This is a genomic window from Pandoraea aquatica (genome assembly GCF_902459565.1).
Taxonomy (GTDB): domain Bacteria; phylum Pseudomonadota; class Gammaproteobacteria; order Burkholderiales; family Burkholderiaceae; genus Pandoraea; species Pandoraea aquatica.
The window spans coordinates 573,123-792,622 of record NZ_CABPSN010000003.1 but is presented as its reverse complement, the minus strand read 5'-3'; the positions used below and the strand labels follow the sequence as shown (position 1 = coordinate 792,622).

Genomic DNA, 219,500 nt, shown 5'->3' with positions numbered 1-219,500 from the left:
TCGCTGTCGTTGCGAGAGACGGAATATTAATGACGTTCGACAACGAGCGCAAGCCCTTTGTGAAACTATTTTTAAGAAGGCGCATTTTCCTCGGTTCGTGGCACACCGCATCCAACATCGCTCTATATATAGGGAACGCTCGACACCCTCTGACACCCGCCGCCGCCTTTGGGCACAATAGCGCGCATGAACACCGATCTCCCCCAAGGCGCCGACGCGCCCCAGCACCCATTCGCCGCCCTGCTCCCCGACACGGTCATCACCGCCGTGGAACAACTTGGGAGTTATAGCGACGGACGTCTGCTCGCCCTCAACAGCTACGAGAACCGCGTCTATCAGGTGGGAATGGAAGACGGTCCGCCGCTGATCGCGAAGTTCTACCGCCCGCAACGCTGGACCGACGACGCCATCCGCGAAGAACACGCCTTCACCCAGACGCTCGCGCAGCAAGAAATCCCGGTCGTCGCCCCGCTTGAGATTCACGGCGAGACCCTGCATCACTTCGAGGGCTTCCGCTTTGCGCTCTTCCCGCGACGCGGTGGTCGCGCCCCCGAGCTTCAGGACCCGGACACGCTCAACTGGCTCGGCCGCTTTCTCGGACGCATCCACGCCCACGGCGCAACGCAACCGTACCAACACCGACTCACGCTGGACATCGACACCTACGGCCGTACCCCCGTCGACTATCTGTGGACGAACGACTTCATCCCGTCCGACTTGCGCGATGCCTGGCGCACCATCGTCGACCTTGCGCTCGACGGCATCGCTCGCGCTTATGAGCGAGCGGGCGACGTCAAGCTGCTACGAGCGCACGGTGATTGTCACGGCGGCAATGTGCTGTGGACGGACGCCGGCCCGCACTTCGTCGATTTCGACGACACCTGCATGGCCCCGGCAATGCAAGACCTGTGGATGCTGCTCTCCGGTACGCGCGCAGAAATGACCGGTCAATTGGACGAAGTCCTCTCCGGTTACGAAGACTTCGCCGACTTCAATCCCCGCGAATTGCATCTGACGGAAGCGTTGCGAACGTTGCGTCTGCTGCATTACAGCGCCTGGCTCGCCCGACGTTGGGACGACCCCGCGTTTCCCGCCGCATTCCCGTGGTTCAACACGCAACGTTACTGGCAGGACCGAATCCTTGAGCTTCGCGAACAGGTCGCATTGATGGATGAGCCACCGCTGACCTGGCGCTAACCGTCAACCGACGGTATCTCACCCCGTCAAACCGCTCAGCCTTAGCAATCCGGCGACGATGCTCGACGAACGACACCGTCGAACGCGCTCCGCCGGATGCCCTCTACCACCAACGCCACATTGCGAACGCCAGCGCCGCCGCGACGCACCACTCTGCGCTCGACCCGGTCGTCACATACAGCGGCGATCGGAAGCGCGTTCGAAGCGGCCAGCACAGCGGTATGCCGGAGGGCGTCAACCAGTCGGCCAGCAGATGCGAGAGATATCCCGCACATAACGCGAGCATCCACGGCGGCACATATCCCCAACCATAAATGCATGCGGCGATGGCGAGCGCGGGCAGCAGCAAAGAGTGCGTCATGCCGCGATGCCCGAACAGTCCGGAGATCACCATCGACAACGGGGCAATGCGCCGCCCCAACATACTCTTCGGATGATCGATATCGGGCAACAAAGCGCCGACGAGCGTCAGCGGCCACGCATGAACACTGGCGGCCCAGCCGGTGCGATGCATCAGCCACGTAGCGCCGACACCGAAAATGAGATGACTTCTAGCTTGCATGAAGGACAAGTGAACGGGGGACGGCCCGCGAAAATCGCATGCGATTCCGCGCTAAAAAGGGGCCGAAGTCTACCACCGCGCACGTGCTGCGGCTTGCACGATTACGCCGTTCGTCACCACACCGAAAACCAACACGCAAGACCTTTGCCCTTTCACATGGGATACATCGGCAAATACGACACGTTCGCCGGTTTTTCAGTGCAATCCGATTGACGGTGTCATATGCGGCCCGTACGATCCCGCCGACCGATTGCGCAAACCATCGCGCGCCCGGCAAATCGACAGACGGATGCACAGCCCACAGCCAATCCGCAGCAGACTCACAGCAAGACGACGCCGCACTCAGAGAACAGGTCCCCGCCGGAGTTTTCGATGAAGAAGTTTCTGATCCTCGCCGCGATACTCGCTCCGCTGGCCGCACACGCGACAAACCCGCTCGTCTCGGACGACACCGGCACTCAAGACACGGGCAACTGGCAGCTCGAACTCAACAGCGAATGGCTGACGCAACCGACATCGCGTCAACAGCAGTGGACCAACACACTGACCTACGGTGTGCTCCCGAATCTCGACGTCGCCATTCAAGCGCCCTATCAGCGCACGCACCCCGACGGCGACGGCTGGACCAGCGGCTTCACCGATCTTCAGTTGCAAGCCAAATGGCGCTTCCTCGAAGGGGAGCAATGGAGTCTCGGCTTCAAGCCCTTCGTCACTCTCCCGACGGCCAGTCAGGACCGTGGCCTCGGCAACGGCCGCGCCACGACCGGGGCGAATCTGTTAATGCAGTACAACCTCGATCGCTGGACGTTTCTCGCCAACGTCGGCTACACGTGGAACAACAACGGTCTGGGCAATCGCACGAGCCTGTGGAATGCATCGACGGCTGTCCTCTTCAGCGTGACGGAAGAAGTGCGCCTCGTCGGCGACATCGGCCTGGCCACCAATCCCGACAGCACGACGTCGACCAAGCCCGCCTATGCGCTGGTCGGCGTCATCTACAGTCCGACGAAGGATCTCGATCTGGACGTTGGCTACAAACGTGGCCTGAATCCCGCCTCCCTCGGCCATTCCGTGCAGGCGGGCGTCACGATCCGGTGGTGAGCGGAGGATGCGCAGGATGCCTAAAAAACGCACACCTCACGCATGAATTTCGGGAGTGCCTTAAATTTAATGTCATAAATGCTTGACACAATGCGCAGAATACCCGTATTATTCTTCTTCTCAGACGCGGGGTGGAGCAGTCTGGCAGCTCGTCGGGCTCATAACCCGAAGGTCACAGGTTCAAATCCTGTCCCCGCAACCAAATACGAAAAGCTCGTTGATCGCAAGGTCAACGAGCTTTTGTCATTTCGACGCCGATTTTCGGGCCTCTACCCCCTCACAGTGGCAGAACATACCGTTCGCGCTTCGTCCGCCTAAAATGAAAACGGCACAACCGCCAACGTTTTCATGCGGAGCGCATCATGCCCGACCATGACAAGCGATTCTCCGGCACCATCGCACAGTGCTACGACACGCTGATGGTTCCGCTGATCTTCCACGCCTACGCGACAGATACGGCAACGCTTGTCGCAGCGTTACATCCCACGACTGTCCTTGAGACGGCAGCTGGCAGCGGTGCGGTGACACGCGCCCTCGCGCCAAAGCTCGACGCCCATGCGCACTACATCGTCACCGATTTGAACCGCTCGATGCTCGACTACGCCGCAAATCGGCAACCTGTCGATGACCGACTCGAATGGCGTCAGGCCGACGCCCTCGCCCTGCCATTCGATCCCGCCTCGTTCGATGTCGTCGTGTGCCAGTTCGGCGCGATGTTTTTCCCCGACCGCACGCAGGGATATGCGCAAGCCCGACGGGTCCTAAAACCAGGTGGGCGCTTCGTCTTCAGCGTCTGGGATCGCATCGAAGAAAATGATTTCGCCAACGAAGTCACCGACGCACTCGCCACACTTTTTCCCGACGACCCACCGCGTTTTCTAGTGCGTACGCCGCACGGTTATTACGACGTCAACCGTATCCGTGACGATCTCACACGCGCCGGATTCGCTGACATCTCGATCGAGACGCACGCCAAGACGAGCCATGCCGCTTCCGCGCGCGACGCCGCCACCGCCTACTGCCACGGCACGCCACTCCGTAACGAAATAGAAGCCCGAAATGCCTCGGCGCTTCCGATGGCGACCGACCTCGCAACGAAGGTCATTGCCGCGCGCCATGGCGCCGGACGCGTCAGTGGGAAGATTCAGGCGCACGTCATCGTGGCGACGGGATAGCGAGACTGGCGCCTATGCTCGCATCAGGTCTCGCTCATGCGCTCATCGATCATCAAGCGCGAAACCGGACAAACCGCTGCTCGACGACGCGGCTTCCCCATTGCTCGCCGTCCGCTTCCTCAGCGAGACAAAAGCCGAACGATTCGTAAAGATGACGCGCCGCATCGAGTCCTTTGAACGTCCACAGGTAGGTTTCATCGAATCGCGCGTCGACATACGCCATGGCCGCCGACATGAGACGGCGTCCAACACCCGAGCCACGCAGCACGTCGTCCACGATGAACCAACGCAAGTGAGCAACGCCTGTCTCGAGATTCCCATCGATGGCGAGCGACGCGAGCGTGCGTCCGTTCTCGACGTATAACCATAGCGCCTTGCCTTCCGTCGGCAACGACCCGGCAAATTCCGCCAACCCCATCGCCACTTTCTTCTCGAAGTAAGCGCCGAAGCCCCAGTGCTCTGCGTAGTAGCGCGCGTGCAGACTCGCAATATCACCGATGCATCCGGGCTGATACCCCTGCGCAATCTGCACATCGATCCCGGCCTCGTCCACCCGCTTTGCCGAATTGTCACTATTGTCCTTAGCCAGCGCATCGGCATACAACGCGAGCGAGCGGACCAGCGCCTCCTGATCTGCCGGCACGATACGTCGCAATGCACTCGACACCTGTTCCGTCGCGAAGCGATCGATCTTGCGCCGCAGCTTCTGCCCGGCCTCGGTCAGCGAGAGTTCGGAGGTTCGAGCGTCGTCGTTGGCCGTCGCGCGACGCACGAGACCGCTGGCCTCCAGCTTCGCCACTTGCCGACTGGTATTCGATTTGTCGAGCCGCAGAATATTGCCGAGGTCCTTGGCACTGATGCCAGGCGTCGCGCCGATTTCGATGATGGCGTGGACGGCTGACGGTGCGAGGTCGCTGTCGGCGAGCGTGGTTCGCATGAACCCCAGCTCGCGCACCAGTTTTCGGGAGAAATCGCGGAGTTCGAGAATCTCCGCTTCGCGGGGCTTACCGGGCAGATCGACGAGGTCCATAAGGCATCTCACACAAGTCGCGAATGGCGTCAGACATGACGGCGACGCAAAAAAGTTGCGCCGCGCAACCAATATAGTTGCGAATCGCAACTTAAGCAAGATCGCGAATTCCCACTATGCCGGAGAACCGCCTCCCGCCCGCATCACAGCGGCATCCGCTCGATGACCTCACGCACCTCGGTGAGCACCGGCGCGACCTGCCCCTCAGTCATCGAACTCAATCCCAGCCGAAGCGCATGAGGCGCATGCCGCGTCGTAGCGTAAGCCTGCGCCTTCGATACGGCGATCCCGCGCGCAGCCAGCGCGGACGCCACCCGATCCATGCGCAATCCCTCGGGCAACGGCAGCCAGAGAAACAGCGACGACGGATGCGCAACCACCTCCATACCGCGCAACGCCTCACGGGCGACCGTCTGACGCCACTTCGCTTGCGCACGCTGACGTTCCTCCTGACGCTCGACGTCACCGCTCGCCAGCCAGCGCGTCGCGATGGCCGTGACCACGCTCGACAGACTCCAGTACGACGCCCGCGCCACGCGTTTGAGCTGCGCCGCATGCGTCGCAGGTGCAACGACATATCCGAAGCGCAATCCCGTCGCCACACTCTTCGAGAGACTCGACACGTAAAACGTGCGCTCCGGGGCGAGCGTGACGATGGGCGGCCCCGCGTGATCAACGAGATGCGCATAAGTCGCATCTTCGACGATCAGGCAATCGAAACGCCGGGCGATCTCCACCAAGCGCCGACGCTGTGCCATGCTCATCACCCAACCCAGCGGGTTATGCAACGTCGGCATCGTGTAGATAGCGCGCACCGCATGGCGACGGCATACCGCTTCGAGCGCATCGAGATCCGGACCCGCATGCCCACTTCGCGTGCTATGCCCCACCGCGACGGGCTTCAACGCCAGTCCCGCCAGCGACGCCGTCATCTTGAATCCTGGGTACGTCAACGCGTCGACGGCCACGGCATCGCCCGGGTGCAACGCCGTTCGCACCACGACATCCAGACCTTGTTGTGCGCCACCGACGAGAAAGACATGCTCCCCCGACACGTCGATCCCCCGCGCACGACGCAGATACGCCGCCACCGTCTCGCGTTCATGCTGACGACCACCGGGTGGCTGCTGATGCATCAACGCACTGAGATCCCCGGCCGTCGCCAACTCGCGCAACGTCGCGCGCAGCAACTCGCTCTGATCCGGCCACGACGGATGGTTGAACGACAGATCCACGGCACTGGAACTCAGCCGCGCCTCGTCGTCGACATCCCACTCGCGCTGCATCGGACGATCCCGCACGAATGTCCCCCGCCCGACCTCGCCGACGACCAGCCCCAGATCGCGCAGCTTCGCGTAGACCTTGGTCGCGGATGCAATCGCAATACCGTACTGCGCGGCGAGCTTTCGATGTGTCGGCAGTGCCGAGCCCGGCGACAACACACCGCTGCGGATATCGCCCGACAGGCGTTCGACGAGCGCGGAAACAGGGGAATCAGTCATGACTGTACGTAGGACAATTTCTTGATTGTCCGATTCTAGGTGGTGACACTACAGATCGCAAACGTCATAAGAGACCACCATGCCCCAGACGACTGACCTCCCCCAAGACGCGCAATACCCCGTGCTGACCTACTTGCAGCGACTGCTCGACGGCACCCTCAGCGGCAACGAATCCATCCACATGCGCTACCCGACGGCGATCTCGCAATTCCTCGGCTTTCGGATCGTGGAAATTGGCGAAGCGCTCGCCGTCATCGAACTCCATACCCATGCGGAGATTCACGGCAACCAGCAGGGCACCGTACACGGCGGCCTGCTGTGCGAGCTGGCGGATGCGGCCATCGGCACCGCGCACTCGACGCTCATGGGCGAAGGCGAGACGTTCACGAGCATCGACCTGAAAGCGACGTTCCTGCGTCCGGTGTGGGATGCACGCCTGCTGGCGCGCGCATGGGCGACGCATCGCGGGCGCACCGTCTCGCACTATCAGTGCGACATCCAACGCGAGGACGGCAAGGTCGTCGCGCGCGTGGACAGTGCCGTCATGACCTTGCGTGGTGAGCATGCGAAGGGGCGGTGACAGAAAACAAAAAGCCCGCCGATCACGAGACCGGCGGGCCTGTTCAACCACTGACGATAACGCTCAGATAACGCTCAGAACGGTGCCGTGAACGTCAACCGGAAGCCTTGCTGCAATCCGCCCATCCCTGTCGTCACGCTGTAATCCAGCCCGAAGATGAGCGTACCGGTACGCAGCTTTGTCCCCGCGCCGACTTGCACACGGTCGCTACCGTACTGACTGCCCGGCACGAAGTACACCGGCCCGCTCGACGCGATATCCGCATACGCCAGCCCCGCCAGACTCTGCCCGTTGAAGTCGTGCTGCAACTCCACGCGAATGTAGGGCGAGAACGTACCGATGCGTGTGGCCTTCGCGAAACCTGCGCGCACGCCCAGCGTGCCTGAGAGCGTATTCACGTTCTGCTTGAAGTACGTGAGCGCATTCAGCCCTGCCCCGGTTTCGCTGTACTGATCGAGCGTGGAGCGCGAAGCCGTCAGACGTCCGTACGGAGAGAACAGCCAGTCGTCGGTGCGGTATTCGTAGCCCGCCGACAACGAACCGAAGAATTGCTGCCCGTTGCGCTTGCCGCGCGCGAAGTCGTTCGCATCGATGACCCAGCGCCGCGAATCGAAACTCAGCGTGCCGAAGCCTGCGACAGCGTCGACGAAGAGCACCGGAATCGGGCGATAGCTCGCGTACAGCGCGCCGCTGTAGCTGTCGCCGGTGCTGCGCGTACCGGAACTGCCGATGTCGGTCGAGTCGTGTCCGTAACCGACGCCCGCACCCAGCGAGAACTGGTCGGAGAAGCGATAGTCGGCCCCCATCGTCACACCGCCGGTCGTGAACTTGAAGCCCGAGCGCTGGGCGGCCGTGTTCGCGAAACCGAAGTCCACGGTACCCGCCGTCCAGTAGGCGAAGCGCTGGTCGCCGTTCTCGCCTTCGCCGGGCAGGTTGGGACCATCGCCGGTGGCAACGCCGCTTGCACCGCCCACGCCCGCGTTCTTGTCCGACTTATCGCGCACGTCGAGGCTCTTCGCCTTGTTCATCTGACTGAGCGCGGTCGGGCTGACGTCGCCCCGCAGACAGGCGTCGCGATCGGTGATGCCCGCGATGTCCTGACAACGCGAGAGGTCACGACTCGCGCCACGATCCGACGACGGCAGCACCACGTTCAACCCGTTGCTCGACGGCGCACGTCCCTTGCCGTGCAGCATTTCGAGACGCTGGTTGTAGTTGCCGATCTGGGTCGTCGCGAAGCGGCGGGCGGCTTCGACCTGTGCACCGATAAGGCCGGTCACGTCAGGGTCGGTCGTCGGATCTTTACGCGGCGCGACCGTCACCTTCGCGGTGCCCGGCGCCGATGTCGCGTTGGCGTTCGACACCGTGTACGTAATCACGGCGACACCGGCGAACGCCGCCGCCGGGACGAAGCGCAGCGTGTACGTATTCCCTGTGGCGACTGCGGCGCGCGCGACACCCGCAGCGGCGGGCGCCGCCGACGTGCTGATGATCGTTGCCGTCCCGGCATTCGCCGGCGAGATCGACACGACGTTCGCGCCCGTGAACGGTCCGCCCGTCGCACCCGTGGTGATATCGAAGTCCGCCGTGCCGTTGGCGGCGACGGACGTCTCTTGCGGTGCGGCCGTCACCGGCACGGCACGCACGGTCACCGTCACCGGAATCGGCGCGGACGTACCGATCGCGTTGGTCAGCGTGTAGGCAAACGTCACATCGCCGTTGGTGCTCGGCGTCGGCGTATAGACGATGTCCTCGCCATTGACCACCGCCGTGCCGCTCGCAGGCGGCGTGGCAATCGCAATGCGCGTGAACGGCCCGCCCACGGCATTGGCCGTCGCGCGAAACGTGACGGGGGCACTGGAGAGCGTCTGCGTCTGCACAGCCGGGGCCGAAGCGACCTGCCCCGTGATGTTGAAGTTGTAGCTTTGCAGCACGCTCAGCGGCGTGCCCGGCCCGGTGCTCGAATCCTTCACCGTGACGGTGAACGTGCTGGTGCCGGTCGACGTCGGCGTGCCGGACAACACGCCGCTGGTGGGGTTCAGCGTCAACCCGGCCGGCAACGCGCCGGACGTGATGGTGTAGTTATAAGGCGCGACACCGCCCGACACCGTGAACGTCTGACTGTACGCCTGCCCGGCGACCGGCGTGGTGAGCGTGGTCGGTGAAAGTGTCATCGATCCCGTGTTGACGTTCAGGGGCAGCGTGACAACTCTGGAGAACGGTGCGCCGGTGCCTGTCGTCGAGTCATTGAGGCGGATCGTGACGGAGAATGCTCCCGCTGCGGTTGGCGTCCCAGTGATGGCGTAATTGACGCCGGATTGCGTGACTTGCAAGCCGTTCGGGAGGCCCGTCGCCGTCACCGTGAAGCCCGCGTTCGCGCCCGAAACTGGGATGCTTTGCGTATAAGGCACGCCCAGCGTTCCGGTGGCGAGAGAACTGGTCCCAATGTCCAGATTCGGGGCCAACACGCGCACGTTGTACCCGATCGTCGCCGAGAAATGGTTGGCGTCCGTTGCCGAGATCGTCACGGCAGTGCCCGCCGATGTCTGCGTCGGTGTTCCGCTGATCGTGCCCGTCGTCGGGTTAAAGCTCAGGCCCGTAGGCAATGTCCCGGTCATCACGTAGGCATAGGGCCCCACGCCGCCGGTTGCCTGAACCGTCTGCGTGTAAGCGGCGGCAGCGGTCGCGTCCGGCAGGACCGCCGGCGTGAACGTAATCGTCGGCGCGCCGATCGTCATGGTCAGCGAGCTGCTGGTGACCGGCGGATTGGTCGTCGTGACGGTGTCGGTGGCCCTGATCGAGAAGCTGAAGGTGCCGATCGCCGTCGGAGTGCCGGAAAGCGTCCCCGTTAAACTCAGCGTCAGACCTGTTGGCAAGGTGCCTGAAACGACCTCGTAGCGATACGTCCCCGACCCGCCCGAGGCCGACGCCAGCGACGTCGTGCTGTAAGCCACGCCGACCGTGCCCGCAGTGGGTGCCGACGGTGTATAGGCGAACGTCGACGGCAGCACCATGACCGTGACGGCACCCGGCGTCGATGTCCCGGCGAGGTTCGTCAGGGTGTAAGTGAACGTATCCGTTCCGGAGAAACCGGGGGTCGGTGTGTAGGTCAGGGTCGTGCCCGTCGCCGACGCTGTCCCGTGGGCAGCAGCCGTCCCGACCGTTACACCGGTGATGTGATTCGACAGATCGATCGGAATGGGCACGGCTGCGCTGTTGAACGGCACGTTGTTGAGGGTTATCGACGCTGCGCTCGGCGGCGCGATGTACGTGAAGCGGTCGGCCGATACGGTAGCGCTCGTCCCCCCGGGGCCGGTCACGGTGACGTCCACTACCCCGGCCGATCCGGCGGGTGAAGTGGTCGTGATCGACGTGTCGTTGGTGACGGAGAAAGCGACACTCGTCGCACCGAACTTGACCGAAGTCGCGCCGGTGAATCCCGTGCCGCTAATCGTCACGGGCGTGTTGCCCGCAGTCGACCCCATGTTCGTCGACAGACCGGTGACCGTCGGCGCAGCAATATACGTGAACTTGTCGCCGGCGCTAGTCGCACTCGTACCACCCGACGTCGAAACGGTCACGTCGACCGTGTTCGTACCGGCGGGTGCATTGGCGGTCAGCGTCGTACTGCTGTTGTAAGAGACGTTCGTGGCATTGTTGCCGCCGAACTTCACCGTCGACGACGGGGTGAAGCCGGTGCCTGTGATCGTCACGCTCGTACCACCGATGCTGCTGCCCGACGTCGGCGAAATCGACGTGACCGTCGGCACTGCGGTGTAGGTGTACTGATCGCCGGCGCCGGTAGCGCTGGTGCCGCCGGGCGTTGTCACGCGGATGTCGAAGGTGCCCACGGAATTCGGTGGCGCGGTCGCCGTGATCTGTGATGCGCTGACGACGACAAAACTTGCCGACGTCCCACCGAACGTCACTTGCGTCGCACCGGTGAAGTTCGTCCCGGAGATCGTCACCGCCGTGTTACCGGCAACCGGCCCTTCCGTGGGAGAGACCGACGACACTGCGGGGGCCGGAATGAACTTGAACCCGCCGACCTGCGTCACTGACCCTCCTACCGTCGTCACCACGATGTCCGCGTCTCCTGCTGCATGCGCGGGCGTAGTCACAGTCAGTGAAGTCGCGCTATTGAACGTGACCGAACTGGCCGCCGTCCCGCCGATCGTCACCGTCGATCCTGAAGTGAAATTGTTGCCCGTGAGAGTGACGGACGTACCCCCCGCCGTCGGACCGGACGAAGGCGAAGTGTTCAAGAGCGAGGGCGGGGCGACATAGGTGAACTGGTCGCTCAAGCTCGTAGCGCTGGTCCCGGCAGCGGTCGTCACAGTGATGTCGACCGTGCCCGCAGTACCGGCTGGGGCGACGGCCGTCAACGACGAAGCGCTGGAGACGCTCACGCCCGTCGCTGTCGTTGTGCCGAATTTCACCGTTGTGCTCCCGACCACAAAGTTAGCGCCGGAAATCGTCACCGTCGTTCCGCCACCTGTTGGCCCCGAACTCGGAGAGACATTGGAGACCGTCGGCACATTGACGTAAGTGAACTGGTCGGCGCCACTGGTCGCACTCGTGCCGCCCGTCGAAGTGACCGTGATATCGACGGTGCCTGCGCTCCCGGCAGGCGATGTCGCGATGATCTGCGTGGCTGTCTGCGATGTGATGGTGCCCGGTGTTCCGCCAAAGCTGACGCTTGTGACATCGGCGAGGTTCGTACCGGTAATCGTCACACTTGTTTGGGCGCCAGCAGGCCCCTGGGAGGGTGAGACGCCCGTGACCGTCGGCGGTGGGACATACGTATACAAACTGCTCCCTGCCGCCGACCCACCGCTGCTCACCACCCCCACGCTGACCATGCCCGCGACGTGCCCCGGTGCAACGGCTCTGATTTGCGTCGGACTGTCCACAATCACCCCGGTGGCCTCAATCGCGTCGAAGTAAACGCGGGTTCCCTGGACGAAGTTAGTCCCGTTGATCACGACCGCATTGTTCCCCAATGTCGGCCCACTGGCGGGGGTAACGCTGCTGGGCATCGGGACGCCAAGTTGGCGGGTGACGTTGATCGTGACCGGGTCGCCAAACTGCTCGTACAGCGTGAACGTCCAGCTCGTGTTCGTTGTCGACGGGCTCGGCGTGAATTTCAACGGGTAATCCCCCGTCCCCGAAAGGTCGGCCAGAAGCGTTGACCCGTCAGCGGCTGCGACCGCATTAGTGGCCCCCCCGGGTGTGCTGTAAAGCCCGGCAAGCGTTGGATCGCATGCCTTTAAATTCGGATCAGCCGTCGTAACCGTATATTGGGTTTGCCCCGCCGGGGTCGCGTTCCAGTTGAACGTACACGCCGCAGCAAACGCAGACGACGCCCCAAAGCTCGCGACGAGCGCCAGCAAAACCTTCAGCCAGAAAAGCCAAAGCGTGGACAACCCGAGACGAGCGCCGGGCTCACCGCGGCGCAAGCGAATACTGGACGACATGTTTTCCCCGAATCCCCGACCGGCACAGGCTCGGAGATCACATTGTTATTTTTACCCATCGCAGCAATATCGCCGAATAAAACGCGAAAGCGCCTTATCACACATTTCGGTACTTTTTATTAATCGTTACCGACACCTCACGACACCGTGCGAACGCGTGGGAAGGGTAAAAAACATGAAAATGCGTGTCAAGGAGTACTTACAAAATTCAAACACCCCACTATTGAATCGAGGGTTTTCACTGACGTTTTTCGCCTGTAATTTTCAGCTCACGGGAAAAATTAAAACGATCGTTTCAAATAACACGACTAAAAAATAACGCCTCCTAACTAATTTAAATCACTGGTTCTCGATGGCACAATTCGCGCCAACAACGCATCAAAAAATCGTGGCACTGCCACATAACGAGGAAGAACCAGTGGAAGCTTATCTCGGGGAAATAAGGTTGTTTGCATTCGGTATGTCGCCGCGCGATTGGGCGCCATGCGCAGGACAACTGATGAACGTCAATATCAATCAGGCGCTGTTTTCGGTCCTGGGGATCCAATACGGGGGAGATGGCAGAAACAATTTCAAGCTGCCGGATTTGCGCGGGCGCGTAGCAATGCACCGCCTGCCGGGGACTTACGAACAAGGCGTTCCCGGTGGCGAAGAGACCGTGACGCTGACCCAGGCGCAAACGCCCGTTCACACCCATTCGTTTCAGGCCGCGACGGACAGCGGAACGCAGCCTATCGCCAGCACCGACAAGAACCGGTTGTTCGCGAAAAGTGCGGTGGTCGCCGATGGAAAAACGGTTGATGGCGCTGCGCTGTATGGCGCGCCGACAGAACAAACGCTTGTGAAGGAGTCCCCTGAAGCGTGCAGCACGACGTCCGACGCAGTCGGCCACAACAACATGCAGCCGTCGCTGGTCATGACCTACATGATCTGCATCAACGGCATTTACCCGTCGCGCGGCTAGGAGTTCGACATGACACCTTACTACGGAGAAATTCGCTTGTTCGCTGGCAGCTACGCCCCGGTCGGCTGGATGTTCTGCGATGGGTCGCTCGTCAACATTTCGGATTTTGAAGTCTTGTTCTCGTTGATCGGAACGACCTACGGCGGCGACGGCGTTAGCCGATTCGCGTTGCCGGATCTGCGCAATCAAGTGCCGATCGGCATGGGACAGGGCTTGGGGTTGAGCAATCGCGTGTTGGGGCAAAAGCTCGGGACCGCCACGGTCACACTCAAGTCGACCGAGGTGCCGGGTCACGTGCACGACGTCTATGCGACGACCAGCGATGCCACCACGCCAACGCCGGGCGACGGCGTCATGCTGGCCAAAACCGCCGCCAACTTCTACGACACCGGTGCGCGCAATCCGGGCGGCAAGGCCGAGTTGTCGCCGAAGGCCATCAAGCCGTCAGGCAATGTACAGCCGACACCGCACAACAACCTCATGCCCACGGCGACGCTGAACTACATCATTGCCGTGGATGGCATCTATCCGTCGCAGGGCTGATAAGAGCAAAAAATGGACGAATACTATATTGGTGAAATTCGCATCTTCGGGTGCAACTATCCGCCTGCCCACTGGGCATTTTGCGACGGTTCGCTGCTCCAGATACGTTCCTATCCGGTGTTGTTCGCGGTGATCGGCAACCGCTTCGGTGGTGACGGCAAGCTCACGTTCGCCGTTCCCGATCTCCGGGGATGTGTGGCACAGGGAATGAATACTGTGGGTGACCTGGGCAAGATTCAGGGCGCGAGGACCGTGACGCTGGCTGACGAGAACATGCCTTCCCACACGCACACTGCCTACACGAATAACACGCGCCCGGGCAATCTGACGGGCGACGACAAGCTTCCGGCGCGCTTCATCTCGGCGGGCGCCAATGCCTTCGTGGAGGATTCGGCATCATCGCTCGTGTCGCTGTCGCATCAGACGATGAGCGCCGTTGGCGGCGGCGCAGCACACAACAACATGCAACCGTTCCTGCCGATGAACTTTTGCATCGCGTTGGAGTTTGGAGAATACCCGCCGCGTCCGTGAGGTCGGTGACGACAGTCGTCAAACAACCAGCGCCCCACAGATAAGAGATATAGAAGCGTCATGAAGAGCCCGTCGGCAGTTTGCGGCGGGCTTTTTTATCGATGCCGTATCAAATACCGCCAAGCAAATCGTGCGAATCGAGAATGGCGAAGGCGATTTCGGGGTGGGCGTCGAGACAGCGTCGAATGGCGGAGGGAATGTTGGATCGGGTTTTCCGGCACAAGCCGGGGAGCGCGTCCAATTGAATGATGATGCCGCGCAGGGTCTTGACTTCGTTCGGGCTCGGCGTGATGCGCAATCGGATGCCAAGTTGAGCGTGCATCAAACCGATCATGCGGTTCAGATCGTTATAGCTGGAAATCGCCTCGATTCGCGCAATCAGCCGCTTTTCCTCGGCTTGCGTCAGCATCAGAATGCGCCGGTCGCCTTGGACATCCTGCAAGAGCGTTTCCCGCTCGCAGGTGCAGGCACCGGGCGGGCACTCCGTACGAATGGGAATCTGAATCTCGGCGGCCATGACGGGGACAGCGCAATTAAGGGGGTATACGACAGGAAGTAGCGGGCGTGGCGCTCATTATCGGCCAAACCAGTATCGCCGGTGTGACGCCCGAGAGCCATTAGGGATTTCAACGCCCGTGCACGGTGTGCCGGCCAAACCGACAACGGCTACGAGACTGCACGGTAGCCCTGCTCTGCCAGATGTTGTTGCAGCCACGCCCCGCCGGAACGAGCGACAACGACGTTCTTCGCGATAAACACGGCACTCCCGGCCACCATCGTCGCCGGATATCCGACGGACCACAGGATTCCGGCCAGGCAGTCAACGGCCACCAATCGCCCGCCACGGAGCACGAGCCCTTCAGAAAAGGCCCATAACGATCCAAAAAGCAGTGCGGCCCAGTTGAACCCGGGCTTCACCCGACGCTCAGGCTTGGTGGAATGGATCATCAAGGTCGAAGGCATGACGTCGGGTCGGAAAGAGTGAACATAAGCAATTTATCGTCTTGCCATCGACATTCTTTAGTTGATGGGACTTGTACGCGGGTTTCAGGATCACAGCCGCCCTTGAGCCAACGCAAGGGACACCCCGGCCGACACCGTTATACTCTCGCGCTCTTAACGTCTTATTGCCATCGCATCACTTCAGGGAAACACCAAATGAGCGCTCTGCCCCCGTGCCCGAAATGCAACTCCGAATTCACGTATGAAGACGGCGGGATGTGCATCTGCCCGGAATGCGGTAATGAATGGTCGGCGCAGGCCGAAGCTGCCGCAGAGCCGACCGAGCGCGTCTATCGCGACGCCACCGGTGCGATCCTGCAAAACGGCGATACCGTCACGGTCATTAAAGACCTGAAGCTCAAAGGCGGTGGCGGCACGATCAAGATCGGCACCAAAGTGAAGAACATCCGCCTGGTCGACGGCGACCACGACATCGATTGCAAGATCGACGGCTTCGGCGCAATGAGCCTGAAGACGGAGTTCGTGAAGAAGGTGTAAGGCTATTCGCGCGGCAACCTATCCTCGATCTCATACCACGACGCTTTCGACGCCACGTGGAGATGTCGTTGCCCGGGGGCCGTGAACGGGGTATCGATCGTTCCTAACGCCACCGAGATCCAGTCGGCCAACTCGGGACTACTGCTCGACCAGAAGAGGGACGTCCCGCAGTCTGCGCAGAACTCCCGGCGGACCGACTCGGACGACACATACGCCTTGATGTGCTCTTTACCCGACATAACGTAAAGGTCTTTACGCCTCGTCCGTCCGTAGCTGGCGAATGCCGCGCCGTGTCCCTTTCGACACTGACTGCAATGACAGTGACTGAATTTGACCATCGGTGCGCGAATTTCGAATCGGATCGCACCGCACAAACAGCGTCCCTCAAGTACATCCGGCATCAGCGAGCCTCCTTGACGTGATTCTCTTCAGTTTTGGCAAGAGAGGCTTTCATTTTCATACATTTATCGAAGTACGACCGATCTCTACACTGTCTCACATGCAGTGAGACGGGAGGAGACGCCCGCCAAAATGGAAAAACCGGCGCACATCGGTGCGCCGGTTTCCGTTAAGAACCCAACCGTCTCCAGCAGGTGCGTCCTCACAACGCCCTCACCACACACGACGGCCATGAAAAAGAAGATTGCTTTAGCGGCGTTTCTCGCAGTGCCCGGATCCTTCGCGATCCTCGCCCTCGCCTGTCTGCACCCCGTCCTGCGCCGTGAACTGGCCCGGGCCGCCGGCCTCGGACCGGTGTTCGCCAACGTGTCGCGACAAGTCGTTCTGCTCGCGCTCGTCTATCACCTGAACATGCATCACCGTCACCGCGAGCGCGCCGTGCGCGCCTGCCTCGCACGTGGTGGCGTCGATTGCGACGTCTTTGCACAGTAAGACGCCAACCGCTCAGCGCGCCCGAATAGCGAATCCGTCGATGTAAGCCGTCAGATCGGCGGCACTCGCCGCATCCCACCGGCGACCATCGCACAGCACTTCGCCGGTCGCCTCCGAAACCACCGGCACCGACTCGGCGCGCGCCGCCGCAGCGAACAAGGCCGTCTGATTCACTTCCGCCGCCGTTTGCGCGGCGTGAGCAACCGCATCGTCTCCCACCATTCCCCAACGGCGGTACTGCGAGACGAACCAAATCCCGTCCGACGGATGCGGGTAATTCACCACGCCGCCCTCGAAGAAGCTCACCGGCAGCAACGCATGCCGCCCGGACAGGCGTCCAAAATCCCCAAGCAAGCGCGCCGCAATCAGATCGCGAGGTGCCCCGACCCACGCCGGTTCGGCCAGCCAGCCCGCCGCTTCCGCCCGGTGCCCCGGCATGTCCAGCCACCGGCAAGCACTCAGCAGCGTGCGCACCAGCGCTTGTGCCGTCTTCGGATAGCGGGTGATGAAGTCCCGCCGGCTCGCGAGCACCTTTTCCGGATGATTCGGCCAGATATCGCTCGACACCGCGACCGTGCGCCCCAACCCACGCGCCTGAGCGACCGCGTGCCACGGCTCGCCGCAACAAAAGCCGTCCAGCCCGCCCTCTTCCATCGCCGCCACCATGTGCGCGGGCGGAATCACCATGCTGGTAATGTCGCGCAACGGATCGATGCCCTGCGCCGCGAACCAGTAATTCATGAACATCGCGTGCGTACCCGTCGGGAACGTCTGCGCGAATACCGGCTTGCGGCCGAGCGACGCCAATGCCTCACGCAGATCGCCCGTCTCGGCCAGCGCATCGGCCAGCGACGGCGTCACCGTCACCGCCTGCCCGTTGCGGTTGAGCACCATCAGCACGGCCATGTCCTCGCGCGGTCCACCAATGCCCAGTTGCACGCCGTAGACCAGTCCGTAGAGCGAATGCGCTGCGTCCAGCTCACCGGTGAGCAGCTTGTCGCGGATCGCCGCCCACGACGCTTCGCGGCTCAGCTCCAGCGTGAGCCCATGCTCATGCCCCAACTCCAGACGCTTTGCCACCACCAGCGGCGCTGCATCCGACAGCGCGACGAACCCCACGCGCAAATGACGCTTCTCCGGCACATCGTCCGAAATTCGGTCTTGCCGGTCCGGCGATGGCCCATCGGGAGCCAACCATGATGACGTCGACATGTGCAGTGTCTATCCCAGTAATTCGGCAATCGAGACGAGCTGGCGCGCCACTTCGACGAGCTTCTCGCCCTGATCCATCGCCCGTTTGCGCAGGATGGCGTAGGCCTCCTGCTCGGAAATCCGTCGCCGGTCCATGAGCAGCCGCTTGGCGCGGTCGATCAGCTTGCGGTCGGCCAGTTCGCTTTCCGCCTTGGCCAGCCGCGCGCGCAACTTCTCCTCATGGGCGAAGCGCGCGAGCGCGACTTCGAGAATCGGCGCGAGACGGTCTGCTGCCAGCCCTTCGACGGAATATGCCGTCACCCCGGCATCGACAGCGGCTCGAATGAGCGACTGATTGCCGTCGGCGGAAAACATCAGCACCGGACGCGGCGCGGCCGCATTCATGACCGCCAGTTGCTCCAACGTGTCGCGCGACGGCGACTCGGTATCGATGATGACCACGTCCGGCCGCTCGCTTTCCACCACGCGCGGCAACGCCTGCGGCTTGGCGACTTCGGCCAGCATCTCGCATCCCAGACGGGCGAGCGCCGCCCGCAACTCGCCAATCGGCTTGTCGGTATCGGTCACGAGCAGCACGCGCAACATGCCGTGCTCGCTCGTGGATGTTGGGACGTCAGGCGGCACGAGCGACGACTTCCTCAGCGCACTCACTCATCACGCCCATCCCCGCCGCAGCCTCACCCACGGCCCCGCCGACGAGCAGAATGGCCGGACTGGCGAAGCCTTGCGCGCGTACGTCGGCCGCCAGTCGCCCCAGCGTCGTCACCATGCGACGCTCCTGCTGCGTGCCCGCCCACTGCACCGCGCCCGCCGGGGTGTCCGCATCGAGATGCGCGAGCAACGTCGCGCTCAGCGCTTCCACCCGATGCAGTCCCATGTAGATCGCCAGCGTGGTGCCCGTCGCGGCCAGCGCCGCCCAGTTGGGGGCACTGCCGTCCTGCCGGTGCGCGGTGACGAAAGTCACGCCCGCGCAGTGATCGCGGTGCGTGAGCGACATGCCGAGACCGGCCGCCGCCGCGAATGCCGACGAGATGCCGTTGACGATCTCGACCGGCACGCCCGCACGCCGCAACGCCGTCATCTCCTCGCCCGCGCGACCGAACATCAACGCGTCGCCGCCCTTGACCCGCACCACATGCGCGCCGCGCTTGGCGAAACGGCACATCATCCGTTCGATGAACGCCTGCGGTGTCGAGCGGCAACCGCCGCGTTTGCCCACGGCAATCACGCGCGCCTGCGGTGCGAGCGTGGCGATCTCCGGGTTGGCCAGATCGTCCACGAGCAACACGTCCGCCTCGCCGAGCACGCGCGCGGCGCGCAACGTCAGCAGGTCGAGCGCGCCAGGCCCGGCGCTGAGCAGAGTGACTTTGCCGTTCTTCATGATCGTTCTCCCTTGAATCCTTCACATCCTCGATGTCATGCATGGGTGCGCGTCACTCACAACACTTAAGCTGCATTCGTCGTGACCGCCGACGAGATCCCTGCCGACGCCGCACACATACGCTGCAATTCCGGAACGCATGAACCGCAAACCGTGCCGCAACCGAGCTTCGCCTTGAGTTGCGCGACGTCAGCCCCGGAAGCAATCGCCGCGTCGATACTCGACGCCGTCACCGACTTGCACTGACAGACGGTGCGGTCTCGCGGCACCGCCGGCCCGCTGTCGGCGACGAACACCGCGTGACGGGCGCGCATCCACGGCGACGCGCCTTTCACGCGCGCCAGCAACGTCGTCGACCCCGCGACATCCGCCTCGCTGCCCGCGACCAGCACGCCGTCGATGAGGGTGTCGCGCCACGCCACACGCTTGGTCATGGCCCGACGCGCGTCGCGATACTCCAGCAGCGATTCGTCACGCGGCAGCGCCAGCGCCGTATGCAGACGCTCCAGCCAATCGGCATCCGGCTCGGCATCGGCGGCCGTCACCACCAGCCGGTCGTCGCCCTCCAGACGCACCGTCGCGAACCGTCGCTGTGCGAGCAACGGCTGCACGGCCGCGTGCAATTGCAGCGCATCGCCGCGACACACCGCCGCCACGCGCCACGGCAGCGTCACGGGGTCGACGCGCACCGCTGCATGCTTCAATTCCGGTTGCTTCGAATATTTGTCGACGGCACCGATCGTCGTGTCGTTCACGCCACCGCCACCGAGAAACTGACCGCTCCAATGCATCGGGACAAACACCGTGCCCGACGCCACATCGTCGCTCACCGTCAGCATCAGCACCCGCTCGCCGCGACGGCTCGACAGACGCACGAAGTCGCCCGCGCGCAGGCTGCGACGCGCGGCATCCGCCGGATGCATCGTCAGCGCCGGTTCAGGTGCGTGCTCGAACAACTGCCCGACGCGTCCCGTGCGGCTCATGCCGTGCCACTGATCGCGCAACCGTCCCGTAATCAGCCGCAGTGGATGTCGCGCGTTGATCGGCTCGGCCACCGGCCGATACTCGAAGGCATGAAAGCGCGCACGGCCATCGCCGGTCGCGAACACGCCGTCTTCATAGCGACGTGCTGCACCGTGCGCAGCACCCGCCGGATACGGCCACTGCTGCGGGCCGTCGCGCTCCAGCAAGGCGTAATCGATGCCGCCGATATCGAGATCGCGGCCGAGCGTGAGCGCGCGATGCTCGTTGAAGATCGTCTCGATGGACGAAAACGCGAACGGCTCGGACGGCGCGTCGAGCTTGGGCGCGAGACGCCGCGCCACCTCGCTCGCAATCCACCAGTCGGCCCGCGCATCGCCGGGTGCCGGGATCGCCGCACGCACACGCGAAATCCGGCGCTCGGAATTCGTGACGGTACCGGCCTTCTCGCCCCAACTCGCGGCGGGCAGCAGCACGTCCGCATAGGGCACCGTATCCGTCTGATGAAAAGCTTCCTGCACGACGACGAACTCCGCCGTCGCCAGCGCTTCGCGTACGCGTGCGCTGTCCGGCATCGAATGCACCGGGTTCGTACAGGCAATCCAGATCGCCTTGATACGCCCGTCACGCACGGCGTCGAACATCTCCACAGCGGGCAGGCCCGGTGTGGCGGAGAGTCCCTGCACGCCCCAAAGCGTCTCGACTTCGGCACGATGCGCCGCGTTGCCGATATCGCGATGCGCGGCGAGCATGGTGGCCAGTCCGCCGACTTCGCGCCCGCCCATGGCGTTGGGCTGACCGGTCAGCGAGAACGGGCCAGCACCGGCGCGTCCGATCTGCCCGGTCGCCAGATGTAGATGAATGAGTGCGAGATTCTTCTCGGTGCCGTGGCTCGACTGATTCAGCCCCATGCAATACAGCGAGAGCGCCGCCGGGCTTTCCCCGAACCAGTCCGCCGCCTGACGCAACGCCGATTCTTCGATGCCGCAGATATCCGCGACCAGCTGCGGCGGGTAGGCACGCAACACTTGCTTGAGGGCGTCGAAGCCGTCCGTATGCGCATCGATATAGCGACGGTCGATGCGTCCTTCCCAGATCAGGTGGTGCAACATGCCGTGAAACAGGGCAACGTCCGTGCCCGGCACGATCGGCAGATGCAAGTCCGCCATCGCCGCCGTATCGGTGCGGCGCGGATCGACCACGATCCAGCGAATCGACGGATCGGCGGCCTTCGCCGCTTCCAGACGCCGGAACAACACCGGATGCGCATACGCCATGTTGCTGCCCGCGAAGATCACGGTGCGAGCGGCTTCGAGGTCGTCGTAGCAGGTGGGCGGGCCGTCGGCACCGAGCGCCATCTTGTACGCGCTCACGGCGCTCGACATGCACAGCCGCGAGTTCGTGTCGATGTTGTTGGTGCGCACCAGCCCTTTCGCGAGCTTGTTGAAGACGTAGTAATCCTCGGTCAGCAGTTGCCCCGAGACGTAGAACGCGACCGAGTCCGGACCATGGCGACGGATGACGTCGGCAAAGCGCGACGCCACCGTTTCCAGCGCGGCGTCCCACGTGACGGGGACACGCTCGGCATCGCGCGCGGCGCGCATCTCGGGCATCAAAACGCGTCCGGCGATCGATTGCGCCGTGAGCGGCAGCGTCATGCCCTTGCTGCACAACCGCCCGTAGTTCGCCGGATGGTTCGGATCGCCCTGCACGCCGACGATGCGCTCACCATCGCTCTCGACGAGCATGCCGCAACCGACGCCGCAGTAGCAGCAGGTGGTTTGCGTGAGGGTTGTCATGAGAACTCCGGCGCTTGTGGTTAGGTGTCGTGGGGATTACGCGAGACGGCGAACGTCAGGCCGCGACCGTCTCGGTCGCGGTGGTGCTCACCGTCTCGTCAATCGACAGATACACCTCGCCCGCGTCGATCCGCACCGGGAAACGCTGTGCGCAACCGACGTCCGGTGCGCAGGCTTCGCCCGTCGTCAGATCGATGTTCCAGGCGTGCAGCGGACACGTCACTTTCTCGCCGTGCACGATGCCCTGCGACAACGCGCCGCCCTTGTGCGGACACTTGTCGCGCAGCGCGAAGACGTTATCGCTCTCGGTGCGAAACAGCGCGATGTTGCCGCTCGCATGCGTCAGCACGCGTGTGCCCAGGCGCGGGATCGCATTCACGTCGCAGACGTGCAGCCAGATCGGTTGGGATGGCGTCGTCATGGGATCTCCTCAGGCAGTCGTGGTTTCAGTCGTGACATCGGCGGGCGTCGCGCTCAGCGTCGTCGCTTTGAGCGGCTGGTACTCGTTGGCTTGCGCCCCGTTGATACGCGCCTGCCACGGGTCCGGCAGTCCGTCGAGCGAGAACAGCAGACGCTCGTACAGTGCCCGGCGATTGGCCGCGTCCGCCACCACGCGTTGCTTCACATAATCGAGGCCCACGCGGTCGAGGTAATGCACCGTACGGTCGAGGTAGTAGGCTTCCTCACGATACAACTGGAGGAACGCGCCGGTGTACTCCTTGACCTCCTCGGCCGTCTTCACCTTCACGAGAAACTGCGCCACTTCGGTCTTGATGCCACCGTTGCCGCCCACGTACAGCTCCCAGCCCGAATCGACGGCGATCACACCCACGTCCTTGATCCCCGCTTCGGCGCAATTACGCGGGCAGCCTGACACGGCCAGCTTCACCTTGTGCGGCGACCACATGTTCGCGAGCATCGTCTCCAGATCGATGCCCATCTGCGTGCTGTTCTGCGTGCCGAAGCGGCAGAACTCACTCCCCACACACGTCTTCACCGTGCGGATCGACTTGCCGTACGCATGCCCCGACGGCATGCCCAGATCGCGCCAGACATTCACCAGATCGTCCTTCTTCACGCCGAGCAAGTCGATACGCTGCCCGCCCGTGACCTTGACCATCGGAATCTGATACTTGTCCGCCACGTCGGCAATGCGGCGCAGCTCGCTCGCATTCGTCACGCCGCCCTTCATCTGCGGGATAACGGAGAACGTGTTGTCCTTCTGGATGTTGGCGTGCACGCGCTCGTTGACGAAGCGGCTTTGCGGATCGTCCACCGCTTCCTTCGGCCACGTGCTGAGCATGTAGTAGTTCAGCGCCGGACGGCACGTCGCGCAGCCGTTGGGCGTGCGCCATTCGAGGAAGTCGAAGGCGGCGCGGTGAGTGGTCAGGCGATGCTCGCGCACCGCACGACGCACATCCGCATGCGACAGATCGGTGCAGCCGCACACGGCCTTCTCCTTCGGCGCGGCGTCGTAGGTCGAGCCGAGCGTGCTCATCAGAATCTGTTCGCACAGCCCCGCGCACGAACCGCAGGAACTGGCCGCCTTGGTGTGCTTCTTCACTTCGTCGAGCGTGAACAGGCCCTTCTCGGTGATGGCCTTGACGATGGTGCCTTTGCACACACCGTTACAGCCGCACACCTCATCGGTGTCAGCCATCGCGGAGGCACGGTTCTGCCCTTGCGTGCCGACGTCGCCCACGCTCGACTCGCCGAACATGATGCGCTCGCGCAATTCGCCCAGCGTGCGCCCTTCGCGCAGCAGCTTGAAGTACCACGCGCCGTCGGCGGTATCGCCGTACAGGCATGCGCCGACGAGCTTGTCGTCACGAATCACCAGCTTCTTGTAAACGCCGCTCGCCGGGTCCGACAGCACGATTTCCTCCGTGCCTTCGCCGCCCAGAAAGTCGCCCGCAGAGAACAGATCGATGCCGGTGACCTTCAGCTTGGTGGAAAGCACCGAGCCGCGATAGCTGCCGATACCCATCAATGCGAGGTGATTCGCACAGACCTTGGCCTGTTCGAACAGCGGCGCGACGAGACCGTACGCCACACCACGATGGCTCACGCACTCGCCCACGGCGTAGATGCGCGGATCGTAGGTTTGCAGCGTGTCCGACACCACGATGCCACGTGCGCAGTGCAAACCAGCCGCTTCGGCCAGCGTGGTATTCGGGCGGATGCCGGCGGCCATCACCACGAGATCCGCCGCGATTTCGTCGCCGTTGCTGAACTTCACGGCGCGCACGCTGTGCTTGTCGTCGCCGAGAATTTCCGACGTCTGATGCGACAGACGGAACGCAAGGCCGCGCGCTTCGAGCGACTGTTGCAGCAGCTTGCCTGCCGTGCTGTCGAGCTGACGCTCCAGCAGCGTGTCGGCCAGATGCACGACGGTGACGTCCATGCCGCGCAGTTTCAGGCCGTTGGCCGCTTCGAGTCCGAGCAGTCCCCCGCCGATCACCACCGCGTGGCGCTTCACCTTGGCCGTCTCGATCATGATTTCGGTATCGCGGATGTCGCGATAGCTGATCACGCCGTCGAGATCCTTGCCCGGCACCGGCAGAATGAACGGGCTGGAGCCAGTCGCGATCAGCAGACGGTCATACGGCGCTTCGGTGCCGTCGGCGCAGCGCACCACGCGACTCCGACGGTCGATCTGCGTCACTTCCTTGCCGAGGTGCAGCGTGATGCCCTTCTCCGCATACCAGTCGAGCGGATTGAGCACGATGTCCTTGAACGCCTGCTCGCCGGCGAGCACCGGCGAGAGCAGGATGCGGTTGTAGTTCGGATGCGGCTCTGCGCCGAACACGGTGATGTCGTATTGGTTCGGTGCAATCTCAAGCAGCTCTTCGAGCGTGCGGATGCCGGCCATGCCGTTGCCGATGACGACCAGACGAGGTTTGCGCATGCTGTCTTCTCCTGTTGCGCCTGCAGCGCCCGAAAAACAAAACGGCGTCCATCCGTGCCGAAGCACAGAGGGACGCCGTTGTCCTGTGGGTACGTCGCAGGCTGTCCCGCCCGACGTCGCACCTGAATCCTTTGCCGGCGACGCCTTTGCCGCTGGCATTAACGCTAACGCAACAAGCGTGCCAGCACGTGAGACATCGCCCGCGGGGCGTTGTCGGGTAAGGAGAAGATCAGAAGTTGTCTATGGGAAACGCCCGAAAGTGGTATCGATTCTGCTGCACCGCACCAGTGCATGACGTGGGGCCGCCGCCCCGCGCGCACCAACTTGATGCCTGCATGCGGTGCGTCAGCTTGCTTCGCTGGTTTTGGCACCTGACGATTTGTGTCCGCTGACTTGCGCGCCAGCGTCGTGCGGCAAACGCATGCCGTCGATCAGTGCGAGCAAGGCGATTCCCCCCATGACGACGAACGTCCAGCGGAAACTCGCGGTGCTGAACGGCGCAACACCCGCCACTTCAGTGAACTTGAGGATGAGCGCGCCGAGCGCGATTCCCATGCCCGTCATCATCTGCTGGAGTGCGGACGACAGCGTCGCTGCGCCGCTCATGTCGGCGGGCGGCACGTCGGCGAACGCCATCGTGGCAAGCGTGGTGAACTGCATCGACCGGCAGATGCCGCCGAACAGCAGCACGAGCGCGACAATCCAGAACGGCGTCGACGACGACAGCGCGGCGCACATCAGGAAGCCGATCACGACGAGCACGCCGTTACCCAGCAGCACACGACGGAAACCGAAGCGCCGGAGGATCGGCGTCGTCGCCGGTTTAATGCCCAGATTGCCCGCGAAGAGCGCGAGCATCAGCAGGCCGGACGTCACCGCGCTCAGGCCGAACGCGAGTTGGAACATCAGCGGCAGCAGAAACGGCGCGCTGCCGATCGTCATGCGAAAAAGCGAACCGCCCCACACCGTCACGGCAAATGTCTGCACGCGCATAGCGGCCAGATTGATGAGCGGGTGCGGCGTGTGCAGGAAGTGCCGGATCGACCAGCCCATCGAGAGCAATCCGATGGCGAGGCAACCGATCACCATCGGCCAGTCGGCGGGCGTTCGGCTCGCCAGCTCGACGCCGAACATCAGCAGGCTCGCGCCGACGCCGCTCATCACGAAGCCCGGCAGATCGAACGGCTTGCGCTCGCCCGGCGACGGCCCCACCAGCCACAACGCCCCTGCGAACGCCGCAAGGCCCAGCGGCACGTTGATCAGGAAGATCCAGTGCCAGCTCCACGTCGACGAGATGAAGCCGCCAAGTGCTGGGCCGAGTACGGGTGCGGCAAGGCCCGGCCACGTGATCGTTGCGATGGCACGCACCAGTTCCGGCTTGGGCGTATTGCGTAACACGACGAGTCGCCCGACCGGCACCATCATCGCCCCGGCCAGCCCCTGAAGCACCCGGCAAGCGGTGAACATGCCAAGGCTCGTGCTCATCGCGCACAGCACTGATGCCAGCGTAAAGAGCGCGATAGCGGCGGGAAACACCCGACGCGGCCCGAGCCGGTCCGCCAGCCAGCCGCTCGCCGGGATGAACGCCGCGAGTGCGACCAGATAAGCCGACAGGCCGATGGACAGTTGCGACGGCGCGACGCCGAAGTCCGTCGCCATGGCGGGCAGCGACGTGGTGATGATGGTGGCGTCGAGGTTCTCCATGAAGAACGTCGACGCCACCAGAAAGGGCAGCGCGCGTCGGCTCACTCAATCCTCCTGCATCAACGCGCGGCCGATGATGAGTTGCTGAATCTGTGTGGTGCCTTCGTACAGGCGCAGCAGACGCACGTCGCGATAGAAGCGCTCGACCTTGTACTCATTGATGTAGCCTGCCCCGCCGTGCACCTGCACGCCGCGATCTGCCACACGTCCGACCATTTCCGTACAGAACAGCTTGGCGCACGACGCCCGCGTGCTGACGTCGGCGTCGCGCTTGCCCACGGGCTTGGCGTCGTATCGCGCGGCGCAGTCCTGCACCATCGACCACCCGGCGTAGAGTTCGGCCTGACTGTCGGCGAGCATCGCCTGTACTAACTGGAAGTCGCCGATGCGCTCGCCGAACTGCTTGCGTTCGCGCGCATAGGCGACGGACTCGTCGAGAATGCGCTGCGCCATGCCGCACGCGAGCGCCGCCACATGCAGGCGCCCCCGGTCGAGCACCTTCATGGCCGTCTTGAAACCCTTACCGGCAACGCCTCCGATGATGTTCGCCGCCGGCACGCGCGCACCTTGCAGCACGACGTCGCAGGTCTTTGTACCGCGCTGGCCCATCTTCTTGTCCGGCTTGCCCAGCGAGAGGCCCGGCGTGTCGGCCGGGACGATGAACGCCGAAATGCCGCCCGCCCCCTCGCCGCCGGTGCGCGCCATCAGCGTGAAGGCACCTGCGCGCGGCGCGTTGGTGATGAAGCGCTTCACGCCGTCGAGCACGTAGACGTCGCCGTCGCGCACCGCGCGGGTCTTGAGCGAGGCCGCGTCCGATCCCACATCCGGCTCCGTCAGCGCGAACGACATGATCAGATCGCCGCTCGCCACGCGCGGCAGCAGATCGCGCTTCTGCGCATCGGTGCCGTCCATCAGAATGCCCTGCGAGCCGATGCCGACGTTCGTGCCGAATACCGACCGGAACGCGAGCGACGTCTGACCGAATTCGTAGGCCACGCGCACTTCCTGCACCATCGACAAGCCGATGCCACCGAATTCCTCGGGAATCGACAAGCCGAACAGTCCCATCTCCTTCATCTCGTCGACGATGGTGGCGGGCACTTCGTCGTGCTCCTCGACGTCGTTCTCGGCGGGCACGAGCCGCTCGCGGATGAAGCGTTGGACCGCCGCGAGCAGCAGCTCGAACGATTCGCTATCCAGTCCCTTGGATGTCATTGGGCGTCCCTTGAAATATGTCGTAACACTTGGCGACGGGCATGAAGCCTGCTCGCCGGATGCCGCTATCTTACCCGCCGGAATCGCCGAAAGGCACGCCACATCTGCCTTAGCGATGAGGGACGACATTCACGGAACAAGGCTTCCCACGATTCCCACGGATTTCGCAACAGCCTATTAGCTAGCATCCTAATTATTAGTTAACATATAATCTTTCGCCATGACCTCCCTAGAATCGCTCCGTTTTGTCTTCACCAGCCATCTGCTGCTGGCAGGCAAACAATGGCGCCAGTTATCGCAGGGCGCGATCGTCGAATACGGTATTTCCGCGGCAAGCGCCGGCCCCTTGTTGTTCATCCGCCGTCTTGGCCAGGGTGTGCGTCAGGTCGAGTTGGCCGAATACGTCGGGCTCGAAGGCGCGTCGCTGGTGCGTCTGCTCGATCAGTTGTGCGCGGCCGGTCTGGTCGTGCGCGAAGTCGATGCGAGCGACCGTCGCGCCAATGCGCTGCGACTCACCGAAGCGGGTGAAACGCTCGCCGAGAAGCTCGAAGTCGAACTCAGCCAGTTGCGCGCGAAGGTGTTTGCGAACATCCCCCGGGAAGATTTCGAAGCCGTGCTGCGCGTGTTCGAAACGCTCAACCGCACGGCGGATCCGGACGGTTCCATCCTCGCGATGGAACTCCCCAAGAAGTAGTCAAAGAAGTCGACCGTGCTTACCTGGCCTTCCTCCCGCGACTGGATTTTCTCGATCAAGGCGTTTGTCGCCTCGATGCTGGCGCTCTACATCGCGCTCGCGCTCGGCCTGCCGCGTCCCTACTGGGCGATGGCTACCGTCTACATCGTCTCGCATCCGCTCACGGGCGCGACGCGCTCCAAGGCGCTGTACCGCGTGCTCGGCACGCTGCTGGGTGCGGCCGCGTCCATTGCGTTCGTCCCCGCGCTCGTCAACACGCCCGAATTACTGATGGCCGCCGTCGGTCTGTGGACCGGCACGCTGCTCTATATCTCGCTGCTGCATCGCTCGCCTCGCAGCTACGTGTTCCTGCTGGCGTCGTACACGCTGCCGCTCATCGCCCTGCCCGCCGTGAATACGCCGACTGGCATTTTCGACATTGCCATCGCCCGTTCGGAAGAGATCATTCTCGGCATCGTCTGCGCCAGCGTCGTGGGCGCGGTAATTCTGCCCACGAGCGTGGCGAAAGTGCTGCACGACCGCTCGACCCGCTGGCTCACCGACGCCGCGCGCTGGACCACCGACATGCTCTCGGCCGACCCGGAGGGCAAGGCCACGCGTCACATGAGCCGTCACCGCATGGCGGCGGACATTCTCGCCCTCGATCAGTTGATCAGCCAGCTGTCGTATGACGCCGATACGTCCGAGCGCGTGCGTGACGCGCAGGAACTGCGCGGGCGCATGACGATGATGATGCCGGTGCTCTCGACCGTCGCGTCGCTGGTGCAAACGTTGCGCCTGCATCCGAACGGTGCACCCGAAGCGCTTGAAGCCAAGATGGCGGAAATCGTCGCGTGGCTGCGCCGGGGCGCGCCGTCGCCTGCACCCGCGCATCTGCTCAAGCCGCCACAATCGGCCGGTGAGGCGTCGGACTGGTACGGCGCGCTCGTGGCCGCGACGGAAGACCGTCTGCGCTCGCTCGTGCAGCTGTGGCAGGACTGCGCTTCGCTGCAACGCCGCTTCGGCCAGCATGAAGACGCCCCCGAATGGACGCCCGCCTTCCCGCACTGGGAACTGGGCGGCGCGCGTCACTACGATCACGGCCTGCTGCTGTTCTCGACGATTTCGGCAGCCCTGTGTACATTCCTGATGGGCATGGCGTGGATCTACACCGGCTGGAACGATGGTGCTGCGGCTGTCTCGCTCGGCGCGGTGGCTTGCTGCTTCTTCGCGGCGATGGACGAGCCCGCACCGTTCATTCGCTCGTTCTTCTGGGCGACGGCCGTGTGCGTGATTTTCGCCGCCGTGTATGTGTTCTTCATCCTGACGAACGCGCACGACTTCGGTCTGCTAGTGGCGCTCTTTGCCGTGCCGTTCGTATTGCTCGGAACACTGATCCCGCAGCCGCGCTTCACGATGGTGGCCATGCTCGTGGCGGTGAACACGGCGACTTTCGTGGGGATTCAGGGCGGATACAACGCCGACTTCCAGAGCTTCTTCAACAACAACATCGCCGGTGTGGCCGGAGTGTTATTCGCGCTGCTGTGGACGTTGCAGACACGCCCGTTCGGCACGCGCGTCGCCATGCGTCGCCTGATTCATTCGAGCTGGCGCGACATCGCAAAAAATGCGATGGGCCGCTCGGTAAGCGAGCACAACCGGCTGCGTGCGCGGTTGCTCGACCGGCTCGGCCAGTTGGTGCCGCGTCTGGCCGCGAGCGAAAGCGAAACGTCCAGCGACGGCTTCACCGAAGTGCGCGTCGAGCTCTCCGCGCTCGCCCTGCAACGCGAATTGCCGAATCTGAATCCGTCGCAGCGCAACGCGGTCGAGGCCGTGCTCTGCGACGTGGCGCGCTTCTACCAGTCGCGACTCGACGCACAGGTGAGCCAGCCCGACGCCACGCTGAAAGACAAACTGCTGGGGGCCGTGCGCTCGCTGGTGGCCCATAGCGATCAGGCCTCGCGCAGTGCGCGCGCCTCGCTCATGGACATCCACGTCGCACTCTTCCCGCCCGCAGCCCCTATCCACGCTTCGACCCGGAGTGCCCAATGAGCGGCGAGATCGACATCTACGGTGTATTCGTGCCGACGCTGCTGGCCCTGATGGTCGTGGCGTTCGTGCTGACGGGCGCGCTGCGCTTCGTGCTGGCGCGCATCGGCTTTTACAAGCTCGTCTGGCACCGCTCCTTATTCAACCTTGCTGTGTACATCATCGCGCTGGGCGGCATCGTCGCCGTGGCGCACGCCTACCAACCATGAAACTGAAACTTCGCTCTCTCGGTCCCGTCGTTCTGACGCTCGCGGTCTCCTGCGTGGCGGTCTACGTGTTGCTGCACCTGTGGGACTACTACACCGTCGCCCCGTGGACGCGCGATGGCCGTATTCGCGCCGACATCGTGCAGGTCGCCCCCGATGTCTCCGGCCTGATTACCGACGTCGAGGTCAAGGACAACCAGCCGGTGCACCGTGGCGATCTGCTGTTCGTGATCGACCGTGATCGCTACACGCTCGCGTTGCAGCAAGCCGAGGCGACCGCCGCCGCACAGCGCGCCACGCTCGCGCAGGCGCGTCGCGAGAACGCACGCAATCATCAGTTGACGGAAGTGGTGGCCAAGGAAGTCGTGGAGGCCGGTCAGGCCAAGGTCGAATCCGGCGAAGCGGCTGTGGCACAGGCCGACGCTGCGGTGCGTCTTGCGAAACTCAATCTCGAACGCACGCGCGTACTCGCCCCCGCCGACGGCTACCTGAACGACCGGCTGCCGCGCGTGGGCGACTACGTGACGACGGGGCGTCCGGTGCTCTCGATGGTCGACGCCGGTTCGCTGCACGTCGAAGGCTATTTCGAAGAAACCAAGATGCGCGGCATCCATATCGGCGACAAGGTGGAGATTCGCCTGATGGGCGAGCGTCACGTATTGCATGGACATGTGCAAAGCATCGTCGCCGGTATCGAGGATCGCGACCGCACCAGCGGTGCGTCGATGCTGCCGAACATCAACCCCACGTTCAACTGGGTCCGTCTCGCGCAACGCATTCCGGTACGCATTGCGCTCGACGACGTGCCCGCCGACATGCGTCTCGTCGCTGGTCGCACCGCCACGGTGACGGTCGTCGAAGGTCAGGACAAAGCCGCCCAGCCGAAGCACGCGGCGCAGCCTGACGACGAAGCACCCACCGCGATGGCCGCCGTCTCGCGAAGCGACGCACCGGCAGGAGTGCGCAAGTGAGCGCGACTAAGACAACGAGCGCGGCCTTGAAAACCACTCGGCCCCGCCTCCTTCTGCTCAGTGCGGTCGCTGTCGCGGCCGCGCTCGTCGCGGGATGCACGACCGTCGGACCGGACTACCACCTGCCCGAACACTCGGTCATGCGCTCGCCCGAAGCCAACGGCGCGCTCGCGAATGTCTCCCAACCGGGCACCGTCTCTATCGAAGCGGTGCCCGACGACTGGTGGCAGCTGTACGACGATCCGAAGCTCGACGCGCTCGTGAAGGAAGCCCTCGCGGCCAATACGAACGTGCGCGTAGCGCTGGCCAACGTTCAGCGTGCGGTCGCGTTGTATCACGAAGTGGAGTCGGAGAATCTGCCGCAAGGCGGCGTGCAGGCCGAAGCGGCCCGCGCGCAGATTTCGGGTGAAAGTCTGCTCAAGGAAGAGAAGCTGCCGGTGGTGAACATTGCCGTCGCCACGCTCGGCATCTCCTATCAGATCGACTTCTTCGGCAAGCTTGCCCGTGCGGACGAAGCCGCGCTCGCCGCCGCCGAAGCGAGTCAGGCAGCGCTCGATGTTGCGCGTGTGAGCGTAGCGGCCGAGACCGTTCGCGCTTATGTACAGAGCTGTGCGGCCAATCACGAGTACGACATTGCCAACGAGCAACTGAAGTTGCAGGAACGCAGCGTCGCGATCACGCGCAAGCTGGTAGACGCCGGACGCGATCAGCCGACCGATCTGCTGCGCGCACAGGCGCAGGCCGACACGTTGCGTGCCGGGCTGCCGCATTACCTGGCGCAGAACGAAGCCGCCAACTACCGGCTCGCCGTGATGCTCGGCAAGGTGCCGGGTACGCTCGACGCAAGCCTCACACAATGCCGTCGTATTCCGCAACTCACGCAGGCGCTGCCCGTCGGCGACGGCACGGCGCTACTCAAGCGCCGCCCGGACGTGCGTCAGGCAGAGCGCGAACTGGCATCGGCCACGGCGAAGATCGGCGTGGCGACGGCAGACCTGTATCCGACGATTCGCTTCGGTGCATCGATCGGCGCGAACGGCGTGCTGGAGCACTTCGGTCAGGGACGCACCGAGCAATGGACCGTCGGTCCGATGATCTCGTGGTCGCTGCCGACCAACGGCGTGCGCTCGCACATCAAGGGCATGGAAGCCGGTGCGAATGCCGCGCTCGCGCATTTCGACGGTGTGGTGCTTAAGGCGATTCAGGAAACACGAACGTCGCTCTCGGCGTACACCCGCGAGTTGCAACGCGACGATGCGCTACGCGACGCGCGCGACAAATCCCGTGCCGCCGCGCAACAGAATCACAAGCTCTATCAGGCTGGCCGTGCGCCGTACCTCACGAGCCTCGACGCCGAGCGCACGCACGCGAGTGCCGAAGCAGCCCTCGCCGCCTCCGAAACGCAGGTCGCCATGGATCAGGTCAATCTGTTCCTGGCGCTGGGCGGCGGATGGCAGTCGAGCGTCGCAAAGGACAAGGCCGCCATGGCCGAATCTCATTCGTCCGACGCATCCACACATTGAAACAAGGTCGCTGGCACGTATCACACGATATGACATCGGATACGCTGCCGGACCTCCGGAAACACACAAGCCCCGTCGGGACCGAGGTCCTCTGGCGGGGCTGTGGCAAGTGACACGCTAGGGCGTCGTGAAGAAGATTCGCGCGGCGCGGGCGGGACTCGTAATGGTCGATGCGATCAAACGAATCAGGCGGGCCGTCGGCGAATCGGGTACCACTTCAACACTTCAATGCATCTCGGGACTGACTGTCCCCCTTCCACACATCAAGACTTCAGTTGACTGCCGGGGCTTGCGGTGCAGCGCTGTGTTGTGCAGCTTCGATTTCGGCGGTGCGCTTTTGCAGCTGGACCGATTGCTCGAAGGTGTACGGGAAGTTGAATTCCGTCACCGGCGACAGGCCGAGTTCACGTGCAGCTTGCAGTTCGGCGCGGACATGCTCACGGGTCACACCGGTCGATTGATCGGCAGCGAAGGCCGAGCCGGCGGCCACGGTCAGGCTGACCAGCGCAATGGCGCTCAGCAGGTTCTTTTTCATGGAAAACTCCTTTTATCGTTCGTATGTCGTTCAAAGTGACGAAAACCGCTAACTAACCAGTTTTCGCCATGAGTAAATTATAGTTTTCCCTAGGAAATGAACTAGCCTCAAAGCGACAACACACCGTTTCGGAAAAGGGGTGAAATCGGATGAATTCAGGGGTGGAATGTCTCGAAAATGGCGGGAATATGTCGCGCATTGGGCAAAGGCGACAAATGTGAAATCACGCAGATCTCTCGAAAATCGCGTGATTCCCAACGAATGAATGTCGGGACGCAGAAGGACTGAAAAATCCGGTGGTTTACGAAGGGAACTCGCAACGCAAAGCGGTTTCGAGAGCACCCGGAAAAGGCGCTCACGAATCTCGTTTGAAAATGGATAACTTCAGGGGGAAATCAGACCGGTGCTGATTGCGGCGGCAATCGCCTGATGCCGGTTGACCGCGCCAAGTTTACGCTTGGCGTTATTGATGTGAAATGTGACGGTGTGCTCGGAAATCTTCAGGATCAATCCGATTTCCCAAGCCGTCTTCCCGCGCGCCGCCCACAGCAGGCTTTCGATCTCACGCGGGCTGAGCTTGCCGGTGCAGCGGCTGGCGACCCACTGCATGTCGAGTTGCTGAATCGCCTGATGGAAATAGAGCGCCGTCAGATAGATTTCACCGACCATGCGCGCTTCGAGTTCGGCCGATTCTTCCGGCGATTTTGCGGTCGCCGCGCTGAAGATCGCACGCTCGCCCGCCGCACCATAGATAGGGATCGAAACGCCGCTGCCCAGACCGTGCGCTCTCGCGTCGGCAAAGATCGGATGCGGCCGCTTTTGCATGAGAAACGTGCGCCAGAGAATCGGCAGCGGCGACAGATTCGCCGCCATCAGCACTGGATCGACTTCGGCATATCCCGCGCTCTGATAGCGCTCGATCCAGGCCGGTGGAAACGTCGTGAAGATGTGACGACTCGGCATGCCTTGCGCGGAAATGATCTGATCTTCCATCTGGAATGCGGCGGCTTCTCGTTCGCGACGCGGCAACAACGGGGCATAAAACAGCGCGTCGTACTCCAGCGTTTGCGTCAGCTTCTGAAACTCGGCGTCCAGCGCCTCGACCGAGCGGGCTCCCAGCAGCCCCTCATATCGATAAAGGTTGTGATGCATTGCGAGTTACACGTTCTCAATAATTGCCGGTTTGGATGCCGTTATTCGCGCATTGTAGTCCGAGCCTTGTGTTTTGCGGGGAGTAATTTTGCCCAATAAAACAACGACTCTTTTTCACGTGGAGTGCGAATCATTTTCTCATTGAATTTCACAACACGCTGCCCAGCCCTTCCAATGCCGACAAGACTTTTCGCAATCCCGGCGTGAGCGGTTTATCCTGCCTGACAACAATCGCCAACGTTCTCGTTAATTCCGGTGTGAGTGTCGATATACGCAATCCGCGTCGATGATGAACGGCATTCACCGACATTTTCGGCACGATGCTGTATCCGAGTCCGGCCGCCACCATCTCCTTGATCGCTTCGATGCTGCCCAGCGCCATCACCGGACGCATGCGCAAACCCGCTTGCAGAAACCAGTCGTCGATCAGCAGGCGGGTGCTGCTGCCGGACTCGAACGCGACCATCGGGGCGGCGGCCAGCGTGTGCGGCGTGACTTCGTCGCCCCATGTGTTGTCGTTCGCCGGTGCGATCGCGACGAATTCGTCGCGCAAGACCGGCGTGACGTGCAGGCTGCGCCCCGCAGCGGGCAACGTCACGAGGCCGATGTCGAGCCGGTTTTCCGTGACGGCTGCGACAACGTCGTCGGTGTTACCCGTGCTCACCCGAATGTCCAGTTGCGGATGCCGTTTGCGCATCGCGCGCAGCATGGGCGGCAATAAATGGATGCAGGCCGTCGCCCCCGTGCCGATGGCGACTTCGCCGGCCACACCCCGCGCGTGGCTCGAGAGCGCCTGCATCGCTTCTTCGACTGCGGCATCGATGCGGCGCGCGTGTTCGAGCAGCGTCAAACCGGCGGACGTCGGCTTAAGCCGCTTACCCACCCGCTCGATGAGCCGCACGTTCAGGCGTTGCTCCAGTTGGCGCACCTGAAGGCTGACGGCCGGTTGCGACAGGTCGAGGCGCACCGCTGCCGCCGAGAAACTCCCCGCGTCGACGACTTCGGCGAAGGTCTGCAACTGATCCAGATTCAGGCGCTTCATCTCAAAGTTTTCCTTATGAACCGGATAAGATGCCAAGACTTTACCAAGAGATGGCGTGAGCGCACCATGCACGGCATGGCTTAGATTCCGATAGCACCCGGACGACAACGCGCTACGAACACGCCTTCCCCCGGTCCATCGCTCCCCCTTTTCGTCATGCCCCTTGTACTCCGGCTCGGCCTCGCACAACTCATCAACTGGGGCGTGAGCTTCTATCTGCCCGGCGCATTCGCGTGGCGTATCGCACGCGACACCGGCTGGGCGCAGACGTGGGTCTTCGCCGGTCCGTCGCTCGCCATGCTGGTGATGGCCGCCGTGTCGCCGCTCTCGGGCCGCTGGCTGGAGCGCATGGGCGGACGCCGCGTGATGTGCCTGGGCACCCTGATTTGCGCCGCCGGATGCGCCACGCTGGCCACGAGCACCACGCTCGTCCAGTTCTACGCCGCCTGGTGTTTGCTCGGCGTGGGGATGCGTCTGTCGCTGTACGACGCCGCCTTCGCCACACTCGCCGCCCTCTACGGCGCCACCGCCCGCAGGCCGATGACGCAGATCACGCTGATCGGCGGCCTCGCCACCACCGTCTTCTGGCCGGTCGGCAACTGGCTCGGCGACACGTGGGGATGGCGACCGGGGGTGCTGGTGTATGGCGCGTTCGGCCTGCTGGCGTGGGCGTTGCTGCGCAGCCTGCCCCCAACGCCCCCTCGAGCACCGGCCACCGACGCCAGCCGCAACACACGCGCCCCACTGCCGTGGCAGTCCGCGCTGCTCTATGGCGCCATCATGGCGCTGGTGTCGATCCTGTCGTCGGGACTGGCGGCGCATCTGACGTCGCTGTTGAGCGTACAAGGGCTGCCGGTCGGACTCGCCGCACTATGGGGTCTGGGTCAGGTGTGCGCGCGAACGCTGGAGTGGCTTCAGCCGCGTCAGTCGAGCGCAGTGAATCTCAACGTGGTGGTCGGCTGCGGACTGCCGCTGTGCTTCGCGCTGGGATTGGCGGGGATGTCGTCCGTCATCGTCGCCGGGGTCTTCATCTTCTTCTACGGCGCACTGAACGGACTGGCGACGCTGCTACGCGCCAGCCTTCCGTTGGAACTGTTCTCGCACGAGGCCTACGCGCGGGCGCTCGGCACCTTGCTCACCCCCGCCTTCGCGGTCTCGGCCGTCGCCCCCTGGGGCTACTCGGTGGCCCGCGCCCACTGGGGCGACGCGGCCATTCTCTGGGTGTCGCTGGTCATCGGCCTGCTGATCGCAGTGGCTGCGCTATCGCTGCGGCGTCTGGGGCAGACAGCGCCTGTTCCACAAAAGCCCGAAGAAACTCGATCCATGTCTTGACCTTCGCGTCGAGGTAAAGCCGCGACGCGTAGACCGCGTAGACATTCGTCCCCTGCAATTCGTACTCGGGCAACACGCGCACCAGCGAACCGCTGCGCAGCGCCGAGAGGGCCGAGAGCAGCGGCACCGGCCCCACGCCGCAGCCGCTGATGAGCGCCGCCGCCAGCGAGTCGGCCGTGTTCACGCGTAGCCGCCCCGAGGGCACAGGCAACTTCACGCCGCCGTCCGGGCCTTCGAAAAGCCAGTGATCGACGGAGTAGTGCGGTGCATTGAGGCGCACCTGCGTGTGCTGCGCCAGTTCGTCCAGCGAGCGCGGCGCGCCATGCTCGGCAAGATACTGGGGGGCTGCGCACAGCACCGACGCCATCCGGCAAATCCGTGCCGACACCAACCCCGAGTCGGGCAACTGCGCCGTGGCGAGCCGCAGCGACACGTCGATGTTCTCCTCCAGCAGATCGGGCACACGCGACGACAGCAGCAAGTCGGCCTCGACGTCCGGGTACTGCTCAAGGAAGCGCGCCAGTGCGGGCACCACGAACACCTGCCCGAAGCTGGCCGGCGCATGCAGACGCAGCGTGCCGCTCGGCGCGGCGCTCGCGGCCCCGGCTTCGGCCTCCGAGACATCGACCAGCGCGATGATGTCCCGGCAGCGCTCCAGGTAGCGCTTGCCCGCGTCCGTCAGGGCAAGCTTGCGTGTCGTGCGATGCAGCAGCCGCGTGCGCAGGTGCGCTTCGAGTTCGGAAATGGCCTTGGACACTTGAGGCGTGGTCATGTCGAGCGCGCGCGCCGCGCCGGCAAAGCTCGCGACGTCGGCCACACGCACGAAGATCCGCATGTTCTTTAAGGTGTTCATGGAGGGCGATGATATCGCGTGATGGCGCTCGTGCAGACGATGAAGTCACTGCGACGACAAAGGCGTGGCGGCAGAGATAACCGCAGGTCATATGCACGTGAGGCGATATTCGTTGGGATCAAGCGTCGCGCGGGGTATCCTAGCGGCCCGATCAGACTCTCCTGACCGCATTGATTGCATTTTCGCCGACGAGACTATTCGCATGACCGATATCACCACCCGCCAAGCCGATCATCCTATCGACCCGCAATTCGTGGCCCGCTGGTCGCCGCGCGCGTTCAAGGACGAAACGATCCCCGAAGCCACCCTGCTGTCGTTCTTCGAAGCGGCTCGCTGGGCACCGTCGGCCTACAACGCACAACCGTGGCGCTTTGTCTTCGCCCGTCGTGGCACGCCGCATTGGGACCAGTTCGTCGGTTTCCTCAACGAGTTCAACCAGACGTGGGCCAAGAACGCCGCCGCCATCGTCCTCGTGATCTCGAAGTCGACGCTCACGCCCCCGGGCAGCGACAAGGAAGTGCCCGCGCCGACCCACAGCTTCGACGCCGGTGCGGCGTGGGGCTACCTCGCCCTGCAAGCCTCGCTCTCGGGCTGGGCGACGCACGGTCTGGCCGGCATCGAACACGACAAGATCCGTAACGAACTGGATCTGTCGTCGAAGTACAAGATCGAAGCGGCCATCGCCATCGGCCGTCCGGGCGGCGACGTGAACGCACTGCCCGAAGGCCTGCGCGCGCGCGAAGTGCCGAGCCCGCGCGAGCCGATCGCCAAGATCGCGTCGGAAGGCCGCTTCGCGTTCTAATGCCTTAGCAGCTGTCGTCGCCAGGTGGCCGACGACGATGCACGAAAAAACCCCGCCGGATCGCAAGACCCGGCGGGGTTTTCGTTTGACGTCGACCGATGCGGTCACGCTACGTCCGCATCACGACGCGTCACTCTCAGGCTTCCATCCGCCACCCAGCGCACGATACAACGCCACGTGATTGACGAGCACCCGCTGCTTCACGTCGATCAGCTGCTGCGCCGCGTGGAACTCGCTACGCTGCGCGTCGAGCAATTCGAGATAGCTCGCCACGCCGTTCACGTAACGGCGCTTGGCCAGCCGCAGCCGCTCGCGTTCGCCATCGGAAACACGCTTTTGCGCCTGATACTGACGCGAGAGCAGTTGCTGCGCCGCGAGGGCGTCGTCGACTTCCGCGAATGCCGTCTGGATCGCGCGTTCGTAGGAGACGACCGCCATCTCCTTGCGGACGTTCGCCAGATTCAGGCCCTGGATGTTGCGCCCGCCGCTGAAGATCGGCACGGTGATCTGCGGCATGAAGGACCACACGCCGGTGCCCGCGCCGAACAGATCGGAGAAGCTGGCGCTGGCGGTGCCGATGTCGGTCGTCAGTCTGACCGACGGGAAGAACGCCGCGCGCGCTGCGCCGATATTCGCATTAGCCCCGCGCAGCTTCGCTTCGGCCTGACGAATGTCCGGACGTCGCATCAGCAACGACGACGGCAAACCCGCTGCGACCGGCACCACGAACGCGCCGTCGAGCGACGTCGCCGCCGCAGGCTTCGCACCGACGTCGCCGGTGAGCACCTGCAATGCGTGCAGGATCTCGCTGCGCTGGCGCTCACGTTCGGCCAGCGCGGCCCGCGCCACTTCGACCTGCGTCGTCTCCGTGTTCAGGTCGAGGTCGTCGACCAGCCCACGCTCCGCGCGCAGACGAATGACGCGAATGCCGTCCTCACGCGCCGCCAGCACATCGCGGGCGTAGGCGATCTGCTCGTTGGCGGCGACCAACCCGATATAGGACGTAGCCACTTCCGCCACCAAACTCACCTGCGCCGCGCGTTGGGCTTCCTCGCTCGACAGATACTCCTCAAGCGCGGCGTCGCGCAGACTGCGCACGCGGCCGAAGAAGTCCAGCTCGAACGCGCTCACACCCACCGTCGCACGCACATCGTTGGCCACATAACCACCCGGCATATTGCTCGCGCCATCGGGCTGTCCGGCCGAGCCGGAGTAGCGTTGACGGGAGAACGCGCCGCCTGCCTGCACACTCGGCAGCAGATTGGCCGACTCGATGCCGTACAACGCGCGCGCTTCCTGCACGCGCAGCGACGCCAGCCGCAAGTCGCGATTCTGTGCGAGCGCGCGGCGAATCAGTGTCTGCAAGTCCGCATCCGTGAAGACCTCGGCCCAATCGGCGTCGGCCGACAGCGGATCGGCGAGCGCCAGTTGCACACCGCTGCCCGCCGGGGCTTCGTAGGTGGTCGGCATCGGCGCAGCCGGACGCTCATACGTCGGTGCCATGGTGCATCCGGCCAGCAGCGCGAACAGGCACACGCCCGCCACGGTTATCCCGCGCATGCGGGGTCGAAACATCGTCATACCTTCCCCTCGACGGCCGGTGCGCCTTCATGTGCATCGTGCGGCGCATCCTTACCCGGATGCGAGCGGCGCACGAAGCGGCCCACCAGCAGGAAAAACAGTGGCACCAGGAAGATCGCCAGCACCGTGGCCGTCACGATCCCGCCCAGCACGGCCACACCGATCGCGCGCTGCGCACCCGACGCCGGGCCGGTCGCAATCGCCAGCGGCACCACGCCGAAGCCGAACGCCAGCGACGTCATCACGATCGGACGCAAACGCAGTCGCGCAGCTTCCACCGCCGCATCGAACCACGTCATGCCCTGCTTCGCGAGATCGTTGGCCACCTCCACAATCAGAATGGCGTTCTTCGCCGACAGACCAATGGTCGCAATCAGGCCCACCTTGAAGTAGATGTCGTTGGGCATGCCCATCAGGCTCACGGCACCGAGTGCGCCGATCACGCCCAGCGGCACCACCATGATGACCGCCGCCGGAATCGCCCAGCTCTCGTAGAGTGCCGCGAGCGCGAGGAACACCACCAGCACCGACAGCGCAAACAGGATCGGTGCCTGCGCGCCGGACGCCCGCTCTTCGAGCGACTGACCGCTCCACTCGTAACCGATGCCTGCCGGCATCTCGGACATGAATTGCTCCATGCGCGCCATGGCTTCGCCGCTGCTCTTGCCCGGGGCCGATTCGCCCTGAAGCGTGAACGACGGATAGCCGTTGTAGCGCTTCAGCTGCGGCGAGCCGAGCTTCCACTTGAGCGTGACGAACGACGACAGCGGCACCATCTCACCACTGGCGTTGCGCACGCGCAGATTGCCGATGTCCTCGGGTGAGACACGCTGACGACCATCCGACTGCACGACCACGCGGCGATTCTCCGAGCCGAGCATGAAGTCGCCCACATACTCCGAGCCGAACATGGTGGCGAGCGTGGTGTTCACGTCGTCCATGCTGACCTTGAGCGCTTCCATCTTGCGACGGTCGATGTTGATGTCGATCTGCGGCACCTCACCTTGCCCGGCAAAGATCACGTTCTTGAGCACCGGATCTTTGGCCGCCTTTTGCAGCAACTCGTCGCGTGCGGCGGTGAACACTTCCGCGCCCACACCAGCACGATCCTGCAAGCGCAGGTTGAAGCCGTTCGACGAACCGAGTTCCGGCAACGCCGGGCTGTTCATCGCGATCATCATGCGATCCGGCTGGCCGGTGAACTTCGCGTTCACGCGCTCGACGATGGCATTCACGCCGTCATGCTTCGACGTGCGTTCGTGCCAGTCCTTGAGCGTGACGTACAGCATGCCGCCTCCCGGGCCCGCGCCGAACTCGTTCCAGCCACCCAGCACGAACACGTGCTTGACCGGCTCGTTCTCCATCAGATAGCTCTCGATGCGCTTAAGCGCAGTCATGGCTTCGGGCAACGTTGCGCCCTGCGGCTCGGAGGCCATCACCATGAAGCTGCCGGTGTCTTCCTCCGGCACGAAGGCCGACGGCAGACGCATGAACGCCAGCGGCACCGCGATCAGGATCGCGCCGTACACCAACATCGAGCGCCACGGATGGCGCAGCGTCTTGTCGACCCGGCGCGTGTAGCGCTCGGTGCCCATCGCGAAGGTGCGGTTGAACCAGCCGAAGAATCCGCGCTTCTCGTGGTGATCGTGCGCCACCGGACGCAGCAACGTCGCGCACAGCGCCGGTGTCAGCGAGAGCGCAAGGAATGCCGAGAAGCTGATCGACACCGCCAGCGTGACCGCGAACTGCCGGTAGATGTTGCCCACCGCGCCCGAGAAGAACGCCATCGGGATGAACACCATCACCAGCACCACCGTAATACCGATGATCGCGCCGCTGATCTGCTTCATCGCCTTGACCGTCGCCGCGTAGGGAGATAACCCCTCCTCGACCATGATCCGCTCGGTGTTCTCCACCACGACGATGGCATCGTCCACCAGAATGCCGATGGCCAGCACCATGCCGAACATCGTCAATGTGTTGACGGAGTACCCGAGGCCCAGCAACACGCCGAACGTACCCAGCAAGGCCACCGGCACGACGAGCGTCGGGATCAGCGTCGCCCGCAGGTTCTGCATGAACAGGTACATCACGATGAACACGAGCACGATGGCTTCGAGCAGCGTCTTCACCACCTTCTGGATCGACACCTTCACGAACGACGCCGTCTCGTAGGGCATCTGGTATTCGACGCCCGCCGGGAACAGCTTCGCCTGCTCGTCCATCACTGCACGTACAGCCTTCATCACTTCGACGGCGTTCGAGCCTGCCGCGAGCTTGATGCCCATGGCAGTGGCGGGCAGCCCGTCGACACGCGACGAATAGTTGTAGTCCGACGCGCCCAGTTCCACGCGCGCAACATCGCCCAGCCGGATGGCCGAGCCGTCGGCACGCACGCGCAACGGAATGCTGGCGAACTGCTCCGGCGTGGAGTAGGTCGTGTCCGAAACGACGTTCGCATTGATCGGTGCGGACGTCGGCGTCGAACCCGCGCCGAGATCGCCGACCGTCACGCGCGCGTTGTAGGCGCGCACCTTGGACACGATGTCCGAGGCCGTGAGATCGAGCGCGACGAGTCTGGCCGGATCGGGCCAGATGCGAATGGCCTTCTCCGTCCCCCAGAACTGCACCTGACCGACGCCGGGCACACGCTTGAGCTGGTTGACGACCTGCGCCGCCGCAAGCTCACCCAGATCGAACTCGCCGATAGCCGGGTTGCGCGACGACAGCGTCACCACCATATGGATGTTGTCGGCCGCACGCTCCACCTTCACGCCATAGCGACGCACGACTTCCGGCAAGCGCGACTCGACCGTCTTCAGCCGGTTCTGCACTTCCACGGCGGCCAGATCAAGGCTGGTGCCCTGACGGAACGTGAGGTTGACCGACGACTCGCCGTTACCGCTGGTGGCCGACGTGTACATCAGCCCCGGCGCACCGTTCATCTGACGTTCGATGATGGCCGTGACCGAGTCTTCGACGACCTTCGCCGAAGCACCCGGGTAGCTGCTGTACACGCTGACCATCGGCGGGGCGATGTCAGGGTACTGCGCGACGGGTAGCGCCCGAATGGCCAGCAGGCCGACGAGCGTAATCATCAGAGAGATCACCCAGGCAAAGACCGGGCGATCGATAAAGAAACGAGCCATTTGGATTACGTCTCCGCTTTGGAGGCCGGACTGCCGTTGCCTTGCGGCGTGGCGTCGGTGGACTTGGCGGTGCCTTCGCCGGCGTTCTTCATGTCTTTGGCATCTTTGGCTTCATTGCCTGCGACCTTGGTCTTGACCTTCATGCCGTCGGAGAACTGCGTCAGGTTCTGAACGATGACCTGCTCGCCGCCCTTGAGACCCTCCGTCACCAGCCAGTCATGACCTTCGATGGCATCGGCGTGGACTTTACGGTCGTGCACTTTTCCGCTGGCGTCGACGACACGGACGATGGCACCTGCCGTGGTGCGCGTGAGCGCTTCGCGCGGTACACGCACGACATTCGGATTCACCGCGCCTTGCATGCGCACTTGCACGAATGCGCCGGGCAGCAGCACGCCGTCCGGGTTCGGCAGCAATGCGCGCATGGCGATGGTGTCCGTGCCCGGGTCGACGGCCAGATCCGTGAAAAGCAGCTTGCCGGGCAAGGTGTACTCGCGCCCGTCCGGCAGCGTGACGTGCACCTGTGGCGCGGCCGCCTCGTTGCCATGCTCGAGCTTGCCTGCGCGCAGGTCGCGCGTCATGGCGTAGACCTGTGCGGCGGGCTGCGAGAAGTTCACGTAGATCGGATCGATCTGTTCCACTCGCGTGAGCAATGTGGGCGAGTCGAGGCCGACCAGCGCGCCTTCGGTGACTTCGGCACGACGCACGCGTCCCGCGATAGGAGAGACGACGCTCGTGTAGCCGAGGTTGAGTTCCGCTTTACGCACTTCAGCACGAGCAGCCAGCACTTCGGCACGCGTACGCGCTTCGGCGGCACGGGACTCGGCGTCTTCACGGGCGCTGATGGCGCGCTCCTCAAGCAGGCCACGATAGCGCTCGATCTTGTCTTTCGCGGAATCGTGTTCGGCTTGCGCCTTGGCGAGTGCACCGCGCGCGGCGTCGAGCGCAGCGGACAGCGGCTGCGGATCGATGCGGAACAGCACATCGCCCTTGGCGACCTTCTGGCCTTCCTGGTATTTACGCTCCATGACGACGCCGCCCGCACGGGCGCGCACGTCGGCACTGCGGTAGGCCTCGAGACGGCCGGGCTGCTCGGTCGTGAGCGGCTCGGCACGACGCTCGACCGTGCGCACGACGGCCTCCGGTGTGGCGTCGGCTTCTTCCTTTTTGTCACGGCCAGAGCACGCGGCGAGAAGCAACACGCTGGCGATCAGGGTGGCGGAGACACCCGTCAGGACTCCGAAACGGGTACGGAGAGTTCGGTTATCGATTTTCGATGACATGTAAGCACGTTGGATTTACGACATCCGGTCAAGGGTGTCGCAACCGCGTTCGGTGCGCGGCGTCGAGCGACGGGCTGGCTGCAAATGAGCCAGCGATGGGGGAGGACCGGGGGCCCCGCATCGCTCCGGAGACACCATGGACGGCAGGTACGCGTTGCGCGAAGGAGGTCTATGCCCAAGACCACCGGACCGGGGGATCCGGTCGTCTGCCGCCAAGCCTATGTTGGCATTTCAATCTGGCGTTTCATATTGGAGCTGCGCGATTCTGCCGCTAAATTGTTGTTAGAAAAAGTTGGAACCTATCTATAAAATGAATGGATGAACTGGACAATTGAACAATTGCGCTACTTTGTGGCGGCAGCGGAGGACGGCTCGATATCCGCTGCCGCCCGTCGTATGGGGAAAGCCCAGTCGGCGGTGAGCACGGCAATTTCGCTGCTCGAAGCGGATTTGGGATTTGAGCTATTCGACCGCAGCCGTCGGAATGCACGCCTCACCGATCAGGGCGAGGTGATGCTGCTCGAAGCCAAGGAACTGCTGCGCCAGGCCGAGGGGCTGAACCATCGGGCAAACGCGCTGGCGTTCGGTGAGCAGCCCCAGCTGTCGCTGGCGCTGGACGAGGCGTTGCCGTATCAGGCCGTCAGCGAACTGGTGCGCGACCTCGCTTATCAGTTCGCCTATCTCGAACTGACGCTGCTCAACGGCACCTCGACGGAAGTCGCCGAATACGTGGAGAAGCAGCGCGCGGATATCGGCTTTCACGTCGACCGTGGGGCGATTTCGTCGGCGCTCGGCCACAAGTACGTCGGCTCGGCCGTGCAGGGCGTGTTCGTCGCCGGCGACCATCCGCTGGCGTATCGCGATCAGGTCACGCGCGGCGATCTCGCGAAATATCGTCAGCTTCTGTTGCAAATGGACGACATCACGCCGTTGCAACTGAGCCCATCGATCTGGCGCGCGGACAGCTCGTACGTCATTGCCAGCATGGTCGTGGACAAGCTGGGCTGGGCGGTGCTGCCCATCGATATCGCGGCGTACGAAGATCTTCATGAACTTCGCTGCGACGACCTCGGTCTTCCGCAGTTGCCGGTGCGCATGCTGTGGCGGTTCGGTCGTGAACCCAACGATGTCATGCGCTGGTGCGAAGCTCGCTTCGGGGAGTTGTTGCGGGTGAGTTCACAAGGGACCTGAAAACCATGCACGACGCGTCGCGGCAATTCTTCGCCCGGTTCGACAGCCGGACACACCCGGAGGCACCGGAGATCTGGCGCACGTTGGTGCGACCTTATGTCGACGTTGGCATCGAAACGAGCCCTCAGGGGTTTCAGGGGGAAATGAGCGGCACGCATCTGGGCGATTGTCTGATCAGCCGGAGCACCTGCTCGGCCACCATGACGCATCGCCGCAGCGCGGCAGACGTGCGGCGCAGTCACGTCGATCACCTGATGATCCAGTTGGTGACCTCCGGCGGCATCGAGGGCGAGTACGGCAAGCGCACGGTCAACGCCAGTGCCGGGGCCATCAGCGTGTTTGATCTCGGGCAGACCGTGAACAGCCGCACGCCCTCGTTTTCGACGATCACGCTCACCGTGCCGCGCGACCGCCTGCCGACGTCGCTGCGCAACCGCAAGCTGCATGGTGCCGTACTGGATCCAGCGCTGGGTACCTCCCGACTACTCGCCTCGCACCTGAGCGAACTCACGCGAAGCGCGCACATGCTCACGAACGAAGAGATGGCGGCGTCCGTGAATGCAAGTCTGATTCTGCTGGGCGGCGCACAGTCGAAGCTCCTGGACAACGACGCGCCGACGCAGCAAGTGCTTCGCGACGGCGTCAAGCGCCTGGTGCAGGCGCATATCGAGCGTCATTTGCACGCCGAACAGTTGTCGCCGGAACAGATCGCATTGGCGATGGGGATCTCGCGATCCAATCTGTACCGATGGTTTCAGGCGGACGGCGGGGTGCAAGCCTATATTCAGGCCCGCAGGCTCGATCGGTGCTTCGACGAACTCCTGCTCTCGACCGGCCAGCGAATCGCCATCATCGAGATCGCCTACCGTTACGGTTTTTCGAGCGAAAGCGTGTTCAGCCGCGCGTTTCGTCGGCGGTTCGGTGTCAGTCCGGGAGAAGTGCGCGCGAGTGCGCACAAGACCATGGTTCGCCACCCGCATCCGTCCGGCGTACCGGGTCCGGACGGCGCACCGCCGTCACGAGACGAGACCACCATCCGGGCATGGCTCGAAGGCCTTCAGCGCACGCGTCCCGGCCCAACCGACGCTGCATCCGACGTGCCTTCCTGAGCATAGCGAGCGCGCGTCCTGCCGTTGGGACGCGCAGTCAATCTTTCCGGGACGCCATGCGGGGCGGGCCAATATTGGTTCGTCGAAGATCGGGATTTTTCGCGATCCTTCACGATGGCCTTCGTCCTTCCTACGCGCCCGCACACGCGCCCTCGCCGCTCTTTGGTTGCCCTGGCGGCTAGCGCACTCCTTAGCCCGAGCACCTACGCCGCAGATTCGGTGAGCGCGGAAACGCCCATCTTCTTCTCGTTGCCACAAGCGAACGCCACGAATTCCGTGAGTATGAGCGCGGACGGCTCGACCGTGATCGGCACTTTGACCACGCCAGCAGGCCTTCGCGCCTTTCGCTGGACCAACCCCACGGGGGTCCAAATCATCAGTGACGTGGGTGGCGAAGCCGCCGCAGTGAACGCCGACGGCAGCGTCGTGGTCGGCTACGTCCGCACTGGTTACAACACGAGCTACGCCTTTCGCTGGACGGCAGACGGCGGCACGCAGAATCTCGGCTCCCTTGGTAGTGGCGTCTCGTCGAACGCCTTTGGCGTAAGCGCAGACGGCACCACCGTCGTGGGCGGCTCGCTGGCGAAGGGAATGTCCGAACAGCGCGCGTTTCGCTGGACGGCGGCCAGCGGCATGACCAATCTTGGCACGCTCGGCGGCGACGCCTCCTATGCGATCTCCGCGAACGCCAACGGCAGCGTTGTAGTCGGCTGGTCCGGCGCGTCGGCCACCGACGCCTCGGTGATACACGCATTCCGCTGGACCGCGCCCACGGGCATGCAGGACTTGGGGACGCTCGGTGGCACCCTTTCCAACGCGAAAGCCGTGAGTGCGGACGGCAACGTCGTGGCTGGCATGGCCAACACCGCAAGCAACGCTCAACGGGCATTTCGCTGGACAAGCGCAACCGGCCTGGTCGATCTTGGAACGTTGGGCGGCCCGCTATCCGTCGCAACCCTCGTCAGCGCCAACGGCGCCGTCGTCGTGGGGGGATCCTACACAGCGCAAGGTGAAATGCGCATGTTCCGGTGGACAAACGCCACCGGCATGCAGGATCTGCTCACGCTGCTCTCCAATGCCGGGGTCTCCACGAGCGGCATATCGCTGAGCACTGTCTCGGGTCTTTCGGCCAACGGGCAGTACATCGCGGGAGACGGTTTCCGCTCCGGGCCGAATAGCACTCCTCAGGTGTACGTCATTCGCTATCTCGATGCGACGGTGTTGCCGAAACCCGATCCGGACCCTGCAACCCCGGAGACGCCCTCCACCAAGCCCGATGGCGGTACCTCCCCCGGCACGTCGCCCGGCACCACCACTCCGCCGCCGGTGATCGCCGGTATCACCACCCCCGCATCGGTGCAGGCGTCGGCCGATCAGATGGGCCGGGCGCGTCAGGGCGTCATGGGGCAGATGCATGGTTTCGCCGATCAGATGTTGGGCGAAGGCCAGATGTCCTCGGCCTCCGGCACGTCCGGCGCTTCGGGACCGACGGGCGGTGTCGCCGCGTTTGGCGCTGTCGGCTCGCTCGCCGCAGGGATCACCGGGCATCTGAATCTCGCGCCGTTCGAGATCGTCGCCGGCGTGGGTTACGCGTCGGAAACCTACGGCGACACGCAGATGAAGGGAGCTTTCACGGCAGCGCTCAAGCTACGTTACGAGCACCGGCTTGGTGAGCGCTTCGGCTGGTTCGGCGAGATCGGCGGCTTCTACTCGCCGGACAGCAATTACCGCTTCTCGCGCAACTACGCGAACGGAGCGGGCACCGCGACAGGCAGCGCCAATGCGTCCGGACGGCAGGCCTATGGCTTTGCCCGTCTCGGCATGCGCATCGATGCGACCGACAGCGATCAGTTCAGCCAGTCGATCGAACTCGGACGTCAGGTCATGCGCACGTCGACGTATAGCGAGGTGCTTTCGCCGGGCAACCCGTTCGAAGCCAGCATGGGCGCATCGTCGTCGACCATGAATGTCCTGAAGATCCGCGAGAAGTGGGTACATGCCTTCACGTCGAGCATCGATGCGGCGCTCTGGGGCGCGTGGGCGCACGGCTTCAATTATCGAGACGGCTCGCAGTTGAATGTCGGCGGCATCGGCAGCCTCACGCCGCAGGTCTCAAGCCGTCTGAACTGGCTGGAATATGGGGCGCGAGTGGGCTACCTGATGACGAAAAAGGCCAAGGTTTCGGCATTCGTCAACGGCGTAGCAGGTGGCGACGTCGGTTCGCGAACGCACGTCGGGGTCAACCTGGAAATGTTCTTCTGATTGTGCAGGCATACTGCGAGGCAAGCGCGGCTCGCAGTATTGCCGATTGCCACACTACGCACATACAGCAGCGATACCCTGGGTCACGGTCATAGACCCGGGCGTCGCAGGACGCCCTCAAGGAGAGCCCCCGATGGCGAAACCCTCGAAAACAGCGCTATTCAATGCAGCACGGAAGTGGGATTGCGGCACGGTAGCGGGCTTGCTGTCCGAGGCCCCGGACCTCATTTCCGCCTCGGACCCGAAGCATCGGACTGCGCTGCATCTGGCCTGTTCGATCCGCCCCTCGGAGACGGCAGGACTGCTGGAGCCGAACGGTCTGAAGACGGCCGAGACGTTGCTGGAAGCGGGGGCGGTGCTGGAGCAGGTCGTCCCGATGGATGAGGACGAGGGCGATTTTCAGGCCACGGCGCTCTGGTACGCCGTGGCGCGCGGCGAAAACCGTCCGCTCGTGGAGTTCCTGCTGCGTCGTGGCGCGAACCCGAGCTATTCGCTGTGGGCGGCCGTGTGGCGCGACGACGATGCCATGTGCCGCGCTCTCCTCGCCCACCGGCCGGTGCTCAATCTGCGCGCCCACGGCGAAACGCCGATGTTCTACGCGGCACGACTGCAACGGCTCGCCACGCTGCGTCTGCTGATCGACGCAGGCGCAGACCCAACGATCGCCGACGTCCGTGGCCGAGATTGCGTGGACATCGCGCGCGAACGCAAGCTGCCGAGCGATATCGTGGAGATGCTGGTGGCGCTGAAGGCGCGCGGGCCTCGCGCAGAAGCCTGACGCGACTTAACGAGGTGCTTTGCGCTGACGGGCCAGAAAGCGGTCCAGTTCACCGGCAAACACCTTGCTGTCGCGCGGACTAAACGGGGCAGGGCCACCGGTCTCGATCCCGGCGGCGCGCAACTGGTCCATCATGTCGCGCACGGACAGGCGCTCTTTGATGTTTTCCGACGTGAACCAGCTCCCGCGTGGATCAAGCGCTTTCCCTCCCTTCTCGATGACCGCCGCCGCGAGCGGGATATCTGCGGTAATCACCAGATCCCCGTCTTCGACCATCTCGACGATACGCGCGTCCGCCACGTCGAACCCCGGCGGCACCTGAATCGATTTGACGAACGGCGACGGTGGCGTGCGCAGAAACTGATTCGCCACCAGCGTCACCATCATTTCTTCGCGCTTGGCCGCGCGGAACAGAATATCCTTAATGACTGCGGGGCAGGCGTCGGCATCGACGAGGACTTGCATTTCAGGACTTTTTCGAGAGAGAGGCCGTCATGATACGGCAAGGTGAGAGCGCCCCCCCGCGATGACCAATGCTAGACTCTCGCGCGACGCCGATCGACGGCACGCTTAGCGAGAGACTCATGTCACTGAACGTCAAGTGTTTATGCGGAACGATGTCCCTGGATTTGCATGGCAGTCCCGCCGCGCGGGCGAACTGTCACTGTTCGTCATGCCGGGACTTTTACGGCACGTCGGTCTTTTCCGCGACAGCGTGGGCGTCTGAGGCGGTCACCGTTGGCGAGCGCGCTGGAAGCACGTTCAAACATCCTGAAAAGCAGATGACGAAGACGTTCTGCGACGTCTGTGGCGAAGTCGTCTTCGGCACCAATCGCCTGGGCATGCGCGTGGTGCCGAACGCGATCACCGCCCGCGCGACCGGCGGCAAACTCGACGCCGCACTCGCGCCGACAATGCACCTGTTCTACCGTGAGCGCGTGGTGGATGTCGTCGACGACTTGCCGAAGTATCTCGATGGCTGGGACGGCCCGACTTACGTCGCGGCGTAGCTCCCCGCCAACGTCACCACGCATCGCACTCGGTGTGGTGACAGGCAAAAATTCCCCCGCTCAGGCCTGGGCAAACGAGACCACCGTGGCGTCCAGTCCCGCCTGTGCGCCTGCGGCGTCGATAGCCGCTTCGATGTGATCGAACGGGAAGGTTTTAACGCCGATCGTCTCAAGCGAGAGCTGGTTCGCACGCACCATGGACACCAGCGCGCGATAGTCGGACGGCGCGTACATGAAGTGCCCCATCACCTCCCAGCTGTTGCGCAACATCTCACCATAGGGCAGCGGCAAGGGCACGTTCATGCTGCCCATCAGCACCATGCGGCCACGACGTTTGAGGCTTCGCAGCGCGGACAGCGTGCTGGACGGGTCCGTCGCCTGCCCCACCATATCGAACGCCAGATCGACACCCGAAGGCCCGACCGATCGGATCGCCGCAGCATCGCGCACTGCGTCGCCGGACAACACCACCGGACGCACCCGCTCCCCGCCGAGTCGGGCGAGCGACTCAAGCGGCTCGATGCGGCGTCCCAGCGCGATGACGCTCGACGCGCCCATGGCAAGCGCAGCCAGTACGGCGGCCGAACCGAAGGCCCCCGTCGCGCCGTTCACGACCACCGTCTCACCCGCCACCAGACGCCCACGACGCAGACCGCCCATCGGTACGGCGAATTTGGAAAGCGTGGCCAGCCGTTCCGACGGGACGTGTTCCAGCCCTGCCAGACTCACCAGTGCGGATGCAGGAAACTCGGCAATCTCACGCAACGTGCCGTGCGGAAAGTCTTGCAGCAGCGGCGCGCTGTCGTCGCTGATGCCCGTCAGCCCGATCAGGACTTCCGCGGGCGAGTCGACGTTTTCGGTGCTCGTCAGATACGGATTGACCGCGACACGCTGACCGGCACAAAAGTGATGCACCCCGGCGCCCGTCGCCACGATGGTGCCGACGCCGTTCGTCCCCGGTGTGAACGGCCCTTCCGGGTATTGATACGGCAATTCACCGTTCAGATAGGCACGCGTGTAGCTCAGCAGCGGGACCGCTTCCATGCGCACGAGCACGGCACCGGGGCGCACGTCGGGGGTATCGACGTCGCGCAGCACGAGGGGTTGTCCGACACGTTCGAGAATCCAGGCTTTCATGATCGACACTCCGGGTTGAGATGACATGCCTTGCACTCTAGGCGCTCCGGACGTATGTTTGAAATAGATGGCAAACATACGAGGCATAACCGTGGTCGATTTCAAGGGGGTGGACCTGAATCTGCTGGTGACGCTCGACGCGCTGCTCGCGGACCGGAACGTCACGCACGCGGCCGAGCGGCTCGGGCTGTCGCAGCCCGCCGTGTCGGCCCAGTTGGCGCGACTGCGACGCCTGTTCGGCGATCCGCTGCTGATCCCGGCCGACACCGGGCGCGGCATGATTGCCACAGCCCGTGCCCTGGCATTGCTCACACCGCTGCGCGCGGCGTTAAGCGATCTGGCTACCGTCGTGCGTCAGTCGCCAGCGTTCGATCCGATGACCGACGAGCGCCGCTTCGTCATTGCAGCGAGCGATAACGCGACCTCGACGATCGGCATGGCGTTGCTGGAGGCGCTGCCCTCCGTGACGGGAAAAGGGGTGCAGATTGCCTTCGTTCACGCGCGCGCGATGGAGATCGCGGCGCAACTCGAATCCGGCGAAGTCGACTTGCTGATCGGCTCCGAGCGCATGGTCCCGCCGACCATGCGCGCACGAAAGCTCGTGGACGAGACGTTCGTGATGGCACAGCGCAAGTCGCATCCTCGCGGCACCCGCAAGCTCACGCTGAGTGCTTACTGCGCGTTACGACACGTGCTCGTGTCGACGAGCGGCGGGAGCTTCATGGGGTTCGTGGACGAGCACCTTCAGTCGCTCGGCCGCTCACGCGACGTCGCCGTCTCGGTTCAGGCGTTCACCGTGGTGCCGGAGCTGCTGAGCCACAGCGACTACGTCTGCACAATGCCCGCACAACTGGTGTCGCGATATGCCGACCGTCTGGACGCCTTCGCGCTCCCGTTCCCTCTCCCCGGCTTCACGCTGAGCGCGGCATGGCATCCGCGCAATCACAACGATCCGGGCATGGTCTGGTTGCGCGAGAGGCTGAGTGAAGCCGCTACGGCGGCAGCGGCAACGTCAAGCGCAGTGACTCCGCGTGGCAAGGGCATCAAGACTTAAGGCAGTCCTCCGCACGCCAGCCGTGCAGCCAATCCAGCGCGTCGTAAAATCCTTCGTCGGTGCGTCCCTTCCACAGCGAATTGCGTACCAGCCGCTCAACGCCTTTGGCGTGATAGATCCGTCCCATCTCGCGTGCCGAGTAGAGCACGCGTGCCGTGCGGGGAATTCGGGCGGCCTCATAACACTGGAAGGCGCGCTCGAAATCGCCGTCGGTCGCGGCAACGGCTGCGCCTAACGTCACAGCATCTTCCAGCGCCTGACACGCCCCCTGCGCGACGTATTGCGTCATCGGATGCGCGGCGTCGCCCAACAATGTCGCACGCCCGTAGCTCCAGCGCTCGACCGGGTCGCGATCGGCCGTCGCCCATCGCTTCCATGAGGTCGGACGATCCAGCATCTGTCGCGGCAGCGCATGAATGCCCTCGAAGTACGACAGCACCTCCGCTTTGCTGCCCTCACGCACGCCCCATTCCTCCTGCTCGCGACTATGGAACGTCACGACGAGGTTGTACTGCTGTCCGCCACGCAGCGGATAGTGAACGAGGTGACAATGCGGCCCCGCCCAGACGACGGGCGCATTGATCTGCAAGTCTTCTGGCATGTTTTCGACATCGACGACGGCGCGATAGACGACATGCCCCGTCACACGCACGTCATCGCCGATGAGCACCTGACGTACGGTCGACTTCACGCCATCGCAGCCGATCACAGCATCGGCGCGATATCGCTCGCCATGCTGATCGGTCACCGTCCCCCCGCTCGCGTCTTGCGCCAACTCACATACATGCGTGTTGGTGTGGAACTGGATCAGCGGATCGTCCTGCACGGCTTCGAGAATCGACAGATGAATGTCCGCGCGATGGATCACCGCGTAAGGATTGCCAAAGCGCGCGCGATACGGTGCGCCGACGTTGATGCGCACGACCTCTTTCGCGTCGATGGCGTCGAACATCGTCATGTGATCCGTGAACACGGCGCGTCGGCGCGCCGCTTCGCCGACGCCAAGCGCATCCAGTGCGTTGAATGCGTTCGCCGCGAGCTGAATCCCAGCACCGATTTCCTTGATTTCTGCCGCTTGCTCCAGCAACTGCACCCGAATCCCCTGACGCGCGAGCGCCAGCGCGGCCGCAAGCCCGCCGATGCCGCCGCCCACGATCAGCACACGCCGCCCTTTGTCCTTTTCAGTCATCGTTGCCTCCTGCTTAGAAACTTGTCTTCATGCCTGCCATCACGCCGAGCTGGGTCGCGCCCTGTGGCGGGGTCGTTCCGCCGCCGCCCACGCTCACCGTGTAGCTGGCGTGAGCGCTGTTAATCAGATAGCCGCTTTGCAAATAGACGGCCGTGCGCTTCGAGAGCGAATAAGTCCCACGCAACACCGCCAGCGTCGCGCGCGTGTTCTGATGGGTATTGACGATCCGGACGAGCTGCCCGTCGACCTGAAATGCGGGCGTGAAGGTGTAGCTCGCGTTCGCGAAGAACATGTCGTAACGGCCTTCCGGCGCACCGCCCTCGGTCGTCACGTAGCGCCCGATCCATCCGCCGCCGATCTTCAGCGCGCCCCACGTGGCGTAGCCGTTCACGGTGGTGTGCACGTCCTTGTCCATCTCGCCGGTCAGGGGCGTCGAAGGTGTCCCGTCGAAGTAGCTGACGGCAGCACCCGGACCGCCATGCTGGACGTCGTAGGCGAACGCCAAACCGAAGTGCGCTGCGTCGTACTTGAGCATCGCCGTCCACTGACTGCACGTCGACGTATGGCCGGGGATACTGCCGAAGCAAGTGCCTTGCCCCGGCGTGTTGCCGGTGCCCCCGGCGTCGCGCCCGAAGGAATACGTCGCACCGACGGTCAGCCCGCGAAACGTCCCCTTGTAAGCGACCGTGTTGTCGCTGCGCGCCACAGCAAGGTAGGGATCGAGCGAGCTGATGCTGTAGATGTTGGGGCCGAGCACGTTCGCGTCCGCCAGCGCCCAGGTGGTCATGTTGTACTGGCGGCCGAACGACACCAGACCGTAGTCCGACTGCAAGCCGACGAACGCCTGACGTCCGAACAACCGGCCGCCCTGTCCCAACGTGCCGTTATTCGGGTTGAAGCCACTCTCGAGCGTGAAGACCGCGCTGAGATTGCCGCCGAGATCCTCCACGCCGCGCATTCCCCATCGCGAGGGTACCTCCCCCGTCAGGCTGGGCACGCGGAACAGTCCACCGCTCGTGGAGGCGTGTGACACGTACTCGATGCCCGTGTCGAAAACGCCGTAGAGATTCATGTAGCTGGTGGCGTGAGCACCGCAACTCCAGAGTAGTGCGCCGCCGAGCGCACCCCGCAACATCTGCTGATGAGTCTTCGAAATCATGGTTGTCTCCAAACCGGATTTATCTTTGTTATGTGCGTTGTGATGTGTGTCGCTCGGCAGATCGAAAGACGAGCGCCGGCCTCCGGGCAGGCGTGTCGATACCTCCGCACCTTTGCCGGAATTTCCTTGTCGACGCCCTATGTGACGCCGACGGTCTCTGCTCTAGGAAGCGCGCTGCCGGATGTCCGTGTCGCCGTTCAGACGACTGGATCCAATAGCAGCGCGCGACTCACGGGGAAACGAAGACGCAGCGCGTCGTCGTCACCCTTCCGCGCTGTCCCCGGCCGACGTCTGTTTGCCGATGGGTGGCGGGGCCTGAACGGATGGCTCGGCCGCCTTGAAAAGGTCGGCTCGAACGCCCGTCCGGGGCGGATAGATCCGCTCGCAATTGATGACTTTTTTGACTTTTTTCGCGAGCTGTCCCTGCGCCGCGAGCTTACGGTCCCAGCCTTCGGTGTAGACCGCCCCCCACGGGCCGAGATCGACAATCGTCGTGTACCAGTCGATGTCGAGCGGCAGCATCGGCAGGCCGAGCAAGTCGGCGGCCACGTTGTGCCCGGCGTAGCGCCCCATCGGCCGCCCGTGCTGGCACGACATGACGGATGCGTGCTTGCCGTCTTCGAATAGCGCACGCGCGATGTCGCCCGCCGCGAAGACGTTCGCGACACCGGCCACCTGCATGTGCTTGTCGACCGGCAAACGCCCCAACGCGTCGCGCTCGACCGGGAAACATTCCGCCAGCGGGCTTGCCCGCATGCCGCCGCACCAGACCACCGTTGCAGCCTCGATATGTGTGCCGTCGGCCAGCGTGATGCCGGTGCTGTCGACGCGTTTGATATCGACGCCGGGCATCATCTCCACGCCCATTTCGGTCATCGCCTGCTCGATGACAGGCTGCGCACCGCCCATGGCCGACGCGATCAGCGAGGTCCGGTCGACAAGCACCACGCGCGGTGCCGGCTGGTCGACGCCGCCACCCTGTGCTGCAACGAGCGCGCGCAAGCGGCTCGGCAGTTCTGCGGCGAGTTCGACGCCGGTCAGGCCCGCGCCGATCACGATCACAGTGCGCTTGCCCCCGCCGTCTTCCTGCACGACGGTCTCCAGATGTTGCTCCAGCCGTCGCGCCCCCTCGTACGTATCCACATCGAAAGCGTGCGCCGCCAGACCTTCGACGGGCGCATAGGCCAGGTGGCTGCCCGACGCGAGCACGAGCTTGTCGTACGCAACGGAAGTCGCTTTGCCGTCGGTATCGACCGTCACCGTCTTGGCGGCGGCATCGATGTGCGTTGCGGTGCCACGAATCCAGCGCACGCCGGCCGGCTCCAGCACTTCGACCAGCGGGACGAGCGTTACGTCGAGGTCGTCCTCGTAATTGCGCACACGGATGCTGTGATGCGCCGTGGGATTCACCAGCACCACTTCGACGTCCGACGTCGCCTGCGCTTCATCGAGCTTGCGTGCCGCGCCCAACGCGCTCCAAAGCCCGGCAAATCCCCCACCGACAATCAAAATACGCTTCATGATCATTCCTGAATAAAAGAGCTCAATGCGTTCGTACGTTCGTCAATTGGACCGATCGCATCAGTCGATCTTGTTGTGGCGCGTCTCGGTCATAAAGCATGCGCCGACGACGAACGAGAGCGCCGCGACACCCACCGGATACCACAGCCCGCCGTAGACATTCCCCAACGAGAGATTCATCGCCGAGACCACGAACGGGAGCATGCCGCCGAACCAGCCGGACCCGATGTGATACGGCAACGAGAGCGACGTGTAGCGAACGTTCGCGGGGAACAGCTCGACCATGAACGCGACAATCGGGCCGTACACCATCGCCAGCAGCACGATGAGGTACCAGAGAATCAGGAACACCATCGGCTTGTTGATTTGCCGCTCGTCTGCGTGCGCCTGCCAACCGGCGCTTTCCAGTGCAGATTTAAGCGCCGGCACGTCGAAATTGTCGATACGTTGCGACCCGATGCGGGTGACGACGCTGTCGCTCGTGGCCGGTGTCATCGTGTACGACACCCCGGAGGCGCTCAGAAAGTCGCGCACCTTGTCGCAGTCGGACGCAGGCGCGGAGAACAGATGGAACTTGCAGTTATTGGCGGAGACTTCGACTTTCGTGTTGGCGAGGAACGTTTCCAGCCCGGGATTAGCGAAATGGGTTAGCGCTTTGAATGCCGGCTGAATGGTCAGCGCCGCCGCGAGGCACGCCAGCACCATGACCCATTTGCGTCCGAACCGGTCCGACATCCAGCCGGAAACGAAGTAGAAAGGCGCGGCCGCCAGCAGCGACATCACCATCAGCAGATTCGTCGTCTCCGGATCGACCTTGAGGACGGTGCCGACGAAGTAGAACGAGTAGAAGTGCGCCGTGCCATACAACACGCCAACACCCGAGGCCGCGCTGAACAGCAGCACAAACACGTTCTTCAGATTCTTGCGGTCGAGAAAGCTTGCCGCGATGGGATTGCGCGCGAGCTTGCCTTCGGCTTTGTACTGTTCGAAGACGGGCGATTCGCCGAGGCCTGCGCGCAGCTTGATCGCGATGAACAGCAGGATCAGCGAGACGAGGAAAGGCACGCGCCAGCCCCACGTTTCGAACGCAGCGGTACTCATGCAGGCCCGCGTCACGGTCACTACGGCAATCGACAGCACCAGACCGCCGGTCGCGGTCACTTGCAGGAAGCTGCTCATGAAGCCGCGACGCCGCTGATCCGCATGTTCCGTCAGATAGGTCGCCGCGCCTCCGACCTCACCGCCGAGCGCGAGGCCCTGAAGCAGTCGCAGCACGACGAGGAGCGTCGGCGCGAGAATGCCGATGTGGGCATACGTCGGCAACAAGCCGATCCCCAGCGTTGCACCGCCGATCAGCACGATGGTCATGCCGAAGGTGCGTTTGCGTCCGACCCGATCGCCGATGTATCCGAAGACAATTGCGCCGATGGGCCGCAGCACAAAAGCGGCCCCGAACACCGCCAGACTCGACAAGGCCGCCGCCGTCGGATTGCCCGGCGGGAAAAACAGATGGGCGAAGGTGCTGGCGAGTGCGGCGTAGATATACAGGTCGTACCATTCGAGCAACGCGCCGAAGGACGACGCCAGCACCACGCGCGCGCCCTTCGCCGAATGCGCTCTCGGGAGTGGGCAGTGCCCCTCCTGCTTCCGGGTTAGCGAAGTTTCCAATTGCATGTCTCCTGATTATTCAGTATTTGAATTATTTAATGACGGCTATCGGTGCCGCTTTGGGGACGATTGACCTCATGGGAGACCTTCGACCGCGTGGATATGCGTTTATGGGACTACGGTAGACGCTGACCGACGCAAGGTCCATAAATCGGATTCAATACGTTCTATTACGAAACCTAATAGAGGCCGCCCGGCTTGGCCCCACGTGGATTCGCCGCGATTCGACGGAGTTCGGCCGATGCATGAAAACGGCGAAAAAACGGGCGATATGACATCCTCGCTTTCCTGAGAAAACGGAATCGAGCGCCGGGGGACGTCAATGCCGGAAGCCAAACGATGGGGTGTGGCATGAATGAATTCGATCTGAAATTGCTCCAGATCTTTGCCGAGATCTACGCCACGGGAAGCGTGTCGCGTGCGGCGGAAAAACTCGAATTGAGTCAGCCAACGCTGAGCGTGGGGCTGGCCAAATTGCGAACGCGATTCAACGATCCGCTGTTCGTGCGGATCGGTGGCGGGATGCGGCCGACACCACATGCGGAAGCGCTCATCACGCCGATACGCGAGTTGTTACGGCTGTTGCAGCACACGTTGTCGCTTCAGGCCGTGTTCGATCCGCTGTCGTCGCAACGCGTATTCAACATCGCGATGACGGACATCAGTCAGGTCGTGCTGCTGCCGCAAATTCTCGCGAAAGTGCGCGCCGAGGCCCCGAACGTGCGCATCGAGACGACGCATATTTCCACGGAAACTGCGGCGCAACTGGAAAGCGGCGAAGTCGATCTGATCATCGGTTACATGCCGCAAATCGAAGCGGGTTTCTATCAACAGAAGCTGTTCGACGATCATGTGGTTTGCCTGCTACGCGACAACCATCCGAGGATCGATTCGCGCCTGACGCTCAAGCGCTATCTGAGCGAAGCCCATCTGGAAGTGAAGGTTGCAGGCAGCGGCTTCGCCGCAGTCATTCGAATGCTCGAGACCGAAGCGCCGCTGCGACGGGTCCATTTGCGCATTCCGAGCTATCTCGGGATCGGTGAGATTCTGACGAGCAGCGACTTGCTGGCCACCGTTCCGCGATTGCTTGCCGACGTGCTGCAACGGCGCAATGCGCTTCGCGTGCTGCCCATGCCGGTAAGCCTGCCCTCCTTCACGATCATGCAGTACTGGCACGCCCGCTTTCATCAGAACCCTGCCTGCCGGTGGATACGGCAGAGCGTCGCGGAGTTGTTTGGGCAGCAACCCGTTGCTTAGCCACGCACTCAGGTCCTCGGCTCCTGTTGTCTGACTTCCGGCGAATACGGGGCCCGTGTGACGCCGTGGTCATTGATGTCAAAGGTCATCAAGTCTTCGCCAATGACGAAATTGCCGGGATAAGCCGCCTGAACGCGCTCACGCAACTCATCCACGGTGGCTCGCGGTATGTCTGAACGGCTGTAAAGCGAGATGTGGGCAAACACCGCCAGCTTAGGTTTGGCTTCCGAAAGAATGCGACCCGCACTCTCCGGGCTGGCGAGATATCCGTAAAAGTGATTGACGTAGTCCGGTGCGGCTCGCTCGAGTGCGCGACTGCCGATCGCGACGCTCTGAACCATGAGATCGGCATGCTTCGAATGTGCGACGAGGTTTTCGGAGTAAGTCGTGTCGTCGGTAATGACAATGGCGTGTCCACCGTATTCGATGCGGTAACCGAAATCCGGTTTGACATGACCGTGCTCGATTAGGAAGGCCGAAACCCTCACACCCTCCTTCTCATAGACGATCCCGGGCTCGACTCGCTTTGCGTGGATATGCGTCGCCGGCTCGACCACTTCGCCTTCCAGCATTCGCATCCGGTTCTGGTCCTTGAACATCAGCTCGATGCCGCGAGCCACATTGTCGATGCCATCCGGGCCGAACAGGGTCATCGGCGTTTTGAGGCGTCCGTCATCGGTCGGAAGCGGCGCGGTCGCATAAAGGTCCGGCAGCCCGGTGATATGGTCTGAATTCAACAAACTAATAAAGACGGCGGAGATGTCACGCAATGGAACCTGCCGCTGATGCAGGCGCATCGCGACGCCCCGGCCAGCATCGAACAACAGCTTTTGTGTGCCCGCCTCTACAAGCACGCTGATGCCGAAGCGGTTGATGTTCAGTATCGGTGTGCCGGTGCCGAGAAGCGTGACGCGCATCGTCTCCGCACTCGCGGGGGCACTCCCTACGGCGCTCAGAAGCGCCAAAATCACACCACACTTTCGTAGCATCTTCTGCATATGGGGTCTCCGGTTGTTTTGATTTATCGAACCACTTGCGCATGTAGAATTGCACGACCCTCCCGCACGTCAGTAATGCTTTCTTTTTGGGGACTGATAACTTCGCGATATCAGGGTATTCCATGCCACGAGTCATAGAACGACACCTCCTCGCCCGCCTGAGGGCACGGCATCTGGCATTGCTTGTCGCGCTGGCGGATACGCTCAGCATTCACCGCGCGGCTGCGCGTCTTCACATGACACAGCCGGCCGCGAGCAAATCGCTTCGCGAGTTGGAGACGCTGTTCGGCACGCGATTGTTCGATCGTCATCCACGAGGACTCAGGCCCACCGCTGCGACCCAGATCGTTATCGATCGTGCGCGGATCATGTTGACCGAGATGCAAAAGCTCGGCAGCGATCTTGAGCTGATCGCCAACGGTGCTCTCGGAAAGGTTCGCGTCGGCATCATGCCGGTCGCGATTCCCGATTTTCTGAGCAACGTGCTGACGCACTTATCGAAGGATGCACCCGGCGTCGTGGCGGAGTTTCATGAAGGGTCGATCGACTGGATGCTCGGCGGACTGGCGCAGGGCAAGCTCGACTGCGTCGTCTGTCGACTGGGCGACGCGACTGCGGCGGCTCATTTTTCCCGGGAGGCGCTGTTCGAGGAGAGCGTTTGTATCGTCGCTCGCCATCATCATCCTCTGGCTCGACGAAAGAAGATCACACCGGCGATGCTCGCCTCTGCCGACTGGATATTCCCGGGTGGCGACGCACCGTTACGGACGTCGATTCGGCAATTTTTCGCCGACCATCTGACGACTGTCCCCATACCCAAGGTGGAATGTGTCTCGGTGCTTGCGAATCTGCAAATGCTGCAAGACACCGATTGGCTCGCCTTTCTTCCTCGGCCGATTGCCGTCCAATATCAGCGGCTTGGCGTCATCGCTATCCTGAACGCACCGGGAGAATGGCCCATGCCGGCTGTGGGTCTTGTGACGCGCGCGGAGACAAATCAGACGCCGGCGCTGGACGCGTTTGTAAGCGCAGTGCGGTACGTGGGGGCAGGCATTGCCGAAATACGTGCGAGGGCCGACTCGTCAGACCATGGCAGCACTGGGAATAAGCGACAGGCCGGACTTCGGCCAGATTGAAACACGCCAAGCTTGCTGGCCTGCCCAGAGGGATTCGAACCCCCGACCGTCGGCTTAGAAGGCCGATGCTCTATCCAACTGAGCTATGGGCAGTGCGTGATGGCGGCGATCGGATATCGCTGCCGGAGAGACTCGGAGGGCTGGGTGCACGTGAATGAAACGTGCGCCACATCCGAGTAATCGGCGATTATAGCGCACGTACAAGCCAGTATCATGCGCGGCGCTTCGGGACTTGTCCCCTTTGCGTGCCATCGCGTTCGCATCTAGACTTCAGGTGTGGAGGAACGCGCTCATGAACGAGATCGAACGCGAACAACGCTTTGGTGCGCACAACTACTCACCCCTGCCCGTCGTGCTCTCGCATGCGAAGGGCGTCTGGGTCTGGGACGTCGAGGGCAACCGCTATCTCGACATGATGAGCGCCTATTCCGCCGTCAGTCACGGGCACGCGCATCCGCGTCTCGTCGCCGCGCTCACCGCGCAGGCCCAACGCCTCGCCGTCGTCTCCCGCGCCTTCTACACCGACCGTCTCGGCGCTTTTCTCGAACGTCTCTGCGATCTCACCACGCTCGGTGGCGCCCTGCCGATGAACACCGGCGCGGAAGCCGTCGAAACCGCCATCAAGGCGGCGCGACGCTGGGGTTACAGCGTCAAGCGGATTCCTGCCGAGCGCGCCGAAATCATCGTCGCCGACGGCAATTTCCACGGACGCACCACCACCATCGTCGGCTTTTCTTCCGAGCTCGCCTATCGCGCCGACTTCGGGCCGTTCGCGCCCGGCTTCATCCGCGTGCCCTTTGGCGACATCGACGCCGTACGCGCCGCCATCACCCCCAACACCTGCGCCGTCCTGTTCGAAACGATTCAGGGCGAAGGCGGCATCGTCATCCCGCCAGACGGGTTTCTTCGCGGACTACGGCAACTGTGCACTGAACAGAACATCCTTATGCTGCTCGACGAAATTCAATCGGGTCTGGGACGTACCGGCCGCTGGTTTGCCTATCAGCACGAAGGCATCGTGCCGGACGGCATCATGCTCGGCAAAGCCTTAGGTGGCGGTCTGCTGCCCGTGTCCGCCTTCGTCGCGCGGCACGACGTCATCGACCTGTTCGAGCCAGGCAGTCACGGATCGACCTTCGGCGGCAACCCGCTGGCAGCCACCGTCGCGCTCGAAGCGCTCGACGTCATGGCCGACGAAGACCTGCCGGGCAGAAGTGCGGAGATGGGCGAATACCTGCTGTCGCGCTTGCACGCGATTCATTCGCCGTTGATTCGGGAAGTGCGCGGACGCGGTCTGTGGGCCGGCATCGAAATCGATCCGGCTCGGGCCGACGCCCACGATCTGTCGATGCGGATGCTGCGACGCCGTGTGCTCGCCAAAGAAACGCGCTCGACGGTGCTGCGCCTCGCGCCGCCGCTCGTCATCGAACGCGCGGAAATCGACAGCTGTATCGGCGCGCTCAAGGCCGTGCTTGCCGAAGCCGAAGGTCATCGCTGATCCCGCAGCGCAGCGTATCAACCGTCTCAATGCGCCGACGACTTCGACCAGAGATTCATCACCAGCACCCCGGCGATGATCAACGCCATGCCGAGCAATGCCGGTGCATCGAGCTTTTGCCCGAAGAGCACGCGCGACGCAATCGAGATGAGCACGATGCCCAGCCCCGACCACATCGCGTACGCAATGCCCACGGGGATCGTGCGCAGCGTGAGCGACAGCATGTAAAACGCGATGCCGTACCCAACGACGACCAAGGCTACCGGACCGACACGCGAGAATCCATCTGAGGCCTTCAATGCCGACGTCGCAATCACTTCCGCCACGATCGCCACCAACAGGTACACATACGCCATCGACACTCCTTTCGCTTTCGCGCTGCCCGGTTCAAGGCCGCCCATCTTAACCGACGCCCTTGCGCTGCGCCGCCCATGACCACCACACCTCGCGAACGATGGTATGCCCCCATCGAAAAAATCGCTTTCAAGAATTTCTTGCCAAAGCGCACGACGCCGCGCTACAGTCGCCGTCACGGTGTGGCCAGCACACCGGCGTCGCTCGGACGGTTCCGGGCGCTTACGTTCCAGGGTTCAACATGTCCAGCTCTCAGGGCTCGCGCAGCTTTGCGCGCATCAATCGTCTTCCCCCGTACGTTTTCAACATCACCGCCGAACTGAAGATGGCCGCACGCCGTCGTGGCGAGGACATCATCGATCTGTCGATGGGCAATCCCGATGGGGCCACGCCGCCGCATATCGTCAGCAAGCTCGTCGAAGTCGCACAGCGTCCCGATACCCACGGCTATTCGACCTCGCGCGGCATTCCGCGTCTGCGTCGCGCCATCACGCACTGGTACAAAGATCGCTACGACGTCGAACTCGACCCGGAGCGCGAAGCCATCGTCACCATCGGTTCGAAGGAAGGCCTCGCCCACCTGATGCTCGCCACGCTGGATCAGGGCGACACGGTGCTCGTGCCGAATCCGTCCTACCCGATTCACATCTACGGCGCGGTCATCGCCGGTGCGAACATCCGCTCCGTGCCGATGACGCCCGGCATCGACTTCTTCACCGAACTCGAACGCGGCATTCGCGAAAGCCATCCGAAGCCGAAGATGGTGATCCTCGGCTTCCCGTCGAACCCCACGGCGCAATGCGTCGAGCTGGAATTCTTCGAACGCGTCGTCGACCTCGCCCGCAAGCACGACATTCTCGTGGTGCACGATCTGGCCTATGCCGACATCGTGTACGACGGCTACAAAGCACCGTCGATCATGCAGGTGCCCGGCGCGCAGGACGTCGCCGTCGAATTCTTCACACTGTCCAAGAGCTACAACATGGCGGGCTGGCGTATCGGCTTCATGGTCGGTAACGCTGAGCTTGTCGCAGCGCTCGCGCGCATCAAGAGCTATCACGACTACGGCACATTCACGCCGGTTCAGGTCGCCGCCATTGCCGCACTCGAAGGCGATCAGACGTGCGTCGAGGAAATTCGCGAACAGTATCAGCGCCGCCGCGACGTGCTCTACAAGGGACTGACGGAAGCGGGCTGGGCGGTCGATCTGCCGAAGGCGTCGATGTACATCTGGGCGCGCATTCCCGAACAATATCGCGCGCTCGGCTCGCTGGAATTCGCCAAAAAGCTACTCGCGCAGGCGAAGGTGTCGGTCTCGCCGGGCATCGGCTTCGGTGAGTATGGCGACGAATACGTGCGCTTCGCGCTGATCGAAAACGAGTCGCGCATTCGTCAGGCGGTACGGGGTATCAAACACATGTTCCGTGAAGACGGACTGGTGCAGCCGACCACTGCATAACGGCAGCGGCATCGGTCGATCACGACAAGAAAAGGGGGACGCATCAAATGCGTCCCCCTTTCGCTTTCTGTCGCCGTCGCTTAGTCGATTACGCCGGCAACCACTCCTGCAACGTCACCTCGATAGTGATGAACGAGAGATTGCCGCCGCGCACGAAGCGTCCCGCGAACATGCGACCGTTCGTGTCCGCCACCATGCCGTGCAGCATCGGCATGGCGTTGGCGGCACCGGCCCTTGCATCGACCTCACCGAACACGTTAAGGATCTCTACCCCGGGACCGTTCACCACTTGCTCGCGCCAGCCGTCGCCGGCGCGAAACGCCAGCCTCGCATCGATCAGACTCCCGACCGCGCCACGCACGATCGCGCGCGCAATCGCATGCTCGGCGCACAGCGCCTCGATGCTTTCCGTCAGATCCTGATTCGGCTTCAGACGCGCCACCACCAACCTGCCCAACGTGCCATTCTCGATGGCGACCGGAACATCCAGCGCGACGCTCATGACAGTTCTCCCGCCACCGGACGCAACAGATGAAACCGCGTCTCCTCGTCGTCCCCTGTCACGTAGCCGCCATGCGCAAAGAGACACAGACGAATCACCACCGGCTCGTCTCCGGCCCACGTGTGATCGAGAATCAGATGCCCACCATGCAGCTCGCCCGACGGATCGGAGAAGCCCGCATGGCAATGCATCAGCGTCGCGCCGTCGGCCGTTCGGCCCACGGTAATCGCGCCGCCGATCAAATCGACCTCGCGCATCTCGTCGACCGGCTCACCATAGCCGAAGGGACGATCCGCATCCGTCGTGTTCTCGATCATGTGGTACCGCAAACCTCTCGCGGTCCCCGCACAGAAACGCCCGACGCCGCCGCCGTACGCATAGCGGGATAACGCCGCGCGCAAAGCCTCGCCGAGATTGGCACCAGTCCGGATCGTCACGCGCAGTTCGTGCTGCCCGCTCAACACGCAGTCTTCCACACGGGGTAACGTGGGGGCGCCTGCATGTTGAAAGACCCGTGAAAGCGCAGGTTTCATAGTCGATAGTCTCCTTGCTCTTCGAGCATCGTCTTGATTTGCTTCTTCACGATCTTGCCGTAGCCCGATTTGGGCATGGCACTCCAGAACACGAAGCGACGCGGCCACTTGTAGCGGGCAATACGCGCTTCGAGATGTCCGAGCAGTTCATCGGCCTGTGCGGCCATGCCCTCCCGGGCGACCACCACCGCGAGCCCGCTCTCGCCCCATTTGGGGTCGGGCACGCCGAGCACCGCGCACTCCGACACGCACGGATGCGTGAGCAGCGCTTCCTCGATCTCGCGCGGATAGACGTTCGAGCCGCCCGAGATGTACATGTCCGACGCCCGGCCTGTGATGTACAGGAACCCCTGCGCATCGACATGACCGAGATCGCCGGTGTGGAACCAGTCGTCCTTGAACGCCTTGGCGTTGGCGTCCGGATTGTTGTGATAGCCCATGAAGACGGCCGGGCCGCGCACGCAGATCTCGCCCGACCCGAACGCCGGTTGACGCTGCCCTTGCTCATCCAGAATCGCCACCTCCATACCGGTGCGCGGCACGCCGCACGTGCCCACGCGCGCATCCGGCGCATCGTCGTCATCGCTGTGCAACCACGGCGGCAACACCGTGATGTTGCCCGTCACCTCGCCCAGCCCGTAGTACTGCACCAGCACGCGGCCCAGCTTCTGCAACGCGTACTTCTGATCGGCGCGGTACATCGGCGCACCCGCATAGATCACGAAACGCAGCGAGCTATGGTCGTAGCGATCCACGGCCGGATCTTCCACGAGCATCTTGACGATAGTCGGCACCGTGAACATGTTGTCGACCCGGTGACGCTCGACCGCCTGCCAGACCTGCTCCGCGTCCATCTTTTCGCCCGGCAGCAACACGCTGGCCGCCCCGCGCGCCGTGTTGACGATGGCGTGAATACCCGCGCCATGCGACAGGGGGGCGACGACCATCGAGCGGCTGCGATACGTGATGCCAGGCATCAGATCGGCCAGATGGTTGGTAACGACGAACGCCATCTGCCCGTGCGAGAGCACGCCCGCCTTCGGATGGCCGGTCGTGCCCGAGGTGTAGAAGAACCACAGCGGATCTTCATACTCCACCTCTTCCTCGTATCCCTGCGCACCCATGTGTTCTGCAACGAGCGTCTCGTAGTGCAACTCTCCCGCACGCGGTGCTCCGAGAGCGATGACGTGCCGCAACGCCGGCGACGCGGCACGTACCGCATCGACGTGGCCTTCGAAACCCGCGTCGTAAATCATCACGCAAGCGCCGCTCGACTGCCCCAGATACGCCGCTTCGGGCGCGGTGATGCGGAAGTTCGTCGGCACCCACACGGCCCCGAGGCGAAACGCGATCCACGCACTCTCGAATATCGGCAGGTTGTTACGCGAATGCACGAGCAACTTGTCGCCCTTCTTCACGCCGAGCCTGCGCAGCGCGTCGACGGCAGCGTTCACGCGGGCATCGATCTCGCCCCACGTCGTGACGTTGTCGCCGACGATCAGACCGGGTTCGTCCGGGTGCCGCCGCGCGACGTCGGCCAACATCCGGCCGAGGTTCATGACCTTCTTGAGCATTTCTCGTCTCCTTGATGGCCCGGCACGCTCAGCGCGCTTCGAGAATGCTCACGTAGTTCGCCACGGCCGCGCCGCCCATGTTGAAGACGCCCGCCAGCTTCGCATCGGGAATCTGCATGTCGCCCGCCGTTCCCGTCAGTTGCATGGCCGCCATCACGTGCATCGACACACCGGTCGCACCCACCGGGTGCCCCTTCGCCTTCAGACCGCCCGACGGATTCACCGGCAGCAGGCCGTTCTTTTCCGTCAACCCTTCGGCGAGGACACTCGCGCCCTGCCCCGGCTTGGCCAGCCCCATCGCTTCGTATTCGATGAGTTCGGCGATGGTGAAACAGTCGTGCGTCTCGACCAGCGACAGATCCTTGAGCGAGACCCCGGCCACGCCCAACGCCTGACGCCATGCATGCTGGCCACCTTCGAACGCCAGCGGGTCGCGGCGCGAGAGCGGCAGGTAATCGTTGACCTGCACAGCGGCGCGGAAGCCGACCGCCTTGGGCATGCCGCGTGCGACGTCGGCCTTCGAGATGACCAGCGCAGCCGCACCGTCGGACACCATCGAGCAGTCGGTGCGCTTGAGCGGACCGGCCACGAACGGGTTCTTCTCAGAAACGTTGCGGCAGAAGTCGTAACCGAAGTCGCGACGCATATGCGCATACGGATTCACCGAGCCGTTGCGATGGTTCTTCGCGGCAATGCGTGCGAGTGCGTCGGACTGATCGCCGTAGCGGTCGAAGTACGCCTGCGCGATGGTGCCGAACACGCCCGCGAAGCCACCGGGAATGCCAGCCTCCTCACGTGCATACGAACACTTGAGCAGCACTTCGCCGACCTGCGGCGTAGCGAGTTCGGTCATCTTTTCGAAGCCGATCACGAGGACGTGCGTGGCTTTACCCGCCTCGATCGATTGCAGTCCGCCGTGCACGGCAGCCGAACCGGTCGCGCAAGCATTCTCGTAACGCGTGGCGGGTTTGAAGCGCAGGCCGGGAATGCGGTTGAAGATGAGCGACGACGGGAAGTCCTGATACAGGAAACCGCCGTTGAAGGTGCCGACGTGAATGGAATCGATCTGCTCGGGCGTAAGGCCCGCATCGTCGAGGGCGGCCTGGGCGACGTCGGCCAGCAGGACCTCGGCGTCGACGTTATCGAGTTTGCCGAACTGGGAGTGGGCCCAGCCGGTAAGGCATGCAGCAACCATGAAGTGTCTCCGGAAAATTGGGGTCATCCAGACTCCGGTGAGCAATTTCGATGCCAGATCACTGCAAGGCGTTTGTCCATGCGCGGCACGACGCCTGATCTGCCACATCGACGGCTCGGTCAGTCGTCGTTGCGAGGTCGTTCACTTGCTGCGCTTGTGGCGCATACGCAATTGACGCAAGCGTAAAGCGGGATTCGGTGGCCGATCAAGTGAATTCTGAAGCGCGCCGGATGAAGAAAATTTGCTGTGCCGCAGCAATGCCCAGCCCTCCCAAATCGGTGCGACACCTGTCGCATCGGACGCAGCGGCATTTGCGACAGGTGTCGCAAGGCGTCGGTGAAATGCGACAGGTGTCACACCCGCATGGTTGCTGGGTTCGGACAAGCCTCGCACACGCAGCAAAACGCGCCACGCCCCCGGCATCGCCGCGAAGGCCTGTTGCGCCTGATGAAAGGGCTACAGAGGCCGCACGACCGGCGCGTGGCACCGCCCCCGGGAATTCACTAATGCTTAACAACGTAAGGGTTTTCCCGTTCGGATGCCGAACTGGCATTCGATTTGCGTAAGATTAGCCAGCCACTTTTCCGAGTTGGCCGGGACGTTGCACGGCAACACGTGTGCACGGCTCGCGCTTCAGACGCAGTCACCAAACCAAAAAACAGGAGACATGCAGTATGAGCACCATGGATCGCCGCCACTTCATCAAGGTTGTGGCCGCCACATCGGCCGCCGCCGCTACGGGGTTGTATCAAACGCAGGCACACGCCGCCGAATTCACGCTGAAGTTCGCCAATAACCTGCCGGTCAGCCATCCGATGAACATCCGCGCCAAGGAGATGGCGCAGAAGATTGCGGAGCAATCGAAAGGCCGCATCGACTTCCAGATCTACCCGAACAATCAGCTCGGCTCCGACAGCGACATGCTGAGCCAGATTCGCTCGGGCGCCATCGATTACTTCACGCTCTCGCCGCTGATTCTCGGCACGCTCGTGCCGTCGGCACAGATATCGGGCGTGGGCTTCGCGTTCAAGGACTACAGCCAGGTGTGGGCGGCCATGGACGGCGATCTCGGTGCGCACGTGCGCGGCCAGATCGCGAAGACGACCGTGTTCGCGTTCGACAAGATCTGGGAGAACGGTTATCGCCAGATCACCACGAGCAGCCGTCCGATCAACTCGCCGACCGACCTCAAGGGTCTGAAGATCCGCGTGCCGACGAGCCCGCTGTGGACGTCGATGTTCAAGGCGTTCGATTCGTCGCCCACATCGATCAACTTCGCCGAAGTGTATTCGGCCCTGCAAACGCACATCGTCGAAGCGCAGGAAAACCCGCTGGCGCTGCTGACCACGGCCAAGCTCTACGAAGTGCAGAAGTACGTGTCGATGACGAACCACATGTGGGACGGCTTCTGGTTCCTCGCCAACAAGCAGAAGTGGGACAAGCTGCCGAAGGACCTTCAGGAGATTGTCACCGCCAACGTGAACGCCGCCGCCATGGCGCAGCGCGACGACGTGCGCAAGCTCAACGATGGCGTGATGGCGGAGCTCAAGCAGAAGGGGCTGGTGTTCAACGCTCCGAACAACGAGCAGTTCCGCGACAAACTTCGCGCCGCCGGCTTCTACGCCGAATGGCATAAGAAGTTTGGCGACGAAGCATGGGCCATGTTGGAAAAGTACACAGGGAAGCTCGCGTAAATGGAAACGTTGACGATGACGGCCGAGCCGACGCACGCGCTCGCCCGCCTCTTCTGCCATGTCAACCGCGCGGTGATGAAAGTCACCGAGGCGGTTGCCGTGCTGCTGGTGGTGGCGGAAACTCTCATCCTGCTCGCGGGGGTGATCTCGCGTTACGGGTTCGACAATCCGCTCACGTGGTCGGATGAGCTCGCGCAGATTCTCTTCATCTGGCTCTCGATGCTCGGTGCCGTGCTCGCACTCGACCGGGGCGAGCACATGCGCTTGTCCGCCATCGTCAACAAACTTCCCGCTGCCTGGCGCGACTGGTTTCAGACTATGGCCGCGCTGACGGTGTGCGTGTTCGTCGCGCTCATCATCATGCCCGCGTACACGCATGCCATCGAACAGATGGACATCACCACGCCCGCGCTGGAAATCCCCGACGGGCTGCGCGCGGCCGCCCTGCCGGTGGGCGCAGCACTCATGCTCATTGCCGCGATCTCACGCATGGCGCGCTGCTCCAGCGCCCGTCAGTTCGGCCTCGGCGTGCTGTTCGTCGCCGCCCTCGGTGCGGCGCTCTGGCTCGGCCGCCCCGCACTGATCGCGATGGGCAACTACAACCTGCTGATCTTCTTCGTGCTGATCGTCGGCGCGTGTGTGGCTGGCGGTATTCCGATTGCGTTCGCCTTCGGGACCGCCACGCTCGCCTATCTGGCGCTCGTGACGGACGCACCGCTGCAAATCGTCGTCAGCCGCATGGACGAAGGCATGTCCGGCCTTGTGCTGCTGTCGGTGCCGCTGTTCGTGCTGCTGGGCGCACTCATCGAGATGAGCGGTCTGGCGCGCAGTCTGATCGAATTCATGGCGTCGCTGCTCGGCCACGTGCGCGGCGGCCTGCAATACGTGCTGCTCGGCGCGATGTTCCTCGTCTCGGGCATCTCCGGCTCGAAGGCAGCCGACATGGCGGCCGTCGCCCCGGCGCTCTTCCCGGAAATGCAACGTCGCGGCTCCAAGCAGGAAGACCTCGTCGCGCTGCTGTCCGCCACCGGCGCGATGACCGAGACGATCCCGCCGAGCCTCGTGCTCATCACCATCGGTGCGGTGTGCGGTGTGTCGATCACGGCACTCTTCGTGGGCGGCCTGCTGCCCGCCGTGATCGCTACGCTCGCGATCGTCGTGGTGTGCTTCGCCCGCTCGCGCAAGGAAGCGCCGAGCGCAGCACGTCGCGCACCGTGGGGCGTGATCGGCAAGACGTTTATCGTGGCGCTGCCCGCCCTCGCGCTGCCGATCCTGATCCGCACGGCCGTGATCGAAGGCGCGGCCACGGCGACGGAAGTCTCGACCATCGGTATCGCGTACACGATCGTGATCGGACTGATCGTCCACGCCTTCAGGAAGCACCTGAACTTCAAGCGTCTTTATCCGCTGCTCACGGAAACGGCCGCCCTCTCCGGCGCGATTCTGCTGATCATCGGCATGGCGACGGCCATGGCCTGGGCGCTCACGCAATCGGGTTTCTCCGCGAAGCTCGTCGGCCTGATGCACGGTGTGCCGGGCGGACAAGTCGGCTTCCTGCTCATCTCGATGGTCGTGTTCATCGTGCTCGGCAGCGTGCTCGAAGGCATTCCGGCCATCGTGCTGTTCGGACCGCTGCTGTTCCCGGTCGCGCGCTCCCTCGGCATTCACGACGTGCACTACGCGATGGTCGTCATCCTCTCAATGGGCATGGGCCTGTTCGCACCGCCGCTCGGCGTGGGCTTCTACGCCGCGTGCGCCATCGGCAAGACCTCGCCCGACAAAGTGTTCAACCGGATGTGGACCTATATGGGCGCGCTGCTCGTCGCCCTGCTCATCGTAGTCTTCATCCCCTGGATCTCGATCGGTTTCCTGAAGTAACGCTAACCCCTTAACGGTTTCGCGATATCACCGACGGGCTCCGCCGCACAGCTGGCGGCGGGGCCCGTGCTGTAGCCATCAGTACATTTAGGAGTCCATAGCATGACGGAGAAGGTAGCAGTAGTCACGGGCGGTGGAATGGGTATTGGCGCCGCCATTTGCGAACGTCTGATCAAGGATGGCATGACGGTTGTCGTGGCCGATCTGAACGAAGGCGCGGCGACCGAGACGGCCGCAGCGCTGAGTGCGTCGGGCGGCCGCGCGTGGGCGCTGGGCATGAATGTGGGCGAGGAGGCGTCGATTGCCGACGGCTTCGCGCAGATCGCAAAGCGCCACGGGCGCTGCGACGTGCTGGTGAACAATGCGGGCGTCGCCAAGACGTTCCCGTTTCTCGACTACCCGCTCGATCACTGGCATCAGGTCATGGCCGTCAATCTGACGGGCACCCTGCTGTGCGGGCAGCACGCCGCGCGGCTCATGCGTGAGCAGCGCTGGGGACGCATCGTCAATCTGGCGTCGGTCGCGGGCATTCTCGCCAGTGCTGGACGCACGGCTTACGGCACGTCGAAGGCCGCGGTGATCGGGCTGACGCGGCAGATGGCCATCGAACTCGCACCTTTCGGCATCACCGCCAATGGGATCGCCCCCGGGCCCATCGACACGCCGCTGACCAAAGTGCTGCACTCGGACGTTTCGCGCCGTCATTACACGGAGACGACGCCGCTCGGGCGCTACGGACAGCCGCACGAGATCGCCGGTGCGGTGAGTTTTCTCGCGTCGGACGACGCGTCGTACGTCACCGGCCACATCCTGCCGGTCGACGGCGGCTTCGTCGCGGCCGGGATTCTGGAAATCTGACGAGGGAAAGCGCGACGAAATCGTTTCGCGCGCTTCCTCTTAGCGTCAAAGCACGCTGGTGTCCGGCAGATCGGGCACCAGCCGCGCCCCAGGCGCGCGCTGCATCTCGCGCCATACACTGCGCGCATTCTCCACGAACGTCGCCACACACGGGTTGTGATTGTCCCGGCTCCATAGCAACGCCACTTCGGCCACCGGCGCGTTGCGCAGCGGCTTGAACAGCGCATTGCCGGACGCGCTCGCCCCGCTCATCGACATCGGCACCATCGCCACGCCCAGCCCTTCCCCCACGAGGTTGATGATCGTCTGCTGAAGGTTCGTTTCAAGCCGGATGTGCGGCGAGAACCCGGAGCGGCGGCAGTGGGTCACGACCAGATCGTAGACGAGCGGCGCGATCTCGCGCGGGATGCTCACGAACGACTCCTCGGCGAGCTGCGCGGCGTCGAGCACCCGTACCTTCGCCAGCGGATGCGTGCGAGGAATCACGGCCACCATCTCCTCGCGAAACACCGTTGCCGTGTCGAGGCCGGTCAGATCTTCCGGGCGGTACATGATGCCGACGTCGGTCTGACCGGCACGCACGGCCTCCGCCAGCAGGTTCGGCAGCGTCTCCGCAAGCTTCATGTCGACGCGCGAGAACGCCGCCGCGTAGGTCCGCGTGAGCGCCGGCAGGATGTTGTACGCCGAGGACATCATGAAGCCGACCGTAATCGCGCCATCTTCCCCACGGCTGGCCGCCACCACGTTGCGACGCGCGCGATCGACCGAGTTGAGAATTTCCACAGCGTCCTGATAGAAGCGATTGCCCGCCCGCGTGAGCCGCACACTGCGATTCGTGCGCTCGAACAACTGCACGCCCAGCTCCGCTTCCATCAAGGCGATCTGACGCGAGAGCGGCGGCTGAGAGATATGCAATTGCTGGGCCGCGCGGCCGAAGTGCAGGGTCTGCGCGAGCACCACGAAGTACTGGAAATGGCGCAACTCGATCATTTGATACCCCTGAGGTATTAATAGCGCATCAATATTGTATTGGATGTTATGACTGAGCGGTCGTATCCTGCTTTGGCGGTAGGTCACCCGAGCCGGCCGCGACATAAAGAGACGTCAGGAATCGCCAGGCCACAAGCCACCGACGGCGCCCTTTCGTACCAATACGAGAAGGAGACAAGTCATGCCCGCTCACCTCGCTGTAGCGTCCGCCCCCGCTCGACCTGTCGGCCACGCCGCCCCCCTCGGCGCAGCCAGTGCCCATAGTGCCAATACCGCTTTCAACAACATCGCCGCGCTGGCCGAGCTTGCCGAACGTGTCGTACGCGTGCCGGCCGCCACCGCGCCGGCCCCAGCTTCCCGTCAGCTTCGCCCCGACTACCTCGCCATCGACGATCTGTGCGGCACCGACACCCGCATGCGCGATCTGCTCGCGCGCGGCAAGCGCTTCGTCGACCGTGGTCTGCCCGTGCTGATTCTCGGCGAGACGGGGACCGGTAAAGAGTTTCTTGCTCGTGCATTACATGAGTACAGCGAGCGACGCGCACAGGCGTTCGTCGCGATCAATACGGCGTCGTTGCCGGAGCACCTCATCGAGAGCGAGCTGTTCGGCTATCAGCGCGGTGCTTTCTCCGGTGCGTTGCCCGGGGGGATGAAAGGAAAGATGCAGCAAGCCGATGGCGGCACGCTCTTCCTCGACGAAATCGGCGACATGCCGTACGCCATGCAAACGCGTTTGCTGCGCGTGCTATCGGAGCGCGAAGTCACGCCACTAGGGGCGAGTCAGCCAGTGCCGGTCGACGTCCAGCTGATCTGCGCCACGCACCAGGATCTGGCGAGCGCCGTCGCACAAGGCACGTTCCGTGAAGACCTCTACTACCGGATCGCCGTCGGCGTACTGACGCTGCCCACCTTGCGTGAGCGCGATGACAAGCGCGAGCTGATCGCGCGCATGTTGTGCGACGAATGGCCGGACCTACGTGTCGATCAGGCGCTCGCGCGTGTGACGTCCGACGCGCTCACGTGTCTTCTCATGCATGCGTGGCCGGGGAATTTGCGTCAGATGCGCGCGGCATTGCGATATGCGTGCGCCGTGATGAGTGGGGAACGTTTGTGTGTGGACGATCTGCCACCGGAACTCGCGTCATCGCGTGCCTTGCATTCGGCACAACCGGTGATACACGATGAGGAAGCGCGCGACGTTCGTGTGGAGGCAACGGCCTATACCGCCAGCCTTGTTTCGCACACGCAATATCGTGTACACGAAGAAGCACACGCGCCGCACGATCAGGAACGCGAGCGCATTCTGCAAGCGCTCGCGCAGCATCGCTGGAACATTTCTGCGGCCGCGCGCACGCTGGGATTCTGTCGTGCATCGCTGTATCGAAAGCTCAAGCAGTTGAGCATTCCGCATGTTCGCGATTGCGGCGAAGCACTCAGCACGCGGCACTACGCCTAGTTTTCCCAACGCAAAAATCGCGGGCAAAAAAAAGCGCGGCCGATGAGGCCGCGCCAAGGTTTGGAGACTTTTCACTCAACGCAAAAGTCTACTTCTCGCGGAACGTAGTATAGGTGTGCATCCGAAAATCATTGTCATCATTCGACGCAATGAATTATTCGGTGACTCGCAATAGTCCGTAAAACCCCATAAATAAAGGCCTTTTTGGCACGCGCCGATTTCATGCGCTTGCCAACATCTCAGAAATGGCTCAATGCGCGCGAGTACGTGAGCCCCATGACAGTGAGATGGCAGCCCCCTGACACGGCGATGAATCGCTATCTATATAGCGACGTCGCACATCGCAACAACGCACTCACGTCCTCACGGAAATTCACATCGCACGTTTTGCGCGATGCATCGGGTGCGCGATCCCTCACTGTCGTGTGCATTCACTGCGATGGAACTAAACGCGAACATGCGTGTCGCGCGCAAAACCACTGCTGGCAACGCTTCTCGCGCGCTATCACTTGCACACCACACTGTGTCCCGAGCGCAACACACGTCGCTTGCATCGCGATTTCTCGCCTAGGCTTAATCAAGCCAATCCCTTGTCCGACAACGCTTTAGGACGTGCCTCACAGATTCTTTTCATATCTGAAATAGATTCTTGCGGATTCTGAAATAGGCGGGAGTAGCGGTGACTCATACACTGCCCCCTGTCAACAGAGCAGTGCCGATAGCTGTTCGGGTCCGCGAGTGATGAAGCGTGATGAATCGTCACCTCGACATGTTCTGTTTCGCCGCGTTCTGTTTACACGCGAATTCTGCGATTCGTGTCACGTTACTGGAGCTTAAACCATGAAAAAAACTCTTCTTGCCGCTGCCGTCGTCGGCGCGTTCTCGATGACCGCGCACGCTCAAAGCAGCGTCACCCTGTACGGCTTGATCGACGCTGGCGTCGCTTACACGAGCAACTCGACGACGTCGTCGGCTTCGGGTTCGAAGAACTTCCGCGCAACGAGCGGCCTGGTCAACGGCAGCCGTTGGGGCCTGAAGGGCTCGGAAGACCTGGGTGGCGGTAACAAGGCCATCTTCGTGCTGGAAAACGGTTTCTCGATCAACAACGGCACGTCGGGCCAAAACGGCCGCATGTTCGGTCGTCAAGCCTTCGTTGGTCTGCAAAACGACCGCTTCGGCGCTGTGACGATCGGCCGTCAGTACGACTCGCTGGTTGATTACCTGGCACCGCTGACCCTGAACGGTTCGTCGTTCGGCGGCACGATCGCTTCGCACCCGTATGACAACGACAACACGAACAACTCGTTCCGTGTGAACAACTCGGTCAAGTACTCGAGCGCCAACTACAACGGCCTGACGTTCGGCGGCCTGTATGGCTTCTCGAACAAGGCTGGTGACTTCGCCAACAACCGTGCATTCAGCGCCGGCGTGAACTACGCAAACGGCCCGCTGACGGTGGCTGCTGCTTACTTGGAGCGTCAAGGCAATCCGGGTAACAACAACGGCACGGGCGCTGTCGACACGTCGGCAGGCGGTGATTCGGTGTTCCAGTCGTCGAAGCAACGCGTCTGGGGTATCGGTGGTAACTACGCCTTCGGCCCGGCAACGGTCGGCCTGGTGTACACCCACACCCAACTGCAAGGTCTGACGGGTCTGAACTACAACAGCACCGCAGTTGCTTTCGGCAACGACGGCCTGAAGTTCGACAACTTCGAAGTCAACGGTCGCTACATGCTGACCCCGGCAGTCTCGCTGTCGGCCGCGTACACGTACACGATGGCCAAGCAAGATTCGACGGACAAGAAGCCGAAGTTCCACACCGTTACGCTGCAAGCTGACTACCGTCTGTCGAAGCGCACCGATGTGTACCTGACGGGTTCGTACCAGCACATCTCCGACAACGAAGGCACGGGCCTCCAAGCCGGTGTCGGCGCTGCCGGCGGTATGTCGTCGACCAGCTCGCAAACCGTTGTGGGCACGGGCATCCGTCACCGCTTCTAAGCATCGAAGTGGCGCGAGCACCGACAGTCGTATCGCGGTGCTCCTGACATGAAAATGGCAGCCTTCGGGCTGCCATTTTTCATTGCACAAACGGATTGCCTCAACGCTAGGACGCTACAACGGCTACGACGCTGCGTCGAACAGCGCCGCCCGTCGGCGCGTCACATCAGAAGCGCGTCTCGCGTGCTGCACGCAGGAAGTTATCCAGCACCGGCGTGCAATCCAGAAACTCCGGTCCGCCTGCGCGGTGGAATTCCGGGTGCCACTGCAAGCCCATCACGAACGGCGCCTTGCGGTAGCGAATCGCCTCCACCACACCGTCTTCCGCACACACCGCCTCCACGCTCAGATCGCGCCCCAGTGTCTTGACCGACTGGTGGTGAATCGAGTTGACGATCGGCACATCGACCGGCGCCAGCATCTGCGCGAGCGACGAACCTTCCGGGAACGTCAACGTGTGACGATTGTGTTCGTACGTTTCCGTGACGTGCGGGATCGCTTCGGGCAAATCCGTCGCAATGTCCTGATGCAACGTGCCGCCGAACGCCACGTTGATCAGTTGGCAGCCACGGCACACACCGAGAATCGGCTTGCCCTGCTCGACGAACTCATGGAGCAATTCGAGTTCGTACATATCGCGCATGCGGTCGCCTTGCCATTCGTGACGCGTCGCCACTTCCGAATAGGTCAGCGGCGAGACGTCCGCCCCTCCCTGCAAGACGAGCCCATCGAGGTGCTTCGCGTAATCGTGCAAACGGATGTGGCTCGGGTGAAGCAAGCCTTGCGTGTCCACCGTCGGGATCATGAAGACGAGTACGTCGCGCGACATCACCCAGTGGGCAATCGACTCTTCGAGGTATTGCAGCGTTTTGCTGCGCAATCCCTTCGAACCGGGCTCCGGATGGAAGATACGGGCCGAGATGCCGATCTTCAGCGTGCGTTGCGTGATGCGTTGACCCGCGCGGTCGTACCAGGCACGGAAGCGCGCGGACATGATCCGGCGCAGCACCGACCACGGCGAATCGCCCGCCTGCAAGTACGACGGCTGACCGCCCATCGACGCCGGACTGCCCGGACGTGGCCCGGTTGCGCCGAACGACGGCTGATGCGGCGGCTCGCCACCGCCTGCGCCACCACCTGCGCCACCACCTGCACCTCCCGCACCACCTGCGGCACCTGCCCCCGTCTCGCCGATGTTGCCTCCGGCACTCCCCACACCGGCTGCCTTCACGTCGTCGCCCGATTTGGGAACGGGTGAGCCGATCGGATTGCGGTCGGAAGCCACTTCGGCCGCCGAGGCGGGCGCGGCGGGCTTGGCGGCTGACGCACCGGACGTCGGCACCTCAGCCTTCGAATCGTCGGATCCATCCGATCGCGCCGCGCTGGCCACTTCGGAAGGCGGTGCGGGACGCGTCAACGTGTCGGGATTGGGCGGCATATCGCCGGAACCTTCGGCCGTACCGGCGACGGGCTTTGCCGTGGGGCGCGGCGTCGCAGGCGACGCGGGCTCCACATACTCGGACGAACCTGTCGTCGGCGAGGTTGCGCTCTTACTCGTATCGGATTCGGGCTTGGACGGATGCTGCGGCGATTTCGGATCTTGAGCGTCGGTCATGATGGCGTTTGGATGCGTCCGAAAAAAGTGGACGAAGGGGGAAAGTAGGATTGACCACGTCGGCCCGGGAATTATCCCGCCGCCACAATCCCGCCGCAACCGCTATCCCAGACAGCCCATTTCTGCGCGGCCCGCGACGCCAGCGCCGCAATCGCCCGCTCCCACCCACCTCCCCTCCCTTTCCGCGCCTCGATGAAACCGTCCCGGCCGCACGATGTCTTAGTTCATTGTTACGCATGAGATGCATGCCAGCGGCGGTTGAACGAGGCTCGGCACGCAACACCCCGATTGCGTATAATCGAGACAAATTGCGCGATATTCACTCAACATTGAACGACGTTCGTGTCGATTGGGTGAAATCGCCTTTTGGCGCCCTGGGCTTCCCGGCGGGCGCATTGGTACCAGGAGTTAGCAAGTGAAGCGTTTTCTTCGTCTGTGGCAAATCGCCCGCCATGACTTCCGCGTGCTCTGGCATGCGGCCCGCGACCCGCGCCGTCCGCGCTGGCTGTTGCCTGCTGTGGTGCTGCTCGCGGTCTATCTGCTCAGTCCCATCGATCTGATTCCCGATTTCGTGCCGGTGTTCGGTTTGCTCGACGACGTGGTCGTGATCGGCATGGTGGTCCACTGGATCATCAAGCGCCTGCCGGTCGATGTGCGCGAGGACGCACGCGCGCATGTTTTCACCCAGCGAGCCTGATACCCGCTGCCCTGCTAACGGGCACGCATCGCAGAAAACGAAAAAGGACGCCGAAGCGTCCTTTTTCATTGGCATCGCGCAATACGTGCGATAGGTCCGATAAGTGCGCGGCTCAGGGCATCAGCAACGTCGACCCGGTGGTCTTGCGCGCTTCGAGATCGCGGTGCGCCTGCGCGACGTCGGTCAGCGCATAACGCTGATTGACCTCGATCTTGACCGTGCCCTTGCCGACGACGTCGAACAACTCGCCCGCCGTAGCGTCCAGATCGGCGCGCTTGGCGGTGTAGTTGAACAGCGTGGGGCGCGTGAAGAACAGCGACCCGCGCGACACCAGATCCGACGTGTTGATTTGCGTGACAGGGCCGGACGCGTTACCGAAGTTCACCATCGTGCCCAGCGGACGCAGGCAGTCGAGCGAACCGATGAAGGTGTCTTTGCCGATGGAGTCGTACACGACCGGCACGCCTTCGCCGCCCGTAATCTCCTTCACACGCTCGACGAAGTTCTCGCGGGTATAGACGATCGCGTGATCGCAGCCGTGCTGACGTACCAGCGCGGCCTTCTCGTCCGAGCCGACCGTGCCGATCACCGTCGCGCCCAGCGCCTTCGCCCACTGACACACGATCAGCCCCACGCCACCGGCGGCGGCGTGAATCAGAATGGTGTCCCCGGCCTTGACCGGATACGTGCGACGCAGCAGGTACTGCGCTGTCATGCCTTGCAGCATCATGGCGGCGGCCTGATCGTCGCTGATGTTATCGGGCACACGCACCAGCGGTGCGGCGGGCATCACGCGCGCTTGCGAGTATGCGCCGCACGGACGGCTCGCGTAAGCCACGCGGTCGCCGGGCTTCACGTGCGTCACGCCCTCGCCCACGGCTTCGACCACACCAGCGGCTTCCATGCCGAGACCGGCGGGCAGCGGCTGCGGATACAACCCCGTGCGGAAGTAGACGTCGATGTAGTTCAGCCCGACGGCGTTATGGCGCACACGCGCCTCCCCCGGACCGGGCTCCCCGACTTCGACATCGACCCACTTCATCACTTCGGGGCCGCCGTTCTGTTCGATGCGAATGGCTTTGGTCATGGTTGTCTTCCTCGCTCCTTTCTATCTGGGTAGTGTCTTGCCGCGGCGGGACTCTCAGTGCCTGTCGATCACGCCGAGGGCTGTGCGGCCAGTCGCACGATCAACTGTTCGAGCAGCAGACGCGCCGTCGAGCTGTTGGTCGCGCACGGTACGTTGTGCACGTCGCAAGCGCGCACCAATGCGTTGATATCGGGTTCGTGAGGCTGCGGCGTCATGGGGTCACGCAGGAACAGCACCATGTCCACACGTCCCTCGGCCAGTTGCGCGCCGATCTGCAAGTCGCCGCCGTGCGGGCCGGAGAGCATGCGCTCGACGTCGAGACCGAGTTCCGTGGCGATGCGCCCGCCTGTCGTGCCCGTCGCGACGAGCTGGCACTGACGCAATACCTCGACGTAGTCGCGAGCGACCGCGAGGATCTCGTCCTTCTTCTTGTCGTGCGCGATCAGCGCAATTCTTACCTTGGGTACCGTCGAAACCGTCATGAATGCGAGTCCTGGGTGCTGATGAGTTCAGTGAGTGCGGTCAATGCGATGGCGGGATGCACCGCGGCGTGGCTCAGAACGTGCCGGGGTAAGCGCCGCCGTCGATCAGCACGTTCTGTCCGGCAATGTAGCCCGCGTGCGCGCTGCACAGGAAAGCGCAGGTCGCGCCGAACTCCTCGGGCTGGCCGAAGCGGCGCGCCGGCACTGCGGCAGCGCGCTTGCTGCGCGTGTCCTCGACGCTCTGACCGCTCTTGGCCGCCGACGCCTTCAGGGTTGCCGTCAGACGATCCGTGTCGAACGCGCCCGGCAGCAGATTGTTGATGGTGACGTTATGCGACACGGTGGTGCGCGCCAACCCGGCGACAAAGCCCGTCAGCCCGGAACGCGCGCCGTTGGACAGTCCGAGAATGTCGATGGGGGCCTTCACGGCGGACGACGTGATGTTCACGATGCGCCCGAAGCCGCGCGCAATCATGCCGTCGACCGTGGCCTTGATCAGTTCGATGGGGGTGAGCATGTTGGCGTCGAGCGCGCGAATCCAGTCGTCGCGCTGCCAGTCACGGAAGTCGCCCGGGGGCGGACCGCCCGCGTTCGTCACGAGGATGTCGGGCTGCGGGCACGCCGCGAGCGCCTGTGCGCGGCCTTCCGGCGTGGTGATGTCGCAGGCCACGGCGGTCACGTTCACGCCGGTGGCCGCACGGATGTCGGCTGCGGCGGCGTTCAGTGCGTCGGCTGTGCGCGCCACGATCACGACGTTGACGCCAGCTTCGGCCAGCGCTTGCGCACACGCGCGTCCCAGCCCCTTGCTCGCACCGCACACCAGCGCGGTGCGGCCCTTGATTCCCAGATCCATGTTCTGCCTTCAAGACAAGTGATGCGTTGGTCGTTGGCCGCTTTTCATCGTCGTGCAGCCGTCTTGCAGCCGTCTTGCAGCGATTCTAAGGGAATCGTGGGAACGCTGCTGTGACGTTACTTCGCGCACGCTAAACCGGGCGAATCGCCATCGGGATTTCCGCCCTGATTTGGGGTGACCGAGATCGAAACTCGGACCGCCATCGCCCGCATCGGCTAAAATCGCGGCCATGCGACGCCGACCCGGTCATACCGACCGGGCGGCCCCAGCCCCAAATTGCCTGCCATGAAACAAGACACCCGATTCCCGAACCTCTTCATCTGCGATCACCCGCTGATTCAGCACAAGCTTTCGCACATGCGCGACAAGGAAACGTCGACGCGCACGTTCCGCGGCCTGCTGCGCGAGATCACGCTGCTCATGGGTTATGAGATCACGCGCGACCTGCCGCTCACGACCGAGCGCATCGACACGCCGATGGTCGAGATGGACGCCCCCGTCATCGCGGGCAAGAAGCTCGCCATCGTGCCCGTGCTGCGCGCCGGCGTCGGCATGAGCGACGGACTGCTCGATCTGGTGCCGTCCGCACGCGTCGGCCATATCGGCGTGTATCGCGACGAGCAGCATCGTCCGGTCGAATACCTCGTGCGCCTGCCCGACGTAGCCGACCGCCGCTTCATCCTGTGCGATCCGATGGTCGCGACCGGCTACTCGGCCGTGCACGCTGTCGACGTGCTGATCAAGCGCGGCGTCACGCCCGAGAACATCGCGTTCCTCGCCCTCGTGGCCGCGCCGGAAGGCGTGAAGGTGCTGCTCGACGCGCATCCGGGCGTGAAGCTCTACGTCGCTTCGCTCGATGAACGTCTGGACGACCACGCATACATCATTCCGGGTCTCGGCGACGCAGGCGACCGCCTGTTCGGCACCAAGAACTGATGAAGCGATACGTTGATTAAAAAAGCCCCGGTCCTGCCGGGGCTTTTGCTTTGTGGGCGCATCTTACTTATGCCGCCTTGCGTCGCGTCGCCATCGCCACGCCGACGGCTGCCAGCACCATCCCCGCCCACGCCAGCGGCGGCATGTGTTCCCCGACCATGAGCCACGCCGCGAGCGCCGCCGAGGGCGGCACGAGGAAGAACAGCGCCGATACGCGCGACGCCTCACCGCGCCGGATCATCGCCAGCAGCAACGAGATCGCGATGATCGAATTGCCGATTACCAGATAGACGAGCGTCAGACCGAGTTGCCACGTCCACGCGACGTGCATCGGTTCGAGCCACCATGCGAGCGGCAGCGTCGCCGCGAAACCGACGAAGTACTGCACCAGATTCGACGTCACCGGGTGCTGGCCCACACCGAAGCGCTTTTCGTACAGCGTGCCGCATGTGATCGCGCCCAGTGCGACGAACGTCAATAACAGCCCGACGGCGGACGTCGCCTCCACCGCCGAGCGCGCCACGATCACCAGCGCCGCCCCCGCCAGTCCCAGACCGAGCCCGATCCAGTTCAGGCCACTCACGCGCTCGCCTACGAGATGCGGCACCGCCAGCGCCACGAGAATCGGTTGCAGCGACGTGATCAGCGCCACGCTCCCCGCCGACACGCCGAGTCGCAGCGCCAGATATGTCATGCTGAAATACAGCGCCTGAATCAGCAGACCGATGACGATGAGATGCCCCCACGCGGCGGCCGTCTTCGGCAACGGCGGACGCATCACGACCGCGAGCGGCGCGAGCACCACGAGCACCAGCCCGTAGCGCAACGCCAGGAACGTCAGCGGATCGGCGTACTCCAGACCGATCTTGGCAACGGTGAAACCGACGGACCACAGGAACAGAAAGATGAGCGGCGCAGCGCGCAGCCACAGCGGATCGTGTGCGACACCGGTTCGCACCGGCTCCAGCGAAGATTTGAGGGACATCGGCGAGTGAGCGACCTTTTATTGTTTGACGGGAACCGGATCTGCAGCACGGGCAAAGAAGACGCGAGAAGCAAGAAACAAACGCAAGAAAACGCGGGCGCGCAACACAGTGCACGCCCACATCAGCATCAGTATCCGCCTTACCGGCGCTTGTTGCCGCCCAGGATGCTGCCCAGCACGCCGCGCACGATTTCGCGTCCGAGCTGACTGCCGACGGTACGCATCGTGCTCTTGACCATCGCCTCGACGGGCGAGTCCTTGCTCCGTGACCCGCTACCGCCCAGCAGGCCGCCGAGGGAGTCTAGCCAGCCGCCGCCTCCGCCAGCCCCACCGGCGGGTGCGCCGCCCGTTGGCGCAGGCGTGCCGTCCGGCTGACGTTCCTGCGTGCGGCCCACGAGCTTCTCGTACGCCGATTCGCGGTCGACCGCGTTTTCGTACACGCCCGCGACGAGCGAGCTGGCCATCAGCGCAGCGCGCTCCTGCGGTGTGATCGGCCCGATACGCGACGCGGGCGGCGAGATGTAGGCACGCTCGGTCACCGCCGGACGCCCCTTCTCATCGAGCAGCGACACGAGCGCCTCACCGACGCCCAGTTCGCCGATCACCGTCTCGATATCGAGCGACGGATTGGCGCGCATCGTCTGCGCGGCGACCTTCACCGCTTTCTGATCCCGCGGCGAATAAGCGCGCAGCGCATGCTGCACGCGGTTGCCCAACTGGCCGAGCACCGTATCGGGCACATCGACCGGGTTCTGCGTCACGAAGTACACGCCCACACCCTTCGAACGAATCAACCGGACCATCTGTTCGATACGTTCGAGCAAAGGCTTCGGCGCTTCGTTGAACAACAGATGCGCCTCGTCGAAGAAGAAGACGAGCTTCGGCTTGTCGGGGTCGCCAACTTCCGGCAGTCGCTCGAACAGCTCCGCGAGCAGCCACAGCAGGAACGTGGCGTAGATACGCGGGGCGGCCAGCAGCTTGTCCGCCGCAAGAATGTTGACGATGCCGCGTCCCTGCGCGTCCGTCTGCATGAAGTCTTCGATGTTGAGCATCGGCTCGCCGAAGAACTTGTCCGCCCCTTGTTGCTCCAGCGTAAGCAACCCGCGCTGGATCGCCCCGACCGACGCGGCCGAGATATTGCCGTACTGCGTGGTGAAGTTCGACGCGTTGTCGCCCACATGCTGGAGCATGGCGCGCAGATCCTTGCTGTCGAGCAGCAGCAGACCGTTGTCGTCGGCGATCTTGAAGACGAGGTTGAGCACACCGGTCTGCGTCTCGTTCAGGCCCAGCAGGCGGGAGAGCAGCAGCGGCCCCAGATCCGAGATGGTGGCGCGCACCGGGTGGCCTTGTTCGCCGAAGACGTCCCACAGCGTGGCAGGACTGCCGTGCCAGTCGGGCGTGTCGAAGCCGAGGCTGGCGATGCGTTCCTTGAGCTTGGGCGTCTCGACGCCGGGCTGCGTGATGCCCGTCAGGTCGCCTTTGACGTCCGCCAGGAAGACGGGCACGCCAATGTCTGAAAACGCTTGGGCGATGACTTGCAGTGTGACGGTCTTGCCGGTGCCGGTCGCGCCGGTGATGAGCCCGTGGCGGTTGCCCATTGCGGGCAGCAGACCGAGCAGGTGCTGCGCGTTGCGCGCGATCACCAGCCCTTCACTGGACTCGTGAGCGGAACTCGTTGAAGCAGCGGATGTTGCGGGGGTGGCGACGGCAGGAACGGGATCGGCTGGGGTCGCGGTGGACGACGCTTGCGACGGCACGGGCTTCTTGGGCATGAGCGACCTCTGCGGTAGACGCGGCGCGGCTCGTGACACGGCGCAGCAAACACCCGTGGCACGGTGCGGCGGCATGATAAAATTGCCTCCGATTATAGCGGCACAGGTTGCCGCTCGGACTGCACCGCCCCGAAATGCCCCACGTGACCGACAGGATCCGTGCGAGACGACGGGGCGGCGAGGCAATCGGCGCCCGCGACCCAATGGTGGCGGGCGCTCCCGTTTCAACGGTTGGCCGCGCCGGACTGCGCAGGCCGGCAGAGCATACTTCGCCGCTCAGTGCGGCACGACGGAGAAATTCATGGCGGGTCATAGCAAATGGGCCAACATCAAGCACAAGAAGGCTGCGGCAGATGCCAAGCGCGGTAAAGTCTGGACACGTCTGATCAAGGAAATCACGGTCGCAGCCCGTCTGGGCGGCGGTGACGCCGACAGCAACCCGCGCCTGCGTCTGGCCGTCGAAAAGGCTGCCGACGCGAACATGCCCAAGGACAACGTCAAGCGCGCGATCGATCGCGGCGTAGGCGGTCTGGACGGCGCGAACTACGAAGAAATCCGCTACGAAGGCTATGGCATCAACGGCGCAGCCGTGATCGTCGACACCATGACGGACAACCGTGTGCGTACGGTGGCCGAAGTGCGTCACGCCTTCTCGAAGTTCGGCGGCAATATGGGCACCGACGGCTCGGTCGCGTTCCTCTTCACGCATTGCGGTCAGTTCCTTTTCTCGCCGGAAACCCCGGAAGACAAGCTGATGGAAGTGGCGCTCGACGCCGGTGCAGACGACGTCATCACCAATGAAGACGGCAGCTTCGAAGTGATCTGCCCGCCCAACGACTTCCAGTCCGTCAAGGACAAGCTCGAAGCCGCAGGCCTGAAGGCAGAAGTCGCCGAAGTGACGATGAAGCCGCAAACCGAAGTGGAATTCACCGGCGACGACGCCGTGAAGATGCAAAAGCTGCTCGACGCGCTCGAAAACCTCGACGACGTGCAGGAAGTGTTCACCAACGCCGTCATCGGGGAATAAGCATGAAGATCATGGTTGTCGGCTCGGGCGGCCGCGAACACGCGCTCGCGTGGAAGCTTGCCCAATCGCCGCGTATTCAACTGGTCTATGTCGCACCGGGTAACGGCGGCACGGCGCTCGACGAGCGCCTGCGCAACGTGCCGATCAGCGATCCGAACGTGCTCGCCGAATTCGCCGCACGCGAAGGCATCGCGCTGACGGTCGTCGGCCCTGAAACGCCGCTTGCCGCCGGTATCGTCAACATCTTCCGCGCCCGTGGCCTGAAGATCTTCGGACCGACCAAGGAAGCCGCGCAGCTCGAATCGTCGAAGGACTTCGCCAAGGCGTTCATGAAGCGTCACGGCATTCCGACCGCCGATTACGAAACGTTTGCTGACGCAGCCGCCGCGCACGCTTACATCGACGCCAAGGGCGCACCGATCGTCATCAAGGCCGACGGTCTGGCCGCCGGCAAGGGCGTGGTCGTGGCGATGTCGCTGGAAGAAGCGCACAACGCCGTCGACATGATGCTCGCGGACAACAAGCTCGGCGACGCCGGTGCCCGCGTGGTGATCGAGGAATTCCTGCAAGGCGAGGAAGCCAGCTTCATCGTGATGGTCGACGGCAAGAACGTGCTGCCGTTGGCCACGTCGCAGGATCACAAGCGTTTGCTGGACAACGATCAGGGCCCGAACACGGGCGGCATGGGCGCTTACTCGCCCGCGCCGATCGTCACGCCGCAGATTCACGCGAAGGTGATGCGCGAGATCATCATGCCGACGGTGCGCGGCATGGAGACCGACGGCATCCGCTTTACGGGCTTCCTCTACGCCGGTCTGATGATCGACGCCGACGGCAACGTCAAGACGCTCGAATTCAACTGCCGCATGGGCGACCCGGAAACGCAGCCGATCATGGCGCGTCTGAAGGGCGACTTCTCGGTGGTGGTCGAGCACGCGATTGCGGGCACGCTCGACAAGATCGAACTCGACTGGGATCGCCGTTACGCGCTGGGTGTGGTGCTCGCCGCTCACGGCTACCCGGACACGCCGCGCAAGGGCGACCGCATCTCGGAAGTCCCGGCAGAGACCAACGAATGCGTGACGTTCCATGCAGGCACGCAGCTCGAAGACAACGTGCTCAAGGTCACGGGCGGACGTGTGCTGTGCGTGGTCGGCCTGTCGGACACCGTGCGCGGCGCGCAAAGCGTGGCGTACCAGACCGTCAATCAGATCAACTTCGACGGCATGCAGTATCGCCACGACATCGGCAACCGCGCACTGGCGCGCAAGCCGGAATAAGACGTCAGCGTCCGGTACTTTCGCCATTTAAGCCGGATCGCTTCACCACGGCCCGGGGAACCTCGCGTTCCCCGGGCCGTAGTCTTTTGAGCCAGCCGCTTGCGTCATCAGCGCTGCGTCAGGCGCTGGGCTGCCTCACATCTTCACTCCTCCACGATTGACAAGCGCGGGCCAACTTGGCACGCTGGCGTCGCGTGACATCGAAGGTTTACCCTGAGAGCGCGCGGCCGGCCAGCCCCGGCGGCATTCATGCAGTTTTCCCGACAGACCCTCGCTCGACGGAGACTTACATGTTCGACCTCGATAAGCTGGTCAACGATTATCTGGTGCCGTTCGGCCTGAAGATCGTGATGGCCGTCGTCATCTGGATCATCGGTGGCATCGTCATCAATCTGCTGGCACGACTCGTTCGCAGCGCGATGAATCGCCGCCACATCGATCCCACCCTCGTTCGCTATACCGAATCGACGATGCGCATTGCCTTGCGTATCGCCCTGATCCTTTCCATTCTCAGTGTCTGCGGCATCGAAACGACGTCGTTCGCGGCGCTGCTTGCTGCCGCAGGTATCGCCATCGGCGCCGCCTGGTCCGGGCTGCTGTCGAATTTCGCGTCAGGCATCTTCCTCATCGTGCTGCGTCCGTTCAAGTCCGGCGACATGATCAGCGCGGGTGGCGTGACGGGCGTGGTCGACGAGATCGGCCTGTTCGTCACCACGCTCACGACGCCGGACAACCTGCGCGTGTACGTCGGCAACACGAAGGTGTTCGGCGACAACATCACCGTGTACGACGCCAACGCCTTCCGGCGCGTGGACCTCACGGCACAGCTCGCGCACACGGTCGACCTGAACGACGCCGTAGCCCGCCTGAAGGCCCGCGTCGCGCAGATTCCCAACGTGGTCGAGAAGCCGGGCGTGGACGTCGAGATTCTCGAGTTCAATCCGTCCGGGCCGGTGCTCGCGGTGCGCCCTTACTGCCACAACCGCGACTACTGGCAGGTCTACTTCGACACCAACAAGGCGATTGCCGAAGTCGGCGGCACGGCCCACTGGCCGGTGCCCGCCACACGGCAGATCCTCATGCCCCCGCCGGGCGTGGCCGGGCCGGCGGCCGGCGGCACCAGCGCCGTGCCCCCCATCGTGCCGGGCGCGGGTGGCACCGCACCTGCCGGGACACTGCCGAACGCACCGGCCCCCTGACCCCGCCGGGCGCGACATCCTTTGATTCAGCTTTGATTCAGCTTTGATTCAGGTCATTCGGGCGGCACCGGAACGCGGCGCCGCCCGCCCGCGGCTGCCCTCGTGCCGGTACAATCGCGGATAAAACCGCAATTTGCATACACAGACCACGCAAGGGACGTCACAGAATGACAGCGCAAGACACCGCACCGGCGCCGGACACGGGCGCGGTACGCACGTATCTTCTCGGGCTTCAGGACCGCATTGTCGAGACGCTGGAGCGCCTGGACGGCAAACGCTTCGTCGTCGACGACTGGCAGCGTCCGGCGGACGGCGCGCTGCGTGGCGACGGCCGCACCCGCGTGCTCGACGACGGCGACTTCTTCGAGCGCGGCGGCGTCAACTTCTCCCATGTGATCGGCGACAAGCTGCCCGCGTCGGCCAGCGCCTCACGGCCTGAACTGGCCGGACGCGGCTTCGAAGCGCTCGGCGTCTCGCTGGTCCTGCATCCGCGCAATCCGTACTGCCCCACGGTGCACTTCAACGTGCGCATTCTGATCGCTACCGCGCCGGGCGAGCTGCCCGCGTTCTGGTTCGGCGGCGGCATGGATCTCACGCCGTACTACGCACACGAAGAAGACTGCCAACACTTCCATCAGACGTGCAAGAACGCGCTCGATCCGTTCGATACCACGTGGTATCCGCGCTTCAAGACGTGGTGCGACGAGTACTTCTATCTGAAGCATCGTCAGGAACCGCGCGGCATCGGCGGCATCTTCTTCGACGACTTCTCCGGCGGCGGCTTCGACACGGGCTTCGCCGTCATGCAAAGCGTGGGGGACGCGTTCCTCGACGCGTACGTGCCCATCGTCGAGCGCCGTCGTGGCATGCCGTATGGCGAGCGCGAACGCGATTTTCAGGCGCATCGCCGCGGCCGCTACGTCGAATTCAATCTGGTCTGGGACCGTGGCACGCACTTCGGCCTGCAATCGGGCGGACGCACCGAGTCGATTCTGATGTCGATGCCCCCGATCGTGAAATGGCACTACGACTGGAAGCCTGAGCCGGGCACGCCCGAAGCAAAGCTCTACACCGACTTCCTCGTGCGCCGCGAGTGGGTGTAAAGGCTCTGCGCGCATGACCGTCACTTCACCTGCACAGCAAGCTAACCCGGCCACCCCAGCGCCCAAGCGTATTGGCGTGCTCGGCGGCACGTTCGATCCGATCCACACGGGCCATCTCGCGCTCGGCGCGCTGTTCGCACGCACGCTGGCACTGGACGAACTGGTGCTGATGCCCGCCGGGCAGCAGCCGCAGAAGCAAGGCAGCACGGCGGCCGAGCATCGGCTGGCGATGACCCGGCTCGCCGCACAGGGGCTGGCGGCCGAGCTGGCCGTCACGCATCCGTCGACGCAAGTGATCGTCAGCACGCGTGAGATCGAGCGTGCCGGGCCGAGCTACACCGTCGATACCTTGCGGGAAATGCGGCAGGACGCCGGACCCGACGCGTCGCTCTCGCTGCTCATCGGCTCGGACCAGTTGGTGCGGCTCGACACCTGGCACGCGTGGCGCGAACTGTTCGATTACGCCCATGTTTGTGCGGCGGCGCGGCCCGGTTTCAGTCGCGAGACCGCGTCCCCGGAACTGCGTCAGGTCTTCGGGGAACGGGAAAAGTCCGCGCTCGGGGTACAATCCACGCCATGCGGCGGCATCCTGATCGACGACTCACTGGCCGTCGACATCTCCGCCACCGAGTTGCGCGCCATGCTGGCGCACGCGCGAGACACCGTCACACCCCCGGCAAACCTGCCCGAACCCGTGTGGCAGTACATCCGCACGCAACACCTGTACCGCGCCTGACGGCCCTACGGCAACTGCCGGGCCGCTATCTCGCACCCCTGTTTCACCAAATAGACGCACTATGGATATTCGTAAACTTCAGCGCCTGATCGTCGACGCCCTCGAAGACGTCAAGGCCCAGGACATCAAGGTGTTCAACACCGAACACCTCACCGCCCTGTTCGAGCGCGTGATCATCGCGAGCGGCACGTCCAACCGCCAGACCAAGGCACTCGCCGCGAGCGTGCGCGACAAGGTCAAGGCCGCCGGCGGCGACATCGTCAGCATGGAAGGCGAAGACGTGGGCGAATGGGTGCTGGTCGACACCGGCGACGCCATCGTGCACATCATGCAGCCGGCCCTGCGCCAGTACTACAACCTCGAAGAAATCTGGGGCGAGAAGCCCGTCCGCCTGAAGGCTGCCGGCACCAAGGCCGGTGTGAAGGCCAGCGCGGAAGAGGAAGACGAGGAAGACGCGCCCGCTGCCCCGGCACCGGCCCGTCGCAAGACCAGCAAGTAAGACGCCGCGCGCGACACTGCCGACATGCGTCTGTTCATTCTCGCAGTCGGGCACAAGATGCCCGGCTGGATCGAGACCGCCTTCGCCGAGTACGCCAAGCGCATGCCCCCCGAGCTGCGCATCGAACTCAAAGAAATCAAGCCGGAGCAGCGCTCCAACTCCCGTACGGCCGAGACGGTCATGGCTGCCGAAGCGCAACGCATCGACGCGGCGCTGCCACGCGGCTGCCGTCTCGTGTGTCTGGACGAGCGTGGGCAGGATCTCACCACCATGCGTCTGGCTCAGTCGCTCACCGTCTGGCAACAGGACGGCCGCGACGTGGCCTTCGTGATCGGCGGTGCCGACGGGCTCGACCCGGCGCTCAAGTCGCGCGCCGACACCCTCATCCGCCTGTCCAGCCTCACCCTGCCGCACGGCATGGTGCGCGTGCTCCTCGCTGAGCAGCTCTACCGCGCGTGGAGCATCAACGCCAATCACCCCTACCATCGGGTCTGACGGCGTGCTGTCGACGGGACGGCAGGCAACCTGGTGTTGCGTCCGCCGTCCTTGTATGACAAAAAAATAAGTCATCCATAAGTCACAAACGCTTTTTGCGGTGCAACGCAACGTTGTGCCGGACCGTCGATGCCCCGTCGGGCCTTGCTGGCCGGGGCACTTCACGTGGTGTCAATCCCCCCGTTGCACTCGCGTGCAACACGCGTTGTGCGCTGCGAATGGAAAAATCACAACGACGTGTTAGTCTACGCGGCGCTACAGTTCGCACCGCGAACAAGTAGGGTCCACTCACACAATCAGACCCTTGACTTCTCGTGAACCCCCGGAGATTGGCATGAAGCAACCTTCCCTGCGCACGTTCGCCCTCGCTGGCGTTGGCGCCGCACTGGCACTCGGCATGAGCACGTCGGCCCTGGCCGCCACGGAAATCCAATTCTGGCATTCGATGGAATCGGCCCTCGGCGATCGCGTCAACCAGATCGCAGCCGACTTCAACGCATCGCAAAGCGACTACAAGATTGTCCCGATCTACAAGGGCAACTACGAGCAAGGGCTGGCCGCAGGGATCGCCGCGTTCCGCGCCGGCAACGCACCGGCCATTCTTCAGGTGTACGAAGTGGGCACCGCCACGATGATCGGCGCCAAGAAGGCCGTGAAGCCCGTGTGGCAAGTCATGAAGGACGCCGGTGAGCCGTTCGACGAAAAGGCCTTCGTGCCCGCCATCGCCGGTTACTACGCCGACGGCAAGACCAACCACCTGATCTCGATGCCGTTCAACAGCTCGACGCCGGTGCTGTACTACAACAAGGACGCCTTCAAGAAGGCCGGCCTCGATCCGAACAAAGCGCCGAAGACGTGGGCCGATGTGAAGGCCGACGCCGAGAAGCTGAAGGCCTCGGGCATGTCGTGCGGCTTCACGATGGGCTGGCAAGGCTGGACGCAGCTCGAAAACTACAGCGCATGGCACGCCCTGCCGTTCGCCACGAAGGACAACGGCTTCGGCGGCCTCGACGCCAAGCTGGAATTCAACGGCCCGCAGCAGGTCAAGCACATCCAGTTCCTGGCCGACATGGCCAAGGAAGGCACGTTCACGTACGTGGGCCGCAAGGATGAAGTGACCTCGAAGTTCTACAGCGGCGACTGCGGTATCGCCATGACGACGTCGGGCGCGCTCGCCAACATCGGCAAGTACGCCAAGTTCAGCTACGGCGTGGGCATGATGCCGTACGACGCCGACGTGAAGGGCGCACCGCAAAACGCCATCATCGGCGGCGCCAGCCTGTGGGTGCTCGCCGGCAAGTCGGCCACCGAGTACAAGGGCGTGGCCAAGTTCCTGAACTACCTCGCCTCGCCGGCCGTGGCCGCCAAGTGGCACCAGGACACCGGCTACCTGCCGGTCACCAAGGCCGCTTACGAGCTGACCGAGAAGCAAGGCTTCTACGCGAAGAACCCGGGTGCCGACACGGCCATCAAGCAGATGCTCAACAAGGACCCGCTGCCGTTCACGCGCGGTCTGCGTCTGGGCAACATGCCGCAGATCCGTACGGTGGTCGACGAGGAACTCGAAGGCGTGTGGAGCGGCAAGCAAACGCCTAAAGCCGCGCTCGACAAGGCTGTGGAACGCGGTAACGACCTCCTGGCCCGTTTCGCGAAGCAAGGCAGCTAAGCCATTCTCAACGTTCGATGAACGCACGATGACACGCGCAATGCCGGGGCTTTTCCTGCATTTGCGGCGTGCATCGTGACGTTACAATGACACCTTCCCGGCTCGCGTGATACGCGGGCCGGTTTGGTTTTTTTCGGTCACTACGTTATGGCGCAAAACTCCAGAGAACGCCCCCGCTTCGGCACCGGCTGGCTGCCCTACGCGCTTGTCGCGCCGCAGCTCATCATCACGGCCCTGTTCTTCCTTTGGCCTGCGGGCGAAGCCCTGTGGCAATCCACGTCGACGCAAGACGCCTTCGGCCTGTCGAGCGAATTCGTCGGGCTCGACAACTTCACCTCGCTGTGGGGTGATTCGCTCTATCTCGCGTCGTTCCGCACGACGATGATTTTCAGCGGACTGGTCACCGTCTGCGGACTGGTCATCTCGTTGTTGCTCGCGGCGATGGCCGACCGGGTCACGCGCGGCAAGCGCCTCTATCAGACGCTGCTGATCTGGCCGTACGCCGTGGCACCGGCCATTGCCGCCGTGCTGTGGGCCTTCCTCTTCAACCCGAGTATCGGCCTGGTCACCTACGGCCTGGCGAAGGTCGGCATCGAGTGGAACCACGCCCTGAACGGCGGACAGGCGATGTTCCTCGTCGTGCTCGCGTCGATCTGGAAGCAGGTCAGCTACAACTTCCTGTTCTTCTACGCCGGTTTGCAGGCGATTCCGCGCTCGCTCGTGGAAGCCGCCGCGATTGACGGCGCAGGCCCGATCCGACGCTTCTTCGGGCTGGTACTGCCGCTGATTTCGCCGACGACGTTCTTCCTGCTCGTGGTCAACCTCGTGTACTCGTTCTTCGACACCTTCCCGGTGATCGATGCGGCCACCGGCGGTGGTCCGGGCCAGTCGACCATGACGCTGATCTACAAGATCTACTCGGAAGGCTTCAAGGGGCTCGACCTCGGCAGCTCGGCTGCCCAGTCGGTGGTGCTGATGGTCATCGTCATCGTGCTCACGGTCGTGCAGTTCCGATTCATCGAACGCAAGGTGCAATACGCATGATCGAGAACCGTCGCGGCCTGGATATTTTCTGCCACGTCATGCTGATAATCGGCGTGCTGCTGGTGGTCTTTCCGCTCTACGTGGCGTTCGTCGCCGCCACCATGAACGAGAGCGAAGTCTTCAACGTTCCCCTGTCGCTCATTCCGAGCACCCACCTGCTCGAGAACTTCTCGACGGTGTGGAGCGCGGGCACCGGCAATGCCGCCATGCCTTTCGGTCTGATGCTCGGCAACAGTCTGTTCATGGCACTGGTCGTCACCATCGGCAAGATTTCGGTGTCGATCCTGTCGGCCTTCGCCATCGTGTATTTCCGCTTCCCGCTGCGGAATCTGTTCTTCTGGCTCATCTTCGTCACGCTGATGCTGCCGGTCGAAGTGCGGATTTTCCCGACGGTGCAGGTGATTTCGAGCCTCGGGCTCATCAACAGCTACGCCGGTCTGACGATCCCGCTGATCGCCTCGGCCACGGCCACGTTCCTGTTCCGTCAGTTCTTCATGACGCTGCCGGACGAACTCGTCGAAGCCGCACGCATCGACGGCGCGGGCCCGATGCGCTTCTTCTTCGACGTGGTGCTGCCGCTGTCGAAGACGAACATCGCGGCGCTGTTCGTCATCACCTTCATTTACGGCTGGAATCAGTACCTGTGGCCGATTCTGGTGACGAATGCACCGGAAATGACCACGGCGGTCGTGGGTATCAAGAGCATGATCGGCAGCGGGGACACCGCTACCCAATGGCAACTCGTCATGAGCGCTACGTTGCTCGCCATGCTGCCGCCGCTCGCGGTGGTACTGCTGATGCAACGCTGGTTCGTGCGTGGTCTGGTCGATTCGGATAAGTAATCATGGCAAATCTCAAACTCCATAGCGTCAAGAAAACCTACGACCAGAACAACTACGTGCTGCACGGTGTCGACATCGACATCGAAGACGGCGAGTTCGTGGTCATCGTCGGTCCCTCGGGTTGCGGCAAGTCGACGCTGTTGCGCATGGTCGCCGGCCTCGAATCGGTGAGCGAAGGCAGCATTCTGATCGGCTCGCAGGTCGTCAATCAGTTGGAACCGAAGGATCGCAACATTGCGATGGTGTTCCAGAACTACGCGCTGTATCCGCACATGGACGTGCGTCAGAACATGTCGTACGGCCTGAAGATTCGCGGCATCGACAAGCAGGCCATCGAAGAGCGCGTGCTCGCGGCGGCGCGCATTCTGGAACTCGAACCCCTGCTCGCACGCAAGCCGCGTGAACTCTCGGGCGGTCAGCGTCAGCGCGTGGCCATGGGCCGTGCCATCGTGCGCGAGCCGGCCGTGTTCCTGTTCGACGAACCGCTCTCGAACCTCGACGCCAAGCTGCGCGTACAAATGCGTCTGGAAATTCAGCGTCTGCATAAGCGCCTGAAGACGACGAGCCTGTACGTCACGCACGATCAGGTCGAAGCCATGACGCTGGCCGATCGCGTGATCGTCATGAACAAGGGCTACGCCGAGCAGATCGGCACGCCGACCGACGTCTACGAGCGTCCGGCGTCGTTGTTCGTGGCGAGCTTCATGGGTTCGCCCGCAATGAACCTGCTCAAGGGCCGGGTCGACGCGGAAGGCCGTACGTTCGAAGTCGACGGCGGCCCGGCGCTGCGTCTGCCTCCCACGAGCATGGCCCACGCAGGGCGCGAACTGGTGCTCGGCGTGCGTCCGGAGCATCTGGTGCCTGCCGAACAGCAGAACGGGCTGGGCGCGTTCGCCGCACAAACCAACATCACCGTCGATCAGCTCGAACTGCTCGGCGCGGACAACCTGCTGCACGGCCGCTGGGGCGAGCAAAACCTGACGGTGCGCCTGCCGCACGAACTGCGTCCGGCGGCCGGGACCGTCATGCCGCTGGCCATCTCCGCCAAGGCGCTGCACCTGTTCGACCCGTCGACGGGCAAGCGGGTGGAAGCATGAGCGGCATGAGCTCAGACCCGGCAACCGCCCATTTGTGGCGAGACTGGCCGTATCCGCGCATCGTCTCGCATCGCGGCGGCGGCAAGCTCGCGCCGGAGAACACGCTGGCCGCCTTCGAGATGGGCGCATCGCTCGGCCTGCAAATGGTCGAATTCGACGCCAAGCTCTCGGCGGATAACGTCGTCTTCCTGCTGCACGACGACACCGTCGATCGCACCAGCAACGGCCACGGCGCGGCGGCGCAAATGACCTACGCCGAGATCGAAAAGCTCGACGCCGGTAGCTGGTTCGGCGCGGACGGTCGCTTTGCAGGCCAGACGATGCCGACGCTGGCGCAGGTGGCCGAGCGTTGTCAGGCGCTGGGACTCGCGGCGAACGTCGAGATCAAGCCGTGCCCGGGACGCGAAGCCGAGACGGGCACGTTGGTGGCGCAGGCCGTCAAGGCGCTGTGGGCCGGTCAGGCCCAGCCGCCCCTGCTCTCGTCGTTCTCCTATGAGGCCCTCGAAGCGGCGGCCGCTGCCGTGCCGGAACTGCCGCGCGGCATGCTGTACGAGGCCGTGCCGGCCCACTGGCGCGAAGATGCCCGCAAGTTGGGTACCGTCACGCTGCATGCGAGCCATAAGCATCTCGACGGCCCGCAAGTCGCCGAGATCAAAGCCGCCGGGCTGCATATGCTCGTCTACACGGTCAACGAGCCGGCCCGCGCCCGCGAACTGGCCGCGTGGGGTGTGGACGCCATCTGCACCGACCGCATCGACCTGATCGGCGCAGACTTCCTCGCCGACCTCTGAGCGGCAGAGGGACGTCAGGGCTATCGGGGACGTCCCCGCGCCTTGCGCGCCCCCGGTCGCCCTGGCACCCCGATCACGCCTGAAAGTCCCCGATCGCACGCATTTCCCTTGAAAAACGGCACCCGCCGGTCGCTGCCGCATGGTGGCGGGCGGGGTCGCAAGGCGGCATAATAGGGCGTTCCCCTCGCCCAGCCCATCCAGCGGCCCGGTGCGCGCGCTGCAATTTTCTGCAAAGCCGTGTGCCGGGCTGGACGAATTCAAGCCAAGCCGCCATGCCGTACATCTACCTCGCTTCGCAAAGCCCCCGCCGTCAGGAACTGCTGCAACAACTCGGCGTTCGTTTCGAGTTGCTGCTGCCTCATGCCGACGAGGACGCCGAAGCGCTCGAAGCCGTGCTGCCCGGGGAGCCGCCCGATGACTATGTGCAGCGCGTCACGCGCGCCAAGGCCGAAGCGGCGGTGGCCCGTCTGGCACGCGCCGGACTGCCTGGCGCGCCGATCCTGACGGCCGACACGACCGTCTGTCTCGACGGCACCATTCTCGGCAAGCCGTTCGACGACGCCGACGCCTGTGCCGTCCTCGCCCGTCTGTCGGGCACCCGTCACCGTGTGCTCACCGCCGTAGCGGTCTGTGCCGACGGACAGATTCATCAGGCCGTCAACATCTCGCACGTGTGGTTCCGGCCGTTGCGCCGCGAGGAGATCGAGCGCTACGTCGCCTCGGGAGAACCGAAAGGCAAGGCGGGCGCTTATGGTATTCAGGGGAAAGCCGCCGAATTTGTGATGCGTATCGACGGCAGCTACTCCGGCATCATGGGACTGCCGCTTTGCGAAACCGCCGCGCTGTTGCGTCAGGCGGGCGTCGACTTCTAACGTATCTAGCCCCGCGCATTTCGAGTCTGGTCGACAATCTATGAACGAAGACATTCTGGTCAATATCACGCCACAGGAAACCCGTGTGGCGCTTATGCAGCTCGGCGCTGTGCAGGAACTGCACATCGAGCGCACGCTCTCGCGCGGTCTGGTCGGCAACATCTATCTGGGTAAGGTCGTGCGCGTGCTCCCGGGCATGCAGTCGGCCTTCATCGATATCGGGCTGGAGCGCGCGGCGTTTCTGCATGTGGCCGATATCTGGCATCCGCGTACCAATAACGACACCTCCGTGCCGCATCCGCAGCCGCCCATCGAGAAGACGGTTTTCGAAGGACAGACGCTGATGGTTCAGGTCATCAAGGACCCGATCGGCACGAAGGGTGCGCGCCTCTCGACGCAGATCAGCATCGCCGGTCGCACGCTCGTCTATCTGCCGCAGGAGCCGCATATCGGCATCTCGCAGCGGATCGAGAGCGAGGCCGAGCGTGAGGCGCTGCGCAGCAAGATTCAGGCACTGGTGCCCGCCGACGAGAAGGGCGGCTTCATCGTGCGTACGATTGCAGAAGACGCCGCCGACGCCGAACTTGCCAACGACATCGCCTATCTGCGCAAGTCATGGCAGACGATTGGCGAGCAAAGCACGCGCGTGCCCGCCCCCGCGCTGCTGTATCAGGATCTGAATCTGGCCCAGCGCGTGCTGCGCGACTTCGTGCATGAAGAGACGGGCAAGATCCTTGTCGACTCGCGCGAGACGTATCAGAAGCTGGCCGAGTTTGCGACGATCTACACGCCCGCCGTACTCGGCAAGCTCACGCACTACACGGGCGAGCGTCCGCTGTTCGATCTGTACAACGTCGAGACGGAAATCGAGCGTGCGTTGTCGCGTCGCGTCGATCTGAAGTCCGGTGGCTATCTGATGATCGACCAGACCGAAGCGATGACGACCATCGACGTGAACACCGGCGGCTACGTCGGTGCGCGCAACTTCGACGACACGATCTACAAGACCAACCTGGAAGCGGCGCTGATGATTGCGCGCCAGTTGCGGCTGCGCAATCTGGGCGGGATCATCATCATCGACTTCATCGACATGGAGAGCGCCGATCATCGCGACTCCGTGCTATCGGAGCTGAAGAAGGCGCTCGCACGCGACCGCACGCGCATCACGGTAAATGGCTTTTCGCAGTTGGGTCTGGTGGAGATGACCCGCAAGCGCACGCGCGAATCGCTCGCGCACGTGCTGTGCGAACCGTGTGCCGTGTGTCAGGGCAAGGGACAAGTCAAGACGCCGCGCACGCTGTGCTATGACATCCTGCGCGAGATTCTGCGCGAATCGCGCCAGTTCAATCCGCGCGAGTTCCGCCTGATCGCCTCGCAGGAAGTCGTCGATCTGTTCCTCGAAGAAGAGTCGCAGCACCTCGCGATGCTGATCGACTTCATCGGCAAGCCGATCTCGCTTCAGGTCGAATCGTCGTTCCATCAGGAACAATACGACATTATTCTGATGTAAAGCCGCATCAGTCCCCGGCCCTGCATCGCTCGTAGCACTCGGGCGGCAGGGCCCGCCCCTCCGCCCCCTCCCTCCCCTTCCCCGCCGTCCTTTCCCAAGCTTGCACGCACCTCGCCACGCTCACTTGTGAGTCTTTGGCAAAGGTGCCGGTCGCAAATTGCACGCCCCGGAATTCCTCCGGGTGTCAGAATCGCTTATCGGCAATCGTCACGAACAACGCCCTAGCGAGGCTGGCACAGCGATATGAAAAACTTTGCTTCCCTTACCCAGATCACCGTGTTCGCGCGCATCGCCGAACTCGGCAGCCTTTCGGCGGCGGCCCGCGAGCTGAACATCACGCCGTCGGCCGTGAGCAAGAGTCTCGCGCAACTGGAAGAGCGTCTCGGGGTGCTGCTGGTCAAGCGCACGACACGCAGCCTCACGCTGACCGACAGCGGCAAGATCATTCTGGAGCGCGCCAACGCCATCATCGCGGACATCGACACCACGCTCGACGCGGCGCAACAGTTCGGTCGCCCCGACGGCCTGCTCAAGATCACCAGCTCGCTCGCGTTCGGCTCCCGCCAACTGCCGTCGGTGCTGGGACGCTACTTCGCGCAATACCCGAGCGTGCGCGCCAGCATCGCCCTCGAAGACCGCTGCGTCGACCTCGCTGAGGAAGCCTACGACATCGCATTGCGCATCACGGCAGGTACCGATTGGGGACTGGCGGCCCGGCGGCTTGCGCCGATTCACTGGGTCTACTGCGCGTCGCCCGCGTACTTGCAAGACCACGAGGCTATCGTCAAACCCGACGACATCCATCAGCACGCCTGCCTCGTGTACCCGACGATGACGCTCGACAAGTCGTGGACCTTCCGCCGGGGCGACGAAACGCATTACATCCCGGTGCAGGGCAAGCTGACGTCCAATTCGAGCATGGCCCTGCGCGAAGCTGCCGTCGACGGGCAGGGCATCGCCTGCCTGCCGACGTATGTGGTGTCGAAGGACATTCTCGACGGCAGCCTGCAACTCGTGCTGCCCGAATACAAATGCGCCATCGTCCACACCCTCTATGCCATGTACTACCGCTCCAAGTACTCGAAGCCGCTGATTCGCAGCTTCATCGACTTCATGGTCGAGGACTATGGCGATGTGCCCCCGTGGGACCGGGAGCTGTCCGACTATCTCGCCGACTGAGCGGGCAACCCACGATCGCGACGCATCGAGATCAGCGAAATGCACACGGTGGCAATCGTCAGCGGGATCAGCGCAAACTTGCAGACCGTTTCCCATCCGAACGTGCTGAGCAAACCGCCCGAGAGAAACGAGCCGATCAGCATCGTGCCGAACACGAAGAAGTCGTTGAGCGACTGCACCCGGCTCTTCTCCTGCGGCGTATGACACTCCAGCACGAGCGACGACGCCCCGAGAAAGCCGAAATTCCAACCGACGCCCAGCAGGATCAGAAGAATCACGAAGTGATGCGATGAGTTCCCGGCGAGCCCCACCAGCGCGGACGCGAACATCAGCAGCAACCCTGCCAACACCACACGGTTTGCGCCGAAGCGGCTGATCAGGCTGCCCGTCACGAAGCTGGGGCCGTACATGGCGACGATGTGCCACTGAATCCCAAGGTTCGCCGTCGACTGCGGAATGCCGCAAATTTCCATCGCCAGCGGCGCGGACGTCATGAGGAAGTTCATCAGCATGTACACGACCGCGCCGCAAACGATGGCCGTGATCAGACGCGGTTGACGCATCAATGCCGAGGTACTTCTGCCGTCCGCCCACACCATCGACGGCGGCGCATCGAACCTGATGCCTGCCAGCACGCATGCCGACAACAACGCCGCGACGGCCGAACCGAAGTAGGTCGCGGCGAACAGGCTCCCGGGAATGAGGTCCATGCTGAATGTCACCAGTTGCGGCCCCACGACGCCGGCGAACACACCCCCGGCCATCACCGTCGAGAGCGCCTTGGCCCGCTCGTCCGGCCCCACGCACTCGGCGGCGGCGAACCGGAAGGTCAGTACGATGGCGGCGTAAGCGCCGCCGAACACCATCGCGAAGCAGAACAGCGGAAACGATTTCGTCAAAATAGCGATGCCCGCCAGCAGCCCGTCAACGATGCCGAGCGCGTTGCCCAGCAGGAACGACGCTCGGCGTCCGACGCGTTGCACCAGCTTCCCGACAGGGATGGTCGACAGCGCCATCCCGAGTACGAAGATCGTGACCGGCAGCGTCGACAACGCCGGATCAGGCGACAGCCCGTGCCCGATCACGGCGGCCGTCGCATACACCACTGCCGCGTTCGCACCGGCCAGCGCCTGCGCCGCGCTCAGGCGCAGCACGTTCGAGTTCAGAGAAACGAAGGCCATCAGTTCCTCCGAAAGGCGTCGCCGATACGCGCGATGGCCTCGTTCACGAGACTGCGCGGACACCCGAGATTGACGCGCATGAAGCCCTGCCCGCCTTGCCCGAACTTCGGCCCGACGTCGAACCATACGCGCGCTTTGCGCAGCAGGACGTCCTGCAACTCGGCATCGCTCATGCGCAACGCGCGGCAATCCATCCACGCCAGATAAGTCGACTCGGCGGGAAACACCTTGAGACCGACGTCCATCGCATTGATCGATTGCGCGAACAGGCGCTGATTCTCGCGCAGATAGCCGACCAGCGATTCGAGCCACGGCTCGCCGTGACGGTACGCCGCTTCGCACGCCACCACGCCCATCTGGTTCACGAGATTGATGCCGCTGCGCTCACATTGCCGACGGAATTGCTCGCGAATTCGCTTGTTCGGAATGATCATGTTCGAGCATTGCAGCCCGGCGATGTTGAAGGTCTTGCTCGGCGCGGTCGCCACGATGCAATTGTTGGCGAGCGCGGGGCCCAGCGTGCCGAAAGCCACATGCTGCTTCGTTTCGTCGAGGATGATGTCCTGATGCACTTCGTCCGAGAGCACAAGAATGCCGTGGCGCGCACAGATCTCGCCCATCGTGATCAGCTCGTCGCGCGACCAGACATTGCCGGTCGGATTATGCGGATTGCACAGGATGAACAGTTTGGTGCCGGGTTGGATCGCGGCTTCGAACGCATTCGCATCGAACCGGTAACGCTCGCCATCGTAATGGAGCGGCGCTTGTGCGAGACGTCGACCATTGATTTGCACGTCGTAATGGAAATGGACGTAGACCGGTGTCTGGATCAGCACGAAATCGCCGGGATTCGTGAAGGCGTGAATCGCCATATTGATGGCCGAGACGACGCCCGGCGTTTGCAGCACCCACTCGTGCGAGATATCCCAGCCAAAGCGCCGCTTTTGCCATGACGCGACGGCTTCCAGAAACGACGTGGGGATGCTGCCGTAACCGAAGACGCCGAAATCGACAGCCTCATGCAACGCGCGGCGAATCGGCTCAGCGACACGAAAGTCCATGTCGGCGACCCACATGGGCAACGGATCTGCCGCCGCCTGTTCGGGCGTGAGCCGGCGCTCCGCGCCCCATTTCATCGAGTTGGAATGGCGTCTGTCGGGGAGAAAATCGAAATCGTTCGAATCGTTCGAATCAGTCATTACGCGCTCTCATTGGGAATTCACGTTGAGATTCTGAATGTGAGGCAGCCTGAAAAGAAGCGAGCATAACTACAGGCACTTTTGCCATCCGGTCACAAATGGATTGAAACGCCCAAGCGATTTACCCGGTCACGCCGCGATTCACGTTGCGATAGCCGGCGCTGACAACTTGTGACCAAAGTTCACAGGTCTTAGTCAAATCTTGCGCTTCTTTCCCTGTCGGCCCGTCAATAGAATTCACGTCGTTGTACCGAACCGGTCTCGCTTATCCCGAAAAAAACCATTCAACGCCGATAGCCGATAAAGGCTAATCGAGCGACGGGGCGAACGACCGAACAATCATCAGGAGACGACAATGGAAGAAGTGTCAAGTGCGCTTTACGGCGCAAATGGTGCCAGTGGTGCCGGTGGGGCTAGCGGCGCGAGCATGACAAAAGCCGCCGCGCCCCCGTTCACGATGTACGACTTCGGCTGGGTGGTGCTGTGTATCGGCATGGCGATCGGATCCGGCGTCGTTTTCCTGCCGGTGCAGATGGGCGTCAAAGGCGCGCTAGTTTCGATCATCTCGCTCGCGATTGCTTATCCGATCGTCTATCTGATCTCGAAGCTCTATATTCAGTCGCTTTCCGCCACAAAAAATTGCGACGATTACGCGCAGGTGATTACGCAATACCTCGGCAAGAACTGGGGCATGGTGCTTGGTGTCGTGTACTTCGTGATGCTGCTCAAGGCGATGTTCGGATACTCGTCGGCCATTACCAGCGATGCCGCGTCTTATCTGGAGACGTATGGCGTCACCCAACATTCCCTGCAAGGGGAAGTCTGGTTTCTCGCTGCCGTCATTACCGTGCTCGTGCTGATCGCGTCGAGCGGTGAACGCTTGTTATTCAAGATTTCCGGCCCACTCATCGCAACGAAGCTGGCCATCGTGGTGTTTCTCGGATTCGCGATGATGCCGTACTGGCATTTGAGCAATCTCGAACTCGTGTGGACCGGATCGTTTTCCATGCTGCGCGATATTGTGCTGACGCTGCCGTTCTCGATGTTTTCGATCTACTTTGTGCAGATTCTGAATCCGATGAACGTCGCGTTTCGCAAAGTCGAAAGCGATCCGCAAATCGCCACGTACCGGGCATTGCGTGCGATGCGATATGCATATGCCATTCTGATCGTCTCGGTGCTGTTCTTCTGCTTCTCCTTCCTGCTGTCGATCAATCACAACGACGCCGTTTATGCGCTGGCCAATAACATCTCCGGTCTCGCATTGGCCGCGAAAGTGATTCCCGGCAGCGCGGTCCAGGTGATGTCGACGGTATTGGACGTGGCGGCGATCTTCACCGCGTTCTTCGGCGTGTTTCTCGGCTTTCAGGATGCGGTTCGGGGCATTGTGCTCAACCTCGTCGACCGCTTCATGGCGAGAAGCGACGTCTTTAACCGACGACTGCCGTACTTTATCGGCGCTGTCGCCATCGGCATTCTGGTGAGTTGGGTCAAGTTCGGCTTGTCAGCAATGGTCCTGATTCAGGTGACGGTGCCCGTCTACGCGTTCGTGACCTGCCTGTTGCCTGCCTATCTGGTGTATCGCGTCGGTGCATTGCGACACCTGCGCTCGCCGGCCGCCATCGTGGTGCTCGTGTACGGGCTGGTGCTGATGACGGTGCCGGTCATGAAGTTCTTCGAGCACTGATCGCCATTGCAAAAAGCCGGGGCATCCGCAATACAATACGCAATCGATCCGATTTCGTCGTGCACAGAAGCACGCCCCGGCCATGCCCTACTCGAACTACGACAACCTCGCGGCATCGAGCGAGGCGCTCGACAAACATACCGTCGCACGCCATTCGACCTGGGTCAGCATCTGGGTCAATGTCGTGCTGACGACCGCCCAGATCGTCGTCGGGATCTTCGCACGCTCACAGGCGCTGATCGCCGACGGCATCCACTCCTTCTCCGATATCGTCTCCGACTTCGTGGTACTTGCCGCCGCACGCGGCAGCGCGCGGGCACCGGACGCCGATCACCCCTACGGCCACAGCCGCTACGAGAACGCCGCGTCGCTGTTCCTTGGCGTGATCCTGCTCGTGGTGGGCGCGGGCATGCTGTGGCGCGGCGTGGAGCGTCTGCTGCACCCCGAGGACATTCCCGAGGTGCACACCCTCGCACTGGTCGTGTCGGTGATCGTGCTCGTCAGCAAGGAAGGGCTTTTCCGATACATGCTGCGCGCCGCGCAACGGGTGCGCTCGGCGATGCTCGTCGCCAATGCCTGGCACGCGCGCTCGGACGCCCTGTCGTCGCTCGTGGTGGCATGCGGGATTCTCGGCAACCTCGCCGGCTACCGCATTCTCGATCCGCTCGCGGCAGCGCTCGTGGGACTGATGATCGGACGCACCGGGTGGAAATTCGGCTGGAACGCCTTGCAGGACCTGATCGATCGCGGCGTGGACGACGACACGACCGTCACGATTCGCCAGCGTCTGCTCGACACACCGGGTGTGCGTGGCATCGACATGCTGCGTACGCGCCGCATGGGTGACGAGATCGTCGTCGACGTCCACATTCTCGTGGACGCACGCCTGTCGGTCTCGGAGGGGCACTACCTGGCCGAACAGGCCCGCGCTGCGGTCATGAACGAGCCGCAGATCCTCGACGTGCTGGTGCACGTCGATCCGGAAAGCGATACCAAGGGCACCGCGCTGCAACAGTGGCCGGCACGCGCTGTGGTGGTCGGTGCGGCCGAACTGCTGTGCCGGGCCAATGCGCTGGCCCTGCACGACGTCAAGCTGCACTATCTGAACAACGGACTGGAAGCCGACGTGATCGTCGAAGGGCTGAACGGATCGAATGGTTCGAACAGTTTGGTGGCGGGCGACGGCGGCATCGAAGGACCGTCGCAGACCGTCGCCGACGCCCTGATCGCCCGCTTTGCCCCGCTGGGATTGCGGTACGTGCGGGTGCTCAGGGTGACGGGTGAAACTCAGTCTTCGTGAGTGTAGTCGGCGAACAGCATGCCCTGCTTGTCCTTGTCCGAGACGACCGGCGTGATGCCGTCGAGCGGCCAGGGAATCGCCAGCGTCGGATCGTCCCAGCGGATGCAGCGCTCGAACTGCGGTGCCCAGTAGTCCGTGGTCTTGTACAGCACCTCGGCCGTCTCCGACGTCACTACGAATCCGTGGGCGAAGCCCGCCGGAATCCACAACTGCCGCTTGTTCTCGGCGCTCAACACTTCGGCGACCCACTTGCCGAACGTCGGCGATCCTTCGCGAATGTCGACGGCGACGTCATAGATCTCGCCCTGCAGCACGCGCACCAGCTTGCCCTGCGGCTGCTTGACCTGATAGTGCAGGCCGCGCAACACGCCGCGCACCGAGCGCGACTGGTTGTCCTGCACGAACGTGAGCGTCTCGCCGAGACCGTCGTTGAAATTACGCTGGTTGAAGCTTTCGAAGAAATAGCCGCGCGAGTCGCCGAACACTTTGGGTTCGAGACGCTTCACGTCGGGGATGGCAGTTGCGATCAATTGCATCGATAAAAATCCGTCAAAACACGCGTTCGCGCAACATGGCCAGCAAATACTGGCCGTAGCCTGTTTTAGCCAGCGGTTGCGCCAAAGCTTCAATCGCCGTGGCGTCGATCCAGCCACGACGGTAAGCGATCTCTTCCGGGCAAGCGACCTTCAATCCCTGCCGGCTTTCGATGGTCTGGATGAACGTGCTGGCTTCGAGCATCGACTCATGCGTGCCCGTATCGAGCCACGCGTATCCACGTCCCATGATTTGCACGTTCAACTTGCCGCGCCGCAGGTATTCGTTGTTAACGTCCGTGATCTCGAGCTCGCCACGCGCCGATGGCTTGATGGCGCGCGCAACGTCGACGACGTCGTTATCGTAAAAATACAAGCCCGTCACGGCGTAGCGCGACTTCGGCTCCTTCGGCTTCTCGATCAATTCGATCGCACGTCCCGAATCGTCGAACGTCACCACGCCATAACGCTCCGGATCGTTCACGGGATAAGCGAATACGGTCGCACCGTCGGACTGGCGGTTCGCCGCCCCCAACAACGCGGCAAAATCGTGACCGTAAAACAGGTTGTCTCCGAGCACCAGCGCGCACGGGTCGTCACCGATGAAGTCCGCGCCGATCAGGAAGGCTTGCGCGAGACCGTCAGGGGATGGCTGCACCGCATACTGGAGATTCAGTCCCCACTGGCTGCCGTCGCCGAGCAATTGCTCGAAACGTGGCGTGTCTTGCGGCGTCGAGATGACCAACACGTCGCGAATCCCCGCCAACATCAGCGTGGTCAGCGGGTAGTAGATCATCGGCTTGTCGTAGACCGGCAAAAGTTGCTTCGACACCGCCAGCGTCGCCGGATACAGGCGGGTGCCTGAACCGCCCGCGAGAATGATGCCCTTGCGTCTTGTCGTCATGCCGCACCTCCCGCTATGTCTGCCGCACCGCCACCGCTGCCCTCGCGGTCCTGATAGTGCGTTTCGATCCAGCGTTGATACTCGCCGGACTGCACCTGACGCACCCACTCGCCATTGGCGAGATACCACTGCACGGTCTTGCGCATGCCTGTCTCGAACGTCTCGGCCGGACGCCAGCCCAGCTCTCGCTCAAGCTTACGGGCATCGATGGCATATCGACGGTCATGTCCCGGACGATCGGTGACGAACGTAATCTGATCCGCGTACGACTTGCCGTCGGCACGAGGCGACAGTTCGTCGAGCAGCGCACACAAATGCTTCACCACGGACAGGTTGTTCTGCTCGTTCCAGCCACCCACGTTGTAGACCTCGCCCGTCGTGCCTTTCGCCAACACTTCGCGAATCGCCGAGCAGTGATCGCCGACGTACAGCCAGTCGCGCACATTGCTGCCATCGCCATAGATCGGCAGCGGCTTGCCTGCGAGCGCATTGGCGATGACCAATGGAATCAGCTTCTCCGGGAACTGGTACGGGCCGTAGTTGTTCGAGCAATTGGTGGTCAGGACCGGCAGACCGTACGTGTGGAAGTAGGCGCGCACCAGATGATCGGAGCCAGCCTTCGAGGCCGAGTACGGGCTGTTCGGGGCGTACGGTGTGGTTTCCGTGAAAGCCGGATCCGTCGGGCTCAGCGAGCCGTAGACCTCATCCGTCGACACATGCAGGAAGCGGAAGTTATCGCGCGCGTCGCCTTCGAGCGAACCCCAATAGGCGCGTGCCGCTTCGAGCATCGTGAAGGTGCCGACGATGTTCGTCTGCACGAAGTCGCCGGGGCCGTGGATCGAGCGGTCCACATGGCTCTCCGCAGCGAAGTGCAGCACCGCGCGCGGACGATGTTCCGCGTACAGCCGGTCAAGCGCAGCACGGTCGCAAATATCCACCTGCGCAAAGCGATGGCGCGGGTCGCGCTCCAGGCTGGCCAGACTGGCGAGATTGCCGGCGTATGTCAGCTTGTCGATGGTGAGCACCGGTTCGTCGTGTTGCGCGAGCCAGTCCAGAACGAAATTTGCGCCGATGAATCCGGCGCCACCTGTCACAAAGATCATGGATGCAAAAAGAGAATGTGCGGGAGTGCGCCTACTTGCGAGGCACACGCCCCATCAAGAAGAATTCGTCGTTAGGCCGCATCGAAATGGCATTGGCGATCCGGTTGGACATGCCGAAGAACGCCGTAATGGACGCGATGTCCCAGATATCCTCGTCGTTCAGCCCGTGGCGGCGCAGCGTGGCATAGTCTTCGTCGCTCACCTCATGCGAGCGCTCACAGACCTTCATCGCATACGCGAGAATCGCCTTCTGACGCTCGGTCAGATCCGCCTTGAGATAGTTGACGGCGACCTGATCGGCCAGCAGCGGCCGCTTTTCGTAGATGCGCACCAGCGCACCATGCGCGACCACACAATACAGGCATTGATTCACCGCACTGGTCGCGACTACGATCATCTCGCGCTCACCCTGGCTCAGATTGCCATCCTTGAGCATCAAGGCATCGTGATACGCGAAAAATGCGCGAAATTCGTCGGGACGGTGCGCCAGTGTGAGGAAGACGTTAGGGATGAAGCCAGCCTTTTCATGAACCGCGTCGATGCGCGCACGAATATCGTCAGGCAACGCGGCGAGGTCCGGCACGGGAAAGCGACTGATCGGCGGCTGGCTCATCATGGTCTCCTCAAATCCTCAAATGCAGGTTGATGCGGTATGGGGAATGACGTTGCGACCACGCGGCGCACATGGCACCGGCAGGCCTCCCCGTCGTCACGCTTCCTGCTGCTGTGCGTACTGAATGCGGTGCAAATGGGCGTAAAGGCCATTATGCGCCACGAGTGCCTGGTGAGATCCCTGCTCCGCGATGCGGCCATGTTCGAGCACGACGATGCGGTCGGCGCGTTCGATGGTCGACAGGCGGTGCGCGATCACCAGCGTGGTACGTCCTTCCATCAACACTTCGAGCGCCGCCTGCACGTGACGCTCGGATTCCGAATCCAGTGCCGACGTCGCTTCGTCCAGAATCAGGATCGGCGCATCTTTGTAGATCGCGCGGGCAATCGCCAGACGCTGACGCTGGCCGCCCGACAGGCGCATGCCGTTGTCGCCCACCAGCGTATTCACGCCATCGGGCATGGCGGCCACAGCATCGGCCAGATTGGCAGCACGCAGCGCGGCCTGCACGCGCTCGGCGTCGACTTCCTGACCGTAGGCGACGTTGGCGGCAATGGTGTCGTTGAACAGCACGACGTCCTGACTCACGAACGCAATCTGACGGCGCAGGTCGGCCAGGCGCAGATCGTTGAGCGGAATGTCGTCGAGCAGAATGCGCCCGCCCGTCGGGTCGAAGAAGCGCGGCACCAGATTGACCATCGTGGTTTTGCCGCTGCCCGAGGGGCCGACCAGCGCCACCATCTCGCCCGGCGCAACCTCCAGCGAAATCTTGTCGAGGGTCGGGCGCTCGCTCGCGCCGTAGTTGAAGCTGACCTGATCGAACGTCACACGGCCCTTCGCACGCTCGAGCGTGCGATCGCCGCCGACCGGCTCGACTTCGACGTCCATCACTTCGAAGATCAGCTCGGCGGCCGTCACGCCGCGTTGCAGCGGCTGGTTGACGTCCATCAGATGCTTGAGCGGGGACACAACGAGCAGCAGTGCGGTGACGAACGCCGTGAACCCGCCCACGGTCATCTCACCCGACGACGACTCGATCATCGCCACGGTAATCACGATGGCCAGCGCCAGCGAGGCCAGCGCCTGCGTCACCGGCTGCGCGAGACCGCCCGAGACCGTCACACGCATGGCGTAGCCGCGCAGCGTGCTGGTCATCCTGTCGAAGCGGTTCTTCTCGTACTCTTCGCCGTTGTGGATCTTCACGACCTTGTAGCCACCGACCGCCTCTTCGACCACATACGACAGCGCGTTGGTCAGCGTCTGCTGCTCACGATTGAGACGGCGCAGGCGGCGGTTGATCTTGCCGACCAGCCAGCCGATCAGCGGCAGAATGACGGCCACAACCAGCGTGAGACGCCAGTTCAGATAGAACAGATAGCCCAGCAGGCCGACGACGGTCAGCGAATCGCGCACGAGCGTGATCAGCACCGTGGTGAGCACGCCGAGCACCTGATTGACTTCGTAGACGATGGCGTTGATCAGCGTGCTGGTCGTCTCGCGCTGATAGTAGGCGGCCGGCGCGTGCAGCAGGCGCTCGAACATCTTCACGCGCAAATCGAGCAGCACGCGGTTCGAGACCCACGACAGCATGTAGTTGGCCGAATATTGCGCCAGCCCCCGGATCACGGCCAGCCCGATCACGGCGGCCGGGACGTACCAGAGCTTCCACGGATCGCCGCCCGAGAAGCCTTTGTCGAGCACCGGCTTGAGGACTGCCGGGATGGCCGCTTCGGTGGCCGCCACCAGCGCCATGGCGAGAACGGCCAGCAGGCCCATGTGCCAATATGGCTGGAGATAGCCCAGCAGACGTCGCAGAATCGGTCCGGTGGGCTTGTGCGGTGCGCTCATGTAAGTCGGGGACAGCGGGAAAACCGCTATTCTAACGTACCGGCCGGTCCCGTCGGGACACGTCCGAAGCGGACTCGGACCGCACCCCAAAAATCGCCCTAACGCCGGATTTCCGGGGCTGTTGGCACGCCGGACGCCGGGTGGAACCGGTATACTCCGGCGCATGGCAAGCGCACTCGAAGTTCTCCGTACCGTATTCGGCTATAACGCATTCCGTGGCGATCAGGCCGCCATCGTCGACCATGTGGCCGACGGGGGCGATGCACTCGTGCTCATGCCCACGGGCGGCGGCAAGTCACTTTGCTACCAGATCCCCGCGCTGTTGCGCCCGGGCATCGGCATCGTCGTCTCCCCGCTCATCGCCCTCATGCAGGATCAGGTCGACGCCCTGCTGCAAGCAGGGGTCCGCGCCGCCTATCTGAATTCCAGTCTCGCTTTCGACGAAGCGGTCGATATCGAACGCCGCGCCGCGCGAGGCGAACTCGATCTGCTGTACGTCGCGCCCGAACGGCTGCTGACCGACCGCTTCCTCAACCTGCTCGACCGGCTCGACGAACGCGGACAACTGGCGCTGTTCGCCATCGACGAGGCCCACTGCGTCTCGCAATGGGGACACGACTTCCGGCCTGAGTACATTCAGCTCTCCGCGCTGCACGAGCGTTATCCGCGTGTGCCGCGCATTGCGCTCACGGCCACGGCGGACGCCGCCACCCGCGAGGAAATTCAGGCGCGCCTCGGCCTGACCGACGCGCGCCTGTTCGTCTCCAGCTTCGACCGGCCGAATATCCGGTACGAAATCGTCGACCGCGACAACCCGCGCAAGCAGTTGCTGGCCTTTCTGAGCCGACATCGCGGCGAAGCCGGCATCGTCTACTGTCTGTCGCGCAAGAAGGTGGAAGAAACGGCCGCGTGGCTGGAAACGCAGGGCATTCCTGCGCTGCCGTATCACGCAGGGCTGGACGCCGAAGTGCGTCGCACGCACCAGCAACGCTTCCTGCGCGAGGAAGGACTGGTCATGGCCGCGACCGTCGCCTTCGGCATGGGCATCGACAAGCCGGACGTGCGCTTCGTCGCCCATCTGGATTTGCCCAAGAGTCTCGAAGCCTATTATCAGGAGACGGGACGCGCCGGGCGCGACGGCGAACCGGCCGAAGCCTGGATGACGTACGGCCTGAACGACGTGGTGGTCCACCGCAGCCGGATCGACGAGTCGAACGCGCCGGACCTTCAGAAGCGCATCGAGCGCCAGAAGCTCGACGCGCTGCTCGGCTACTGCGAAGCCCCGCGCTGCCGCCGCACGGTGCTTCTGTCGTACTTCGGCGAGTCGAGCGAGCCATGCGGCAACTGCGACGTTTGCCTGAACCCTCCGGAAGTCTTCGACGGCACGATTGCGGCACAAAAGGCGCTCTCGGCGATCCTGCGGACCGGCCAGCGCTTCGGTGCGGGCCACCTGGTCGACCTGCTGCGCGGGCGCAGCACGGACAAGATTCGTCAGTTCGGCCACGAAAGTCTGCCGACCTTCGGTGTCGGAGGCGAGATGGACGATCAGGGCTGGCGGGCCGTGTTCCGTCAACTGATCGCCCACGGCATCATCGAGCCGGACAGCAGCCAGTACGGGGCGCTCACGCTGAATGCGGCGGCGCGTCCGGTGCTCAAGGGCGAGACGGTCGTGTCGCTACGACGCCAGCGCCCCACGGCGAGCAAGAAGAGTCGCTTTGCCGGATACGCGTCGTCGCAGGCCATCGAACTGGATACGGCCGATCAGCAGTTGTTCGAGAAGCTGCGCACGTGGCGTCAGGAAATGGCGAAGACGCAGGCCGTCCCCGCGTACGTTATCCTTCACGACCGTACGCTGCGAGAACTCGCGCAGCGCCGCCCGCGTCACCGTGAAGGACTGGTCGATATCACCGGTCTCGGCGAAGCGAAGATCGAGCGTTACGGCGAAGCGCTCGTCGAATTGTTGAATGCCTGAGGCTCACGCCCCGCCCACGCACGCCCATGCCTACCTTACCGCTGACCGTCACGATCCTCACGCGCAACGAACGTCACAACATCGCCGACTGCATTGCATCGGTGAAGGCGTTCGCCTCGCAAATCGTGGTGGTGGATAACGCGAGCACGGACGGCACCGCCGATATCGCCCGCGCTGCCGGGGCGGAGGTGCACGTCACGCCTGACTGGCCGGGCTTCGGACCACAGAAGAACCGCGCGCTGTCGTTCGCAACCCAACCCTGGGTGCTGTCGCTCGATGCGGACGAACGCGTCACGCCTGAACTGGCCGCCGAGATCGCAGCGGCGATTGAAAGTGCATCCCACACTGGCTATCGCATGCCGCGTCTGTCGCAGTTTCTGGGGCACTGGGTAAAGCATTGCGGCTGGTATCCCGATTACGTGCTGCGACTGTTTCGCCGGGAAGCCGGACGCTTCTCCGACAATCTCGTGCACGAGCGCGTGATCGTCGACGGCGAGATCGGCACCCTCACCCATCACCTGCTCCATTACAGCTACACGGAAGTCCGTCAGGTGGAAGACAAGGTGCAACGATACGCACGCGCAGGCGCGAAGGAAATGTCGTTGCGCGGCAAACGCGTCTCTGCGCTCAAGCCATGGATCAATGGCGGATGGGCGTTCGTTCGAACCTACGTGTTGCGTCGTGGCTTTCTCGACGGCGCAGCCGGTGCCGCGATTGCCCGCATGAACGCTCGCAGCGCATTCCTGAAGTACGCGCTGCTACGACGCGGCGAAGTCTGACGCATCGGCAATCGCGAATGGCGTAACCCGACGCGCGAGACAGATCCACCGCGGTCCAACGCCGCGCGCTCACAGCGCGTCGGCACCAAAGCGAAACGGACGCCATGAGCGTCCGTTTTTCGTTCGAATGCGAACCTCGCGCGAGGACGTCGGCGCTTACTTCGCCAGCGCCCGCTTGATACGCGAGCGGAACAACTGCCAGCGCAGTTTGCTGTCGTCGACCGGCTCGGCCAGTCGGCCGTCGCTGCCTGACGGCACCGGCGTGCCGCGACGCAGATAGTAGCGATCGAAGATCGACTGCGTCATGCCCCACTTGCGCAGGAATTGCGTGCGCCCGTCATTCTTTACCACCTTGCCGGTGCTCTTGCACTGGAAGTGATAGACGAGACTTGCGCCCACGCCGACGAAGCGACGCGCACCGGCACCCCACATCTTCATCGAGAAATCGTTGTCGCTGCTCATGCCGGGACTCAGTTCCGTGCTGTAGCCGCCGACGAGGAACCACCAGTCGCGATGCACGAGCGTCGGCGGCCACGTCGCACCGAACCAGTCGGGCTTCTTGTACGTCGGCACGGCGGCGAGCAGCGCAGCCTCGTCGAACGTATCGACATCACGGCCGAAGTCCTGCACCAACACGCAGGGATTGCCGGTATCCACCGGTTCGATCATCGTGCCCGACAGCATGAACGCCTTGTCAGGCTGAGCCTCGGCGCGCTCGATCAGCGTCGTGTCCCAGCCCGGGCAGCAATACATGTCGTCGTTCAGATAGACGATGTACTTCTCGCGCGCCAGCGCCGCCGCCTGATTCACCGCGTAGCAGATCCCGATGTTATCGGGCGACGCCGTATGCTCGATCCCCTCGGCCTTGACCCAGTCGAGCGAACCGTCGGAACCATCGTTGATATGCACGATGATCTGATGCGGATAGCGCGAGTTCTGTCGGATGCTGCGCACACACAGTTGCAGCAAGGCGAGGTTGTTCCAGGTCGGAACGATGATGGAGAACATCCGGATTTCCTTGTGATATCGAACAGCGGGCAATGCGCTGCTACGCCGACGCGCCAGTTAGCGAAAGGCAGCCAACCCGCGCCGCCTTACCCGCACCGATGCATCAATAGACGACTTGTACCGAGTCGGTGGTCAGCCACTGACGAAGCTCGCCCAGCAACTCGTCGCCAGGCTGCACCTTCCAGTCGTCGCCGAGACGCGACTCGCATTCGGCGTCCGGGCGGCGATAGACGATATGCACCGGCAGGCCGTTTTGCTTATCCGCATCGCCATCGCCATTGCCATTACCGTTACGTCGACCGAAGCCACCGCCGCCGCCCCCACCACCATTAAACCCGCCGCCGCCATTGAAGCCGCCACCACCGCCCGCGCCCGCCGTCGCGGTCACGCGGTACATCGTGCAGTGCGGTTGCAACGTGGCGCGAAGACGCGTCCAGTCCGCGTTACCGTTGAACGACAGCTTGAGCGCCCGGGCGAAGCGCGCACGCGCACGGCCGAGGTCCATCAGGCTCTCGACGGTGAAACGCAGGCCGCCCGTAAAGCTGTCCGGTCGCGCATTGCCGTGCACGATCAGCAGTTCGTCTTCCTTGAACAGATGCTTGTTCGCCTCGAACTGCTCATTGAAGATCGTAACTTCGAGCGTGGCGGTACCGTCGTCGAGCTGCACGATCAGCATCTTGCCGCGCTGGGTCATCATGGTTCGCATGCTGGAGATCACACCGGCGACGAGACGATCGCGCCCTTCGGACAGATCGCGAATCCGCGTGCGCACGAAGCGTCGCACTTCGTCGGAATACGAGTCGAACATGTGGCCCGACAGGTAGAAGCCGAGCGCCTGCTTCTCTTCCTGCAACTTGCGCTTGTCGGTCCATGCCGGTTCGTCGGCCAGTTCCAGCGGCGCTTGCAGACTTTCGTCGCCCAGATCGAACAGGCTGACCTGATTCGCGGCCGCACTCGCCTGCTCGGCCGCTTCCATCGCCATCGGCACCGACGCCATCAACTGCGCCCGGTTCTCGTGAATCGAATCGAACGCGCCCGCACGAATCAGCGCTTCGATCGTGCGACGGTTCACCACGCGACGGTCGATCCGTGCGCAGAAGTCGAACAGGTCGGTGAACGGCTTGCCCTCGCGGGCGCGCAGAATTTCCTCGATGGCCGACTGACCGCTGCCCTTGATGGCACCCAGTCCGTAACGCACGGTCTTCGAGTCCGCCGGCTCAAAGCGATAGGCCGATACGTTGACGTCCGGCGGCAGCACGCCCAAGCCGTTGGCCGTGGCCAGACAGTCTTCGTAGAGGATCTTGACCTTGTCCGTGTCGTCCATGGCCAAGCTCATGTTGGCCGCCATGAATTCGGCAGGATGGTGGGCCTTCAGCCACGCGGTGTAATAGGCCAGCAGCGCATATGCTGCGGCGTGCGACTTGTTAAAGCCGTAGCCCGCGAACTTCTCCATCAAGTCGAAGATTTCGTCCGACTTTTCGCGCGTCAGGCCATTCTCGGCGGCACCCTTGGCGAAAATCTCGCGGTGCTCGGCCATTTCCTCGGCCTTCTTCTTACCCATCGCGCGGCGCAGCAAGTCGGCGCCACCGAGCGAGTATCCGCCGATGATCTGCGCCATCTGCATCACCTGCTCCTGGTAGACCATGATGCCGTAGGTCTCCTGAAGCACCGGCTCCACGCGCGGATCCGGATATTCCGTCTTCTCGCGGCCGTGCTTACGCGCGCAGAAGCTCGGAATCAGATCCATCGGGCCCGGACGATACAACGCCACCAGCGCGATGATGTCCTCGAAGCGGTCAGGCTGGGCGTCCTTCAACATGCCCTGCATGCCACGACTTTCCAGCTGGAACACGGCGACCGTGTTGGCCTTCTTGAGAATGCTGAACGCGGCCGGGTCCGTGAGCGAGACCTGATCGAGCGACCAGTCCGCCATCTCCGGATGCAAGCGCTTGATGTAGCGCTCGGCCCAGTTCAGGATCGTGAGCGTGGTCAGGCCCAAGAAGTCGAACTTCACCAGACCGACGGCTTCCACGTCGTCCTTGTCGTACTGACTCACCACACCGCTGGCGTCTTCGCCGCTGCCCTGCGTGTAGAGCGGGCAGAAGTCGGTGAGTTTGCCCGGGGCGATCAGCACACCGCCCGCGTGCATGCCGACGTTACGCGTGAGCCCTTCCACCCGCTGCGCAAGCTCGATTAGCTGCTTGACCTCGTCTTCCGTCTGGAAGCGTTCGGCGAGTTGGGGCTCTTCCTTGAGCGCGTCGTCGATGGTGACGTGCTTGCCCGGCTTGAACGGAATCAGCTTGGAGATGCCGTCGACGAAGTTGTAGCCGAGGTCGAGCACACGGCCCACGTCGCGCACCGCTGCCTTGGCGGCCATCGAGCCGAAGGTGGCGATCTGCGAGACGGCGTCCGCGCCGTACTTCTCCTTCACGTACTGAATGACGCGGTCGCGGCCGTCCTGACAGAAGTCGATGTCGAAGTCGGGCATCGACACACGTTCCGGGTTCAGGAAGCGCTCGAACAGCAGGTTGTACTTGAGCGGGTCGAGGTCGGTAATGCCGAGCGCATAGGCGACGAGCGAACCTGCGCCCGAGCCCCGGCCCGGGCCGACCGGCACGCCGTTGTTCTTCGCCCACTGGATAAAGTCGGCCACGATCAGGAAGTAGCCCGGGAAACCCATCTTGATGATGGTGCCGGTCTCGAAATCGAGCCGCTTGTAATACTCGGGACGCTGCTTGTCGCGCTCGGCCTCGTCCGGGAACAATTGCGCGAGACGCGTTTCCAGCCCTTCCTTGGACAACTGGACGAGATAGTCGTCGAGCGACATGCCGTCCGGCGTGGGGAACAGCGGCAGCTTCGGCTTGCCGAGTTCGAGCGTCAGGTTGCAGCGCTTGGCGATCTCGACGGTGTTGGCCAGCGCGGACGGCACGTCCTCGAACGCGGTGAGCATGTCGTCCTGCGTGCGAAAACTCTGGTCCTGCGTGAAGCGGCGCACCCGGCGGGCATTGCCCAGCATCTCGCCTTCCGAGATACACACGCGCGCTTCGTGGGCAGTGAAATCGTCGGACGTCATGAACTGAATGGGGTGCGTGGCGACGACCGGCAGCCCGGCCTTCGCCGCGAGCTGCACCGCCTGTTGCACGTACGTTTCCATGCCCGGCTGGCCGGTGCGTTGCAGTTCGATGTAGAACGCCCCTGGGAAAACGCTTTCCCAGTGTTTCGCGCATTGCAACGCCAGATCGGGATTGCCAGCGGCCAATGCCGCGCCCACGTCGCCCATCTGCGCGCCGGAGAGCGCCAGCAGACCGCGGGCGAGGCCGTCGGGCTGAAGCCACGACGGCTCGATCTCCGCCCGCCCCCGGTACTGATTGCCGAGCCAGGCCTTGGACAGCAACTGACACAGGTTCAGATAGCCTTCGCGGTCGCGTGCGAGCAGCAGCAAGCGAGAGGGCTTGTCGCGGTCGGCCGGATTCGTGATCCAGGCGTCGCAGCCGATGATCGGCTTGACGCCCTTGCCACGGGCTTCCTTGTAGAAACGAATGGCTCCGAACATGTTCGCGAGGTCGGTGAGCGCGAGCGCGCCCTGGCCGTCCTTGGCGGCGGCCTTGACGACGTCGTCGAGCCGCACGATGCCATCGGCGATCGAGTATTCGGAGTGGAGACGGAGGTGGACGAAGCGAGGTTCTGACATGGGCCGTATTGTAACGCGGCGTCGCCGGATTTCGCCGCGCGCCCGGGCTGTCTTCCGGTGGCCCCTGCGAAGCCTGCGCCCCGCCTCATTTGACCGGCATTGTCCTGAATCAAGCGCGAACTTGTACCGAATCGGCGATAATGGCGGTTTATTGCTTCACGCTTTTGCGGAATTTCGTTGCCATGTCTATCGTCAACATCGCTGCGTACAAGTTCGTCACGCTCGACGACATCGCGACCCTGCGCCCGGCCCTGCTTGAGCGCTGCAACGCGCTCGACCTGAGAGGCACCATCCTGCTCGCGCCGGAAGGCATCAACCTTTTCCTCGCGGGTTCGCGCGAGTCGATCGACGCCTTCCTCGCGGGCCTGCGCGCCGACGCCCGGTTCGCCGATCTGGAAGTCAAGGAGAGCCTCTCGGACGATCAGCCGTTCCGCCGGATGCTCGTGCGCCAGAAGAAAGAAATCATCACCATGAAGATGCCGGTCATCAAGCCCGCAGACGGACGTGCGCCGGGTGTCGATCCCGCCACGCTCAAGCGCTGGCTCGATGCCGGACAGGACGACGAAGGCCGTCCGGTGGTGATGCTCGACACGCGCAACGACTTCGAAGTGGACGTGGGCACGTTCGACAACGCCGTCGACTACCGTCTCACTAAATTCTCGGAATTCCCTGACGTCATCGCCGCACATCGCGCAGACTTCGAGGGCAAGACCATCGTGTCGTTCTGCACCGGCGGCATCCGCTGCGAAAAGGCCGCCATCTACATGCGCGACATCGGGCTGGAGCACACGTATCAGCTCGACGGCGGCATTCTCAAGTACTTCGAAGACGTGGGCGGCGCGCACTATCAGGGCGACTGCTTCGTGTTCGACTACCGCACGGCACTCACGCCCGACCTCGCCCCGTCGACGACCAAGCAGTGCTTCGCCTGCCGTGCCGTGGTGACGGCCGAGGACCAGCGCAGCCCCGATTACATCGAAGGTGAGCAGTGCCCGGCTTGCGTGGATGACAAGGCAGGTGCTACCGCTGCCGCTGTCACGGCAACGTCGGTCTGAGACCCCGGGTGGCGCACGCTTCGGCGCACGACGCCACCTCATCCGCCTCCCCAGCCGCCGACGGTACGACGCCGTCGGCCCGCACAAGCGCCGCCAGCTATCGCGGACGCTTCGCCCCCTCCCCGACCGGACCGCTGCATCGCGGCTCGCTCGTCACGGCACTGGCCAGTTGGCTGGACGCTCGCGCGCACGGCGGCGTCTGGATCGTCCGCATGGAAGATCTCGACGAACCGCGCTGCGTGCCCGGTGCGGCTGACAACATTCTCGATACTCTGACGCGTCTCGGACTGCATTCGGACGAACCGATTGTCTGGCAAAGCCATCGGCATGCGCTTTACGAGCAGGCACTGGCAGCCCTGACCGCCAGCGGACTCGTCTATCCGTGCGGATGTACCCGTCGCGAAATCGCGGATTCGCTGACGCGTGTGCATGCACGTCACAGCACACTGGCTTACCCGGGCACCTGCCGCGACGGCCTGCATGGCAAGACGGCCCGCGCATGGCGTCTTCGGGTGCCGGACGGCGACACCGCGCGCATGCACTTCGAAGACCGTTGGATGGGATCGCAGACGCAGGATCTGGCGACGGAAGTCGGGGATTTCGTGCTCAAGCGCGCCGATGGGCAGTGGGCCTACCAGTTAGCCGTCGTCGTCGACGATCAGTTGCAGGGCATCACGGACATCGTGCGCGGAGCCGACCTGCTCGACTCGACGGCGCGTCAGATCTACCTGCAAGCCTGCCTCGACGCACCGACGCCCCGCTATCTGCATGTGCCGCTCGTCACGGCCGATGACGGCGAGAAGTTGAGCAAGCAGAATGGTGCCGCGCCGCTGTCGCTCGATACACCCGACGCAATACTCACAGCCCTCAAAGAGGCGGCCTCGCACCTCGGGCTGCCGGCAACACTCGCCGATATCTCCCATCGCGACGACTTCTTTGCTGCGGCCACGCTCGCGTGGAAAGAGCGCCACGCTCGCTGACATCGTCGGCTCACTGTCCTGCACCGAATAGGGCCGCCCAATGAAAAAAGCCAGCGTGAGTACGCTGGCTTTTTTTGCGACTGCGCTGTGCCTGACCTTACAGCCCCGGCGCTCGTCCCTTAGTTATCGTTCCTGTTGCGCTTTACGCGGGAAGCCCGCGAGCAGTGCGGCAACCTGACGCTTGGGGGCCTTTTCCGACGGCGCACCGAAGGTCGTCGGCGTCGCAACGTCATGCGACGCGCGATGGTCGCGCTGCGCTTCACCGGCCGACGGCGACGGCTCGTACGGCTTGTAGAAGAACTCGTCTTCCGGACGCACGCGACGCGGCGTACTACCGCCACTGCTGCGACCCGCACGCAGGCCGTCGTGACGGCTATGACGCTCGCCGCGATCACCGCGTTCGCCACGTTCTGCACGCTCACCACGGTCGCTGCGCTCGTAGCGATCGCCACGGTCGTCGCGCGAACGGCTGCGGCGCTCCAGCACCAGCTCACCACGCTTGAGTTCGCGCTTGATCAGCTTCTCGATTTCCACGAGGTGCTTGCGTTCGTCCGGTGCGCACAGCGAGAGCGCCTCGCCCGACGCGCCGGCGCGACCCGTACGGCCGATGCGGTGCACGTAATCTTCCGGGTTGTACGGCAGATCGTAGTTGATCACGCCGGGCAGATCGGAGATGTCCAGACCGCGTGCGGCGACGTCGGTCGCCACGAGCGCGCGGATGCCGCCCTGCTTGAACGCTTCGAGCGCCTGCATGCGCTCGTTCTGCGACTTGTCGCCGTGAATGGCGGCCGTCACGATGCCGTCGCGCTCAAGCTGACGCGCCAGACGGCTCGCGCCGATCTTGCTGTTCACGAACACGATGACCTGCTTCAGATCGCGTTCGTTAAGAATCTGGACCACGGCAGCGCGCTTGTCGTCTTCATCCACTTCATAGACGATTTGCTCGACCGTATCGGCCGTCGCATTGCGACGCGCCACTTCGATCGTGACCGGGTTCGTGAGGTAGCTCGATGCGAGCCGCTTGATGTCGTTCGAGAACGTGGCCGAGAAGAGCAGCGTCTGACGCTGCTTCGGCAGCAGATTCAGAATGCGTTGAAGATCCGGCAGGAAGCCCATGTCGAGCATGCGGTCGGCTTCGTCGAGCACGAGCATCTTCACCTGGCTCAGGTTCACCGTCTTCTGTTCGACGTGGTCGAGCAGACGGCCCGGCGTGGCGATGAGAATCTCAACGCCGCGGCGCAGCGCGTCTTTCTGCGGATTCATGTCGACGCCGCCGAACACCACCGTATTGCGCAGCGCCGTGTGAGCCGCGTACGAACGTACGTTGTCGGCCACCTGATCGGCGAGTTCGCGCGTCGGCGTGAGGATCAGCGCGCGCACCGGGTGACGGGCGGGCGATGCACTCGTGTTGGCATCGGGCAGCAGACGCTGGATGATCGGCAGCGAGAAGCTGGCGGTCTTGCCGGTCCCCGTTTGTGCAGCACCCATGACGTCGCGACCGGACAACACCACCGGAATGGCCTGTGCCTGAATGGGGGTCGGTTGGGTGTAGCCCTGCTCGGCGATGGCCCGCAAGATGTCCGCATGCAGCCCAAAGCTATCGAAGCCGGGGGTCGGAACAGCATTTACATCAGCCATGATGAAGGGACATCTCTTTTAAAAAAACGGGGGCCGCCACGCGGAAAGGTTTCCGCATCAAAGCTCACTCGCGAAGATTCAAGGGGCGCTGCGCGCCATGCTCAAGGCTGGCGCGAGAGGGGTCTGTCATGTAACAGATGCGTCGGGCGCCGCCGGACCGGGGTGGTCGTCAAGAAGCGAAACAGACGCAATTCTAGCACTTGCGCACGACCAACGTGTGACAACGGCCCTTGTCGGGCCGTGTCTATCGGATATCGCTTGGGGTAACGCGTCGAAGAAATGGCGCTCCGGGCGCTCAGCGGCCCGCGCCTGCATTGGCGTTGCCACTCTCCGGCTTGCCAGGCTTGGCGCCGGTCGCGGTCTTACCGGCAACGGCCTTCGCCGCCTGAGCGGCCCGCTGACGATTGGCGTAACGTGTCGCCAGCACCGCGCACACCATCAGTTGCATTTGATGGAACAGCATCAGCGGCAGGACGATCGCACCGAGCGGGCCGGTCGCAAACAGCACCTTGGCCATCGGAATACCGCTTGCGAGGCTCTTCTTCGAGCCGCAGAAGACGATGGTGATCTCGTCTTCTCGCGAAAACCCGAGCCAGCGTGCCGAATACGTCGTGATCGCGAGCATGATCGCCAGAATGACCGCGCAGCAACCCAGCAGGCCCAGCAGCGCCAACGGGGGAATCTGATGCCACAGCCCCGTGTTCACGGCTTCGCTGAACGCGGTATAGACAACCAGCAGAATCGAGCCCTGATCCACGATCTTGAGCAGCCCACGGTTGCGCTCCACCCATTTGCCGATGGCCTTGCGCGAGAGCTGACCGGCAATGAACGGCACGAGCAGTTGCAACATGATGTTGCCGATGGAATCGAACGGCGACGCGCCGCTGTTGCCATCGTGATGGATCACGACCAGGCCGACCAGCAGCGGCGTAATGAAGATGCCGAACAAGCTGGACGCCGATGCGCTGCACACGGCAGCAGGCACGTTGCCGCGCGCCATCGACGTGAAGGCAATGGCCGACTGGACCGTGGCGGGCAGCGTGCACAGGAAGAGGATGCCCAGATACAGCTCCGGGGTCACCATCCACGACAGCACTGGCTTGAGCGCCACGCCGACGATCGGGAATATGGCGAACGTGCTGGCGAACACCAGCAGATGCAAACGCCAGTGGGTCGCGCCAGCGAGCACGGCTTCGCGCGACAGCTTCGCGCCATGCAGGAAGAACAAGGCGGCAATCGCCACGTTGGTCAGCAGGTTAAAGGCGACTTCGCCCTCGCCGTGCGCCGGCAGGAAACTGGCCAGCGCAACGGTGGCAACCAGCATCAACGTGAAATTGTCGGGAAGGAAACGCGGTCTGGCCATCGGTACTCTTGAATACTCTCTCGGATACGTCTGAAATGACAAAGCCCGTTCCGCCAGAACACGGGATGCAACGGCATAGGGGCCGTCAGCGACGGTCTACCATCGATCCTGGAGGTCCCAGACGTCGAAAAGTGACCGGAAGTGTGCGCTCGCGCTACGGGTTTTTACGTATTAGAGCGCAAGGGTAGTTAAAATACAAATTCATTTAAAAATTTTATTCATACCAAAGACGCATGAATATCTCGCTGCGCCAGCTCAAAGTGTTCCTCGCGGTGGCCGAGCACGGCAGTTTCAGCCGAGCGGGCGAGGATATCGGCCTGACTCAGCCGGCCGTGAGTCGCTGCATCCGGGAATTGGAGCAAGAACTCGGACTCAAGCTGGTGGACCGCACCACGCGGGAGGTCACGCTGACCGAAGTGGGCGCTAGCCTCTCTGCCACCCTCGCCCGGGTGCTCGATGAACTGGAGAGCGCCCTGCGCGACACGCACGGGCTGGCGGAAGAGCGTCGCGGCCGGGTGCGCGTGGCCAGCGCGCCGACCATTTCGGCGAATCTCATGCCCGAATGCATCTCGGCCTGCGCCGCCCGCTATCCCGACATCACGCTGATGCTGCGTGATCAGGTCCAGACACTGGCGACCGACAGCGTGCGGCACGGTGAAGTGGACTTTGGCGTGATCGTCGCCTCGGAGGGCACGGACGATCTGGTCGGCGAGCCCATCATGGTCGAGCCGTTCCTCGTGGTGTGCGACCGCTCACATCGCTTTGCGAAGCAGACCGAGGTGACGTGGAAGGAGCTCAATGGCGAGAAGCTGGTGTTGCTCGATTACGCGTCCGGCAGCCGACCGCTGATCGACCGCGCACTGGCCGAACACGGTGCGTACTGTCAGGTGGCGCAAGAAGTCGGGCATGCGATCACGGTCTTCCGGATGGTCGAAGCAGGGATCGGCATCAGCGTCATGCCTGCGCTGGCGTTGCCGGCCATGCCCGGACTGGCGGCGAACGGCCCGGAAGCGGACAGCCGTCTCGTGGCCTTGCCACTCACGCCGCAAATCGACCGGACCATCATGCTGGTGCGCCGCAAGAACCGGACGCTCTCCCCCGCCGCGCAATCCGTCTGGGAGTTGATCCAGCAGATCTCAGCCAGTGCGCCGCAACCGCTGGCGTCGGGCAAGTCCCGCAAGTGACAGGCCGGGCGAGCGCCCTGACATGGTGGGAATAGTCAGCGGATACCGGAAGTTCGCGCGCCGTTGAGCGAAATTCAGCAAAAACCGACGTAATCGGCATGGGTCACGACGCATCAAAGTAAGTGAGTGCCTGCTACAATGCCTGTGCGTCGACTCCCCCCAAGTGCGTGACTGTGCCATCGGGCGTCTGCCCCGCCATCGTGCCTCGACGACATGCCCGCGCCCTGCGGGCATTGTGTTTCCGGTACGGCGTCATGGACTTGTTCATCAAATACTTCAGCCCGCTGTGGCTCTTCCACGCGGCAGCCGATCTGTCTTTCTGGCAGCGGCATCAACTCGACGCGCGTATGCAGATCGTGAGTCGCTTCATGTGGCGCTACGTCATGCGCTGGTGTGTCGTGAGCGCCATGCTGCTCGTACCCGCCGCCGTGATGGCGCATGGACTCGCGGCCACGGGCCTCGCACTGGCCGGTGGCGTCTCGGCAAGCGTTACGGTGCTCATGGCAGCGTTGGCGCTGGGTTGCCTTATCGGATCGCGGTTGCGCTAAAGCGGCTCACGGCTGCGCTAAAGCGTCATCCGCGTCGACTATGATGGAACGGCTCGCCTCGCGCGGCCGACGGTCCGCGACGCCAGCATCTTTCGACCCCAAAGGAGAATTCCATGGCCAACGCCAAGATCCTGGTGGTGTTCTATAGCATGTTCGGACATATCTACAAGATGGCTGACGCGGTTGCCGAAGGCGCGCGCAGCGTCGCCAGCGCCGACGTCGCTGTCATGCAGGTCCCCGAACTCGTGCCCGACGACGTGCTGGAAAAAAGCGGCGCGAAGGCCGCACGTGCTGCCTTCGCCAACGTGCCGGTCGCACGCGTCGACCAGCTCGCCGAGTACGATGCGATCATCTTCGGCACCCCAACGCGCTTCGGCAACATGACCGCGCAAATGCGCAACTTCCTCGACCAGACCGGCGGCCTCTGGGCCAAGGGGGCGCTTGCTGGCAAAGTCGGCAGCGTGTTCGCGAGCACCGGCACGCAGCATGGTGGACAGGAAACGACGATCACCAGCTTCCATACCACCCTGCTCCACCACGGCATGATCATCGTCGGCGTGCCGTACACGGAACCCGCGCTCACCAACATGAAAGAGATCACCGGGGGTACGCCCTACGGTGCCACGACGCTCGCCGGTGCCGACGGCTCACGTCATCCGAGCGAGAACGAGCTGACGATTGCGAGGACGCAAGGCCGTCACGTTGCGGAAATCGCCGCTGCGCTGAAACACGGCCGCGCCCTGTAAGACGCGTCGGCAAATCACTCGCAACGCGTGCGGCGCGACGCCATTCGGCGTTCGCGTCGCACGGCATCACGCTCAGATCAACTTCAGGTTCTTCAGCACTTCACGCACGATACGCGCGCGCTTCGGGCCGTCGGCCTCACCGTTCATATCGATGTTCAGCGCAATCATCGTCAGATTGCCGTCACGCTCCAGCCAGCCCACCCACCAGCCGATGTCCGGCTTCTTGTCGACGAACCAGCCGGTCTTGCCGTGCAGCACATAGTCGGCGTTCGCTTCGACGATGGAAATCTGGCGGACGATGTCTTGCGAACGCGCCGAGAACGGCAACGTGCCGCGCGCCAGACGCTGCAGGAAATCGACTTGCTCGCGCGCCGATATCTGCAAGCTGTCGTCCACCCAATACGTGTCGTTCACGCGACCGATGGTCCGGTTACCGTACCCGACGGCGTCAAGCTTCGCCTGCGCATATGCGCGTGGAATCTTGTGTGAAACGACCTGATAGCACGGGTAGCACGACACGCGAAACGCGTCGCGCAGATTCAACTCCGCATTCCACGCCTTCATGCGGCGCGGTTTGCCGTCCCAGGGAATCGTCTCGCGCTCGTTGTCCAGCGCGCCCGATTCCAGCGCCAGCAGACTGTTGAAGATCTTGTACGTCGACGCCGGCGACATGCGCCGCTCGGCACGCGCCGAATCGTACGCCTGATAGGTCTGCGTCTTGCCGTCGAGCACCACGACCGTGCCCCTTACGTTTTCCGCCGCAAAGAACTTGCCCCAGTCGGCGCGCTCGGTCAGGTGGACGGGGGTTGCCACAGAAGGTGCGCCCGGCGCAGACGCCCGCGACAATTCCAACGCATGTGCGGGCGAGGGCAGCAAACCGTGCGCAACGACCGCCGACGCCAGACGCAGCACGATAGCCGCACGACGCCAGCGAGAGAGAATTCGTTTCATTTCGTTATCCTTATTTTCAGAATGCAAGTGGGTGACATCGAGATGACACACCGGGTGCGGCAGCGACGCCGAAACGTCGTCGCTGCCGATATAAGTCGCGCTGGCCAGGCACTGCTTTTTCGAAAGCGTTTGCAGCTTAGTGCGCGTTTCGGCAGCTGCAAAGCAAAGCTACCGTAACCGACGTAACCGCCGTATCATCGGCTCGCCCCTTCCATGAATTCGTGGAACGTGCGCACGCCGTTTGCGACGCAACGCGCGTCGCTGCTTTTTGCCACGCTTCCTGCCACGCTTGCTGCCCGAGTCACTCAGTCAACATGAACGACACCACCGAGCCGACGCTCGCTCCCACACTCGTCGTGCGACTCGACGCGCCGCAGAAAATCGACGCTCAGCCGGTGCGATACCAGAGCCTGTGGTTGCTGATGCGCGTCTATTACGCGGCGCATTTCGAGGCGTCGCCGGTGACGCTCGCGTCGCTGAAGATCCGCTTCGGTCAGGCTGGCCTAGGGGGCGATCTGCGCATGCTCATCAGCCGCGCGTTTTCGGACTTTGCGCGATGGGGCGTCGCGGTCGGCTGGGGCGACGACCGGCATGCGGATGTGCGTCTGCTCCCTACGCGCGGACGCGGCAAGGGCCCCTTCTGGCTCGCCGCGCACGAGATGTCGCGCATCCAAGTCGCCATCGGCGACACGACACCTGCCGACCCGCGCCGCGCTATTGCGGCATTTCTCGGCTTGCCGCAGGACAGCGCACCCGACGCCCAGTCGCCCGCGCTCGATTACGTCATGCAGGACATCGCGTTCTGGCATCACCTGACGCTCGGCAAGCGCGACATGCAGGACGGCGTGTTCTTCGCTCCGCCGCCGCCTTCGACGCAAAGCGAAGCCAGACGCCAGCGCACGGGCGCGATCCCGTCGTTCCATGCAGCCCAGGTGTGTGCCGTGGACGACGTGCAGCGTGGCATTGCACTGCTCGCCGAGACCATCGTGTGGCGTCGTATGGGCGACGCCGCGCGCACGAAGCAAACGTTAGCCACACTCGCCGCGACCTTCGGTGCGAGCCAGCCCGGTTCGCCGACGTTGCGCGCAATGCACTGGATCGTGCAGGCATGGCAAGCCTACGCATTGCGTGATGAGCCGGGTGCGTTCGCGCATCTGCAACGCATCAGCGACGACGTGTCGCTCGCGCCGTGTCTCGTCTACAACCCGCGCATTCGCTTCGAAAGCCGCAATCTCCAGGCGTTGCTGTACAAGTCGCACGCCGCGCGCAATGGCCCGATGCCCGCACGCGCGCAATCGGCCGCCGACGCGCTGGCCGCCTTTTCCGACGCCCTGCAAGCCGCGTTCGAAGCCGACTCCATCGAGCTAGCCCAGCACGTCGCGGCCAACATCGGCCTGTCGCTCTGGCTGTTCTGGCAGGAGTCGCTGATCGACCCCGGCAGACGGCTGGCGGCGGCCGAAGTGCAACGTCAGGCATTGCGGTGGATCGGCTTGTCCGAGTGGATTTGCGACCGCTTCGGCGTGGGCGGGAATTCCGTCTGGAATACGGTGTTCCTGCTGCGCATTGCGCGCGGTGCCGTGCCGGTGCGACGCGATCCCGATCTGGAGACGTTGCGCGCGAGCACGCCCCTTGCGGTCGATGCGTTTCTCGACGCCGTCCAGCCGTTCGGCGCGCCCTTCTCGCGCGCCAAAGGTTTCCTGCGCTGGACCGATGTCGTTGCCACCACACTCGCGGATCACGAAGAGGGACGCGTGCGCTTCGAACCGCTGCAACTCGCCAATCTGTGGTTCGAAATGCTGTGGTTCGCGCTGCATCAGGACGGCGACTCGCCGCAAGCGTTTCACGCGGCGCAATCGCTTGGTCGCGTACTGCCCATGCTGCCGCCGCCCGACCGTCGCTTTTTCCGCGATGCGCTGCGCCTGATGCCACGAGAATTTCAACGCGAGGTGCGTGTGGCGCAGGACGGTTGATGCGCCCGTCGATATGCCGCACCGCACCATTTTCAGTTCACGTTTTTCGGGACACATCGTGCTTGTTTTGCCCCGCATGTCGGTGTATCGTTGCCGCAAAGCTAAGCGCAGGGGTCCTGCAACGTGAGTTGTGGGTGAGAAATACCCTTAGAACCTGATCTGGATAATGCCAGCGCAGGGAGCGTAGAAATTCCTCGCCCCCGTTCATGCTCCTGAGCCGCTTTGCGCCGAAATTGTCGGCGTCAACACGTGCCCCGCCAGGAGACATTGCATGAACGCCAATCCGAAGTTCCTCTCAGCCAACGCGCGCGTGGACGAAGCCGCGATCGCACCGCTGCCCAATTCCCGCAAGATCTACGTCGAAGGCTCGCGTCCGGACATTCAGGTCCCGATGCGCGAAATCTCGCAAGCCGATACGCCTACGAGCTTCGGCGGCGAAAAGAACCCGCCGATCTACGTATACGACTGCTCGGGCCCGTACACCGATCCGAACGCGACCATCGACATCCGCTCCGGTCTGCCCGCGCTGCGCGCGAAGTGGATCGAAGAGCGCGGCGACACCGAAGCCCTGCCGGGCCTGTCCTCGGCCTACGGCCGTGAGCGCGCCGACGACAGCGCGACCGCCGATCTGCGCTTCCCGGGCCTGCATCGCACGCCGCGCCGCGCCAAGGCCGGCAAGAACGTGACGCAGATGCACTACGCGCGTCAGGGCATCATCACGCCCGAAATGGAATACATCGCGATTCGTGAAAACCTGCGCCGTCAGGAATATATCGAAAGCGTGCGCGCCGCCGGTCCGCAAGGCGAGCGTCTCGCGAAGCTGCTCACGCGTCAGCATCCGGGTCAGCATTTCGGCGCCAGCATCCCTGCCGAAATCACGCCGGAATTCGTGCGCGACGAAATCGCTCGCGGCCGCGCCATCATCCCGAACAACATCAACCACCCGGAATCCGAGCCGATGATCATCGGCCGCAACTTCCTCGTGAAGATCAACGCGAACATCGGCAACTCGGCCGTGACATCGTCGATCGGCGAAGAAGTGGACAAGATGACGTGGGCGATCCGCTGGGGCGGCGACACGGTGATGGATCTGTCGACCGGCAAGCACATCCACGAAACGCGCGAATGGATTCTGCGTAACAGCCCGGTGCCGATCGGCACGGTGCCGATTTATCAGGCGCTCGAAAAGGTCAACGGCAAGGCCGAAGACCTGACGTGGGAAATGTTCCGCGACACGCTCATCGAGCAGGCCGAGCAAGGCGTCGACTACTTCACGATCCACGCCGGCGTGCGTCTCGCGTACGTGCCGATGACGGCCAACCGCATGACGGGTATCGTCAGTCGTGGCGGCTCGATCATGGCCAAGTGGTGTCTCGCGCACCACAAGGAAAGCTTCCTGTACACGCACTTCGAAGAGATCTGCGAAATCATGAAGGCGTATGACGTCGCGTTCTCGCTGGGCGACGGTCTGCGTCCCGGCTCGATCTACGACGCCAACGACGAAGCGCAACTCTCCGAACTCAAGACGCTCGGCGAACTCACGCAAATCGCGTGGAAGCACGACGTGCAGGTCATGATCGAAGGCCCGGGCCACGTGCCGATGCAGCTCATCAAGGAGAACATGGATCTCCAGCTCGAGTACTGCGACGAAGCCCCGTTCTACACGCTCGGACCGCTGACCACGGACATCGCTCCGGGTTACGACCACATCACGTCGGGTATCGGCGCGGCCACCATCGGCTGGTACGGCACGGCCATGCTGTGCTACGTCACGCCGAAGGAACACCTTGGCTTGCCGAACAAGGACGACGTGAAGGAAGGCATCATCACGTACAAGCTCGCAGCCCACGCAGCCGACCTCGCCAAGGGTCACCCGGGTTCGCAGATTCGTGACAATGCGCTGTCGAAGGCACGCTTCGAATTCCGTTGGGAAGACCAGTTCAACCTCGGTCTCGATCCGGACAAGGCGCGTGAATTCCACGATGAAACGCTGCCGAAGGATTCGGCCAAGGTCGCTCACTTCTGCTCGATGTGCGGACCGCACTTCTGCTCGATGAAGATCACGCAGGACGTTCGCGATTACGCTGCCAAGCAGGGCCTCACCGACGAAGCCGCCCTCAAGCAAGGGATGGAAGTCAAGGCTGTCGAGTTCGTGAAGAGCGGTGCCGAAATCTATCGTCGCACCTGATTAACACGCGAGCTGGCACGTGCGCGGCGGTGGGCTTCGACGCCGCTGCCGTGTACGGCGGACCAGCGTGTAGTCAAAAAAGCGCGCCCGGGTAAAACCGGGCGCGTTTTTTGTTGCAATGCGATTGTCGACGACCATCGACGAAGTCAGGCTGACAACCTTGCCCGCAGATGTGAAACCGTCGTTATGCGACCAAAGGCGATTCGCTGGTCACGGCAGCTGGCATAGTAGGCACGCCGCGTTGCGTCAGATAATTACGCAACCGCTCTACGGCGATGTGCTTGGCGACCGAATACATTGACGTTGCCAGCGCCGTGAACGCCGCCGTGTTGGTCGCGGGCATGGCGGCGGCATCCATCACTTCGGTGTGGCGCATGTCCCAGTGACGCTCGCCCAGTTGCTCGACACCGAGCGCGAGCTTCGCCCATTCGTCCGTCCCCAGACCGATCAACGCCGGCAGATCGCCGCGCACAATCGCCTGCTGCATCGGCAGACCGGCGGCGAATCCCACACGAAGCATCCATTCGGTGCTTTCGCTCGGGGGTACGACACGCGTACCCGCTTGCAGACGCGCGTTCAGCTTGCCGATGAATTTGGACGGCGTCTCATGCACGAGACATGCCGTCGACCACTCCTTCTTACCCGCTAGATCCGGCTTGCCGGTCCATCGACGTGCCGTGTCCGCCACCGCCTTCGTCACATCGGCACGGGTCGGCTCGAACGGCACCGTGCCGTTGCGACCGTCAGTGCCGAGCAAGGAACCGTTGACGATATCGCGACAGACTTGCGCGCGTTCGCTGCGTCCGTCCGGCATGACGACCGGGTGGTTGCGCCCGTCCAACGCGGCAATGCGCGTGCTGACCTGATGCGAACCGGCACAGACGTGCAGCGTTGCCAGCGCCGCCGGCGGGAGCACCGCTTGTGCGACACGCGGCGCGAGAAAGGCCGCCAGCGCTTCCCCGGTCATCGGTGCTTCAAGAACATCCACACTGTCGACATCCACGAGCCCGTGCCGGAGCGCGCCGGACGATGTCTCGCCAGACCGATCCTCTTGCGACGTTACGCCAGCAAAATCGGCTTCGAGCTGACGACGGGCACTGTCCTGATTCGTGATCCTCGACGATTGCGCCAATCCCGCTGCCTGCGACTCACGCGCGGTCCACGGATGCGCGACGGCAGCGCTTGGCACATTTGCGATGCGCGCAAGCGACATGCCTGCGGCGCTGGCCGGCCCGGTGCCGGGATGAAGCGCGACGGATGCGAGCGGGGCAAAACCGCCCATAGCGGGTGCGTGATTCGCGAACTGCATACCGAAAGTCATCGATAAGTCCTCACATTTGGGAAAGGGAGATGCGTGGTTGGCACCACGGTCTGGACGTCACCTGCGCCGCGCCCCACTGCCCCCGACAGATCTCGGATGTCGCCGGGCGGCGTCGTCAAGACGGCGTCCACAATGCCCGAACGGTCGGTCGGTAATTTTCGGTTCTGCACGCGGACTCTCGCAGCTCGTGCAAGCGACCGCCTCGGAGTGGACAGCCGGGCTGCTTGAATGCGTCCCGAGTGCGCCCGGTGCGCGCCAGGTACGCAGGGGTCGCGCTGTCGGAGTGCCCCGAACTTATGGCATGCTATCGGACAGCGGTACAGCCGACGCGGCTGACGCGACCCGCCCAACGGCGTCTTTTGGGGACCCGTGGCCTGCGCAGTCCGTGCAGTACAGGCCACGAATTTTGTCCGCCGTTTATGCCGAAGCGGGTACGCTGCTCCCGCGCTCCAGCCCGAAGGCATCTCAAAATGATGGCCCGCCGGCCTTGTTTTGAAATGTCTCCCTGCTCCCGGACCCACTCCCGTGCGAACCGGTCCGGCCTGCGCCGCGGCTATGTATCCGCACTCGCACTTTCAGGGACAACAATATGAGTGGTTACGGTTTTCTTTTCAGTATTCTCTTGCTGGTGCTGGCAAGCGCCTTCTTTTCCGCCGCCGAAATCTCGCTCACAGCCGCCAAGCGCACCAAACTCCAGGTGCTCATGGAGAAGGGCGACGAGCAGGCCGTCAAAGTGCTGGCGCTCAAGGAGCAGCCCGGCAACTTCTTCACCGTCGTGCAGATCGGCGTGAATGCCGTCGCCGTGCTCGGCGGTGTACTCGGCGAGAGCTTCCTCACCGGCTACCTGTTCGACTGGCTATCGCCCTTTGCGGACGAGGCGTTAGCGCTACGACTGGCCGGCATCGGCTCGTTCCTGTTCATCACGATCGCCTTCATCCAGTTCGCCGATCTGATTCCGAAGCGCCTCGCGATGGTCAATCCCGAGCGCGTGGCGATGGCGATCATCGACCCGATGCTGCTTTGCCTGAAGGTTCTGCGTCCTTTGGTCTACGTCTTCAATGGCGTCGCCAACCTGTTTCTGCGCATGTTCAAGCTGCCCACCCATGCGATCGACAACATCACGTCGGAAGACATTGCAGCGATGGTCGGTGCCGGTGCGCAGGCCGGTGTGCTGCGCAAGCAGGAACTGCATCTGATCGAGAACGTGTTCGAACTGGAGTCACGTACCGTTGGTTCGGTCATGACCTTCCGCGACGACGTGGTGTACTTCACCATCGCCGAAGATGAGCGCAGCATCCGTCAAAAAATCACGGAAAGCCCGCATTCGAAATATCTCGTGTGTCGCGACGAAATCGACAACGTGCTCGGCTACGTCGACTCGAAGGACTTGCTCCAGCGCATTGCGAGCGAAGATCTCTCCAGCGTGATCCGCAATCTGGATCGCCTCTACGCCAAGAAGCTGCTGGTGATTCCGGACACGCTCAATTTGTCCGAAGCGCTGGCACGCTTCAAGGAAACCCGCGAAGGCTTCGCCGTTATCATCAACGAGTACGGTCTGGTGGTCGGCGTGGTGACGCTTAACGACATCGTGGGCGCACTCATGGGCGACGTCGTCCACCCGGCGGACGAAGACCAGATCGTGCAGCGTGACGAGCATTCCTGGCTCGTCGACGGTGTCACGTCGGTGGAGGACGTAAAAAAGGCGCTCGATATCGACGAGCTCCCCGGCGAGGGCGAGTTCGAAACCATCGCCGGGTTCATGATCTATCAGCTCAAGCGCATTCCGAAGAAGTCGGAAGCCACCGAAGCGGCGGGTTACAAATTCGAAGTGGTCGACATCGACAACTACAAGATCGACCAGTTGCTCGTCACCCGCATCGGTGCCGTTGCCGAGGCCGCTATCGCAGCGGCAAAGCTGAACGCGAACCCGTCGGAGAATCAGACGTCGTAGCCAGCACCTCCGTCAGACGGTCGGTCAGGCCGCCATCGCGCTGCGTCGGGCGTGCGATGGCCGACGCAATCACGGACCACGGCGCATACAACCACGCTTCCCGGCGCGCACGCGTGACGCCCGTATAGATCAGTTCTCGCGACAACACCCGGCTCGCCTGCTCCGGCAACACAATCGCGACGCGCTCGAATTCCGACCCCTGCGACTTATGAATCGTCATCGCAAATGCCGTTTCGTGCGCGGGCAAACTGGCAGGCGAGTAGAGGCGGTAGCCACCATCGGGCGTCGCGAACGCCACGCGCAACGTGCCGGAAGGTCCGAGCGGCAACGCAATGCCGATATCGCCGTTGAAGAGATTCAGCGCGTATTCGTTCTGCGTCACAAGCACCGGACGCCCAGCAAACCACGCACCGCCCCCCGCGCCCAATGCCACACCGGCGCGACGCGCCAGCAGCGCCGTTAGTTGTGCACCGAGAAACTCGACGCCTCGTCGCCCGCCCCGCGTCGCGCAAAGCACGCGAAACTTCCCAAAAGCAGCAAAGACAGGCTGAGCGACCATGGCAATGTCTGCCGTCGTAGCCGCGGCGGGATCGCCTAACTGCTCAATCGTCGTAAACGCTTCAGCGAGCGCATCGAGGTATTCGCCGTAACCATCGGCCAGCGTGTTCAGTGTGACGGGCGACAACTGGGTGCCGCCATCTTCGCTTAGCAGCACACGGTCCACCGGGTTGGCTTCGGAAGATGCACCACCCGCCGCTCCCCCGGCATTGACTCGGCCGGACTCGCTCTCGGCAACAGCGAACTCCTTGCGCGCATCGATGACTTTCCCAGTCTTGATGGCCGTTGCCAGACGACCGATCGCCGAGTTCGCCCCAAAGCGATAGGTGCGTTCCAGCCAGACGACGGCGTCCTCCAAACCGCGGGGCGCCCGGGCCTGCGCCGTCGGCGCAGTACCCGCTTGTGACACGCGGGTGCTGCTCACAGCTAGCGGACCCGAGCCAGGTAAGTCGTTTGAGGGCCAGCCAAGCGCCGACAGTAATTGCCTGCGCATCGACGGCGAAAACACCCGCTGGGCGCTCAGCTCACCGAACACCGCCCCCGCCTCGACGGCCGCCAACTGGTCCTTGTCTCCCAGCAAAATGAGACGCGCCCCGTCAGGCACCGCTTCCAGCAACTGCGTTGCCATCGACAAATCGATCATGGACGCCTCATCCACCACGATCAGGTCGTATGGCAAAGGGTTGCCTGCGTGATGACGAAAGCGTCGCCCCACCTGCTCCGCCGACTCCGGCAATACGCCGAGCAGTCGATGCAATGTCACCGCCGCTTCGGGGAGTGCGAGTCGCACGGTCTCGGGCAAGTCTTGACGCGCCGTCAGCGCTTCCTGCATACGCTGTGCCGCTTTGCCCGTGGGCGCTGCCAGCGCAACGCGCAGGTTGGCATCGCGCTCCAGCAGACACGCAATCAGACCGACGACCGTGGTCGTCTTCCCCGTCCCCGGGCCGCCGCTGAGCACGACCAGCGAGCGCTGCAATGCGAGCGCGGCTGCCGCCATCTGCCAATTCGGCTCCAGCTGGCCTTCGGGCGAGCGCAGCACACCCTCGCGGAAGTAGCGCTGCAAGCGCTTGCGGTCTTCGTCTGTGATCGCCGAGGTCGATGCCTCCTCGCTCACTGTCAGCTTTCGTCCGAGCGCGAGGGCAAGGCGTGCTTCATAGTGATAGTAGCGAGCCAGATACAGGCGGTCCTGATCGTCGAGCAAGAGCGGATAGGCGTGCGCCTGTACATCGCCTGCGCGCACGTGCGCGAGGCTGGCCGGCGCACATAAGCCGCTGGCGAAAAGCGCCTCTCGCCAGACGGACAACGCTGGCGCGTCACCGGGAAACAACTCGCCGCTGGCCTGCGCGTCGAGCAGGTTGTCGAGCGGCACGCAAACATGCCCTTCCGATGTGGCGAGACTGACTTCGAGCGCCGCCCGCCGAACATAGCGGCACGTGAGCTCATCGGCACCGTTCCCTCGCGCGAGCAACCCCATGCGACGCGCGAACCCTTGCGCAAGCCGAACCACCCCGCTGTCGACCAACGGTGCGCCGGACGCATCACCGGTATGGCGTCTATCGCTCATGCGCCCTCCCCGTAGGCGTGTACCGAGCCGCCCTGCGCGTCCAGCGAGAGTGCTTGCGCCAGCGCCGCATTCTCGCCTGCGGCGAACAGTCCATCGAGCGCGTCGACCATTTCCTGCGAGGGTTTGTCGAAGAAAACCCCCGGGACTTCGTCTCCGGCGAGATGCGCGCTGGCCCAATCGGGACGCACGCCCCGCACAAACAAATAGAGGCTGCCGCCCATATCGCGGTCGTAATCGTAATCAGGTAAGCGACGCCGCAAATAGCGATGCAGCGCCAGCGTGTAAAGCAAGTACTGAAGGTGATAGCCGTGTTCGGCCATGGCCTCGCGCAGACCATCGCCCCCGTAGTTCTCAGGGGCGGTTCCGAGGTAGTTCGACTTCCAGTCGAGAATCCACCATTGGCCACTGTGACGGAACACCAGATCGATGAAGCCTTTGAGATAGCCCCGCAGGACCGTTGCGTCCAGCGGCAAGTCGGGATATCCGAATTGGCGCAACAGGCCGCGCAGCGCGTCGAGCGACACCGCATCTGCCGGGTACGTGAACTCCATTTCGGTAAGACGCTCAGCCAGCGAGACATCCGCCAGTTGCATGCCGGGGCGCAGCGGCGTGGCGAGCGTGTCACTCAACATGTTCGTCATCATGGCGCGCCACGTGTCGTTTTGCTCCGCACCGCGTCCCGGCGGACGCTCGCGCAGCGCCCGCGACACCGCATGCGACCATTGGGCACGCGACTGGAAGTCCGCCAGTTCGAACACCCGGTGCAAGCTCTCCCCGGCGGCCGGGCCACGCGGGAAACGGAGAATATCGTCGACAGGCGGCCAGACGTCATCGCCTTCCGGCGGCAACGCAAACGTCGGTCCCGCATTGGCTTGCGCGTCGTAATCGGGACGTGTGCGCTCCGGTGCACTCAACTGTCCACCGCCAAGTTGCGGTCCGGTGTGCATTCCGGCTAACAACCCCGAGAAGCTCCCGATGCGCCATGCCTCGCGCAGGGCACGCGTACTCGCACGCGTGGTCAGTTCGGGTGCGGCATCGTGCACCACGCGCGTGTCGCCATCGAGCGCATCGCCCACAGGCAACGGCACGACGTCGAGCGGTCCACCCACCAGCGCCTTCCACGCCAGGCGAATCGTCTCGACGCGCTCATCGGCATCGAGGGTCGAAGCAATCCATGCGTCGAACGTCGTGCCTTGCCCGGCAGCAAGCCAGTTGAGCATGCCGCCACACGCTTCCTTCACGCTACGACGCGACGAATAGATGCCCGCCGCAAGATAGCAGCGGTACACCGCGCGCGTCAGCGCAACGTACAGCAGGCGCGCCTGCTCCGCCGATTGTTCCTGCCGCAACGCAGCAGCGGCGGGTGAGCCCTTGCCTGCCGCGTCGGTAAAGTCGATGACGGCCGTCGCGCCATCGTGGTACTCCAGCCCCTCGAGACCGCCTCCGTCGCGCACTGAACCGTCCCAAAGGAACGGGCAGAACACCACACCGTACTCAAGTCCCTTCGATTTGTGAACGGTCACGATCTGGACCAGATTCTGATCCGACTCCAGGCGCAACTGCGCCTCCTCGCCTCCGCTGGCATTGCGCTGCGACGCCAGCCAACGCAGCAAAGCAGGCATGCCCGGCTGCTCCGCCCATCGCGCTTGAGCAAGCTCCGCCAGATGCATGAAGTTGGTCAGACGACGCTCTCCACCGGACTGTGCGACCAACCGTGCCGCAAGTCCAAGCTCACGCATGAGCGTGCGCCACATGGCCGAGAATCCGCGATCGGTCCACAACTGACGATACCGTTGCAGGCGCTCGATCCACGCGATCGCCTCCGCATCCGAAGCGTCGCTGGTCTGCATGCGGTAAAGCGCCGTGGCATCGAGCCCGAACAACTCTGTCGCAAGCGCAGCACGCAGGGCTCGCACGTCGCCGGGTGCCTCCACCGCCCGCAGCACACGCAACAAGGTTTCCGCCTCTTCGCTCGCGAATACCGAGTCCTGCGTCAACTCCACGCTCCCTACCGCGTGCTCGGCGAGCATCGACTTCATCAGCGCGCCCTGACGGTGCGTCTGCACGATCACGGCAATATCGCCCGGTGCGAGTGGCTCGTCGCCGATCATCACATCACCACGCGACGCCCCCGCCAGCAAGCGGGCCACTTCGGCTGCCGTCGCGCGGGCGCACGCCTGCTGCGCCTCGTCCTTGGGTAGCGGCTCGTCGGCATCGGGTAGCCACCAGACGGTCAAGTCCGCGACGTCCCGCACATCCGTTAAGGGAGGACGCCGGCGCGTACCCGGCCGCACTGGCGGGTACTCAAGCCCGTCCAAGACGAAGGCACGATCGTTGGCACCGAATAGGCGGTTGCCGGCCTCGATGATGGCTGGCGTCGAGCGCTGATTGACGGCAAGCGTGTACGCCGCGTCGGCGTTCTCGCGTGCGGCCAGATAAGTGTGTAGATCCGCCGCACGGAAGCTGTAGATCGCCTGCTTGGGATCGCCGACCATGAACATCGGGCCGCGCCCGCTGACCGTTGGCGTTTTTTCCGTCGCTTCGTCAGTCACTTCGTCGGTCACTTCGTCCGAGACGTCACACGATGTGCCTGACCGATGTCCGTACACAGCGCTGAAGATGGCAAATTGCAGCGGATCGGTATCCTGAAATTCATCGATCAGTGCGCACGGATAGCGCTCGCGCAAAGCGTCCGCCAGATCGGGATGTTGATGCAAAGCACGCGCGATATTGCCAAGCAAGTCGTCGAACGACACCACACGCAGTTCGCGCTTGCGCAGCGCCAACTGTTCCGGCGCCTGCATCAGCCACTCACGCAGGATTCGCAGCCACTGCATTGCGTAGCGCTCTTCGGCATCCGCGCGCGCCCGAACGAGTACGTCCGCCATTTCAAAGAAGCGATGGTCGGGGGGCGTCTCCCCTTTCTTAATGTCCTTGGCGAGCCGCGTCGTCGTCAGCAACTCGGCCTTCGGCGCAAGCAATGCACCGGCGTCACGCGCCCCAAGATATCGTTGCCATGCCGAGACCGCCTGCGGGAGAGACGTCTCGTTGTAGATGTTTTTCTTATAGGACGGCAGTACCGCGCGCATCAGGTCGGCAATCACCGATGCCTCGGCCTCCCAGCAGTCGCATGCCGCCCAATACGTCGCCAGCAACGCCGAGTCGGGGGACGCCTGCGCATCGCCTTGCACAGCCTCCGGCCAACGCAACTCGGACATTGGCTTCTTCAGCCGACGTGCCAATTGATCCATGAGCGTGCCCGGTGAGCGCTTGCGATCGACCAGCCATGCAGCGAAGTTGTCGTCCTGCGCCGCCATCGGCTCGACAACACGACGCCAGAACTCCACCGCCAGATCGTGACGCACGCCGTTGTCGTCCGGCACCAGCTCGTAAGCGAATGGCAGCCCGGCGGCAAACGGCACTTCGGCGAGTGCGCGCTGGCAAAAACCGTGGATAGTGTGAATCGACGCCTGATCGAAGCCGCGCAACGCACGCTGGAGGCATTCCCGAATGGCCTTCGGCGACATATCCCCACGTTCGATCAGCCCGGCAATCATCACATTGAACAGGGGATCGTCGCTGGCGTCCGGGTCGAAGTCGGGGAAGTCGTCTCCGTCACCGTCATCGCCCTCGCCGTCGCCGTCGCATTCGTCCTCATCGAAGACCGGGGCCATCGCTGCGACCAGTCCTGCGAGTCGTCCCCGAATCCGCTCACGCAATTCTGCCGTCGCGGCATTCGTGAACGTCACGACCAAAATCTGCTCGACGGTGAGTTGCTTCTCAAGCAACAACCGGACATAGAGCGCGCAGATATTCCACGTCTTGCCCGTACCGGCCGACGCTTCGATCAGGCAGACACCATCGAGATCGCAACCGAAAACGTCGAGGTCGATGAGCTGGGTCATGCGCCCTCCACGATTTCAAGATGCTGCACCATCGGTCCGAACATCGTATTCGCCAGCAGGTCGAACGGCGACGCCAGCGGGTTTTCCACACCCCGCCAGATCAGCTTGGTATAGGGATCGTCGGCATCGCCGCGAGCGAATGCGGAGCCGGACCATGCGCCCTCTGCGTCTGTCATTTTTCCGGTGCTCGCCAGCTTCCATGCACTTCGCACAAAGAACGGCAACGGCCGTGTCTGCCCAAGGCGATACAACGCCACCCATTGCGCGAGAAGCGCCGCCGCATCGTCCACCGGACGCAACGCAAATGTCTCGTCCTCCCCGTACCAGAGCGTTCGCGGTGCGATCTCGAGCCCGGCATGATCCGGTTGCTGCAAATGTGCACAGAGCGCGAGGTGAGCGAGCCAGGCGGCGAGCAGATCGCTCGGACGCATGCTGCCATAGCGGTACATGACGAGGCCGTGGCGCGACACCGGAGCCAGACGTCCTTGCAGCAGGCAGTCTGCGGACAGTGTTGCATCGCCGTGCCAGATGGCATCGGTCGCTCCCGTCCACGACGGTGGAAGCACCGGTTTGAGCGGCAACGTCACCAGCAACTCCTGTGTGCCCTCCGCCTGCGCTTCTCGCACTTGCGTCGCCAGTGCACGCAACCCGCCGAGTTCACGTCGACGCCATACCGCCCCCGTCGCACCTCCCGGCAGTTCATGACTGACGTTCGCAATGCGCTCGATCGCTGCCGCCTGTGCGTGGGCATCCTGAGCGTCGTCGCGCAACAGTCGCGGCAGCAGTCGGGCAGCGAGCGCGTCTCGCCCCGACCAGTCGAGTACGAACGGCTCTTCGTCTTCGACTTCGGTGAGCATGTCGCCCAGCGACAGGCCCAGCCGGTCGCGCGCCCACGCCCGGCCCGGGTGACGCCAGAAGCGCAGCAGGTCGTCCAGCGTCAGGTGCGTTTGTGCGATGGCGGGCAATGGCTCATGAACGAATGGCGTAGCGGGTGCATCCGGCGCAGGTGATGCCAACTGATCGGCCAATTGCTGAGCCGCCTCGCCGTTGGAGACGTCGTAGCTGTAAAGCGACGGATCGAGCCCGTCGAAGTACGCGGGCGAGAACGGTTGAAGCGGATGCAAGACGACAAGCGTCTCACGGGCTTTGCGTTGCTCATCCAGGTCGAATCCCTGCGACACCGGCGCGAGCAACTGCCCCGTAAAGTCCAGCAATTCGTCCACCGCGGTGGACGGCGGCAACGGCGCGTTATCGCGGACGCTTCGCCCCGTATAGGTAATGAGAAAGCGGTCTTGCGCACTCAGCATCAAATCGAGGAACAGATTGCGCTCGTCATCGCGCCGCTGACGGTCACCGCGTTGTGGCAGTGCGCGCATGAGATCGAACTCGTCGGCACGCACGCGCCCGGGCAACACGCCATCATCCATGCCGATCATGCAGACCACGCGGTACGGCAACAGACGCAAGCTAGGAATGGCGGCGAAGGTCACGCGTCCCGACGGCACCCCGCCACGCGTCGGATCGTCGAGCGCGTCGGCCAGCACGCGCGCCACCACCTCCACCGGCACGCGCACCTCAGGTGCACCATCGGCAATGGCTGTACCGATCTGCTCGATGGCCATACGCACTTCGGCGACGTCATCGGCAAAACGCGGCTCATCCGAGAAGAACTGTTCCAGCATCGCCAGCAACTGATCGCGCCACGCGAGGCCGGTCCGCTCGGTCTGGAGCGACACCGCCGTCATATCGAGATCGTCGATCAGTCGCGCCAGTTGCCCCAGCAACTCGGCCCTGCCGCCCTCGATTCCGCCGACAGGCAGCCAATCGTCGACCGGCATGGCGTCGTCCGGCAAGGCGTAGCCGAGGAACAGCCGCATCATGGCGTCGCCCAGCGTATGACGCTCCAGCGCGGGGGGTACGTGCGCACCAGGTCCGGTCATCGCACCGTCGTGTGGCATCTGTCCGGTACCGTCGAGCCGCTGCAGGGCATCGCCGCGCCAGCCCCGGCGTGCGCCGGCACTGTGCAACCAGTTCTGAATGGCATCGAGCACATTGCCGCCCAGGTCGTAGCGCTGCGCCACCGCCTCCGTACGTGCGAGTTCGACAAGACTCGACGCCGCCACCCGCTGCTGCGGCAATGCCAGAATCGACGCGAAAGCGCGTGCGACAGGGTTGGTCCGCGTTGGCGGCAGGCCGGTCACCAGATAAGGAATGCGGGGCGTTGCGGTGCCGAACACAGCATCGATGAGTGGTGCCGCGCGGCCGAGGTCCGGCACGGTAATCAACACGTCGTCGGGACGCAAATCGGGGATTTCGTCGAAGCACGCCAGCAGGCGGTCGTGCAGGACCTCGATCTGACGCGCAAGGCTATGGCAGACATGCACTTGCACCGAACCATCGGCCGCGACCCCGTCGGGCGCACCATGACGACCGTCGTCCAGGGCAAGAATGCCGTTCTGCAAGGCGGCCAACAGCGTGGGCTCGGGATTCGGCTGGAAGAGCGCCCGGTCCTCCACCGCTTGCGGCGCAAGGTCTGCGTACAACGCATCGATGTGGGACTGCGTCTGTCGCCCCCATTCCGCCAGCAAGGGATGCCCTACCTCGCGGTGTGCTTTGCCATCGCGCTGGGTCAGATACGACAGCCGCGACGGCGGCACGATGTCGAACCAGTAGCTCTCGCAGGGATTGAGGACATAGAGATGCACGTCGATCAGGCGGGACATGGCCTTGAGCAAGGCCATCGAAAGCGGCGGCATCGACGACAGCGCGAACACACAGACCCGGGACGGCCAGCCGGCAGGCACGGTCTCCGGTGTGAGTTGCTCGATACGGTCGATCGCCCGCAACGTCGGGTGGCGCTCACGAATCTCGAGGTGCGCCAGTACCTGCCGCCACAAGGCACTTTGCCAAGCCTCGTCGGCGCGCTGGACGTCGCCCCAGGCTGTCGACGCTCCCGGCGAAATCACCTCGCCGGATTGCCACCGCTCCAACCAGTCCGGCCGGTAAGTCAGATATTGGTCGTAGATGTGGGCCAGGCGGTCGGCCAGCTCGAATCGCATGACGTCGTCTGCCCCAGCCAGATAACCGGCCAGGCGCGGCGACGCCTGTACCCACGGCTGCGCGAGACACTGATATAGCGGCCAGACCAGCCTGTCGGGTGCGAACGGCGAACTCTCCGGCACGGTGAGCAGTTTGCCCGCCATGTCCCACAACCATTGCGCCAGATACGTCAGGCGGACGTTTGCACACACACCGAAGACGTCCGCATAGTCCAGTTCGAGCCGGCGGCGCACCGCCACGCTCGGCACAACGATGGTTTCCGTCTCGAAGGGATTTCCCGCCCCCGCCAACGCGTCGGGTGCCTGTGCGATATCGCGCAACAGGGCGGCTTCGAGCGTGGTGAACCGGTTGGAGAAGAATAGATGGAGCATGCGGGCGTGGCGGCTGAGCGAGTCTGTTCGCAAGCATAACAAATGCCCTGCGCCAAAGCCCATCGGACAGATCCGAAAGCTCACCCCATCATGGGTGACGGCGGGTGACGACTGGGTGACGACTGGGTGACGACTGGGTGGCGGCAATCTGACGCCATGCCCGGCGCGCACAACCGTATCCCCCTCGGTGGCCCGCGTGTAACCGGCGGTATCCCCACTTCGCGGCACGCCGGGCATCGGCTAGACTCTCACTGCGCCGCGCCCACCCCATCGCGCGGCCGGCTTTGCTGCGGAACCCTCGCACCCGACGCATGGACTACCAGACCGATATCAAGAAGTTTCTCTATAGCCACTACTTTTTCAGCGGCACCCGGCAGGCGGTCGGCGTCATCCTGCCTGCGCTCGTCCTGTTTTGGGGGATGGATAAGCACCTGCTCGGCATCGAGGTCGCGTCCGGCGCGCTCTGCGCGAGCGTGGTCGACATCAACGGTCCGCTGCGTCACAAGCACACCGAACTGCTGAGCTGCACACTCCTCGGTGCCCTGACGGTACTGATCACCGGCATGGCAACGGCTGCCCAGCCGTGGCAACTCTGGATCACCTCGCTGATTCTGACGTTCGGTCTGTCGATGCTCGTGGTCTATGGGTTCCGTGCGTCGCTCGTGAGCTTCGCTTGTCTCATGATGATGGTCCTTAACGTTGAAGCGGACCTCACACGCCATCAGGCAGTACTCGACGCCGGAGCCGTGCTCGCAGGGGGGCTTTGGTACACCTACTTCAGCCTGTTCGTCTGTCGCATCTGGTGGTTTCGTATCGAGCAGCAAACGCTCGCCGAGTGCTTCTTCGTCACCTCGGAGTATCTGGAAGCCAAAGCGGCCTTCTACGATACGTCGACCGATATCGACGACTGCTACCGCCGTCTGATTGCGGCCCAGGTCAACGTCGTAGAGAAGCAGCAGGCGGCGCGCGAGATCATTCTGCGTAACCTGCCCCGGCTGCGCATCGGTGCGCTGGAGCCGCGTCGCACCATGTTGTTCAATCTGTTTATCAACATCGTCGATCTGCACGAGACGGTGGTGTCGGTGCATACCGACTATCCGATGCTGCGCCGCGAATTCGCCAACAACGACGTGCTGCTGTTCTTCCGCGACATGATCCGCAAGATCGCTATCGAGGTGGATGCGATTGGCTACGCCATCGCGACCAACGAGCCCTCGCGAGCACAACGCAGCTGGCGCGCAGAATTCCGGGCCATCGAGTACGAAATCGAAATCATGCGAAAGCAGTCGCTGCAACAGCGATCGCCGGAGGCCTATCAGGCACTCACCAGCACATTCCGTCGCGTATGGAGCACCACGCGTATCGTCGAGCGGATGCACCGCAACACCGATGTGAGCACGGCCGGCAACGCGACCGAAGTGCAGATCGATCAGGCCTTGCAGCGCTTTACCTCACGTCAGAGCTTTTCTCCGAAACTTCTCTGGAAGAATCTGACTTTTTCGTCACCGAGTTTCCGTCACGCGTTGCGGGTGACGATTGCCATCGCCACCGGGCTGCTCATCTGCGAAAACTGGTCGTTGCTCGCCGGGCAGGACCACAGCTACTGGGTACTGCTGACGATCATCGTGATTCTGAAGCCGGGTTTCAGCCTGACGAAGCAGAAGAATGCGCAGCGTCTGACCGGCACGCTGATCGGCTGTGTGAGCGTGCTGGTGATTCTCTCGTTCGTGCACAAAGCCTGGATTCTGCTCGCGCTCATGTTCTTCTGCATGGTCATGGGCAACAGCCTGTCGTTGTTCAACTACGGCTTGTCGGTTGTCTTTATGTCGTCGTACGTGCTGCTGCTGTTCCACTTCCTGTTGCCGGGTTCGCTCTCGGTGATCGGCGAGCGCGCGATCGACACGCTGATCGGATCGGCCATTGCGCTGGTGTGTTCGTATCTGTTCCCGTATTGGGAATACCGCTTGATGGGGCCGCTGATCCGCAACGCAGTGCAGTCCACACGCACCTATCTCGAATCGAGCGCCGCGCTCGATGGCAAACGCGACGACTTCGCCTATCGCATGGCACGTAAGGACATGCACATCGCCTTCGGGAATTTCGGCGCAGCCTTCAAGCGGATGATGCTCGAACCGAAATCCAAGCAGGTCGCGGTCGCGGAGTTGAACGATTTGCTGGTGCAGAACCACGTGATGGCGTCTTACATCACAGGCCTGTCGGACGTGCTGCCGCGACAGATCGCGGCAGACAAGAGCGGGGAGTTGGGGCAAGTGGTCGCCGCGATCAGCGACCTGCTCTCGCAAGCGGTCGCCGCACCGGCGGCGTCGGTGCCGACGGACACACAAGCTGCCACCGAAGCGATGCGCGATTACACGAAGCGTCTCGATGCCCTGGTCGTCGCAAAGGAACAGCAACCCGACGCTGTCGACGCTAACGTGCAGGAGATCAAGCAGGTCGTGCATCAACTCAAACAGATGTTGCGCGCGGGCGAGCTGATTCTGCGCGATATGCGGGCCATTCGTCTGCCCGCGTGACCCCATCCCATGCCCCCTCTCCCATTACGCCGCGCCGGACCGGCTCGCCCGTGCTTCAGGTGATGCCCGTTCGCGTCGCGTAGTGATAGAGATCGACGTCCCGATCCAATCCTAGCTTGCGCATGGCATTGGTCTTCTGAGAACTCACGGTCTTGACGCTGCGACTCAGCTGGAACGCGATCTCGCTGATGGTCAGCCCTGAGACGAACAAGCGCACCACCTCGACTTCACGCCCCGAGAGCTTCGACGCGTCGATTTCGAGGTCGTCGATCACGGAGTCGTGCAGGCGCGTCGCGAGACCCGCGGGAATATAACGGCTGCCATCGGCCACCACGCACACGATGTCCGCAATCGAACTCTGCTCATCGAGCTTCGAGAGAATCGAGTGCACGCCAAGCTTGAGCATGCCCCGCAAAATCGCGAGATTCTCCAGCATCGTGACGACGATGATCTTGATGTTGGGGAAATAGCGGCGCACGTAGCCGATGAGAAAGAGCCCGTCCTTGAAGTTGCCTCCGGGCATGGAGAAGTCGGTCACGAGGATGTCGCACGGCGCTTTGGCCAGCAGATTGACCAACTCCGACGAATTTCCTGCCTCTCCGACCATGTGGATCATGTCCCGCTCTTCGAGCAGACGTCGTATTCCAAATCGCACAATCGGATGGTCGTCAGCGACCACGACATTGATCGTCATTTTGTCCCCCCTTCTCTTCATTTGGCAGACCATGGTGACCGCACGACGCACGCGGTGCTTCGCGTCGGCCGTCACAACGAAGCGGGTCCATTCTGGCAAAAAGGGAACATCCCGATCGGATGGGAAACGTCACATATTGATATCGGACGCAACGGCCTGCCACGCGGTGTAGTCCATCCACGGGAGGCCCGCATGCAGCCCGATAGAGCGGGCACTGCACGCTAACTACTTGAAGCGACTTGGACGGACGTGAAATTGCACAGACACACAACGCGGGAGTTTGTGCTACTCGCGTCACAGGCATTCGGAAGATTCGCAGCGCAGGTTTCCGGCATTCCGATTGCGAAAGTCGGAATTACCTTAAACACCTGCGCTGGATTTAATGGTCGGCGCGTTGCGCACGTCCCGAGATGCGTAGTTATTCCTGCGCAGAGGGCCCCGACGCCTTGCCACCGTTCGGTGCATCTGTCCCGCTGCCGACCGCGCCGCTTGCTGCCGCGCCGTCTTGCGGCAATCCGTGCCAACCACCGCCGAGTGCCGTCACGAGCAACACGTTCGCCGTGAACTGCCGGCCGAGAATGGTCAGGGCGGTACGCTCCGTGGTGTACGCAGTCGCTTGCGCCGTCAGCACATTCTGGAATCCGACGGTCCCCGCCTTGTACTGATTGAGGATCAGTTGCGCCGCTTCCCGAGCCGACTGCACCGCCTGATTCTGTACGGCCGCCTCGCGTCCCAGATAGTTAAGCGCCGCCAGATTGTCCTCGACCGACTGGAATGCCGTCAGCACGGTCTGGCGGTACGTCGCCACCTGCGCGTCGTAGGCGGCAATCGCAGCGTCGGTCTGTGCGCGTCGCAAGCCGCCATCGAACAAGGTGGCCGCCAGAGCCGGGCCGACCGACCAGAAACGGCTCGGCAGTGTCAGCCAGTCGGCGAAGCTGTTGCTCTGGAAGCCGCCCGTTGCCGAGAGGGAAAGCGTCGGGAAGAATGCGGCCTTGGCCACACCGATCTTCGCGTTTGCGGCGACCACCGAACGTTCCGCAGACGCGATGTCCGGACGACGCTCCAACAGTTTCGACGGCAAACTGACCGGCACGGGCGGCAAGGCGGCGCGTAACGGGGCAGGTGTCAGAGAGAACACGGCCGGGGCCTTGCCGACGAGCAACGCGATGGCGTGCTCCAGTTGGGCGCGCGTCACTTCGATATCGAGCGCGGACGCCTGCGCCTGCTGTAGTTGCGTCTGCGCCTGAATGACGTCCGAGCGTTGCGCGACGCCCACGGCGTATTGGTTCTGCGTGAGTTTCAGCGTTTGCTCGTAAGCCGCGACGGTGCGCCCAAGGAGCGCCTTTTGCGCATCCGTCACGCGCAGGTCGAAGTAGTTCTGAGCGAGCAACGCCTGTGCCGACAGACGTGCGTTCGCCAGATCCGCCGCACTGGCCTCGGCGCTCGCGTTGCCGGCCTCCACCGAGCGGCGCACGCTGCCCCAGATATCGAGTTCCCAGCTTGCCGTCCCGGACAAGCTGTAGCTGTTGGAAATCCCCCCCACGCCCGATCCGCTGACGGCCGTATTGCTCACGCGCGAGCTGCTGCGCGTCACACCGGCATTCGCGCCAATCGTCGGGAAGAAGGCTGCGCGGGCCTGCCCCGCCACCGCCAGTGCCTGACGATAGTTAGCCTCGGCCAGCTTGATGTTCTGGTTGTTGATGTCGACCTGAGACATCAGATCGGCAAGTATCGGGTCCTGATAGATGGCCCACCAGTCGCCCTTGTCGGCCGCGTCGTTGGGCTCGGCCAGCTTCCAGTCGCCGGTTTCCTTGAAGGCTGCGGGCGTGTCGATCTCCGGGCGAACATAGTCCGGACCCAGCGCGCAACCCGCAAGCCACAACACCGCACTCGCCGCGAGGAACGTTGCCGAACGACGCACGCGCGGCGACATGCTCAGGTCACGCCGTTGCCCGTTCGCAACGCTCACGGCAGCGACGTGGGAACGAACGTTGGAAACTTGACGATTCACGATACGAGACATGGCAGACATCGGCCCTTCGGCCGCGACAAAGTTCACTGAATTAACTGGGACGGCAGCGGCGTCGGACGGTGAAGAAGTCGAAGAGGAAGCGCCAGCCGCCGACGAGCGCGCATCGCGCATTGCATCAGCCATGGCCGACCTCCCCCACGTCGCTGTGGCCGGTCTGGCCACGTGCACGCCAACGCATCCAGCGCAGCCGCACACGGTCGAGATACAGATACACCACCGGCGTCGTATAGAGCGTCAGCACCTGACTCACCAACAAACCGCCCACGATGGAAATACCGAGCGGCTGGCGCAGTTCCGCGCCGTCGCCGGTCCCCAGCGCCAGCGGAATCGCGCCCAGCATGGCGGCCATCGTCGTCATCATGATCGGGCGAAAACGCAGCACGCACGCCTTGAAGATCGCTTCACGCGGCGGCAGGTTCTGACGCCGCTCCGCATCGAGCGCGAAGTCGATCATCATGATCGCGTTCTTCTTCACGATACCGATCAGCAGAATCACACCGATCAGCGCAATGATGCTGAACTCGGTATTGAAGAGCAGCAACGCCAGCAAAGCGCCCACGCCCGCCGACGGCAGCGTCGACAAAATCGTGAGCGGATGGATGTAACTCTCGTAGAGCACACCGAGCACGATATACACCGTCAACAGCGCCGTCAGAATCAGGATGGGCTGTGAGGACAATGCCGACTGGAACGCCTGCGCCGTGCCCTGGAAGCTGCCCTGCACCGACGTCGGCATGCCAAGACGCCCCACCGCATCGTTGATCGATGCCTGCGCCTGCGAAAGCGAGACGCCCGCCGGCAGGTTGAACGAAATCGTACTCGCGGCGAACTGGCCCTGATGCGAAACGCCCAATGCCGTATTGGTCGGACGATACCGTGCGAAGGCCGAGAGCGGCACCTGCGCCCCCGCCGACGTCACCACGTAGATGTCCTTGAGCGACTCCGGACTCTGCCACCATTGCGGTGCCACTTCCATCACGACCTTGTACTGATTGAGCGGGTTGTAGATGGTCGAGACCTGACGCTGACCGAACGCGTCGTTAAGCACGTTGTCGATCTGGCTCATCGTCAGACCGAGTCGCGACGCCTGATCGCGGTCGACGTCGAGCGTGGTCTGCAGCCCCTTGTCCTGCTGATCGGTATTCACGTCGGTGAGATTCGGCAGACGCGAAATCGCGTTGCGCACCTTCGGTTCCCATTCGCGCAACTGCTGGAGGTCGTCCGCCTGCAAGGTGTACTGATACTGCGCATTGCTCGAACGCCCGCCCACGCGGATGTCCTGCACGGATTGCAGGTAGAGCATCGCACCCGGCTCCTTGGCCAGCTTGCCCCGCAGACGCGCGATCACCTGATCGGCCGTAATCTTTCGCTCGCCCAGCGGCTTGAGCGTGACGAACATGGAACCACCGTTGCGATTCGAGCCGCCGGTGAAGCCCGTGACCGTCGCGACATCGGGATCGGCCTGCACGATCTTGATGAAGTCCGCGAGCTTCTTCTCCATGGCCTGAAACGAGATCGCCTGATCCGCCTGAATGAAGCCGATCATGCGCCCGGTGTCCTGCTGTGGGAAGAAGCCCTTCGGCACCACCATGTAAAGCCACACGTTCAGACAGATCGTGGCCAGCAGAATCAGCAGCATGAGCGGACCGTGGCGCAGCGCCCACGCGAGCGAGCGCTCGTACTCCCGCAGCATCGCCTCGAACATCCGCTCGGTCCAGTTGCCCATACGCATCCAGACAGACGGTGGCTTCGGCGGTTCTGGCGCAAGCGGCGCGGTGCCCGCCGGAACACCCGGTGCGGCCCGCCCCTTGAGCAGACGCGCACACATCATCGGCGTGGTCGTCAGCGAAACGACGAGCGAGACCATGATCGCCGCCGACAGCGTGACCGCAAACTCGCGGAACAGGCGGCCGACGATGCCCCCCATCAGCAGCAGCGGGATGAATACCGCCACCAGCGAAATGCTCATCGAAAGCACGGTGAACCCGACTTCGCGCGTGCCCTTGAGCGCCGCAGCAAACGGACTCAAGCCCTCTTCGATATGCCGGGAGATGTTCTCCAGCACCACGATGGCGTCGTCGACGACAAAACCGGTCGCGATGGTGAGCGCCATCAGCGACAGGTTATCGAGACTGAAGCCGCACAGATACATGATCCCGAACGTGCCGATCAGCGAGACCGGTACGGCCACGCTCGGAATCAACGTGGCGCGCCAGTTCCGCAGGAACAGGAACACGACCATGATCACGAGCGCAATCGAGATCAGCAACGTGCGCTCGACCTCCTTGAGCGACGCGCGGATGGTCGGCGTCCGGTCCATCACCACGTCGAGATTGATCGCCGCCGGGATCGAGGCGCGCAGGTTCGGCAGGATCTTGTTGATGCCGTCGACCGTCTGGATGATGTTGGCACCGGGCTGCGTCGTAATGATGAGCAGCACCGAGGGCTTGCCATTCGCGGAACCGGCATTGCGCACGTCCTGCACCGAGTCGACCACGTCGGCGATATCGGAGAGTCGCACCGGACGCCCGTCCTGATAGGCGACGATGACCGGCAGGTATTCCTTGGCCGTTTTCGCCTGATCGTTGGCAAGAATCTGCCAGCGGCGATCGCCGTCTTCCAGCGCGCCCTTCGGTCGGTTCGCGTTCACGGCCTGAATCGCCGTGCGCACCGTCTCCAGCGGGATCTGATACTTGTTAAGCGCCGTGGGATTGAGTTCGACGCGCACGGCCGGCAGCGAGCTGCCGCCCACCGTCACATCGCCCACCCCTTCGAGTTGCGAGATCTTCTGTGCAAGGATCGTCGATGCCGCGTCGTACATCTGGCCGCGCGTCATGCTCTCGGACGTCAGCGCAATGATCATCACCGGCGCACTCGCCGGGTTCACCTTGCGGTAGGTCGGATTGCTCGGCAATCCCGTCGGCAGCAAGCTACGCGCCGCGTTGATGGCCGCCTGCACGTCGCGTGCTGCGCCGTTGATATCGCGCGAAAGATCGAATTGCAGTGTGATGCGGGTTGAGCCGAGCGAGCTGTTCGACGTCATTTCCGTCACACCGGCGATGCGTCCGAGCGATCGCTCCAGCGGCGTGGCCACGCTGGCCGCCATCGTTTCCGGACTCGCGCCGGGCAGCGACGCCGACACCGAGATCGTCGGGAAGTCCACCTGCGGCAATGGCGAGACAGGTAACAGCCCGAAGGCAACGATGCCTGCCAGCGTCACCCCGATGGTGAGCAGTACGGTCGCGACCGAGCGCTTGATGAAGACAGCCGACAGGTTCATCGTGCCGGACCGTCCGTTGTCACCGCGCCGGCACCGGAGCCCGGGCCGCCGTGATCGTCGCGCCCCTCGCTATCCGACGGGCCGAAGCGGCGCTCGCGCCACGCGCGTGCGCGCATCGCCCAGCGGTCGAACCACAGGTAGATCACGGGCGTGGTGAAGAGCGTGAGCACCTGACTGACCATGAGACCGCCGACCATCGTGATACCGAGCGGCTGACGCAGTTCGGAGCCGACACCGGAACCGAGCATCAGCGGCAGCGCACCCAGCACAGCGGCCATCGTCGTCATCAGAATCGGCCGGAAACGCAGCAGGCACGCCTGATAGATCGCCTCGCGCGGCGCCATGCCGTGTTCGCGCTCCGCTTCGAGCGCGAAGTCGATCATCATGATGGCGTTCTTCTTCACGATACCGATCAGCAAAATGATGCCGATGATCGCGATGATGCTGATGTCGTTGCCCGAGACCATGAGCGCAAGCAGCGCCCCGACGCCGGCCGACGGCAGCGTCGACAAAATGGTGATCGGATGGATGTAGCTCTCGTAGAGCACGCCCAGCACGATATACATCGTGACAACGGCCGCGAGAATCAGCCATAGCGTATTCGAGAGCGATGCCTGGAACGCTTGCGCTGCGCCCTGGAAAGTCGTTTGCGTGCTCACCGGCAAGCCGATGGACTGCTCCGCCTCGGTAATCGCCTTCACCGCTTCGCCGAGCGACGCGCCCTTGGCCAGATTGAACGAGATCGTCGCCGCCGGGAACTGCGCCTGATGGTTGATCGCCAGCGGTGTGGGTTTCTCGATAATCTTCGCGAACGACGTGAGCGGCACCTGCACGCCTGTCGTCGACGCGACGTAAATGCCCTTGAGCGCGTCCGGCCCTCGCTGGAAGTCGTTAGCCACTTCCAGCACCACGCGATACTGCGACGCCTGCGTGTAGATCGTGGAAATCAGACGCTGACCGAAAGCACTGTACAGCGTCTGGTCGACGGCCGCTGGCGTCACGCCCAGACGACTCGCCGTATCGCGGTCGATCTCGACATACGCCTGCAAGCCGTTGACCTGCAAGTCGCTCGTCACGTCCGCCAGTTGCGGTACATGTTGCAGCTTGTCGACGAGTTTGGGCACCCAGACGCCCAGCGTGTCCAGACTCGGGTCCTGCAACGTGAACTGATACTGCGTGCGGCTGATACGGTCTTCAATCGTCAAATCCTGCACCGGCTGCATATAGAGCGCGATGCCGGGGATCTTCGCGACTTCGGGCTGAATGCGGCGGATCACTTCGGAGGCATCGATTCCGCGCGTCGCCTTGTCTTTCAGGTTGATAAGCAGACGCCCGCTGTTGAGCGTAGCGTTCACACCATCCACACCGATGAACGACGACACCGATTCGACCGCCGGATCCTTAAGCACCTCGGCGACCAGCGCCTGCTGACGCTCGCCCATCGCTGCAAACGAGATGGACTGCGGCGCTTCGGAAATGCCCTGGATCACGCCGGTGTCCTGCACGGGGAAAAAACCCTTGGGCACCCACATATAGAGCAACACCGTCAGCACCAGCGTGCCGAGTGCAACGAGCAGCGTGGCCGGCTGACGGTCGAGTACCCACGTGAGCCATTCGCCGTACTTCGCAATAATGCGATCGAACAACTCACCGGTCTTGCGATAGAACTTGCCCTGCTTCTCTTCAGGCACGTGACGCAGCAGCTTGGCACACATCATCGGCGTCAACGTCAACGACACCACGGCCGAAATCAGAATCGATACCGCCAGCGTAATCGCGAACTCGCGGAACAGCCGGCCCACCACGTCGCCCATGAACAGCAGCGGAATCAGCACGGCGATTAGCGAGAACGTCAGCGAAATGATGGTGAAGCCGATCTGCTCCGCCCCCTTGAGCGCCGCCTGCAACGGTTTCTCACCCTGCTCCATATAGCGGGCGATGTTCTCGATCATCACGATCGCGTCGTCGACCACGAAGCCGGTCGCAATCGTCAACGCCATAAGCGTCAGGTTATTGATCGAGAAGCCCGAGAGGTACATCACCCCGAAGGTACCGATCAGTGAAAGCGGCACCGCCACGCTCGGAATGATGGTGGCCGATACGTTGCGCAGGAAGACGAAAATCACCATCACCACCAGCGCGACGGCAAGAATCAGTTCGAACTGAACATCGGAGACCGACGCACGGATCGTCGTGGTGCGATCGGTCAGCAGTTGCACGTCGATGCTGCCCGGCAGCGCCGCCTGCAATTGCGGAAGCAACGCCTTGACCTTGTTGACGGTCTCGATGACGTTCGCTCCCGGCTGGCGCTGCACGTTCAGTACGATGGCCGGGGTAGTGTCGGCCCACGCCGCGAGCTTAGTGTTTTCCGCGCCGTCGATCACGTCGGCAATGTCGGACAGACGAATCGGACCGCCATTCTTATAGGCGATGACGAGATTGCGGTATTCGTCTGCGGACGCCAGTTGGTCGTTTGCGTCGATGGTCGAAGCGCGCAACGGACCGTCGAAACTCCCCTTCGCCTGATTGACGTTAGCGGCCGCAATCGAAGTACGAACGTCTTCGATGTTCAGGCCGTAGGACGTGATCGCACGCGGATTGACCTGAATCCGCACGGCCGGGCGCTGCCCGCCGGAAATGCTCACCAGACCGATGCCCGGCAACTGTGAAATCTTTTGCGCCACGCGCGTGTCGACCAGATCCTGCAGCTTCGGCAGCGGCATGGTCTTCGACATGATCGCCAACGTCAGGATCGGGGTGTCCGCCGGATTGACCTTGTTGTAAATCGGCGGCATCGGCAGATCGCTCGGCAGCAGGTTGCTGGCGCTGTTGATCGCGGCCTGCACCTCCTGCTCGGCCACATCGAGGCCGAGATCGAGCGAGAACTGAAGCGTGATCACCGACGCCCCGCCCGAACTGGTCGACGACATCTGGTTCAGTCCCGGCATCTGCCCGAACTGACGCTCCAGCGGCGCGGTCACCGATGAGGTCATCACATCCGGGCTGGCACCCGGATAGAGCGTAACGACCTGAATGGTCGGATAGTCGACTTCCGGCAGTGCCGAGAGCGGCAACAGCCGGTAGGCGACGAAACCGGCGAGCAGAATCGCCAGCATCAACAAAGATGTGGCGACCGGTCGGAGAATGAACTGACGTGACGGATTCATTGGCGACGTTATCTAGCTCACTGCGCCTGACGGCGATGTGCACCGCCGTTGCCGTTACGCTTTTCGCCCGGGGCGCGCGGTGCAACCGCTGCGGCTCGGCTCTCTGCCGTGATCACTTCGACCTTCGCGCCATCGCGCAGCTTGTCCATGCCGTCGATCACGAGCTTCTCGCCCGGTTCGATCCCAGCGTCCACCGCCATGTTCGTGCCGTCTGTCGGTCCGAGCTTCACCGTCTTGAGCTTGACCGTCTGATCCGGCTGAACGGTGTAGACGAAGCTGCCCTGCGTGCCGCGCTGAACCGCCGCGCTCGGGATGAGCGTCACGCCCTTGAGCGTGTCCACCAGCATCTTCACATTGACGAACTGATTCGGGAACAGCATGCCGTCGGCGTTGGCGAACTCCGCCTTGAGCTTGACCGTGCCCGTCGTCGTATCGATCTGGTTGTCGATGGAGGCGAGCTTGCCGTCGGCCAGCTTGGTCTTGCCTGCCCGGTCGAAGGCCTCGACGGGCAGCGTCTCGCCGCCGCGCGAGCGCTTGACGACCTTCGGCAGGTTGTCTTCGGGAATGGTGTAGACGACGGTGATCGGCGTGACTTCGTTGATGATGACGATCCCGTTGGTATCCGATGCGTGGATGATGTTGCCCGGATCGACCTGACGCAGGCCGGCGAGGCCCGAGACCGGAGCCGTGACGCTCGCATAGGTCAGTTGCAGGCGAGCGTTATCGAGTTGCCCCTGATCGGACTTGACCGTCCCTTCGTACTGCTTGACGAGTGCGCGCTGCGTGTCGACCGTCTGCGTGGCAATCGAATCCTGCTTGAGCAGCGTTTCGTATCGCGCCAGATCGAGCTGCGCATTTTTGAGCAGCGCCTGGTCGCGCGCCAACTGGCCTTCCATCTGGGTGACCTGCACCTGGAACGGACGCGGATCGATCTCGGCGAGCAGTTGCCCCGCCTTGACGAGGTCGCCCTCCTTGAAATGCACCTTCATGAGCTGGCCGTCCACCCGTGAGTGCACGATGACACTACGTGTCGGCGTGACGGTGCCCAGCCCGTTGAGGAACACCGGCAGATCGCCGGTCTTCGCCGCGACTGCCGTGACCGGTGTGGCCGGTGCCCCTGCCCCGGCCATGCCTGCCGGCGGCCCGCCCCGGCGTCCACCGGCCTGTGCCGGTCCTTGCGCGTTCTGCGCGTGCAGGCGGTAGTAAACACCCCCGGCGATAAGCACGACGATCAGCCCGAGGATGCCCGGCACAAGCCAGCGGCGCTTGCGCGACGGCTCGGTGGATGTCGGCGAAACCGGTGGTGTCGGCGGCACCTGCGGGGCAGGCGAACGCTCAGAACCGTTCGGTTTTTCGGAACCGTGGGGACCGTGCTCGGTCATGACTTCCTCGTAACAGCGGAGTAGTTGGCGGATTCGTCCAATGCGGACGACGTTCTTTTCTTTGGTTTGCTGCGGCGCGGCAAACTGCCCGGGAAGCCCCGAAACAGCGGCATGCACCTCATTGGCTGACCAGCATAGCAGACGGTTGTAACAGCTCGATGGGATGGCTTGTTACAAGTGTTTTCTCTGTGCCGTCGATCAGAATTGTCCGACGCTGCTAAGTGACCGGCCGGACGAACGATGGTTCGCGCCTGCCCGCCGATCGTGTCCACCGATGCCTTGCATCGCCTTGCCGTGCATCGCTGTGCAGTGCCTTGGCGCAGCGTCCCGTGAGGTGAAGACGTGCGATTGGGTGTGCGATTTACTGCCAGACCGACCACCTGTTAAGGATGACGCGCGACGAAACACTGGCAAAACCGATTCCGTCAGGGCGAATCAGGGCTAATCAGGCAGTCTGATTAAGAGACCGAAGCTTACTCGACGCCGGTGAAATTCGCGCGTGTTTCCTGTGTTATCGCGGCTCGCACTATTATTACGCATCGTTACAGGCGACCAAGACTGTAATTTCCGGAAACAAAACACGTGCAAAGCCGCGCAGCGAGGCCACTATCATGACGACACAACCTGTCCGAGCGAATATGAAGATTCTTGTTGTCGACGACGATCCCGATCTGCGTGACCTGCTGCGCGAGTATTTGAGCCGCCACGGCTTCTCCGTCGCGGTCATGCACGACGGCGAAGGGCTGGCCGCGCGCCTTGAGCGCGAGCGCCCGGCCCTGATCGTGCTCGACCTGATGATGCCCAAGGTGGACGGTCTGACCGCACTGCGCGACCTGCGCGCGCGTAACGACGACGTGCCGGTGATTCTGCTCACCGCACGCAGCGACGAAATCGACCGTATCGTCGGGCTGGAAATCGGGGCCGACGACTATCTGGGCAAGCCCTTCAGTCCGCGCGAACTGCTCGCGCGCATCAACGCGGTGCTGCGCCGTCGCAAGACGCCCGACGCCGCCGTGCCGGAGCAGCGCGAGAATTACGCGTTCGGCCCGTTCATGCTCGACTTCCGTAGTCGCACGCTGACCCGCGATTCGCAGTTGCTCACGCTCTCGGATGGCGAATACGGCCTGCTGCGGCTGCTGGTCAATCACGCGATGCAGGTCCTGTCGCGCGAACGCATTATCGAATTGCTTTACGGCGCCGACAGCGACGTGAACGATCGCGGCATCGACGTGCAAATCTGGCGCCTGCGCCGTCTGCTCGACGAGGACGCGCAAAGCCCGCGCTTTATTCAAACCGTGCGTGGGCGCGGCTATATCTTTGTTCCCGACGGCCAACGCGCCGACATGGCCACCGCATGAAAGGTCGTTTTGACACGCTGTTCGGCCGGCTCGCGGTGCTCATCATCGCGGCGCTGGTCATTAGTCACTTTTCGTATCTCACGATCCTACGCAGCGATCACGACGAGATGCGGGTGCAGAACGCCGCCGAACAGATGGCGTTTATCATCAAGGCGGCGTCCGAAGTCCACGAAGGCAATTCGACGCTTACGCTGCCCGATCTCGTTCAGGTGGTGCCCGTCTCGTTCGCCCATGGCGATGTTTTCGAACCGGCCAGCAAGAGCGCACGCCTGACGACCGAACTCGCCCGCCGTCTGCCCGCCGGCACGCAATTGCGTGTGGAGCGCACCCCGCCGCCAAGGATCTGGGCGCGTCTGCCGGGCCGTGACTACTGGATCGCCACCCCCGTATTGTCCGTACGAAACCCGCCGGGAACGGCGACGATTCTGCCAGGTCTGGCCGCCGTGCTGGGCATTACCGTCATCTTCGCGTTGTTTGCTGCCTGGCAATTGCAGCGTCCGGTGCGCGACATGGCGGCCGCCGCCGAACAACTGGCGACCCATCGTGTTCGAACGCAGGTCAAAGAGCGCGGCCCGCTGGAGCTGCGGCAATTGACGGAGCGTTTTAATCGCATGAGTCAGGACATCGTCCAGACCGACCGGGAGCGCAACACGATGCTTGCCGGCATTGCGCACGATCTGAAAACGCCGCTCGCCCGGCTGCGTCTGCGCGCCGAGATGCTCGACGATGTCCAGATGAGCGAAGGCATCACCCGTGACGCCGAATCGATGACGCGCATCGTGGACCAGTTCCTGCTGTTCGCGCGTGGCGTCGAACTCGACAGCGCGGCCTCGCCGGTCGAAGCCCGTATCCCGTCGCTGATCGCGCCGTTCCTCGATCAGGGATACACCATCGATCTGGACTTGCAGGCCGGGCCAGGCTTCAAACTGCGCCAGACGTATCTGGAGCGCATCGTGAACAATCTGCTCGATAACGCTGTGACGTACGGTCGCGCGCCGCTGACGATCCGCACGTCGCAGGACGCGAGCGGCTGGCGTCTCGTGATCGAGGACAGCGGCCCGGGCATTCCGAACGAAGACATCAATCGCATCGTGCGCCCGTTCGTGCGCCTTGATCCGGCGCGCGGCGGCAATGCCCATTGCGGTCTCGGGCTCGCCATCGTCGACAAGCTCACGCAGCAACTCGGCGGACGCGTCTCCTTCGCCAATCGCGCCTCCGGTGGCTTACAGGTCACGCTGATGTTCCCGCCTGACGATCCCAGTGCCGAGGGGTGAGGGGTGAGGGGTGAGGGGTGAGGGGTGAGGGGTGAGGGGTGAGGGGTGAGGGAAAAGCGAACCAACAACCAGGGGGACACGACGCTTTGAATCCCCTAGCACCAAAGTTAATTCCCAGCCCATGAAAAAACCCGCCGTCGATTAACGAACGGCGGGTTTTGACTTTTACGGCACTGCATCACATCAAGCCACAGCCAGGCGATCCGGGTTGGGGGGCAATGCGACTACTGGGCTGCGCTTTACTGCTCACAGGGACACGATGGAGATGGCAAAGACTGTGCGAGTGAGGCACAGCGATATTGACTCCCCAACCTCCCTGGCATGTGACCGGCAATGCCAGTCCGGCTGACGCCGGCGAATTACTTCGCGATCAGGAATTTCTCGCGGCTCTTGCCAATCCACTTCGGGGCGCGACCACGGCCCGACCACACTTCGCCGGTCTCGGGGTTGCGGTACTTCGGAGCGATGGGTGCGCGGGCCGGGCGGCGGCGGCCGTCCGTCGTCGCAAGACCGAGATCCTTCGCGGTGAGCTCGTATTCCTCGATCTTCTGTTTGACTGCGGCAATGACCTGAGCCACTTCACGGGCACGGGCCTCTTCGATCTGCTTTTCGATTTTGTCGCGTTGCGCGACGAGTTCCTTATAGCTTGCCATCTGGCGTGTCCTTACCTTGTTAAAAATGGATCGCCACTTAAAATAGCACGAGTTTTAATAATTTGAAAACCGCATTTCCATCAAATGAGTCTGTGGATGCAGAAATCGCATTGAATTGTCCGAGGGACACTTCAGAAAATGCACGGAATCGGGGCATATATCCGGGATTACCGTCACAGTCCTTCACCCCATAACCCCTCCGAAAAAAAGTTGGGGCTACCGGCAATTCCCTCGCGATATGAGATGAATCGTCTGGCCGGTGATGAGGACTCCACACGGCACTATGGGTTCACGCTTCATGCTGCAAGGGTTAGAAAGCTTTCCCCGCCTATCCCGTCGAGTCGCCCGATGCATCACGGTTTCACATAAATCGACGCATCAAAATATACGATCACAAATATTTAAGCGCAATCCGATCATTCTGTTATCCGAAGCACCGTAATCATTCGGACAATTCTCAACCGACTACCGCAATTTACGGATAAGTTGAGTTGAGGATTTAGCGATATACGTCGACATATCGTCCACATTACCGGCGAAACGCGTCCCCAAGTCGGCAAAGAGATAAATTTCGAGGCAAGGAAACTGTCATTTTTGTTGACGTATACGTCAAATCCATACGGGAAACTGATTTCACGAATCCGGGAAGTTTTCGTAAGATAAGCTAATTCGCCAGCCCCCCCGATGCCCGTCAAAGCCAGCACTGTCGGGCCACCCGGATGCAATGACATAACCTCGACGGTCGAATTAAGCCTTTGCTGATTAACCGAGATCGCCAATTCGAGAATTGAATTGGCGTCGATCTCCTACGGATTGGGACGCATGACGACATCGACGACAGCCTTGGATTTGCGCTCACCTTTCGACACCGAGGCCCCCACGATCACGACCGGCCGCACGATCCTGCGCCAGTGGCGCACCAGCGACCTGCCGTTGTTCGCCGCGCTCAACGCCGATCGCGAAGTGATGCGCCACTTTCCGACGACGCTTGATCGAGCACAAAGCGATGCGGTCGCACTCCGGCTGGCACAGCACCTCGACACCCACGGCTACGGGCCGTGGGCGCTGGAGATCCCTGGCGTCACGCCGTTCGCGGGATTCGTCGGACTCATGCGCGTCGGGTTCGACGCGCCTTTTGTCCCCGCCGTCGAAATCGGCTGGCGACTCGCCCGCGCCTGGTGGTCGAAAGGCTATGCGACGGAAGCCGCCGACGCCGCAGCGCGTTACGCCTTCGAGACGCTCGGCATGGACGATCTCGTCTCCTTCACGGTCCCCGCCAACGTTCGCTCGCGCGCCGTGATGCAACGCATCGGCATGCGCCATTGCCCCGACGAGGACTTTCTGCACCCGCTGATTCCGCCCGGTCACCGGCTGCGCCGCCACGTGCTTTACCGGTTGGACGCCGCCGATTGGCGGCAAACAAGTGTTGAACGTCGCTTGCGAGATTGAAGCGGACGCTTAAATCGTGGGAGAATCCGAGTCTTTGCGCCAGCCGTTCCCCCCATCGTGTCGCGCGCCGTCATCATCCCGCTCATCATCGCCTGCGCTTTGTTCATGGAGAACATCGACGCCACGGTGATCACCACTTCGCTGCCCGCCATGGCACGCGATCTCCATCAGGATCCGATTTCACTGAAGATGGCGCTCACCGCGTACGTGGTTGGGCTGGGCATCTTCATTCCGATCTGCGGATGGGTCTCCGACCGCTTTGGCGCGCGCAACGTGTTCCGCACCGCCATCGGTATCTTCATGGCCGGTTCGATTCTCTGCGCGGTGTCGTTTTCGCTGCCGACGTTCGTCTTCGCCCGCTTCCTGCAAGGCGTGGGCGGCGCAATGATGGTGCCGGTCGGCCGGTTGGTGATCTTCCGCGCGGTCCCCAAGCACGATCTGGTGAAGGCGATCGGGTATCTGACGATGCCCGCCCTGCTCGGCCCGGTCATCGGCCCACCGCTCGGGGGCGCGATCACCGCCTATCTGCACTGGCGCTGGATCTTCTTCGTCAATATTCCCGTGAGCCTGCTCGGCATCTATCTGGCGGGGAAGTACATCGATAACGAGCGTGGCGGCGATGCCGGTCCGCTAGACGCCATCGGCTTCGTGCTCTCGGCGCTCGGCAGCGGTCTGCTGATGCTGGGGCTGGCGATGATCGGTGAGCATCAGGTCAGCGATACGGTCGTGATCACCATGTGCGTGCTGGGCGGCGTATTCGTGTACGCCTACTGGCGACACGCCAATCGCGTCGAGGCACCGCTGCTGGACTTCCGTCTGATGCGCATTCCGACGTTCCACGCGAGTGTGGTCGGCGGTTCGCTCTTTCGCATCGGGCTGGGTGCGGTGCCGTTCCTGCTACCGCTGGCGTTGCAGGAAGGTCTGCATATGGACCCGTTCGAGTCCGGCATGATCACCTGCGCCTCGGCGTTCGGCGCGATTTTCATGAAGGCGATTGCCCAGCGGGTGCTGGCGCGATTCGGCTTCCGTCAGGTGCTCATCGTGAACGCCGCGCTGGCCGGGCTGGCGCTCGCCTCATACGGCCTCTTTACGCACACCACACCGGTCATCGTCATGCTCGGCGTGGTGGCGTTCGGCGGCTTCTTCCCGTCGCTGCAATTCACCTGCCTGAACTCCATCGTCTACGCCGACATCGCGAGCGAGGATGCGAGCCGCGCCACCAGCCTCGCCAGCGTCGTTCAGCAATTATCGCTGGGGCTTGGGGTGACGATTTCGGGGATGGTGCTTCAGGCGAGCAGCCGGCTGGCCGGCCACACCGAGTTGGTGGCGAGCGACTTCCTCCCCGCCTTCCTCGTGATCGGCCTGTTCTCGTGGCTGTCCATTCCCGTCACCCGGCAACTTCCGGCAGACGCCGGTACAGAACTCGCACGCAAGCACTGAACGCGGAGGACGTCACTTCGCCGCTTTTCCGCTGGCGGAAGTCGCCGAATGGCCAGAGGTACCGGAGGTGGCGGCGGCATGCACCGCCATGCCGACGATCATCGCGACGACGAACACCAGCGCCTTGCCCGATCCCGCGCCAAGCAGCACGAGCGCGGGACCGGGGCAAATCCCGGCGATCCCCCAGCCGACGCCGAACAGCAACGCGCCTCCCACGAGCCGCTTGTCGAGTCCGTGCAACGCAGGCCAGACGCGAGGCTCGCCAGTCCACGCCAGCGCTTGCGAGTGCGCAAGCCGAAACCCCACAAGCCCCACCGCCACCGCACCGCCCATCACGAAGGCGAGCGACGGATCCCATTTGCCCGCGATGTCCAGAAACCCGAGCACCTTTGCCGGATTCGCCATGCCAGCGAGGATCAGGCCCAATCCGAACACCAGTCCGCCGACGAGCGCGAAGAGCATCTTCTTCATGCGGCACCTCCGATGTGAAGCACGTGACGCACGACGTACACCGTCAGAAATCCCGTCGCCATGAAGCACAGTGTTGCCACGAGCGAGCGCCACGACAGACGCGACAGCCCACACACGCCATGACCGCTCGTGCAGCCCGAGCCCAGCCGGGTGCCGAAACCGACCAGCAGCCCCGCCGCGACGAGCATCGCCGTGCTCGCATCCACCTGCACGTCGGGCACGACCGCCACGGCGCGGTACACCCACGGCGCGGCCATCAGACCGACGATGAATGCGACTCGCCAGGTCACGTCGCCCGCACGAGGCCGTAACAGGCCGCCCGCAATGCCTGAGATGCCTGCAATCCGTCCGGCAGACAACATCAGCCAGACGACCGCAATGCCGATCAGCACGCCACCGGCGAGCGATGCCCACGGCGTGAAGTGAAGCGTATCGAGTGTCATGAGGAGAGGCCCCATCGTGGAATCAGGATTTCGGACAGAACTGATCGTAGAGACATGCCAGCACGGCGAGCACCGCGCCATCGGCCACGGCGTAGTAGATACGCTTGCCGTCGCGCCGGGTCGTCACCAGCGCCTCGCTGCGCAAGACGGCGAGTTGCTGAGAGAGCGTTGGCTGCCGAATATCGAGCTGCGCTTCGAGTTCGCCCACCGAGCGCTCGCCCTGCGTGAGCTGACACAGGATGAGCAGACGGTCCTCGTTGGCGAGTGCACGCAACAGCGCCGTTGCGTCGTGCGCAGCGGTGCGCAAACGCGCGAGATCGAGCGCGGCGACCGGCGCAACATTGGCCGGAGCGGCAGGAGCGTCGACCGGCGCAACAGGGGATAGCGCAGTGACTCGTGGCATGGCAGGATCGATGCAAATCAGGAAACCAAGGCGCGACGAGATGCCGCGCCCTTTCGCAAGATGTCACGCGTAGTGCGTACACTTTACTGATTTATAATATATGAATCGATAAACTTTTGCAGGAGCCGGTCATGTCAGCCACGCCAGCACACATCGAAGCCTTTTTCGACACGGCCACCGCCACGGTGACTTACGTCGTGTTCGATGCGCCCGGCGGTCGCGCGGCGATCATCGACCCGGTGCTCGATTACGACCCGAAGGCCGGTCGCACGCACACCGGCTCGGCCGAACGCGTACTCGACTTCGTCGCTGCGCAGAAGCTCACGGTCGACTGGATTCTCGAGACGCATGCGCACGCCGACCATCTGTCCTCGGCCCGCTGGCTCAAGGAACGCGTGGGCGGGCGCATTGCCATCGGCGCGCACATCCGCGACGTGCAACACGTCTTCAAGAAGCTGTTCCATCTGGGTGCGGACGTGCCGCCCGACGGCTCGCAATTCGATCATCTCTTCGACGATGGCGAGACATTCGCCATCGGCACCTTGCAGGCCGAGGCGATGTTCGTGCCGGGCCATACGCCGGCGGACATGGCGTACCGGGTCGGCGATGCTGTCTTCGTGGGCGACACCCTCTTCATGCCCGACGTGGGCACCGCACGATGCGACTTCCCCGGCGGCAACGCGCACACGCTGTTCCGCTCGATCCGTCGTCTGCTCACACTCCCCGAATCGACGCGTCTGTATATGTGTCACGACTATCCGCCGGCCGGACGCACGGCGCATTGGCAGACGACCGTGGGCGAACAGCGGCGCGCGAACATCCATGTGCACGACGGCATCGACGAGGACGCCTTCGTCGCCATGCGCGAAGCCCGCGACCGCACGCTCGACATGCCGACGCTGATCCTGCCCGCCGTGCAGGTGAACATCCGTGCCGGCGACATGCCCGCGCCGGAGGCGAACGGCACGCGCTATCTGAAGATTCCGCTCAACGCGTTGTAAGCGACGTAGACGTCATCAGATGTTCTGCCAGCGCGTCGCGCGCCTGCGTGACCCACTCGGGCTCACCGCGCCGCGCCGGTAGCAGATGAAACTCGGCTTCCGGCAGCGGCGGCAGACGCCGCCCCGGCATCAGCTTGTCGACACGTGCAAGCGACGGCCCCGCCGCCGACGTATTCAGACACGCCGCCCCCAAGCCCGCGCTCAATGCCAGTTGCAACCCGGCTACGCCCGACGCCACATGCGCGATCGTGTACGGCACCTGCTGCTCGTCGAGCCATTGCGTCGTGAAGCGATGTAGCGCACACGTGTCGGGCAGCACCAGCAGCGGCAGCGGCGCATCCGCGTCCAGCACGAAATCCGAAGACGCCACCCAATCGAGCGACTCGCGCCCGAGTGGACGGGTGCCTGCGACGGCGTCACGCCCCAGCGACTTGCCGAGAATGCGCATCGACAAGCCGATATCGAAGTCACCTGTGTCGTAGCCGCTCTCGATCACGCCGCTCTTCAGAATCGTCACGTGGATGCGCAACGACGGGTACGCCACGCCGAGATGCCGGAGCATGCGCGCCACATCGCCGGGACGGAAGTAGTCGGTGATCGCCAGCCGCAGTTCCCCCGCGAGCGAAAAACCGCGCACGTCGTGCCAGGCGCTTTCCGACTGCGCGAGCAAGTGTCTCGCGTGCCCAAGGAGGCGCTCACCGGCCGGTGTTGTGCTCACGCCTTGCTTGCCGCGCGTGAACAATGTCACGCCGATGCGCTCTTCGAGCTTGCGCATCTGTTCGCTGACCGACGATTGCGACAGAAACACGCGCGGGGCCGCTGCCGACAGACTGCCCGCCTCGGCGACCGCCACAAAGGTACGCAACTGATCGAAATCGAATCCGGGGGCCATGATTTCACCCATTAAAGAAACCGATGGATGGAATCGTATATTCCCGCTTTTCCGATGTCAAACATCTCCCTAGACTGAAGTCGTTGTCACTGCACCGACTCTCACTCTCAAGGAGCTTCACCATGCCGCACATCGTCCTGCAACTCTCCGGCACGCCCGACGACACGCTCTCGCGCAACGCCGTTCGCATCGTCTCGCAACTCACCGTCGACACCCTGCACAAAGCGCCGGAAGTCATCGCCGTGACCGTCGATTACATTCCGCACGAGCGCTGGTTCATCGGTGGCGCGCCGCTCTCGGAGCAAGGCAAGAACGCATTCCATCTCGATATCAGCGTGACGGACGAGACGAATACGAAAGCCGAGAAAGCGCGATTCATTTCACAAGTCTTCGAATCGCTGTCCGGCCTGCTCGGCAACGTGCACGAATGCTCGTACATCCATGTGATCGACGCGCGTGCCGCGGCGTATGGTTACGGCGGTCGCACGCAGGAATACCGGCATCAGCGGGCGCCCTCGTTGTGAGGGGAGTGGCTGCAAAGCCGACCGATAGTCAACGTCGTCGAAGCTAATGTCCACGCGGCTTTTCGCGGGATGAAACGAAACACTTTCAACATTTTCTTACGACTATTAGCTTCGTAACCGACGCGTCCCCTCGTACGATGAAGGCGTACCAAAACTTCGCTTGCAAGGGGGCGAAAAATGAAAAAACTGACTCTGACCATCGCGCTCGTTACTGCCACGCTCGGCGGCTTTGCCGTGGCACCGGCTCACGCCCAGGTGGGCGTGTCCATCAGCATCGGCGCACCGCCGCCGCCGCGTTATGAACCGGTCCCGCCGCCGCGTGCGGGTTACGTCTGGGCCCCGGGCTTCTGGGACTGGGACGGCCATCGTCACGACTGGCGCGCCGGTCACTGGGAACCGGCACGTCCGGGTTACGCCTACCGTGCACCGGCCTGGCATCAGGGCCCGCATGGCTGGGAACTGAATCGTGGCGGGTGGGATCACGGCGGCCCGGACCGTCATGACAACCGCGGCCACGGCAACCATGGCGACCACGATCACGACCATGACCGTTACCACGGTTAATTGCGACTGAGTCGACACGTCGTACCGAAACGCCGGCGCTTATCAGCGTCGGCGTTTTGCTAAGGAAAATCGGTTGGTTGGGCGCAGGCACGCGCGCCGTTATCGTAGACATCCGCTCGCTGCTATCCGCAGCGATCTACGATAATCGGAGCCCAACAGGCCATGCACAACAATATTCGCCAGCCACGCACACGTCTTGCCACTTCCTCCATCGCTGCGGCGCTGCTGAGCATTGCAGCCCTCGCGCCGCTCGCCGCGCACGCCGACAAGCTCGACGACATCAAGAAGGCGGGTGTACTGCGCGTTGCGACATTCGACAGCAATCCGCCGTTTGGCTACGTCGACGCGAAGTCGCACAAGATCGTCGGCCTCGACGTCGACTATGCGAAGGCGCTGGCCGACAAGCTCGGCGTGAAGCTCGAACTGCAACCGACGAACCCGGCCAACCGGATTCCGTTCCTCACGTCGAAGAAGGTCGATCTCGTACTCGCCAACTTCACGATCACGGACGAGCGCGCCAAGCAGGTCGACTTCAGCATTCCCTATTTCTCCTCGGGCCAGCAGTTCCTCGCCAAGAAAGGCACGTTGTCGTCGCCGGATCAGTTGAGTGCACTGCGCATCGGTGCGGACAAGGGCACGACGAACGAAATCACGCTGCGCGAGAAATTCCCGAAGGCGACCATCGTCGCGTTCGACGACACACCGTTCGCTTTCGCCGCGCTGCGCACGGGCACCGTGCAGGCCATCACGCAAGACGGACCGAAGCTCGTCGGCCTGCTCGCGAACGTTCCGGACAAGCAGAACTACGAGATCCCCGCCTTCACGATTTCGAACGACTACATGGGCGTGGGCGTACCGAAGGGTGAGGCACGGCTGACGGCGTTCGTGAACGACACACTGCGCGATCTGGAGAAGAACGGCACCGCGGCCAACATCTACGACCGCTGGTTCGGTCCGAAGTCGGCCCAGCCGTTGCCGCGTCTGTTCAAGATCGGCGACAAGGCGTGACCGACTGGCTCGCACCGAAGTATCTCGACTGGCTGCTCACGGGCTTCGGCGTTACCGTCGCACTGGCTGTCGCAGCAAGTGCGACGGCCACGCTGCTCGGCTTCGGGCTGGCCGTGGCGCGTAACTCGCACAGCGCCGTATTCGCTCGCCCCGCGACCGCCTACGTTGCGCTCATGCGCAACACGCCGCTGCTCGTCCAGCTCTTCTTCTGGTACTTCGGCGTCGCGGCGCTGTTGCCCGCGAGCGCCGTGCAATGGCTCTCGCAGGCGCATGTCTGGCACGTCGTGTTATTCGACATTCGCTGGCCGACGCTGGAGACACTCGCCGGCTTCGTCGGCCTCACGCTTTACACGACGGCATTCATCGGCGAGGAGATTCGTGCGGGCCTGCGAGGAGTGCCCGCCGGACAGACCCATGCGGCGGCCGCGCTCGGCCTGAGCCGCTTCGCGATCTTCCGTCATGTCGTGCTGCCACAGGCGGTGCGCATCGCCATGCCGCCGCTGTTCGGGCAATACATGAACGTGGTGAAAAACTCGTCACTGACGATGGCGATCGGCCTCGCAGAACTCTCCTATGCCTCGCGTCAGGTCGAGACGGAAACGTTCAAGACGTTTCAGGCGTTCGGCATCGCCACGCTGCTTTACGTCGGTGCGATTGCGCTGATCGAAGCCGTCAGCATGGCGACGACGCATCGTCACGCCGCCGCGCCTTCACGTTGATTTCGCTGATTTAGCTGCCGCCACCGCGCCCGACGCCAGCGACCTCCCCGGACGTCCCCCATGAATTTCTCCGCCGTCTTCGACAACCTGCCCTACCTACTGTGGGGCGACTTCCCCGACGGTCCGCTCTCCGGTGCCGCGCTCACGCTGGTGCTCGCCACGGTGAGCGCGGTCGCGTCCGGTGTGCTGGGTCTGGCGGGCGGCATCGCCCTCGCCATGCTCGGCGGCCCGGCGCGCTGGGTGCTGACGTTCGTGATCGGCTTCTTTCGCGCGATTCCCGTGCTGATGCTGATCTTCTGGACGTACTTTCTGCTGCCGATCCTGTTCGGTGTCGACGTGCCGGGACTCGCCACGGTAGCGTGCGCGCTCGCGCTGATCGGCGGGGCGTATCTCTCGCACACGGTCTACGCGGGGATTCGCGGCGTGGGCACGGCGCAGTGGCAGGCCGGTATGTCGCTCGGCCTCACACGCGTGCAGACGTTGCGCCACGTGGTGCTGCCACAGGCGCTGCGCATCATGACGCCATCGTTCGTCAATCAGTGGATTTCGCTGGTGAAGGACACTTCGCTCGCGTACATCGTCGGCGTAGCGGAGTTGTCGTTCGTCGCCACACAGGTGAACAGCCGGTTGATGGTGTATCCGGCGGAAGTGTTCGCGTTCGTCGCGTTGATCTACTTCGTGATGTGCACCGCGCTCGAATGGCTTTGCACGACGTTGCTGGGTAAGCCCTTGCGGCCGGAAGCCAGCGATCCGAACGACGCAAAAGCAAAGCCCCGGCGAGGCTGGCAGCGCATCCTATCGATACGGTTGCCGACCCCGCCGGGGCTTGCAAGATTCACTCGACGGCTAAGCCGTCTGGCGCATCGCGACCGGCGTCGCATTCCGGAAGCGCTTCCGGAGCATCGACGCCGGGTGGACTTCAGTCGCGATTGGCCTGGATGACGGTCAGGGCCGTCATGTTGATGATGCGTCGCACGGTCGAGCTGGAGGTCAGCACGTTGACCGGTGCGCCCACGCCCAGCAGGAACGGGCCAACGGCGACGTTGCTGCCCGCGCCCGTCTTCAGCAGGTTGTAGGCGATGTTGCCGGAGTCGACGTTCGGGCACACCAGCAGGTTGGCGGCGCCCTTCAACTTCGACTGCGGCAGGATACGGCTGCGCAGGCCTTCGTCGAGTGCGCAGTCGCCGTGCATTTCGCCATCGATCTCCAGATCCGGCGCTTGCGCCGTCACCATCTCCAGCACACGGCGCATCTTCGTGCCCGACGCCGCACTGCCCGAGCCGAAGTTCGAGCGCGAGAGCAGCGCAACCTTCGGGTTGAGGTTCAGACGCGTCATCTGCTTTGCAGCCGCCAGCGTGAACTCCGTAATCTGCTCAGCCGTCGGATCGTCGTTCACGTGCGTGTCGACCAGTGCCACAGTGCGCTTGTCGAGCAGCAGGATGTTCATCGCAGCGTAGGTGTTCGCGCCCGGCTGCTTGCCGATGACTTCATCGACGAAGCGCAGGTGGTCGTGATAGGCCCCCACGGTGCCGCAGATCATGCCGTCGGCATCGCCCAGACGCACCATCATCGCGCCGATCAGCGTGAGACGGCGACGCATCTCGACGCGCGCCATTTCCTTGGTGATGCCATCGCGGCAACGCAGTTCCCAGTAGCTGGTCCAGTACTGGTGGAAGCGTTCGTCGTAGTACGGGTTGGTGACTTCGACGTCTTCGCCCAGACGCAGACGCAGACCGAACTTCTCGATGCGGGCGAGCAGCACTTCCGGACGACCGACCAGAATCGGACGCGCCAGCTTCTCGTCGACGATCACCTGCACGGCGCGCAGCACGCGCTCTTCTTCCCCTTCGGCGAACACGATGCGCGCCTTGCCGCCGTCACGCACGAGTTGCTTCGCCGCCGAGAAGATCGGCTTCATGAACGCGCCCGAGTGGTACACGAACTGCTGCAACTGGTCGGCGTAGGCGTCGAAGTCGGTGATCGGACGCGTGGCCACGCCGTCTTCCATTGCCGCACGCGCGACTGCCGGAGCAATACGCACGATCAGACGCGAGTCGAACGGCTTCGGAATCAGATATTCCGGCCCGAACGACAGATCGTAAGCGCCGTAGGCGTTGGCGACGGAGTCGTTCAGCTCTTCCTGCGCGAGACCGGCAATCGCGTGCACAGCGGCGATTTCCATGTTGCGCGTGATGGTGGTCGCACCGACGTCGAGCGCACCACGGAAGATGTACGGGAAGCACAGCACGTTGTTGACCTGGTTCGGGAAGTCCGAACGGCCGGTCGCGAGCACCACGTCTTCACGGGCAGCGCGCGCGTCTTCCGGGAAGATTTCCGGGGTCGGGTTGGCCAGCGCCAGAATCAGCGGACGCGCAGCCATGTTCTTGAGCATTTCCGGCTTGAGCACGCCACCGGCGGACAGGCCGAGGAACACGTCGGCACCGTCGATCACTTCGGCGAGCGTACGCTTGTCGGTCTTCTGGGCGAAACGCGCCTTGTCCGGGTCCATGCCGACCGTGCGGCCTTCGAACACCACGCCGTCGATATCCGTCGCCCAGATGTTCTCGAGGGGCAGGCCGAGGTCGATCATGAGGTCCAGACAGGCGAGCGCCGCCGCGCCCGCGCCCGAGGTCACGACCTTCACTTCGCGAATGTCCTTGCCCACGACCTTCAGGCCGTTGATGAACGCGGCGCTCACGGTGATGGCGGTGCCGTGCTGGTCGTCGTGGAAGACCGGGATCTTCATGCGTTCGCGCAGCTTGCGCTCAACGGTGAAGCACTCCGGTGCCTTGATGTCTTCGAGGTTGATGCCGCCGAACGTGGCTTCGAGGCTGGCGATGATGTCGACCAGCTTGTCGGGGTCGCTCTCGGTCACTTCGATATCGAACACGTCGATACCGGCGAATTTCTTGAAGAGGACGGCCTTGCCTTCCATGACCGGCTTGGAGGCGAGCGCACCGATGTTGCCCAGACCGAGCACGGCGGAGCCGTTGGTGATCACGCCCACGAGGTTGCCACGGCCGGTGTACTTGAACGATGCCGACGGGTCAGCCGCGATTTCCTGACACGGGATCGCGACGCCCGGGGTGTAGGCGAGCGCCAGATCGCGCTGGGTGACGAGCGGCTTGCTGGCCGTCACGGAGATCTTGCCCGGGGTCGGGAACTGGTGATACTCCAGGGCGGCCTGGTGATCGTTGCTGTTGCTCATGGCAATGTCGTCCTCGTAGGTTCTCTGAACTTGTGTCTCGCTCTGTTTTGCGCGGCGAACCGTTCTGGTGACAGTTGTCGCCCGTGACGCATAGAGGTGAGGCCATTCTAGGGAGCCGCCAGCGGGGGGCGATTCTGAATTACTATGGGGGCATCATATTTTCCATATAAGCCCCGAACATCGGGGGTTTCAGAGGATTCAGGACAGATGGTGGCGGTGCCTTTCGATACGGGGGAAGTGGTCCGGCGGCTGACGACCCGGCTCAAGATGCGTCATCTCGTGCTGTTGTTGCAGATTCAGCAGCACGGCTCGCTCACGCGCGTGGCCGAGCATATGGCGACGAGCCAGCCCGCCGTGACCAGCGCGCTGGCCGAGCTGGAAAGCATGCTGGGCGGCCCGCTCTTCGACCGCACCCCGCGCGGCATGACGCCGACACCGCTTGGCGACGTCGTGCTGGCCCGCGCGCAGGCGATGGTCCACGATCTCGACCACCTGACCCGCGACATCGAAGCCGTGATGGCCGGGCATGCGGCCCGCCTTCAGGTCGGCGTGATCCCGTACATTTCCGGCAAGACCCTCTCTGCCGCCATCCAGCAGACGCTGGCGCAGATTCCCCAACGCCTGACCGTCACCCTGCATGAAGGCACGAGCGAATCGCTGATGGCGCAATTGCGCGACCACACGCTGGACGTGGTGATCGCCCGCGCGGCGGCGAATGTCGACGTCACGCAGGTGCAGTTCGAAGTTCTGCACCATCAGGCCCCGCGCGTGGTGGCGAGCCGTCGTCTGGCGGCCCGGTTGGGGCGCAGCGCCCCGGTATGGGCGCAGTTGGCGGAACTCGACTGGGTGATGGGCGCGCCGAATACGCCGATGCGCGACCAGCTCTCCGACCTGTTCCTGCATGCCGGGGTGGTGCCGCCGGTGCCCGTGGTGGAGAGCTTTTCGTCCCGGTTGACGGGCGAGCTGCTGGCCAGCAGCGAACGCGCCGTGTCGCTGCTGCCGGCCGACATCGCCGAGGAACTGGTGCGCATCGCGGGCGTGGCCATCGTGCCGTGGTCGCTCACGTGGACGCTGCCGCCCGTGGCCATGTTCACCCGCAGCGAGAACCCGCGCGAGACACACCGGCTCTTTACGCAGGCACTTCGCGCGCAGTATCAGTTGATGGCGGGGACGTCCTGAGCGTCCGAGGCATTGCGCGCCCGCGCCGTGCCTGACCTTCCTCGATTTCCCCATCGTCATTGCACCGGAAAGGCGTTGAAAGGCCCTGGGTCGCCAAACCATTGCCAAAACCTGCGAATTTCGCGAAATGAAGCCTTTTCGGCTCGTTTCCCGCACGATTGCCCGATTTGTGTCCGTCGTATCGTGTGGCCCATGAACGACGCCGTCCCCCTCTCCGCTCCGAACACCGCGACGCCGACCGACCATGCATCGGTCGGTACGCCGCCCGACGCGCCGCCTGCGGCACCGTCGATCACACCGCCCGTCACGCCGCCCGTCACCCCGTTTGGCGCGTCCCCGCACCAGATCTTTCTGGCCCCGGCGCTACTACCCACACAGGTCGGCCCAGCCGGGTTGCGCTTCGACTTCAACGACGGTGCGCGCGTGGTCATCCCCGACTTCGGTCAGCCGATGCCGTGGCGCGTGCGCATCAGCGATTTGCGCGACGACAGCACGCTCACGGAAGTCTCGCTGTCGTCGGGCGTGGTGCGCAGTCCGGCGAAGTACTACGTGCCGTACGGCATCACGATCTGGCTAAACGACGTGGTGGTCTTCGAGCATCGCTTCGACCTCCGCGATCAGGACGTACTGATCCAGATTCCGTTGGCGGCCCTGGGCGACGTGTTGGGATGGATTCCGTATGCCCTGCGTTTCAAGGACGTGCACGGCTGCCGACTGGCGTGCGTGGTCACGCCAGCCGTGGCCGCGCTGTTCCGCGACGCGCATCCCGACGTCGAATTCGTCGCGCAGGAGAAGGTAGAGCGACGCAAGTACTACGCGACCTACAACATCGGCCTGTTCTTCGACGACAAGGAATTCACGCAGCAGCCGCGCGACTTCCGCGAGACGGGTTTGCACCGCACGGCGGCGCATATTCTCGGCGTCGGCGAGGCGGAAGCACGGGCGACGACAGCATTGCCGGACGTGTCACGTCCGATGGCCGAGCCCTATGTGTGTATCGCCGTGCAAAGCACGGCACAGTGCAAGTACTGGAATCGGCCGGGGGGCTGGGACGCCGTCGTCGCGGGCTTGCGTGAGCGTGGCTTTCAGGTCGTGTGCATCGATCAGAAGCCGCGCTACGGCAAGAACGATTTCTGGCAGTCGATCCCCGAGGGGGCCATCGATGCGACAGGCGACCTGCCGCTGACCGAACGGGCGCGCTGGCTGATGCACGCGAGCGCCTTCGTCGGCTTGTCGAGCGGCCTGTCGTGGCTGGCGTGGACGATGAACACGCCAACGGTGCTCATCTCCGGCTTCACCTTGCCGCACAACGAGTTCTCGACCCCGTACCGCGTAATCAACCCCGACGTATGCACCGGCTGCTGGCACGACCCCGCCATCCGCTACAACCACGACGACTTCCACTTCTGCCCGCGCCACAAAGGCACCGCCCGCGCCTTCGAATGCACGACGTCGATTACGCCCGAGGCGGTGCTGGAGGCGGTGGATCGGGTGCCGGGATTGAAGAGGTAGATTGAAGGGATCGACCCGTCAGGCCAGCGCTTTGCGCAAAGCCACGCTGGAAATGGCATCGATATGTCGAAATGCGGGCGCAATACGGTCGATGTCTTCTGCACCGACACCGAAGGCTTCGAAGTGGACTCTCCACTCCCGAACGTCTCGCCAAACTCGATCGATCAATCGACAGGCATCGCGACGCGATAACGTAAAGCGCTCGTGAGACTCCAGCGCATTGTCGAGCGTCGCAAGACACCCCTGAGGACCGACGCCGAGATGCAAGAGTCGCTCGTCCGCCATGCTGGCTCGTGGCATGACGTCATACAGCGGGCTTAATCGCCAACCGCCGATCTGCGCATCCCATACGAATCCGTGATTACGCAGATGGTCGTCGTCGTTACTCACGAAGATGTTGAAGATCATGCGCTGGAACAACTCCGTGTTGTTCTGACGGACAACGCTCGGGTGACAGTAGCGACGAATGGCATCAGCGATTTCCGGATAAGACTTCACACGTGACTCCATCTCGTCGCACGCCAACAATGTAAGTCCGCTGACAAACGGCATACGTTGTTCGATCCGCCCCGCACCGGGTGACGCCGAGATGAAGTCATTGTCGGTGCTCGTCCAGAAGCGGTCAAAACGGCGAATCATCATGACCTGCCGGTCGCCGATATCGCGTGTGTGGACGTCCGGAACGGACAGACCGACGTGTGCGCCGAGCCGAAGCGTTGCGCATTCAAGCGCCGGCACGTTGACGGCATCGCCGCGACTAGGAAATTTCGCCAGCCAGAGCGCCCCGTCTTCGTCTCGAACCGATGCCTTCGGTCGTGCACCGCCTAATGCCGAGCCGTCAGCAAAAATGGCATCGAGATATGCGGGCACCGGCACGCCCGCTTCGATTCGCTCGGCCGCCTCGATAAGATGTGACAGCGATTGCACGCCCGTCACACCAGCAGTGGGCGAATCATTCAGCGAGCGACGCACATCCAATGCGCCAACGCGCTCGCTGCCAGCGTGCAGCAGATACACCGACTCGGCGAGACTGTTCGCAGGGGCTTTGAGTTTGGACTCGATGACCCTCCGGCCCCATGCGTCAGGAGCGGCATCTCGTACACCGCCGAACGCCGTCAGGCGATTCACGGGAAACAGTCGCTTGCCGGTGACAAAGTCGCGATCACGCGTGCCGAGACTGACCGGGTCTATCTCAACTGCATCTCTTCGTTTGAGATATTTCAGACCATACGCAAACGCCGAGGCCATCAATGTTGCGCCGGACTCGGTCAGATCCAGTTGACCGCACGGTGCCCACCCTTGCGCCAAATGCGAAAAAACAATCAACCGTGTGGTCACCTCTGCCATGCGTCACGCCCCTTCGTTCGAGATAAGTTGCTGAAGACGTTAGCGGTTTTGCTCAGGCGTCAGAAGTCGAGGGCATCGAGTTCCGAAGACGACAAATCGCGCACGCGCTTCGTCTGCTCCCGTACTCGCAGCATTGCGAGTGCGGGATCCGATTCAGCATACAGATCGACGAGCGTTGTGCCTGGCGCGATGGCGTCGAGGTAACGCAGAATTTGACCAAAGGCGATCCCCGGATCGCCGTGTTCCATTCGATATACGGTGTTGCGAGATAAGCCCGCACGGATCGCCGCATCGACCTGCTTGACCCGACGAGCGGTGCGCAGGCGAGCAAGCAACTGGCCAAGTTTCGCTGCTTCGGCAAGTTGCGCGACCGTAAGCGAGCTGCTTTGAGAGGTTTTCATGTTCGTAAAATCACTCGTTACAGGCTCAATGATTGATTTTACGAGCAATTATAGAAAAATCAATGTGCCGTATGATCGTAAAATCGATCATTAATGCTACAACGTACGATTTTACGATCATACGCAAATTCGTTTCATTGCAATGTGCGCGATGCCCCACACGTTGGGCCTAAACTACCCGGACCGTCCTGCGCCGTTAGCCCTCATGCCCACTAAAGCACGTAGCCGCGCCACTGCCGCCCTCTCCTCGCCCGCAGCTCCGCCTTCGACCGTCCCGACTCAGTCGCCCGCATTGCTTCGCCGCCTGTTGCGCGCCAAAGACCGCATGGACGCCGCCTCGCACGAGGCGTGGCCGGTCAAGCGGCTGGCGGAGGTCAGCGGCACGTCCGAGGCGCACTTCTCCCGTTCGTTCAAGCAAGCCTTCGGACTCCCGCCGCATCGCTACCTGCTGACCCGGCGCATCGAACAAGCCAGTACGCTCCTGCGCGACACCGACTTCAGCATCACGGAAATCGCCTTCGCAACCGGCTGGGAGAGCATCGGCACCTTCGGACGGATCTTTCGCGACATCACCGGACAGAGTCCCGGCGAACTTCGCGAACAGGCACGGGCCAACGGCGCGCCACTCGATCAGGTACCTGGCTGCATCCTGAAGGCGGCCCAGCGGCCCGATCTCAACATCGCAGTTTTGGAGAAGCGCCGTCGGATGACCGACGGTAAAGTCCCTCCATCAACCAACGAGGAGGTCTTATGAACGAAGGAATTGGCGTGGTGGGGCTGTATGTCGACGATCAGGACGAAGCACTCGCGTTCTATGTCGACAAGCTCGGTTTTCGCGTGCACACGGATGTACGCAACGGCCCGTACCGTTGGCTGACGGTACAGCATCCCGATCAACCCGCGTTCCAGCTCGGCCTGTTCGCGCCCGGCGCCCCGATTCACGACGACGCCACCGCGCAGACGCTGCGTGCCATGGTCGCCAAAGGTGCCATGCCGCCGCTCGTGCTCTACGTGGCCGACTGCCGCGCGCACTACGACCGTCTGAAAGCGAAGGGCGTGGAATTCACGCAGGAACCGGTGGATCGCTACGGCAGCGTCGATGCTGGGTTCCGGGACCCGGCGGGCAACGGATGGAAGATGATTCAGCCGCCGAAAGAAGCGAAGTAAGGAAGTTACACAAGCAATGTGAAATGTATGCGCCGCTACCCCCGTCAGGGTAAGCAGCGCATCGTTGCATCGCTACAAGCGACATCCGGACGCAGCACTCAGCTCAGCATTCAGCCCATCACTCAGGCCTGATTCAACTGACGCCCCACGTCGAACATCTCTCCGAATTCGACCGCGGGCATCGGCACCCCAAACAGGTATCCCTGCCCCTCGTCGCAACCGAGTCGACGCAGGTTGTCGCGTTGCTGCTCCGTCTCCACACCCTCGGCAATCGTGCGCAAGTCGAAGCTGCGTGTCATGTCCACCAGCGCACGCACCACAGACGCATCGCGCTCCGACTCCATCATCCCCTGCACGAACGACCGGTCGATCTTGATGCGACTCAACGGATAGCGTCGCAGCATGCTGATCGACGCATAGCCTGTGCCGAAGTCGTCGAAGGCAATACTCACACCGTACGCATGCAAACGCTGCAACGCTTCGAGCACGACGTCGTCATCCAGCACGATGCTCTCCGTCACTTCCAGTTCCAGCGCCTGCGGCGGTAGCCCGTGCCGGTTGAGCACCGCGACCACCTCGTCGAAGATACTGCCGATGCGAAATTGCAGCCCGAACAGATTGACGCCCATCCGGAAACCCGGCGCGCCGTTGCGTCGCCAGTACGCTGCCTGCGCGCACGCCTCGTCAAGCACCCACGCGCCCACCGACGCTGCCAGCGGCCCGCGTTCGAGCGCCGGCAGAAACGCAGCGGGCGACAGCAACCCGCGTTGTGGATGCCGCCAGCGAATCAGCGCCTCGGCCCCGGTGAGCGAGCCGTCGGTGAAATCGACCTGCGGTTGATAGAAGAGCACGAACTCGCCGTCGTTGACCGCACGGTGCAACTCGATGTTGTACACACGACGCGCCGCCGCTTCGATGCGCAGTGCGTCGATGAAGACGAACGTCTGCCCGGCCCCATGCTGTTTCGCCCGCGACAACGCCAGGTCGGCGTTGCTGATCAGACTCAGCGCTTCTTCCGCCTGCTGTGGGACGACAGCAATGCCACAGCAAGCGCTCACGCGCACGTCGAACCCGCCGATCACCATCGGTTCCGCAATTGCCAACAGCGCCGCATCGGCGCGACGACGCGCCTCCACGGCGTCCGTCACGCCCCACAGCAGCAGCGCAAACTCGTCCGCACCGATGCGCGCAACCGTATCGACCGTGCGCACGAGACGCGTCAAACGTCGCGCCACTTCGCACAGAATGCCGTCGCCGACCGCATGGCCCAGCGTATCGTTGATGTCCTTGAAACCATCGAGATCGAATATCGCGACGGCCGCACCGCGCAGGCAGACCGACGCCACTTCTGCGTCGCGATAGAAGCTCGCGCGATTCGCGATGCCCGTCAGCACATCGGTACTCGCGAGCCGTCGCAACACTTCACCGCCCTCGCGCAACGTGCTGAGGTCATGCACATGCGCGTTGAATGTCTGCACGTCGTTCTCGACCCAGCAGAACAGCGAGAGACTCATCGGAAACTCACGACCGTCCCGACGCAAGCCATAGACCTCGGAGGGCATGGTCATGCCGTCGACCGAGCCGGCGCTCACCGCCTGCGTGATCTGATCGCGCAGCGCCGAGCGGCTGCGCCCGGCGAGCAACGTCTCCAGCGAGCGCCCCGGACCATCGGCCATCGTGTGGCCGAACATCGTCACTGCTGCATGGTTCCAGTCGAGGATCTCGCCGAACGCGTCGAAGCGAATCATCGCCGTGGGCGAATAGCGCTCCGGCTCGGCAAAGGTGCGCCGTTCGCGCTCGACGAACAGCTCCACACGACGCAATTCCAGACGGTCGGACGCCATGCGCGCCAGCTCGCGCAAACGCTCGCGATCCACTTCGGAGAATGTGTGATTCGGCTTGTTGTCGATGACGCATAGCGCACCGAGTGCGTGACCGTCCACCGACATCAGCGGCACGCCCGCATAGAACCGCACCTGCGCGTTGCCGGTGACCAGCGGGTTGTCGTGAAAGCGCTCGTCGGCCGCGGCGTCGGGTACCACCATGACACCATCGCCATTGATCGCGTGCGCGCAGAAAGACGCGTCGCGGCTCATGTCGACATCGGTGTTGGTGCTGGAAAACCCCGTGGCGGCCGCGAAAAATACGTGATCGTTGCCCACCATGTTGACGGCCGCCACCGGCACGCCAAACATGTGCGCGGCAATATGCACAACGGCATCGAGACTCGGAAGCGGGCGTTCACTGCCCAGGCCGTACTCCGCCAGTGCAGCCAGCCTCTCCGTTTCCATGGGCAATACAGCGGGACACTTCATCGTCGGTCTCCTCGCCTGAAAGCGGCTTGATGGACAACTTCGGATGCCGTTGTGACGACGCGCGAAACGCGAGCACCAAGGTTCAACCCGGTGTCATTGCGCGTCATTTAAACCGGTGATTGACGCGCGCAACGCCATGCACCCCGTGATGACTTCGCAGGATTGCGCGCGACCGCCCGGATATTCGACGTCCGATTCAGCGGATTATAAGGGGAAGACCGGAAATCATGCCTTCGGATTGTTCGTTATACAAAGCTTATTGCCGACGGATTCCGATACCGGTTCATTAACATCTAAGGCGCGATACCCAATGGTGGCAAGCCACGCCGCCGGCCCGCCCGCATGCCCTCGCCAATTATTCACACGGTCGTTTGGATTTTTTACTTAAACCTTGGAATTGCATGCAAATCACCAGCACGTCGCACCCCATTTGCGTAATCGATATACGCGAATACTTTTAATTCAGTGCGCGACGCCGCTGACATCCCGATTCAATTCACGCGCCAGATAGCGCTCCATAAACTCGACAAAGAGGCGTACCTTGGCCGAGAGATTGAGACGCTCCGGATAGATCGCATAGATATCGGCGGCCGGTAATGCCCAGTCGCTCAGCAATTGCGTCAGGGCATTCGATGCCAATGCGGATTGCACGTCCCACTCCGATCTCACGAGCACCCCATGCCCGTCGAGCGCCCAGCGCAGCGTCGCTTCGCCGTCGTTGCTGCTCATCGCCCCGTGCACTTTCACCAACTCGTGCCGTTTTCCCTTGGTGAAATGCCACGTGCCGTACGCCGTATCGTTCTCGCGCAGCACGATGCATAGGTGATTGCGCAGATCGTCGGGCACCTGCGGCACGCCGTGGCGCGCGAGGTATTTGGGCGACGCACACACCAGCCGCCGGTTCGCCGCGATGCGGCGTCCCACCACGCGCTGGTCGGGCAGTTCGCCGAAGCGAATGCCGACGTCGAACGCGAACTCGGCCAGATTCATCGGACGATCCGTCAGATCGAGCTGCACTTCGACCTCGGGATACTGCTCGCGAAATTCGGACAATGCGGGCACGACGTGGCGGCGTCCAAAGCCGAACGTCGCATTCACCTTCAGCAGACCACGCGGCAAATCGCGGCTGCTCGACACCATGCGTTCCAGCTCCTGCACCTGCTCGATGATCTTCGAGCCGGTGCCGAGATACAGCTCGCCCTCGTGCGTCATCGCAAGACGCCGGGTGGTCCGGTTCAGCAGCTTGACGCCCAGCCGTCGCTCCAGCTGGCTCAGCCGTGCGCTGATCGCCGGGGGCGTTACGCCAAGGTCGCGCGCCAGCGCCGACAGGCTGCCCAGCGTCACCAGGCGGGCGAAGAATTCCAGATCGGCGATGGCGTCCATTATTAAATTCAACTTAAAAATAGGTTAAGCGAATATGCATTTTGCGATTCTATGAACGAATTAGACTGCACGCAAGGTTGCGAGACATAGCAAAACGACGACCGCCCGCATCAAGGAGTACCTCATGGGACAAACGCTTTACCAAAAGATCGTGCGAAGCCATACGGCCTTCGACGTCGATGCGCAGCACGTCGCGCTCTATGCCGACCTGCACATCATGAACGAGTACACGAGCCCGCAAGCATTCGCGGGACTGGCCGAGAAGGGCCTGCCGGTGCGCTGTCCGGAGAAGCAGATGGGGATCGTGGATCACGTCATTCCCACGCATCCGGTGCCGGTCGACAAGCGCACCATCGTGATCGATGCCGCCGCGCATCAGGCCGCAAACTTCACCCGCAATTGCCAGAAGCACGGCATTCATCTGTTCGACGTGACGGACCCGGAGCAAGGGATCGAACACGTCGTCGCCCCCGAACTGGGGCTGATCCGTCCCGGCATGGTGGTGCTTTGCGGCGACAGCCACACGACCACTTACGGGGCACTCGGCGCGCTGGGTTTCGGCATCGGCACGTCCGAAGTCGAGCACGTGCTGGCGACGCAAACGCTCATTTACCGCGTGGCACGCGACATGCGCATCCACGTCGACGGCACGCTGGCGGGCGGCACGACGTCAAAAGACCTCGTGCTGTACATCATTGCCCGTATCGGTGCACAAGGCGCGCGCGGCTTCGTCGTGGAGTACACCGGCGCGGCCATCGAAGCGCTGTCGGCCGAAGCCCGCATGACGTTGTGCAACATGACCGTCGAAGCGGGCGCGCGCGGCGCACTCATTGCGCCAGACGCCATCACGCTGCAATACGTCGGCGATCACATTCGCGATCTGTCCGGCGACGCGCTGGAAGACGCCAAGACCCGCTGGCTCGCGCTCCGCTCGGACGAGGATGCCGCGTTCGACGTCACCCACCGTTTCGATGCGACCGACGTCGCGCCCTTCGTGACGTGGGGCACGAGCCCGGATCAGGCGATTGCGATCAACGGGCGGATTCCTTCGCTATCGGACGACGAAGCGAACGAGGTCGAGCGACACAACGCCACGAAGGCGCTGGGCTATATGGGACTCGACGCCGGCCAGTCGCTCGACGGTTTGCCCATCGATCATGTCTTCATCGGGTCCTGCACCAACGCACGTATCGAAGACCTGCGCGCGATTGCGCAGATCGTACGGGGTCACAAGGTGGCCGACGGTGTGCGCGCGATGGTCGTGCCGGGGTCGGGCCGTGTACGCGATCAGGCGGAGCGTGAAGGCATTGCCGACGTGCTGAGAGACGCCGGTTTCGAATGGCGTCAGCCGGGCTGCTCGATGTGCCTCGCAATGAACGACGACATTCTCAAGCCCGGTCAGCGATGCGCATCGACCACCAATCGCAATTTCGAGGGACGTCAGGGGCGCGGCGCACGCACGCATCTGATGAGCCCCGCCATGGCCGCCGCAGCAGCGATCGCCGGCCGCATCGTCGATATTCGCAAGGAGAACGCTCATGGCTGAGCACACGATCGTGGCGGGCACGGCTGCCCCGCTGCCGCTGAACAATCTGGATACGGACCAGATCATGCCCAAGCAATTTCTGCTGGGCATCGACAAGTCCGGCCTCGCGCGCGGCGTGCTGTACGACCTGCGCACGAATGCCGACGGTACGCCCAACGACACGTTCGTTCTGAACCGTCCCGCCTATCGCGACGCGCGCATTCTCGTGGCCGGGGCCAACTTCGGTTGCGGGTCGAGCCGCGAGCACGCGGTGTGGGGTTTGCAGCAGTCGGGGATCGAAGCGGTCATCGCGCCGAGCTTCGGCGAGATCTTCTACTTCAACGCGCAGAACAACCGCCTGCTGCTGATCGTGCTCGATCCGGCAGACATCGCGAAATTGACCGACACCGTGAGCGACCCCGCGCAAAACGCACTGACCATCGATGTCGAGCGCCAGTGTGTGGTGACAGCGAGCGGCGAGTCGTTCGCATTCGATCTGCCACCGCGTCAGAAGCGCATGTTTGTGGAAGGTCTCGACATGATCGGCATGACGCTGAAGGACAGCGATGCCATCGCCGCCTTCGAAGCCCGCCACCGCACCGATTTTCCCTGGATGCAAATCGATCTGCCCAGACAACAACGTACCGCCTGAGTGACAAGAGGCGCACGGCCGCAAGTCAGTGCCGCAAGCGCCCTCACCCGGACAGGTATTCCATCCTTTCAGGAGACACCATGAAAAGCCAGACCGCTCAGGCGAGCGCGACGCCGCTCGCCACGCCCTCTCTGCTGTCGAAATTCACCATCGGTGGCGCCCCGCTGCCGATGTTTCTCGCCATCGCCGTCATCACGGGTCTTGCCGCCGTCACCGGACGTCTGCCCGCCGACATGATCGGCGGCTTCGCGGTGCTGATGATTGCGGGCATGTTGCTCGGCGAGATCGGCGGTGCGATTCCGGTCTTCAAGCACATCGGCGGCCCGGCCATCCTTTGTCTGTTCGTGCCCGCTGCATTGCTCGGCAATGGTCTGATGGACGACGCGATCCTCAAGGCCATCACCGTCACGATGAAGACGGCCAACCTGCAATATCTCTACATCGCCTGTCTGGTCGCGGGCAGCATGCTCGGCATGAATCGGAAGATCCTGATTCAGGGCTTTCTGAAGATGTTCGTGCCGCTGCTGATCGGCACGCTCGCCGCGATTGCCGCCGGATGTCTCGCAGGGTTGCTGTTCGGCTTCAGCCCGCGTCACACGTTCTTCTTTATCGTGATGCCGATTCTCGGCGGCGGTATCGGCGAGGGCATTTTGCCGTTGTCGATCGGCTATTCGGAGATTACGGGCGAGGCGCAGGGGCATCTGATTGCGACGATGGTCCCCGCCGCGCTCATCGGCAACGTGGTGGCGATTCTTTCGGCGGGGCTGCTCAAGCGCTTCGGCGAGAAGCGTCCGCATTACAACGGCAACGGCATGCTCGTTCGCAGTGGCGAGGATCGTGCGCTGCTCGAAGGGCAGAACGTGGAACACGCACTGGATCTGCGGCTGATGGGAAACGGTCTGCTGCTCGCCTGCACGCTGTTCATTCTCGGCGCGTTGCTCGCGCCCGTGACCGGCATTCCGGGACCGGTGCTGATGATCGTTGCCGCAGCGGTGCTGAAGGTCTCGCGCCTGATTCCGGAAAGCATGGAGACGGGCGCGTATCAGATGTACAAGTTCATGTCGACAAACCTGACGTTCGCGATTCTGGTCGGACTCGGGACGTTGTTCGTGTCGTGGGACAAGCTGGTGGGCGCGTTCTCGACGGCCTATTTCGTGATCTGCGCATCGACGGTGATCGCGATGGTCGTCTCGGGATTCTTCGTCGGCATGTGGCTGAAGATGTTCCCGGTCGAGTCAGCCATCGTCACGGCTTGTCACAGCGGTTTGGGCGGCACGGGCGACGTGGCAATTCTGTCGTCGTCCAATCGCATGGGACTGATGCCGTTCGCGCAGATTTCCACGCGTATCGGCGGTGCCGGGATGGTGGTGATCGCAACGCTGTTGATGAAGTTCTGGCATTGATGCAACCGCGCAGTTAGTCCCCGAAGTCCCCCATCTCTCGGGCAGCGGCGGTCTGGACCTCAGTCCGGCCGCCGCCGGAACGCCCACCAGCCAGCGGCCGCAGTCCCTGTCGCGACGATCAACACGAGCACCCAGAAACCATGCGGGTGATCGGCGAGCGGAATGCCGCCGACGTTCATCCCGAAGAAGCCTGCCACGATGTTGATGGGCAATGCGAGTACGGTCACGACCGTCAGCGTGTAAATGGTGCGGTCGGTGCGCTCGCTGACCATGGCCGCAATTTCTTCCTGAAGCAACTTGATACGCTCCAGCAACGCCGACAGGTCGTTGAGGACGACGGCGAATTCTTCCGTCGCCTGACGGAATTCCTGGACGTCGTCGGCATGGCCCCAGATCGGCGGGCGGCTCAGCAGACGGAAGAGCGCCGCCGGTTCCGGTGCAAGCAGACGTTGCAAGCGCACGAGTACCCGGCGCAATGACCCGAGGTCGGCACGGTTGCTCTCGATGCGCTGCTGTAGCAGACGATCTTCGACGGTGTCCACGCGACGGCTCGTCTCGCGCACGATGCGCTCAAGCACATCCGCCTGATCGCGCAGCAGATGCACGAGCAGCGCGAGCGGCGAGCGGAAGGCGTCGCCACGTTTGACGGACGCACGCAGCTTGTCGATGGAGCGCAGCGGTTTTACGCGTCCGGTCACGAGCAGGCGAGCGTTGGCCGCGACACGCAGCGTCGAAATTTCGGACTGCGCGATGTCGAACGCGAAAATCACGTCGTTGATGACGGCAAGCAGCCAATCGTCGGAATGTTCGATGCGCGTGGAGCGCGACCCTTCGCTCAGGCTTTCGTAAAATTCTTCGGGCAGGTGCATCTGCTGCTTGAGCCACTTCTCGCACGCGGCGTGCGCGAAGTTGAAATGCAGCCAGAGGAAGCCGTCGGCCCGCTCGCCCTTCGCCAACCACGCGAGCGCCTCAGCCGAATCGACCGGTTGCGGCGGCGCGCCATCGGTGAAACGATAGCCGTAGATCAGGCCGGCCTGGTCGCAGCCATATGCGTTGTGAGCTAATTCGGCGAACATGCGCGCGGTATCTTTGGCGAGGCGTGGGGGAAGGACGTGAACCGCACCGCAGCACGGTGGGACTTGCCATCATGACAATGTCATATTTCATTTTTGTGACAATTTCGGCATGCTCGCGAATCCCAGGAAACACGGCGCCTGCACCGCCGGGTGGGGCGCGCGCGGGAACTACGTCGCACGACATTCGTCAACGCCATGCTGGTGTCATAAAATCGTCGCATACTGAAACGCATCATCGGGCGCACATTTTGTCCGTCCGCCGTCACCCGGGCAGTACGGGGTGCCTTTTGTGTTTGCTGGCCGTAAGAGATCGTCGCCATGACTAAATTCGATTCCGACGCCGACCACGACGCAATGCTTGCGCGTCGTCTCCAAGATGACCTGATCGACAGTTACGACGAAGAGATCGAGATGGAAATCGACGATCTGCGTCTGCCCGGTCTGAACGATCTGAGCGCCGAGGCGCGCGACGACCGTCTGCATTATTTCCGCGAGCTGTTCCGCTTACAGGGCGAGCTGGTGAAGTTGCAGGATTGGGTGATTCGCAGTCGTCACCGTCTCGTGGTGATCTTCGAAGGCCGCGACGCCGCCGGCAAGGGCGGCGCGATCAAGCGCATCACGCAGCGTCTGAATCCTCGCGTGTGCCGTGTGGCCGCCCTGCCCGCGCCTAACGATCGCGAACGCACGCAGTGGTATTTCCAGCGCTATGTTCAGCATCTGCCGGCCGCCGGCGAGATCGTGCTGTTCGACCGTAGCTGGTACAACCGCGCCGGTGTCGAGCACGTGATGGGCTTTTGCACGGAGAACGAGTACGAGGAGTTTTTCCGCTCGGTGCCGGAGTTCGAGAAAATGCTGGTGCGCAGCGGCATCCAGATCGTCAAATACTGGTTCTCGATTTCGGACGAAGAGCAGGAAGCGCGCTTTATGGCCCGTATTCAGGATCCGCTCAAGCAGTGGAAGTTGAGCCCGATGGATTTGGAGAGCCGTACGCGCTGGGAGAAGTACACGGTCGCGAAGGAAGTGATGTTGGAGCGCACGCACATTCCGGAAGCGCCGTGGTGGGTGGTGCAGGCCGACGACAAGAAGCGCGCGCGTCTGAACTGCATTCATCACTTGCTCAACCAGGTGCCGTATCACGACGTGGAGCGCTCGCAGGTGGTGTTGCCTGAGCGCGCTCGCAGCGAGAGCTATATGCGCCACCCGGTGCCGTCGGAGATCATCGTGCCGGAGATTTATTGAGCATCGGCAACTGGAGCGTCACGCGCAATCCCCCGCCGGGGGATCTGCCGAGACGCACCGCGCCGCCCAGCCCTTCCACGAGCCGCACGACAAGCGACAGTCCGAGGCCGCAATGGCCTTCGCCACCGCGCGAGGCATCGAGTCGCACGAAGGGGCGCATGGCGAGCGCCACCTGATCGTCCGGAATCCCCTTGCCGCAGTCGCTGACTTCGATGTATCCGGTCGCCCCGTCGCACCATGTCGCCAGACGCACGGTCGGCTCGCCATGTTCCAGCGCGTTGTCGACGAGGTTCGACATCACGCGGTCGAGTAGCGTGCGCGGCAGCATGAACTCGGGCCCTGCACGCAAGTTGCTGACGAATAGCGAGGCATCGTCGGTGGCATCGGCGGATTCGGCAGCTTCAGCGACACCCCCGGCGGGGCTGGTGACAGGGCCGGAATCCGAGGTTTCTTCGTCCGCCGGAAATTGTTCTCTCAGGAACGCATCGACGCCGATCAGCGGGCTGGTGTCCGCTTCGTCTCTGGCATAGGCGAGGAATTGCTGAACGATGTGGTCGATGGACGCGATATCGCGCACAAATCCATCTCGTGAATTCTCGCTGTCGATGAGATCGGCACGCAGGCGCAAACGCGTGAGCGGCGACTTGAGATCGTGCGCAATGCCCGCGAGCATGATGGCCTGATTGTCTTCGGCTTCGGCCAGTCGCTTGGCCATCTCGTTGAACGCGTGGGTCAGGTCGCGCAGTTCGTGCGGCCCCTGCTCGGGCAACAGCGCGGGACGCCGTCCGCGAGCGATCACCCGGGCCGCATGCGCAAGCCGGGCAATGGGGCGCTGCATCTGCCACGCCACGAGGAGTGCGAGCAGCACGGCACCGATAAGAATGCCGACGGTCTCGCGTACGAACGGCGGCATCGGCGGAAGATCGAGTCCGATGACGATCCACTCGTCGCGTTGCGGCAGCAGCACCCAGATGTTGCCGCGTTTGCGTTCGTTGACGATATGGAGTTGGGTGTCTGGCGGCAGACGCGAGAGCAGTTCCTGACGCAGGCGCGTGGCGCGCTCGTCGTCAGCTTCGTTGGTGAAGCTCGGTGTTTGCGCCACAGGAACACGACGCACGGCATGCGGCGGCGCGAGGCTGCCGGGGTCGACAGCGCGCTGATCGACACTTTGAATGGCCACCAGCAAGCCTCGGGCGAAGCCGTCGACTTGCTGGCGCGGGCGCTGGTAGAACACCAGCGCACTCCACACGAGATGCATCACCAACAACACGGCAATGCCCAACCATGCCATGCGCGCGAACAGGGAGTCGCGCAGCAACCAACGCAAATTCACGCAGCGGACTCCCGCCAGCCGCGCACGGTGCGCTTGCCTGCCGATGCGGTGGTCGCGAGCGACAATCCGTCGTCGCCAACGTTGCCGATATCACTTGCATCGCCCATACCTTCAGCACGCTCGCGGGCCTCGGACGTCGCGCCCTCGGTCAGCTCGCCACCCGGCACGAACACGTAACCCTTGCCGCGGATGGTCTGGATGTAGCGCGGTTCCGACGGGTCGGCTTCGATGAGACGGCGCAGACGCCACACGGGCACATCGAGGCTACGGTCACGGAAGGCGATACCGTCGCCATACAGCATGGCGTGCAGTTTGACGCGCGGCAGCACCTGCATGGGATGCTGGGTGAACGCCTTGAGCATGGCGAATTCGGTATCGCGCAGCGGGAGGCGCTCGCCCTCACGCTGAAGGGTGCGCAGCGTGTAATCCAGTTCGAACGGACCGAATCGGTACGGCGCACGCGCATCCGGCGCGCTGGCCGCAACCGGGCCACGACGGCGCAGCACCGCATGGATACGCGCCAGCAACTCGCGCGGATCGAACGGCTTGGCAAGGTAATCGTCAGCCCCCAGTTCAAGGCCGAGCGCACGATCGAGCGGGCCGCCACGCGCCGACAACATGATGACGGGGATATCCTCGCCCGCCGCACGCAAGTCCTGCAGTGCACGCAGGCCGTCGCGCTCCGGCATCATGATGTCGAGCAAAATGACGGACGGTCGTTCGAGCTCCAACCGGCGCAGCAACGACGCGCCGTTGTGAAGCACCGAGACCTGCATGCCATTGGCGTGCAGCAATTCGCGCAATAGGTCGCGAACGACAGGATCGTCATCGACCAGAAGAACATGCAGACTCATGAATATTTCTCGGTAAATTAGGTTGCGCGCGGTGCCGTCGCGCCTTGCGACAGTTTCACTGCATCGTCTTGCGTGACGGACACAGGCTCCGGCGTACTGGAGAGCGCCCGCAGCGCATTGGCATATCGATCTGCTCCCGACGCCGCACGATGTGTGCCGACCGTCGAAGCCGCCCCTTGTCCCGGCAAGCGCCAGGCACGATGCACCGCCGTATCCGGCGAACCAATGGTAATGGCCATGCTTTGTACCCCTCCGTGACGAGATACACCGCAGTTTGCGCGCCCGTCCAGTGAAGCGTTGACCGAAGCATCCAACAGAATGGCGCTCAATCCTTATTTCAGAAAGGATTGGTAAGGTGGACTGAGACCATCTCACAGCCTCATGGCGGCACCAAAGGCTCGAAAATCGAGATTTCGTCGACGTTAGGCGATTTAAGGCGAAATTATAGCCAATTCAGCGATCCCATATCGCTGCGACCGCCTTACACACCACCCCGGCAGTCGCCTTCGTACGCCACCCACGACCCGCAATCTCCACACTGTGCAGACATTTCGCCACCACGCACTCAGCTCCCTCGAAATCACTCTCTCCTTTACCGGATAAGGCTCTCAAGCCCCTCCCCACCCCAAAACCATAACCCGCAACGCCCCCTTTCCCTCTCTCCACATTTTCCCCAGCCCCCCCCGCCCCTAACACCTCCCCCCTAACGGACCGGGGCCCCTTTCCGCCTCTCAGACATAAACCCAACTCGCTGCAGAAAGGCGCCCCGGTCCGTCCCCCTCAAAGCACCCAGTGCCTCAACCGACACCGCCCTCTTCTCGCTTGCTTATGTAACGCCGCTGGTCCCGTCGACACCGCTCTTCTCCAGCGCCATCGCGACGCCACAACCGCCCCGCACGTGCTCCGCAACTGCTGCGGACCGGCCGTGTCGTCGCCCACACACTTCCAGTCCCCCTAATCGCACCACCCACCCCATTCCCTCTCAGCCCCTCTCAACGCTTCACCCACTTCTCTCCCCCCCCCCTTTCTCTCTCCTTCTTTGTTTCTTTTTGTCTCCTTTGATCGCTTTTCTTTGCTTTTTCTTTCCCGTTATCTCTGTTCACAAAGTCCCAACAACTAAAAACAGTTTGTCTCCACGCCTTTGTTTAGCATCGCCTCACGTTCGCTTTACCCCGCGACGGCTTTCGGCATTTTTTCCCTTCGATGACACGCCCCCTTTCTCGACTCTCCGCTTTTCGCTTTACCCAACGTCGCAAGATCGGCGCAGTCGCCATCGTCCTGCTCGCCGCCCTCGTCGCTTGGCAATGGCCTCGCCCCACGCCGCCCGCTTATCTCTCCGCTAAGGTCGCCCGCGCCGATCTCGAAGACGCCGTCCTCGCCACTGGCGTCCTGCAACCCATCAAACAAGTCGAAGTCGGCTCACAAGCCAACGGACAACTCCGCTCCCTCAAGGTCGTGCTCGGCGATGCCGTCTCGAAAGGGCAACTGCTCGCCGTCATCGATCCGACATCCAGCGATAACGACCTGCGCGAAGCCAACGCCGGTCTCACCACGCTCGCCGCCGACCGTCGCGCCAAAGCCATTCGCCTCGCACAAGCCACCCGCGAACTCGCCCGTCAACAACAACTCGCCCACGACGACGCCACCTCGCCCCGCGACCTCGAGAAAGCGCGCACCGAAGCCGACGCCCTTACCGCTGAACTCGCTTCCCTCGACTCTCAGATCAGTCAGCAAAAGGTGAAGGTCGATAAGGCACGCACGAATCAGTCCTATACGCAGATCACTGCGCCCATTAACGGCACGGTCACCGCTATCACCACCCAAGAAGGACAGACGGTCACCGCGATCTATCAAATCCCGACGATCCTGAAGGTCGCCGACCTCTCGATGATGACGATTCGCGCTCAGGTCTCGGAAGCCGATGTCGTGCGCATTCGCGCCGGTCAACCGGTCTACTTCACGATCCTCGGCGCGCCCGAAAAACGCTACGAAGGCAAGCTCCGCGTCATCCAACCCTCACCCGAGAAAATCAATAACGCGATCTTCTTTAATGCCCTCTTCGATGTGCCCAATCCGGCCGGCGTCCTCCGTCCCGATATGACGGCGCAAGTGTCTATCGTCAGTGCCCGTATCTCTAACGCTTTGACGTTTCCTTCTGTCGCCCTCGGCGAAAAGCGCGCCGACGGCCGCTATCGCGTTCGTGTGCTCGACGCCAAAGGCGTCGCTCACCCGCGCTGGGTGAAGGTCGGACTCGACAACCGTCTGACCGCGCAAGCGCTCGACGGACTCGCCGAAGGCGATCGTGTCGTGACCGCCGATCCGACCGACGCACCGCCGTCCGGTAGCAACGACGCCGGAACCCTCCTGTGATGAACGCCTCAGCCCCGCTCCTGCGACTCTCCGGCATCTCTCGCTCTTTCGGCGAGGGTGACGGTGCCGTCACGGTCCTGCGTGACGTCGAACTCGTCATCGAGCGCGGTGAAATGGTCGCAATCATGGGACCGTCCGGCTCCGGTAAGTCGACGCTCATGAACGTGCTCGGCTGTCTCGACCGGGCCACCCTCGGTCGCTACGAAATCGACGGGCACGACGTCGCCTCGCTCTCGGACGACGCACTCGCACAGCTGCGCCGCGAGTACTTCGGCTTCATCTTCCAGCGCTATCACCTGATGGGCCATCTCTCGGCTCAGGGCAACGTGGAAGTGCCCGCGGTCTACGCCGGTATCCCGCGCTCGCAACGCTCGTCGCATTCCGCCGCGCTGCTCGAACGGCTCGGGCTAGGCAAGCATCTCTCGCATCGGCCCTCGCAGATGTCGGGCGGGCAGCAGCAGCGTGTGAGTATTGCCCGCGCCCTCATGAACGGCGGCGACATCATCCTCGCCGACGAACCGACCGGCGCACTCGACAGCCACAGCGGTCTGGAAGTGATGCACATCCTGCGCGAACTCCACGCGCGCGGGCACACGATCATCCTCGTCACACACGATCCGAATGTCGCCGCATGGGCACAACGTGTGATCGAAATCGCCGACGGACGCATCAAGTGCGATCGGCTTAACGACACGCCCCATGCGGTCAACGCTTCGGTCACGAGCGAGACGCGCGATGTGTCTTCCTGTCCACCCCGTTCGGCGGATGCTTTAACGTCAGATGCGCCAGATGCGCCGAAAATGTCGCGCGGCAATTGGCTGACTCGCTGGTTGAGTGGTTGGCCGACGTTTGCGGAAAGCCTGTCGATGGCATGGCACGCACTCGCCTCACACCGTCTGCGCACCGGCCTCACGATGCTCGGCATCATCATCGGCATTACGTCGGTGGTCTCGCTGTCGGCCATCGGCGAAGGGACGAAACGGCGTGTGCTCAACGATATCGGCAACATCGCCCCGAACACGATCACGGTCCTGCGCGGCAAGGACTTCAATGACGATAAGGCCGCGGAGATTCGTACGCTGCTGCCCCGCGACGCCGATCTTCTCGCCGCCCAGCCCTACACGGACAGCGTGACGGCGCAAGTCGGCCCCCGCACGGCCCGCATGCGCTTCGGACGCATCGACACGGACGCGCAAGTCCACGGTGAAAGCGCGGACTTCATGCGCGCCAACGGTCTGAAGCTCGCCCGCGGTCGCAGCTTCGACGCCAGCGAAGTGGAACGTCAGGCACAAGTTGCCCTGCTCGGCGAGAACACGCTGCGCAAGCTGCTACCGAATGGCGGCGATCCCATCGGGCAAATCGTGCTCGCCGGCTCGCTACCGCTTCGCGTGATCGGTGTTGTGCGCGATCGCTCGTCGATGTTCGTCAGCCGCTCGCTCAATGTCTATGTCCCCTGGACAACGGTCGCGAGTCGGCTTGCCGGTCAGCAACATCTGGAATCGATCACGGTCCGCATTCTCGATGGCCATCCGCCCGCCGCCGCCGAAGCCGGGATCATTCGCCTGCTCACGCGCGCCCACGGCAAGAAGGATTTCTTCACGTTCAACATGGACACGATCGTGAAGTCCATCTCACGCACGAGCCAGATGCTCACACTTCTGCTCTCGTTCGTCGCGCTTATCTCGCTCGTGGTCGGTGGCATCGGCGTGATGAACATCATGCTGGTCTCGGTGACGGAGCGCACGCGCGAGATCGGCATCCGTCGTGCGATCGGCGCACGCCGTCAGGACATCCTCCGGCAGTTCCTCATCGAAGCAGTACTCGTCTGTCTGATGGGCGGTGCTGTCGGCGTGGTGCTGTCGTACGCCATCGGCTGGCTGGTCGCGACGTTCGTGCCGCAGGTCTCGGTGGTGTTTTCGACGAATACGTTTGCGGCCGCCGTGGCTTGCGCCTGCGCCATCGGCATGCTCAGTGGCTGGCTCCCGGCACGCAGTGCCGCACGCCTCGATCCGGTAGATGCCCTGGCCCGTGAATGATTGCCCCCGCCGTCCCGCTGCGCCCCCCCTCAGGCTCGGGATGGCTTTTATACCCCACGCGCGATTCGGTGTCGCGCGTGGGGGTCTTTTTGACAGATTCGATGAATTGCCTTTCAGGATTTTTCCAGCCGCGCCCGGGCATCGCGCCATCGCTGGTAGCGGTCACCGTCTGCGCGATGCTCAGCGCTTGCAGCCTTACGCGCACCGTCTATGAACGCCCGACGTTGCCCGTCCCCTCGCAATTTCAGACGCCCATCGACGGCATTCGGCCAGGTGCAGCGCAAGGGGACAATGCGAACGCGGCAGTCGATGCCGATATTGCGCCGTGGTGGCGCGCGTTTCGCGAACCGCAGCTCGACTCGCTCATCGCTCAGGCGCTCGCAGCCAACCCCGCGCTCGCCCTCAAAGCCCTGCAAGCGGATCGCGACGCGCTCCAGGCCGGACTGATGGACGCCAATCGCTGGCCGCAGTTCTCCGCCAACATCACCGGCTCGAAGGCGCGCGCGCTCGACGGCGGACAAGCCGCGCAGCGCATGAACGGACAGACGCAGACGACGTCCGGCGCAAGCGTCGGCATCAGCTACGAAGTCGACCTCTGGAACAAACTCGCCGCGCAACGCGACGCCACCCACTGGCAAGCCGCCGCCAGCGCATGGGACCGCCGCGCCGCCGCCCTCTCGCTCTCAAGTCAGGTCGCCTCGCTCTACTGGCGCGTCGCTTATCTGAACGAGAACGTGCGCAGTGCGACGGAAGACCTCGCCGCTGCCGACCGTGCCGTCGCACTGGTCGCGGCCCGTCGTCGCGCCGGTTCGGTGTCTGCCCTCGACCCCGTGCAGGCACAGCAGGATCGCGACGCCGTCGCAGGCGCACTCGCAGAATGGGAACGGTTGCGCGATGCCGCCCGGCACTCGCTGGCGAACGCGCTCGGACGTCCCGCGCAGACACGCTTCGCCGAGCGCGATTCGCTCATCGTCGCACAGTTGCCTGATGTCGCGCCCGGACTGCCCGCGTCGCTCCTCGCCCAGCGCCCGGACCTCGCCGCCGCGGAGACGCGCGTTCGCGCACGTCTGGCAGATGTGGACGCCGCCCGTCTATCGTTCTATCCGTCTCTCACGCTCACCGGCACCGCGCAAACCACCAGCGAGTCGCTCTCGCGCCTGCTCGCCAATCCTGTCGGCACGCTCGCCGCAACGATCGCCATGCCGTTCCTTCAGGTGCAAACGGCACGCTTTACGACGGCACTCGCGCGCAATGACTACGAGCAGTCGGTCGCGACGTTTCGCAACACACTACTCACCGCACTGACGGAAGTCGAAGACGCCCTCTCGGCACGCGAACGAACAACGTCGCAATACACGTCGCTCGCGAGCGCCGCCGCCCTCGCCCAGCGAGCAGCCGAACTCTCGGAGGCGCGCTATCGCGCCGGCGACATCGATCTGCAATCGTGGCTCGACGCCCAACGCCTCGCTCGTCAAGCCCGCCGCAACGCCGCGCAGTCCCGCCTCGCGCAGATCGACGCCACGCTCTCGCTCGTCAAAGCACTCGGTGGGACGCTGGGGAACGATAGCTGATACGGCGGTGAGACGTTCGTCGTCAGGTGGTCGCGCCGGTCGGTGGTGCGTCGGCGGATGAGGAGGACGCTGATGATGGTGTCGGCTCAGGCTGTGAGAGCGGCTTCAGTGTCGACAGCAGCGCCGCCACGTCGGGATACTTCAACGAGTACCCAAGTTCGCGCTTAAGCCGCGTGTTGGCGAGGCGTCGCGACTCGGACATGAAGGAGAGCAATGTCGGCTCCAGTACCCGACGTGCCTCGTCGCGAGAAACGCGCGGCGGCCGGGGCAAGCCCAGCGCATCTGCAACCCGGTCGAAGTACTCGCCCATGCGCCACTCGGTGTCGTCGCTCGCATGCACGACCCGCTGCGCCTTGCCGCGCCACATCGCGCGAATCAGAATGGCCGCGAGATCGTCGGCATGGATATGGTTGGTGAAGACGTCATCCGACGCCACCAACGCAGGCGTGCCCTTCTGCAAACGCGCCAGCGGCAGACGCTCGGCCGCATAGATCCCCGGAATTCGCACTACGGACGCGCGCCACGATACGCGTGCATGCACGGTCTTACGCCACGACGCCTTCGTGCCGGATATCGATGCCGCACGTGCTCGCGCGGCCCCGGTCGTCAACACGCGTCGTGGATGACGGCCATGGAAGGACGGACGACCCAGCGTGCGCACCGTCCGCTCGGCGTCGACCCGACGCTGCCCACGAGGCGAACGCGGCGTCGGCGTGCGAGTCTCGTCCACCAATGCGCCGCCACAGTCCCCGTAAACGCCGCTGGTGCTTGCATAGACGAGAATCCGGCGCGACGCAGGGGCCAGATGAGCCATACCTGACAGGGCGTGAAGCCCCCCGTCGGGTACAATATTGCGTTTCGACGGCCGGTTCAGCGCAGCGCGCAAACGGCGTGTACGCAGGTCCTGCGTGCCGCTGCCCGCGACCCCGGCAGGCGGTGCCAGATGCAACACCCGTGAGGCCAGACGGCCCACGCGTTGCAAGCTGGTAGCGTCATCCAGATTGGCAACGACGGGCACCGCGCCCGCCGCACGCAACGCCGCATGGCGCGCGTCGCTGGACGTCACGGCAAAGACACGAAATCGTTCGACGAGAGCCGGCAGTGCGCGCATGCCGACGTCGCCGCAGCCCACGACCAGCAGGCGCGGACGACCGAGAGGTTTGGACGGTTTTTTCATTTTTCGGATTGTAGTATGGCTTACAACGTTACCCTCGTGCCGAGCGGGCGCGAGTTCCAGATCGAAGATGGCGAGGCCGTACTCTCCGCCGCACTGCGCCAGGGCATCGGCCTGCCCTACGGCTGCAAAAACGGTGGCTGCGGCTCGTGCAAGGCCAAACTGGTGGAAGGTACCGTCGAGCACGGTGCACACTCCAGCTCGGCTCTCTCCAAGGACGAGGAAACCCGTGGCTTCGCCCTGCTCTGCTGCGCCCACACCAAAGGCGATCTCGTCATCGAGTCGCGTGAAGTCAAGGGCATCGGCGATATCCCGGTCAAGCGCCTGCCCTGCCGCGTGAATGCGTTGGAGCGCCGTGCCGACGACGTCATCGTCATGCGCCTCCAACTGCCCGCCAACGAGCGCTTCCAGTACCTCGCCGGCCAATACATCGAATTCATCCTGAAAGACGGCAAACGCCGCAGCTATTCGATGGCCACCGCGCCCCACGAGGAAGGCTTCCTCGAACTCCATCTGCGCCACATGCCCGGCGGTGTCTTCACCGACCATGTGTTCAACAACATGAAGGAGCGCGAAATCCTGCGCTTCGAAGGCCCACTCGGCACGTTCTTCCTGCGGGAAGACTCGCAAAAGCCGATCGTGCTGCTCGCCTCGGGCACCGGCTTCGCACCGATCAAAGCCATCGTCGAACACGCCGCGCACAAAGGGCTCGATCGCCCGATGACGCTCTATTGGGGCGCGCGTCAGCTCAAGGACATCTACCTGCGTGAACTGGCCGAGCAATGGGCCCGCGAGATCCCCGGCTTCAAGTTCGTGCCGGTCCTCTCCGATGCCGCTCCCGAAGACGCCTGGCAAGGCCGCACGGGCTTCGTGCACCGCGCCGTGGCCGAAGACCTGCCGGATATGTCCGGCTACGAGGTCTACGCCTGTGGCGCGCCCGTGATGGTGGAATCGGCCCGTCGCGACTTCATCGCGCATCACCAGTTGCCGGAAGACGCGTTCTTCGCCGATGCCTTCACCACCGAAGCCGATAACCCCGGCGGCGGCCAATGACCCTATGAACCTCATGGCCGTGATGACCGGGACACCCGGCCGCCGTTGAAGGGATGCGCAAAAGATGCATGCAAACCACACCGCATGCATTCCCTTTGACAAGCGCCGCGTCACCGCCTTATGCTTGCCGACATGAACCTGATTGCCATCGCCTCGATCCGACGTCGCCGTACGCTGCCCCAACCGGGATGCCGCGGCGCACGCTATCGACTGCGATAACACGCAAGTTCTCAAGCACAGCGAAGCCACGGGCAACCCCCGTGGCTTTTTTTATTCCTCAGTCTCTTCTCACCTACCTTCGGAGACCGTCATGTCGCTTGCTCAACCGTCCGCCGCCGCATCGTCAACCTCGCCCAAGTCGGCACGCCACGCCAAGTTCGCCGATTTGCCCACACAGGCGCTGCTGCCGATTACCACGCGTCCCGAACTCGTGTTCACGCACGGCAAAGGCGGCTGGCTGTACGACCACGAAGGCAAGCGATATCTCGACTTCATTCAGGGCTGGGCGGTGAACAGCCTCGGCCATTGCCACCCAGTGATGCGCGATGCGCTCGCCACGCAAGGCTCGCTGCTGCTCAACCCGAGCCCCGCCTACTACAACCTGCCGATGATCGAGCTGGCCGACCTGCTCGCCAATCTCTCCGGTCTCGGCAAGGTCTTCTTCGCCAACAGCGGCGCGGAAGCCAACGAAAGCGCCATCAAGCTCGCCCGCAAGTGGGGGCAACTGCACCCGAACAACGCAGGCAAGGCACGCTTCGAAATCATCACGTTCAAGAACGCTTTCCACGGCCGTACCCTCGCCACGATGTCCGCAAGCGGCAAGCCGGGCTGGGATACGATCTTCGCGCCGCAAGTGCCCGGCTTTCCGAAGGCCGAGCTGAACGACATCGCATCGGTCGAAGCCCTCATCGGGCCGGAGACGGTCGCCGTGATGCTCGAACCGATTCAGGGCGAAGCCGGTGTCGTACCTGCGACGCCCGAGTTCATGAAGGCATTGCGCGAGCTGACGACGGCGCGCGGACTGCTGCTGATTGTGGATGAGGTACAGACCGGCTGCGGACGCACCGGCACGATCTTCCAATACCAGCAGTCGGGCATCGTGCCGGACATCATGACGCTCGGCAAAGGCATCGGCGGCGGTGTGCCGCTCGCCGCCATGCTGTGCGGCGACGAGTTCGCTGTCTTCCAGCCGGGCGATCAGGGCGGCACGTACAACGGCAACCCGCTGATGTGCGCCGTCGGTCTCGCGGTGATGCGCACGGTCAGCTCGCCGGGCTTCCTCGAATTCGTGCGCGCGCAGGCGGATTATCTGAGCGCCGGACTGCAACATCTGTCGTCGCGCTACGGCGGTCAGGGCGAGCGCGGGGCGGGTCTGCTGCGTGCATTGCTGCTCGGTCGCGACATCGGCCCGCAACTGGTCGAAGCCGCGCGCGACATGACACCGGACGGGCTGCTGCTCAACTCGGCGCGTCCGAACCTGCTGCGCTTCATGCCCGCACTGAACGTGAGCCGCGAAGAGATCGATCAGATGCTCTCGATGCTCGATACGCTGCTGGCGAAGCACGCTTGAACGCACGTCTGAACTTATCGATCGCATGACGACACTCGCCCGACGGTGATTCGGGCGAGTCAGAACGACACCCCACTGGAGACTCCATCGATGAACGACATGAGCCAGGGCCACCCGACACCGCCCGCCGACGCCATCGTCGAAATTTCAGCCGATCCGGCACGGCTCGACATCGGCTTCATCCACAACGCCTTGTCGACGCAAACCGCATGGGCGAAAGGTATTCCACGCAACACGCTCATGCGCGCGATCACGCACTCGCTTTGCTTCGGCGCGTATGCGACGGAAGTCGAGGGCGGCCCGGCGCGTCAGGTCGGCTTTGCCCGCGTGGTCACCGACCATGCCACGTTCGCCTATCTGGCCGACGTCTTCGTCGATCCCTCCATGCGCGGCCTTGGCATTGGCAAGCGTCTGTGCGAGGACGTGCTGGCGCATCCGGCGCTGCAAGGGCTGCGCCGCTTCCTGCTGGCGACGACAGACGCCGCCGGTCTCTACTCGCGCTATGGCTTCGAGCCACTCGGCGCGGCGAACTACGTGATGATGCAGATCCACCGCCCCGACATCTACACCGGTCAACAGGAAGCGCCATGAACGCCATGCCCGCCGACATCCATATCCGCACGTTCGACGACGCAGATACCGACGCCGTCATCGCGCTCTGGCGCGAAGCCTTTCCGGAGTACAACCGCGCCGACAAGCCGCATCGCGAACCGCGACGCTCGATCGCCAACAAGGTCGCCATGCAGGACGACCTGTTCTTCGTCGCCGTACGCGAGCGCAAGATTGTCGGCACGGTGATGGCCGGTTACGACGGACATCGCGGCTGGGTCTATTCGCTGGCCGTCGCCCACGCATTGCGACGTCGCGGTGTGGCGAGCGCGTTGCTGCATCACGCCGAAATCGCACTGGCCGCACGCGGCTGCCTCAAACTCAATCTGCAAGTGCTCACACAGTCGCGCGAAGCCCTCGCGTTCTACAACGCACATGGCTACGCTGCCGACGATGTCGTGAGCCTCGGCAAGCGTCTTCCGCTGGCCGCGATGGCGCAGTAGACGCTACGTCGCACAGTCTTCGCATGCCGCAAAAAGCACAAAGGGCGCCGGAAGTTGCCTTCGGCGCCCTTTGCTTATTCATCGACCGACTGACGACGGATCGCCGCCAGCCAGTCACGCGAGTTCGACACTCACTCCCCCAGATACGCGGCGCGCACCTTCGGATCGTCGAGCATGTCCTTCGCGTCGCCGGTCATGGTGACCAGCCCGCTGTCCATCACGTAGCCACGGTGCGCCGCTTGCAGCGCCAGACGCGCGTTCTGCTCCACGAGCAGCACCGTCACGCCCTCGCCTGAGACCGTACGCACCACTTCGAAGATCTTCTCGACCATGATCGGCGAGAGACCCATCGACGGCTCGTCGAGCAGCAACAGCTTGGGCTGGCTCATCAGCGCACGCGCCATCGCAAGCATCTGCTGCTCGCCGCCCGAGAGCGTGCCCGCGAGCTGATCTTTACGCTCCTTCAGACGCGGGAAGATGCCGAACATCTTGTCGATGTCCTGCTTGATGCCCGCGTTGTCGTTGCGCAGATACGCGCCCATCTGCATGTTCTCGAGGATCGTCATGCGCGTGAAGATGCCGCGACCTTCCGGCACCATCGCCAGACCCTGCTTGAGCAGATCGAACGCTTTCACGCCGCGAATCGACTTGCCCAGATACTCGATGTCGCCATCGGCCCACGGCAACAAGCCCGTGATGGCCTTCATGGTGGTCGTCTTGCCTGCACCGTTCGCGCCGATGAGCGTGACCAGCTCGCCCGGCTGAATGCTCAGGTCGATGCCCTTGACCGCCTTGATCCCGCCGTAAGCGACTTTCAGGCCCTTGATCGTCAACATTGCGCTCATCAATGGCCTCCCGAACCCAGATACGCTTCAATCACCGCCGGATTCTTCTGCACATCCTGCGGCAAACCTTCGGCAATCACCTTGCCGTAATCGAGCACCGTCATGCGGTTGCACAACCCCATCACCAGCTTCACGTCGTGCTCGATGAGCAGAATCGTTTTGCCGTCGCTACGGATCTTGTCGAGCAAACCACGCAGCTCGACTTTTTCCGTGGCGTTCATGCCAGCGGCCGGTTCGTCCAGCGCCAGCAACTTGGGATCGGTGGCAAGCGCGCGCGCAATTTCCAGACGACGCTGGTGGCCGTACGAGAGGTTCGCGGCCGTGTAGTTGGCGTACTTCGCCACGCCCACGTATTCGAGCAACTCCATCGCACGATCGCGGATGGCGCGCTCTTCGGCCTTCGCGCCCGGATACCGGACGATGGCACCGATCACGCCCATCTTCGTGCGCACGTGACGCCCAACCATCACGTTCTCGATGACGGTCATGCCGCCAAACAGACGAATGTTCTGGAACGTACGCGCAATACCGGCCTTGGCGACTTCGTGCACGGCGGTCGGCTTGTACGCCGCACCGTCGAGTTTGAATTCGCCGGAGTCCGGGGTGTAGAGACCGGTGATCACGTTGAAGAACGTGGTCTTGCCTGCGCCGTTCGGGCCGATCAGCCCGTAGATCTGCCCCGGCTTGATCTCCAGGCCCACGTCGGTGAGGGCCTGCAGACCGCCGAAGCGCTTGTTCACGCCCTTAACGGACAGAAGAATTTGTTCGCTCATATTCAGGTCATCTCCCTCGACTTACAGAGTCCGCTCTTCCGGACGCGGCGACGGCCACAGGCCGGCCGGACGGTACAGCATGATCAGAATCATGGCCAGACCGTACAGCAACTGCCGGATCACTTCGGGATCGACGATGACATTACCGAACAACTTCATCTGCAACGGGCCCATGGTCGAGCGCAGGATCTCGGGGAACGCCGAGAGCAGCACACCGCCCAGAATCACGCCCGGAATGTGGCCCATACCGCCGAGCACCACCATCGAGAGCACGACGATCGACTCCCAGAAGGTGAACGACTCGGGCGAAACGAAGCCCTGGAACGCGGAGAACATGCCACCTGCCACACCACCGAACGACGCGCCCATGGCGAACGCGAGCAGCTTGATGTTGCGCGTGTTGATGCCCATCGCCTTGGCGGCGATTTCGTCTTCACGGATGGCCACCCAGGCGCGTCCGATACGCGAGTGCTGCAAGCGCACGCAGATGAAGGCGATCAGCAACGCGAGGAACACGAACAGGTAGTAGTACATGTACACCGAGCTGACCTGGAACCCGAAGAAGTTGTGCGCCTTCGAGAAATCGAAGCCGAACAACGACGCAGGCTGGATGCCGGTGATCCCCTTCGGGCCGTTGGTGATGTTGATCGGCCGGTCGAGGTTGTTCATGAAGATACGGATGATCTCCCCGAAACCCAGCGTCACGATGGCCAGATAGTCGCCGCGCAAACGCAGCGTCGGCGCACCGAGCAGGATGCCGAAGATCGCCGCGACGGCAGCACCGATCGGAATCGTGAACCACACAGGCACATGCAGCCCGCCGGGGAACATCGCACCGATCCACTCGAACTGCGTGGAGAGGTGAGGAGAACTGAGGAAAGCCGTGACATACGCCCCCACGGCATAGAACGCGATGTAACCCAGATCGAGCAGGCCGGCGAAGCCCACCACGATGTTCAGGCCCAGCGCGAGCATGATGTAGAGCAGCGCGAAGTCGAGCACCCGCACCCAGTAGTTGCCGCCGGCGTAGCCGACGAGCACGGGCGCGAGAATGGCGGCCAGCAGGAAGAACGCGAGGCCGCGATAGGCCTTGCGGGTCGCAGCGGCGGCAGAAATCTGCGTCGCCGGCGACGTTTGCAGGGGTTGATTCATGATGTCGATCCTCCCCGTTTATGCACGATCTGCCACGCGCTCGCCGAGCAAACCGCTCGGACGGAACACCAGCACCACAATCAGCACGACAAACGCAAAGACGTCCTGATAGTTACTCCCGAAGACCCCACCGGTCAGATCGCCGATGTAGCCTGCGCCCAAGGCTTCGATCAGGCCGAGCAGCACGCCGCCGACCATGGCGCCCTGCAAGTTGCCGATACCGCCGAGCACCGCAGCGGTGAACGCCTTCATACCGGGAATGAAGCCCATGTAGAAGTGCGCGTTGCCATAGTTCGAGGCCATCATCACGCCGGCGAGCGCGGCGAGTGCGCCACCGAGGGCGAACGTCGCGGAGATCACGAAGTTCGGGTTCACGCCCATGAGACCGGCGACGTTGCGGTTTTCCGCCGTCGCACGCATGGCACGCCCGAGCTTGGTGCGGTTCACGAGCTGGGTCAGACCGAACATGACGAGGAACGCCACGACCACGATCACGATGCCGGTGCCGTTTGTGACCGCGCCGGGATGATCGCCGCGCGGCGGAATGACGTTCATGGCGTCGGTCGGCAGCAGTTGCGGGAACGAGAGGGGGTTACGCGACCAGATCAGCATGGCGATCGTCTGCAGCAGCAGCGAAACGCCGATGGCGGTGATCAGAGGGGCCAGGCGCGGCGCATTGCGCAACGGCCGGTAGGCCACACGCTCGATCACGAAGTTGGCTATCGCACACACGGGCATACACACGAGCGTGGCAATCGCCAGCATGAGCGCCGGGTTCATGTCCGGCGCGATCTTCAAAAGCAGGTTGATGGTGGACAGCGCGACCATCGCGCCGATCATCATCACGTCGGCGTGGGCAAAGTTGATGATGCCCAGAATGCCGTAGACCATCGTATAGCCCAGTGCAATGATCGCGTAGACGCTGCCAAGCACGAGGCCGTTCAAGATTTGTTGGATAAAAATATCCATGAAGCTAACTCCTTGTCCCGGAAACGGGCTCTCGACACGCTTGCCCGATAGGGCGCGCGAGGGGGCCGAGAGAACTGCGGGTTATGAGGCGTAATCCTGTGTCAGGAGGAGAGCCGTGCCCGTCATGCAGGCACGGCCTCTTTCCGCAGATATCGATACGGCACCGAACGGGTAAGCAGCGGTGCCGTTTCATGGCGCGAGCGCCCGGGACTTACATCTTCACCACGTCAAGCACGCTCTTCTTCTTATCCTTGTAGTTGTAGAGCGTGATCACCGGCTCCTTCATGTCGCCCTTGCTGTCGAAGGCGATGTGGCCGATAACACCCTTGTAGTCCGTGGCCGGCATAGCCGCCAGGATCTTGGCCGGGTCTGCCGAGTTGGCACGCTTCATCGCATCGACGATCACGTTCACAGCGTCATACGTGAACGGGGCGTAGATTTGGATCGGCTGCTTGAAGCGGTCTTCGTAACGCTTCGAGAAGTCCGCACCGCCTTCCATCTTCGACAGCGCCATACCCGCTTCCGAGCAGACGATGTTGTCGATGGCGTCGCCAGCGAGTTCGGCCACCTTGTCGGTACACACGCCGTCGCCGGCCAGCACCTTGGCACCAATACCCAGTTCCTTCGATTGCTTGGCGAACGGGCCGCCGGTAGCATCCATACCGCCGTACATGATGATGTCCGGCTTCTCACCCTTGATCTTGGTCAGAATGGCGCGGAAGTCCGTGGCCTTGTCGTTGGTCGCGTCGTGCGAGAGCACCTTCAGGCCGTTGGCCTTGGCGGTCTTCTCGAACTCGTCGGCCAGCCCCTTGCCGTAGGCGGTAGCGTCGTCGACGATGGCAACCGACTTGGCGTTGAGCGACTTGGTCGCGTAGTTAGCCAGTGCCGGGCCCTGCTGCGCGTCGGTGGCGACCACGCGGTAGGTCGTCTTGAAGCCCTGCAGCGTGTACGCCGGGTTGGTCGCCGACGGCGAGATCTGCACGATGCCCGCATCGCTGTAGATCTTCGAGGCCGGAATCGTCGTGCCCGAATTCAAGTGGCCCACCACGGCGACAACCTTCTCGTCGACCAGCTTCTGGGCAACCTGCGTTGCGGTCTTCGGATCGGCAGCGTCGTCTTCTGCCACCAGCTCAAGCTTGACCGGCTTGCCATCGATGGTCAGACCCGCCTTGTTGGCCTCTTCAATGGCCAGGCGTGCACCATTTTCGTTATCTTTGCCCAAGTGAGCAATTTGGCCCGTCAACGGTGCAACGTGACCGATCTTAATGACAACCGCATCGCCGCCCCCGCTGGCGGCAGTCGTCGCGGCAGGTGCAGAAGCGGCACCCGAATCGGCCTGCTTTTCTTCCTTCTGGCCGCAAGCCGCCAGCAGCGTCACTGCGGCGACTACGGGCAGTACCTTCGCGAACTTGAGTTGCATGTGATTATCTCCAGATTGTCGGCGATTTAATAACGCCAAATCGATGTTTCGTATGCGAAACGCGCGCATTGTAACTCCATTCTTTGCGGCTGCGACGCCCATAGCCACAGGGTTTTCCATAATGGAGGACTAAGGTTTTATACCGACTTGTGCAACCCTAACTTTTCAAAAGCGCAACCCCGAATTTGTGAATGGTTTTACACGCCCTCGCGCCACTCCCCGGGCGGCCTTATGGTGCAACCGGTGCACCATTCAAGGGCCCGGATGCCATACCATTCTAATAAGCAATTAGCATGCCTATTTGATTTGGAGGGTTCTTTCTAATTAAGCAAGCATATAAATAATTAGATTCCGGAAATCCAGACGGCTTTTATTTTCTTTAATTCTATATCCGTTGAATTATCAATAATGTCATTCGGTTTTGGCTGACGAGACGTTAAAACGCCGAATTTCGGACGTGCGGGGGTTTTGCAAAATTTGCTGCGACGATGCGAAAACGCCGCAACGTATTTTGCGGGGGGGTCGTCAGGTGGAGGACAGACGCGAATGCTGGCGACGTCAGGCGGCCTGATGCGGCGGACGGCTCGGCCAGCCGGGATGGGAGCGAGGGAACGAGGCAGACGACAGGCGTAAAAAAACCGGGGCCGTGAAGTACGGCACCCGGTTTGTCGGCCATGCGGCGTGAGCGCCAGCCGTGAGTTTTGCTGGTGGGTGCTCGGTGCACCGCAGGCGCGGCACCGAAGAACCCGGCGTGCTGTTTAGCCCGCCACTTGCGTCAGGCCCTTGGGCAGCGGAAACGCGATGTTCTCTTCCACGCCGTCGAGCACCTTGACCTGATTGACGCCCAGTTCGCGCAGACGCGACACGATCGACTGCGCCAGCACCTCGGGTGCCGACGCGCCGGCCGTCACACCGATGCGACGCTTGCCGTCGAACCACTCCGGCTTGAGCTGATCCGGCGAGTCCACCATATAGGCCGGCACACCCATCTTCTCGGCCACTTCACGCAGACGGTTCGAGTTGGAACTGTTCGGGCTGCCGACGACCACGACCACGTCGCACTGCGGGGCCATGAACTTCACGGCGTCCTGACGGTTCTGCGTGGCGTAGCAGATGTCCTGCTTCTTCGGCTCGGTGATCAGCGGGAAGCGCTTCTTGAGCGCGTTGATAACTTCTGCGGCGTCGTCGACCGACAACGTCGTCTGCGTCACGAAAGCCAGCTTGCTTTCGTCCGCCACTTGCAGCGCAAGGACATCTTCGATCGTCTCGACGAGGAACATGCCCTCGCCCGACTGGCCCATCGTGCCTTCCACTTCGGGGTGACCCTTGTGACCGATCATGATGATCTCGAGCCCTTGTCCGCGCATCTTGGCGACTTCGACGTGAACCTTCGTCACGAGCGGGCAAGTCGCATCGAAGATGCGCAGGCCGCGCGATTCGGCCTCGGCCCGCACCGCTTGCGAGACACCGTGCGCGCTGAAGATCAGCGTGTTGCCCGAAGGTACATCGGACAACTCTTCGATGAAGATCGCGCCCTTCTTGCGAAGGTTCTCGACGACATACACGTTGTGCACGATTTCGTGACGCACGTAGATCGGTGCGCCGTACATCGTCAGCGCGCGCTCGACAATCTCGATCGCGCGGTCGACACCCGCGCAAAAGCCGCGCGGCTGAGCCAGCAGGATTTCTGCATCCGACAGCGTCGGTGCTACGACTTGGGTGGCGCTCATTTCGATTCCTACAGAATGCCGATAATCTGGACTTCGAACACGATCGGCTGGCCGGCCAGCGGATGGTTGAAGTCGAACAATGCCCAGCCGTCGCCCAGTTCGCGCAGGATGCCCGCATAGCGGCCACCGCTCGGCGCGTTGAACTCGACCAGATCGCCAACGCTATATTCTTCCCCGAAGTTGCTGTTCTCCTGCAGCGTCTTCATCGAGACGCGTTGCAGCAGATCCGGATTGCGCGGGCCGAAGGCCTGCTCCGGCGCCAGCTCGACGCGGCGTCGCTCCCCCACCGTCATGCCCAGCATCGCCTGCTCCAGCGTCGGCGCCATCTGGCCGCCGCCCAGCTGCATCGTTGCAGGGGTGCCTTCGAAAGTGTTGACAATGTCCGCGCCGTCGGGCGCGCCAATCCGGTAGTGAAGCGTCAGATAGGAATTGTCTTGAACCACGGGGGTTGCAACAGAACTCATGGGGGTCTCACAGCAAGGTCAAGCTAATATTGTAAGCGACGACGCGTTGCGCGTCCGGCTCCCCATCAAAGCCGCCCCGAAATTTTCCCGTGGCGGCTTCCCGGTTTGTCTTTCCCCTGTCATCCGTGACACCCGCGATCATGCGCGTGGCCGTGTCCAATCATCGGTCCCCGATCCTGGAGTCGTCATGTCCATCGCCCATTGGCCGCTTACTGAGCGCCCCCGTGAAAAAATGCTGGCCCACGGGCCGAATGCCCTCTCCGATGCCGAATTGCTCGCCATCCTGCTGCGCACCGGTTCGCAAGGCCGCAATGCCGTCGAACTCGGGCGCGAGTTGCTGACCCGCACCGGCTCGCTGGCCCGCCTGCTCGCCACCCCGTTCGAGACGCTGCGCCAGATACCCGGGCTTGGCCAGGCGAAATCCCTGCAATTTCAGGCGGCCCTCGAAATAGCGCGTCGCATGCTGCGCGAGGGCATGCAATCGGGTTGCCTGCTCGATTCCCCCACCCGCGTGCGCGACTACCTGCGACTCACGTTACAAGATATGTCTCGCGAGCGCTTCGTCTGCCTGTTTCTGGATGCGGCCCACCGGCTGGTCGGCACACGCATCATGTTCGAAGGCACCCTCACGCAGACATGCGCTTACCCGAGGGAAATCGTGCGTGCAGCGCTGGATCTTCATGCGGCTGCCATCATCGTGGCCCACAATCATCCGTCCGGTATCCCGACGCCAAGCGCGGCCGATCTGGCGCTCACGCGCCAGCTGGGCGATGCGCTGGCCCTGCTGGAGATCCGTCTGCTCGATCACTTCATCGTGGCAGGAGACGCCGTCTACTCAATGGCCGAGGGCGGCGAGCTGTGACGGGGAACAACACCCTGCACATAAATTTGGCAACCGGGTCGCATTCGGGCCCGGCTTACGCTATACTCCGTCCCTTCCCCGAATCTCCGACAGACGTTTCCCGCCAGGGACTCACGTCCTACATCGACTAAAGCGATTGATTTGTCTGGGATTTTTGTGGTATTATCGCGGTCTGTCTTTTCGACTCACCTTTTTTTACACAGAATTCTGGGTTAGGAGTGCTTCATGGCACGCGTATGTCAAGTGACCGGGAAAGCGCCGATGGTCGGCAACAACGTTTCCCACGCCAATAACAAAACCAAGCGTCGTTTCCTCCCGAACTTGCAAAATCGCCGGTTCTGGGTTGAGAGCGAAAACCGCTTCGTGCGTCTGCGTCTTTCGAACGCCGGCTTGCGCCTGATCGATAAGGTCGGCATCGATGCCGTTCTCGCGGACCTGCGTTCGCGTAACGCCATCTAAGTTTAGGAGCTCATCATGGCAAAAGGCGCTCGCGACAAGATCAAACTGGAATCGACCGCAGGTACGGGTCATTTCTACACGACCACCAAGAACAAGCGTACCCATCCGGAAAAGATGGCTATCAGCAAGTTCGACCCGGTGGCTCGTAAGCACGTCGAATACAAAGAAACCAAGATCAAATAAGATCAACAGGTTTCATCGCGGTAGCTTGCTACTGCGTTCGGTACCCCGCCTCTGGCGGGGTATTTTCGTTTGAGCGTCCCGAAAATTGCACCGCTACGCTATGCGTAGTCTTCCGACGCGCAATTTCTCCGATGTGCGCATAGGGTCATGTGCCACGCGCGTATTGACTCGCTATACTGGCTCCTCTCCCATTACGAGGATCGCGCCAGTGTCGCCGCGTCGATCCCAGACACCGCGCGTATCATGAATTTCGATGTCGTCATCGTCGGCAGCGGGCTCGCCGGCCAGTCCGTCGCCCTGCATCTGGCCAATACCTGCCGCGTGGCACTCGTTGCAAAACGTCCGATGCCCGAAGGTGCAAGCGACTGGGCACAGGGCGGCATCGCCGCCGTACTCGATTCGACCGACAGTGTCGACGAGCATGTCGCCGATACGCTGATCGCCGGCGCAGGACTCTGCGACGAAGCGGCCACGCGTTTCATCGTCGAGCACAGTCGTGAAGCCATCGAATGGCTCATCGAACAGGGCGTGCCTTTTACCCGCGACTCGGATGCCGAACTCGGCTTTCACCTGACGCGCGAAGGCGGACATAGCCACCGACGCATCATCCACGCCGCCGACGCCACCGGGCATGCTGTCATCGCGACGCTCACCGAACGTGTGCGCAAGCACCCGAACATCACCCTCTTCGAGAACCACTTCGCTGTCGATCTGATCACCTCCGATCGCGCCGACGACGCGCCCACGGCCGGCCGTCACTGTCAGGGGTTGTATGTTCAGGATCTCGGCACCGGCGAGGTGCATGCGATGACGGCCCGGCATACGGTGCTGGCCACCGGCGGTGCGGGCAAGGTCTATCTCTATACGACGAACCCCGATACGGCTACCGGCGACGGCATTGCCATGGCATCACGCGCGGGTTGCCGGATTGCGAACATGGAGTTCATCCAGTTCCACCCGACGTGCCTCTATCATCCTTACGCCAAGTCGTTCCTGATCTCGGAAGCCGTGCGCGGCGAAGGCGGCCGATTGGTGCTGCCCGACGGTACCCGCTTCATGCTGCAACACGATCCGCGCGCCGAACTGGCGCCACGCGACATCGTGGCCCGCGCCATCGACTTCGAGATGAAAAAACACGGCCTCGACTGCGTGTATCTCGACATCAGCCACCAAAGTCCCGAGTTCCTGCGCGAGCATTTCCCGACGATTCTGGCGCGCTGCGCCGAACTGGGCATCGACATCACGAAGCAGCCGATTCCGGTCGTGCCCGCAGCGCACTACACGTGCGGCGGGATCGTGACCGATATGCACGGCCGCACAGATCTGCCGGGGCTTTACGCCGTCGGCGAAGCGACTTACACGGGCCTGCACGGCGCGAACCGGCTTGCCAGCAACTCGCTGCTGGAATGCATTGTGCTCGGGAAGGCGGCGGCAGAAGATATTCAACGAGACGAAGCCAAACATCCGCCCGCCATCGACGCCCCTGCGTGGGACGAAAGCCGCGTATCGGACGCGGACGAGGAAGTTGTCGTCGCCCACAACTGGGACGAGCTGCGCCGCATGATGTGGAACTACGTCGGCATCGTGCGCACGACCAAGCGACTGGAGCGGGCACAGCATCGTATTGCCTTGCTGCGGGAAGAGATCGCCGAGTATTACGCGAATTTCCGCGTCAGCCGGGATTTGCTTGAACTACGGAATCTGGTCGACGTCGCGTCGCTGATCGTCGATAGCGCGTTGTCGCGTCGCGAAAGCCGCGGGCTACACTTCTCGCGCGACTTCCCCGATACGCTGCCGAAGGCACTGCCGACGGTGATTTCGCCAGCGCTGCCGCGCCGCAAGCGGTAAGTCGGGCGCTCGCGAGCACGCAAACAAAAAGGCCGCAGGGTAAAAACCTGCGGCCTTTTTGTTCGCCACGCGATGTCAGCGCAGACTATCCAATCGGGACACTTACCCCACCGTCTCCAGAATCCGCATGGAGAAGTCGGTCGCACGAACATCCTTCGTCAGCCCACCGATGGAAATACGGTCGACGCCCGTCTCCGCAATCGCACGCACCGTTTCAAGGTTGATGCCGCCCGACGCTTCCAGCACGGCACGTCCATCCGAAATGCGCGCCGCTTCACGCATCATTTCCAGCGTGAAGTTGTCGAGCAGGATCGACGTTGCGCCGCAGTCGAGCGCCGTCGCTAGCTCTTCGAGCGACTCCACTTCGATCTGGACGGACGCTCCGTCTGCGAGACGATCGGCGTTCGCGAGCACCTGACGGATACCGCCAGCGGCCGCGATGTGGTTCTCCTTGATGAGAATGCCGTCGTAGAGCGCCAGTCGTTGATTCGTCCCACCGCCGACGAGCACCGCGAACTTCTGTGCGAGACGCAGGCCAGGCAACGTCTTGCGGGTATCGAGCACGCGTGCCTTGGTCCCCTCAACGATATCCGCATACCGGCGCACGGAGGTCGCAACGCCGGAGAGCATCTGAAGGAAGTTCATCGACGTGCGCTCACCCGTGAGCAACGCGCGCGCCGGACCATGGATGTCGCACACGACCGAATCCGGTGCCATGCGCTCGCCTTCGCGGTAATGCCATTGCACACGTACGGACGGGTCCACGCCCTGCATGCAGCGCTCGAACCAGCGAACGCCGCAAAGCACGGCCGACTCGCGCACGATGATGCGCGCATGCGCCATTTCTTCGGACGGCACCAGCAGGCCCGTCAGGTCGCCGCTGCCGATGTCCTCATCCAGTGCGTCGCGCACATTGCGCGTCACCGCCGCTTCGATCGGCTCGCCGAAAACGGCGAATTCGGGAGAGAGTGCCTCGGCGGTGCTCAACGTTTTCGATTGCGTCATTATGCGGGGCCTACACCGGCAAAGAGCGCGCCGTCGCGCGCGAAGTCACCGCTGGCGCGCACATTCTGTTTGCGCGCTTCAGCGAACGTCAGCATACGGTCGATACAGGTATGGGCGCGACGGCCGATCTCCGGATCGACGTGAATTTCGTTCGCCCCGGTCTCCAGCACGTCGGCCAGATTCTGCAAGCTGTTCATCGCCATCCACGGGCAATGCGCGCAGCTCTTGCACGTGGCGCTGTTGCCTGCCGTCGGCGCTTCGATAAAGCGCTTGCCCGGTGCTGCGGCGCGCATCTTGTGCAGGATGCCGTTGTCGGTGGCCACGATGAACTCGGTGGCGTCCATGGTCTGCGCCGCCGTGATCATCTGCGACGTCGAACCCACGACGTCCGCCAGCTCGACGACCGCCGCCGGCGACTCCGGGTGCACCAACACCTTGGCGTTCGGGTATTCGCGGCGCAGCAGTTCAAGTTCGGTACCCTTGAACTCGTCGTGCACGAGACAAGCACCCTGCCACAGCAGCATGTCGGCCCCTGTCTGCTTCTGGACGTAGCTGCCCAGATGGCGGTCAGGCGCCCAGAGAATCTTCTTACCCTGCGCGTGCAGATGCGCCACGATTTCGAGACCGATGGACGACGTCACCATCCAGTCGGCGCGCGCCTTCACGGCTGCGCTCGTATTCGCGTAGACGACCACGGTGCGATCCGGGTGCGCATCGCAGAACGCGGCGAATTCGTCTGCCGGGCAGCCCAGATCGAGCGAACAGGTCGCGTCGAGATCGGGCATCAAAATGCGTTTTTCGGGACTGAGAATTTTCGACGTCTCGCCCATGAAACGCACGCCGGCCACCACGAGCGTCTTGGCGGCATGATTTCGGCCGAAACGCGCCATTTCGAGCGAATCGGCCACGCAGCCGCCGGTCTCTTCGGCGAGGTCCTGCAGGTCGGAGTCGACGTAATAGTGCGCCACCAGCACGGCGTCCCGCTCGACGAGCAAACGCTTGATCTTGGCCTTAAGCGCCGCGCGTTCCTCCTGCGACGGCGCCTCCGGGACACGCGCCCAGGCATGGGCTACGCACGTGGCGCCGCTCGATGCGGGGCGCTCGAATTCTACGGATTTAAGTGAGGCATTCATTTTCGCGTGGCCCGAGGGGTGGACCTGGAATGACAAAACCCCGCCGTGGCGGGGTTTCGATTATGCGTCAAAAACAGATTTCTGGCTGAACCCGTTCACGCGTAGCGGCGCAGACGCGTCGCGAATTCCTGCAATGCGTGAATGCCACTCTGCTCGGCGCGATGGCACCAGTTCTGCAACTGACCCAGCAACTGCTCGCGCGATGCGTTCGAACGGTCCCAGATACCGGCCAGTTCGCGACGCAGTTCGTAGTACGTCTTCACGGCGTTGCTGTGCGCGAAGATCTCGCCCAGTTGCTGCTTCTGCGGCTCTTGCAGCGATGCTTCGTCGTGATGCAGCCACTTGCGCGCGCCGCGGAACAACTGATATTCGCCATGCTGACGCTTGTCCTTGAAGCGCGCCAGTTCTTCACCGTAGGCACGCTGGAAGGTCTTCGCGTAACGCGCCATCACTTCATAGCGGTTCGAGAGCACGGCCTGCAACGTATCGTCGTCGCATGCGGTCTTGATCTTCGCGAGCTTCGGCGTCGGCGCAACCTTCTTCACCTTGGCCAGGCCCACGAACGACAGCGTACGGATGTACAGCCAGCCGATGTCGAATTCGTACCACTTGTTCGACAGCTTGGCCGACGTGGCGTACGTGTGGTGGTTGTTGTGCAGCTCTTCGCCGCCGATGATGATGCCCCACGGCAGCAGGTTCGTCGACGCGTCGGCGCAATTGAAATTGCGGTAGCCCCAGTAGTGGCCCAGACCGTTGATCACGCCAGCAGCCCAGAACGGGATCCACACCATCTGCACGGCCCACACGGTCAGACCGAGGGCACCGAACAGCGCGATGTTGATGATCATCATCATGCTGATGCCCAGAATCGGGTAACGCTTGTAGATGTTGTTCTCGATCCAGTCGTTCGGCGTACCGTGGCTGAACTTGCGCAGCGTTTCTTCGTTCTTCGCTTCAGCGCGATAGAGTTCGGCACCTTCGGCCAGCACCTTCCACAGGCCACGCGTTTGCGGGCTGTGCGGGTCTTCCGGCGTTTCGCACTTGGCGTGGTGCTTGCGGTGAATCGCGGCCCACTCGCTCGTGATCATGCCCGTGGTCATCCACAGCCAGAAACGGAAGAAATGGGCGACGATCGGATGCACGTCGAGCGCGCGGTGCGCCTGGCAACGATGCAGATAGATGGTCACACCGGCGATCGTCACATGGGTGACGGCCAACGTGTAGAAGAAGATCTTCCAGCCGCTCCAGTCGAGCAGGCCGGTCGAGAGAAATCCAAGGAGACTGTCCAGCAAAATATCACTCCAAACTAATCAATACGGTAGCCATCACGGCAAAGCATCGAAATGTGCCGTGTCTTGTCTTGTCGGGTCGAAGGCCGATGTGGACATAGGCCGTCGCGTCAGGTCTCGTTCTTGCGCTCGCTTGACGCTTCGATTCGCTGGAGGACGGCAAGTTGCGGTGCCGGTGCGATATAGGCGGAAAACGGTGCGGAAAACGTGCCAGTGAACATCTGGCTTTATGGTTTGGGACGCATTTTACCCGACGGACCGTTGCCCGTGTGTCGCCTCGCAGCCACGCAATTTGTCGCAGGTCAACCCGTCGGCTTAGGGAAAAAGGTCTATCAGGCCGTCTTTCCTGCGTCATCCGCCTGTGGCAAGGGCGTTTGGGGCGTCGAATTGGCCGAATTCGGCTGTTCGTGCGCCCCCTCTGGCGAAACGGGGCCATCGACCGGCAGATGGGGGGCTTGCGCAGGAATCCCGTCCGCCCAGTCGTTCAGGATACGTATTTCGCGCTGGGCATACGGAATTTCAATACCATGCTCACGAAATGTGCGCCAAATCCGCAAATTGATGGTGGAACGGATGCCGCCGCTGCCTTGCGCCGGATCTTGCACCCAGAAACCCATTTCCAGATCCATCCCATCGGCACCGAAGTTCAGCAACAGCGCCGAGGGCGGCGGATCCGTCAGCACGCGGGGGATGTCTTCGGCCGCCTTGAGCATGAGCGACATCGCCAGCTCGACGTCCGCGCTATACGCGACCTGCACCGTCACTTTGGCCCGTCCGCGGGTCTCGGTGAACGAATGGTTCTGCACGACGTTCGTCACCAGTTGCTCGTTCGGCACCAGCGCTTCGACGCCGTCCAGCCCGCGCACGACCGAGTACCGCGTGTTGATTTGCGAGACGGTGCCGTGATACGTCGACACCGTAATCAGGTCGCCGATGCGCACGGAGCGGTCCAGCAGGATGATGAAGCCCGACACCAGGTTCGACGCGATCTTCTGCAAGCCGAAACCCAACCCCACGCCAAGCGCACCACCGAACACGCCCAGCACAGTGATGTCGATGCCGACGAACGACAGCGTCGCGAGCACGGCGATCAGCGTCAGCAAGCCCTTGACCACACGCGAGAGCACCACCTTCAGGTTGCCGTCGAGCGTGGTCGTGCGCATGATCCGGTCTTCGATCAGCGAGCCGACCCACATCGCCAGCACCAGCGTCACGCCGATCCAGAGCAGGCCCGACAGCATCGAGAGCAGCGTCAGATGGCTTGAGCCGACAGCGAACTTGACGCTGGCGAGCCACTTGAGGATGTCGTCGTGCACGCCCAGGACATAGGCGAGCATCGAGAACCAGGCGAGCGTCGTGAACACCCGCTCGAACACCTTGAGCAACCCCGAAGCATGGGGCGACGAAGCAAACAACCGGCGGGCGAAGTAGAACGCGAGATAGATGAGCGCAGTGCCGAACAGCGGGACTTCCGCGAGCATCAGCAACGAGACGTGCGTGTATTCCTGAAGCACCACGCGCGTGAGCGCCACGCACATCCAGCCGAACATCGGGAAGAACGAGCGACGCAGGCTCGACGAACCCGCGCGGCGTGCAGGAGCCACGCGCTCGAAATGGCGATCGAGGCGTCCGATCATCCAGCGACGCAGCACGAGGGCGACGGCAAGCGCGCCCACGAGCGCGACGATCTGCCAGATGATCTGCGGATCGCCGAAGTCGCGAACGACGTCCCGCACCAACCTCGCGAAAGCCGGACTTTCCTGCATCGCCATTTCCTTCTATCTCTTCTAGTTATTCGTCGATATTAGCTGACGGCACAACTGCCGCCTTGGCGGCCGGACGACGCTCGAACACGGCGGCGAAAAAGCCGTCGGTCGCGTTGCGATGCGGCAACAGTTCGAGGTACTTGCCCGTGTCGAGTCCGATTTTCTGCGCCGCCAGCAATTCGTTCGCAGGCAGCAGCACGAAGTCCGGATGCGCGGTGAGGAACGCCTCGGCAATCGCGCTGTTCTCCTCAGTCAGCACACTGCACGTCGCGTACACGAGACGGCCGCCCGGCTTCACAAGACGCGCGGCGCTCGCGAGGATCGACGTCTGCTTCTGCGTGAGTTCTTCGACCGACTGCGGCGACTGACGCCACTTCAGGTCCGGATTGCGACGCAGCGTGCCGAGCCCGCTGCACGGCGCGTCGACCAGCACGCGGTCGATCTTGCCGGCCAGACGCTTGATCTTGCTGTCGTTCTCGCTGTCGATCATCACCGGATAGACGTTCGACAAGCCGCTGCGCGCCAGACGCGGCTTGAGCTTGGCCAGACGCTTCTCCGACACGTCGAACGCATACAGACGCCCGGTCGAGCGCATGGCCGCACCGATGGCAAGCGTCTTGCCGCCCGCCCCTGCGCAGAAGTCGACGATCATCTCGCCACGGCGCGGTGCCACAAGTTGGCACAACAGCTGGCTGCCTTCGTCCTGCACTTCGATGGCACCGGACATGAACAACGGGTGTTTCTGCAACGCCGGCTTACCCGCCAGACGAATGCCGTTGGGTGCCATCGGCGTCGGCTCGGCCGAGAAGCCGCTCTCACGCAGCCCGGCCAGCACGTCGTCGCGGGTCGCCTTGATCACGTTCACGCGGCAGTCGAGCGGGGCCGGCTGGTTCAGCGCGGCGGCAAGGGCTTCCAGTTCGGTGGCGTCGAAACGCGCGGCCAGACGGTCGTACAGCCACGCCGGCAAGTTAGTACGCACTCTCGGTGCCAGGCTTGCCGGATCGATCTGACCGACGTGTTCGAGCCACGTCGCTTCTTCGGGCGTCGCGACCAGTTCGACCGACGCAATGCCGCGCGTGAAGGCCAGACCG

178 protein-coding genes, 2 tRNA genes, 2 pseudogenes and 1 riboswitch (1 of these 183 only partly in view) are annotated in these 219,500 nt (G+C 63.1%); of the genes and pseudogenes, 92 read left to right on the top strand and 90 right to left on the bottom strand.

Going from position 1 to position 219,500, the window contains the following annotated elements; all coding sequences use genetic code 11:
- Window positions 1-186: 186 nt before the first annotated feature.
- A complete protein-coding gene (locus PAQ31011_RS14310) occupies window positions 187-1,197 on the top strand; it encodes a serine/threonine protein kinase (protein ID WP_150576414.1) in 1,011 nt (336 codons plus the stop codon).
- 103 nt (window positions 1,198-1,300) lie between these two features.
- Here PAQ31011_RS14310 and PAQ31011_RS14305 read toward each other — a convergent pair whose 3' ends face one another.
- A complete protein-coding gene (locus tag PAQ31011_RS14305) occupies window positions 1,301-1,759 on the bottom strand; it encodes a metal-dependent hydrolase (protein ID WP_150576413.1) in 459 nt (152 codons plus the stop codon).
- 372 nt (window positions 1,760-2,131) lie between these two features.
- On the opposite strand from PAQ31011_RS14305, the gene PAQ31011_RS14300 reads away from it, so the two are divergent.
- The 3 genes from PAQ31011_RS14300 to PAQ31011_RS14290 all read left to right on the top strand — a co-directional run bounded on the left by PAQ31011_RS14300 (window position 2,132) and on the right by PAQ31011_RS14290 (window position 4,035).
- Window positions 2,132-2,860 carry a transporter gene (locus tag PAQ31011_RS14300; protein ID WP_174990111.1) on the top strand — a complete coding sequence of 243 codons (729 nt, stop codon included), beginning with the start codon at window positions 2,132-2,134 and terminating at the stop codon, window positions 2,858-2,860.
- Window positions 2,861-2,985: 125 nt separating this feature from the next.
- A tRNA-Met gene (locus PAQ31011_RS14295) sits at window positions 2,986-3,062 on the top strand.
- A 160-nt stretch (window positions 3,063-3,222) separates the two neighbouring features.
- Complete coding sequence (locus PAQ31011_RS14290; protein WP_150576411.1) at window positions 3,223-4,035, top strand: class I SAM-dependent methyltransferase; 813 nt, start codon at window positions 3,223-3,225, stop codon at window positions 4,033-4,035.
- A 52-nt stretch (window positions 4,036-4,087) separates the two neighbouring features.
- Here the strand turns inward: PAQ31011_RS14290 and PAQ31011_RS14285 are convergent, their stop codons facing one another.
- Both PAQ31011_RS14285 and PAQ31011_RS14280 read right to left on the bottom strand, forming a co-directional pair.
- On the bottom strand, window positions 4,088-5,065 hold the full coding sequence (locus PAQ31011_RS14285) for a bifunctional helix-turn-helix transcriptional regulator/GNAT family N-acetyltransferase (protein ID WP_150576410.1): 978 nt from the start codon (window positions 5,063-5,065) through the stop codon (window positions 4,088-4,090).
- A 143-nt stretch (window positions 5,066-5,208) separates the two neighbouring features.
- Window positions 5,209-6,567 carry an aminotransferase-like domain-containing protein gene (locus tag PAQ31011_RS14280; protein ID WP_150576409.1) on the bottom strand — a complete coding sequence of 453 codons (1,359 nt, stop codon included), beginning with the start codon at window positions 6,565-6,567 and terminating at the stop codon, window positions 5,209-5,211.
- 79 nt (window positions 6,568-6,646) lie between these two features.
- Between PAQ31011_RS14280 and PAQ31011_RS14275 the strand changes: the two genes are divergently transcribed.
- Entirely contained in the window at window positions 6,647-7,147 is a 501-nt protein-coding gene (locus PAQ31011_RS14275; protein WP_150576408.1) for a PaaI family thioesterase, read from the top strand.
- Between the two features lie 74 nt (window positions 7,148-7,221).
- Here PAQ31011_RS14275 and PAQ31011_RS14270 read toward each other — a convergent pair whose 3' ends face one another.
- Window positions 7,222-12,297: an IPT/TIG domain-containing protein gene (locus PAQ31011_RS14270; RefSeq protein ID WP_174990110.1), complete on the bottom strand. Its 5,076-nt coding sequence runs from the start codon at window positions 12,295-12,297 to the stop codon at window positions 7,222-7,224.
- A gap of 715 nt (window positions 12,298-13,012) precedes the next feature.
- On the opposite strand from PAQ31011_RS14270, the gene PAQ31011_RS14265 reads away from it, so the two are divergent.
- The 3 genes from PAQ31011_RS14265 to PAQ31011_RS14255 are packed head-to-tail and all read left to right on the top strand — an operon-like array spanning window position 13,013 to window position 14,662.
- Entirely contained in the window at window positions 13,013-13,588 is a 576-nt protein-coding gene (locus tag PAQ31011_RS14265; RefSeq protein ID WP_425495108.1) for a phage tail protein, read from the top strand.
- A gap of 9 nt (window positions 13,589-13,597) precedes the next feature.
- Window positions 13,598-14,131, top strand: coding sequence for a phage tail protein (locus PAQ31011_RS14260; protein WP_150576405.1), 534 nt, complete (start codon window positions 13,598-13,600; stop codon window positions 14,129-14,131).
- Between the two features lie 12 nt (window positions 14,132-14,143).
- Window positions 14,144-14,662 (top strand): phage tail protein, encoded by a 519-nt coding sequence (locus tag PAQ31011_RS14255; protein ID WP_150576404.1) that lies wholly within the window; start codon window positions 14,144-14,146, stop codon window positions 14,660-14,662.
- A gap of 109 nt (window positions 14,663-14,771) precedes the next feature.
- On the opposite strand, the gene PAQ31011_RS14250 is transcribed toward PAQ31011_RS14255, so the two are convergent.
- Window positions 14,772-15,179 (bottom strand): hypothetical protein, encoded by a 408-nt coding sequence (locus PAQ31011_RS14250; RefSeq protein ID WP_150576403.1) that lies wholly within the window; start codon window positions 15,177-15,179, stop codon window positions 14,772-14,774.
- Between the two features lie 149 nt (window positions 15,180-15,328).
- Complete coding sequence (locus PAQ31011_RS14245) at window positions 15,329-15,625, bottom strand: hypothetical protein (protein ID WP_150576402.1); 297 nt, start codon at window positions 15,623-15,625, stop codon at window positions 15,329-15,331.
- Window positions 15,626-15,820: 195 nt separating this feature from the next.
- On the opposite strand from PAQ31011_RS14245, the gene PAQ31011_RS14240 reads away from it, so the two are divergent.
- Window positions 15,821-16,162 carry a zinc ribbon domain-containing protein YjdM gene (locus PAQ31011_RS14240; RefSeq protein ID WP_150576401.1) on the top strand — a complete coding sequence of 114 codons (342 nt, stop codon included), beginning with the start codon at window positions 15,821-15,823 and terminating at the stop codon, window positions 16,160-16,162.
- A 2-nt stretch (window positions 16,163-16,164) separates the two neighbouring features.
- Here the strand turns inward: PAQ31011_RS14240 and PAQ31011_RS14235 are convergent, their stop codons facing one another.
- Window positions 16,165-16,563, bottom strand: a complete 399-nt coding sequence (locus PAQ31011_RS14235) for a GFA family protein (RefSeq protein ID WP_150576400.1) — start codon at window positions 16,561-16,563, stop codon at window positions 16,165-16,167.
- Window positions 16,564-16,792: 229 nt separating this feature from the next.
- On the opposite strand from PAQ31011_RS14235, the gene PAQ31011_RS14230 reads away from it, so the two are divergent.
- Complete coding sequence (locus tag PAQ31011_RS14230; protein WP_150576399.1) at window positions 16,793-17,053, top strand: hypothetical protein; 261 nt, start codon at window positions 16,793-16,795, stop codon at window positions 17,051-17,053.
- Between the two features lie 12 nt (window positions 17,054-17,065).
- Here PAQ31011_RS14230 and PAQ31011_RS14225 read toward each other — a convergent pair whose 3' ends face one another.
- From PAQ31011_RS14225 to PAQ31011_RS14190, 8 genes are all read right to left on the bottom strand, one after another.
- A complete protein-coding gene (locus tag PAQ31011_RS14225; protein WP_150576398.1) occupies window positions 17,066-18,265 on the bottom strand; it encodes a CmpA/NrtA family ABC transporter substrate-binding protein in 1,200 nt (399 codons plus the stop codon).
- Between the two features lie 9 nt (window positions 18,266-18,274).
- The gene (locus PAQ31011_RS14220) at window positions 18,275-18,850 is read right to left on the bottom strand and encodes an ANTAR domain-containing response regulator (protein ID WP_039404017.1); all 576 of its coding nucleotides are present in this window, start codon (window positions 18,848-18,850) and stop codon (window positions 18,275-18,277) included.
- Between the two features lie 28 nt (window positions 18,851-18,878).
- Window positions 18,879-19,646: a uroporphyrinogen-III C-methyltransferase gene (cobA, locus tag PAQ31011_RS14215; RefSeq protein WP_150576397.1), complete on the bottom strand. Its 768-nt coding sequence runs from the start codon at window positions 19,644-19,646 to the stop codon at window positions 18,879-18,881.
- A gap of 65 nt (window positions 19,647-19,711) precedes the next feature.
- Window positions 19,712-22,426 carry a nitrate reductase gene (locus PAQ31011_RS14210; protein ID WP_150576396.1) on the bottom strand — a complete coding sequence of 905 codons (2,715 nt, stop codon included), beginning with the start codon at window positions 22,424-22,426 and terminating at the stop codon, window positions 19,712-19,714.
- A 55-nt stretch (window positions 22,427-22,481) separates the two neighbouring features.
- Entirely contained in the window at window positions 22,482-22,847 is a 366-nt protein-coding gene (gene nirD, locus PAQ31011_RS14205; protein WP_150576395.1) for a nitrite reductase small subunit NirD, read from the bottom strand.
- Window positions 22,848-22,856: 9 nt separating this feature from the next.
- Window positions 22,857-25,334, bottom strand: coding sequence for a nitrite reductase large subunit NirB (gene nirB, locus PAQ31011_RS14200; RefSeq protein ID WP_150576394.1), 2,478 nt, complete (start codon window positions 25,332-25,334; stop codon window positions 22,857-22,859).
- A gap of 345 nt (window positions 25,335-25,679) precedes the next feature.
- The gene (locus tag PAQ31011_RS14195; RefSeq protein WP_246179559.1) at window positions 25,680-27,083 is read right to left on the bottom strand and encodes an MFS transporter; all 1,404 of its coding nucleotides are present in this window, start codon (window positions 27,081-27,083) and stop codon (window positions 25,680-25,682) included.
- Window positions 27,084-28,253 (bottom strand): acyl-CoA dehydrogenase family protein, encoded by a 1,170-nt coding sequence (locus PAQ31011_RS14190; protein WP_150576393.1) that lies wholly within the window; start codon window positions 28,251-28,253, stop codon window positions 27,084-27,086.
- Between the two features lie 220 nt (window positions 28,254-28,473).
- Here PAQ31011_RS14190 and PAQ31011_RS14185 point away from each other — a divergent pair, with 220 nt between their 5' ends.
- From PAQ31011_RS14185 to PAQ31011_RS14165, 5 genes are read left to right on the top strand one after another with little or no spacing between them, the layout of a single operon-like run.
- The gene (locus PAQ31011_RS14185) at window positions 28,474-28,947 is read left to right on the top strand and encodes a MarR family winged helix-turn-helix transcriptional regulator (protein ID WP_150576392.1); all 474 of its coding nucleotides are present in this window, start codon (window positions 28,474-28,476) and stop codon (window positions 28,945-28,947) included.
- Between the two features lie 15 nt (window positions 28,948-28,962).
- On the top strand, window positions 28,963-30,978 hold the full coding sequence (locus tag PAQ31011_RS14180; RefSeq protein ID WP_150576391.1) for an FUSC family protein: 2,016 nt from the start codon (window positions 28,963-28,965) through the stop codon (window positions 30,976-30,978).
- On the top strand, window positions 30,975-31,184 hold the full coding sequence (locus PAQ31011_RS14175; protein WP_150576390.1) for a DUF1656 domain-containing protein: 210 nt from the start codon (window positions 30,975-30,977) through the stop codon (window positions 31,182-31,184). Before PAQ31011_RS14180 ends, PAQ31011_RS14175 begins: the two co-directional genes overlap by 4 nt.
- Window positions 31,181-32,152 carry an efflux RND transporter periplasmic adaptor subunit gene (locus PAQ31011_RS14170; protein ID WP_150576389.1) on the top strand — a complete coding sequence of 324 codons (972 nt, stop codon included), beginning with the start codon at window positions 31,181-31,183 and terminating at the stop codon, window positions 32,150-32,152. The genes PAQ31011_RS14175 and PAQ31011_RS14170 overlap by 4 nt, the downstream gene beginning before the upstream one ends.
- A 26-nt stretch (window positions 32,153-32,178) precedes the next feature.
- Window positions 32,179-33,675 carry an efflux transporter outer membrane subunit gene (locus tag PAQ31011_RS14165; protein WP_246179558.1) on the top strand — a complete coding sequence of 499 codons (1,497 nt, stop codon included), beginning with the start codon at window positions 32,179-32,181 and terminating at the stop codon, window positions 33,673-33,675.
- A gap of 271 nt (window positions 33,676-33,946) precedes the next feature.
- Here PAQ31011_RS14165 and PAQ31011_RS14160 read toward each other — a convergent pair whose 3' ends face one another.
- From PAQ31011_RS14160 to PAQ31011_RS14150, 3 genes are all read right to left on the bottom strand, one after another.
- A complete protein-coding gene (locus tag PAQ31011_RS14160; RefSeq protein WP_039400593.1) occupies window positions 33,947-34,210 on the bottom strand; it encodes a DUF4148 domain-containing protein in 264 nt (87 codons plus the stop codon).
- A gap of 384 nt (window positions 34,211-34,594) precedes the next feature.
- Window positions 34,595-35,362: an autoinducer binding domain-containing protein gene (locus PAQ31011_RS14155; protein ID WP_150576388.1), complete on the bottom strand. Its 768-nt coding sequence runs from the start codon at window positions 35,360-35,362 to the stop codon at window positions 34,595-34,597.
- Window positions 35,363-35,510: 148 nt separating this feature from the next.
- A complete protein-coding gene (locus PAQ31011_RS14150; RefSeq protein ID WP_150576387.1) occupies window positions 35,511-36,404 on the bottom strand; it encodes a LysR family transcriptional regulator in 894 nt (297 codons plus the stop codon).
- Window positions 36,405-36,560: 156 nt separating this feature from the next.
- On the opposite strand from PAQ31011_RS14150, the gene PAQ31011_RS14145 reads away from it, so the two are divergent.
- Entirely contained in the window at window positions 36,561-37,736 is a 1,176-nt protein-coding gene (locus tag PAQ31011_RS14145) for an MFS transporter (RefSeq protein WP_150576386.1), read from the top strand.
- Here PAQ31011_RS14145 and PAQ31011_RS14140 read toward each other — a convergent pair.
- The gene (locus PAQ31011_RS14140; RefSeq protein WP_150576385.1) at window positions 37,636-38,589 is read right to left on the bottom strand and encodes a LysR family transcriptional regulator; all 954 of its coding nucleotides are present in this window, start codon (window positions 38,587-38,589) and stop codon (window positions 37,636-37,638) included. The genes PAQ31011_RS14145 and PAQ31011_RS14140 overlap by 101 nt on opposite strands.
- 202 nt (window positions 38,590-38,791) lie before the next feature.
- Between PAQ31011_RS14140 and PAQ31011_RS14135 the strand changes: the two genes are divergently transcribed.
- The gene (locus tag PAQ31011_RS14135) at window positions 38,792-39,391 is read left to right on the top strand and encodes a nitroreductase family protein (RefSeq protein ID WP_150576384.1); all 600 of its coding nucleotides are present in this window, start codon (window positions 38,792-38,794) and stop codon (window positions 39,389-39,391) included.
- A 120-nt stretch (window positions 39,392-39,511) separates the two neighbouring features.
- On the opposite strand, the gene PAQ31011_RS14130 is transcribed toward PAQ31011_RS14135, so the two are convergent.
- The 3 genes from PAQ31011_RS14130 to PAQ31011_RS14120 are packed head-to-tail and all read right to left on the bottom strand — an operon-like array spanning window position 39,512 to window position 45,404.
- Window positions 39,512-40,951, bottom strand: a complete 1,440-nt coding sequence (locus tag PAQ31011_RS14130; RefSeq protein ID WP_246179557.1) for an efflux transporter outer membrane subunit — start codon at window positions 40,949-40,951, stop codon at window positions 39,512-39,514.
- Window positions 40,952-40,968: 17 nt separating this feature from the next.
- Entirely contained in the window at window positions 40,969-44,121 is a 3,153-nt protein-coding gene (locus tag PAQ31011_RS14125; RefSeq protein ID WP_150576382.1) for a multidrug efflux RND transporter permease subunit, read from the bottom strand.
- A gap of 5 nt (window positions 44,122-44,126) precedes the next feature.
- Window positions 44,127-45,404, bottom strand: coding sequence for an efflux RND transporter periplasmic adaptor subunit (locus PAQ31011_RS14120; protein ID WP_150576381.1), 1,278 nt, complete (start codon window positions 45,402-45,404; stop codon window positions 44,127-44,129).
- A 171-nt stretch (window positions 45,405-45,575) separates the two neighbouring features.
- Between PAQ31011_RS14120 and PAQ31011_RS26390 the strand changes: the two genes are divergently transcribed.
- The 5 genes from PAQ31011_RS26390 to PAQ31011_RS14100 all read left to right on the top strand — a co-directional run bounded on the left by PAQ31011_RS26390 (window position 45,576) and on the right by PAQ31011_RS14100 (window position 50,744).
- A complete protein-coding gene (locus PAQ31011_RS26390; RefSeq protein ID WP_174990109.1) occupies window positions 45,576-45,713 on the top strand; it encodes a hypothetical protein in 138 nt (45 codons plus the stop codon).
- Between the two features lie 9 nt (window positions 45,714-45,722).
- Window positions 45,723-46,595, top strand: coding sequence for a LysR family transcriptional regulator (locus PAQ31011_RS14115; RefSeq protein WP_174990108.1), 873 nt, complete (start codon window positions 45,723-45,725; stop codon window positions 46,593-46,595).
- A gap of 5 nt (window positions 46,596-46,600) precedes the next feature.
- Window positions 46,601-47,704, top strand: a complete 1,104-nt coding sequence (locus PAQ31011_RS14110; protein ID WP_150576380.1) for a helix-turn-helix domain-containing protein — start codon at window positions 46,601-46,603, stop codon at window positions 47,702-47,704.
- Between the two features lie 219 nt (window positions 47,705-47,923).
- Entirely contained in the window at window positions 47,924-49,966 is a 2,043-nt protein-coding gene (locus PAQ31011_RS14105) for a hypothetical protein (protein ID WP_174990107.1), read from the top strand.
- Between the two features lie 133 nt (window positions 49,967-50,099).
- Window positions 50,100-50,744, top strand: a complete 645-nt coding sequence (locus PAQ31011_RS14100) for an ankyrin repeat domain-containing protein (RefSeq protein WP_150576378.1) — start codon at window positions 50,100-50,102, stop codon at window positions 50,742-50,744.
- Window positions 50,745-50,750: 6 nt separating this feature from the next.
- Here PAQ31011_RS14100 and PAQ31011_RS14095 read toward each other — a convergent pair whose 3' ends face one another.
- Entirely contained in the window at window positions 50,751-51,209 is a 459-nt protein-coding gene (locus PAQ31011_RS14095; RefSeq protein ID WP_150576377.1) for a YaiI/YqxD family protein, read from the bottom strand.
- A 119-nt stretch (window positions 51,210-51,328) separates the two neighbouring features.
- Between PAQ31011_RS14095 and PAQ31011_RS14090 the strand changes: the two genes are divergently transcribed.
- Complete coding sequence (locus PAQ31011_RS14090; RefSeq protein ID WP_150576376.1) at window positions 51,329-51,754, top strand: GFA family protein; 426 nt, start codon at window positions 51,329-51,331, stop codon at window positions 51,752-51,754.
- Window positions 51,755-51,814: 60 nt separating this feature from the next.
- On the opposite strand, the gene PAQ31011_RS14085 is transcribed toward PAQ31011_RS14090, so the two are convergent.
- Entirely contained in the window at window positions 51,815-52,891 is a 1,077-nt protein-coding gene (locus PAQ31011_RS14085) for a zinc-binding dehydrogenase (protein ID WP_150576375.1), read from the bottom strand.
- A 91-nt stretch (window positions 52,892-52,982) separates the two neighbouring features.
- On the opposite strand from PAQ31011_RS14085, the gene PAQ31011_RS14080 reads away from it, so the two are divergent.
- Window positions 52,983-53,945 (top strand): LysR family transcriptional regulator, encoded by a 963-nt coding sequence (locus PAQ31011_RS14080; RefSeq protein WP_246179555.1) that lies wholly within the window; start codon window positions 52,983-52,985, stop codon window positions 53,943-53,945.
- Here the strand turns inward: PAQ31011_RS14080 and PAQ31011_RS14075 are convergent.
- The 4 genes from PAQ31011_RS14075 to PAQ31011_RS14060 form a co-directional block, all read right to left on the bottom strand.
- Complete coding sequence (locus tag PAQ31011_RS14075) at window positions 53,935-55,134, bottom strand: 3-hydroxybenzoate 6-monooxygenase (protein WP_150576373.1); 1,200 nt, start codon at window positions 55,132-55,134, stop codon at window positions 53,935-53,937. The two genes, PAQ31011_RS14080 and PAQ31011_RS14075, sit on opposite strands and share 11 nt — an antisense overlap.
- Window positions 55,135-55,147: 13 nt before the next feature.
- Entirely contained in the window at window positions 55,148-56,293 is a 1,146-nt protein-coding gene (locus PAQ31011_RS14070; RefSeq protein ID WP_174990106.1) for a porin, read from the bottom strand.
- Window positions 56,294-56,554: 261 nt separating this feature from the next.
- Window positions 56,555-57,814, bottom strand: coding sequence for an NAD(P)/FAD-dependent oxidoreductase (locus PAQ31011_RS14065; protein ID WP_150576372.1), 1,260 nt, complete (start codon window positions 57,812-57,814; stop codon window positions 56,555-56,557).
- Between the two features lie 60 nt (window positions 57,815-57,874).
- Window positions 57,875-59,482 carry an MFS transporter gene (locus PAQ31011_RS14060; RefSeq protein WP_246179553.1) on the bottom strand — a complete coding sequence of 536 codons (1,608 nt, stop codon included), beginning with the start codon at window positions 59,480-59,482 and terminating at the stop codon, window positions 57,875-57,877.
- 351 nt (window positions 59,483-59,833) lie between these two features.
- Here PAQ31011_RS14060 and PAQ31011_RS14055 point away from each other — a divergent pair, with 351 nt between their 5' ends.
- The gene (locus PAQ31011_RS14055) at window positions 59,834-60,739 is read left to right on the top strand and encodes a LysR family transcriptional regulator (RefSeq protein WP_174990105.1); all 906 of its coding nucleotides are present in this window, start codon (window positions 59,834-59,836) and stop codon (window positions 60,737-60,739) included.
- A gap of 8 nt (window positions 60,740-60,747) precedes the next feature.
- Here PAQ31011_RS14055 and PAQ31011_RS14050 read toward each other — a convergent pair whose 3' ends face one another.
- The gene (locus PAQ31011_RS14050; RefSeq protein ID WP_150576369.1) at window positions 60,748-61,737 is read right to left on the bottom strand and encodes an MBL fold metallo-hydrolase; all 990 of its coding nucleotides are present in this window, start codon (window positions 61,735-61,737) and stop codon (window positions 60,748-60,750) included.
- A gap of 179 nt (window positions 61,738-61,916) precedes the next feature.
- Here PAQ31011_RS14050 and PAQ31011_RS14045 point away from each other — a divergent pair, with 179 nt between their 5' ends.
- The gene (locus PAQ31011_RS14045) at window positions 61,917-62,873 is read left to right on the top strand and encodes a LysR family transcriptional regulator (protein ID WP_174990104.1); all 957 of its coding nucleotides are present in this window, start codon (window positions 61,917-61,919) and stop codon (window positions 62,871-62,873) included.
- A 16-nt stretch (window positions 62,874-62,889) separates the two neighbouring features.
- On the opposite strand, the gene PAQ31011_RS14040 is transcribed toward PAQ31011_RS14045, so the two are convergent.
- A tRNA-Arg gene (locus PAQ31011_RS14040) sits at window positions 62,890-62,966 on the bottom strand.
- A gap of 199 nt (window positions 62,967-63,165) precedes the next feature.
- Here PAQ31011_RS14040 and rocD point away from each other — a divergent pair.
- The gene (gene rocD / locus PAQ31011_RS14035) at window positions 63,166-64,371 is read left to right on the top strand and encodes an ornithine--oxo-acid transaminase (protein ID WP_150576367.1); all 1,206 of its coding nucleotides are present in this window, start codon (window positions 63,166-63,168) and stop codon (window positions 64,369-64,371) included.
- 26 nt (window positions 64,372-64,397) lie between these two features.
- Here the strand turns inward: rocD and PAQ31011_RS14030 are convergent, their stop codons facing one another.
- Window positions 64,398-64,727, bottom strand: a complete 330-nt coding sequence (locus PAQ31011_RS14030; protein ID WP_046293992.1) for a DMT family transporter — start codon at window positions 64,725-64,727, stop codon at window positions 64,398-64,400.
- Between the two features lie 239 nt (window positions 64,728-64,966).
- On the opposite strand from PAQ31011_RS14030, the gene alaC reads away from it, so the two are divergent.
- On the top strand, window positions 64,967-66,184 hold the full coding sequence (gene alaC / locus PAQ31011_RS14025; RefSeq protein ID WP_150576366.1) for an alanine transaminase: 1,218 nt from the start codon (window positions 64,967-64,969) through the stop codon (window positions 66,182-66,184).
- An 88-nt stretch (window positions 66,185-66,272) separates the two neighbouring features.
- Here the strand turns inward: alaC and PAQ31011_RS14020 are convergent, their stop codons facing one another.
- From PAQ31011_RS14020 to PAQ31011_RS14005, 4 genes are read right to left on the bottom strand one after another with little or no spacing between them, the layout of a single operon-like run.
- Window positions 66,273-66,686, bottom strand: a complete 414-nt coding sequence (locus tag PAQ31011_RS14020) for a PPC domain-containing DNA-binding protein (protein WP_150576365.1) — start codon at window positions 66,684-66,686, stop codon at window positions 66,273-66,275.
- The gene (locus PAQ31011_RS14015; RefSeq protein WP_246179552.1) at window positions 66,683-67,219 is read right to left on the bottom strand and encodes a PPC domain-containing DNA-binding protein; all 537 of its coding nucleotides are present in this window, start codon (window positions 67,217-67,219) and stop codon (window positions 66,683-66,685) included. Before PAQ31011_RS14015 ends, PAQ31011_RS14020 begins: the two co-directional genes overlap by 4 nt.
- Entirely contained in the window at window positions 67,216-68,793 is a 1,578-nt protein-coding gene (locus PAQ31011_RS14010; protein WP_150576364.1) for an acyl-CoA synthetase, read from the bottom strand. Before PAQ31011_RS14010 ends, PAQ31011_RS14015 begins: the two co-directional genes overlap by 4 nt.
- 28 nt (window positions 68,794-68,821) lie before the next feature.
- Window positions 68,822-69,988, bottom strand: coding sequence for an acetyl-CoA acetyltransferase (locus PAQ31011_RS14005; protein WP_150576363.1), 1,167 nt, complete (start codon window positions 69,986-69,988; stop codon window positions 68,822-68,824).
- Window positions 69,989-70,662: 674 nt separating this feature from the next.
- Here PAQ31011_RS14005 and PAQ31011_RS14000 point away from each other — a divergent pair.
- From PAQ31011_RS14000 to PAQ31011_RS13990, 3 genes are all read left to right on the top strand, one after another.
- Window positions 70,663-71,682, top strand: a complete 1,020-nt coding sequence (locus tag PAQ31011_RS14000) for a TRAP transporter substrate-binding protein (protein ID WP_150576362.1) — start codon at window positions 70,663-70,665, stop codon at window positions 71,680-71,682.
- 15 nt (window positions 71,683-71,697) lie between these two features.
- Window positions 71,698-73,560, top strand: coding sequence for a TRAP transporter large permease (locus tag PAQ31011_RS13995; protein ID WP_246179580.1), 1,863 nt, complete (start codon window positions 71,698-71,700; stop codon window positions 73,558-73,560).
- A 102-nt stretch (window positions 73,561-73,662) separates the two neighbouring features.
- Window positions 73,663-74,418: an SDR family NAD(P)-dependent oxidoreductase gene (locus PAQ31011_RS13990; protein ID WP_150576360.1), complete on the top strand. Its 756-nt coding sequence runs from the start codon at window positions 73,663-73,665 to the stop codon at window positions 74,416-74,418.
- 45 nt (window positions 74,419-74,463) lie between these two features.
- Here PAQ31011_RS13990 and PAQ31011_RS13985 read toward each other — a convergent pair whose 3' ends face one another.
- The gene (locus PAQ31011_RS13985) at window positions 74,464-75,408 is read right to left on the bottom strand and encodes a LysR family transcriptional regulator (RefSeq protein ID WP_150576359.1); all 945 of its coding nucleotides are present in this window, start codon (window positions 75,406-75,408) and stop codon (window positions 74,464-74,466) included.
- 181 nt (window positions 75,409-75,589) lie between these two features.
- On the opposite strand from PAQ31011_RS13985, the gene PAQ31011_RS13980 reads away from it, so the two are divergent.
- Window positions 75,590-76,864 (top strand): sigma-54-dependent Fis family transcriptional regulator, encoded by a 1,275-nt coding sequence (locus PAQ31011_RS13980; RefSeq protein WP_150576358.1) that lies wholly within the window; start codon window positions 75,590-75,592, stop codon window positions 76,862-76,864.
- 840 nt (window positions 76,865-77,704) lie between these two features.
- Window positions 77,705-78,865, top strand: coding sequence for a porin (locus PAQ31011_RS13975; RefSeq protein WP_150576357.1), 1,161 nt, complete (start codon window positions 77,705-77,707; stop codon window positions 78,863-78,865).
- A gap of 166 nt (window positions 78,866-79,031) precedes the next feature.
- Here PAQ31011_RS13975 and PAQ31011_RS13970 read toward each other — a convergent pair whose 3' ends face one another.
- On the bottom strand, window positions 79,032-80,480 hold the full coding sequence (locus PAQ31011_RS13970) for a gamma-glutamyl-gamma-aminobutyrate hydrolase family protein (protein ID WP_150576356.1): 1,449 nt from the start codon (window positions 80,478-80,480) through the stop codon (window positions 79,032-79,034).
- Between the two features lie 415 nt (window positions 80,481-80,895).
- Between PAQ31011_RS13970 and PAQ31011_RS13965 the strand changes: the two genes are divergently transcribed.
- Window positions 80,896-81,177 (top strand): YkvA family protein, encoded by a 282-nt coding sequence (locus PAQ31011_RS13965; RefSeq protein ID WP_150576355.1) that lies wholly within the window; start codon window positions 80,896-80,898, stop codon window positions 81,175-81,177.
- A 112-nt stretch (window positions 81,178-81,289) separates the two neighbouring features.
- Here PAQ31011_RS13965 and PAQ31011_RS13960 read toward each other — a convergent pair whose 3' ends face one another.
- The 3 genes from PAQ31011_RS13960 to PAQ31011_RS13950 form a co-directional block, all read right to left on the bottom strand.
- Window positions 81,290-82,264: a quinone oxidoreductase family protein gene (locus PAQ31011_RS13960; protein ID WP_150576354.1), complete on the bottom strand. Its 975-nt coding sequence runs from the start codon at window positions 82,262-82,264 to the stop codon at window positions 81,290-81,292.
- 68 nt (window positions 82,265-82,332) lie between these two features.
- Window positions 82,333-82,746 carry a methylglyoxal synthase gene (locus PAQ31011_RS13955; protein WP_150576353.1) on the bottom strand — a complete coding sequence of 138 codons (414 nt, stop codon included), beginning with the start codon at window positions 82,744-82,746 and terminating at the stop codon, window positions 82,333-82,335.
- A 73-nt stretch (window positions 82,747-82,819) separates the two neighbouring features.
- The gene (locus PAQ31011_RS13950) at window positions 82,820-83,599 is read right to left on the bottom strand and encodes an SDR family oxidoreductase (protein WP_150576352.1); all 780 of its coding nucleotides are present in this window, start codon (window positions 83,597-83,599) and stop codon (window positions 82,820-82,822) included.
- Window positions 83,600-83,884: 285 nt separating this feature from the next.
- Between PAQ31011_RS13950 and upp the strand changes: the two genes are divergently transcribed.
- The gene (gene upp / locus PAQ31011_RS13945) at window positions 83,885-84,535 is read left to right on the top strand and encodes a uracil phosphoribosyltransferase (protein ID WP_150576351.1); all 651 of its coding nucleotides are present in this window, start codon (window positions 83,885-83,887) and stop codon (window positions 84,533-84,535) included.
- Between the two features lie 67 nt (window positions 84,536-84,602).
- On the opposite strand, the gene PAQ31011_RS13940 is transcribed toward upp, so the two are convergent.
- Together PAQ31011_RS13940 and PAQ31011_RS13935 are read right to left on the bottom strand one after the other, a co-directional pair.
- The gene (locus tag PAQ31011_RS13940) at window positions 84,603-85,520 is read right to left on the bottom strand and encodes a DMT family transporter (protein ID WP_150576350.1); all 918 of its coding nucleotides are present in this window, start codon (window positions 85,518-85,520) and stop codon (window positions 84,603-84,605) included.
- Between the two features lie 140 nt (window positions 85,521-85,660).
- Window positions 85,661-87,292, bottom strand: coding sequence for a helicase HerA-like domain-containing protein (locus PAQ31011_RS13935; protein ID WP_150576349.1), 1,632 nt, complete (start codon window positions 87,290-87,292; stop codon window positions 85,661-85,663).
- 301 nt (window positions 87,293-87,593) lie between these two features.
- Here PAQ31011_RS13935 and PAQ31011_RS13930 point away from each other — a divergent pair, with 301 nt between their 5' ends.
- From PAQ31011_RS13930 to PAQ31011_RS13860, 15 genes are all read left to right on the top strand, one after another.
- Window positions 87,594-88,319 (top strand): YebC/PmpR family DNA-binding transcriptional regulator, encoded by a 726-nt coding sequence (locus PAQ31011_RS13930; protein WP_039400671.1) that lies wholly within the window; start codon window positions 87,594-87,596, stop codon window positions 88,317-88,319.
- 2 nt (window positions 88,320-88,321) lie between these two features.
- The gene (gene purD / locus PAQ31011_RS13925) at window positions 88,322-89,599 is read left to right on the top strand and encodes a phosphoribosylamine--glycine ligase (RefSeq protein ID WP_150576348.1); all 1,278 of its coding nucleotides are present in this window, start codon (window positions 88,322-88,324) and stop codon (window positions 89,597-89,599) included.
- Between the two features lie 290 nt (window positions 89,600-89,889).
- Window positions 89,890-90,798 carry a mechanosensitive ion channel family protein gene (locus PAQ31011_RS13920; RefSeq protein ID WP_150576347.1) on the top strand — a complete coding sequence of 303 codons (909 nt, stop codon included), beginning with the start codon at window positions 89,890-89,892 and terminating at the stop codon, window positions 90,796-90,798.
- A gap of 167 nt (window positions 90,799-90,965) precedes the next feature.
- Complete coding sequence (hemF, locus tag PAQ31011_RS13915; RefSeq protein ID WP_150576346.1) at window positions 90,966-91,901, top strand: oxygen-dependent coproporphyrinogen oxidase; 936 nt, start codon at window positions 90,966-90,968, stop codon at window positions 91,899-91,901.
- A 13-nt stretch (window positions 91,902-91,914) separates the two neighbouring features.
- The gene (locus tag PAQ31011_RS13910; protein WP_150576345.1) at window positions 91,915-92,637 is read left to right on the top strand and encodes a nicotinate-nucleotide adenylyltransferase; all 723 of its coding nucleotides are present in this window, start codon (window positions 91,915-91,917) and stop codon (window positions 92,635-92,637) included.
- 61 nt (window positions 92,638-92,698) lie between these two features.
- Window positions 92,699-93,136: a ribosome silencing factor gene (gene rsfS / locus PAQ31011_RS13905; protein WP_150576344.1), complete on the top strand. Its 438-nt coding sequence runs from the start codon at window positions 92,699-92,701 to the stop codon at window positions 93,134-93,136.
- 24 nt (window positions 93,137-93,160) lie between these two features.
- Window positions 93,161-93,631, top strand: coding sequence for a 23S rRNA (pseudouridine(1915)-N(3))-methyltransferase RlmH (gene rlmH, locus PAQ31011_RS13900; RefSeq protein WP_150576343.1), 471 nt, complete (start codon window positions 93,161-93,163; stop codon window positions 93,629-93,631).
- A 334-nt stretch (window positions 93,632-93,965) separates the two neighbouring features.
- The gene (gene ugpB, locus PAQ31011_RS13895) at window positions 93,966-95,297 is read left to right on the top strand and encodes a sn-glycerol-3-phosphate ABC transporter substrate-binding protein UgpB (RefSeq protein ID WP_150576342.1); all 1,332 of its coding nucleotides are present in this window, start codon (window positions 93,966-93,968) and stop codon (window positions 95,295-95,297) included.
- Between the two features lie 147 nt (window positions 95,298-95,444).
- The gene (gene ugpA, locus PAQ31011_RS13890; protein WP_150576341.1) at window positions 95,445-96,341 is read left to right on the top strand and encodes a sn-glycerol-3-phosphate ABC transporter permease UgpA; all 897 of its coding nucleotides are present in this window, start codon (window positions 95,445-95,447) and stop codon (window positions 96,339-96,341) included.
- A complete protein-coding gene (gene ugpE / locus PAQ31011_RS13885) occupies window positions 96,338-97,183 on the top strand; it encodes a sn-glycerol-3-phosphate ABC transporter permease UgpE (protein WP_150576340.1) in 846 nt (281 codons plus the stop codon). The genes ugpA and ugpE overlap by 4 nt, the downstream gene beginning before the upstream one ends.
- A gap of 2 nt (window positions 97,184-97,185) precedes the next feature.
- Complete coding sequence (locus tag PAQ31011_RS13880) at window positions 97,186-98,280, top strand: sn-glycerol-3-phosphate import ATP-binding protein UgpC (protein ID WP_150576339.1); 1,095 nt, start codon at window positions 97,186-97,188, stop codon at window positions 98,278-98,280.
- A 5-nt stretch (window positions 98,281-98,285) separates the two neighbouring features.
- Window positions 98,286-99,071, top strand: a complete 786-nt coding sequence (ugpQ, locus tag PAQ31011_RS13875; protein WP_150576338.1) for a glycerophosphodiester phosphodiesterase — start codon at window positions 98,286-98,288, stop codon at window positions 99,069-99,071.
- Between the two features lie 272 nt (window positions 99,072-99,343).
- Window positions 99,344-99,943, top strand: a complete 600-nt coding sequence (locus PAQ31011_RS13870; protein WP_150576337.1) for a Maf family protein — start codon at window positions 99,344-99,346, stop codon at window positions 99,941-99,943.
- Between the two features lie 40 nt (window positions 99,944-99,983).
- Complete coding sequence (gene rng / locus PAQ31011_RS13865; protein WP_150576336.1) at window positions 99,984-101,453, top strand: ribonuclease G; 1,470 nt, start codon at window positions 99,984-99,986, stop codon at window positions 101,451-101,453.
- A 243-nt stretch (window positions 101,454-101,696) separates the two neighbouring features.
- Window positions 101,697-102,632 carry a LysR family transcriptional regulator gene (locus tag PAQ31011_RS13860; protein WP_150576335.1) on the top strand — a complete coding sequence of 312 codons (936 nt, stop codon included), beginning with the start codon at window positions 101,697-101,699 and terminating at the stop codon, window positions 102,630-102,632.
- On the opposite strand, the gene PAQ31011_RS13855 is transcribed toward PAQ31011_RS13860, so the two are convergent.
- Together PAQ31011_RS13855 and PAQ31011_RS13850 are read right to left on the bottom strand one after the other, a co-directional pair.
- Window positions 102,617-103,813 (bottom strand): MFS transporter, encoded by a 1,197-nt coding sequence (locus tag PAQ31011_RS13855; protein ID WP_150576334.1) that lies wholly within the window; start codon window positions 103,811-103,813, stop codon window positions 102,617-102,619. The genes PAQ31011_RS13860 and PAQ31011_RS13855 overlap by 16 nt on opposite strands.
- The gene (locus PAQ31011_RS13850) at window positions 103,813-105,012 is read right to left on the bottom strand and encodes a MalY/PatB family protein (protein ID WP_150576333.1); all 1,200 of its coding nucleotides are present in this window, start codon (window positions 105,010-105,012) and stop codon (window positions 103,813-103,815) included. Before PAQ31011_RS13850 ends, PAQ31011_RS13855 begins: the two co-directional genes overlap by 1 nt.
- A 355-nt stretch (window positions 105,013-105,367) precedes the next feature.
- Here PAQ31011_RS13850 and PAQ31011_RS13845 point away from each other — a divergent pair, with 355 nt between their 5' ends.
- Window positions 105,368-106,699, top strand: coding sequence for an amino acid permease (locus PAQ31011_RS13845; protein WP_217424865.1), 1,332 nt, complete (start codon window positions 105,368-105,370; stop codon window positions 106,697-106,699).
- Window positions 106,700-106,781: 82 nt separating this feature from the next.
- On the top strand, window positions 106,782-107,999 hold the full coding sequence (locus tag PAQ31011_RS13840) for a cation diffusion facilitator family transporter (protein WP_150576332.1): 1,218 nt from the start codon (window positions 106,782-106,784) through the stop codon (window positions 107,997-107,999).
- Here the strand turns inward: PAQ31011_RS13840 and rfbC are convergent.
- The 5 genes from rfbC to msbA all read right to left on the bottom strand — a co-directional run bounded on the left by rfbC (window position 107,987) and on the right by msbA (window position 113,000).
- Window positions 107,987-108,535 (bottom strand): dTDP-4-dehydrorhamnose 3,5-epimerase, encoded by a 549-nt coding sequence (gene rfbC / locus PAQ31011_RS13835; RefSeq protein WP_150576331.1) that lies wholly within the window; start codon window positions 108,533-108,535, stop codon window positions 107,987-107,989. The genes PAQ31011_RS13840 and rfbC overlap by 13 nt on opposite strands.
- A 13-nt stretch (window positions 108,536-108,548) precedes the next feature.
- On the bottom strand, window positions 108,549-109,436 hold the full coding sequence (gene rfbA / locus PAQ31011_RS13830) for a glucose-1-phosphate thymidylyltransferase RfbA (RefSeq protein ID WP_150576330.1): 888 nt from the start codon (window positions 109,434-109,436) through the stop codon (window positions 108,549-108,551).
- Window positions 109,433-110,539: a dTDP-glucose 4,6-dehydratase gene (gene rfbB, locus PAQ31011_RS13825; RefSeq protein ID WP_150576329.1), complete on the bottom strand. Its 1,107-nt coding sequence runs from the start codon at window positions 110,537-110,539 to the stop codon at window positions 109,433-109,435. The genes rfbA and rfbB overlap by 4 nt, the downstream gene beginning before the upstream one ends.
- A gap of 31 nt (window positions 110,540-110,570) precedes the next feature.
- Window positions 110,571-111,152 (bottom strand): peroxidase-related enzyme, encoded by a 582-nt coding sequence (locus PAQ31011_RS13820; RefSeq protein WP_174990122.1) that lies wholly within the window; start codon window positions 111,150-111,152, stop codon window positions 110,571-110,573.
- Window positions 111,153-111,248: 96 nt separating this feature from the next.
- Complete coding sequence (gene msbA / locus PAQ31011_RS13815) at window positions 111,249-113,000, bottom strand: lipid A export permease/ATP-binding protein MsbA (RefSeq protein WP_150576327.1); 1,752 nt, start codon at window positions 112,998-113,000, stop codon at window positions 111,249-111,251.
- Between the two features lie 163 nt (window positions 113,001-113,163).
- On the opposite strand from msbA, the gene recQ reads away from it, so the two are divergent.
- Together recQ and PAQ31011_RS13805 are read left to right on the top strand one after the other, a co-directional pair.
- Window positions 113,164-114,972 carry a DNA helicase RecQ gene (recQ, locus tag PAQ31011_RS13810; RefSeq protein WP_150576326.1) on the top strand — a complete coding sequence of 603 codons (1,809 nt, stop codon included), beginning with the start codon at window positions 113,164-113,166 and terminating at the stop codon, window positions 114,970-114,972.
- A gap of 26 nt (window positions 114,973-114,998) precedes the next feature.
- The gene (locus tag PAQ31011_RS13805) at window positions 114,999-115,751 is read left to right on the top strand and encodes a glycosyltransferase family 2 protein (RefSeq protein WP_150576325.1); all 753 of its coding nucleotides are present in this window, start codon (window positions 114,999-115,001) and stop codon (window positions 115,749-115,751) included.
- Window positions 115,752-115,907: 156 nt separating this feature from the next.
- Here PAQ31011_RS13805 and PAQ31011_RS13800 read toward each other — a convergent pair whose 3' ends face one another.
- Both PAQ31011_RS13800 and dnaE read right to left on the bottom strand, forming a co-directional pair.
- Window positions 115,908-116,759, bottom strand: a complete 852-nt coding sequence (locus PAQ31011_RS13800; protein ID WP_150576324.1) for a glycosyltransferase family 2 protein — start codon at window positions 116,757-116,759, stop codon at window positions 115,908-115,910.
- Between the two features lie 103 nt (window positions 116,760-116,862).
- Window positions 116,863-120,459: a DNA polymerase III subunit alpha gene (gene dnaE, locus PAQ31011_RS13795; protein ID WP_150576323.1), complete on the bottom strand. Its 3,597-nt coding sequence runs from the start codon at window positions 120,457-120,459 to the stop codon at window positions 116,863-116,865.
- A gap of 173 nt (window positions 120,460-120,632) precedes the next feature.
- On the opposite strand from dnaE, the gene PAQ31011_RS13790 reads away from it, so the two are divergent.
- Together PAQ31011_RS13790 and gluQRS are read left to right on the top strand one after the other, a co-directional pair.
- The gene (locus tag PAQ31011_RS13790; protein ID WP_150576322.1) at window positions 120,633-121,505 is read left to right on the top strand and encodes a sulfurtransferase; all 873 of its coding nucleotides are present in this window, start codon (window positions 120,633-120,635) and stop codon (window positions 121,503-121,505) included.
- 134 nt (window positions 121,506-121,639) lie between these two features.
- Window positions 121,640-122,485 carry a tRNA glutamyl-Q(34) synthetase GluQRS gene (gene gluQRS / locus PAQ31011_RS13785; protein ID WP_246179577.1) on the top strand — a complete coding sequence of 282 codons (846 nt, stop codon included), beginning with the start codon at window positions 121,640-121,642 and terminating at the stop codon, window positions 122,483-122,485.
- Between the two features lie 123 nt (window positions 122,486-122,608).
- Here gluQRS and PAQ31011_RS13780 read toward each other — a convergent pair whose 3' ends face one another.
- Window positions 122,609-124,123 (bottom strand): DEAD/DEAH box helicase, encoded by a 1,515-nt coding sequence (locus tag PAQ31011_RS13780; RefSeq protein ID WP_150576320.1) that lies wholly within the window; start codon window positions 124,121-124,123, stop codon window positions 122,609-122,611.
- A 295-nt stretch (window positions 124,124-124,418) separates the two neighbouring features.
- Complete coding sequence (locus PAQ31011_RS13775; RefSeq protein ID WP_150576319.1) at window positions 124,419-125,486, bottom strand: bile acid:sodium symporter family protein; 1,068 nt, start codon at window positions 125,484-125,486, stop codon at window positions 124,419-124,421.
- Between the two features lie 233 nt (window positions 125,487-125,719).
- Here PAQ31011_RS13775 and PAQ31011_RS13770 point away from each other — a divergent pair, with 233 nt between their 5' ends.
- The 3 genes from PAQ31011_RS13770 (at window position 125,720) to wrbA (ending at window position 127,964) form a co-directional block, all read left to right on the top strand.
- Window positions 125,720-126,670, top strand: a complete 951-nt coding sequence (locus tag PAQ31011_RS13770; RefSeq protein WP_150576318.1) for a LysR family transcriptional regulator — start codon at window positions 125,720-125,722, stop codon at window positions 126,668-126,670.
- A gap of 254 nt (window positions 126,671-126,924) precedes the next feature.
- Window positions 126,925-127,218, top strand: coding sequence for a hypothetical protein (locus PAQ31011_RS13765; protein ID WP_150576317.1), 294 nt, complete (start codon window positions 126,925-126,927; stop codon window positions 127,216-127,218).
- A gap of 113 nt (window positions 127,219-127,331) precedes the next feature.
- Window positions 127,332-127,964, top strand: coding sequence for an NAD(P)H:quinone oxidoreductase (gene wrbA / locus PAQ31011_RS13760; RefSeq protein WP_150576316.1), 633 nt, complete (start codon window positions 127,332-127,334; stop codon window positions 127,962-127,964).
- Window positions 127,965-128,036: 72 nt separating this feature from the next.
- Here the strand turns inward: wrbA and blaOXA are convergent, their stop codons facing one another.
- A complete protein-coding gene (gene blaOXA, locus PAQ31011_RS13755; RefSeq protein WP_150576315.1) occupies window positions 128,037-128,915 on the bottom strand; it encodes an OXA-62 family carbapenem-hydrolyzing class D beta-lactamase in 879 nt (292 codons plus the stop codon).
- A 314-nt stretch (window positions 128,916-129,229) separates the two neighbouring features.
- Here blaOXA and PAQ31011_RS13750 point away from each other — a divergent pair, with 314 nt between their 5' ends.
- On the top strand, window positions 129,230-130,885 hold the full coding sequence (locus PAQ31011_RS13750) for a hypothetical protein (protein WP_150576314.1): 1,656 nt from the start codon (window positions 129,230-129,232) through the stop codon (window positions 130,883-130,885).
- 99 nt (window positions 130,886-130,984) lie between these two features.
- A riboswitch (TPP riboswitch) is annotated at window positions 130,985-131,083 on the top strand.
- Window positions 131,084-131,156: 73 nt separating this feature from the next.
- On the top strand, window positions 131,157-133,073 hold the full coding sequence (gene thiC, locus PAQ31011_RS13745) for a phosphomethylpyrimidine synthase ThiC (RefSeq protein ID WP_150576313.1): 1,917 nt from the start codon (window positions 131,157-131,159) through the stop codon (window positions 133,071-133,073).
- A gap of 184 nt (window positions 133,074-133,257) precedes the next feature.
- Here the strand turns inward: thiC and PAQ31011_RS13740 are convergent, their stop codons facing one another.
- A complete protein-coding gene (locus tag PAQ31011_RS13740) occupies window positions 133,258-134,394 on the bottom strand; it encodes a hypothetical protein (protein WP_150576312.1) in 1,137 nt (378 codons plus the stop codon).
- A 589-nt stretch (window positions 134,395-134,983) separates the two neighbouring features.
- Between PAQ31011_RS13740 and paeA the strand changes: the two genes are divergently transcribed.
- Complete coding sequence (paeA, locus tag PAQ31011_RS13735; RefSeq protein WP_150576311.1) at window positions 134,984-136,345, top strand: polyamine export protein PaeA; 1,362 nt, start codon at window positions 134,984-134,986, stop codon at window positions 136,343-136,345.
- Here the strand turns inward: paeA and recD are convergent.
- From recD to recC, 3 genes are read right to left on the bottom strand one after another with little or no spacing between them, the layout of a single operon-like run.
- On the bottom strand, window positions 136,293-138,467 hold the full coding sequence (gene recD, locus PAQ31011_RS13730; protein WP_150576310.1) for an exodeoxyribonuclease V subunit alpha: 2,175 nt from the start codon (window positions 138,465-138,467) through the stop codon (window positions 136,293-136,295). The genes paeA and recD overlap by 53 nt on opposite strands.
- Entirely contained in the window at window positions 138,464-142,372 is a 3,909-nt protein-coding gene (recB, locus tag PAQ31011_RS13725) for an exodeoxyribonuclease V subunit beta (RefSeq protein WP_150576309.1), read from the bottom strand. Before recB ends, recD begins: the two co-directional genes overlap by 4 nt.
- Window positions 142,369-145,803 carry an exodeoxyribonuclease V subunit gamma gene (recC, locus tag PAQ31011_RS13720; RefSeq protein ID WP_150576308.1) on the bottom strand — a complete coding sequence of 1,145 codons (3,435 nt, stop codon included), beginning with the start codon at window positions 145,801-145,803 and terminating at the stop codon, window positions 142,369-142,371. Before recC ends, recB begins: the two co-directional genes overlap by 4 nt.
- Before the next feature lie 311 nt (window positions 145,804-146,114).
- Between recC and PAQ31011_RS13715 the strand changes: the two genes are divergently transcribed.
- Window positions 146,115-148,337: an FUSC family protein gene (locus PAQ31011_RS13715; protein ID WP_150576307.1), complete on the top strand. Its 2,223-nt coding sequence runs from the start codon at window positions 146,115-146,117 to the stop codon at window positions 148,335-148,337.
- A 55-nt stretch (window positions 148,338-148,392) separates the two neighbouring features.
- Here PAQ31011_RS13715 and PAQ31011_RS13710 read toward each other — a convergent pair whose 3' ends face one another.
- The 5 genes from PAQ31011_RS13710 to PAQ31011_RS13690 all read right to left on the bottom strand — a co-directional run bounded on the left by PAQ31011_RS13710 (window position 148,393) and on the right by PAQ31011_RS13690 (window position 158,892).
- Window positions 148,393-149,031 (bottom strand): response regulator, encoded by a 639-nt coding sequence (locus PAQ31011_RS13710; protein ID WP_150664311.1) that lies wholly within the window; start codon window positions 149,029-149,031, stop codon window positions 148,393-148,395.
- Window positions 149,032-149,449: 418 nt separating this feature from the next.
- Window positions 149,450-150,964 (bottom strand): efflux transporter outer membrane subunit, encoded by a 1,515-nt coding sequence (locus PAQ31011_RS13705; protein ID WP_246179576.1) that lies wholly within the window; start codon window positions 150,962-150,964, stop codon window positions 149,450-149,452.
- A 214-nt stretch (window positions 150,965-151,178) separates the two neighbouring features.
- The gene (locus PAQ31011_RS13700; protein WP_150576305.1) at window positions 151,179-154,343 is read right to left on the bottom strand and encodes a multidrug efflux RND transporter permease subunit; all 3,165 of its coding nucleotides are present in this window, start codon (window positions 154,341-154,343) and stop codon (window positions 151,179-151,181) included.
- On the bottom strand, window positions 154,340-157,510 hold the full coding sequence (locus PAQ31011_RS13695; RefSeq protein WP_150576304.1) for an MdtB/MuxB family multidrug efflux RND transporter permease subunit: 3,171 nt from the start codon (window positions 157,508-157,510) through the stop codon (window positions 154,340-154,342). The genes PAQ31011_RS13700 and PAQ31011_RS13695 overlap by 4 nt, the downstream gene beginning before the upstream one ends.
- 17 nt (window positions 157,511-157,527) lie before the next feature.
- Window positions 157,528-158,892, bottom strand: coding sequence for an MdtA/MuxA family multidrug efflux RND transporter periplasmic adaptor subunit (locus PAQ31011_RS13690; protein WP_246179550.1), 1,365 nt, complete (start codon window positions 158,890-158,892; stop codon window positions 157,528-157,530).
- A 638-nt stretch (window positions 158,893-159,530) separates the two neighbouring features.
- Between PAQ31011_RS13690 and PAQ31011_RS13685 the strand changes: the two genes are divergently transcribed.
- Together PAQ31011_RS13685 and PAQ31011_RS13680 are read left to right on the top strand one after the other, a co-directional pair.
- Complete coding sequence (locus PAQ31011_RS13685) at window positions 159,531-160,250, top strand: response regulator (RefSeq protein ID WP_039400753.1); 720 nt, start codon at window positions 159,531-159,533, stop codon at window positions 160,248-160,250.
- A complete protein-coding gene (locus PAQ31011_RS13680) occupies window positions 160,247-161,524 on the top strand; it encodes an ATP-binding protein (RefSeq protein WP_150576303.1) in 1,278 nt (425 codons plus the stop codon). The genes PAQ31011_RS13685 and PAQ31011_RS13680 overlap by 4 nt, the downstream gene beginning before the upstream one ends.
- Window positions 161,525-161,883: 359 nt before the next feature.
- Here PAQ31011_RS13680 and PAQ31011_RS13675 read toward each other — a convergent pair whose 3' ends face one another.
- On the bottom strand, window positions 161,884-162,177 hold the full coding sequence (locus tag PAQ31011_RS13675; RefSeq protein WP_039400758.1) for an H-NS histone family protein: 294 nt from the start codon (window positions 162,175-162,177) through the stop codon (window positions 161,884-161,886).
- Window positions 162,178-162,969: 792 nt separating this feature from the next.
- Between PAQ31011_RS13675 and PAQ31011_RS13670 the strand changes: the two genes are divergently transcribed.
- Together PAQ31011_RS13670 and PAQ31011_RS13665 are read left to right on the top strand one after the other, a co-directional pair.
- Window positions 162,970-163,626 (top strand): GNAT family N-acetyltransferase, encoded by a 657-nt coding sequence (locus PAQ31011_RS13670; protein ID WP_343031675.1) that lies wholly within the window; start codon window positions 162,970-162,972, stop codon window positions 163,624-163,626.
- A gap of 57 nt (window positions 163,627-163,683) precedes the next feature.
- The gene (locus tag PAQ31011_RS13665) at window positions 163,684-165,066 is read left to right on the top strand and encodes an MFS transporter (protein ID WP_150576302.1); all 1,383 of its coding nucleotides are present in this window, start codon (window positions 163,684-163,686) and stop codon (window positions 165,064-165,066) included.
- Window positions 165,067-165,078: 12 nt separating this feature from the next.
- Here the strand turns inward: PAQ31011_RS13665 and PAQ31011_RS13660 are convergent, their stop codons facing one another.
- From PAQ31011_RS13660 to PAQ31011_RS13650, 3 genes are read right to left on the bottom strand one after another with little or no spacing between them, the layout of a single operon-like run.
- Window positions 165,079-165,537 carry a DUF6691 family protein gene (locus tag PAQ31011_RS13660; RefSeq protein WP_150576301.1) on the bottom strand — a complete coding sequence of 153 codons (459 nt, stop codon included), beginning with the start codon at window positions 165,535-165,537 and terminating at the stop codon, window positions 165,079-165,081.
- Window positions 165,534-165,980 (bottom strand): YeeE/YedE family protein, encoded by a 447-nt coding sequence (locus PAQ31011_RS13655; RefSeq protein WP_150576300.1) that lies wholly within the window; start codon window positions 165,978-165,980, stop codon window positions 165,534-165,536. Before PAQ31011_RS13655 ends, PAQ31011_RS13660 begins: the two co-directional genes overlap by 4 nt.
- A gap of 22 nt (window positions 165,981-166,002) precedes the next feature.
- Complete coding sequence (locus PAQ31011_RS13650; protein WP_150576299.1) at window positions 166,003-166,383, bottom strand: ArsR/SmtB family transcription factor; 381 nt, start codon at window positions 166,381-166,383, stop codon at window positions 166,003-166,005.
- A gap of 131 nt (window positions 166,384-166,514) precedes the next feature.
- Between PAQ31011_RS13650 and PAQ31011_RS13645 the strand changes: the two genes are divergently transcribed.
- Complete coding sequence (locus PAQ31011_RS13645; RefSeq protein WP_150576298.1) at window positions 166,515-167,384, top strand: MBL fold metallo-hydrolase; 870 nt, start codon at window positions 166,515-166,517, stop codon at window positions 167,382-167,384.
- Here PAQ31011_RS13645 and PAQ31011_RS13640 read toward each other — a convergent pair.
- Window positions 167,371-168,276: a LysR family transcriptional regulator gene (locus PAQ31011_RS13640; protein WP_246179549.1), complete on the bottom strand. Its 906-nt coding sequence runs from the start codon at window positions 168,274-168,276 to the stop codon at window positions 167,371-167,373. The genes PAQ31011_RS13645 and PAQ31011_RS13640 overlap by 14 nt on opposite strands.
- A gap of 122 nt (window positions 168,277-168,398) precedes the next feature.
- On the opposite strand from PAQ31011_RS13640, the gene PAQ31011_RS13635 reads away from it, so the two are divergent.
- From PAQ31011_RS13635 to PAQ31011_RS13615, 5 genes and pseudogenes are all read left to right on the top strand, one after another.
- On the top strand, window positions 168,399-168,800 hold the full coding sequence (locus tag PAQ31011_RS13635) for a tautomerase family protein (protein ID WP_150576296.1): 402 nt from the start codon (window positions 168,399-168,401) through the stop codon (window positions 168,798-168,800).
- 177 nt (window positions 168,801-168,977) lie between these two features.
- A complete protein-coding gene (locus PAQ31011_RS13630; RefSeq protein WP_150576295.1) occupies window positions 168,978-169,364 on the top strand; it encodes a YXWGXW repeat-containing protein in 387 nt (128 codons plus the stop codon).
- A 162-nt stretch (window positions 169,365-169,526) separates the two neighbouring features.
- Window positions 169,527-170,372 (top strand): ABC transporter substrate-binding protein, encoded by an 846-nt coding sequence (locus PAQ31011_RS13625; protein WP_150576294.1) that lies wholly within the window; start codon window positions 169,527-169,529, stop codon window positions 170,370-170,372.
- Entirely contained in the window at window positions 170,369-171,091 is a 723-nt protein-coding gene (locus PAQ31011_RS13620; protein WP_150576293.1) for an amino acid ABC transporter permease, read from the top strand. Before PAQ31011_RS13625 ends, PAQ31011_RS13620 begins: the two co-directional genes overlap by 4 nt.
- A gap of 60 nt (window positions 171,092-171,151) precedes the next feature.
- Window positions 171,152-171,788 (top strand): annotated as a pseudogene (locus tag PAQ31011_RS13615) (amino acid ABC transporter permease); the annotation flags it as partial.
- A gap of 222 nt (window positions 171,789-172,010) precedes the next feature.
- Here PAQ31011_RS13615 and PAQ31011_RS13610 read toward each other — a convergent pair.
- Window positions 172,011-174,299 (bottom strand): NADP-dependent malic enzyme, encoded by a 2,289-nt coding sequence (locus PAQ31011_RS13610; RefSeq protein WP_150576291.1) that lies wholly within the window; start codon window positions 174,297-174,299, stop codon window positions 172,011-172,013.
- A gap of 216 nt (window positions 174,300-174,515) precedes the next feature.
- Here PAQ31011_RS13610 and PAQ31011_RS13605 point away from each other — a divergent pair, with 216 nt between their 5' ends.
- Together PAQ31011_RS13605 and PAQ31011_RS13600 are read left to right on the top strand one after the other, a co-directional pair.
- The gene (locus PAQ31011_RS13605) at window positions 174,516-175,478 is read left to right on the top strand and encodes a LysR family transcriptional regulator (protein WP_150576475.1); all 963 of its coding nucleotides are present in this window, start codon (window positions 174,516-174,518) and stop codon (window positions 175,476-175,478) included.
- Between the two features lie 192 nt (window positions 175,479-175,670).
- On the top strand, window positions 175,671-176,990 hold the full coding sequence (locus PAQ31011_RS13600) for an autotransporter strand-loop-strand O-heptosyltransferase (protein ID WP_150576290.1): 1,320 nt from the start codon (window positions 175,671-175,673) through the stop codon (window positions 176,988-176,990).
- Window positions 176,991-177,008: 18 nt separating this feature from the next.
- On the opposite strand, the gene PAQ31011_RS13595 is transcribed toward PAQ31011_RS13600, so the two are convergent.
- Both PAQ31011_RS13595 and PAQ31011_RS13590 read right to left on the bottom strand, forming a co-directional pair.
- The gene (locus PAQ31011_RS13595) at window positions 177,009-178,118 is read right to left on the bottom strand and encodes a type II toxin-antitoxin system HipA family toxin (RefSeq protein ID WP_246179548.1); all 1,110 of its coding nucleotides are present in this window, start codon (window positions 178,116-178,118) and stop codon (window positions 177,009-177,011) included.
- A 278-nt stretch (window positions 178,119-178,396) separates the two neighbouring features.
- The gene (locus tag PAQ31011_RS13590) at window positions 178,397-178,786 is read right to left on the bottom strand and encodes a helix-turn-helix domain-containing protein (protein ID WP_246179547.1); all 390 of its coding nucleotides are present in this window, start codon (window positions 178,784-178,786) and stop codon (window positions 178,397-178,399) included.
- A 157-nt stretch (window positions 178,787-178,943) separates the two neighbouring features.
- Between PAQ31011_RS13590 and PAQ31011_RS13585 the strand changes: the two genes are divergently transcribed.
- Both PAQ31011_RS13585 and PAQ31011_RS13580 read left to right on the top strand, forming a co-directional pair.
- Window positions 178,944-179,492 carry a helix-turn-helix domain-containing protein gene (locus PAQ31011_RS13585; protein ID WP_150576288.1) on the top strand — a complete coding sequence of 183 codons (549 nt, stop codon included), beginning with the start codon at window positions 178,944-178,946 and terminating at the stop codon, window positions 179,490-179,492.
- Complete coding sequence (locus PAQ31011_RS13580) at window positions 179,489-179,905, top strand: VOC family protein (protein ID WP_150576287.1); 417 nt, start codon at window positions 179,489-179,491, stop codon at window positions 179,903-179,905. Before PAQ31011_RS13585 ends, PAQ31011_RS13580 begins: the two co-directional genes overlap by 4 nt.
- Window positions 179,906-180,027: 122 nt before the next feature.
- Here the strand turns inward: PAQ31011_RS13580 and PAQ31011_RS13575 are convergent, their stop codons facing one another.
- Window positions 180,028-182,220, bottom strand: a complete 2,193-nt coding sequence (locus PAQ31011_RS13575) for a putative bifunctional diguanylate cyclase/phosphodiesterase (RefSeq protein ID WP_150576286.1) — start codon at window positions 182,218-182,220, stop codon at window positions 180,028-180,030.
- Between the two features lie 462 nt (window positions 182,221-182,682).
- On the bottom strand, window positions 182,683-183,603 hold the full coding sequence (locus PAQ31011_RS13570) for a LysR family transcriptional regulator (RefSeq protein WP_150576285.1): 921 nt from the start codon (window positions 183,601-183,603) through the stop codon (window positions 182,683-182,685).
- Window positions 183,604-183,727: 124 nt separating this feature from the next.
- Here PAQ31011_RS13570 and leuC point away from each other — a divergent pair, with 124 nt between their 5' ends.
- From leuC to PAQ31011_RS13555, 3 genes are all read left to right on the top strand, one after another.
- Window positions 183,728-185,149: a 3-isopropylmalate dehydratase large subunit gene (gene leuC / locus PAQ31011_RS13565; protein WP_150576284.1), complete on the top strand. Its 1,422-nt coding sequence runs from the start codon at window positions 183,728-183,730 to the stop codon at window positions 185,147-185,149.
- Complete coding sequence (gene leuD / locus PAQ31011_RS13560) at window positions 185,142-185,780, top strand: 3-isopropylmalate dehydratase small subunit (RefSeq protein WP_150576283.1); 639 nt, start codon at window positions 185,142-185,144, stop codon at window positions 185,778-185,780. The genes leuC and leuD overlap by 8 nt, the downstream gene beginning before the upstream one ends.
- Window positions 185,781-185,860: 80 nt before the next feature.
- Entirely contained in the window at window positions 185,861-187,183 is a 1,323-nt protein-coding gene (locus PAQ31011_RS13555; RefSeq protein ID WP_150576282.1) for a 2-hydroxycarboxylate transporter family protein, read from the top strand.
- A 59-nt stretch (window positions 187,184-187,242) separates the two neighbouring features.
- Here the strand turns inward: PAQ31011_RS13555 and PAQ31011_RS13550 are convergent, their stop codons facing one another.
- Entirely contained in the window at window positions 187,243-188,259 is a 1,017-nt protein-coding gene (locus PAQ31011_RS13550; RefSeq protein WP_150576281.1) for a transporter, read from the bottom strand.
- A 318-nt stretch (window positions 188,260-188,577) separates the two neighbouring features.
- Here PAQ31011_RS13550 and ppk2 point away from each other — a divergent pair, with 318 nt between their 5' ends.
- Window positions 188,578-189,498 (top strand): polyphosphate kinase 2, encoded by a 921-nt coding sequence (ppk2, locus tag PAQ31011_RS13545; protein ID WP_150576280.1) that lies wholly within the window; start codon window positions 188,578-188,580, stop codon window positions 189,496-189,498.
- On the opposite strand, the gene PAQ31011_RS13540 is transcribed toward ppk2, so the two are convergent.
- The 3 genes and pseudogenes from PAQ31011_RS13540 to PAQ31011_RS13530 all read right to left on the bottom strand — a co-directional run bounded on the left by PAQ31011_RS13540 (window position 189,476) and on the right by PAQ31011_RS13530 (window position 191,924).
- Window positions 189,476-190,831, bottom strand: a complete 1,356-nt coding sequence (locus PAQ31011_RS13540) for an ATP-binding protein (protein WP_150576279.1) — start codon at window positions 190,829-190,831, stop codon at window positions 189,476-189,478. The two genes, ppk2 and PAQ31011_RS13540, sit on opposite strands and share 23 nt — an antisense overlap.
- Window positions 190,832-190,956: 125 nt before the next feature.
- Window positions 190,957-191,685, bottom strand: a pseudogene (locus PAQ31011_RS13535) (response regulator); the annotation flags it as partial.
- Window positions 191,686-191,702: 17 nt separating this feature from the next.
- Window positions 191,703-191,924 (bottom strand): hypothetical protein, encoded by a 222-nt coding sequence (locus tag PAQ31011_RS13530; RefSeq protein ID WP_150576277.1) that lies wholly within the window; start codon window positions 191,922-191,924, stop codon window positions 191,703-191,705.
- A gap of 964 nt (window positions 191,925-192,888) precedes the next feature.
- Between PAQ31011_RS13530 and macA the strand changes: the two genes are divergently transcribed.
- The 3 genes from macA (at window position 192,889) to PAQ31011_RS13515 (ending at window position 197,662) form a co-directional block, all read left to right on the top strand.
- Window positions 192,889-194,055, top strand: a complete 1,167-nt coding sequence (gene macA / locus PAQ31011_RS13525; RefSeq protein WP_150576276.1) for a macrolide transporter subunit MacA — start codon at window positions 192,889-192,891, stop codon at window positions 194,053-194,055.
- Window positions 194,055-196,091 (top strand): MacB family efflux pump subunit, encoded by a 2,037-nt coding sequence (locus PAQ31011_RS13520; RefSeq protein ID WP_150576275.1) that lies wholly within the window; start codon window positions 194,055-194,057, stop codon window positions 196,089-196,091. Before macA ends, PAQ31011_RS13520 begins: the two co-directional genes overlap by 1 nt.
- 101 nt (window positions 196,092-196,192) lie before the next feature.
- Window positions 196,193-197,662 (top strand): efflux transporter outer membrane subunit, encoded by a 1,470-nt coding sequence (locus tag PAQ31011_RS13515; RefSeq protein WP_174990103.1) that lies wholly within the window; start codon window positions 196,193-196,195, stop codon window positions 197,660-197,662.
- Window positions 197,663-197,684: 22 nt separating this feature from the next.
- Here the strand turns inward: PAQ31011_RS13515 and PAQ31011_RS13510 are convergent, their stop codons facing one another.
- Window positions 197,685-198,839, bottom strand: coding sequence for a Rossmann-fold NAD(P)-binding domain-containing protein (locus PAQ31011_RS13510; protein ID WP_246179546.1), 1,155 nt, complete (start codon window positions 198,837-198,839; stop codon window positions 197,685-197,687).
- A 15-nt stretch (window positions 198,840-198,854) separates the two neighbouring features.
- On the opposite strand from PAQ31011_RS13510, the gene PAQ31011_RS13505 reads away from it, so the two are divergent.
- The 4 genes from PAQ31011_RS13505 to PAQ31011_RS13490 all read left to right on the top strand — a co-directional run bounded on the left by PAQ31011_RS13505 (window position 198,855) and on the right by PAQ31011_RS13490 (window position 202,511).
- Window positions 198,855-199,889, top strand: coding sequence for a CDP-6-deoxy-delta-3,4-glucoseen reductase (locus tag PAQ31011_RS13505; protein WP_150576273.1), 1,035 nt, complete (start codon window positions 198,855-198,857; stop codon window positions 199,887-199,889).
- Between the two features lie 310 nt (window positions 199,890-200,199).
- A complete protein-coding gene (locus tag PAQ31011_RS13500) occupies window positions 200,200-201,459 on the top strand; it encodes an acetylornithine transaminase (protein ID WP_246179545.1) in 1,260 nt (419 codons plus the stop codon).
- 90 nt (window positions 201,460-201,549) lie between these two features.
- Entirely contained in the window at window positions 201,550-202,050 is a 501-nt protein-coding gene (locus PAQ31011_RS13495) for a GNAT family N-acetyltransferase (RefSeq protein WP_150576272.1), read from the top strand.
- Window positions 202,047-202,511: a GNAT family acetyltransferase gene (locus tag PAQ31011_RS13490; RefSeq protein WP_150576271.1), complete on the top strand. Its 465-nt coding sequence runs from the start codon at window positions 202,047-202,049 to the stop codon at window positions 202,509-202,511. The genes PAQ31011_RS13495 and PAQ31011_RS13490 overlap by 4 nt, the downstream gene beginning before the upstream one ends.
- A 131-nt stretch (window positions 202,512-202,642) precedes the next feature.
- Here PAQ31011_RS13490 and PAQ31011_RS13485 read toward each other — a convergent pair whose 3' ends face one another.
- The 7 genes from PAQ31011_RS13485 to PAQ31011_RS13455 form a co-directional block, all read right to left on the bottom strand.
- Entirely contained in the window at window positions 202,643-203,356 is a 714-nt protein-coding gene (locus PAQ31011_RS13485; RefSeq protein WP_150576270.1) for an ABC transporter ATP-binding protein, read from the bottom strand.
- On the bottom strand, window positions 203,356-204,129 hold the full coding sequence (locus tag PAQ31011_RS13480; protein WP_039397213.1) for an ABC transporter ATP-binding protein: 774 nt from the start codon (window positions 204,127-204,129) through the stop codon (window positions 203,356-203,358). Before PAQ31011_RS13480 ends, PAQ31011_RS13485 begins: the two co-directional genes overlap by 1 nt.
- 21 nt (window positions 204,130-204,150) lie before the next feature.
- A complete protein-coding gene (locus PAQ31011_RS13475; RefSeq protein WP_246179544.1) occupies window positions 204,151-205,281 on the bottom strand; it encodes an ABC transporter permease subunit in 1,131 nt (376 codons plus the stop codon).
- Window positions 205,282-205,299: 18 nt separating this feature from the next.
- The gene (locus tag PAQ31011_RS13470) at window positions 205,300-206,250 is read right to left on the bottom strand and encodes a branched-chain amino acid ABC transporter permease (protein ID WP_039400819.1); all 951 of its coding nucleotides are present in this window, start codon (window positions 206,248-206,250) and stop codon (window positions 205,300-205,302) included.
- Window positions 206,251-206,461: 211 nt separating this feature from the next.
- Entirely contained in the window at window positions 206,462-207,670 is a 1,209-nt protein-coding gene (locus PAQ31011_RS13465; protein ID WP_150576269.1) for a branched-chain amino acid ABC transporter substrate-binding protein, read from the bottom strand.
- 758 nt (window positions 207,671-208,428) lie between these two features.
- Window positions 208,429-209,400 carry a 4-hydroxy-3-methylbut-2-enyl diphosphate reductase gene (gene ispH, locus PAQ31011_RS13460; protein WP_150576268.1) on the bottom strand — a complete coding sequence of 324 codons (972 nt, stop codon included), beginning with the start codon at window positions 209,398-209,400 and terminating at the stop codon, window positions 208,429-208,431.
- Between the two features lie 8 nt (window positions 209,401-209,408).
- Window positions 209,409-209,864 carry an FKBP-type peptidyl-prolyl cis-trans isomerase gene (locus PAQ31011_RS13455; RefSeq protein WP_039400826.1) on the bottom strand — a complete coding sequence of 152 codons (456 nt, stop codon included), beginning with the start codon at window positions 209,862-209,864 and terminating at the stop codon, window positions 209,409-209,411.
- A gap of 187 nt (window positions 209,865-210,051) precedes the next feature.
- On the opposite strand from PAQ31011_RS13455, the gene radC reads away from it, so the two are divergent.
- From radC to nadB, 4 genes are all read left to right on the top strand, one after another.
- Window positions 210,052-210,726 carry a RadC family protein gene (radC, locus tag PAQ31011_RS13450; RefSeq protein ID WP_150576267.1) on the top strand — a complete coding sequence of 225 codons (675 nt, stop codon included), beginning with the start codon at window positions 210,052-210,054 and terminating at the stop codon, window positions 210,724-210,726.
- A gap of 225 nt (window positions 210,727-210,951) precedes the next feature.
- Window positions 210,952-211,185, top strand: a complete 234-nt coding sequence (rpmB, locus tag PAQ31011_RS13445) for a 50S ribosomal protein L28 (RefSeq protein WP_039400832.1) — start codon at window positions 210,952-210,954, stop codon at window positions 211,183-211,185.
- 15 nt (window positions 211,186-211,200) lie between these two features.
- Window positions 211,201-211,368, top strand: coding sequence for a 50S ribosomal protein L33 (rpmG, locus tag PAQ31011_RS13440; protein ID WP_039400834.1), 168 nt, complete (start codon window positions 211,201-211,203; stop codon window positions 211,366-211,368).
- Window positions 211,369-211,611: 243 nt separating this feature from the next.
- The gene (gene nadB / locus PAQ31011_RS13435; RefSeq protein ID WP_150576266.1) at window positions 211,612-213,216 is read left to right on the top strand and encodes an L-aspartate oxidase; all 1,605 of its coding nucleotides are present in this window, start codon (window positions 211,612-211,614) and stop codon (window positions 213,214-213,216) included.
- Between the two features lie 102 nt (window positions 213,217-213,318).
- On the opposite strand, the gene nadC is transcribed toward nadB, so the two are convergent.
- The 5 genes from nadC to PAQ31011_RS13410 all read right to left on the bottom strand — a co-directional run.
- Entirely contained in the window at window positions 213,319-214,221 is a 903-nt protein-coding gene (gene nadC, locus PAQ31011_RS13430) for a carboxylating nicotinate-nucleotide diphosphorylase (protein ID WP_246179543.1), read from the bottom strand.
- A complete protein-coding gene (gene nadA, locus PAQ31011_RS13425; RefSeq protein WP_150576265.1) occupies window positions 214,221-215,354 on the bottom strand; it encodes a quinolinate synthase NadA in 1,134 nt (377 codons plus the stop codon). Before nadA ends, nadC begins: the two co-directional genes overlap by 1 nt.
- A gap of 95 nt (window positions 215,355-215,449) precedes the next feature.
- Entirely contained in the window at window positions 215,450-216,646 is a 1,197-nt protein-coding gene (locus PAQ31011_RS13420; protein ID WP_150576264.1) for a DesA family fatty acid desaturase, read from the bottom strand.
- 329 nt (window positions 216,647-216,975) lie between these two features.
- Complete coding sequence (locus PAQ31011_RS13415) at window positions 216,976-218,415, bottom strand: mechanosensitive ion channel family protein (protein WP_425495104.1); 1,440 nt, start codon at window positions 218,413-218,415, stop codon at window positions 216,976-216,978.
- A 19-nt stretch (window positions 218,416-218,434) separates the two neighbouring features.
- A protein-coding gene (locus PAQ31011_RS13410) for an RsmB/NOP family class I SAM-dependent RNA methyltransferase (protein ID WP_150576470.1) crosses the window boundary here: on the bottom strand, window positions 218,435-219,500 show its 3' portion. It continues 245 nt past the right edge of the window; the window shows 1,066 of its 1,311 coding nt (coding positions 246-1,311); its start codon lies beyond the right edge, outside the window; the stop codon is at window positions 218,435-218,437.

Excerpts from the sequence above, each read along its gene's own strand:
- PAQ31011_RS14155 (WP_150576388.1), bottom strand. The coding sequence starts at position 35,362 with ATGCATCACAACCTTTATCGATATGAGGGGCTGCTGGGAGCCCGCTCG.
- PAQ31011_RS14305 (WP_150576413.1), bottom strand. The coding sequence starts at position 1,759 with ATGCAAGCTAGAAGTCATCTCATTTTCGGTGTCGGCGCTACGTGGCTG.
- PAQ31011_RS14250 (WP_150576403.1), bottom strand. The coding sequence starts at position 15,179 with ATGGCCGCCGAGATTCAGATTCCCATTCGTACGGAGTGCCCGCCCGGT.
- PAQ31011_RS13655 (WP_150576300.1), bottom strand. The coding sequence starts at position 165,980 with ATGACACTCGATACGCTTCACTTCACGCCGTGGGCATCGCTCGCCGGT.
- PAQ31011_RS13845 (WP_217424865.1), top strand. The coding sequence starts at position 105,368 with ATGGAAGAAGTGTCAAGTGCGCTTTACGGCGCAAATGGTGCCAGTGGT.
- PAQ31011_RS14030 (WP_046293992.1), bottom strand. The coding sequence starts at position 64,727 with ATGGCGTATGTGTACCTGTTGGTGGCGATCGTGGCGGAAGTGATTGCG.
- PAQ31011_RS13585 (WP_150576288.1), top strand. The coding sequence starts at position 178,944 with ATGCCCACTAAAGCACGTAGCCGCGCCACTGCCGCCCTCTCCTCGCCC.
- PAQ31011_RS14230 (WP_150576399.1), top strand. The coding sequence starts at position 16,793 with ATGAAAAAGAAGATTGCTTTAGCGGCGTTTCTCGCAGTGCCCGGATCC.
- PAQ31011_RS13625 (WP_150576294.1), top strand. The coding sequence starts at position 169,527 with ATGCACAACAATATTCGCCAGCCACGCACACGTCTTGCCACTTCCTCC.
- PAQ31011_RS13750 (WP_150576314.1), top strand. The coding sequence starts at position 129,230 with ATGAACGACACCACCGAGCCGACGCTCGCTCCCACACTCGTCGTGCGA.
- PAQ31011_RS14275 (WP_150576408.1), top strand. The coding sequence starts at position 6,647 with ATGCCCCAGACGACTGACCTCCCCCAAGACGCGCAATACCCCGTGCTG.
- PAQ31011_RS13860 (WP_150576335.1), top strand. The coding sequence starts at position 101,697 with ATGAAAAACTTTGCTTCCCTTACCCAGATCACCGTGTTCGCGCGCATC.
- PAQ31011_RS14085 (WP_150576375.1), bottom strand. The coding sequence starts at position 52,891 with ATGAAAGCCTGGATTCTCGAACGTGTCGGACAACCCCTCGTGCTGCGC.
- rfbA (WP_150576330.1), bottom strand. The coding sequence starts at position 109,436 with ATGACGACAAGACGCAAGGGCATCATTCTCGCGGGCGGTTCAGGCACC.
- PAQ31011_RS14140 (WP_150576385.1), bottom strand. The coding sequence starts at position 38,589 with ATGAACACCTTAAAGAACATGCGGATCTTCGTGCGTGTGGCCGACGTC.
- PAQ31011_RS13955 (WP_150576353.1), bottom strand. The coding sequence starts at position 82,746 with ATGACGGTTTCGACGGTACCCAAGGTAAGAATTGCGCTGATCGCGCAC.
- PAQ31011_RS13610 (WP_150576291.1), bottom strand. The coding sequence starts at position 174,299 with ATGAGCAACAGCAACGATCACCAGGCCGCCCTGGAGTATCACCAGTTC.
- PAQ31011_RS13500 (WP_246179545.1), top strand. The coding sequence starts at position 200,200 with ATGTCGCTTGCTCAACCGTCCGCCGCCGCATCGTCAACCTCGCCCAAG.
- PAQ31011_RS13575 (WP_150576286.1), bottom strand. The coding sequence starts at position 182,220 with ATGAAGTGTCCCGCTGTATTGCCCATGGAAACGGAGAGGCTGGCTGCA.
- PAQ31011_RS13660 (WP_150576301.1), bottom strand. The coding sequence starts at position 165,537 with ATGAAGAAGATGCTCTTCGCGCTCGTCGGCGGACTGGTGTTCGGATTG.
- rpmG (WP_039400834.1), top strand. The coding sequence starts at position 211,201 with ATGGCAAAAGGCGCTCGCGACAAGATCAAACTGGAATCGACCGCAGGT.
- PAQ31011_RS13935 (WP_150576349.1), bottom strand. The coding sequence starts at position 87,292 with ATGCCCAAGAAGCCCGTGCCGTCGCAAGCGTCGTCCACCGCGACCCCA.
- PAQ31011_RS14090 (WP_150576376.1), top strand. The coding sequence starts at position 51,329 with ATGTCACTGAACGTCAAGTGTTTATGCGGAACGATGTCCCTGGATTTG.
- recQ (WP_150576326.1), top strand. The coding sequence starts at position 113,164 with ATGGCAAGCGCACTCGAAGTTCTCCGTACCGTATTCGGCTATAACGCA.
- thiC (WP_150576313.1), top strand. The coding sequence starts at position 131,157 with ATGAACGCCAATCCGAAGTTCCTCTCAGCCAACGCGCGCGTGGACGAA.
- PAQ31011_RS13790 (WP_150576322.1), top strand. The coding sequence starts at position 120,633 with ATGTCTATCGTCAACATCGCTGCGTACAAGTTCGTCACGCTCGACGAC.
- PAQ31011_RS14300 (WP_174990111.1), top strand. The coding sequence starts at position 2,132 with ATGAAGAAGTTTCTGATCCTCGCCGCGATACTCGCTCCGCTGGCCGCA.
- recC (WP_150576308.1), bottom strand. The coding sequence starts at position 145,803 with ATGCTCCATCTATTCTTCTCCAACCGGTTCACCACGCTCGAAGCCGCC.
- paeA (WP_150576311.1), top strand. The coding sequence starts at position 134,984 with ATGAGTGGTTACGGTTTTCTTTTCAGTATTCTCTTGCTGGTGCTGGCA.
- rpmB (WP_039400832.1), top strand. The coding sequence starts at position 210,952 with ATGGCACGCGTATGTCAAGTGACCGGGAAAGCGCCGATGGTCGGCAAC.
- PAQ31011_RS13690 (WP_246179550.1), bottom strand. The coding sequence starts at position 158,892 with ATGACCGAGCACGGTCCCCACGGTTCCGAAAAACCGAACGGTTCTGAG.
- PAQ31011_RS13880 (WP_150576339.1), top strand. The coding sequence starts at position 97,186 with ATGGCAAATCTCAAACTCCATAGCGTCAAGAAAACCTACGACCAGAAC.
- PAQ31011_RS13415 (WP_425495104.1), bottom strand. The coding sequence starts at position 218,415 with ATGGCGATGCAGGAAAGTCCGGCTTTCGCGAGGTTGGTGCGGGACGTC.
- nirD (WP_150576395.1), bottom strand. The coding sequence starts at position 22,847 with ATGACGACGCCATCCCAACCGATCTGGCTGCACGTCTGCGACGTGAAT.
- PAQ31011_RS14075 (WP_150576373.1), bottom strand. The coding sequence starts at position 55,134 with ATGACTGAAAAGGACAAAGGGCGGCGTGTGCTGATCGTGGGCGGCGGC.
- PAQ31011_RS14150 (WP_150576387.1), bottom strand. The coding sequence starts at position 36,404 with ATGAAGCGCCTGAATCTGGATCAGTTGCAGACCTTCGCCGAAGTCGTC.
- recB (WP_150576309.1), bottom strand. The coding sequence starts at position 142,372 with ATGACCCAGCTCATCGACCTCGACGTTTTCGGTTGCGATCTCGATGGT.
- blaOXA (WP_150576315.1), bottom strand. The coding sequence starts at position 128,915 with ATGAAACGAATTCTCTCTCGCTGGCGTCGTGCGGCTATCGTGCTGCGT.
- rocD (WP_150576367.1), top strand. The coding sequence starts at position 63,166 with ATGAACGAGATCGAACGCGAACAACGCTTTGGTGCGCACAACTACTCA.
- PAQ31011_RS13470 (WP_039400819.1), bottom strand. The coding sequence starts at position 206,250 with ATGGATATTTTTATCCAACAAATCTTGAACGGCCTCGTGCTTGGCAGC.
- PAQ31011_RS13635 (WP_150576296.1), top strand. The coding sequence starts at position 168,399 with ATGCCGCACATCGTCCTGCAACTCTCCGGCACGCCCGACGACACGCTC.
- PAQ31011_RS14160 (WP_039400593.1), bottom strand. The coding sequence starts at position 34,210 with ATGAAAAAGAACCTGCTGAGCGCCATTGCGCTGGTCAGCCTGACCGTG.
- msbA (WP_150576327.1), bottom strand. The coding sequence starts at position 113,000 with ATGAGCGCACCGCACAAGCCCACCGGACCGATTCTGCGACGTCTGCTG.
- PAQ31011_RS14125 (WP_150576382.1), bottom strand. The coding sequence starts at position 44,121 with ATGGCTCGTTTCTTTATCGATCGCCCGGTCTTTGCCTGGGTGATCTCT.
- PAQ31011_RS13495 (WP_150576272.1), top strand. The coding sequence starts at position 201,550 with ATGAACGACATGAGCCAGGGCCACCCGACACCGCCCGCCGACGCCATC.
- PAQ31011_RS13700 (WP_150576305.1), bottom strand. The coding sequence starts at position 154,343 with ATGAACCTGTCGGCTGTCTTCATCAAGCGCTCGGTCGCGACCGTACTG.
- PAQ31011_RS13770 (WP_150576318.1), top strand. The coding sequence starts at position 125,720 with ATGAATATCTCGCTGCGCCAGCTCAAAGTGTTCCTCGCGGTGGCCGAG.
- PAQ31011_RS14255 (WP_150576404.1), top strand. The coding sequence starts at position 14,144 with ATGGACGAATACTATATTGGTGAAATTCGCATCTTCGGGTGCAACTAT.
- PAQ31011_RS13840 (WP_150576332.1), top strand. The coding sequence starts at position 106,782 with ATGCCCTACTCGAACTACGACAACCTCGCGGCATCGAGCGAGGCGCTC.
- PAQ31011_RS13580 (WP_150576287.1), top strand. The coding sequence starts at position 179,489 with ATGAACGAAGGAATTGGCGTGGTGGGGCTGTATGTCGACGATCAGGAC.
- nadC (WP_246179543.1), bottom strand. The coding sequence starts at position 214,221 with ATGACGCAATCGAAAACGTTGAGCACCGCCGAGGCACTCTCTCCCGAA.
- PAQ31011_RS13685 (WP_039400753.1), top strand. The coding sequence starts at position 159,531 with ATGAAGATTCTTGTTGTCGACGACGATCCCGATCTGCGTGACCTGCTG.
- PAQ31011_RS14235 (WP_150576400.1), bottom strand. The coding sequence starts at position 16,563 with ATGCCGGATGTACTTGAGGGACGCTGTTTGTGCGGTGCGATCCGATTC.
- PAQ31011_RS13480 (WP_039397213.1), bottom strand. The coding sequence starts at position 204,129 with ATGAGCGAACAAATTCTTCTGTCCGTTAAGGGCGTGAACAAGCGCTTC.
- PAQ31011_RS14010 (WP_150576364.1), bottom strand. The coding sequence starts at position 68,793 with ATGCTCAAGAAGGTCATGAACCTCGGCCGGATGTTGGCCGACGTCGCG.
- rlmH (WP_150576343.1), top strand. The coding sequence starts at position 93,161 with ATGCGTCTGTTCATTCTCGCAGTCGGGCACAAGATGCCCGGCTGGATC.
- hemF (WP_150576346.1), top strand. The coding sequence starts at position 90,966 with ATGACAGCGCAAGACACCGCACCGGCGCCGGACACGGGCGCGGTACGC.
- PAQ31011_RS14000 (WP_150576362.1), top strand. The coding sequence starts at position 70,663 with ATGAGCACCATGGATCGCCGCCACTTCATCAAGGTTGTGGCCGCCACA.
- PAQ31011_RS13980 (WP_150576358.1), top strand. The coding sequence starts at position 75,590 with ATGCCCGCTCACCTCGCTGTAGCGTCCGCCCCCGCTCGACCTGTCGGC.
- nirB (WP_150576394.1), bottom strand. The coding sequence starts at position 25,334 with ATGCGCAAACCTCGTCTGGTCGTCATCGGCAACGGCATGGCCGGCATC.
- leuC (WP_150576284.1), top strand. The coding sequence starts at position 183,728 with ATGGGACAAACGCTTTACCAAAAGATCGTGCGAAGCCATACGGCCTTC.
- rfbB (WP_150576329.1), bottom strand. The coding sequence starts at position 110,539 with ATGATCTTTGTGACAGGTGGCGCCGGATTCATCGGCGCAAATTTCGTT.
- recD (WP_150576310.1), bottom strand. The coding sequence starts at position 138,467 with ATGAGCGATAGACGCCATACCGGTGATGCGTCCGGCGCACCGTTGGTC.
- PAQ31011_RS26390 (WP_174990109.1), top strand. The coding sequence starts at position 45,576 with ATGCCCAAGACCACCGGACCGGGGGATCCGGTCGTCTGCCGCCAAGCC.
- nadB (WP_150576266.1), top strand. The coding sequence starts at position 211,612 with ATGAATTTCGATGTCGTCATCGTCGGCAGCGGGCTCGCCGGCCAGTCC.
- ugpA (WP_150576341.1), top strand. The coding sequence starts at position 95,445 with ATGGCGCAAAACTCCAGAGAACGCCCCCGCTTCGGCACCGGCTGGCTG.
- PAQ31011_RS14285 (WP_150576410.1), bottom strand. The coding sequence starts at position 5,065 with ATGGACCTCGTCGATCTGCCCGGTAAGCCCCGCGAAGCGGAGATTCTC.
- wrbA (WP_150576316.1), top strand. The coding sequence starts at position 127,332 with ATGGCCAACGCCAAGATCCTGGTGGTGTTCTATAGCATGTTCGGACAT.
- PAQ31011_RS13970 (WP_150576356.1), bottom strand. The coding sequence starts at position 80,480 with ATGACCGACGCTCAAGATCCGAAATCGCCGCAGCATCCGTCCAAGCCC.
- PAQ31011_RS14260 (WP_150576405.1), top strand. The coding sequence starts at position 13,598 with ATGACACCTTACTACGGAGAAATTCGCTTGTTCGCTGGCAGCTACGCC.
- cobA (WP_150576397.1), bottom strand. The coding sequence starts at position 19,646 with ATGAAGAACGGCAAAGTCACTCTGCTCAGCGCCGGGCCTGGCGCGCTC.
- rng (WP_150576336.1), top strand. The coding sequence starts at position 99,984 with ATGAACGAAGACATTCTGGTCAATATCACGCCACAGGAAACCCGTGTG.
- PAQ31011_RS14070 (WP_174990106.1), bottom strand. The coding sequence starts at position 56,293 with ATGATTTCGAAGACTCATCAGCAGATGTTGCGGGGTGCGCTCGGCGGC.
- rfbC (WP_150576331.1), bottom strand. The coding sequence starts at position 108,535 with ATGCAATTGATCGCAACTGCCATCCCCGACGTGAAGCGTCTCGAACCC.
- PAQ31011_RS14095 (WP_150576377.1), bottom strand. The coding sequence starts at position 51,209 with ATGCAAGTCCTCGTCGATGCCGACGCCTGCCCCGCAGTCATTAAGGAT.
- PAQ31011_RS13645 (WP_150576298.1), top strand. The coding sequence starts at position 166,515 with ATGTCAGCCACGCCAGCACACATCGAAGCCTTTTTCGACACGGCCACC.
- rsfS (WP_150576344.1), top strand. The coding sequence starts at position 92,699 with ATGGATATTCGTAAACTTCAGCGCCTGATCGTCGACGCCCTCGAAGAC.
- PAQ31011_RS13695 (WP_150576304.1), bottom strand. The coding sequence starts at position 157,510 with ATGAATCCGTCACGTCAGTTCATTCTCCGACCGGTCGCCACATCTTTG.
- PAQ31011_RS14310 (WP_150576414.1), top strand. The coding sequence starts at position 187 with ATGAACACCGATCTCCCCCAAGGCGCCGACGCGCCCCAGCACCCATTC.
- PAQ31011_RS13820 (WP_174990122.1), bottom strand. The coding sequence starts at position 111,152 with ATGAGCCAGCCGCCGATCAGTCGCTTTCCCGTGCCGGACCTCGCCGCG.
- PAQ31011_RS13675 (WP_039400758.1), bottom strand. The coding sequence starts at position 162,177 with ATGGCAAGCTATAAGGAACTCGTCGCGCAACGCGACAAAATCGAAAAG.
- PAQ31011_RS14050 (WP_150576369.1), bottom strand. The coding sequence starts at position 61,737 with ATGCAGAAGATGCTACGAAAGTGTGGTGTGATTTTGGCGCTTCTGAGC.
- PAQ31011_RS13530 (WP_150576277.1), bottom strand. The coding sequence starts at position 191,924 with ATGGCCATTACCATTGGTTCGCCGGATACGGCGGTGCATCGTGCCTGG.
- ugpQ (WP_150576338.1), top strand. The coding sequence starts at position 98,286 with ATGAGCTCAGACCCGGCAACCGCCCATTTGTGGCGAGACTGGCCGTAT.
- PAQ31011_RS13960 (WP_150576354.1), bottom strand. The coding sequence starts at position 82,264 with ATGACCAAAGCCATTCGCATCGAACAGAACGGCGGCCCCGAAGTGATG.
- upp (WP_150576351.1), top strand. The coding sequence starts at position 83,885 with ATGAAACAAGACACCCGATTCCCGAACCTCTTCATCTGCGATCACCCG.
- PAQ31011_RS14120 (WP_150576381.1), bottom strand. The coding sequence starts at position 45,404 with ATGTCATCGAAAATCGATAACCGAACTCTCCGTACCCGTTTCGGAGTC.
- PAQ31011_RS13765 (WP_150576317.1), top strand. The coding sequence starts at position 126,925 with ATGGACTTGTTCATCAAATACTTCAGCCCGCTGTGGCTCTTCCACGCG.
- nadA (WP_150576265.1), bottom strand. The coding sequence starts at position 215,354 with ATGAATGCCTCACTTAAATCCGTAGAATTCGAGCGCCCCGCATCGAGC.
- PAQ31011_RS13740 (WP_150576312.1), bottom strand. The coding sequence starts at position 134,394 with ATGACTTTCGGTATGCAGTTCGCGAATCACGCACCCGCTATGGGCGGT.
- PAQ31011_RS13920 (WP_150576347.1), top strand. The coding sequence starts at position 89,890 with ATGTTCGACCTCGATAAGCTGGTCAACGATTATCTGGTGCCGTTCGGC.
- PAQ31011_RS13930 (WP_039400671.1), top strand. The coding sequence starts at position 87,594 with ATGGCGGGTCATAGCAAATGGGCCAACATCAAGCACAAGAAGGCTGCG.
- PAQ31011_RS13650 (WP_150576299.1), bottom strand. The coding sequence starts at position 166,383 with ATGCCACGAGTCACTGCGCTATCCCCTGTTGCGCCGGTCGACGCTCCT.
- PAQ31011_RS13510 (WP_246179546.1), bottom strand. The coding sequence starts at position 198,839 with ATGAAAAAACCGTCCAAACCTCTCGGTCGTCCGCGCCTGCTGGTCGTG.
- PAQ31011_RS14130 (WP_246179557.1), bottom strand. The coding sequence starts at position 40,951 with ATGCGCGGGATAACCGTGGCGGGCGTGTGCCTGTTCGCGCTGCTGGCC.
- PAQ31011_RS14065 (WP_150576372.1), bottom strand. The coding sequence starts at position 57,814 with ATGAAGCGTATTTTGATTGTCGGTGGGGGATTTGCCGGGCTTTGGAGC.
- PAQ31011_RS14245 (WP_150576402.1), bottom strand. The coding sequence starts at position 15,625 with ATGCCTTCGACCTTGATGATCCATTCCACCAAGCCTGAGCGTCGGGTG.
- PAQ31011_RS13485 (WP_150576270.1), bottom strand. The coding sequence starts at position 203,356 with ATGAGCGCAATGTTGACGATCAAGGGCCTGAAAGTCGCTTACGGCGGG.
- ugpE (WP_150576340.1), top strand. The coding sequence starts at position 96,338 with ATGATCGAGAACCGTCGCGGCCTGGATATTTTCTGCCACGTCATGCTG.
- PAQ31011_RS13505 (WP_150576273.1), top strand. The coding sequence starts at position 198,855 with ATGGCTTACAACGTTACCCTCGTGCCGAGCGGGCGCGAGTTCCAGATC.
- PAQ31011_RS13630 (WP_150576295.1), top strand. The coding sequence starts at position 168,978 with ATGAAAAAACTGACTCTGACCATCGCGCTCGTTACTGCCACGCTCGGC.
- PAQ31011_RS13600 (WP_150576290.1), top strand. The coding sequence starts at position 175,671 with ATGAACGACGCCGTCCCCCTCTCCGCTCCGAACACCGCGACGCCGACC.
- PAQ31011_RS14145 (WP_150576386.1), top strand. The coding sequence starts at position 36,561 with ATGCCCCTTGTACTCCGGCTCGGCCTCGCACAACTCATCAACTGGGGC.
- purD (WP_150576348.1), top strand. The coding sequence starts at position 88,322 with ATGAAGATCATGGTTGTCGGCTCGGGCGGCCGCGAACACGCGCTCGCG.
- leuD (WP_150576283.1), top strand. The coding sequence starts at position 185,142 with ATGGCTGAGCACACGATCGTGGCGGGCACGGCTGCCCCGCTGCCGCTG.
- PAQ31011_RS13990 (WP_150576360.1), top strand. The coding sequence starts at position 73,663 with ATGACGGAGAAGGTAGCAGTAGTCACGGGCGGTGGAATGGGTATTGGC.
- PAQ31011_RS13465 (WP_150576269.1), bottom strand. The coding sequence starts at position 207,670 with ATGCAACTCAAGTTCGCGAAGGTACTGCCCGTAGTCGCCGCAGTGACG.
- radC (WP_150576267.1), top strand. The coding sequence starts at position 210,052 with ATGTCCATCGCCCATTGGCCGCTTACTGAGCGCCCCCGTGAAAAAATG.
- macA (WP_150576276.1), top strand. The coding sequence starts at position 192,889 with ATGACACGCCCCCTTTCTCGACTCTCCGCTTTTCGCTTTACCCAACGT.
- PAQ31011_RS13780 (WP_150576320.1), bottom strand. The coding sequence starts at position 124,123 with ATGGCTGATGTAAATGCTGTTCCGACCCCCGGCTTCGATAGCTTTGGG.
- ugpB (WP_150576342.1), top strand. The coding sequence starts at position 93,966 with ATGAAGCAACCTTCCCTGCGCACGTTCGCCCTCGCTGGCGTTGGCGCC.
- PAQ31011_RS13800 (WP_150576324.1), bottom strand. The coding sequence starts at position 116,759 with ATGTTCTCCATCATCGTTCCGACCTGGAACAACCTCGCCTTGCTGCAA.
- PAQ31011_RS14115 (WP_174990108.1), top strand. The coding sequence starts at position 45,723 with ATGAACTGGACAATTGAACAATTGCGCTACTTTGTGGCGGCAGCGGAG.
- PAQ31011_RS14175 (WP_150576390.1), top strand. The coding sequence starts at position 30,975 with ATGAGCGGCGAGATCGACATCTACGGTGTATTCGTGCCGACGCTGCTG.
- PAQ31011_RS14100 (WP_150576378.1), top strand. The coding sequence starts at position 50,100 with ATGGCGAAACCCTCGAAAACAGCGCTATTCAATGCAGCACGGAAGTGG.
- PAQ31011_RS13705 (WP_246179576.1), bottom strand. The coding sequence starts at position 150,964 with ATGTCGCCGCGCGTGCGTCGTTCGGCAACGTTCCTCGCGGCGAGTGCG.
- PAQ31011_RS13870 (WP_150576337.1), top strand. The coding sequence starts at position 99,344 with ATGCCGTACATCTACCTCGCTTCGCAAAGCCCCCGCCGTCAGGAACTG.
- PAQ31011_RS14015 (WP_246179552.1), bottom strand. The coding sequence starts at position 67,219 with ATGAAACCTGCGCTTTCACGGGTCTTTCAACATGCAGGCGCCCCCACG.
- PAQ31011_RS13515 (WP_174990103.1), top strand. The coding sequence starts at position 196,193 with ATGAATTGCCTTTCAGGATTTTTCCAGCCGCGCCCGGGCATCGCGCCA.
- PAQ31011_RS14135 (WP_150576384.1), top strand. The coding sequence starts at position 38,792 with ATGACCGATATCACCACCCGCCAAGCCGATCATCCTATCGACCCGCAA.
- PAQ31011_RS13940 (WP_150576350.1), bottom strand. The coding sequence starts at position 85,520 with ATGTCCCTCAAATCTTCGCTGGAGCCGGTGCGAACCGGTGTCGCACAC.
- PAQ31011_RS13710 (WP_150664311.1), bottom strand. The coding sequence starts at position 149,031 with ATGACGATCAATGTCGTGGTCGCTGACGACCATCCGATTGTGCGATTT.
- PAQ31011_RS13475 (WP_246179544.1), bottom strand. The coding sequence starts at position 205,281 with ATGAATCAACCCCTGCAAACGTCGCCGGCGACGCAGATTTCTGCCGCC.
- alaC (WP_150576366.1), top strand. The coding sequence starts at position 64,967 with ATGTCCAGCTCTCAGGGCTCGCGCAGCTTTGCGCGCATCAATCGTCTT.
- PAQ31011_RS14170 (WP_150576389.1), top strand. The coding sequence starts at position 31,181 with ATGAAACTGAAACTTCGCTCTCTCGGTCCCGTCGTTCTGACGCTCGCG.
- PAQ31011_RS13550 (WP_150576281.1), bottom strand. The coding sequence starts at position 188,259 with ATGTTCGCCGAATTAGCTCACAACGCATATGGCTGCGACCAGGCCGGC.
- PAQ31011_RS14290 (WP_150576411.1), top strand. The coding sequence starts at position 3,223 with ATGCCCGACCATGACAAGCGATTCTCCGGCACCATCGCACAGTGCTAC.
- PAQ31011_RS13850 (WP_150576333.1), bottom strand. The coding sequence starts at position 105,012 with ATGACTGATTCGAACGATTCGAACGATTTCGATTTTCTCCCCGACAGA.
- PAQ31011_RS13775 (WP_150576319.1), bottom strand. The coding sequence starts at position 125,486 with ATGGCCAGACCGCGTTTCCTTCCCGACAATTTCACGTTGATGCTGGTT.
- PAQ31011_RS13520 (WP_150576275.1), top strand. The coding sequence starts at position 194,055 with ATGAACGCCTCAGCCCCGCTCCTGCGACTCTCCGGCATCTCTCGCTCT.
- PAQ31011_RS13995 (WP_246179580.1), top strand. The coding sequence starts at position 71,698 with ATGACGGCCGAGCCGACGCACGCGCTCGCCCGCCTCTTCTGCCATGTC.
- PAQ31011_RS14005 (WP_150576363.1), bottom strand. The coding sequence starts at position 69,988 with ATGGTTGCTGCATGCCTTACCGGCTGGGCCCACTCCCAGTTCGGCAAA.
- PAQ31011_RS14185 (WP_150576392.1), top strand. The coding sequence starts at position 28,474 with ATGACCTCCCTAGAATCGCTCCGTTTTGTCTTCACCAGCCATCTGCTG.
- PAQ31011_RS14110 (WP_150576380.1), top strand. The coding sequence starts at position 46,601 with ATGCACGACGCGTCGCGGCAATTCTTCGCCCGGTTCGACAGCCGGACA.
- PAQ31011_RS14220 (WP_039404017.1), bottom strand. The coding sequence starts at position 18,850 with ATGTTGCGCGTGCTGCTCGTGACCGATACCGACAAGCCGATTGGCGAG.
- PAQ31011_RS14225 (WP_150576398.1), bottom strand. The coding sequence starts at position 18,265 with ATGTCGACGTCATCATGGTTGGCTCCCGATGGGCCATCGCCGGACCGG.
- PAQ31011_RS13640 (WP_246179549.1), bottom strand. The coding sequence starts at position 168,276 with ATGGCCCCCGGATTCGATTTCGATCAGTTGCGTACCTTTGTGGCGGTC.
- PAQ31011_RS14020 (WP_150576365.1), bottom strand. The coding sequence starts at position 66,686 with ATGAGCGTCGCGCTGGATGTTCCGGTCGCCATCGAGAATGGCACGTTG.
- PAQ31011_RS14190 (WP_150576393.1), bottom strand. The coding sequence starts at position 28,253 with ATGACATCCAAGGGACTGGATAGCGAATCGTTCGAGCTGCTGCTCGCG.
- PAQ31011_RS13855 (WP_150576334.1), bottom strand. The coding sequence starts at position 103,813 with ATGGCCTTCGTTTCTCTGAACTCGAACGTGCTGCGCCTGAGCGCGGCG.
- PAQ31011_RS13715 (WP_150576307.1), top strand. The coding sequence starts at position 146,115 with ATGGACTACCAGACCGATATCAAGAAGTTTCTCTATAGCCACTACTTT.
- PAQ31011_RS13950 (WP_150576352.1), bottom strand. The coding sequence starts at position 83,599 with ATGGATCTGGGAATCAAGGGCCGCACCGCGCTGGTGTGCGGTGCGAGC.
- ppk2 (WP_150576280.1), top strand. The coding sequence starts at position 188,578 with ATGACTAAATTCGATTCCGACGCCGACCACGACGCAATGCTTGCGCGT.
- PAQ31011_RS14240 (WP_150576401.1), top strand. The coding sequence starts at position 15,821 with ATGAGCGCTCTGCCCCCGTGCCCGAAATGCAACTCCGAATTCACGTAT.
- PAQ31011_RS13455 (WP_039400826.1), bottom strand. The coding sequence starts at position 209,864 with ATGAGTTCTGTTGCAACCCCCGTGGTTCAAGACAATTCCTATCTGACG.
- PAQ31011_RS14280 (WP_150576409.1), bottom strand. The coding sequence starts at position 6,567 with ATGACTGATTCCCCTGTTTCCGCGCTCGTCGAACGCCTGTCGGGCGAT.
- PAQ31011_RS14055 (WP_174990105.1), top strand. The coding sequence starts at position 59,834 with ATGAATGAATTCGATCTGAAATTGCTCCAGATCTTTGCCGAGATCTAC.
- PAQ31011_RS13805 (WP_150576325.1), top strand. The coding sequence starts at position 114,999 with ATGCCTACCTTACCGCTGACCGTCACGATCCTCACGCGCAACGAACGT.
- PAQ31011_RS13985 (WP_150576359.1), bottom strand. The coding sequence starts at position 75,408 with ATGATCGAGTTGCGCCATTTCCAGTACTTCGTGGTGCTCGCGCAGACC.
- PAQ31011_RS13975 (WP_150576357.1), top strand. The coding sequence starts at position 77,705 with ATGAAAAAAACTCTTCTTGCCGCTGCCGTCGTCGGCGCGTTCTCGATG.
- PAQ31011_RS13490 (WP_150576271.1), top strand. The coding sequence starts at position 202,047 with ATGAACGCCATGCCCGCCGACATCCATATCCGCACGTTCGACGACGCA.
- PAQ31011_RS13910 (WP_150576345.1), top strand. The coding sequence starts at position 91,915 with ATGACCGTCACTTCACCTGCACAGCAAGCTAACCCGGCCACCCCAGCG.
- ispH (WP_150576268.1), bottom strand. The coding sequence starts at position 209,400 with ATGAGCGCCACCCAAGTCGTAGCACCGACGCTGTCGGATGCAGAAATC.
- PAQ31011_RS14210 (WP_150576396.1), bottom strand. The coding sequence starts at position 22,426 with ATGACAACCCTCACGCAAACCACCTGCTGCTACTGCGGCGTCGGTTGC.
- PAQ31011_RS13570 (WP_150576285.1), bottom strand. The coding sequence starts at position 183,603 with ATGGACGCCATCGCCGATCTGGAATTCTTCGCCCGCCTGGTGACGCTG.
- PAQ31011_RS13555 (WP_150576282.1), top strand. The coding sequence starts at position 185,861 with ATGAAAAGCCAGACCGCTCAGGCGAGCGCGACGCCGCTCGCCACGCCC.
- PAQ31011_RS13680 (WP_150576303.1), top strand. The coding sequence starts at position 160,247 with ATGAAAGGTCGTTTTGACACGCTGTTCGGCCGGCTCGCGGTGCTCATC.